This is a genomic window from Enterobacter sp. DNB-S2 (assembly GCF_019443845.1).
GTDB classification, from domain to species: Bacteria; Pseudomonadota; Gammaproteobacteria; order Enterobacterales; family Enterobacteriaceae; genus Enterobacter; species Enterobacter asburiae_B.
This window is the reverse complement of record NZ_CP050520.1, coordinates 4102601-4333286: the sequence shown is the minus strand read 5'-3', so window position 1 is coordinate 4333286 and position 230686 is coordinate 4102601. Positions and strand designations below refer to the sequence as shown.

Here is a 230686-nt window from a genome sequence, read left to right as displayed (position 1 = left end):
TCTGCACGCCGGTCCGCCTGTCGCCTGGGAGAACATGTGCGGGGCGATGAAGGGGGCGGTCACCGGGGCGCTGGTGTTTGAAGGGCTGGCGAAAGATCTGGACGATGCGGCAAGGCTCGCCGCCTCCGGAGAAATTACCTTCTCGCCGTGCCACGAGCACGACTGCGTGGGCTCGATGGCGGGCGTCACCTCCGCGTCGATGTTTATGCACATCGTGGAGAACAAAACCTACGGCAACCGCGCGTTCACCAACCTCAGCGAGCAGATGGCGAAGATCCTGCGCATGGGGGCCAACGACCAGAGCGTGATCGACCGCCTGAACTGGATGCGCGACGTGCTCGGCCCGATGCTGCGCGACGCGATGAAGATCGTCGGCGAAATCGACCTGCGCCTGATGCTGGCCCAGGCGCTGCACATGGGCGACGAGTGCCACAACCGCAACAACGCGGGCACCACGCTGCTGATCCAGGCGCTGACGCCGGGGCTGATTCAGGCGGGCTACCCGGTGGAGCAGCAGCGCGAGGTGTTCGAGTTTGTCGCCAGCAGCGACTACTTCTCCGGCCCGACGTGGATGGCGATGTGTAAGGCCGCGCTGGACGCCGCTCACGGCATTGAGTACAGCACCGTCGTCACCACCATGGCGCGTAACGGATACGAGTTTGGCCTGCGCGTTTCCGGCCTGCCGGGGCAGTGGTTCACCGGCCAGGCGCAGCAGGTAATTGGCCCGATGTTCGCGGGCTATAAGCCGGAAGACTCCGGGCTGGACATCGGCGACAGCGCCATCACCGAAACCTACGGCATTGGCGGCTTTGCGATGGCGACGGCCCCGGCAATCGTTGCGCTGGTGGGCGGCACGGTGGAGGAAGCCATCGACTTTTCCCGCCAGATGCGCGAAATCACCCTCGGCGAAAACCCGAACGTCACCATTCCGCTGCTCTCGTTTATGGGCATTCCGACCGCTATCGACATCACCAAAGTCGCGGGCAGCGGCATTCTGCCGGTGATTAACACCGCCATTGCTCATAAAGAGGCGGGCATCGGCATGATTGGGGCGGGCATCGTTCACCCGCCGTTTAGCTGTTTTGAAAAGGCGCTGTTGACCTTCCGCGATCGCTACTTTTTATAAGGCATGCATCCATGAAAAACATGAAGCTGGAGTGGAAAAGAGGTGACTGGGCGGCGTATTTCGGGTTGATGACCAATAACCTGACCAATTTGCTGACCATGATGGGGCTGCTCATTTTTGTCGTCGGCATCCCGAAGGAGATTGTTTATGGACGCATCGCGCCGGCCTTCGGGCTGGCGGTGCTGGTCGCGAGTATTTGCTACGCCTGGTTCGGCATGCAGATGGCGCGCGCCACCGGGCGTAAGGATGTGACCGCGCTGCCGTCCGGCCCGAGCGCGCCGTCGATTTTTACCGTGACTTTCCTGGTGCTGATGCCGGTTTATCAGCAGACCGGCGATGCGGACTTCGCGATCCAGATTGGCCTGGTGTGGTGCTTCGTGGAGGCGATGATCCTCGCGGGCGGTTCGTTCCTGGGGGAAACCATCCGCAAGATGATCCCGCGTACCGTGCTGCTGTCGTGCCTCTCCGGTTTGGGCCTGCTGCTGCTGGCGATGAACCCGATGCTGCAGGCGTTCGAAGCGCCGACCGTGTCGTTTATCGTGCTGCTGCTGATCTTCATCAACTGGTTCGGTAAAAAGCCGATTTTCGCCCGTATCCCGACCGGTCTGCTGCTGTTGATTGCCGGTACGGCACTGGCGTGGATCTCCGGCCTGCAAAGCCCGGAAGCGATTAAAGCGTCCATGTCATCCTTCGGCTTTAACCCGCCGGAAGTGCACGTGGACAGCTTCATGCAGGGCCTGCCGCACGCGCTGCCGTATCTGGCCTCTGCCGTGCCGCTGGGGCTGGCGAACTACATCTTTGACCTGGAGAACATCGAAAGCGCCCACGCGGCGGGAGATGCGTACCCGACGCGTAAGGTGATGCTGGCGAACGGTCTGGCGTCGATGCTCGGCTGCCTGATGGGGAACCCGTTCCCGGTGACGGTCTACGTTGGCCACCCTGGCTGGAAAGCGATGGGCGCGAGCATCGGCTATACGCTGGCCTCCGGCGTGACCATGTTCATCGTGCCGCTGTTCGGGCTGGGGGCATTTATGCTCGCCATTATTCCGATGACCGCCATCGTGCCGATTCTGGTGTTTATCGGCGTCGTCACCGCCAACCAGGTGGTGAGGGAAACGCCCAAAGTGGAGGTGCCGGTGATCTTCATCTGCCTGTTCCCGTGGATCGCCAACTGGGCGCTGACCATGATGAACAGCGTGATGGGGGCGGCGGGCACCAGCGCGGCGAAGATCGGCACCGACGTGCTGCACAGCAAAGGAATTTACTACGAAGGCCTGGTGCATCTCGGCAACGGCGCGCCGCTCGCCAGCATGCTGTGGGGCTGTATCGCCATTTTCGCCATCATCAACAAGCCGCTGCGCGGAGCCGTTGCGGCCGCCGTCGGGGCGCTGCTGGCGCTGTTTGGCGTGATCCATGCCCCGGTGGTGGGCTTTGCCGAGGGCAGTTCGCTGATGTTCGTCACCGCGTATCTGATGATGGGCGGCATGTTTGTGGTGAAGCATGTGCTGGATATCTCTGTTACTCCCCCTTTCCCTGTGGGAGAGGGCCGGGGTGAGGGCACCAGAACGCACCTTCTAAAGGACACAAAATGAAAGAGCTTATGGTCGTCGCCATCGGCGGCAACAGCATTATCAAAGACAACGCCAGCCAGTCGATTGAACACCAGGCGCAGGCGGTGAAAGCGGTGGCAGAGTCGGTGCTGGAAATGCTGGCATCCGACTATGACATCGTGCTCACCCACGGCAACGGCCCCCAGGTGGGGCTGGATCTGCGCCGCGCCGAAATCGCCCACGAGCGGGAAGGGCTGCCGCTAACCCCGCTGGCAAACTGCGTGGCGGACACCCAGGGCGGGATTGGCTACCTGATCCAGCAGGCGCTCAACAATCGCCTGGCCGCGCGCGGGGAGCAAAAAGCGGTCACGGTCGTCACGCAGGTGGAGGTGGATAAAAACGATCCGGGCTTTACTCACCCTACCAAACCTATCGGTGCGTTCTTCACCGAGGCGCAGCGCGACGAGCTGCAGCAGGCACACCCGGACTGGCATTTTGTCGAGGATTCAGGCCGTGGCTACCGTCGCGTGGTGGCCTCACCGCAGCCGCTGCGCATCGTTGAGGCCGACGCCATCAAAACGCTGACGCAAAAAGGCTTTGTGGTGATCGGCGCGGGCGGCGGCGGAATACCCGTGATTCGCAGCGAGCAGGGCGACTACCAGAGCGTCGATGCGGTGATTGATAAAGATCTCTCTACCGCGCTGCTGGCACGCGAGATCGGTGCCGACGTGCTGGCGATCACCACCGGCGTGGAGAAGGTGTGCATCAACTTCGGCAAGCCGAACCAGCAGGCGCTGGACACCGTCAGCGTGGCGCAGATGACGCGCTACAGGGAAGAGGGCCACTTCCCGGCGGGCAGCATGCTCCCCAAAATCGTCGCCTCGCTGGAATTTTTACACCACGGCGGCAGGCGCGTGATTATCACCTCGCCGGACAGCCTGCCCGCGGCGCTGCGCGGGGAAACCGGCACCCATATTGTTAATGAAGGAAGATAAGATGAGTGAAAACAAAAGCCGCCGCGAATTTATCAGCCACAGCGGCAAAATGGTCACCGCCTGCGCGCTGTTTGGCGCCACCGGATCCGTCGCGTATGCTGCTGACTCCGCGAAGCCAACCTGCGAGACGGGCAAACCGATGAGCATCACCGCGAAACATTACTATCTGGACAACGTGCTGCTCGAAGCCGGGTTTAACGTCGACGGCGGCGTGGCGACGAGCACCCGCACCGAGCTGAAAACGCTGGAGATTAAAGACGGGAAGATCGTCGCCCTGCGCGATAACAAGCGCCACGCCGACGCCACGCTGCCGCACTACGATGCGGGCGGCAAGCTGATGCTCCCGGCGATGCGCGACATGCACATTCACCTGGATAAAACCTTTTACGGCGGTCCGTGGCGCTCCCTGAACCGCCCCGCGGGCACGACGATTCAGGACATGATCCGCCTTGAGCAGAAGCTGCTGCCGGAGCTACAGCCCTACACCCAGGAGCGCGCGGAAAAGCTGATCGATCTGATCCAGTCGAAAGGCTCCACCATCGCCCGCAGCCACTGCAATATCGAGCCGACCTCCGGCCTGAAGAATCTGGAAAACCTGCAGGCGGTTTTATCGCGCCGTAAGCCCGGCTTTGACTGCGAAATCGTCGCTTTTCCGCAGCACGGGCTGCTGCTGTCAAACTCAGAAAAACTGATGCGCGAGGCGATGCAGGCCGGAGCGCACTACGTGGGCGGGCTGGATCCTACCAACGTCGACGGCGCGATGGAGAAATCCCTCGACGCCATGTTCCAGATTGCGCTGGACTACGACAAAGGGGTGGATATCCACCTGCACGAAACCAGCCCGGCGGGCGTGGCGGCGGTGAATTACATGGTCGAGACCGTGGAGAAAACGCCGGAGCTGAAGGGCAAGCTGACCATCAGCCACGCCTTTGCGCTGGCGACGCTCAACGAGCAGCAGGTGGATGAGATCGCCACCCGCATGGCGGCGCAGCGGGTGACCATCGCCTCCACCGTGCCGATTGGCACCCTGCATATGCCGCTGAAGCAGCTGCGCGAGAAGGGCGTGTTCGTGATGACGGGGACCGACAGCGTCATCGACCACTGGTCGCCGTACGGTCTGGGGGACATGCTGGAGAAGGCGAATCTATACGCTCAGCTCTACATCCGCCCGAACGAGCAGACGCTCTCGCGCGCGCTCGGTATTGCCACCGGCGACGTGCTGCCGCTGAACGACAAAGGCGAGCGCGTGTGGCCGAAAGCGCAGGACGACGCCAGCTTTGTGCTGGTGGATGCCTCCTGCTCCGCCGAGGCCGTGGCGCGCATTTCACCTCGCACCGCGACGTTCCATAAGGGCAACCTTGTCTGGGGCTCGGTGGGTTGACGTGCATTTCTCCCTCTCCCTGTAGGAGAGGGTTGGGGTGAGGTGCATTTCTCCCTCTCCCTGTGGGAGAGGGTTGGGGTGAGGGCATCAGGCCGCACTTCCGTAGGTCGGGTAAGGCGAAGCCGCCACCCGACAATGCAGTATACTGCTATGCATATTCTTAAAGAGGGATCTGCCATGGCACAAAATATCTACGACAATCCGGCGTTTTTTGAAGGCTACGCCCGGCTTCCACGCTCGGTGCAGGGTCTGGACGGCGCGCCGGAGTGGCCCGCGCTAAAAGGCATGCTGCCGGATTTAACCGGCAAATCGGTTATCGATCTCGGCTGCGGCTACGGCTGGTTCTGCCGCGCGGCCCGCGAGCTGGGCGCTGCTGACGTCACTGGGGTCGATATCTCAGAAAAGATGCTCGCCCGCGCGGCGGAGCTTACCGCTGACCCACAGATTCACTATCAGCGTAGCGATCTGGAATCTCTTAAGCTCAACGAGAACAGCCTCGATCTGGTCTATAGCTCGCTGGCGCTGCACTACCTGCCGGAACTGGATACGCTATTCGCCAGGGTTCAGCGCGCGCTCAAGCCCGGCGGCAGCCTGGTGTTCTCAATGGAGCACCCGATCTACACCTGCGCCACCCGTCAGGGCTGGCTGACCGACGATAACGGCGAGCGGTTCTGGGGCGTGAACCATTATCAGGATGAAGGCAAACGCGTCAGCAACTGGCTGGCGGACGGGGTGGTTAAATACCACCGCACGCTCGGCACCACGCTTAACGCGCTGATCGGGGCCGGATTAACGATAAGCGACGTCAACGAGTGGGGGCCAGCGCAGGCGCAGATTGACGCCTGGCCCGCGCTGGCCGAAGAGGCGGAGCGCCCGATGCTGGTGCTGATCGCCGCCCGTAAGGCTCAGTAACCCACCTTATACACCCGCCCGCTCTGCACGCCTTCCACGCTGCGGCGATAGGCCTGCGCCACGGTTGCGGCGGGAACGCTCTCAAAGCCCGGGAAGAAGCCGTCGTACGTTTCGACGGATTCGGTGAGTACCGTCGGGCTAATCAGGTTGATGCGGATCCCGCGCGGCAGCTCGCAGGCTGCGGCGCGGACAAACCCTTCCAGCGCCGCATTCACCGTGGTGGCATTCACGCCCTGCGCAATCGGCTCGTGCGCCACGATGCCGCTTATCAGCGTAATCGAGCCGCCTTCGTTCAGATAATGCTGGCCGGTCAGCGCCAGGCGCACCTGCCCGAGCAGCTTGTCCTGCAGGCCCTGGTTGAAGTCGCTGTCCTTCATGGTCGCGAGCGGGCCAAAGTAAAGGCCACCGCTGGCGGAGACAATCGCATCCACCGGGCCGATTTTCTCAAACAGCGCCTGGACGCTCGCCTGCGAGGTGATATCCACCTGCTCGTCGCCCTGAGTGCGGCCGACGCGGATGACCTCGTGGCGACGACTCAGCTCTTCCGTTACCGCACGACCAACCGTACCGCTGGCACCAATAATGACGATTTTCATAGCTGACTCCTTATGTTGTGAGCCCCCATTCTTTAATAAATAAAAATGGAGATAAACTGGGCTAAAGTTAGAAGATTGCTAACCAGGAGTTTGTAATATGGATAAGCTTCGCAGCATGGAGACCTTTATTGCCGTGGTTGAAAGCGGCAGCTTTACCGGTGCGGCGGCACGGCTGGAGATGTCGGCGGTAATGGTGGGGAAATACGTTGCGCTGCTGGAATCACAGCTCGGTACCCGCCTGCTGGAGCGTAACACGCGGCGCCAGAGCCTGACCGACGCCGGGCGGGTCTATTTCGACGAGGCGAAGCGGGTGCTGGAGCAGGTCGCGATCGCCGAAAGCGCCGTGGAACGCCTGCGCGCCGTGCCGTCCGGCACCCTGCGCGTGACCGCACCCACCTCGTTTGGCGGCAGCGCGATCGCGCCGCTTACGGCCTCTTTTTTACAACGCTACCCGGAAGTGCGCATCGAGCTGGATCTCACCAACCGGATGGTGGATCTGGTGGAGGAGGGTATCGATCTGGCCATTCGTATTGGCGACATTCACAACGACGATCTGGTGGCGAAATACCTCTGCCCTTACCGGATGGTGATCTGCGCCGCGCCGGACTATCTTGCGCGCTACGGTACGCCGCAAACCCCTGCCGATCTGGTGGATCATCTCTGCCTGTCCCACAGCGTGTGGACCGCGCGCAACGAGTGGCGGCTGCCGGGCGTCGAGGGCGAAGTGCGCTGGAAGCGGGATGCGGTCTTAAGATGCAACGACGGCTACGGGCTGCGGATGGCCGCGAGAGCCGGGGCGGGACTGCTGCTGCAGCCGGAGGTTCTGGTGGCGGAAGATCTGGAAAGCGGCAGGCTGGTGCGGGTGCTGGAGGCGTATATTCCGGCGCCGAGACCCGTGCATTTGCTGTGGCGTCAGGATTTACGACCTCTCCCTAAGCTAACGGAATTTATCGCCCATATTCTGCTAAGATTGGGCACACTATAAAAAAAGAAGGTATGCAAAGAATGTCTGTGAATAAACTCGCCAGCAGCGCGCAGGGCCTGCAATCATCTGCCATCCGTGAATTGTTAAAACATAGCAAAATGGCCGGCGTCATTTCGCTGGGTGGGGGGATTCCTAACCCGGCCTTGTTCGATCACGAAGGGCTGAAAATTGCCGCTGATGCCGTATTATCACAGCATTTTGGTGAGGCCTTTCAGTACGGTCTGACCGAAGGCGTACCGGGGCTGCGGGAAGAAATTCAGCGCATCTGCGAAGGGCGCGGGATCCGCTGCAAGGCGGATGATGTGCTCGTGACCTCCGGTTCACAGCAGTCCCTCGACGTGCTGGCGCGTGCATTAATTAACCCGGGCGATACCGTTGTGGTTGAGCGTCCAACCTATCTTGCTGCGCTGCAGGTATTTGGCCTGGCGCAGGCGAATTTTGAATCCGTTGGCACCGACGGCGACGGAATGAAGGTCGACGAGCTTGAAGCGCTGGCGGCAAATAAAACCATCAAAGCGGTCTATATTGTTCCGACGTTTGGCAACCCTGGCGGGGTAACCCTTTCTGAGGCGCGTCGCAAACAGCTGGTGGAATTATCGAAGCGCTATGACTTCGTCATTATTGAAGACGATCCGTACAGCGAAATTAATTATACCGATGAAGTTTTCCGCCCGTTAATTGCCCATGCCAAAGATATCGGCAACGAAGAGAACGTGGTGTATACCTCAACCTTCTCCAAAATTCTTGCTCCAGGAACCCGCGTGGGCTGGGTGCTGGTGCCGGAATGGCTGAAGCGCGCAGTAGTAAACCTTAAGCAAACCACCGACCTGCACACCAGCACGCTGTCGCAGCTGATGACGTATGAATACCTGAAAACCGGTCGTCTGCCCGCTCAGATTAAAACGATCCGCGAAGCCTATCGCCAGAAATACCAGACGTTCGCAACCGAGCTGGAGGCCGAGCTGGGCGATGTGATGTCGTTCCACAAGCCGAAGGGCGGCATGTTCCTGTGGGCGAATATGAAAAATGGTAGTAATACCACCCGCTGGCTGGAAAAAACGTTAAGTAACGGCGTAGTATTTGTGCCGGGCGAATTTTTCTACTGCAATGAGCCAGACCATTCTACGCTGCGTATGTCGTTTGTCACGCCAACGGATGAAGAGCTGAAGGAAGCGGTTCAACGCCTGAAAAAATCGCTGTAAAAGACCTGCGCATAATGGTTTTCCTGCCGTTATGCGCAATACGCGTTCAGGCGGCACGGGCCGCGATCGTCCATGGAGATCTCCATGTTTGAATTTCTGTTCGGTGTCGTTACGCACACGCCCGCCTGGGTGTGGGTGCTGTTTATCTTCCTTATCTCTCGCGGCATTAAAGCCCGCAGGCCTGCCACCGTTACGCTGGAGAGGCTTGCCATCATTCCGGCAATATTTCTAATCTGGGATATCTACGATCTGGTGGTCTACCGCACCCTGACGCCCGGAACTGTCGCATTGTGGACGGCGGGGATCCTCGCCGGGGCCGCGCTGGGGTATATCCTGATTAAGCAGGCGGTTATCACCCGCGCAGATGCGCCGCGCACCCTTTACCGCCAGGCAGACTACACCGCGCTGCCGTTTATGATGCTGGCGTTCGGCGTCAAGTATGTGCTGGGCGTGATGAGCGCGGTCTCTCCCCAGACGATGCAGCAGCCCGCCATGAGCGCGCTGGCGATCGTCTCCGGCGGCGTGTTTGCCGGCGTGTTTCTCGGGAAATTTGCGCGTTACGTTGGGGTGTATAACAGCGCCGCACCGCGCCCGGCGGAGTAAGGTTATTCTGTCGCGTGTGCCAGCGTGCGATCTGCAGCATCGCCGCTGAGTGCTCGCGTGACTTCATGGATCCGCCAGATTTTCCCTTTACGCAGCGCGGCAAACAGGTAAACCTCGATCTCTGCCTGACGACCATCAGGAAAGGTGACCGTCACAATATGCCGGTCAGCCAGAAGTTCGTCATGACAGGCTATCTCCACCACGGTAAAGGCGATTGCGCGGATTTGTGAGCTGACGTGGCTCAGATGCTGGACAAAACCCCGGTAGTCAAGCGCGTGACCGTCCGTAAACTGCTGGTAATCGGGCGTAAATACCTCTGCCGGATCGATATCGCCGTTGAATAAGCGGGTTAACAGGCAGGCCATCTTTTCGCGCTGCGCGGCGTTGTCGGCGTGGGATATCAGGGACGTGATAATGCTCATGCGGGCTCCTTATGTGGTTGAATCACCATTATCCTTGACAGCAGAAGTCGCAGTTTCTCTAATACGCCGAAGAATAACGATTTTCGGTCAAAATGATATGGTCAGTGTTGAAACGCTCCTTCATCCCGGCGGGTACCGAACGCCCTGGCACAGTCATCGCACCGGCCAGCTGTGGCGCATTGCAGCGGGGCTGCTGGTCATTGAGACGCAGCAGGCGAGATCGGTCGTACCGGCAAAACACATCGGCTGGATCCCTCCGGATCGGCAGCACGCCGCTTTTTCCGAAAGTGCGGTAGAAGGCTGCGCTATCTTTCTTGACCCCGCCGTGTGCGCAATGCTTCCCGATGCGCCCGCGCTGTTCGAGCCCGACGATCTCACCCATGCACTGTTTTCCCGTTTATGCGATGCAGAGAGCGAGTACGATCCGCGAAAGCTTACTTTGCTGCTGGATGAGCTTGCCCTGACGCCCCAGGCTCGCTTTTCTCTGCCCGTGCCGACGGATCCGCGTCTGAAGAACGTGGTCAGCCATTTGCTGCAGTGTGTCGATGATAACCAGACGGTCGAGAGCCATGCTATTCATGCTGGGATGAGCGTGCGTACGTTCAACCGTCGGTTTAGCGCCCAGACCGGAATGAACTTTGTTAACTGGCGGCAGCTGGCTCGCGTCATGCGGGCAATGGAGTGGCTGGCGGCGGGGAAGCCGGTAGGGTGGATTGCGCTGTCCTGCGGCTACAGCAGCGTCAGCGCATTTATTGAGGTTTTCAGAGCATGGACCGGTAAAACGCCGGGGCAGTGGGCGATTAAAGAAGGCCCTTTTGGGCGAAGGTAATGCGCGTGGCTGCGTTGAGATCCAGCTCTTTTAACGACTCCGGATTAACCCAGGCGATCTCCTGAAACTCTTCATTAAACGTGACTTCCCGGTTGGCGCTGATGCAGTCGAAGATCAGATAGATCATGTAAATCTCCTCAGTGGTGCCATCGGCGTAGGTTTTCACCCTGATGTCATCGCGAAAAGCCCATGGCGTAACCGAGACAATCTCCAGCGCTTCGCCCAGCTCTTCGCGGATCTCACGGCGCAACGCCTGTTCCATGGTTTCGCCCGGCTCCATTCCACCGCCGGAGAGAGCCCACTGGCCGGGGAACACGCCGCGATCGTCGGCCATTTTACACAGGAGGTAGGCACCGTCATTCTGGATGATGGGGCAGACAATGGTTCGTTGGCGCATGATTTCTTCCTGAAAAAGTATTGATAGGTGAAGTGTTTACCGAATCAGGCTACATCCGGCTGGCCAGATTTTCGCTTAGCCATGACGTCCGCAACGGTCTTTATACGGCTTAGCTCCTCCTGCGTCCTGGGGTTGGATTGCGCTTCCCAGATATCGACGTTCAGCTGTAAGTTAAGCCAAAATTCAATCGTGGTATCAAAGGCTTTTGCCAGTTTGATCGCCATATCGGCAGTCAGCTTGCGATTGTTATTGACCAGCGCGCTGATGGTGTTGCGGTGAACATTGAGCATCTCCGCCAGATCGCTGATTTTCAGATTGAGCGGTTCAAGATACTCATACTGCAACACGTCGCCCGGCGTGGTGGGTTTGCGGAGTGCCTGTTGAAGTGTCATAGGTGATGCCTCACTTGTGTTGCGTGTACTTGTGTGGAGAGAGGTAGAGATCTTCTGCTTTACCCTCTGTCCAGCGAAATACGAGCCTGTATTGCCTGTTTACCCGGATTGAGGAATATCCCTTCAGTGGAGGATTCAATGCTTCATACATATTGCCCGGTGGCGATCGCAAATCCCTGTGCGAGGTTGCTGCCCTGATGATATCGAGCTTTCTCGCAAGCGCTGTTTCCAGATTTGCAGGAATAACATTGCTCGATCTGCCGTAAAGAAAAAAATCCTCAAGCCATTGATCCCGAAAATAACTAATCATAATGGTGCTGAGCTCCAGTCCTTGAAGCTGATTGAATAGTAATGCACTCCTGCACAGTGCGCAAGTGCGTTTTTGTCTGCGGTTAATATTACCTTGGCGATGGCTGAAGGGAAGTGGGATGCATGACTAAAGATTAATATTTCGAGGTAGGTTCCAGTTCTGACGTGCGGTTAAATACCCGGCGGCGCTGCGCTTGCAAGGGCCTCCGGGTATGTAGGCCGGGTAAGGCGGAGCCGCCACCCGGCGATTGACTATCGCTCCCTCAGCGCCTCTTTCGCCCGGTTAAACGGCTTGATCAGATAATCCAGCACCGTTTTCTCGCCGGTCTTAATGTCCACCGTCGCAATCATCCCCGGCACAATCGAGAAGTGCCTGCCCGCCTTATTCACCAGGTAATCCTGGCTGGTGCGGATAAACACCCGGTAATAGAACACCTCCGGCTTGGCCTCGTCCTGGATGGTGTCCGGAGAGATCGTTTCGACGACCCCGTGCAGGCCGCCGTAAATGGCGTAATCGTAGGCGGTGATTTTAACCAGCGCCTCCTGGTTCGGGTGGATAAAGGCGATATCGCGCGGCGACAGGCGGGTTTCGATCAGCAGGTGATCGTCCACCGGCACAATCTCCATCAGCTCGCCGTTGGGCGGGATCACGCCGCCGATGGTGGTGACCTTAATGTTTTTCACGATCCCGCGCACCGGGGATTTTACCGTCAGACGGGTGACGGAATCCTGGCGGCCTTTGAGGATCGCCGAAACCATATCCACCTCGGCGTTGGCCTTGGATAACGCCTCGCGCGCCTGAACGTAATACTGCGAGCGTACGTCGGTGAGCTTCAGCTCCAGATCGCTTTTCTGCCGCTGCAGGCGCAGTACCTCCACGTGGCTGGCGGCGCCGGTTTTGACCAGCCGCTGGGTGATGGCCAGCTCCTTGTTGGCGAGATCTAACGCGGCGCGCAGCTCCCGTTGGGTATCCTCCAGCTGCGCGCGGCGGGAGTTGTAGAGGCGCGTTTCGTCAGCAATCAGATCCGGCCACTTTGCCAGCGAAGGGGGGAACTTCAGCGGGAGATCGTTCACCTCGGCGTACAGGCGGGCGCTGGAGGCCAGTGAGGCCCGGTAGCGCGCCGCGCTTTCGCCGACGTTCGATTCGGAACGCGTTGGATCGAGCCGCGCCAGCACCTGCCCGGCCTGCACCTGATCGCCCTCGTGGACGTTCAGCTCGGTGAGGATCCCGCCGTCGAGAGACTGTAAGACCTGCTCGCGCGAGCTGGGGATCACTTTACCCGAGCCGGTTGATACCTCATCCAGCACGCCAAACCACGCCCAGACGCCCAGCACCACAAACATCAGCAGCGAGAAGATCACGATCCGACGCGCGCCGGTATAGCCGCTTTCGGAGTCGAGGGCGTTATCCAGATCGTCCATTGCCGCCACGTCACGCTGACTGATTTTCATTTTTCCACTCCCGTCCGGTTGCTGCCTGCTGCTGTTGCTGCTGCATACGGCTGTTGTTCAGCGCCTGGGCTTTTGGCGCATCCATCACCAGCATCCCCTCTTTTAACACCACGACGCGCTCCACCAGTTCCAGCACCGGTACGCGATGCGTGGCGACAATCAGGGTGCGATGCCCGAGCCAGTCGCCCAGACGCTGGATGAATTCCCGCTCGGTGTGCTCGTCCAGCGAGGCGGTGGGTTCATCCATCAGCACAATATTCGGATCGCGCAGCAGCATTCGCGCCAGCAGAATCGACTGGCGTTGCCCGCCGGATAATCCCACGCCGTTTTCCGTGATCGGGTAGTCCAGCCCCTTGGGCAGCTTCTGCACGAAGCCTGCCGCGCCGGTCAGCTCCAGCGCCTCGAAAATCTCTTCGTCGGTGGCGCGCGGCATGCCGAGGGTGATGTTTTCGCGCAGGGTGCCGTAAAACAGACGGGCGTTCTGGGTCATAAAGCCGACGTTGCGCCGGACGTCGGCGACGTCGAGATGCGGCAGGCTGAAGTTATCAAGCCGCAGCTCGCCGGCCGCCAGATCCATCCCGCCCGCCATGGCCTGCAGCAGGGTCGATTTGCCCGCGCCGTTGCGCCCAAGGATCGCCACTTTTTCTCCCGGCATGATCTCCAGCCGGTTAATGCGCAGCGCCATGCGCGGATCGTCCGGCTGATAGCGGAACTGCGCCTGCTCGAAGAGGTAATGACCGCGCAGCACGTCCTGGCGGATCGGCGTCTCCTCGCGCTGATTTTCGGTGGGAAGCTGCATGATGCTGTCCAGCCCTTCTTTTGCCGCTTTGACCTGCTGCCAGCGCGCCAGCACGCCGCACAGCGTCGCCATCGGGGCGATCATGCGGGAGGCCAGCATCGACGCGGCGACCACCGAACCGGTGGTCAGGGTGCCGTCGATCACCATCGGGGCGCCGACCACAATCACCCCGGCGTAGACCAGGCTCTGAATGGTCATCCCCCAGCTAATCAGGTTCTGCGTCAGCTCGCGGGTGCGCAGGCCGGATTCTGCGGTGATCTGGATATAGCTGTTCCACTGCTGCAAAAAGCGGTTTTCCGCCTGCATCAGCTTGATGTCCTCCAGCCCCTGCACGCTCTCCACCAGCACCGCGTTGCGCAGGGTCGATTCATGAGCCGACTGCTTTGCCAGCTCCGCCAGCTTCTTCTGCAGCAGCAGGCCGGGCAGGACCATGATCACCGCCGCGACCGGGGCGATCCACGCCAGCTGCGGGGCGATGATCGCCAGCACCACCACGAACAGGAGAAAGAACGGCAGGTCGACAATGGTCGAAATGGTGGACGAGGTGACCATCTCACGGATCTGCTCCAGCTCGCGCAGCTGAGAGATAAAGCTGCCGGTGGAGCGGGGGATCGCGCTGTTGCGCAGCCGCAGCGCGTGGCCGAAGACGCGATCCGAAACGCGCATGTCCGAGCGCTTGCCGAGCAGATCCATAATGTGCCCGCGCGCCACGCGCAGCACAAAGCCAAACAGGGTGGCAATCAGCACCCCGATGGTCAGGACGTAAAGCGTCGGGTAGGACTGCGCGGGGATCACCCGGTCATAGACCTGCATGGAAAAGACGATCCCGGAGAGCGACAGCACGTTGATAAAGAGGGCGGCCAGCATGACCCAGCTGTAGGGGCGCAGGTCGCGCATCACCAGCCGGTAGAGCCAGTCCGGACGGTATTTTGAGATATAGGCATCCACGCGGCTGTCCTTCAGCGCGGCGAGTGGACGCAGGGCAATGACGTGGCGGATAGCGGGCAGCATCGCCGTCATCGACAGCCGGTTGGTGTAGGTCTCATCGTCGAAAAAGCTGACCTCCAGCGTATCGTCCCCGTCGAAATGCTCGATCACGCCGATCCTGCCGTCATTCATCGCCACCACCACCGGCAGACGCCAGCTGTTGATCGCCTGCCGATCGTCGGTAAGGAGCTGAAACGACAGCCCCGCTTCGCGGGCCAGCTGGGTGAGGGCGGGCACCATCGGTTTGCCTTTCAGCCACGGTGCGCCTGCGATCAGCGCGCCGGGCGAGCAGGCCACGCGGTAGCGCGTGGCGACAAAGCCAAAGGCCTGCGCCCATTGCGCCAGCGCCTCATCCGTCATCGTTTCGCCCTGCGGGATTTCGCGTTGCTTCATGGCTGGATCTCCACGGTCTGGATGGTGCGGTTATCAAGATCGAACGCGTGACGCAGCTGCCCGGTGTTATACAGGCAGTTGAGCTGCAGCTGGTGCAGCTGACCGAGGGTCTGCTGCTGGGTGAAGCGCGCCTGGTAGACCTCCTGCTCGGCGTTGAGCACGTCGAGGAGCGGGCGCGAGCCGAGATCGAGATACTGCTGCTGGTACAGTTCGCGGGTGCGGGCGCTGAGGGCTTCCTGGCGACCCTGGATTTGCAGCGTGCTTTGCAGGCTCATCACCTGGCTGCGGGCTTCCAGCAGTTTCTGGCGGACATCAAGGCGCGTGCGCTGAACGGTGGACTGCGCCGCCTCCACCGCGTGTCCGGCAGCGTTACGCCGGGCGGTGAGGCCGCCGCCCTGGTAGAGCGGCATCTGCACTTTCACCCATGCGGAATACTGGGTGCGATCCCGGGTTTCGCTCCCCGCGTAGCGATCGTTCATATAGTGACGCACCTCCGGCTCCAGCGAGACGGTTGGCGTCATCTGCGCGTCGGCGTAGTCGAGGTTAGCCTGGGCGACGTTAGCCTGCGCCCAGGCGGCAAGCACCGCGGGCACCAGACGGTCATCCGGCTCGGCGATGTCGCAGCTCCGGCCCAGCTTTTGCGGAAAGTCATTGCTGATGGCGTTCAGGCTGTTCCAGCCGAGAAAGCTCATCAGCGTGGCGCGGGCGCTGTCCAGGCTGGCCTGGTACTGCATCAGCTGGGCGCGCGCGCCTTCGATACGGGCATCGGTCTGCACCACGTCAGAGAGCGACGTGGCCCCTTCGTCGTTACGCTGGCGGGTCAGCGTGCCAATCGAGGAGAGAGCGTCGAGCTGTTCTTTAGCGGTGTCGACCATCTGCTGCAAGGTTTGCACCTGCACCATGGCGATGGCGGTATCGTGGGCAATAGTGTCGATACTCACCAGCACGTTGGCCTGCTGCTGGGCAACGCCCGCGCTCTCGGCCCGCACCTGGCTGTCCACTTTGCCAAAGTCGTAGAGCATTTGTGACAGAGAAAGCACCAGCGACGGCGTAAAGCCGTTCTGGTCGCCGTCATGGGAATAACCGTTGTCCACGCCGGCATTAATCTGCGGATAGTATTTTGATTTAGCGACGTCCACCTCTTCGCTCTGCTGGTAGAGTTTCCCCACGGCTTCGCTGATGGCCGGGTGCCAGGTGACGGCGCGGTTGACGGCATCGCCAAGCTGCAGCGAACCGGGGGCGGCTTTGCCAGCCGCAGGTGCGACGCGGCCATTGAGCGAGGGGAGTTCCTGCGTTTCGCGAAGCTGTCCGGTATTGATGATTGCCGCCGGGTTCGCGCAAAGAGCGGGCACAGATATCAGGCAGCACGAGAGCCACCAGTGAGGCATCTTCATTCCCATGTCATGTCCCTATTAAAAAAATACGGCTTTATTATTTATGCCCGGGCGCTGTGCGCCCGGGTCATCTCTTGCAGGTGCTATCAGGTAATGATGTGTTGCTGGTTAACAAGCTCGTCGTAGGTGGTCTGAACGCCATCAAGCGTAACGAGCGTGGTATTAGTGTAGGTGCCTCCCGCACCGTCACGGTCGATGGAGATCACGGTATTGCCATTACTATTAGTGACATGGAGATAATTCCCCAGCGTCGCGGCGCTACCGTTCCAGCCCACCAGCAGATCGCCGATGTCGATTTTGTCCCCCTGCGCCAGCGAGAAGCCGGTCCAGTGATCGCCCGCGGTGCTGCTGACGTTACCCGCCGTGGCATTCCCCACGGTACTGTTCAGCACCTGGTAAATCAGCGTATCGCCGTAGGCCGTACCGGTGATGGCGTCGTTATGTTCCGAACTGATGAACTGCGGCGCCATATTGATGGTCAGCGTGGCGCTGTCCGTTCTCCCGGTGGAGTCGGTCAGGGTGTAGTTGAAGGTCTCCTTCGACGTCATGGATGAGAGCGATACCCCGCTGTTGAGGGTATAGGTGTAATGGCCGTCAGCGCCGATCGCCAGGACGCCGTAATGGCCGGTGATGTTCACCGTTGCGCTGCCGGTATACGGATCCAGCGTGGTGGTCACGCCGTTGTACCCGGTTACGCTCAGACGGGTATCCACCGAGTGGAGCTGATCCAGCACGCCGCCAGAATCGGTGCCGTCAAAGATATTGCCGTTGACGGTGTGGCTGCCGGTGACGTCGAAATCACTCAGCGAGTAGGTGGTGCCGTTCACGCTTGGCGTAATGGTGATGTTCCCCACGCTCAGCCCCGGTACGCTACCGGTAAAGTTCAGCGTATAGGTCCCGGCGTTCAGATCCAGCCCGGTGAGCGGGATGTCGATACTGCCGCCCAGCAGCGAGCCGCCGCTGAAGGAGCCGCTGCGTATCACGCCCGAGCCGTCGCTGATGGACCAGTTTACCGTCAGCCCGCCCAGCGCCAGCAGCGAGGCCACGTTAAAGTGGAGCGACACGTTGTGCAGCGCGGTGTTCGCGTCGACCACGAAGGTTCCGCTGCCGGAGCCCTGGGTTGACGAGAGCAGGGCCGTCGTCCAGCTGGCGGTGCCCACGGTCGTATCCGAGTATGCCGACGTGTGGTGCACCGAGGTGAGGTCCATCGTGGCGCTGACATCGTTCACCGCATCCATCGCCCGGGGGGTTGGGGTGATGTTGAGCGATGCCGTATCCTTCGAGCCGTCAGGCGCGGTAACGGTGTAGACGAAGGTATCCGGCGTGCTGATATGGTCCGCTCCCACGCCGCTTCTCAGGGTGTAGGTGTACTGTCCGGACGAATTGATGGTCAGCGTGCCGTATCCCCCCTGAATGGTGGTGGTTCCACTGCTGTTGACCGCCACGCCGTTCACTTCGGTGACCAACGTGCCTGGAGGAACTGGGTCATTCGCCAGCACGTCGCCCGTGGTGGTTTCGCTGATGCTCGCCACGCTGTAGACATGATCCTGCAGGACGCTCAGCGTGTAGCCCGTCAGGACGGCGATCCCCGATGCGGTATTGAGTAAGAACAGGTACTCCCCGGCCGGCAGATTCAGCGTAAGCTGGGATGACGAGCCCCCCAACAGCGGAGCGCGCAGCCAGCCCGACTCGACGCGAACCTGCTCGAAGGTCTGGGTGGCGTTGTTGAACTTATAGACGTACAGATCGAATACCGACGCCAGCGCCACGCCGCCCACGGAGGCCTGGATGGTCATGGTGCGGGTCGTGCCTTCCTCCACGTTGTAGATAATCGGGTTGGTCATGTCGTCCAGCAGGTTAAGCCCCAGCGTGCTGCCGAGATTAATGCCCACCAGGGTAAAACCGTTCTGAGACGAGGCGCCGTTATTAATCTCGCTCACGGTGGTGTCAAAGGTCAGCGAGGCCGTATCGTCCACCGCCACAATGCCGTTGATTACCGTACCGGCACCCAGAGACAACACCAGCTGCGCCGACGCGCTGACGCCGTTATGGGTGATGGTGTAGGTGAAGTTCTCCGTCCGGCCAACGACCGCGGCGCTGGTGTCGGTCAGGTTGTAGGTGTAGCTGCCGTCGCGGTTGATGGTCAGCGTACCGTATTTGCCCTGGATCACCGTGCCGTCGGCGTTCACGCTGGTGGTGACGCCCTGGGCGTTAGTGACTGCGGAAACGGTGGTTCCGGCCGGCGCGTTGTCGCTGCCGGCTGTCGGGTCCGTATCGAGGATCACGTTGCCGTTGAGGCTGGTATCGCCCGTGACCGTACCCGGACCGGTCTCTTTCACCGCCACGTCGAGGCTGGTGTAGGAGCCGGTCGCCAGCAGGTTGGTGTTGTAGCTGAGCACGCGATAGTTGCCGTCGGCCAGCCCGGTTAGGTTCAGCGATACGCCGGTTGCGCCGAGGGTAAGGAGATCGGCAAACTGCGGTTGGCCGGTATCCACCACGGTGGTCCAGGCGCCGTTGACGTAATGCTGAACCACCAGCTCAAGGGTGTTGAGCAGAGAGAGAACCGCGCCCGTGGCGTTGGCGTTCACCACGATATCCGCACTGCCGCCGCTGCCCACCGTGAAGTTGACCTGGGCCGTATCATTGCCCAGCAGCGTCAGGACGTTGCCGACGGCGCCGACCAGCAGGAAGCCGTAATCGCTGTACTGGCTGTTGGTCACGGTTGCCGTGGTGCTGAGGTTCAGCTCTTCGACGTTATTGCTGGCGGAGAGCGGCACCACCGGCGCAAGAGCGGAGCCCGGCAGCGAGGTGTTGCCCGCGGCGTCGGTGGCGGTGATCTGCAGCGTCTGGCCTTCGGTCTGTTTGTTAATGAAGGTGTAGGTGTAGGTGCCGTTGCTGCCCGCAATGGCGGTCACCGTCGAGCCGTCCGCAAGGCGGATCGCGACGGTGCTGCCTGCTTCCGCAGTCCCGGTCAGGACGCTACCGTCGGCGTTGAAGGTCCCGGTCGGCGCCGTTGGGGCAGTCGTATCGACGATAATCGTCGTTACGGCTGACGCCACGCTGGTGTTGCCCGCCGCATCGGTGGCCGTGGCGGTGAAGTTATGCGTGCCTTGCGCCAGCGTGGTGGTTTGCGGCAGGGTCCAGTTGCCGCTGCCGTCGGCGGTCACCGTGCCCACCAGCGTGATGCCATCGTAGATCCGCACCGTGGCATTCGCTTCGGCGGTTCCGCTCAGCGTTGGGCGCGTGTCGTTGGTCGGATTCGTACCGGTCACCGGGCCGGTAACGCTGCCGACGTCATCAATCACTGAAATGATGGTCGGCGCGCCCGGCGCGAGGGTATCGACGTTAATCACGTACCCGGCGGTCGGCGCGCTGGCGTTGCCCACCGCATCGGTGGCGGTAAAGGTCAAATTGTGCGGACCGTTGCCCAGCGCCGGGGATGGCGTAAAGCTCCACGCCCCGCCGGTCGCCGTCACGCTGCCGATTTGTACGCCGTTATCGAAGATTTTCACCGTCGACCCGGCTTCCGCCGTACCGCTGAGGGTTGGCTGCGCGTCGTTGGTGAACCCGCCGTTCGCCACCGGCGTCGCCGCATTGCCCACGTCATCCAGAATGCTGGTCAGCACCGGCAGCGCAGGCGGCGTGGTGTCGACGGTGAGGCTAAAGCTGGTGGACGACACGCTGGTGTTGCCTGCCGCATCCGTCGCCTGCGCGGTGAAGCTGTGTGTGCCCGCAGTCAGCGTGGTGTTGAGCAAGATACTCCAGCTTCCGTTGCCATCCGCGGTGCCCGTTCCGACAAGGGTAGTTCCCTCATAGATCTTCACGGTGGCAAACGGTTCGCTGGTTCCGACAAGGCGCGGAACGGTATCGTCTGTTGTTTGCCCGGACGTAAGCGGGCCGGTGATGGTGCCCACGTCGTCTATCGCCTGGCTGATAACCGGCGCGTTCGGTGCGGTGGTATCCACAATCAGGGTAAAGTCCGGCGAGTTCAGGCTGACGTTGCCCGCTGCATCGGTGACCGTGGCGGTCCAGGTATGGCTGCCGTTGGTCAGCGGCGTTGACGGCGTAAAGCTCCATGCGCCGGTACCGTCCGCCTGAACGGTGCCGACCGGCTGCCCGTTCTCATACACGGTGACCGTGGCGTTGGCGGTCGCGGTGCCGTTGAGCGTCGGCGTGGTGTCGTCGGTGCTCTGCCCGGAAGAGAGCGAAGTTTGAATGCTGCCCGCGTTGTCACCCGCGGTCGAAATGACCGGCGCCGACGGCACGCCCGTATCCACCGTCAGGTTAAACGGTGTCGTCGTGCTGCCGGTATTGCCAGCCACGTCGGTGGCATTGAAGGTGATGGCGTGTGGACCTTCGCCCAGATCGGTACCCGGGGTGAAGGTCCAGCTGCCCTGGGCATTCACCACCGCAGTGCCAATTTCGTTGCCATCAACGATCACGTGCACGGTAGAACCCACCTCGCCCGTACCGTTGAAGGTTGGGCGCGCGTCGTTGGTGCTGTTACCCGACGTGAGCGCCCCGGTGACCGGACCGACGTCGTCAATCACGCTGGTCACCACCGGTACGCCGGGGGCTGCGGTATCAATGGTAAAGGTGAAGACTGATGAGTTAGCCGAGGCGTTGCCTGCGGTATCCGTTGCATACGCGCGCAGGGAGTAGCTGCCGTCGCCCAGCGGCGCGGTCGGCGTAAAGGACCAGTTCCCGCTGCCGTCAACGATCGTCGTGCCAATCTGCGTGCCGTTATTCATGATGTGAATCGTGCTGCCCGCCTGCCCGGTGCCGCTGATGGTCGGGGTGCTGTCGTTGGTCACCTGGCCGCTGGTGAGGTTACCCTGGACGCCGCCAGGGACGTTGTCGCTCACATTATCCAGCGTCGGAACCGTCGGTGCCGTCAGGTCAACCACCACGCTCCAGGGAGCTGAGACCGCGCTGACGTTGCCCAGCGGATCGGTCGCCCGGACGGTGAAGCTGTGCGAGCCTTCGCCGAGCGCGGTGTCAGGGGTAAACGTCCATGTACCATTGTTATCAGCCGTCACCACGGCAATCTGGGTGCCGCCGTCGAAAATGGTCACCACGCTGTTTGCGTCCGCTGTCCCCGAAAGGGTTGGCGTGGCATCGTTCGTCTCGGTGCCGCTGACCACCGTGGTGGCGGCGTTACCGACGTTATCCGTGACGTTGGTGATGACCGGCGTGGCGGAAACGGAGTCCACCACGACGGTGAAGCCCGCCGAAGGACCGCTCTGATTCCCCGCCGGATCGGTCTCGCGGATGGTCAGGATATGGTTGCCTTCAGTCAGGACGGGCGTGGTGTAGCTCCAGGTGCCCGTATTGCCGACCTCCGCGGTCCCCAGCAGCACGCCGTTGTTGTAGATGGAGATGGTATCGCCGACCGCGCCGGTGCCGGTGAGGGTCGGCTGGTTGTCGTTGGTGGTCTGGCCGCTGGTCAGCGGTCCGGTGCCCGGACCGACGTCGTCAATCACCGCGCCGATAGCTGGCGTGCCCGGTGCGGTGAGGTCGACGGTGACGCTGGCCGCCGGAGAGCGGCCGCTGGTCTGGCCGTTGAGGGTCGCCGTCACCTCAAAGGTGTGCAGCCCTTCGCCAAGTGCGGCTGGCGTATAGCTCCAGTTGCCGCTGCCGTCGGCGGTCACCGTCGTCAATGGCGTCGCGCTACCGTCCTGATAGATGGTAATCAGGCTGCCCGCTTCGGCCGTACCGGTAAGCGTTGGCGTGGTGTCGTTGGTAGTTTTGCCTTTCACATCGCCGGTGACCGGATCCGCGTCATCGACAATCGCCGTGATGACGGGCACCTGCGGCAGGTCGAGCGGTGAATCGACGACGACAAAAGGCACGCCCGCGCTGGCATTCCCTGCGGCATCCGTAGCGGTCACGGTCAGCGTGGTCGGATCCAGCTGCGCCGGGCTCAGCGCAATGGAGAAGTTGCCGTCGCTGCCGACAACGCCGGTACCAATGACCGTGGAACCGTTTGTCACGGTAATGATGCTTCCCACTTCACCGGTACCGGTCAGCGGTGTTCCTTCATCAGCCAGCAGCATGTTGCCCGGATCTGCCGGGGCGACGGTGTCTACCGTCACGCTCAGCGGCGCTGAACTGCCTGAGAGATTACCCGCGGGGTCGCGGGAAGAGACGGTGAAGGTATGCGGGCCATCCAACAGCGTCGTGTCGGCAGTCCAGCTCCAGGTGCCGCCCGGCTGGACCGTCACCAGCACCGTAGATGGCGTGCCGTCTACGGAAACGATAACGGTGGTACCGGGTTCACCGGTCCCGGTAAGGGTTGGCGTGCCGTCCTTCGTGTAGAGCACATTATTAGACAGCTGGCTGTCAGCTACGGCGCTAATGACGGGGATCTCAGGCGCAACGGTATCGAGGGTAACGGTAAAGACCGAACTCGGCGCGCTGACGTTGCCCGCTGCGTCCACGCCCGCCACGGTAATGTTGAGCGGACCGTCCGTTTGCGTTGGAAGCGTCAGGTTCCATTCCCCGTTAGCCACCACGACACGGCCCACTTCGACGCCGTTGTTGTAGACGATCACCGTCTCACCGTTGACGCCGGTTCCGCCCACGGTCGGTGTGGTATCCGTGATGTAGCCACCGTTAGGCTCACCGCCCACAGCACTAATCACCGGCGTATCCGGCGCCAGGGTATCCACGATGATGGTAATCGCTGGAGAAGGGTCAGAGACGTTGCCCGCTTCATCGGTGGCGGTGGCGGTATAGGCGTGGCTGCCCTCGGCAATGTCGCTGCCAGGGCGCCAGCTCCAGTTGCCGCTGCTGTCTACCGTGACGGTGCCCACGACGGTCGATATGCCGTTGACGGTGTCAGTGATGTTGATGACGTCGTTCGGCGTGCCGGTGCCGCTCAGGACCGGGCGCGGATCGTTGGTGGTTCCGCCATCGGGTACGGGGCCGGTGATCTGGGTGACGCTGTCGGTGACGGTCGGTGCCGCAGGCGTAGCCGGCGCTTCGGTATCAATGGTGATGGTTACCGGCTGCGACGGGGCGCTTTCGTTGCCCGTGCCGTCCACGTTGATGACGGTCAGGGTGATGTCATAGGTACCGCCGGACAGTGGGGGTGATGGCGTCCACGACCAGCTGCCGGTACTGTCCACGACAGCGTCGCCGATTTTGGCGCCGTTGTTGTAGATCGTCACGGTATCGCCCGCCGTGCCGGTACCGCTCAGGGTTGGCGTGGTGTCGCGGGTGGTTTCGCCCGGGTTTAGCGTTGTTGCTGTTCCGTCAGGATTGACGGTGATGGCCGGGACGTCCGGCGTGGCAGGCGCGACGGTATCTACCGTCAACACAAACGGGCTGGAGATGGTGGTATTGCCTGCGGCATCCGTGGCGTGAACCGTCAGCGAATGCGGGCCGTCGGTAAGCGGGGTAACGGGCGTAAAGCTCCAGCCCCCGCTGCCGTCGAGGGTGGCGGTACCGAGCAGGGTGGCGCCGTCATAGACGGTGATCGCCGCGTCAGCCGGGGCGGTGCCCTGCAGCAGCGGTGTGGTGTCATCCGTGGTATCGCCGCTGCTGAGCGTGCCCTGAACGCCGCCGACGTCATCGGTCACGGTGGCGATGGTGGCTGCCGCTGGCGGCGTGGTATCGACGGTCAGGGTAAAGCCGCCTGACGGCTGGCTGGTGTTACCCGCCGCATCGGTGGCAACAACGGTAAAGGTATGAGGCCCGCTGCCAAGAGGCGTCGTGAGGGTATAGGTCCACGTGCCGTTGTCGTCGACCAGGACCGTGAAAAGATCGGTGCCATCCAGGCGGATGGTGACGCTTGAGCCAGGTTCAGCCGTGCCGTTAAGCGTCGGCTTGGTGTCGTTGGTGCTGTCGTTGGGGTTGAGCGCGCCGAGGCGCTCCGGCACATCATCCAGCACCTGGGTAATGACCGGGGCGGCAGGCGCGACGCTGTCAATCGTCAGAGTCCAGGTGTTGGAGACGCCGCTGGTGTTACCTGCCGCATCGGTCGCGACGGCGGTCAGGGCGTGGGGGCCCTCGGCGATAGGCGAGGAAGGCGTAAAGATCCATACGCCAAGACCATTGGCGACGGTCGTACCAATAGCAACACCGTCCACGCGCACGGTGACCGTCGCGTTTGCTTCGGCGGTACCGCTGAGCGTCGGGGTGGCGTCGTTAGTGGTCTCATTAATGTCGAGCGAGCCGGTGCGACCGGGAACATCGTCCACAACTTGTGAAATCACCGGGGCGCCAGGTGCCGTGCCGTCGACGTTAATTGTCCACGGGTCTGATAACCCGCTCGGATTACCGGCGGGATCCGTCGCCTTCGCGGTCAGCACCCAGGTGCCATCGGTCAGCGGTGCGGGCGGCGTAAAGCTCCACAGGCCGGAGGAGGGAACAACCGTCGTACCGAGGACATCGCTGCCGTTATAAATCGTGATGGTCGAGCCCGCTTCGCCCGTCCCGTTCACGGTCGGGGCCCGGTCGTTGGTGAGGCCGTTCTGGCCCACGGGGCCGGTGGTGGCCTGCAGGTCATCAATCACCGACACGATAATTGGCGTCTGCGGTGGGGTAATATCCGGTGACGCCGCGGAGGTTGCGGGCCCCGTGTTGCCCGCCGTGTCGGTGGCGTCGGCGGTCAGGATTTCGCCGTTGAGCTTCGGCGGGGTCAGCGTCAGGCTAAAGTTCCCTTCGCTGTCGGCGACAACAGTGCCAAGGGTGACATTACCTTCACGGATGGTCACCGTGCTGCCAGCTTCCGCGATGCCGCTGATGGTGCCGCCATCATTCGAAACCTCGAGATTACCCGGGGCAGACGGCGGCGTGGTGTCCACGGTGAAGATGACGGGCTCTGAGGTCGCGCTCAGGTTTCCGGCGGCATCGGTTTCAGTGACGGTTATGGAGTGTGTCCCGTCCGGGAGCGGGCCGTTCGGCGTGACGCTCCAGGTGCCGTTGGGCAACACCGTCGTTGTGCCAACCACCACGCCGTTATCGTAGATGGTGATGGTTCCGCCGGGCTCGCCGGTTCCCGCGAGGATGGGCAGTGAAGCATCGGTTGGCGCGACAGACGTGATGGTTCCCTTGATAAGGCCCGTATCGTCGGTCAACACAATCGCGCTCGGCGCGTCCGGCGGAGTAAGATCCACTGTAAGGGTAAACACCGGCGACGCTGGCCCGGTGTTGCCGGCGGCGTCGGTTGCCCGCACGGTAATCTGGTGAGTGCTTTCGCTCAGATCAACCGACGGGGTAAAGGTCCAGGTGCCGTTGCTGGCGACGACCGCCGTACCAATGGCGACCCCGCCGTCATAAATCGTCACGGTCGAGCCCGCTTCGCCGGTGCCGGTAAGCTGCGGGCGCTGATCGTTGGTGCTGCCGCCGTTGCTGACTGCTCCCGTCTGCGGGGCGACATCGTCCGTTACGCTGGTGATTGCTGGCGCATCGGGCGCGGTGGTGTCCGGCGCGTTGAGCGTTGTGCCCGGGCTGGTATTCCCGGCGTTATCCGTCGCGGTGGCGGTCACCTGCTCGCCGTTAGTCAACGGTGTGCCGAGAGAGACGGTAAAGCTGCCGTCGCTGCCCGTTTTTCCTGTGCCAATGACGTTGCCGTTCGCGTCTTTCAGCGTGATGGTACTGCCGGGTTCTGCGGTACCGGTGACGGTTTTGCCATCTGAAGAGAACTTAAGGCCGGAAGGCGCGTTCGGCGCTGTCGTATCCGCATTGGCCGAATTGTTACTGCCGCCACTATCACCGCCGCCGGTGCTTGCCGCCGCCGCGATGCCGCCCGCTGCGGCAATTCCGCCCAGTGCCCATGGCCAGATGGCTGCACCACCGGCGTCGCTCCCGGAGGCCGCAAGCAGCACGTCCGTGGACGCGATAGATTCGTACGTGGCGGCTCCGGTCGGATCTTCAATCCACCATAATGCGCCGTTGCTGTCCTGCAGTACCAGCTGGCTCACGCCCTGCGCGTCCGTGACGTAGAAGTTTTTAAGGGTGATCACCTCGCCGGAGTGCAGCGTAACCAGCAGATCGTTACCGTTTCGCGCGAAGTGGGAGACGCTCGCTCGCTCGACATTAAGCTCAACGATAGAGGAATGGCTCAGGGTAACCTGTGTGCCTTCCGTGGTCGTTTCCACGCCAGTAAGTTTCGATATAACAGAGATTTGGCTCATTTAGGCATTACTCCAGCAGATGTGTCATGAACGGCGAGCAAGACGAGCCATCTCTGCAGAAGGTAAAGGGCGCCCCCGGCGCAGTCGCTGTTATTACGCAGCACTGACCGTTGTTTTTAGCGCGCACGATGCCCGCCAGAATTCAGAGTGGCAACATCAGAGCGAATCTAATGACTTATAAAAGTGAACAATTTTTATGGGTGTTTTGTATCGTGTAAAACCCTGTAATTAATAGAGGAATTATTTTTTAGAATATAAAAATGATATAGACAGAAAACGAAGGTTGTGCAAATTAAGCTTTCGTAAATAAGTGCCAAAACAATGAAGAGGGCATTAATGTATTGGGGTGGTTAATAATTTACTTGGCTCAACCTTTTGTTTTATATCATTTTAGTTTTAACCTGTGACGTTGATTCTGAATATGATTTACGCAGTATGATAATTGGTAGGGGACATTTTTAATATAATATAAAACGTTATTGTTTAAGCGCGCTTAATATGTATTTAAGTTAGGGTAACGTTTTTGATATAAGATATATTATGTCACTCACACAATAAAATATATTCTTATGCAGGCTTAAAACTCTGCTATCACGCGAAAATAATAGCGTTAAGTAAAGGGTAAAATAACCTGATTTATTTCCATTGGTGCTACGACGTCAGCATGATTTTGCGACAGCAAAAAATTCACGGGGAGAATGAATAAAAATCGTCAGTCGGGCGTTTACTGACGTCACTTCCTTCTTACCCTGGAGCTTTATATGAACACGATCTCGTTTCGTTTGATCCCGGTGCTGATTTTTTCCCTGCTGTCCCCCCTGGCGCTGGCAATGGGCAATAATAGTACCGAGAGCAAAACGCCCGATTGTCCTTCCGGACAGGTGTATGACAGCGCCACCCAGAAATGCGTGCCGGACAAGAGCAGCAGCCTCAGCGACCAGGACAAAACCAACTATGCGTACCATCTCGCGAAGAAAGGCGAGTACCAGGCGGCGCTGAACCTGCTTGATTCGCTGAAAAATGGCAATACGGCTGAAGCGTGGAACTATCGCGGGTTCGCCACGCGCAAGCTTGGCCGCACGGACGAAGGGATTGGTTACTACCAGCGCGCGCTGGCTATCGCACCGGATTACGCCAAAGCCCGGGAATACCTCGGTGAAGCGTGGATGGTAAAAGGACGTCCTGACCTCGCGAAAGAACAGCTGAAGGTGATTGCCGGTATTTGTGGCCAGTCCTGCGAGGAGTACCGTGACCTGCAGGCCGCCATCAACGGGCATCCGGAATCCTGATTTTCTCGTGGAGGGAAAACACATCGCTACCAGTGAGGTTCGTCAACAGTTAGCCGCACACCTGCCGCGTCTCTGGCGCTATGGGCTGGTGCTGTCGCGAAACAGGGATATCGCCGAAGAGCTGGTTCAGTCCACCTGCGTGCGTGCGCTTGAAAGGAGCAGCCAGTATACGCCGGGCACGCGCATCGACAGGTGGCTGTTCGCGATACTTCACTCCATCTGGATCTCTGAGCTTCGGGCACGACACGTGCGTCAGGGGCAGGGATTTGTGGCCAGCGACGAGCTTCTGGCGCCGGACACCCGCGAACAGGATGAGACGCGCCTGCATTACATGAAGGTGATGCAGCGCGTCAACGCGCTGCCTGAAGCCCAGCGCAACGCGGTATTTTTGGTTTATGTCGAAGGCTTTACCTACCAGGAGGCGGCGGACACTCTGGCGGTGCCTGTCGGTACCGTGATGAGCCGGCTGGCGACGGCGCGGGCTCGGCTTGCCAGATCCGCTGACGCACTGCCTCCGGCAAAGGAGAAACGCTCTTGAACTCGCACCGTTTTGCACCGCCCTATAACGACGACGCTATCGTGGCATGGATAGATGGCGAGATGTGCCGCACAGACGCGCAGCAATTTGAAGAACAGTTGAAAAGTGACGAACGCCTCTCAGGGCGAACCGCCGAACTGATGAAAAGCAGCCAGGATTTCGCCGGGGCGTTTGCCCCCCTGCTGGATGAGGCACCTCTGGAGGCAATGCAGGCGCGTCTGGCGGCACTTCCCGATCCACAATCCTCCACGCCGGCTGGCGTCAGCAGGCGGGCGCTGATCGCCGCGTCGGCCAGCTTTTTGATGGTCGGATCCGGGCTGGGCTACCTGCTGCGGCCCGCTTCCGCGCCAGCGGATGAGAACGCTCATATTCGCGACCTCGAAGCGCAATATATGTCCCTGTACAGCGTTGAGACGCTGCTGGATATGGACAGCGCAACGCCGGTCCTGCAGCGCGGGCTGGAACGAGCCGCGCAGGACATCGGCATCAAGCTGCACATGTCGCAGCTTGTCCTGCAGGGGGCAGAGCTGAAAATGGTGCGAATGCTGCGCTATGAAACCACCTCGATCGCGCAGATTGCCTGGATCAATGCTGACTACGGTCCGATGGCGCTCTGTATCTCTCCTGTAGATGAGAAGACTATGGCCTCTCTGCGCCAGGAGCAGCGGCACGGCATGAACCTGGCGTGGTGGCAGGAGGCGGGCTACCAGTTTGTCCTGATTGGCCGCAACCCGCCGTCTCACCTGCGGGGAAACGCGGAGCAGCTACAGCGCCTCATCTCAGGATGACGGCACGTCGTTCGTCTGAATGGCAATAGCGATGGCAATACGATCGTCCACGACCAGCGCAAACTTATCCATCCCGTAGGCCGCGCGCGAGATCGCCGTCGTGGCATCCAGCGTGAGGGCCTGCGCGTGCGGGTCTTTCACGACAGCCTCCAGGATCACCGGGCGGGCGATGTTTCGTACGGTCAGCGTGCCGAACACCCTGAACCGCCCGTCGCCCTGGGCGACCACGCGAGAGCTGATGAACTCGATAGTTGGATAACGCTCGGATTCAAAAAACATATCGCTTTTCAGCTGCCAGGTGAGCAGCTTGTTTGAGGCTACGAGAGTCGCTACGGGAATGGTGACGTGAATATGGTCGTCGACGTCGTTTTCCGGGTTGAGCGTCACGGCGCCCGTCACGCCACTGAACGTCGCCCAGGAGAGGATGCCGCCGAAGGCATGCCACGACAGCCGAATGGCGGTGTTATTGGCGTCAATTATGTAGCTCTTCGGGGCAGCCATCGCCCACGGACAAACCAAAACAAGCACTATCACCAGGCGTCGCAGCATCTCAGGATCTCTTTTAGGGGGGCAGGGAGTAAACGCGTCACCCCGGGGATCTATTCGGCTTTGTTGACATTATTTCAACCGGAGCGCGATAACCGGACCTGGTGACAAGTGTAGCCTTGAGAACGCAGAGCTGTGGGGAATAAAAAAGGCCGCTTGCGCGGCCTTTCGAAGGGATTACTCAGTGACTTTCTTTTCCAGTTCGCTGGCACCTTCTTTGGTTTTGTTCCAGCCTTTCTCAGCGCCTTCTTTGGTGGCATCCCACCCTTTCTCGGTGCCTTGTTTGGTTTTATGCCAGGCTTTCTGGGAATCTTCGCTGACCTTGCTGCCCAGGCTCTCGCTTTTACCTTCCGCAGCATGTTTTTGCTTCAGCTTCAGCTCTTCACCTTTGTTCTGCTCTTCGTGCAGTTTTTGCTTCGCCTCGTTGGCGTTTGCGTTCGCCGCAGCGACGGTATCGTCAGTTGCATGTGTGGTCGCAGCAAATACTGGGGAAGCCAGCAGAACGGCAGATAATGCGATAATTGTTTTTTTCATAATATCCTCATTTAACGTTATCGGTTATGAGCGTGATTCAGCATGGCACAGGCGAAACGGGATGGCTTTAGGAAAAAACTGTAATGAGATCAATGTTCCCTGAAGAGGGATATTTCGCCTGAGGATTATCCAAAGGATAAAAAGCCTATTTCAGCAAGGGCGGCGAGGGTCAGGAGAATGAAGATAATAACGGTTATGGGTCTGTACATGGTGGGGTTCCTTCCGGGTTGAGCGGCTATTCCGTAGCGCTGGGTGGTGTGGATAATTTTGCACAGGAGAAGGGGGAAGGGGTTGATGTTTGTCAAAGGGATGGAAGGAACCGTGGGCATGGGGCACAAAAAAGCCCGCAGGGCTTACGCCGTGCGGGCTTTTAGGACTTCATCGGATGACTCTGGTAATCACCGATGGAGAATTTTGGGCTGGCGGAGTCTGAATTGGTTGTGTAACTTGTTGTTTAATAACTGATAACCTTCAGTTCGATTTTCATTTTGGTCCCATTGTTGGTCCTAAAAGAAAATGTCAGGTTTTTTGCAGGGGAGGTTATAGTAGAAGTCTCTTCGTCAGTGAGATTAGCATTTTGCTTTCCTCTAGTCTGCTCTGTATTTAAGCGTTTATTCCACATTAGTTTTTAGTAAGCCGGTAGAGCGCCTTGCTCGCAGAATATCTACTACGGAAATATACGGGGTTTGTTCTTGCCATGAAAATCCCTTCCGATCGATACGAACCAGTTCGTACTTTTCGACCAGGAAATTAACAGCATCGGCAAGCGTTATTCCCGCATCGATATGCTCCTCAATGGCCGTATCGTCATGAAATGGTGTGTCGTTGAGAGTCAGGCCGTAGTGCTGCTCCAGCAGATACGTCAACAGTTGCTGCCAGACCTGCACGGGCGATAGGCGTGACGAAACCGGCACCGTGGCCGGTACAGATGAAATATGCATGAGTTGGGTCCTGATAAAAGAAGAGAAGGTGTTACTGGGTTGCAGATGCCTGCGGATAAATAACGATGTAAACATAGCCGTGAGAGCCCAGAGTATCAGCCTCGCAGGTGAGTCCGTTATGATGCAACGTGACGCAATGCTGATGGCGCGGATTCAGTTCACCGGTTGTCAGCATCAATTCAAGCTGTTTCATCACTAGCGGAAACGCCTGATCCAGACGCAGCGTCTCGTCCTTGTTAAACGTACCGCTAATACCCGCACGGTCCGCCAGAAAATGCAGGCGACAGCCTTCCTGCACAAGTCTTGCACCGAAGCACGGCGAGATGTCGCGCTTCAGTCCCCATGAATTTTGCATTTTTCTACTCCTTATTCGGTGTCAGTTGGTGGTGATGCGCATCAGGTGTGTATACGGACCGTGGTTGTCACTACGACGTTCTGCATAAACCGCCAGCACGCCGGAAATTTCCGCGACATCCTGACCGGTGTAATGACTAGCGTTGCCGTACCATTGGTATTTGCCCGTGCAGTAGCGAAAGATCCGGGAATCCGGATGCTGCCGCTGAATCGCCATCGCGGCCTTTTTATCGATGATTTTCATGGTTAGCCTCATAGCCAGCCGCATTCAGCAAAAGAAAGCACATCGCAGCCACCTACGACAAGATGGTCCAGCACCCGCACCTCTACCATTGCCAGTGCGTTCACCAGACGTTGAGTGATGTTTCGATCCTGTTTACTCGGCTCTGTCTCGCCGGATGGATGGTTATGGGCCAGAATCACAGCGGCAGCGTTATGGAGTAGTGCCAGTTTCACTACTTCGCGTGGATGGACTTCGGTATGGTTAATCGTACCCGTAAAGAGCGTCTCGCATTCCAGAAGACGGTTCTGATTATCGAGATATAAAACAAGAAAAACTTCGCGCTCCTGCAGGGCAAGACGCAGTTGTAGCCAGGTTTTGGTGAAGGTAGTGGAAATAAATTGTTCACCAGGCTGGCGCTGATATTTTTCCAGTAAGCGGAGAGCGCGACGAATGGTGCGTGCTTCAGTTACCGGAAGATCAGGAGGTAGATTTATCTCTGACATGACAGGGCCTTGGAGGTAATAGTTAAAGTCGTTTATGAAGCAAGTTGAAGCATATTTTCAGCCATCACCCAGAGAGCGCGATTGAGCTTTACGTCTCCGTCGATACCTTTGACAGCGCGGGTTTGAGCACGCTGACCTTTCGTCGTTCGTCCCGACAGTCCGCCTTTTATCAAGTTCTCCTGAATGCGCTGGTAAGTGGTCCACAGGTCGTTGCTCTGATCCTGCCAGCGGCGCGGGGAAAGGATCTGCGATTCCGTCACCGGCTGATGCTCTTCACCAAAGCGGTAGGTTAATGCCGCTTTCGCCATCGCCTGCTGTGCTGGTGGCGCTAACAAAAGCGACTGCATGGCATCGCGCTTCTCCTCCACCCGGTCAAAAATCCCGAGCACTTCGTAAGCCCCTTCAATGACTTTCTCCACCACGTTGCCTTTATGCGGCACACGTACCTCACCAAAGCTCTCACCGCAAATCAGCCCGTTCTGGCAGACTGCACGAAATAGCCCCGGCAACATCTGGTATGAGCTGGAGCCGTCATGACTGTTAAGCAGAATGATTTCCGGCACCTGCTTACCGGTGATTTGCCCCTCACGGCGCAGGCGCAGCATGTGTTTAGTGTGCTCGCGCTTGCTCTGATCGCGCACTCGGGTCTGGCAGGCAAAGAACGGCTGGAAACCTTCCTGCTTCAGGCTATCAAGCAGTGTGATTGTTGGAATGTAGGTGTAGCGGTCCGAGCGGGATTCGTGCTTGTCGGTACCAAATACACTGGGTACATGGGCCATCAGTTCGTCGTTTGTCAGTGGACGGTCACGGCGTATCTGGTTTATTCGGCCAAAGCGGCTGGCTAATTTCATGATAAAACTCCTTTGTGGTTAACGGCATAAATGCAGAAAGGCCGCACTTCCGGTAAAGAAGTGCGGCCTTTCTGCATAGATTTGATGTTGCAGGGGAAAACTCTTTGTTGTTGAGGGATGCAACAGCTAGCTAATGTCTACTATAAGCGAATAACGGAAGTGGAATATCAAGTTGATTGTGGGCTCAACTGTTGAAAGAAAAAATATCTGTTAAAAAAGGTAGTTGCTTGTTAATTATAGTCTTTAATATGTGTAACTTTGTCTTTGACAATATTTGAGAAAATATCATTCATATAAGCCGTTTTAATTTCTTCATCATCTTCATTGATCGATACAGTACCCTTTCCAGAAGATAGTGCCGCCCCCATAGCCGAAGAAATTTGCAAGCCGGTCTCCGCTTCAATATATAAAAACTGTCCCGCCGGATTTACCTCGATAAAAAATAGCTCTCCTGTTTTTGACAAGATTAGATCAAAGGCACCATAACGGATCCCTGAAAACTGCATAAACTGATGAAGCTGTTTTTCAACGTGAAGTGAAAGACTTGATGCTTCATGTCGAAGTGCGCAATCTATTCGAGTATCATATTTATATCTGGATTTACTAGTATTTTTCATTGCCGCAAAGATTTGCCCCTCGATTACAGTTACTCTATATTCACAATCAGCATCAATGTACTCTTGGAAGATAACAGGACAACACGATAAAGATTTTAAATGTCTAAAATATGTTTCCAAATATGGTCTTGTCGGTTGCCAGAAATCTTCAGATCCTGAAAAGGATTTGAAGATGACTTTGTTATCATGTTTTTCAAGAAATCTCTTAGCCGAATGTTCATCTGAGGTAACGCAAGTGTCCGGTATCTTAAATCCCACTAGACTAGCAATTTTTAATTGATTTATTTTCCTATCGATCATGCGGTTTTTGTCTAAGTCATTAAACCAAATAGCTTCTGAAAAGGTTGAAAGCACCCCTCCCCAAAAACAGCGATGTTCTTCAGCTACATATGGTCTTATGTGCTTAGCAAGTTTTTCATTCGAAGAAAATGGTTGAGGTCGTCGCCACCAAACTTTGTCTACAGAATCTAAAATAAATCGATTGCCATGCTTATCTCGAATAGTACATATTTGCTGAGAACCATCCGTAACATAAGATGCTATATAGTCTTTGCCAAATCTTGAAAAATCTATGATTAAAGGCACAGTGTTATCGGTGAGCTTAGACAATACTGTCACTATGTGTAAATCTTTTGCTTCACCAAAAATTAATGTTGATGGTGATGTCATCCTCATGGAAGATTTCCCGCTGAAAATGTATCGTCCCGAGATTTGCTTATAGTGCCACCATCATCAACCCATTTCATTATGGATTTCAATCCAATATCTGAATTGCCATCATTGAATGATTGAAGCGATTCAGAACTAATACCCATCCAAATATTTGTATTCTGTTCAATGAGTACTCGATTAAGTCCACTCTCCCCACTTGCTTCTATTGGGAAAGATTTAATTATTCCTTTAGTTTCAATCAGCAGTTTCTCACCTGTAGCTGTGGTTACTCTGGAATAATCTGGAAAAGCTTTATCTTTTTCCACATAGCCGTGAATGACTAGATTAGGTTTGCTGTCAGCCATGGTTTTTCACCTTAAGAGGGTTTTAAAACGCTAAAAAGGGTTGTTTCATTACATGAAGAAGTATAAGCGGAGAGTAAAATTTTGCCATTTTTTATTAATGCCTATCCGTATGCCAGAAGAATACTGAGAATCCTAGCTACGACCTATCTAATCATTGAGGCTGGGTACAGTAAGCAATGTCCGTTCCTGGCACAAAGTAGTGGCAGGACGATAACATAATGAAATAATGAGATATATAGTATGGCGAATCCTTCATAAGGGGAGGGACCTTACGGGGGAGGGGTTTATAATGGCTATTAATACGCAGTATTAATACCTGATTTCTTTGATATTACGATTGATAGCACAACAGGGTCTGACAACTGATTGTCAGACCAGATATCGTGCATTCGAAGTTAGTACTTCGTCAGCCAGTCCCCCCGACTGGTGATGACGTTAATCTCTGCTACACTGCACGGGCCTTTAATGTAGACGGCAATCTCTTTCCCATAGGGCAACGTTGAAGGTACCAGTGCTTCGGGTTTACTACCTGCGTAGACCGTGGGCATCTTCTGAATGGGGCAGTTACCCCTGTTAACGACAACATCGTTAATGGTAACGCTGTCAGTCAATGACTGAACATGAACACGCTGCTGATGCAGATTCGGGTAATACGGATTTTTAACCTGCTCAAGACCAATCCTGACCGGTGCCTCTGCTGCATGTGTCAGAGGAGTAATTATCAGTGCCAGGGTGAGGGCACTAATTGCTGTTTTCATTATTTTTTCCTTATGTTTGCTGGAGTAGTAAGGGTTCACATCCGGGTCAGACAGCCTGATTTATCAAACTCAGGCAGAATTTTTGCGGTATTGCTGAAGGTGAAGGTAGTTGAGGTCAGTCCGGTCGCCGTTATATGAATCCGGTGTGACTGACGGACAGCGTCCCAGAAGGCTTCGAAGTTACTCCCTCCGGCATCAGACAGAGTGTCGTTAATCAGAAAGATGTCGCCGCTGTCGATTTGTGCCCGAACGCTGCGCCCGTCATCATTACCGCTGGTGAGCGTTTTGCCATCTGGTGATGTGTACTGGACGAACACATTGTCGTCCGGTGAACAGGTCAGAAGCAGTTCAGCGCCATTTTTCTCCTGTATGCGGTATTCCGTGACACCCTGAACCCAGGTACGGGTCCACTGGTTTACGGCTGCGCTGGCCTGCGCTGAAGAAAGCAGCGCCAGCAAAAATGCGATTTTTTTCATGATTATCCTTAATTTTCCGTTTCTGCCAGTACCGTGCGGATATACTGGAAGTGCGGCAGTGAGTGAATGAAATGTGGGTCGGCGGTCAGTGCATCGATGTGTTTTCTGCGCAGAAACTGTCTCGGTGTCAGGCAGACATCGGTAATGCTTTCCAGCAGAAAGACCTGCAGTTGCCGGGCATACTCTCCGACCAGATACCAGCCGTTCTCGAAATAAATCAGGCGATAAGGTGCGAACCAGCGGTACTGCTGCTCCTCTGCGGTCAGATCCAGCAGAGTTCGCTCCAGAATGGCCTGTGTGATACGCCAGAAACTGCCGAAGGGACCGGGCTTGCGCTCCGGTGGAGACTGCCAGACGATAAAAGGTGGCTCTACGGAGCTGTCAGTCAGCACCGATATCAGACGGTTATCCATCGCCGGGAACAGCTGCTCCGTGCGGGTTACTCGTGCAAAGTGCTGAATATGCCGGTTGGTGCGCAGGCCTTCGTGCTGGTGGGCCAATGACCAGCAACCCTGCTGGTATGTCAGTTCGAGGCAGCTCAGGCGTTCACGAAAATCCCGGCGTAGAGTGCGCTCCGAGATATGAAACTCCTGAGACAACCCACTAACTGACAACCGTTCCCCCATCAGCAGGCGACTGATGATGATCGCCAGCCGTGATGCCATGCGATCGTGCTGTCTTTCTTCCGCAGACATATTGAAGGGTTTCCGTTGATTACATTGATTTGTATAGATATTGCTGACGAAGACAAGCGACCAGTAGGCAGGCCGGAACCGTAACCCGCCGTGCTGGGCCTGCCATATCGGCAATCAGCCAGCCGGTGCTCAGGGCGATACCAACCGGCCCGGCCAGTACACTGATAGAGCGGGTCAGGGTCAGATAAGTCACGATGGGGAGCGTGCGCCCCAGAACAACCTTCGCAAGCGTACTGAGCATCACGACCGATAGACGATAGGCTGCAAAACCAGAAGACCGGACTGCAGTCTGTATCGCCATCAGTATCAGCGGCACCGTTGGTGCGGTCAGTTCCGTGCCCATGCTGTCAGCAAACTCCTGCAGCTCAGCCGAGGACATTTCGCTGAGGCTTTTTTCGAGCATCTTCATCAGCAGGGAGAGCTCGATGGTTTCGGTTGCCTCCTCTTTTTTGTATTTCACGCCCGTATGGTCACAGACATCGCATAACACTTCCCGGTACAACACGCCTTTCCCGCCCCTGAACATACTGGCAATACTGCTGGCACCAAAGGTCTGGATTTCAGCGGCAATCTCCTGCCAGTAATTACGGTGCGCCGGGTGAAAACGTTTGTAGTTGTCGCTGCTGGACAGCGTTTCCGTCCAGCGCAGGGTTTTATCCCTTGGGTCATGGGTAATTAGACTGACCAGTAAATCCAGGTCCTCATTATCACAACACCCCAGAAACCGCAGGTCAGCATCTTCGCGATAAACGGCCATTACCCCTCCATTCAGGTCTATATCGTCAGGGTAAAACGATAACAAACCCGCCTGTAAGGACATGGCCGATGCGTCAGGAAAATCAGTGTGTTATACGAGTAATGACGGACAGGTGATGTCCGAAAATGAAATACAGAATATTATGCTGTGCAGGGCGGAGTTACCGGTGGAATAAACAAACGAATGGCGAGTTGCCCCGTCAGGCGGGTGACGAGCCAGGCGGCACCACCGTTGATTACCCCGCCCAGTAACGGGAGCAGAAGGCTTTCCCTGAGTAACGCATTACTGCTTTTCAGCAGTAATGCGTCGCAAACCACCGTCAGCAGAGCGGTCTCGGCCTGAGGGTGGCTCAGTGTGCGGGTCAGTAACCGGGTGATGATGCCACTGATGGCATCATAACAGGCATCCCCGGCCAGCGCGCCCCAGCAAAGCAGGCGTACCCGTGGATCTGCTGTGTCATGGCCTCCGATGATGGCAACGGCGGCACACAGCCGCATCTGAATGAACAGCGAAGAGCAGACATCGGCGGTGACGGTCAGTGGCAGCAGAGCACCTCCGGCGAGCCCGCAGGAAAAGCCGGAGCCGCAGGCTTTCAGGGACTCGTACAGCACAAGTGATTCAGCCGCATCCACGCGACTCGTTTCGTTCTGCAGGTAACTGTCTGCCAGTACTATGGCAGAGTCCGTGACGGCGGTACCTTCCACCGCCAGGGCATACATCCCGTCGAACAACTGACGTAATACGGTAATATCCAGAGTATCCTCCTTAGCAATTGCCTCTGTGGTGTATCGCTGAGGTGATATAGGTCTGTCATTTTTTTATTTACGGTTTGTTCACGCTGACAATTGCTTACTGCATCTGAATTCGGCAGCCTTAAACCTGATGGTCGTAAATCTGAATGGAACAAACCTGTGTGAATAACATCATTCCGGTGTGAATATTATTCTTATTGCACCGCTCTGAAATGTTGGCGAAATTTATGCTTTTTGTTTGCTAATTTCGACGGTGGCGGAAGTTAAAAACTCCTGAACTATGAAGAGCGCTATTATTTAAACAGTGAAAAGGACATGCCGTCTTTACGTTCACAGCGAACAGGATAATTTTCCGTCCGGTGCTTCAGGGAGCGTGGTTTCTGTGTAAATTATCAGATGGCATTGTGCAGACTGTAGGTGATTGGTGTTATAAAAATGTTGTGTATATGTTTACTGGACTCTTTGTCTAATAAAGACTTAAATGGTTTTAAGGAGGAGTTTTAATATTTTAATCGTCTTACTATAAGTTAAAAAAAGCACCATCTATCCAGAGGTGCTTTTACGCTTATGATGACTCGTTATGAGAATCAAAAACCATTTGGGCTGATGATAATGTGACCCCCATCTTTTGCAAGTGCAGGCACCGTGAAAAATCTATTATAAAAATTAACACGCTCCTCCAGACAGGTCATATCAAGCCCAAAGTAACATTTCATATAGTTGTGGAGTCTACTGGTATACCAGCCATAAACCCCATTTTCTTGCATGTGAATTGGTATCGTTTCGGTTCTCTCCAGGTACCCAGGCAATTGTTGCATTTCTTTCAAAAAACTGTCGGCATCACCCTTTAACATTGCGTGAAAGCAGGCTACAGCAAGCAACTCATTATCAATGCCACCACTTTCTATACTCAGATGAGATGCCAGCGCCGTAATTGCGGCTCTGAGTTTAAAATGCCCCAGGCGCAGCGTCTCTTCTTTTAAAAGCTTCTCCAGCGGAGGTGAAAAAAACGTATTAATCGAAAACAGTCTGCGCGGCTTCTCTATGTCAACGAAGTTTAAATTCCGAATCCTTTTTAGCGCTATTTGTACAGTATCAACACCGTACCGGGAGGTCAGTGCTTTTAACAGTGTTGTTTTCACTGGTTCTTCATGACTGGCAGCAATAAAACCACGAAACTCATCTTCCGGTGTATAGGGCGGAATGGTATCTTTCAGCATCCTGTTGATCAGTTTAGGAGCAATGAGAAGATTTTTGCTTATGTTAGCGCCTCCTTTGGAGTTCGGATAGAGATGACTGACTTCAAGCTCAAGCCAGGGGCGCAGACGAGAGAGTGGTAGCCCGTCATCACCTCTAATCCATTCATCATACAGAACATTGTAAGCCCTTTGATGACGTGACTTATTCCGGTACAACTGGAATATATCGACAACATCATCCGGGTCATTAATACTTCCTAACCCGCCAGGATTATTTTTCAGCATAGATTCGATGTTAAGCCACCAGGAGTGCTTCACCAGCTTAACGATATTGTCATCATCAATAATACGGTGAGCTTTATGGCGGCATTCATTGCTGCAAAAACGCTTATTACGGGAGTTCGACAGGCTTTTGTTACAACCTTTATAGTGGCATATTGCCTTCATCCTTTCTTCCCGTCTGGAAGCATTTTGTTTTCTCCCGTTATAATGCTCAGGACAAAGACGGAGTCTACGCTCCTCATCTTTGACCCCTATGCTATTCTGGCAGTTATCCCGCTTACAAATAGCCATAATGTTTATACCATAAACAGAATGATAGAATAATAAAATAGGGTGTCATGCCACAAGCATAACACCTGATATAACTGGGGTATAAAAGTAATACCATAATCTATTTTATTGGTTAGGTGTTAATGTAACAGTGTTTATAATTTTTTATATGTGTCATCCTTAAATACTTATAAACATACTAGCAACCGATAAATATATATCCGGTGGCATTTTATTGGTTGCATCATTTCAAATGGCAGAAGCCGATATTGTTCTCTTTTTTCTGTGACACGCTGTCACGACAGGCCTGACCCTGTTGTGGGTTAGGGGGTTACGGGAGGGCAGTGCTCCAGTAACCACTGATCAATTTCAGACTCCAGCCAGCCAACAGATTGCATGCCCAGGCGACGTTGTTTCGGGAAAGTCGCATCATAGCGAGGCGACTTAGGGTTGAGCCAGTCGTAGATGGTTGCGCGGGCTATACCGGTTTTGAGCACGACATCGCGCATACGCAGAATTTTTACAGATTGTACGGTCATGGTGGTATTTATTCCTCTTTAGTAATGGGGTATCGCAATACTAGGCGTGATCAATCAGAAGAGATAGAACGGGAGCTCGCTAGACTTTCTACACCAGCACACGTAGTTTCACTTTTTTGTTAGTGTGGACTGTGTGCGCTAATTCGGGGAAACTTTCAAGAGGAAAACGGAAAGAGGGGGGGACTGATTACCTGAAGGCTAATGATAACGATCTTCTGTTTGAAGAATTGTGTAGTGATTTTGAACGTAGGCTATCAAAGTTGACGGAGCCGACGGTCTACGGGGAAGGTTATGTTCAACATCATTATCCGGGTCTATTTGAAAGGGTCCTTAATGATGCTAAAACCTGGATAACCGACTGGTATCATCAATACGAAACAGATCCCGATGAAGAAAAGATAACCAGAGACATCATGATTCAGAGTATTGCTGCTCTTACTGGAGAAGTGATGTACAACGCCGAAGTTAATGGGATGTTTGATCGTTATCTTTTTTTATCGCAGGTGTTTCGTCATATTGGTGTGATGCAGTACAAGGCTGGCTGGAAGAAGGATGGGCGAGAAACGTTGCTTTCAGCACATTACTATTTGGGTAACTGGAAAGGGGCGATGGCATATGAAGAATGGCAGCTCTATGGAGATAACAGCCAGGCAGTCATTGAAGATAAAACCCGTAGGGGAGGCGAGGCCAGGGCGCGGAAGTTTGACTGGGTGAAATCTGAAGTCATCAGGCTCCTGGGTTCGGGAGCTGTGGCTGGTGAATGGAAATCAAAAGATGCGGCTATTCGGAGTATATCGGGTGAGCTAAAAGCATTCATCAGTCGTGAAGATAAAAAAATAAGGCAAGAGAACGAAAATATACCAAGAGGTAAGCAAGAAAGACAGCCAGTTGGATTAATTTTCAATAACTTACATCGAACCATTTCAGACTGGTCTAGGAATGATGAAAGAGTTAAAGCTGCATTTTTAGGCGTAATTAAACGAAGGAAATAAAGCAATTTATCTGGCGTGAATATTGGTGGTGTTTAATAATTTATTGTGAAATGAGTATAGCAATGTACAAGACACCTAAAATAGGCGTCTTGTACAAATATGGTTATTAATGAATGTGAAATTTAACTTATGCTAAAAATTTATTACTCCAATTTGTAAGTATTTTTTCGGCTAATATTTTTATTTCTCCCACAATAGCTTTGCGGGTATTTCTATCATGTTCGTGGTGAGCTAACATTACTTTTTTTGCCAGAGTAATATGTTGATAGTCATCTTTAATAAACTCAGGTAAATCTAAGTGTTTGAATACGTCAGCAACCTGTATAGAAACATTATGTGCCTCAATCCATTCTTTAACTGTTTGTGAATTCAGAAGTCCGCATAAATAGTAAGCAGTTTCTTTGTCATCAAAAGCTGAAAAATAAACTTTATGATCAGGTATGTAGGGACGAGTACCTATCAAGGGAACATCAGCGCTATCTGCTACAGCTGCATAGAATGATGAAGACATTTCGGGCCAGATTACTTTCCAAGGCTTGAATGTGTACTCACCGACATTATAAACGGCATGAAAAGGTGCACCTTTCATTTGTCTCCGATATGTTGAACGTGCTCGTAGTATTGGTTCAAATGAATCGAACCAAGCTGCAGTTTTTCTCAGTTCATGCCTATTTAAACGTTCTTCTGCTTCGGCATACTCGGCAGTTGATATTCCAGTATTGGGAACAAATGTGAAAAGACGGTCTTTATTATCAAAATCAGGCGCATTGATTTTGAGATAGCACTCTTCAAAATCCCCAGCGCCCTTAATTAGAGGGTAAAGATCTGTAGGCTCTACCCAAGCTTGTTTAACCGGACCTATGTCTTTTTTACCAGCCTCGGGTCGGCTTCGAATTTGAACATGAGTTTCATTCACGTTGAGGATAGGTACGAAGAAAACACCATTAAGATCGGTCGTAATTCCTTTCCTGCCCTTGGTCCATGAGCATTGACGAGATAGAAATTTTATAGCTTCAAATCGGTCTGGAGTTAATATTGCCCATGGTGAGCCAGGTTCATTAACAGGGAAGGCCTCTTTTTCTTCATATTGGATAGTGTCCATGACCTCTTCAAGAGTCTGAGAGGATTTTATAGCCCTTTTGTTACCGATGCCAGGGCCCCAAACCCGGTATGATACGGGATACTCTGGCATATTTTTTGACTTCTCGAATACAGCAATCGTCGTGTGGTTACTGGCATCTTCGAAAGGTTTGAGGTCTTTCATATCATCAACAGATAGAGGTTGAATGTATAAGGAATCTTCGCGTGAAGGCTCGATTTTGAATGTTCTGAAACCTGCTGATGATGGATTTTTAAACAACGTGCCTGTGATGACAAATGCTAAACGCCCACCGGCGTTTAGCCATTTATCTGCGACCGTATAGGTGATCATTGCGGAAATATCGAGCTCATTGCCTCCGTGCATTCGAGTATTCGAGAAAATCCCGTATTGCTCGCAGGTCGGTTTTACACGCTCACGATATAATTCTGGTAACTTTGACCATCTCACCCACGGCGGATTACCGATCACTAAGTCGAAATTACCTGCGGTGGCTGACCAGAAAAAGTTTCTGACAATCCTGAACCATATCCCATTCCAATTCTGGCGATGCAGATTCAAAATCTGATCGTAGGTGTAGCGCAGAGGGGCATCCCATTCTTTGAGCTGATCATCGGAAAAATAATGCCCTTTTCTAAGCTTCTCCATGGATTCATCAAAATCAAGCCCCAGCTCGACATCTTTACCCATGCGATTGAACATGACATCAAGACTGATGCGATCAAGCGCTAGTGCAGCTGGCAAGTGAATATCAAGCCTTGCAAACTGGCTGCCAATACGATACTGAATGATGGCGTCAGATGTTTGGGGTGACGATGCTGGAGAATATATCGCATCAGCCATTAGAACTGGGACTTCTAACTCTTGTCCTGGGCATTGCGACAATAAATCGGCGACTTCAATAAGAAAGTTTACTCTTGCTGTCTGTACAGCCAGTGGATTGAGATCAAAACCCCATACAGTGTCGCAGATAAGTTTCAATGTTTCCCTAGCGCTGAGATTTTTCTCTTTGGCCAATTGACGCTTCTTGCGAATAACAGCCAGCAAAAAAGCCCCTGACCCACACGTTGGATCAAGGACTCTTTTCGTCATAAGACTAGAATCGCTGACTTTATTCAAGGTGAAGTCAACTAACCAATCAGGTGTATAAAACTCACCCAGACTCTGACGCAATTTACCCGGCACTAATCCTTGATACAAATCACGTAATACATCACGTGTTTGAGAGAGCTGGTCAAGACGATAAAGTGATAAGACAGAGAGTAACCGCCTTAAGGTTGGTAGTAATTCAGGGACCGTGTTCAAGCTAGCTACATCGAGGTACCAACTAAAAATAGCCTCCTCAACGAAACCATTTATTCCAGCTTCTTGGAAAAGAGTGGAGCGTTCTATAGCCGAGCCGAGGAATTCAAGCATCTGAGCGTCATTCTTCAACGCAGCCATACTTTGTGCTGGCTGTTCTATTGAGGTAAGCCTATGTGCTGAAATTATCTCTGCTGCCAGCAATTTGATCAGCATCGAGTTGTAGGTATGAAGAACAAAAAGTCGAGCAGAAATTGAATCGGATGGTGATCCAGACCAGGTAAATTTCAGTTCTTTTGTAATGGCTTCAGCTTGCACTATGGATAGGTCAGCAACCTGACCATACAAAGTACGCCATTCTGCAAAAAGCATTTTTACTTTGTTATTTCCGCTGATAGCAAGTTGGTGAGCTAGCCCATCGGAGAGTTGCTGCATGAAAGCTCGCGCATTAGCGGAGCCATGTCCAAAATCTGCGAGCAAGTTTTCTGTGGTAAGCCCTTTACGGGTATCTGATCGAAGAGCATCAACTACCATTTCTACTGAATCAGGAGAAAATGGCATCAAGTGTTGGGTATTGATCTCACCATCAATGACTTGGGCAAAACAAATATGCTCTCCATCAATCGCAATACCGATGAAATCCGACACAGGAATTTTGGTCTCTGCTGCTTTTTTTTCTATATAAGGCAGCAGTCGCTCTTTAGTGGCATTCAAAAACGCAGGACTGTCTTTCCTACCTTTAAAGTATCCAGGTGCTTTGTATTCAATGATGACGTGATTGTAACTAGCATCATTACGATCACGTTCTGCAAAAAGATGTAAACCTGTTGCGTCTTCTAAGGCTTTGTTCCAAGCAAACCGGACTTCTTCTTCTCCCTTCCATGGCTGAAGGCGTTTTTCTTGAATGGTGCTGTAAGCGGATTGCTTCATGTGCTCTGGCCTAGTAACAAAGTAAAAGTATGCAACCGGGCATTATGATCGCTGTACGGCTCTACTTCAAGGATTAGAGCTCACGCTTAGATTGTGTTGATAGGTTTACTTCTTAGGAGGCAAATGTGCTGCTTCAGTGGCATGTAATTGGGTGATGGCCGCTACCGCTGGAAGTTAGTGAAAATTCTGTGTAAGACTTTGATAACCAACAAGCATGTAAATATAAGGGATAGATCAATTTCTGCGTAAATTACAGAAGCATTTTATCTGTCAATAGGTATACACTTAAAAATTGCTATTGGATGGGAAGAATCTCCGTATTGAGAAGAACCCAGTTGATGCGAATCGAAGGTGATAAGGGATCTCATGGCAGTAGCTCCTCAAGTTTTACCACATACAGCTATTTCTACGTGGAGTGGATTTGTCTATCAGGGCAAGTTGGCGTTGTACCATTGTTTGAAGCTGATGTCGTCAGATTATGCCGCTAATCGGGATTTGAAACTGCAGTTAGAAAGCCAAGATGACTTCGCGATTTTTCGTCGCCAGCAATGCCTATCAATGCATCAGGTAAAAGCGTACAAAGACTCCCGCTTTTCTGCCTATAGTGATGGTATCAGCACTCAACGAGATAATGCGAGGCAACGGGGAGTACCACTCGCTTACTTTCATGTGGCACGTGAAGTAACGAATGTTCCGCTAACGTTTGTGGCTGACTATGGGCCAGTGAGATTTTATACTTACCCAATTCCGCCTGACGCAGATGGAAATGTCACACAATCGTTTTGTCCGCTGAATCAGGTAGATATGTTTATACGGGATGAACTTTCCAGTCTGCTTGTGAATGCTGCAATGCAACCTGCTTGGAAGAATTTTATTATTGCGAATATTCAGAATACGCTTGAAGCAATAGTAAATTCGAAGGTCATTATGACCCACAGCAAGATACACGAGTCCACTCGTCATCAGACCGTAATCGCAGCCAGCGAATTCATCGAGTTTTCAGAACTATATGGTGTAATCGAAGCAGATGATTATGCTCCGTTTGAGAATGAGGCATTCTTCCTTAGCCGTCTGCAGATTGATATTGGCACATACTACCAGGAGTTTTGTGAACGCCAAGACGGCCTCTCGCAGGCAGCATGTCAAAAGTTAGATGACTATCTGGCAGCTATTGCTGAGCTGAACGTTGGGGGAATGAAGGCATTCCTGCGAGCAACTATGCCGCATAAAAAGGGACGCTTTAAAACACTTAGTGAATTTAAGGACCAATCACTCGATCGTGATGCAATGCGACTTGGGATGTTTACGATTTTCTGGAAACTAGTTCAGGCTGCACGTAATGATGGTTCTGATGTCGCTTTCTCTTGGCTAAATGACGGGCTTTTCTACTATCCAACAGGTATCCACCATGCTGCAGAGCATCAAGATAGTATCTGTCATGACATCATGCAACAGGCAATTAGTGAAGATGTGGAGTGTTTATTTGAGTGTGGTGCACTTATCACTAGTGCCATAGATAGACCTTCAATTTCTGATGTAATCATAGGCATTGACGCTACTGAGGGAGTGGATACCGCTGAATACGAATTGCTGAGGGAAAACCGCATTGGGAATTATAAGAAGGTGGCTATGATTTCTTTAAACAATGTACCTGAGAGTTTGAAAGATGCAGAACCTGATTGAACAATTGTTAGAATCAGAAGGATTAACGCGTAAGCTCTCCACTGACTTAGCGTTATACGAATACAGTAGTACAGGAAAGACAAATTATTGGTTGGTAATCCATGGCGAACCAATAATCACTCCTGAAACTCAGGCTGGATGGTTAAGCAAATGTAAAAATGCTACTGCCGATCCTGCTCTTGAGAAAAATATTAATTTATTGATTGTCTGGAATACTAATAGCAGCAAAGTGTTAGCCAGCAAACAAGTTCACCATATAGAGGAAGACAGCTATTTTTTTTAAAAGCATGTACTTCCTTACACTACCGAAGAATTAGAAGCGCTTCGTCAACAGATTGAAAGTCATGGTTTTTCAATGGTTTTCCGTGAATCAATTACAACTCCTAGCACCTTTACTGAATATAAATCAAACTATCTAGAAGGCGGCTGGCAAAGCCTATTGTACAGGATTGCAATAAAGCTTCCCTTTATTGCAGTTAATAGTTCGGGTAATTCCGATCTAGCCAGTCTCGAGAGAAATATTCGAGAAAAAATCCAGCGTACAGCTAATCCAGATGTCCTGCTTGCAACAGATTCGGCTATTGATTTTCTAGCAAATCAGATCACATCGCCGGATGTGCTGCCGGAAGATTTATTGACCTACATGAATGCGAAATTGTTGGAGGCAGGCTATGAAAGTGATAGTTAAGCGTCTAGAAGTACGTAATTTTAAAGTTTTTGAAAAGCTTGAGTTAACCCTTGAAAGCGATCATCTCGTCGTTCTTGATGGCCCCAACGGTTTCGGTAAATCATCTTTTTTTGACGCTATGGAGCTCCTGCTGACAGGAAAGATTCGTCGCTATATTGAACTTGAAGAACTGACAGTGGATCGGCGTAGCCTGAAAACAGGCTGCCCTTGGCTATTCAAACAAGCAAAGGTAAATTCCTGGCTTTCCATTCGTGCAGAGATTGTAGTTAATGGTCAGAGCCATTTCCTTGAGCGAGCGGCCAGTAAAGCTGTACTGGACGAGCATAAAGGTGTAACTGATCTAAGGTTACCTCTTTATGAATTAGTAGACTTTAGTGCGGAGCGGGTTGAAGCCATTTCACAAGAAGAAACTTATCTTTCAACCTTACTCGGTGAACATTATCAGCGTGATTTTGAATTATTCCATTATGTTGAGCAGGAAGAAAATACTCGCTTATTAAAACAAAAGGAAAAAGACAGACAGGGTCAGATTGCACACCTTTTCGATATTGGTGATATTCAGGGGAAAATTAATAACATTACACAGGCGTCGATCAAAATAGGAAATTTGTGTAACCCGCAGAAAAAAAATGAACTGAAACAACTTAAAGATAAATGGGATACAGCTAAGCAGCAGCTGTTACCGGCAGGTAGTTCTGTCACATACGAAAGAATTATTGAAGTTACGGATCAGCCATGGGATCGTGAAGTAGTAGAGTTTGGTCTAAAACAATTTGAACAGTGGCTATCCGCAGATGGGGAATTGTTTCGCGTTGGACGTTTTATAGATAATTTTAAGCATTATAAAAATCAACTGTATAATAATGAATTGGTGAATAAACTTCTACCTAAAAAGGAACTGCAACAACGTCTGTTGATGTTTTATCGTCCACTTGAACACATAAATAAATGGGAGGAAGAGGTCGCTTGCTTTGATGCCGCACTTGCGATAAGTGACGCCTTCAAAGACCTAATAAAGGCTATTAGCGAGGATCGCCTGTCAATTACAGCTCCATTGGTACCACTCCTTCCACCCAACATAACAGCAGAGGAGTTTCAGCGACAGGTCGCCGGACTCAAACAACAGTTGACTACCGCAGACAAAGTTCAGGAATGCTACGCGCAACTAATACAGACACGTGAACTCTTGTTGAATGCGTTCAGGGAGCATCAGGCACATTGCGATCCCACAAATATTTGTCCGACATGCGGACATCCTTGGCCGACGGCAACAACGCTTCTCGAAGGAATTGAAAGTCAGAGCAAATCACTTGAAACTTTAGCAGCTCAACAAAATAATCAATTCTCACAAACATTAGTAAGCTTCAGACGCAACTGGCAGGAGCCTATCGAACTGGCTCTGCAGTCCTGTCTAGAGCAAAAGAAAGAGATTGTTGAACGTAAGCGTCAACTCTTAAGCTTAACAGAAGAGCAAACCCAGTGGCTGGAAAATTATTATCAACATCTTCAGACGGCAGGTATCAATATTCAGGAGCTTCTGTCTGAAAATTTCGAGCCTGTAACGCAGCAAGCAACAGACGAACTAGAACGTCAGGTCCGGGAAAGGTTTAAATCCTTTGACGATAGCTGCATTTTTGATGATTACGAGAAGATTTATCGAGAGATTTTTAAAAACGATCCACTGGCCGTTGAACAAGTTACCTCCCAACGTCTTGAATTAAAAAAAGTATATCTGGAGCAACAGTATGCCATTGCGTCTTCTAAATTTATCTTGGAGTGTGAACAGGAGTATAACAAAGCAGATCTGCTGATCAAAAAAGCCATCAGATTTAAAGAGTATCTACGCAAACTCAAAAAAATATATGAAGACGAGAAAAGATTATATCTTGAATCTATCGTCAAAGAAATTGAGATCCTTTTTCATATCTATTCTGGCCGCCTTATGCAAAGTTATCAGCAAGGGCTAGGCATTTTTATAGAAAATGACGGTAATTCAATAGCTTTTAATGAAACACCTGGGCATGGGCATGATGCTGTCTTTTCCATGAGTTCGGGTCAGCTTTCAGCACTGGTGCTGTCATTTACGCTCGCGCTGAACCAGCGATACGCGAAACATACTTTGTTGCTAGTAGACGATCCTGTCCAGACACTGGATGAAATCAATGTGGCAGGATTTGTAGAGTTGCTTCGTACTGAATTTCGGGACCGGCAGATAATCATGTCAACGCATGAAGATCGTATGTCGGCATATTTTCGTTATAAATACAAAAAATTTGGTATGTCGACAGGAAGAATCAACTTCATGGAAGAAGCACGTGCAGGTATGAATGGTTGAGAATTGTAAAAGCCGCCTTCTTAGAAGGCGGTGCTGCTTTAATCTATCCGTTTTTGCTGCAACATTGAAAGTTTACTTTAATATGTGAACTAAAGAGTTTCAATTTTTTAGTGAGTTAACGAATGACATTTAATTAATAGCTTTTTTATGGAACCTTACTTCCAATTGTAGAATATAGTGGGAATTAATATTAAACTTATTCGCCCCATAAATAAGTGCGCATCAGCCGATACTAATCAACCAACAAGCCGCATTCCTTTCATTCCCTCTTCAATTATACGCCCATGGTCTGCAGTCGTAACGAAGTCAGCCCACCACTGCATCATTGGGCGTCGTTGCTCAAGGTAATCGCTGCGGTTGTAAGCACGACGTACCTCATTCTTATCCACATGGGCTAATGCTGCTTCAATGGCATCAGGCAGAAACCCTTCCTCATTGAGGGCCGTACTAGCGATAGAACGTAAACCGTGTGATACGAGAACGCCTCCTAAGCCAGCACGCTTAAGGGCTGCATTCACTGTCTGGCTATTCATTGGCTGTGTAGGCTTAATCCGACTGGGAAAGATAAATTCTCGGCCACCACTGAGTGACTTCATCATTTCCAGAATAGAGAGAGCCTCATTGGATAATGGAACCGTATGGTCCCGGTTCATCTTCATTCGAGCTGCAGGAATTTTCCATTCGCTAGTAACAAAATCGATCTCATCCCATCTAGCCTCAGCAGCTTCGGCAGGACGGGTGATGGTGAGAAGCTGCCACATGAACAGACACCGCGTGGACACACTGATACTTGCTGTACGCATTGTTTGCATTAACTGTGGAAGTTGATCCGGGCGGATACTCGGCATATTTTTCTTCTGCGGTTTCTCGAATGCTTTCCCGATGTTTACGCTGGGAACCGCATCAATCAGGCCCGTGTACTGCGCATAAATCATGACTTCATTAATTCGCTGACAAAGGCGTCGAACTATCTCTAATGCCCCTCTGGCCTGAACCGGCTGCATTGCTTTAACCAGAGTATGAGCCTTAATCTCAGTGACACTGATATCACCGATTGCTGGGAAAACATCTCTCTCAAGCGAACGCCAGATGTCGTCGGCATAGTCCTCTGTTACGCTGGCTTTCTTCACATTCCACCAACGCTCAGCAACTAACAGGAAATTGTTGGTTTTGGCCTCTTGAGAATTTCTCATCTGTTCTTTCTGATGTTCCTGAGGATCAATGTCTTTCGCCAACAAAACTCGAGATTCAGCTCTGAGTTTACGCGCATCAGAAAGTGAGACTGCAGGGTAGGCACCGAAGCTCTGTTTGGTTCGCTGTTTGGTTAGAGGCCGATAGTAACGGAACTGCCAGAGCTTACTACCGCTGGACTTTATTAACAGGGTCAGCCCATCACCATCATACAGCTGGTAATCGGTATCTTTAGGTTTGGCGGCTTTGATTTCCGTATCAGTTAACGGCTTGGTTTTTCTTGCCATGGGGAGTCTCCATGCGTTTAGGCCCAACGAAAACAATAGAGCTTTTCGTTGGGCCTATCAATGGGCCTAAAAGGTTCGGATTTAATTAGTTTTCTTCGGACTTCGCGGGACAAATTGCAGGCACAAAAAAGCCCGCAGGGCTTGCGCCGTGCGGGCTCTTAGGACTTCATCGGATGACTCTGGTAATCACCGGTGGAGAATTTTGGTGGAGCTGGCGGGAGTTGAACTCGCGTCCGAGAAGTGTTTAACTCATTGAAAATAAACAATTCTGTCACTGTGACAGGCCTCAAGTGCATTTTACGTGCATATCGAGGTCTGTCTAACGTCCTGATTCTGTCCAACATTTTGAAATATTTCCCCGCTACAGCGCGGCTGAAATCGCGGTTTTACCGTCATATTCAGCCAGGTATTTACCGTAGTTGCGGAATATCATTTCCGGCCCTTTGTGGCCCATTTGTCCTGCAAGCCAGAAGAGGTTAACGCCCTGGCTAATATGCTTGGTGGCGAATGTGTGCCGCGTCTGGTACGGGTTACGATAGCGCACGCCAGCTTTTTTCAGGGTCGGCACCCATGCTTTTTTACGGATAGCGTCGGCGTTCGCCCAGGGTTCTCCCGTTTTCGGGTCGCTGAATATGAACTCGCTTTTCATAAAGGTGTATTGCTTCTGCGCCTGCAGGGCTGCCAGCGCCTCACTGTTCAGCTCCACCTTACGGGTACCGGCTTTTGTCTTGGTGCCTTTAAGTACCCCTACGACACTGGCCGCCTGAACGTGGGCTGTGTTCGCGATGGTGTCGAGATCAGGCCAGCGCAGCGCGCACAGTTCTGAGCTCCGCAGACCGGTATTGAAAGCAAAGCGGAACAGGTTTTCCCATTCCGGGTACCTGCAGCTCTGGTAAATGGCGAGGGTCTCCGCTGGCGTGAACGGGTCAACCTCGTAATCGTCGGCGCTCGGGCTGCTGTCGATCACGTGGTACCGGCTGGCGCTGACGAGGGTTACCGGGTTAATGGTCAGCAGGCCATCCGTAACAGCTTCATCGATGGCGCTGCGCAGAAACGAAAGGTTATTCCTGGTCGTTTTCAGCTTTGTTTTCCGGCTGGCTATCCAGTTTTTAAGGACCGCTGGCGTCAGTTCTGACACGTGGAGTTTATGCAGAGCTGACAGCGCCGACAGGCATTTTTCATAACCGTTGATAGTCGACGGGGACAGGTTGCGGTTCTGGCAGATTTTCAGGTACTCGTCCAGGTAGGACTTTATGTTTTTGGTTTTCTTCACCACCCCGAACAGCTCCAGCTTTTTGGAGTTGGGGAAATATTTCGCATATTCAAAGGTGCCACTGACGATCTGGTTTTGTATCTCCCCGAGCAGGCGCTCGGCGTACTTCACACCGCGCGCGTTTGCTTCCATTTTGGAGAGGGGCTCCCGGCACAGAACCCCTTTGTATGTGAAAGTGATAACCAGAGTGTCGCCAGTTTTATGCTGGCGGATGGTTACTCCTCTTGGGAGAGATAATGATCCTTGTTCTTTCTTGCCCACTTTGAAACCTCCGTTAAGTCAATCCAGCGTTCTTTAACGCCATCGACTTTTAATACATGTACTCCCTCCTTCCATAACCCCTTTGTATCCGTTTGTTAACGGCTTCTACCGTTTCCCCCGCGTCCCTGCAGTACGTAGAAAGGGGTACACAGTCAAGACTCATGGCTGACCTCCCGTCCGAAAGCCTGGGCATTTTCCAGTTCATTAGCGGCATAAATCAGGGCGTTGTGATGAGCGCGAAAACCACCATCGAGTTCGTGAGCAGCTCTGTCGCGCAAGATGTCGATCGCAGCCTGATAGTCATTCTGGCAATCGGCCGACTTTTCGGCCGAACTAGCCGGCAGCTCCCCCAGCACCATCAACATGTTTTCCGGGTCGATGGGAATTGTGGCGAGCCCCAGTTCTTTGGCCTCCACCGCTAAACGGGTCAAGCGTGCAATAATTTCAGTGGTACCTTTTTTCATGGCATACCTCAGAAACCTATCAAAAATTTATACTCAATCAGCGCGCCGAAAACGACGGCCACCAGCAACAGGCCAAACAGCATAGAGAGGAGGAAATACTTCATCGTGACGCCTCCCGAAAAACAGCTCTGTATGCACGCAGCATGTCCCGAGATTTGCCGGATAAAACAGTCCTCATGAAGAACATCCCGCTACGGGTTGCTACGATGCCGGGTGTGTGTAGCAGCGTGACATCTACCACTCTGTTATGTTTTCGGAACTCAAACAGAGTGCTTGTGATAACGATGCTCGCCACGGCGCCATAGTCCTGATGTTGAATTTTCATTTTCTGTCCTTCAATTTGCTGTATCGTTCATGGCTCATCACTTCCCAGTTCTGGCCGCCGTCTCGGGACAGCAGCCGCCAGCGGCGATTAACCCTCAGGCTCAGGTTTCCGGAGCCGTGTATACGGCAGGGATGAATCCGCCTGGCTCTGAACTGGCGGAGGACATGGACCGCTTGGAGGTGCACCCACTCAGGAATTCGTATCGCTGTCAGGGCCATTGTCCTTCTCTCCTGCTGGTGGGGTGATCGTGTAACCGGCTTGTTCAGCCATCCATAAAAAAGTCTCCAGCGATGCTGTAACCTCGCCGTTATGAACCGGGCGCGCGTGGATAACTTTCCCGTTCTCGATTGTCAGCACGATATTTACTGGTTCGTGCGTGATAATTGGTGTCTGGTCACTCATGGTTTGTCTCCGCTGTGACTGTCTTTTGTTTCTTGGCAAACTCGACCAGCTCAGAAATAAGATCGTCGATTAATGCCTTTCCGCTTTCTGTCAGGAACTCACCGCTGCCATTCACATCTACGGCGTTGCTGTAAATTCCTCTGATGGCTTTTACGCCGTCAATATTCCCGTATTCACTGAGAGCCAGCTTTTCGAATCGTCTCAACAGACCATCAAGCAGTATTTCTGTTAATTCGACTGTGTTTATTCCCCCCTTAGGCATATTAATAATGATGCAGGTGCTTCCGGTTTTACGCTGATGGCGTAATAACGAGGCTTTAAGTATTCGGCGTCGATATGTTTCTATTAATTTATCCATTGCGCTGTTCTTCCTCCAAACTCATAACTATTTCTTCCTCCTTTTCGGTCCATCCGTGAATCTCAGCGGCCAGGTCATAAACCAGAGCGCATAGAGTTTTAAGTTGAAATCGGTCGAGCTTGTCGTGATATTCATATAATGTTTGCGACAAACCAGATAACTGTTCTGCTTTGATATTCACGCCCTGAATATCCTGCCTTTTTAAAACGCTCATAATTACCGTCCATATGCTTTTTTAAGGTAAAGTCGAGCGATTACCTCGTAACCGCAGGCCGCATAAAGGCATGCTGATCTATATGCCGTTTTATCTTTGATGAAAGTCATACGAAGCGCCTCACAGCTAAAGATGCGACTACTCTTCCGTGAATACGTATGTCTTTTTGCTCACCGGCATTAAGCGTGTAAGTTTGGTAATGGAGATTGTCAGAAATAATCTTTAGTGTCCCGTCCGACAAGGGTTCTATTCGCTTGATGAACAGGCAGTTACGGCCAAAAACATCGCCCGTAAAAACATAAATTCCGGGGGTAAGAACGCGGCCTCCACAATCAACGAAAGCTACAATCTCACAGGGTTCGATAGTCGGCTGCATTGAATCACCTTCCATCCTGCAGCTCTTAACTCTGTTTCCAAAATCATTAATATTGTCTGAGCCGAAAAGCATTTGTGGTGTTTTAATTGGCTCGTTGAAAGAAAGTGAATTTTGCATTTTCATTTCCTCAGGGTGAGTTTGGCCACGCCAGTTAAGGCGTTATATTTATTTCTATATTTATTTAATCAATGATCTAGCGGAAAACATATTTTTAATATCAGGATGCTCATCAATGATTTTTTTAGCTTCATCACAGGCATCATCATAGCTTTTGAAAAAATCAACTAATACGAAATAGTTTTCATATCTTTGGTAAATCGCAAATTCTATCCCATCGATAAGATTGGTGATAAATTCGTAATTAGCATCGCCCTGATAGGGTTGCGCTGTTTTTAAATATACCCAATGGCTTCTGCTTTCTTTGATTTTTTTATGAATATCAAAGTGCCTATTACCCGTTACCACTTGTGGATCTCTTTTCATTTCTCTGGCTCCGTCACTTGCCGATGAAATGAATAATACTAGATGTTTTAGTATCTGCAATACTAAAAGTATAGTTTTGTGGCGAGGATGTGCTTACTTATTGAAATGTAAAGAAATAAAAAAAACCTGTCAGGAGGACAGGTTTTGTACTGTTAGTAGCTTAATCAGAGCCACATCATAGCTTGAACAACGACACCTATGATCCTGCAATTGCCGTTGATTGGAATGAGAGGATATTGAGGATTCAATGGCTTGAGATAGGTTTTCCCGGCGTCAATTACCAGTTTTTTAAAGGTCGCTTCGTTTGCGTCGGTAAGCTTGGCAACTACTAAACTCCCATTGATTGGTTCTTTACCTGTATCGACTAAAACGTACATACCTTCAGGAATGCTCATACCGACAGGAGAAGTCATTGAGTCACCCTGGACTTTCAACCAGAATCCTTGACCTTCAATGTGTGCATCGGAATCGTACCATTCATCAATGTCTTTGAGTGTGTACGGTTCTATAGCCTCACACCATGCCCCTGCACTTACCCAGCTAATGAGCGGGTATGTCCCACGTGGTTTGGCCGGGCCATGATAAGTAACGTTTGATACCTGAGATAACAGCTCAGCTTCTTTAGCAAGAGCTGGGCTGAAACTCGAAATCGGCTCATGAAGCAGTTTCGCAAACTTAGCTGCAACTGGAAGATTCAGTGGGTTTCTACCGTTCAGGTAATGACCGACAGCTCCCTGAGAAATGTCCAGTTCGTCGGCCATATCAGCTTGGGTGATGCCCAATTCTTTTTTCTTCGAGTCATACAAGGCCTTAAGGCGCGCTGCGTCTTGAAGCTGTTCTGTCGTCAATCTGCTTTTCTTTTCCATAGCCTGATTTAATACCAAAAGTTTGATTATGTCTCCTACCTATAGTACCCTTCATTTTAATACTTTTAGTAGTATTTAATCGTAGAGGACGTATGAACCAGATTACTCTTAAGGAATACGTGAAAGAGCACGGCCAGGTAAGAGCTGGCGCAGCGCTCGGAGTAACGCAAATTGCCATAAGCAAAGCATTAAGAGCCGGTCGGGAAATCTTTGTTGTGATTTCTGAGGAAGGGACTGTTTCAGCTTTTGAAAACAAAGCATTCCCATCTAAGCGGCGAAGCGATGAAACCAGAGCCTGAGTTACTCAGCATCTTACCTTCCGATTTTAGTCATGCGGATGCCGAGTGGATTAAGCAGCAGTTACTTAGCCTGACACCAACTGCACGACAAAAAGCTATCCAGCGTTATGCAGCTGTGTATCAGGAGACGTTCGAGGCCGAACCCGTTTCATACCGCAAGGAGAACCGGGCAAGGCATGAAGCAAACACAAGGCTTCGCCTGTTTGTGAGAAATCAGGGCAGAGCTTTACAGGGGTATACCGCCGAACCTCCCCTGGCTGGAACGCAATCGCGATCCTGATTGTTTCGGGTTTAAAGGTACCCGAACAGAAGCAGGCTTAAAGGTGCCTGTTCAGGTTGGCAACCAACTGACCCAACTCCTCATATGTACTAGGGAAGTAGTACGTTTTTATGGGGAAGAGGGAAAGGGGGTAAGGGGGATTGGGTGTAGGGGCAGGAATAGGGTCTTTTCCAACAGGAGAGATCTATTGGTTAAGTAGATCACTGTCTTAAGGGCGCAATTTAAAAAAACGCCTGTATCAGCAAGGTAGTACAAAGCGCTCAGGCGCTGAGAAACGAAAAGGGTTCTTCCTGGAAGAGTGATTTTTCAGAGGAGCTGAATCAGAAGGGAGGCTGGCAGCCTTTGGGGAGGCCACCAGCCATGTGAGGGGGAATCCATGAAAACCACATCACAAAATGATTATCTCATCAGCACGGGGGCAGCACAATGGAGCTGACGATCACGCCGAATTTTGCACAGGAACGAGCGCTAAACATGTTGCGCCGTGACTGGAAGGCAAACGACACCTTCATGGTGTACTCGCCAACTGGTAGCGGTAAAACGGGTTTGGCCGCCTTCATCGTTGCCGGGTTTGTCAGCCGTGGTATGCGCGTCCTGTTCTGTGCACCGTACACCATCCTGATCGGTCAGACGGCTAATCGGTTCGTGGAGTATGGATTACCGGGCGATGAAATCGGTTATATCTGGGCGGATCACCCGAACTACAATCCGGACCGGAAAATTCAAATTGCCAGCGCCGACACGCTTATTCGTCGTGTTTTTCCTGAAAATATTGATCTGCTGATTATCGACGAAGCGCACCTGCGCAAAAAACGCATCCTGAAGGATATCGAACGTCTGCGTGGCAAAGGCGTAAAGGTGATTGGTCTGTCGGGTACTCCGTTTTCCCCGTTCCTGGGCAAATACTATGACCGACTGATTAAGCCGACCACCATCGGCGAGTTAATCCAGCGTGGCGATCTGAGTAATTACGAATTTTACGCGCCAACTAAGCCGGATCTGAAAGGCGTTAAAACCAAAGCATCGCTTGAGTACGGCAGCGATTACAACGAAACGCAGCTGGCTGAAATCATGTGCGGCTCTACGCTGGTGGGCGACATCGTACAGAACTGGCTGGAGAATGGCCGGGATCTGCCTACCATCGCTTTCTGTGTCAACGTAGCCCACGCCAATTACCTGACAATCCAGTTTAACCTGGCGGGTGTTAACGCTGAGGTCATGACCGCCGACACTCCAGTGGATGAGCGCCAGACCATCATTCACCGCTTTGAAACTGGTGCAACGAAAATCATCGTTAGTGTGGGCGTTCTGGTGGCCGGCTTCGATAGTGACGTTCGTTGCATCATCTACGCCAGGCCAACAAAAAGCGAAATTCGCTGGCTGCAGGCGCTAGGGCGTGGCCTGCGCACCGCACCGGGTAAAGAGTCCTGCCTCATCTTCGATCACAGCGGCACCGTGCACCGTCTGGGTTATCCGGATTCAATCGAGTACGACGATCTTCCCGGTAAGTCTGACGGGATGGAGGAAAGCGCGCGCCGAGCAGCTGAGGAACGGGCCGAAAAACTGCCACACGAATGCTCTCAATGCCATTACATGAAGCCAGCTGGCGTCTATGTATGCCCGAAATGTGGGCATAAGCCGCTGGGCGGTGAGGACGTCGATACCGACACAGGCCGCAAACTCAAAAAGCTGGGTAAAAACCAGCATCAGCCCACGAAGGCAGAGAAACAGGCCTGGTGGAGTCAGATCAAATTCTATCAGCGCCAGCGCGTATCGCAGGGGAAAAAGCCCGTCAGCGATGGCTGGTGCGCAAACACCTTTCGAGAACGGTTTGACGAGTGGCCTAACGGGTTAAGCGATTTCCCGATGGAGATCACGCCGACCGTCTCTAATTTCATCCGGCACAAATTGATTGCGTATGCGAAAGGGCAGGAGAAGGCCAAGCGTCTGCAGGAGGCATCAGGCACGGCAGCCCCATCCTCAGTACAACATGCACAGAAAGCGATTAGCGATATCAAACTGCAGTTAGGAAAACGAGCATGAAGACGGCAGAAGCAGCAAAAGGCCAATGGGCCATGATTTTCGAACATTACGGACTGCCGCCGATCACCGGTAAACACCATTTCAGAGGCAAATGTCCGCTTTGTGATTCGATTGGTAAATTCCGCATCGATGACCGCGACGGCGCGGGAACCTGGATTTGCACCTGCGGCTACGGTACGGGATTGGACTTGGTTACCAAAACCCAGGGCAAACCATTTAACGAGGTTTGCCGCGAAATTGATGAGCTGATCGGCAATACGTTCAGGCGTGACAAAGTGCCTGAAGCCAGTGACGCTTCTAAACTGCGGAAAAAGGTACTCAACAATTTTGCAAAAATGGCTCCTTTGCGCGGTACATCCGGCGCCGATTACCTTAATTCTCGCGGTATTTTTAAGCTTCCAGCCGAGGCGGTACGGTTAAACCCAAAGCAACGGCATAACGGCCGTGTCTACCAGTCGATCTATTCACTGGCAACGGACGATAAAGGGGAACTGTGTTACCTCCACCAGACGTTACTCGATGGCGCAAAAAAGGCTGATATCGGGGCCAGCGCAAAGCGACAGAAATCACTACAGGAAGATAACTATCTCGATCATGCCCGGTCAGTTGCGATCCGTATGTTCCCGGTCGCCAGCACCCTGGGCATTGCCGAAGGCATCGAAACGGCCCTATCTGCGCACCAGATTTATAACGTGAATACCTGGGCGACTATGACGGCAAATTTCATGAAGAAATTCCGCGTTCCTGCTGGTGTTAAGCACCTGATTATTTTTGCCGACCGCGACGAGAACAGCGCTACCGGGCTGGCGGCTGCGTATGAATGCGCTCATGCCAATCTGCTGGCAAAGAATGACCTGCAGCGCGTGAGCGTGTACTGGCCGGATCACGATGATTTCAACAATATGCTCATGAACGGTGATCAGGTTCGTGAGCTGGTTTTCCACAAGAAAAAGGCGGCTGCGTAATGCGTACTGATAACAACGAACATAAAGCACTATTCACCATCCCGACGGCAGCGCACAGCTCCGCCCTCGCAAACATCAAGCCTCTGCCCGAGCAACGGAGAATCACCGGGCATAAGCAAACTGACGCTTATCTTTGGGTGCTGGAGGTGATCCGTCTGAACGAACCCGCACTTCTGGACGCAGCCGAAGCCGCGCTGGAGAAAATTGAAATCTCCCCAAAAGAGGCCGAGGAACGTTACGCGCGTTATTTGCTGGCGAATGGTGGCGATCCTTTCCAGGTTGCTTTCGGTACCATCGGCATGGATAACCCGGCCCGTAGCATTCAGATCGCCCGCGAGAACATTAAAAAGGCGGCTGATGTACGCGCCATTTTTGGCAGTTACGAAGCTGCTATGGATGATGTGGAGGCTGAGCGCGTGATCAAGTCTTCCCCGAAATTTATCAACGATTACCGTTGGGGCTGGACTCAGGCCGAGAAGAAAGCTGGCAGCATTAACGGCGGACGTATTAACGAAATTGACGATCAGCGCCGGGCATTTGTCGATGGTTATCGTGATGTTTTGCCAGAGCCACACACGCTTTCGGATGTCGTGCGTGAACTGATTTATTGGGATTGGCTTTACTGGGTTCGCAACACTGCCGGGAACGAGCTCGAACACGAATACGGTTACTCCGGACACCACGAATCAGTACATGACCGCGAGCGCTACCTTGAAAAATTGCTCGTAACCATCAAACCAGTTACACGAGCTGAGGCCGTGGAAGTCTGCCGCTGGTTCATGAAAAGCGAAAAATCTGAATACATGGACGACGACGGCGCGGCGGTTATTCTTAACCTGGTAGGGGAGTGTGAAGAATGAAACTGGAGGCATCACTAAAACATTTTAGCCCTCAGGGAATGCACATCAGCGACGACGTGAAAGGAACCTCTCCGGATCGTATCACCGGCACTGATGTTATGGCGGCCATTGGTACCACCAGCAGCCGAGCGCGGTTTGGTCTGGCTGCCTTCTTTGGTAAGACCGGGATCAGCAAAAGCGATGAGCAGCTGGCAGTACAGGCTCTGGCGCGTCATGCAATGGAATCAGCGCCCAGGAATGTACGTAAAGCAGCAGCAGGCGAATTTGGCTGGTGTATGCTGACGCTGGCACAATTCGCCTTTGCTGAATACTCCCGTTCAGCGGAAACCAGCGTGACGTGTCACAGCTGCAGCGGCAGCGGATTAACCTCTCAGTATGAGGATGTGATCAAACATCCTGGAGTCTTCAACTCTGACGGAATGGAAATCGTACCGCCGAAAATCAAGCACGAACTGGTCAAGCGTAAATGCGCGGCGTGTAACGGTAAAGGTGAGCTGCTGGCCCGATGCCGTTGCGGCGGCAAAGGTGAGGTGCTCGACCGCAAAGCCACAAGCGAGCGCGGCGCGCCGGTGTTCAAAACCTGCGAGCGCTGCAGCGGAAATGGATTTTCTGGGGTACCGTCTACTGCAGCCTATAAAGCGATACTGAAGCGAGTTCCAGATCTGCACGTCAGAACGTGGACCCGTAACTGGAAACCGTTTCTGGAGGGGCTTGTCGACGTCTGCTACAGAGAAGAACAAAAAGCAGACTCGGCGTTTCAGGACGCAACTAGCTTTCGTGATGATATGAACAAAATTTAGCATATTAGCCACTTTAAGCTTGATTTTGTCCGAACTTGTCGTGTATGCTTCAAATCGTAGGTTATTGCGCCTGCACGAAATCAAACCCGCCTCCGAGCGGGTTTTTTTATGCCTAAATTTGGTCGCCGCGAATGAATACATTCATCATTTGTGCATCCGGCCCGTCTCTCAATAAATCAGATTGCGAACTGATCTCCGGATCGGGGCTGCCGGTTATTGCTGTTAACTCCACCTGGCGAGCCGTGCCTGATTGTGAATACATTTACGCGGGTGATCTGCGCTGGTGGGATGCAAACATCGATGTTCTGCCGTCCTCCGCCTCTCGCTGGACCTGTAATTACCGGGCTCATAAACGCTATGGGCTAAATCTGTTTGATACAGATACCCGGTGGGCCTTCAACTCCGGGCAGCGCTCAATTCTGTTTGCTGCCAGCCAGGGGGCGAAAAACATCATCCTGTTAGGGTTTGACTGCTCCATTAATGGCGGTAGTCACTGGCATGGTGATCACGTCGGGCTGGATAACCCTACAGCAGAGAGTGTCACGCGATGGCGCGGGGAGTTTGCCAATACCGCCAGAGCGCTGGCCGGTAAGGTGAATATCATCAACAGTAGCCGCCAGACAGCGCTTAAGTGCTTCCGGCGTCTCGGCCTCAATGAGGCTTTACGCGAGGTAGCATGTTAAACGTTCCTCTATTCATTGAAGGCATGCTGGGCATGGGTGACAACATCTACCAACGCGCTTTCGTTAAGCAGTTGCCCGCCGGTACTTATATCCGGACCGCCTGGCCCGAACTGTATGAAGATTTGCCCGTTCTGCCCGTTCGCAGTTTTACAACGCTCCGTACGCAGCGCAAAAACGAGTACCGGACGCAGGCCGCTTTTCACCTGCCGCCAGATATGCGCCAGACAAAACGGATTTTCTACGGTCCGGATCATCTACGGCGCGGTTCAATATTTGACGCGATGCGCCAGCAGTTTGGCACCGAGCCGTCAGAACTCGACTTGCCCTCTTACGGACCCGCTGAATTTACGTCTGAAAAGCCGATCGCGGTAATTCGTCCGGCTACTGTTCGCAGTGAATGGCGCAGTGACTCCCGTAATCCTGATCCGGATTACCTGTTGCAGGCATCCCGGCTACTGAGAAAGCATTTCTGCGTAATCAGCGTGGCTGACCTGCAGGAGGGGGAGGAGTGGGCCGTCGGCGAACTTCCCGAAGCAGATCTGCGCATGCACTCCGGCCAGCTCAACTTCAAATCGCTGATGCGCCTGATTGAGCATGCCGCCGTGGTGGTTACGCCGGTGGGCTGGGCGCTTCCTGCTTCTATTGCCTATAAAACGCCGGTGTACGTTGTCGCTGGTGGGCGAGGTGGTCACAACGCCCCGGAAATCGTAACCGATCCGGCGATGGACCTTTCTCGTGTTGGCTGGGCAATTCCCGACAATTACTGCCGCTGTGAAGCATGGGAGCACCACTGCGACAAGCGGATTTCAAATTTCTCCGATAAATTCGAGGCCTGGCTCCATGAAGTCGTTTTATCAGGAACTGGAAAGCGGGCTGGTATTTTTACCGGAGCTGGGGATCGGACGTTACCCCGTTCCGGCATCACGCCCGTATGACGAGCAGTATTTCGCAAAGTATCAGCAGCTGGCCGACACCGAAACGGGCAGAGCTTTAACGCAATCCCGTATTGAACTGGTGGAGCGCCATTTTCACGGACCTGTTCTCGATGTTGGTATCGGTGCCGGTCAGTTCGTCTCTACCCGACCGGGAACGCTGGGGTATGACGTTAATCCGGCTGGTATCGCCTGGCTGAACGAGCGGGCGCATTCGCTGACCTCTACGCCAACAAGTGGCGAGCACTGACGATGTGGGATGTACTGGAACACATCGACGAGCCGGAGCTGGCGGTACAGCAGGCCAGTGAATATGTGTTCGTGTCGATCCCGATTTTCACTGATGCCGGAGACATTCTCCGCTCCCATCATTTCAGAAAGAACGAGCATATCTGGTATTTCACTGATGAAGGTATCAGGCGCTGGTTTGCAGAGCAGGGCTTCACCTGCGCAGAGCAAAACACAATCGAATGCCAGTTAGGGCGTAAAGGCGTCGCGTCGTACGCTTTCCGCAAAATTTAACTTCATCTTTTAACACACAGCACCCCGAACCCGGAGGTGTGGAATGCATCGTATGAATGACCAGTCAGGTAATGTAATTACCCAGTTTTTCGCGTGGCTGGCAGCTGTATCAGCGGCTCTGGGATTTTCAACCCAGGACATGGTTTTCATGTTTTTCGGTCTGATTGGCGTACTTCTTTCTCTGGCCTCTTTTATATCCGGTCGGCTTGACGCCAGAAAACTCCATAAAGAGGACCGGCGCCGCACTCAGTTGCTGGAAAAATATTTTGATGATGCCCGAAAGTTACCTCCTGCGGATCGTCCGGCAAGCGTCAAGGTTGTTACAGATGCCATTAACAGGATAAACGCAAATGCAAAATAGAAAGGCAGGTGCTGCGGGTATTGTTTGTTCAGTTGCTGCGATCATCGTGATAGTGCTCGGTAACGGGCATGTTCGAACAAATGAGCGCGGACTTGAGCTCATCGGTAACGCGGAGTCATGTCGTCGTGATCCTTATGTTTGCCCCGCTGGCGTGCTCACCGATGGCATGGGAAACACCCACGGCGTTAAACCCGGCACAGTTAAAAACGACCAGCAGATCGCGGCTGAATGGGAAAAAAATATCCTCGATGCTGAATCCTGCGTTAACCGGTACGCCAACGGAAAAAAGCTTCCAGATAATACTTTCAGTGCGGCGGTATCAGTAACGTTCCGCGCCGGGTGCGGCAATATGCGGAGCTCGACAATGTTCTCCCTATTCCGAAAAGGTGACCTTAAGGCGGCGTGCTACCAATTTCCTCGCTGGGTTTACGGTGGCGGTCGAGTTCTGCCTGGTCTGGTTACTCGCGCTGGTAAGGAAGAAGCGCTCTGTCTGGATGGTTTATGAATCTTCCTCTTTTACTGATTGCTATCTACCTGATTTGGCGTGACTCCCCTTATTGGTGGGTTTTTGTCTGCCTCGCCTTCTTCATTCCCTGATTTATCAGATTTTATTTCTGGGAATGCGATATCCGTTTTTTTTAAAAGAATGGATCGCTTTGGGAAATACTGCTGTGCTGTTTCATCGGCATCCACGTATAGACGCTCACCATCGCGGTAGATAACAAAGGAACCGAAGTTGATTTTTTTACCTAGCACAAAGTCAAATGCGTAAGCATCTAAGGTATCTCGGAAGCTCCTTTTCTCACCAGTGAGAAGCACAAAATCGTATGGATACAACTTTTTTAACCTCCCAGAACTGATTGTTCCATCAATAACTGAATCTTTCAGTGTAATGCGAACTTCAACGAAGTCTTTCTGATTCGATAACCATTCGGGAGGATCAATATCATTTTCGGTAGAGTTGTTCCATTTACCCTCTAACGCTTTCGAGGTTCCGTACCATGTTTGGAAGGCATTTACGTTATCAATAACTTTGTCACCATTTACGAGAACCCATGAAATGCAAGCGACTATCACGGTTATGCACGGCCACGCTGTATTTTTTAAAAAACGCATAAAAATCCTCCTAAATAATTAGACAGGGTATCAGATATGAATACTCCGCTGAATGTCGCAGCGCTAAATTTATCATTGGCAACGATATGATTACATTTACTGATATCAAAGCTGCATGGCGTTCGATAGTGATTGTGGCCGTGGTTATCGTTGTAGCCGTACTTTGCGCTCTGCTGGCAATTAGCCGTTCTGACGTCGCTACACTGAAAAGCGATAATGCTGTTCTGCGCAATGACAACATCCTGCAGGGGACGGTTATCGCTGCTCAGGCTTTCAACTTTAACCGGTTTAACCAGGTGGCCGAAAACGCCAGCCGACTAAATTCACTGATTGACGCCAGCTCCGATAAAACTGTTATCGAATATCGGGAGATCCTCCGCCGTGAAAAAACATGTGATCTGCCTGTTCCTGCTGATGTCGCTGGTGGGCTGCTCAGCTACGCGAACAGTTTACGTGCCAGCGCAATGCACACCGATTCCGGGAACGCTGACGCAGCCGGTGATAGCACCACTACCACCAGCGCGCTGACTTATTGCCAAGCTGTTCTCTGGGTCAAGCCACTACTGGCCGCCATCGAAAAAGCGAATAACCAGCTGGCTGGAATACGTGAAATTGAGAAGGGCAGGCAATGACTATTGCCAGCGTGACATTACAAAAGTCATTCCCTGAGTGGCTTTGATAATGTTTTTTGAGTGGGGATTGTTCAGTATGGCTTCGATAAAAGAATCCACTGATGCCAATGGACAATCAAAATATTACGTCCACTGGAAGGATGAAAAATCCGGTCATGGACGCCGCCGCATTTTTAAGAATATTGATGATGCCGCACATCTTTTCTGGCAAAAACAGAATATCGAGCTGGATTGTCGAACCGCCAGCTGGACCGGAATAGACCATTCCTGGACTTTCCGAAAGTTAATTCTGTTTTATCTGGGGTATCAGGCCGGCAAGCTGGAAAAAAATATCATACGGCTGTCGTCATATACGAAATGCCGTCACGATCTTCTTGCTGTAGACGGGCCGATACTGGAAAAAAATATTCTCCATATCAGCCATCGCGATATCGTTGATTCGGTTCGCACCGGCTGCCATCGCTGGATTCGTTCGGCTTTCTTCCTGCTGGTGGAAAAGCGGCTCATCACTTTTAACCCTGTTGACCGTCCCGCGCGCCGGAAGCGTCGACCCATCACCATACCGCCATCATCATCGGTCAGGGAGCTACTGAATAACGCGCCAGTTCGTGAGCGTATCGCGTGCTGGCTCGGGATTTGTGGCCTGCGCATCGGTGAGGCTCTTGCGGTTACTTATAACGACGTGTCAGCCGACTGGATCGACATCCGGGGGCATGTTGTTGACGGCGTTATACATGAGGGGCTGAAAAGAGGAGTTGAGCGCCGGGTAAGGATGCCGCGTGAGCTTTTCGCGTTGCTGGATAAAAATAAGCTTGGTTCCTCTGAGCCCCTTATCTGCAATCAGTTTACCGGCGCATGCCTTGCTACCAGTTACGGCACTCAGGGCGTTCTCGTCAGAACCCTGAACGACTATGGCATTAAGCGATTCCATCATCTTCGACACTTTGCGGTATCTCGCCTGGCAAACAAAGGCGTCGATATTCTGAAGGTTTCCCGACTTATTGGGCATTCGAACATCAAAACCACGATGGACGTTTACGGTCACCTTTTCGGTGAAGCGGTGGAGATGGATTTGGACTGAGTTATCCACATAGTGGAAATATTAGGGCGATCCACTATCTCCCCATTCTGCGCGGCCTCCGGGCATCAAATCGCAGTTTTTACGGAAAATGGATAACTCCGCATTTTTTGACGTTTTTAATTCCGCACTTAAACCCAGCAGGCTTGCGGCCCCGGAGCAGATTTTTTCTCAGAATTATTCCGCACGCAAAATGCGGAAAAATAATTTTGAACAAAATATAAACAGCACCCGATTTCAGGTAAGCGTATGGCCCGTAAAAATAGCTTTAAGAAGGCCTACGTCGGTATCGTTATTGATATGGCTCTGGCCCGTAACAAGATCTCAAACCGCATGGTTGCCCAGCGACTGGAAATTGACGAGGCGACTATCCGCAACTGGCGCAAGGAACACGCCGACTTTAATCGTGCCTTTACCGAGGCTCGCGAAGTTCTGATGGAAAAGATTAACAACGTTGCAGGTAAAAGCCTGGACGTTCGGAAACGAAAGATTGTCACCAAATCCCCTGATGGACTGAAAACCACCGTCGAGGATGTTTTGCCAACGCACAATGATGTTGCGGTGTTTGCCAAAGCTCTTGGACTCGGCCGCAGTGTTTATGGGGAAGAGGACCGTCAGCGTGATGTGCTTCGTGAGGTGATGAAACACAAGGTAGACGGGAAATACTCCGCGCTGGAGGCGGCACAGCTGCTTGAGGCTGAGGGAATAAAAGTACCGGCAACCCTGCTCATGGAGCTGGAAGCACCGAAAATTTTCGAACCGTTCAACAATATGGACGAGGCAGCCAAAGCCGACGCGGCGAACCTGACCCCGCAGGAAGCAGCCGATATCTACAAAAAATACCTGGGCTGAAAATTGCAAAAACAGGCGTTTCGAACCGTAAAAACGCTATGCACTTTTTGACCCGTTTTATGCACGTTTTATTCATCCCGATTTGACCACTTTTCTGTTCAAAACAGAGGTTTCACGCCGTTTGCGTGATGGGTGCTGTTGCGCCAGTGCGGGTAACGACCATTATGTTAAATCGGGGCGTTTTTGAGGAATTTTTCTGTGCCGATCCCGTTCCCCTTTGACTTCCGCAAACCGGACTATACCGCCGTGTTTGAGTGGAGAATGGAGAGGCTGGAGCGGATCAGGAAAGCGCCTGAAATGCTTCCGGCACTCCGTGAGTTTTACCGTACTAACCCGGCCCAGTTCATCATCGACTGGGGCATGACGACGGACCCGCGTAACCTCGATTATGGTCTGCCTGCGACCATCCCGTTTTTGCTGTTCCCCCGCCAGGAGGAATGGATTAACTGGATCATGGACAGGCGCGTAAATCGTGAAAACGGGCTTACTGAGAAAAGTCGTGAAATGGGGTTGAGCTGGACTTCTGTCGGCCTTGCCTGCTCCCTGTGTCTGTTTAACAAAGATATGGTGATTGGTTTTGGTAGCCGTAAAGAGATGTACGTGGATTCCACGAGCGACCCAAAATCACTTTTCTGGAAAGCAAGAAAATTTATTGAACTGCTCCCGGTAGAGTTTCGCGGTGGCTGGAATGAAAAAAAACACTCCAGATTCATGGAGGTGGAATTTCCAGAATCAGGGGCGATCATCAAGGGAGAGGCTGGCGATAACATTGGCCGTGGTGACCGTACCACGCTTTATTTCGTGGATGAGTCGGCATTCCTCAAACGGCCATTACTCATCGATGCTGCGCTATCACAGACCACCCGCTGCCGTATAGACCTCTCATCCGTCAACGGCATGAATAACCCGTTTGCCCGTAAGCGCCACAGCGGAAATATCCCGGTGTTTACGTTCCACTGGCGCAGCGACCCGCGCAAGGATGATGAGTGGTACCGCAACGAATGTCTGAAAATTGATGATCCGATTATCGTTGCTCAGGAACTGGACCTGAACTACAGCGCATCCACAGAGGGGATTCTCATTCCTTCTGAATGGGTGCAGGCTGCCGTCGACGCGCATATCAAACTGGGTATTCAGCCCAGCGGCCAGCGCCTCGGCGCAATGGATATCGCAGACGAAGGGAAAGACAAAAACGGCTTTTCTTGCCGCTATGGCTTCCTTCTGCAGAACGTTCACGAATGGTCTGGCATTGGCAGCGACATCTACGCCTCTGTCGTTAAATCGTTTGGGTACTGTGACGATTACGGTCTGGATGAGTTCCGTTTCGATGAGGACGGTCTGGGTGCTGGTGCGCGTGGCGATGCTCGCGTGATAAACGAGCTCAGGCAGGCTGAAGGCCGGGGAACAATCACAGCTACGCCTTTCCGTGGTAGCGGTAGCGTATTCGATCCGGAAGATGAAGCCGTTCCTGGTGATAACGGTAAAGCGGCGCGCCTTAATAAAGACTTCTTCGCAAACGCGAAAGCACAGAGCTGGTGGCATCTCCGCAAGCTGTTTCGTAACACCTTCCGCGCGCTGAACGGGATGGACTACAACCCCGACGAAATCATTTCGATAAGCAGCGAGATAGAAAATATTGACCGCCTGCTGATGGAGCTTTCACAGCCTACGTGGTCGAAAAACGCCGTCGGTAAAATCCTCGTGGATAAACAGCCGGAAGGCACAAAATCGCCGAACCTGGCTGACGCCGTAATGATTAATTACGCGCCGATGGATTCCTCTCTTGATACCTGGGCCAAACTGGCTGGAGCGTGACATGTCCCGTAAGAAACGCCAGAACGGCGCACAGCAGCCCGTTAGGACATCTGACGGGTACAACAATTTCACAGCCAAACTTGGCAGCGACACCAGAAACATCCAGACGGGCGGAATGTACATGCCGGGGTACATCAGCCGTAACAGGGTGATGCTGGAGTTTGCGTATCGTTCATCGTTCCTCGTGGGGGCCGGTGTGGATGCGATGGCCGATGATATGACCCGCAAGGGGATTAACATCAGCTCAAAGCTGAAACCCGGACAAAAGGGCAAGCTCGAAACCTTCTGGGATGAGCTCGCTATATGGGATGGTCTTAACGATAACCTCAAATGGTCACGATTGTACGGTGGCGCGGTGCTGGTGGTCCTGCTTGAAGGGCAGGATATGTCCTCCCCGCTAAAGCTGGATCGTATCAAAGAGGGGCAGTTTAAGGGCGTGATGAGCCTTGACCGCTGGATGGTTAACCCGAGTTATTACGATCTCGTTACCGATTACGGTCCCGATTTTGGGAAACCGAAATATTACAAGGTAATCACGAACCAGCAGGGGATTCCTCCCTGGAAGATCCACCACAGCCGTGTTATCCGCATGGAGGGCGACACGCTACCCTTCCAGCAGGCCCAGACGGAAAACGGATGGGGGATGTCTGTTGTGGAGCGTATTTTCGAGCGTATCGAGGCGTTCGATACTGCGACGGTCGGCACCACACAGCTGATCCACAAAGCACATCTGCGAACCTACAGCATTGAAAAGCTTCGTGACATTCTTGCCAAAGGCGGTGATCTGGAAAAGTCGCTGATGAAGCACATGGACATGATTCGTGAGTTTCAGACCATCGAAGGCATGACCATGATGGACTCAAGGGATAAATTCGAGACCCACAGCTATACGTTCGCCGGTATCGCGGATGTCCTCCTGCGTTTCGCTGAGCAGGTTTCCGGCGCGACGGGAATTCCTCTCGTTCGTCTGTTCGGGCAGTCACCTGCAGGTTTCAACACTGGCGACGGCGATCTGGAAAACTACTACAGCCGGGTTAACTCGCTGCAGGAGAGACGCTTACGCCGACATATCCGCTGGCTGCTCGATATCTCCTGGCGTTCTCTGTTCGGTGAACCACTGCCTGACGATTTTACTTTCGAGTTTAACAAGCTCTGGGAGATGTCAGATGTGGACCGCGCAACGATGGCGAACAATGTGGTTACCGCACTCGGTACCGCCGTTCGTGACCTCGGGATGCCACCTGCAGCAGCGCTTAACGACCTCAGGAACATTTCTGATGTGATTGGCATCGGTGGTTCTATCACTGACGAGGACATAGAAGATGCGAAGGCCCAGTGGGAGGAGGATGAACCTGAAACCATCCCTCCGCCGCCGTTCGGAGATCCAGTATCGAAAAAGCCTGTTGGCGATAGCAAACCAGATAGGGCAGATCGTCGATGGTACCTACGATGGTTCACAGGCCAGCGCTGACAGCATTTCGAAAACGCTGGTGGACTATTCCGAGGTAATCAGCGACTGGGCAGAGCAGGTCGGGCGAAGGATGTTTGCCCAGGTCGAGCAGGAGGAATGGAATCAGTGGAAATCGGTATCAGAGGAAATCGGCGCTGGCCTGCGCGATGTGGTGGGTAATACCCCCGTCGGGCAGGTGGCGCAGGATATCGTGTACCGCCAGATTCAGCTGATGAAGTCCCTGCCGCTGGAAGCAGCCGATCGCGTGATGGACATACAACAGCGCGCAATGCAGGCGGTTATCACTGGTGAACGTCCGGACGAGCTCTACGAGATGATCATGGCCTCCGGTGACGTGGCCGCCAGCAGGGCGCAGCTGATTGCCCGTACAGAGATTGGACGAGCTACCGGCGCGCTGACGCAAGCCAGAGCCCTTTCGGTTGGATCAGAGGGCTACTGGTGGCGTATCGAGGGAGCCGGAACGCGCGATTCTCACCGCAAGATGAAAGATAAGTTTGTGCGCTGGGATAACCCGCCGACGCTGGACGGTATGACCGGACACGCCGGATGTTTGCCGAACTGCAAATGCTGGCCTGAAGTACAGATTCCTGCACCGAGAAAATGAAAAATACGGCTTTGAGCATTCATTTCATGCGAACTGCAATACCCGCAAAATGTTATGAAAATGTTGTATTTGAAAAGACCGATTTTCAGCCCAGTTAATCGCTACTTTTACGGCTTTAAGGGGACATTTTAATCGAGTCCATTTTCGTCGGTGCGGGTAAGAACCCTTATGTTAAATAGCCCGTTATTTCGAACATTTTTCCCATCTCACAAGGTCGCCTCCGGGCGGCCTTTTTGTTGCCCGTAATCGAGCAGGTAACCCATGAAATATTTCTTCACTACACGCCTGGGCGAAACGCGCTATCTGACGGCGGACGGTTCGCTGCTGTGTAAAGACGTGCCGATCGCACGCACAGGAACGCAGGTCTATTTACCTGAGGAAATCGACCTCGAACCGGACGGCACCGGCACGGTGACAGTCTGGCGAACAGAAGACGAGGTGTTTTCCCCGGAGACAATGGCGAGCTTTGAGGGCGTAGCCGTCACGCTGGGGCATCCAGAGGACGGTCTGGGCAACATCGTTTTCGTGAACCCTTCTAACTTCGCAGAGCTGGCGCACGGACACATTCAGAACGTCCGGCGCGGCACCGGCGATAAATCGGATCTGCTCATTGCTGACGTGCTGATTAAACGCCAGGAAGCAATCGACGCGGTGAATTCTGGCCTGACCGATGTCAGCTGTGGCTATGACGCGCAGTACAAGCAGCTGGCACCCGGCAAAGGCAAGCAATACCAAATCACAGGTAACCACCTCGCTGTCGGCATCGACCGGGGGCGTGCTGGTGGCCGCTGTGCAATCGGGGATTCCATCCCATCAACAACAAAGGAGAAGCCTGTAATGTCATGGCTTAAAAAACTGGCTCAGGCCATTAAGACGAAAGATGAGGATGCACTGGCAAAACTCATCGACGAAGCGCCGGATATGCCGTCTGATGGCATGCCTTCAATCCCCGGTTCCTCTATCACCATCAACATTCCTTCACAGGCCACAGCCTTACCTGAAGGCAATCGCACCACTACGGACGAAGGCGATCCGAACAAAGACAAAACCGGCACCGGCGATGAAGAAATTCCGGCCTGGGCGAAAGCGTTGCTGGCTCGTCTGGAAAAGCTGGAGGGTAAAACCACCGACGGCGATCCGGACCCGGGCAACATGACCACTGATGAAGACGAGGAAGAAAACCGCAAAGTGACGGGTGATGCAGCCTTTAAGCGCAACCTGATCGCCGATGCGGAAATTATCTGCCCTGGCTTCCAGCCTGCTGGTGATAAGAGTCTGAAGCGTCAGGTGCTGAGTCATGCAATGCGCACCGGCGACAGCCTGAAATCGTTCGGAGTGGATGATTTCTACAAAGCGCCAAAGGCTACGGTCGACGCGGTATTTACTGCCGCTGTGGCGCTGCATAAGGCGAAAAATCAGCTGACACCGCTGAATAACATCACCCGCACCACGGACAGCGGAATCAGCACTAAGCACCTTTCCCCGGCAGAGCTGAACAAGGTCAACGCCGAATTCTGGGCAAAAAACAAATAAGGTAAATCATCATGGCAGGTACTGCATATTTAACGCGCATGCCCCTGGGCATTGCCGGGGGCGTTACCCGTCCTCGTGATCTCACCATCGAGCCGGTTAGCCTGGACCACACGAAGCAGTTCGCGTCCTACGGGCTGCCAGGTAAATACGTGAACGATAAATTCGTTCCGCTGGAGTCTGGCGACACCATCAGCAAAGTGAAAGGGATTCTGGTTCGTCCGTTCCCGATCACCTCTGCTCTGGACCTTGCTTACATCGGTGTGACGGCTAATCAGGTGGGTGACAACCTGAAACGCGGTTACATCTGCGTAACTGCTACCGCAGGCAACGCGGCGACCGCGAAAAAAGGCGATCCGGTTTACGTTCGCGTGGCTGGTGGCACCACTCAAAGCCCGGTTGGCTCCTTTGTGCTGTCTCCGGACTCTACCGCATCAAATACACCTCAGCTGCCAAATGCAGAGGTCATGGGGCCGGGTGAAGCCGACGGCCGTATTGAAATCGCTTATAACATCTGAGGGAATAATTAATGTTTACAATTGACAGAGCGACCATCGACTCCACCGGCGCGTTTCTCGTCGGCGAACTGGAGCGCATGGATCAGACGCTGAACATGCCTTTAGTGTCCTACAAATGGTCACGCGACATGCCGCTGCGCAGCGATATTTCTATCGCTGATGAAGTGTCATCCTTCACTAATACCGATTTTGTTGGCGTTGGTGGTCCAAACCCTAACGGTAAAAACTGGATCGGTAAAAAAGCTACAGCCATTCCTGGTATCGAACTCGATATTCAGCCTACCCGTAACAACCTCACCTTATGGGGGCAGGAAATCAGTTGGACGGTGCCGGAACTGGCTTCTGCCCAGAAATTGGGCCGTCCGGTTGATGTCCAGAAATACGAAGGCATGAAACTGAAGTGGAACATGGACACCGACGAACAGGTTTATATCGGTGATAACGAGCTCGGCGTTGCTGGCCTGCTGAACCTGCCGGATGTTACTCCTGTTGCTGCAGCTGCAGCGTGGACCGCAACCACCGATCCGGATGTGATTGTTCAGGATATCAACCTGGTACTGTCTGATGGCTGGGTTCGTTCTGGTTATGCGGTCTGCCCGGCGAAAATCGGTCTGGCTCCGGAGCTGTTCGGCCTGCTGGCGAGCAAAAAGGTTTCCTCTGCAGGGAATATCTCCGTGCTGGAATACGTGAAGATTAACACCATCGCGTTTCAGGAAAACGGCACACCATTGGAGATCGTCTCCATGAAGTGGGCCTCCAAGCGTGGCGCTGGTGGCGCGCATCGTATCGTTGCTTACACCCAGGACGAAAAATACGTTCGCTTCCCTATGGTTCCTCTGCTGAACACGCCGCTGGAGTATCGCGGCCTGCAGCAGCTGACCACTTACTACGGCAAGCTGGGCCAGGTGGAAACCCCGTATTCCAATACGATCTCTTACCTGGACGTTCCGGCGTCTTAACCTGAAACAGGCGGGGAAACCCGCCTTTTTTTATGGAGCAAAAAACATGAAATACGTTGTTTCCGGTGGCGCTACTCTCAGCTTTTCCGACGGTTCTAAATTTGAGCTGTCTCAGGGCATCCACGACAGTTCCTCTTTCCCGAAAGAAGTGAAGGACCACTGGGCCTTTAAAGCCTATGCGCGCCCGATTGACGAAGCCGACCTGGCGAACGAGCAGAGCAATGAAGACCTTTCCGCGAGCCTTGTTCTCCTAGCAGAAGAAAATAACACCCTGAAAGCGCAGCTGGCTGAGCATGAAAAAACCATCACCGCGCTGGGGAATGAAAACACAGAACTGAAAGCGCAGCTGGCAGCTGCTCAGGCACCAGCAGGCGGTAAACCTGCCGACAGCACGGACAAAACCGATAACACCGGCGGGGACGCGAAAAATGCCAAAAAACAGCAGGCTTCCGACTAACGAGCAGTTCCGCACCGACTTTCCCGAGTTCGCCGATAAAACCCGCTACCCTGACCCCTCAGTGAATTTCTATCTGGGGCAGGCCGATTCACTCCTGAATCAGGACGTACAGGGCGATCAGTTCGTCTACCTGGCCGAGCTATTCACGGCTCACTATACGGAGCTGCGCGGCCGCACGCTGGCCGCCGCTGCCGCTGGTGGTGTGAACAGCAACGGCGCGGCAGGTGTCGTGTCCTCTAAATCCGTGGATAAGGTTTCAGTGAGCTATGACGTGTCCGGGGTAATCAATCCGGATGCCGGTTTCTGGAACAGCACCGCCTACGGGCGCGAGTTCTACTGGTGGTGGTCGATGTTCGGCGCTGGTGGCAGGCAGCTGCTATGAAAAGCGGGTTAACGGTTCGTGCTGATAACGCCGTGGCTGTTCTGGAATCCCTCCGGCAGCTATCCGGAATGGATGTGCTGGTGGGAATACCTGAGGACAAGGCAGGGCGTGAGGATGGCTCTCCGATTAATAACGCGGAACTGGGCTATCTCCACTCGACGGGCGCAACGGTGGAAATCGACGGTACAACGGTCACGCTCCCCCCGCGTCCTTTTCTGGATATGGGGATCGAGGATTCAAAACCCCGAACCACTGCACACCTCAAAGCAGCGGCAACCGCCGCGCTGGAGGGGCAGACTGAAGCAGCAATGCGTGAGCTGGAGAGCGCCGGACAGATTGCCCGTGACGCTGCAAAAGCCGTTATCGGTGCTGGTGACAGGCTGCACCCACTTTCTGAGAAAACCCTCGAACGCAGAAGGGCCGAGGGCATTCCCGGCGAAAAGCCGCTGTATGCCCACGGTTACCTGCTGCGCTCAATTAACTACGTCGTGAGGAAAAAATAATGCCTCTTCTCGATGTGAGCGATGTTCTTCTCGATCCCGACTTCATGGACACCAGTCTGGTGTGTCACCGGCAGGTTCAGACGATGGACGAGGACAATTTCACTAAAAACACAGCTCAGGATATCCCATTCTCTGGCGTGGTGACGGTTGACCGCTCTCTGGAAGCCCGGCGAATGGCAGCAGGCCAGAACATCAGCGGCGCGATCCTCATCGTGACGCAGTTCAGATTAACCCAGGGCCAGCCCGGTACAGACAGCGCCCCGCGACTTGATGCCGATATCGTGAGCTATAACGGGCGTGCTTACCGGGTGACATTTGTCGATCCGTACACCAGTTACGGCGCCGGATTCGTCCAGGCGCATTGTGAGCTGGTGGACTTTAACGGAGGGACGCCAGTTGAGTAACGACAGCACCGCGCGCGGTTATCTGACGCCTGTCGGGGATAGCCCCCAGTATGACGAGGCGCTGGAGCGTGAAATCAGCCGGTGGATTCGTGGTGTTTCTGGCTTGCCGGCCGCTCTTGTTTTCCCCCGATGGACTGACCCGCAGCCGCAGATCCCCAACAACGGGGTGACGTGGTGCGGATTTGGAGTTACCTCGATACCTCTCCCGGTTAATCCTGCGAGTGTTCAGATTGACGAAAACACTTCAGAGCAATGGGAATGGGAGCGAGTTACCGTCATTTGTTGTTTCTACGGTCCTCAGGGGGGCAGCAGGGCTTCAACATTCCGGGCAGGGCTCTTTATTGAACAAAACAATGCGGAGCTTAATCGTGCAGGGCTATCCCTTAGCGAAATCGGGAATATTTATAACCTCCCCGAATTGATTAACAACCAGTGGGTGAGGCGCTACGACATCACCATCACGCTGAATCGCAAAACAATTCGTACCTACAACATTAAATCCATCGTCGACGGTAATGTCGCGATCTCAACCGGAGATTGATCATGGCGAAAGGCTTGCCTTTAAATCGCGTCACCAACGTAACCGTGACGCTTTCAGCCAGAGCCGCACAGGGCCGAAATTTCGGTTCGATGCTGATTCTGGGTAATTCTACTGTTATTCCTATCACAGAGCGTCTGCGCCTGTATTCCGATCCGGCAGATATCGGGGATGATTTCGGCGTCGACAGCGAGGAATACAAAGCAGCTGTAGTCTGGTTCTCCCAGTCACCGCGTCCGACGCAACTGTATGTTGGTCGCTGGGTTGATAGCCTAACCTCGGCTGAGTCTGGCCCTACAGAAACACTGCTGCAGGCGGTTAACGCATTGCTGGATTACAACTCTTGGTATGGTCTGCATCTGGCTGTTCCTGTGGCTGACTATCCGGATGATGCTGACCTGATTTCTGTTTCGGCGGCGATCGAGTCTGCGACCGTTTCGCGAATCCTGGCTATTACTTCGAGCGAAGCGGATATTCTGAGCTCGGCGGTTGAAACCGATCTGGCGACCAAACTGAAGGCTGCGAAATACAGCCGGACCTATATCCAGTATTCATCTACCAGTCCCTATGCTGCATTGTCTGCGTTTGGGCGCGCGTTTACGGTCAACTTCACCGGCAGCAATACCACTATCACCCTGAAGTTCAAGCAACTGCCTGGAATCACCTACGAAACTATCGGCACATCACAGGCGAATGCTCTGGAAGCGAAGAACTGTAACGTTTACGTGTACTACGAGAACGATACAGCCATCCTCGAACAAGGTGTGATGTGTAACGGCGATTTCTTCGATGAGCGTCACGGGCTCGACTGGCTGCAGAACGCGGTACAGACAGCCGACTACAACACGCTTTACACCAGTACCACGAAGATCCCACAGACCGATGCTGGTACAACGACACGAATCGCCAACATCGAAAAAGTACTGGATGTGGCCGACAAAAACGGTCTGTTTGCACCAGGTATCTGGACCGGCGGACCGATGGGGCAACTCGGCACCGGCGACACCCTGACCAAAGGGTATTACACCTGGGCGGATACTGTGGATAACCAGCTGCAGACCGATCGTGAAGCGCGGAAAGGCGTACCGATTCAGGTGGCCGCGAAACTGGCCGGGGCCGTTCATTACGGCGATGTAGCAATTAACGTGGTTCGTTAAGGAGAATCGAATGGGTGCTTACTCTTTTCTTGATATTTCGGCTTCTCTTTCCGGGCCGACAGGTTCATTAGATCTTGGGGCTGGTTCTGCCAACTCCGAAGAGGGGATCACGGTCACGATGACCGAGGCAAAGAACACGATGACTATCGGTTCTGACGGTGAAGTGATGCACAGCCTCCACGGCGGCAATAGTGGCGTTATTACCGTCACCCTGCTTAAAACATCCCCTCTGAACAAAAAACTTTCCATCATGTACAACGCGCAGCGCATGTCGTCAGCGCTGTGGGGAAATAACGTGATCGTCGTGCGTAACAGGGTGTCCGGTGATATCGGTACGGCGCGCTCCTGCGCTTTCCAGAAACAGCCTGACTGGAATAACCCGAAGGTAGCCGGAACGGTCGCCTGGGTATTTGATTGCGGCAAGATTGACGAAGTTCTCGGGGAGTTCTAACAGATGGAATGCAATATTAATGGCGTGGAATACCGCGCCGCAAAACTCAACGTGTTTGATCAGCTCAAGGTTACACGCAAACTACTGCCGCTCCTCGCAGGGATGATGGCTGACTTCGGGAGCATTCGCTCCCTGCTGCCAGCAGACGGTAAGGTTGACTCCAAAAATTTTGATGAGCTTAAGCCGGTATTTGAAACGCTGCTGCCGCGTATTGCTGACGAACTGGCCTCGATGAAAGAGGAAGACACCAACGCGATAATTCATCCTTGCCTGTCGGTTGTGGCCCGAAAAAACGGAACGGTCTGGACGCCTGTCTTCAACAGCGGTGAGTTGATGTTTGATGACATCAATCTCCTGATCATGCTGCAGCTGGTGGCGCGGGTGGTCGCCGATTCGCTGGGAAATTTTTTGCCCGTGAGCCTTACCAGCGCGACGCCGGACCAGACTCAGGGTTAACCCTCAACAGCCTGCCTGACGGGCTGTCTTATCTCCTTGACCCGGTTGACGCCGGGTTAATCCCTTATTACGCGCTGAAGGATGGATCAGTCGATCTGTGCGATATCGCGCTGATGAATGACCACCTGGCCGTTAAGGCAGATAACCAGCGCCGTATAGAGAAATGGAGAGAGGATAATGAACGCTGAGACTATTAAAGATTTCCTTGTTTCGCTCGGTTTCGATATCGACGAAGCGGGCGCGTCAAAGTTCGACTCTGTTCTCGCCGGTACGACCGCAAACGCCATCAAAATGGGGCTGGCTGTCGAAGGTGCCGCGCTTGCCGTGGTGGCCTTCACTGCTAAGATTGCCTCCGGTCTGGATAATCTCTACTGGGCGTCACAGCGCACCGGCGCGACGGTTCAGGGGATTCAGTCTATTGGCTATGCGGTTTCGCAGGTGGGCGGCAGCGTCGACGCGGCGCGCTCCTCTCTGGAAAGCCTCGCCCGGTTTATGCGGCATAACCCCGGAGCGGAAGGTTTCCTAAACCGTCTGGGCGTACAGACCCGTGACGCCAGCGGTAACATGCGCGACATGGCCGCTATCTTTACGGGCGTCGGCCAGAAGCTCAGCAGCATGCCGTATTACCGGGCTAACCAGTATGCGCAGATGCTGGGTATTGACGAAAATACCCTCATGGCGATGCGCCGGGGTGTGGGCGGTTTCACCGGGCAGTACAGTGCAATGGCGAAAGCTATCGGCTTTAATGCTGATGAGGCGGCCAGAAGCTCCAACAAATTCATGACCTCCCTGCGCGAGTTCGGCGCGATGGCAGGTATGGCCCGTGACAAAATCGGCTCTAACCTTGCTGGTGGCCTTGCGGGTTCGCTGGACACGCTGCGCCGCCACATCCTGGATAACTTCCCGCGCATTGAGCAGACCCTGACGAAAGCCATAAAAGGCATTCTGGCGCTCGGAGACATCATCGGGCGGCTGTTCTTCAGGCTAATTGAGGGAACATCCAGACTTATCACCTGGTGGCAATCACTGGACAAGCAAACGCGGGAGCTGATCTCGTTGTTCGGCGCGCTTACGATAGCGTTGCGCATTCTGAACAGTACGTTCTGGATGTCGCCGATTGGCCTCATTACCGCGCTGGCGGCCGGGATTGCCCTTCTGTGGGAAGACTATCAGACCTGGAAGGAAGGCGGGGATAGCCTTGTTGACTGGGGAAATGGAAACCTGAAGTCGACGCTGCGCTGAAGATGGTTCGTGACCTGAAAGGGTCTGTTAATGAACTGGCGAAAGCGCTGGCTAAACTGCTCAACATTGACCCTAAATCGTGGTCCCTGAAGTGGGACTTCAGCAACTTTATCGACCAGATGAGCGAGTTCAGCAAGATGCTGAATATGATCGCCGACCTTCTCAATGCCATTAAAGATGGCCGCTGGGCTGATGCTGCCAGCATCGGAAAACGGATGCTTAATCAGGGAAGCGAAAATCCGTCAGCAATGCCAATGGTAACAGACAGCGCCAACGGTACCGCCGACTGGATTAAAGAGCACTGGGGATTCGATCCTCGCAACGTGGGCCGAACGGTACGCGGCTGGTTTGGTGACGATGAGCCAGATCAACTCGGCCAGTCAGTTAAGCGGCCACAGCCAACCAAAGCGGGGTCTGAGCTGCTGGGATGGATGCAGCCGATGCTTACCAACCTGGAACAGCTCTACCGACTTCCGGAGGGGTTATTGCGCAGCGTGGCCATAACGGAATCGGGCGGTAATCAGTTCGCCGTTTCAGGCGCTGGCGCTAAAGGTCTGTTTCAGTTTATGGACGGTACGGCGCGTGACATGGGGCTAAGCGGGAACGATGTTTTCGACCCGGAGAAGGCCGCCCAGGCAGCCGCAAAGTATCTTTCACAGCTGCTGCAGGCGAACGGCGGTGACCTGAGCAAGGCGCTGGCCTCTTATAACTGGGGGATCGGGAACGTGCAGAAGCACGGGATGGCCCTTATGCCTCAGGAAACCCGCAACTACATTCCGAAGGTGTTAAGCAACATGCCCGCGCCCGGTGCTCAGGTACAACAACAGAACACCTACCACATTTACGGTGGTGGTGATCCGCACTCCGTGGGGAATCAGGTAGAACGTCGGCAGCAGTCTGCAAATGCCCAGCTCATGCGCAGCAATCAAACGAAGGTGGGTTAATGGATATTCTCTCTACTCTCTTTCATCAGCAGTCCAGGAGAATTGGGGTGCTTATACCCAGTGTGGTTGTTTCTGAAAAGCATACCGACACGCTGGAAATAACAGAGCACCCGGTCGAAGTTGGGGCCGCCGTCGCGGATCATGCTTACAAAAAACCGTCTGAAGTAGTGATGGAGGTCGGTTTCGCTGGTGGCGGATCGTTGCTGGATTTTGCCAGCAACCTGACGGCCACCGACTTTCTCGGCATGAGCCCTAAGGAAACGTACCAGGAAATACTTAACCTGCAGGCGAGCCGTATTCCTTTCGATGTGGTGACCGGCAAGCGGATTTACAACAATATGCTGATCCGCTCGCTGGAAGTGACGACGGACAGAACGACTGAAAACGTCCTGTCTGCCGTTCTCACCCTGAGGGAGGTTCTTATCTCTCAGACGCAGCAGATCACCGTCGCGGATAAAACCAACATGAAGGACGGGGCTAGCACGTCGGCGGTACTGAATACCGGCAACAAAACTACAAAGCCGCCAAATACCTCGCTGCTGAAAAGCATCACGGGTAATGCGGCGTCATTACTGGGGCTCGGCTAATGGCAATTCAGGAAATCCCGCTGACAGCGGATAACCAGCAATTCAGCATCATCCTGGCGGGGACCACCTGGCGGATTAGCATCATATGGCGCGATCTGTACTGGATTATGGACCTGCAGAACGACAGAGGGGAGCCGGTAATCTCCGGTATTCCTCTCGTCACCGGCGCTGACCTGTTGGCGCAGTACGGCTATATGGGCCTCGGCTTTAAGCTGGTGGTGGTCTGTGACGACAGTACACAGGATTATCCGACGAAAACCGACCTGGGCGGCCGCAGTCATTTACTGGTATCAACGGAGTAAGCATGTCACAGAACTGGATGAGACATTTCGAGCTGCAGCTCGTGGACGAGAACGGGCAGGGTATTGAGCTCAGCGATTTTAAAGTGACCTTTACGATCGACTGGTTCAACATCAGCAGCGCGTCGCGGGTGGGTACGTTCAAAATCTACAACCTGTCAGCTGATACGGTGAACCGCATCACCGGACAGGAGTTTTCGAAAGTGCGGCTGATTGCTGGTTACGACGGTATCGCGCCGGAGGTGTCGGCAAGCGATGTCGGGACCGTGCGCGAAGTCGACGCGGCGGACGTGGGCCAGAGCGATGGCCGCAACTACGGGCTGATTTTCAGCGGTGAAATTCGCTACTCGGTCACCGGTAAAGACAGCCCCATCGATTCCTACGTCCTGATTCAGGCTGCCGATACGGATCTGGCGTTTGCCACCAGTATAACCTCGCAGACGCTGGCGGCCGGTTACACGGTCGCAGACGTGAACCGCGCGCTGATGAAAGACTTCGAGGCCAAAGGCGCGACCGAAGGCCTGACGCCTGAAATGCCTGCTACCGTTTTCCCCCGGGGCCGGGTGCTGTTCGGCATGACACGGCATCTTATGGATAACGTGGCCGGACAATGTGGGGCAACATGGCAATTCGTTGACGGCCAGCGGCAGATGGTGGCGAATAACGAGTATGTTCACGACGCGATTGTGCTCAACAGCGCCACCGGGCTTATCGGCATGCCGCAGCAGACCATCGGCAACGGCGTAAACGTCCGCGCGCTGATTAACCCGAATATCCGGGTTAACGGGCTTATTCAGCTGGATCAGGCTTCCGTGTATCGCACCGCGCTGTCGAACAACGATATCGCTATGGCCGGTGGGAAGATCACCGACCAGAACACGGACGGAAATATCACGCTCAGCGGCACCACGGCGCAGCCTGCCAGCATCGCAACGGATGGCGTTTATATTGTGCGCGGGATTATGTACACTGGCGACACAAGGGGCCAGGCGTGGTACATGGATATGATGTGCGAAGCGCGTGGCGCGGCGGATCTCCGCACTCAGGACTCGCTTAATCGGGGGTAAATTTGAAAGCCTTAGCCATTTTAATTGTTGCCTTTATGTCATTTGGGGCATCAGCAAGCGGGTACACCGCTTATTGTGGGCCTTACACCATCACTGCAAGGTTGGGTGAAATGGACATGATTAACGGTGAACGCGTCACATCGCAGAAAATTACAAATCTTGGTGCTGATGGCATTAAGATTGATATGGGGCTTATGCCTGCTAAAGATGGCAACAATTATGGCTTTGAATACATTCGCCGTCCGGGTACCGAAACGCGATTCCTGAATGTCCAACTGCTGCAGAACAGCATGGACGCGCCGAAAGTTATCGGCTCTTTCCCATGCAAAAAAGTTTCTGATTAAAATAATTAATGGACTTTGTTTATGGCGGTCAGCAGGTCAAAGAAAATAGTTTTATTAGTTGTCATTGTTGTAGGTTATTTAATTGGAAACCATAAAAACAATGAAACTGATAAAGTTTCTGGTAACACCGAAGCCCCTGAAAAGGCTGCAGCGCAACAATCAAGTAATGCTCCTACTTTGTCAGAGGACGTTCTTTTAAAGAATGAAGTGATATTTACCTGTAAGGATATCGCCCGATCTTCTTTATCGTTGCCGGACACATTCGAAACCGAACAAACAGAAAGCGGAATCGACGAGAAAAATGGAGAGCAAGTTTATTACTTTACTTTGCATTTTTCTGGAATGAACGCCTTCAATAGTCGAATCACTCATACAATAGAGTGCTACGGGACGGTAGGAGACAAAAACCGAACTGTGACCTATAAAACATTCAACTAACCCGCCACCCGGCGGGTTTTTTGCTTTCTGGAGCCTACCAAATGGCAGTATCTGACCAGACCCGCAGCGGCGACCTTGCCGAAACCTTCAAATCGGAGCGGGAAACCACAAAGAACCAGATCCGCGTCGCTTTGCCTGGCATCGTTCAGTCATTCGACCCTGACGCGGTGACGGCGGTTGTGCAGCCTGCTATCCGTTCGGTTGAAACGGATAACGACGGGAACCGGATTACCAAAAATTACCCGCTGTTGGTGGATGTGCCGGTGGTATTTCCGCGCGGCGGGGATGCACGCTAACGTTCCCGGTTAAAGCCGGTGATGAATGCCTGGTGATTTTCGCCGATCGCTGCATCGATTTCTGGTGGCAGAACGGCGGGGTACAGGAGCCTGTCGACGACCGGGTGCATGATTTATCGGATGCGTTCTGTATCGTTGGGCCGCAGTCTCAGGCGCAGAAAATAAGCGGAATAAGCACGGGGGCCGCTCAGTTGCGCAGCGACGACGGAAGCACGTTCTTTGAGCTCAACCCCACTACGCAGAAAATTAAAATCGTAGCGCCTGGCGGTCTGGATGTAGTTACCCGCAGGCCGACTTCTCGGCGAAAGTTACCATTCACGGGCTCCTTTCCTGGCTGGATGGAATGGTGGGTTCTGTTGCTTCTGGCGTTGCATCCAAAATCACCGGCGCTGTCGAGTTTATCGGTACCGTTAAAGCTAACGGCAAGACAATCGATGATACGCACACTCACGGCGGCGTGCAGCACGGCACCAGCAACACAGACGGGGTGAACTGATGCGATACAGACGTGAAGATGCCGACGGTGATTACACCTTTGGCAGCGGTGATGATACCTGGCTGATTAACTCTCCGGAGGCCGTGGCGCAGGCCGTGAAAACGCGATTCGAATTATGGTACGGGCAATGGTTCCTCGACACCACCGAGGGGACACCGTGGATTCAGTCCGTACTCGGTAAGCAGAAGCCGGAAACCTACAACCTGGCGATCCGTAAGCGCATCCTCGAAACGCGGGGCGTTAAATCCATTCTCTCTTTCAATACGACAGTGAACACGACGACGCGCCGCGTCCAGTTCTTCGCTGAAATCGACACCATCTACGGAACAACGACAGTAACCAGCGAGGCATAAATGGCCCTCAATTTGGACACACTCGGCTTATCGGCAACGGTAACCGCTGAGGGGATCAGTGCGCCTGATTACCAGACGATACTCGATACCCTGACGAGCTATTTTCAGCAGATTTATGGCAGTGACGCTTATCTGGAGCCAGACAGCAAAGACGGCCAGATGGTGGCGCTGGTGGCGCTGGCTATTCACGATGCCAACAACACAGCCATCTCCGTTTATAACTGCTTCTCACCTGCTACGGGTTACGGTGCAGCGCTGACGAGTAACGTAAAAATTAACGGTATCGCGCGCCGGGGGGCGACGAACTCTACCGTGGATCTGGTTCTGACCGGTACTGCCGGGACATCCATCACAAACGGTACCGTGAAAGACACGAATAACGTGATCTGGCGTCTTCCTGCCTCGGTGACAATCGGTGTCAGCGGTACCGTGACGGTAACTGCAACCTGTTCAAACAGCGGAGCGGTTGCGGCGCTGGCCGGGACGATTACCACTATCAACACGCCGACCCGCGGTTGGGCTTCAGTAACCAACCCGGCTGCGGCCACCGTAGGCGCACCGGCGGAAACCGACGCGGAGCTGCGCATCAGGCAGGGACAAAGCGTAGCGCTACCATCACTTACACCGTTTGAAGGTGTCGACGGTGCGATCGCCAACGTTGCAGGCGTGACGCGTCACAAGCTCTACGAGAATGATACTGGTGCAACCGACAGCAACGGGTTGCCGCCTCATTCCATTTCCGCCATCGTCGATGGAGGGGATGTTACCGAGATAGCCCAGACAATCCGGGGAAACAAAGGGCAGGGAACGGCAACTTACGGGACGACATCTGTCACGGTACCGGACACCTACGGCAACCCACACGTTATCAGCTTCTCACGGTCTACTGATGTCCCGATTTACGGGCATATCACCCTGAAGGCATTCACCGGCTACACGTCGCAAATTGGCGTACAGATTCAGCAGGCCGTCGCGGATTACATCAACGGGCTGACGATCGGTGACGATGTGCTGCTGAGCAGGATTTATTCTCCGGCGAACCTCGGCGTAGTGAGTGGCGGAAATGCGCGTTACTACGACATACAGGAGCTGCTGATTGGCAAATCAGCCGGTAGTGTCGCGGCGTCAAACATCATCATCGCCTACAACGAATCCGCGTCGTGTAAACCCGAAAACATTGTTCTAACGGTGACGTCATGAGCAAGTACACGGACTTAATCACCAACTATCACGCCACAAAGCCGAAGTTTTTTGATCACGTCGACCTGAGCACGCGGCCACTGATTGATATCACCGGCGCCACCCGTGGGCTGGTAAGCGCTTTCGATATTGATACCGCTGTCGGAGTCCAGCTCGATACGCTCGGCCTCTGGATTGGTCGCAGTCGCATCGTCAGCCAGCCGATAAGCGGCGTTTATTTCAGCTGGGACACTGATGGGCTGGGATATGACCAGGGCGTATGGCAAGGCCCGTATGACCCCGACTCAGGCTACACAACGCTGAGCGATGCAACATACCGCATCGTACTTAAGGCGAAAATCGCCATCAACAACTGGGACGGTCGCAATGATTCGCTGCCACCCATCCTTGACGCTGCGACCGCAGGCTCAGGCCTGAGGATGCAAATCGTCGACAACCAGGACATGACGATCTCGGTCTGGGTTTTTCCCGAGACTGATATTTCTAATGTGTCTCTCGAACTGATCGCCGCTATCAAGCAGGGCTATCTCACCGTTAAAGCCGCTGGCGTATGGGCCGGTGACGTTGAAACGCCTTCGGTTGAAACACCGTCAGAAGGTAATCGATTCTTCGGTTTTGACATGGACAACGAATACATCGCCGGATTTGATGATGGCGCATGGGGGAAATTACTGTAATGGCTAAAAATGACTTTAAACCGTTTGCTACAGGCGCTGGCGCAAATGTAATGTCCCAGGCTGACTGGGAAGCTCTGCCTGCTCTACTTTCTGGATTTACAGCAGGCAAAGCATCCAGCGCGCAGGTCAACAAAGCTATTCGGCAGGCAGCTTTTATCGGGGCAGCGCTTGCGCAGTACACCGCCAACAAAAGCGGGCTGGATGTGCTGGATGATGGTGATGTGAGCGGGTTCATTACCAAAATGACCACCGCGCTCGGTAAGGACTTTCAGGGGCTTGATGCCACACTGACGGCACTTGCCGGCCTCGCTACAGGAGCAAATAAGCTTCCGTACTTCACCGGGGCAGATACTGCAGCGCAGACGGATCTTACTTCAGTCGGGCGTGACATAATCGGTCAAAGCAGTATCACCAACCTTCTCACATACCTCGGTTTGCAATATTCAATTAGTGAACCGGATACAGAAACTGTTGTTTACACGCTGCCTGGTGGATATAAGCTCATGGCTTTTAACCGATTAGTGAACAACTCAACTACAGTCGGTACGGGCGTCACAACCCCATTACGTTCCCTCAGGCCTTCCCTTCGAGATTGATTGCAGTGTTTGCCACCAAGAAAAACTATGTTCAGGCGGCTGTAAGCTGCGAGAACCAGTCCTTGACTGGCTTTGATGCGGTGGTAACGCTCATTACAACTATTGCGGGTGGTATTACAAGCACTCGCGCAATGTTTCTGGCTATCGGGAAATAAAAAATGAATTATGCTTACAGTCCGTCAAAGAATGCTTTTTATTATTTCGGATGGAAAAATGAATACGATGCTGCTGGTACATGGCCAACTGATGCCATTGAAGTAGCCGACGATATTCATGAAAAATATTCGGCAGATCCGCCTAAAGGAAAACTTTTAATTGCTGGCACTGATGGGATGCCTGCATGGGGAGAAACGCCGCCACTAACACACGATGAAATTGTCGCTCAGGCTGAAGCGGAAAGAATAAATCGCATTGGAGTAGCTAACGATTTTATGAACGGCAAACAATGGCCTGGTAAGGCTGCTATAGGGAGACTCAAGGGAGATGAGCTGACGCAATATAATCTGTGGTTGGATTATCTCGATGAACTGGAGGCTGTTGACACCTCCAGCGCACCTAATATCGTGTGGCCTATATCTCCGGCTGCTTAGGCCATGTAATATCCGGAGCCGTCGATGTATCAACGGCTTCAATATCATCCAAATAATCCAGCCAGGCGTTATATTTCGCCTTATCTGCATCGTTCAGGCGGCCCATGGCCGCTTTTCCTGGCCACTGATTGCTGTTTATGTAGACGTTTGCAGCATCAGTTCGGCTCTGTTTTTCAATCTCCGCTTGCGCCACAATTTCTTCACGGGTCGGAGGGGGAATATCTTCCCATTCTGGTAATCCATTTTTTCCAGCTACTCTTTTTGTCCCTCAGGAGGCTCACCCGTAAATTCACTGTATACCTGTTCTGTTACCTCAACCGCATCCTCTGGCCAACCGATGCCATTGATATAATCATCTTTAAGCTCAAGCGGGAAAAAGCTGTTGTGTTTAGCGCTATAAAAGTATGTGTTCACGTTAACTCCCAATAGCAAAAAAGTATGCGTTGAAACCGCCAGCACCAGACATATACGCCCCAAATCCTGCACCGTTAACGGTGTTATTCACCACAGCTAATGTTGGCGAGGGTGTTCCACCAGAAAAGTTAATATCGGCAAATGTAAGCTGAATATTGCTAACCACACTGGGAAAATTGATAGGGAATGGGACTGAAATCTGAGTTTGCCCCACTGGAAAACCTGCTTTTCCCCACTGAAATATTTTACCACCTGGCAATTTTTGCCACCCACTTGCATTGGTAAAGCTGGACATATCAGGTATCTGTCCGGAGCCGGTGCCGACGTTCTTCGTTGCGGCTGTTCCTAAACCGAGGTTTAAGAGAATGAATATTTGCTCCTTGTCTGGCATTGTTTCGGCTTTTGGCAAGAGGGAAAGGCGTGCTTATTGGTTACGTGAGGGTGTCAACAAATGACCAGAACACCGCATTGCAGAGAAATGCGCTCGATAGCGCAGGATGTGAGCTGATTTTTGAAGATAAGATGAGCGGTAAGACATCCGAAAGGCCAGGGCTCAAAAAGGTGCTCAGGACGCTATCAGAGGGCGACACGCTGGTGGTCTGGAAGCTCGATCGGCTCGGCAGAAGCATGCGGCATCTTGTCGTTCTGGTGGAGGAGTTGCGAGAGCGAGGGATTAATTTTCGCAGCCTGACAGACAGCATAGACACGTCTACCCCGATGGGGCGATTCTTCTTTCATGTTATGGGCGCGCTGGCAGAAATGGAAAGAGAGCTTATTGTTGAGCGTACCCGTGCAGGATTAGCAGCTGCGCGAGCAGAGGGGCGGATAGGCGGCCGTAGGCCAAAACTGACGGATGAGCAGTGGGCGCAAGCAGGAAGATTGATCGCTGCTGGGGAGACGCGCCAGCGCGTGGCAATCATCTACGACGTAGGCGTCTCGACGCTATACCGAAAATTCCCGGTGGGTAGTGGTTAGACGTGATGCAGGCCGCCGGTGATAATGTAGCTGGCAGCCTGCACAATTTTTACAGCCCAACCTGGCGAACTGTCGGGAATTCGGACACCAGCCACATATCGGATTCTTCAAACATATCCTCCAGCATGCGGTTCAGCTTTTCCCGATCGCTTTTGCAGGCATCACTATTCAAACCGTTCGCCTGCATCGGCTTCACCCTCACTTCGGCATCAGGGAAGATTTGGTGCACTCGCTTCGTCAGCTCTGCCAGGATAATCTCTCTGGCCCCTTCAAGTCCCTCTACATTTCGCTTGTCATAAACCAGTTCAACGAACATAAAAGCCTCCGGAAAACCACTGTGGTTGTATACAGTATTTTTACTGTAAAAATAAACAGTGTCAAGGTGAGGGCAGCGCGAGGAAGGGAAGTGTTTTTGTTACCCTTAGTTACAAATAGAAAAACCCCAGACCGTGAGATCTGGGGTTCTTTTAAAGTGCACGTGCATTTTACGTGCATTTTTTTGTCTTTTCTCGGTCTGCGCTCTGTCTGGTCAGTGTCCGTAAGTGGCTGTTTTTATTGCCGCTGTCCGGTTGCAGTCCTATCAAAAGTGGTGGAGCTGGCGGGAGTTGAACCCGCGTCCGAAATTTCTACATCCTCGGTACTACATGCTTAGTTTGTCTTTACATTCGCACGCCAGCTGCGGACAGACACGCCACTAACGAACTAGCCTGATTAGTTTTAACGCTTCAACCCCAGGCAGGGCTTCCACGCGATCTCTTTTGGGTTTGACCTCTCTTTGATCCCCGTCTTAAGAGCGGAAGCTAGGGAGAGAGGGCTCAGAGCAGGTTATTAAGCTGCTAAAGCGTAGTTTTCGTCGTTTGCGACTATTTTTTTGCGGCTTTTAACGAGGCAAACCGCCCCTCGGCATGCACCTTGGGTTTCGCAAATCCCGTCGAATCCAGAATCAGCCCCAATAGTGTTGAATTAAGTATACCAGATTTCACTTCCTGGATACCAGCCCGGAACGCTAACTTATTGAATAGTACAATAAGTGTGCAGAATCAACGTCCTGCGTTTTTCATGATGCGCGCTTTATCAAGCTGCCACTCGCGCTCTTTCAGGTCAGTACGTTTGTCGTGCTGTTTTTTACCCTTCGCGACGCCAACTTTCACTTTGCACCATGCGTTTTTCCAGTACAGCGAAAGGGCTACCACCGTGAAACCTTCACGGTTGATGCGTCCGTAGAGGGATTCCAGCTCACGCTTGTTCAGCAGCAGCTTGCGGGTGCGCGTTGGGTCACACACGTAGTGTGAGGAGGCGACGGTCAGCGGCGTAAAGTTCGCGCCGAACAGGAAGGCTTCGCCATCTTTCAGGATCACGTAGCTATCGCCGATGTTGGCTTTCCCGGCGCGCAGCGATTTTACTTCCCAGCCCTGCAACGCAAGGCCAGCTTCGAATTCTTCTTCAATGAAATACTCGTGGCGAGCACGCTTGTTGAGCGCAATGGTCGCCGAGCCTGGTTTATGTGCTTTTTTCTTCGTCATAAGTGTCGTAAAGCCGTCGGTAATCTGATTTCAAAAAGTCACCTCATTGCGTCCTGTGAGGTCTAACGCGCTATCTTAGCACGAGATGAGGCTTAGCGTTTTTTTAACAGGTGATAAATGTTATTATTTGTCCGTTGTGTGACCATGGGAAATGCTATGCCTCAGATTAGCCGTACTGCGCTCGTGCCTTACAGCGCGGAACAAATGTATCAGTTAGTGAACGACGTTCAGTCTTATCCAGAATTTATTCCGGGGTGCACCGGGAGCCGCGTTCTGGAGTCCGGCCCGACGCAGATGACTGCGGCGGTGGATGTCTCCAAAGCGGGGATCAGCAAGACGTTCACCACCCGCAATACGCTGACCAGCAATCAGAGTATTTTGATGCATCTGGTGGATGGTCCGTTTAAAACCCTGATGGGGGGCTGGAAGTTTACGCCGTTGAGCGCTGACGCCTGTCGCATCGAGTTCCAGCTGGACTTTGAATTTACCAATAAGCTGATTGAGCTGGCGTTTGGCCGCATCTTTAAAGAGCTGGCCTCGAATATGGTTCAGGCGTTCACCACCCGCGCCAAAGAGGTTTACAGTGTCGCATAAGATTGCTGTAGAAGTAGTGTATGCGCTACCGGAGAAGCAGTATCTGCAGCGCGTGACGCTGGAAGAGGGTGCAACCGTTGAGGCGGCTATCCGCGCGTCCGGCATCCTCGAACTTCGCAGCGATATCGACCTGGCGAAAAATAAGGTCGGGATTTATAGCCGTCCGGTGAAGCTGGGTGATGTGCTGAAAGAGGGCGACCGGGTTGAGATTTATCGCCCGCTGATTGCTGACCCGAAAGAGCTGCGACGTCAGCGTGCGGAGAAATCGGGTAAGTAGCGTGTTTTCCCCTCACCCTGACCCTCTCCCAAAAGGGGCGAGGGGATAAAAGAAGAACAAAAAAGGTGCTCAATGAGCACCTTTTTGCATTTCTGAGTTCTGATTACTTGGTCAGGGCAGGCTTGTTGTCGATGTTGGTCAACACACCGGCGCTGCTGAAGGTCAGCGTCAGGGTCTGCTGGGTCGCATCTTCGTGGCCCGGCTTCTGACGGAATACATAGAACCAGGTGTTAGTGCCGAACGGATCGGACATCATCGGGGTTCCCAGTGCATAAGCGACCTGCTGTTGTGTCATCCCCACACGGATTTTAGACACATCGTTAGGGGTAAGGTAGTTCCCCTGGTTGATGTCAGGACGGTAAACCACTTTCTCCAGAGTGGAACAGCCTGCGGTCAACATCAGAAGAACCGCTGCGGCAGCGGTCAGCATTTTACAACGCATAGTGATTTGATTCCTTTTCGGGCCCGAGCAGAACGCGGCTCATATGTAATATGCCGATGATAATAGACCTTGCCCCACTTTGAAACCGGTCTGGCGGCGTTTTTGTTGTTCTGTATGACCCTGAGATCCCGAAAAAGTTTATGCCGCCAGCAGTTCTTTCGCGTTCGCGAGCGTATTGCGGGTGACTTCGCTGCCGCCGAGCAGGCGAGCAAGCTCCTGCAGACGCGCACGTTTATCCAGCGGCTTCATGTGCGTTTCGGTCATTTCACCGTCGGTTTCTTTGCTGACGATAAAGTGATGATGGCCACAGCCCGCGACCTGCGGCAGGTGGGTGACACACATCACCTGCGTTGATTCGCCTAGCTGGCGCAGCAGTTTGCCCACCACCGCCGCCGTTGGGCCGCTGATGCCGACATCCACTTCATCGAAAATCAGCGCCGGGGTTTCCATTTTACGCGCGGTAATCACCTGAATCGCCAGCGCAATACGCGAAAGTTCACCACCGGAGGCCACTTTGGAGATAGCCTGCAGCGGCTGCCCCGGGTTGGTGGTGACGCGGAACTCGATGCGGTCCGCACCTTCTGCCGTCAGGTGGTTCTCTTCAAAGCGGACATCAATGGTGAAGATACCGTGCGGCATCGCCAGCGTGTGCATGCTGTCGGTGATGTGCTGGCTTAGCTCCTGGGCGTAATGCTGACGGATTTCATGCAGCTTTTGCGCTGTCGCCAGCGCCTGTTCATGATGCAGGTTCACCGCGAGAGAGAGGGTTTCCTGCGAGTCAGCCTGATCGTCAAGCTGCTGCTGTTCTTCCAGCAGAGACTGATAGAATCCTGGCAGCTCTTCCGGCGTGACGTGGTGCTTGCGCGCCAGTGAAATTTGACGGGAAATGCGCTGCTCCAGCTCAAACAGACGGTTCGGGTCGAGATCCAGACGTTCACAGTAGTGGCGCAGTTCGTCACTGGCTTCGGAGATCTGAATGGCCGCTTCTTCCAGCATATCCAGGACGCCAGAAAGCTTGCTGTCCATGCCAACCAGTTCGGTAATGAGCTGGCGGACGTTATACAGCTGGCTTTGCAGGTTCACGTCTTCGCTGTCCGCCAGCAGGTTGAGCGCATTCTGGCTGGTTGAGAGCAGGTGGCCGCTGTTCGCCAGACGTTTGTACTCTTCGTCGATTTGCTCAAACTCACCCGGCTGCGGGTTGAATTCGTTGAGCTCTTTAAGCTGGTACGCCAGCAGCTCCGCACGCGCGGCGCGCTCCTGGCTTTGCTGCTGGTGCTGGGCAAGTTCACGGCAGCTCTGATGCCACTGGCGATAGTGCTCCGCCATAAGCTGAGTAAGCGCGTACTCACCCGCATAGCCATCCAGTAGCGCTTTCTGCTGTTCAGGTTTGACGAGTTGCTGGTGCGCGTGCTGACCGTGGATCTGGATAAGCAGCTGGCCGAGTTCGCGAAGCTGGGAGAGCGGAACCGCCGTACCGTTGATAAAGCCACGTGAACGACCGTCGCTGCTGATCACGCGGCGAAGTAAACACTCACGTCCATCTTCAAGCTGGTTCTGTTCCAGCCAGCGCTGGGCGGCAGGGGTGTCTTTCAGGGAGAAACGGGCGCACAGGTCGGCACGGTTTGCGCCCATGCGCACCATGTCGCCCTCTGCGCGGCCACCAAGGCACAAGCCGAGGGCATCAATGGCAATGGATTTACCTGCACCGGTTTCCCCGGTGATCGCCGTCATGCCGCTGTGGAAATCGATCTCAAGCTCACGAACAATGGCAAAGTTGCTGATGGTCAGTTGTGCCAGCATAATTGTTTTCCTGTATGAAAAACCATAACTGTGTTTTCATACAGTATAAACTGGTTTTTTATACAGTAAAGTACTGGATGCAAAATCAGAACAATTTTTTTGACCAGCCAAGCTTCGAGCTTAATGTGTTGAAATAGCTGTAATCTTTCGGGTGAATCAGATTCAGATGGTAATCACACCGACGAATAAGGACATCTTCACCTTCCTGGATCGGCAGCGCTATCTGGCTGTCGCAGCTGATCTCCAGGTCGTTACGGCGGTGCGAGAAGCGCAGACGTATCGTGCTGTCGCCGTTGATGACCAGCGGGCGGGCGGAGAGCGTGTGCGGGAACATCGGCACCAGGGTAATGGCATCCAGCGAGGGCGTCAGGATCGGGCCGCCGGCAGAAAGCGAGTAGGCGGTTGAGCCTGTCGGGGTGGAGATAATCAGCCCGTCGGAACGCTGGGAGAAAGCAAAGATTTCGTCGATGTAAACTTCGAATTCAATCATGTGCGCCACTTTTCCGGGGTGAAGAACCACCTCGTTAATTGCGGTGCTGATGCGCTTCTGACAGTCCTGCTGGCACACCTGTGCTTCCAGTAAAAAGCGTTTTTCGCTGATATAGTGCCCTTCCAGCACGTCAGCCAGCTGCTGCTGCGCATTGTCCGGGTCGAGGTCGGTTAAAAAGCCGAGATTGCCACGGTTGATGCCGATGACCTTAATGTCATAACGCGCCAGCGTGCGGGCCGCGCCGAGCATATTGCCGTCGCCGCCCACCACCACGGCGAGATCGGCCTGTTGGCCAATTTCCGCCAGCGTGCCGGTTTTGACGCTCTTCAGCTGAAGCTCCTGCGCAATCTGCTGCTCGACCATCACTTCATAGCCTTTGCTACACAACCAGCGATACAACATTTCATGTGTCGTTAGTGCGGTAGGGTGACGCGGATGCCCGACGATCCCAATACACCTGAAATGATTATTCATTTTCTGGAGGTCCTTGTGCCTGATGAATGATGACAATCTGTCTTGTTCCCTTGAATCCCGGAAACTGATCCCCATAATAAGCGAAGTTAGCGAGATGAATGCAGAAAAACGCGGAGAAATTCATGAGTAGTAAAGAACAGAAAACGCCTGAGGGGCAAGCCCCTGAAGAAATTATCACGGAACAGCACGATGAAGTTGAGGCTGTAGAGCCAGACGCATCTGCTGAGCAGGTGGACCCGCGCGATGAAAAAATTGCGAATCTGGAAGCCCAGCTGGTAGAAGCACAGAATCGCGAACGCGATGGTGTTCTGCGCATCAAGGCGGAAATGGAAAACCTGCGTCGTCGTACCGAGCAGGACGTTGAGAAGGCGCATAAATTTGCGCTGGAGAAATTCGTCAACGAACTGCTGCCGGTTATTGATAGCCTCGATCGCGCGCTGGAAGTGGCTGACAAAGCGAATCCGGACAACGCGGCGATGATCGAAGGTATCGAACTGACGCTGAAATCCATGCTCGACGTGGTGCGTAAGTTTGGCGTGGAAGTGATTGCCGATACCAACGTACCGCTGGATCCAAACGTCCACCAGGCGATTGCAATGGTGGAGTCCGAAGAGGTCGAAGCCGGTAAAGTGCTGGGCGTGATGCAGAAAGGTTACACCCTGAACGGCCGTACCATTCGCGCTGCGATGGTGACCGTGGCGAAAGCGAAAGCGTAATTTGCCATTCGTAGTGCCGGGTGGCGGTTTCGCCTTACCCGGCCTACAGCCTTACTCAGCGATACTTTCGCGCAGGGGTTTTACGGGCAGGACTTTCACCTGCTTAATCATATTGTCCTGCACGTCCAGGATATCAATATCGTACTGCTCAATGCGCACCCGCGTGCCCGCCGCCGGGATCTCTTCCAGCGCTTCCAGAATCATCCCGTTAATCGTGCGAGCCTCATCTTCCGGCAAATGCCAGTTAAAGGCTTTGTTGAGTTCGCGAATGTTCGCGCTACCGTCAATCAGCACCGAGCCGTCGTTTTGCGGGGTAACCTCTTCCGCGAGGGAAGGCGACATTGACGTAGTAAAGTCCCCGACAATCTCTTCCAGAATATCTTCGACCGTCACCAGCCCCTGAATATCGCCGTACTCATTGACTACCAGGCCGACCTTCTTCTTGTTGCGCTGGAATTTCACCAGTTGGGTGCTGAGCGGCGTACCTTCCGGCACGTAGTAAATCTCGTCGGCGGCGCGCAGCATCACCTCTTTGGTGAACTCTTTTTTCTCGGTCATCAGACGGTAGGCTTCGCGCACGCGCAGCATGCTGATTGCGTCATCCAGCGAGTCGCGATAGAGGACAATGCGCCCGTGCGGGGAGTGCGTCAGCTGGCGAACGATGGCTTTCCAGTCGTCATTGATGTCGATACCGACGATTTCGTTACGCGGCACCATGATGTCGTTGACGCTCACCTTTTCCAGATCCAGCACCGACAGGAGCATGTCCTGATTGCGCCGGGAGATCTGCGAGCGGGATTCATTCACGATGGTGCGCAGCTCCTCTTTGCTGAGCGCGCTGCTGATGGTGACATCGGCTTTGATTCCCACCATCCGCATCAGTACGCGCGTTACCATGTTCAGCAGCCAGACCAGGGGCATCATCAGGATCTGCAGCGGTGCCAGTAGGAAGCTGCTCGGGTAGGCGACTTTCTCCGGGTAAAGCGCGGCGATGGTTTTCGGCAGCACTTCGGCAAACACCAGCACCACGAACGTCAGCACGCCGGTGGCAATCGCCACCCCGGCGTTGCCGTACAGGCGCATCCCAACGATGGTGCCGAGGGCGGAGGCCAGAATGTTGACGAGGTTGTTGCCGATGAGCACCAGGCTTATCAGGCGATCCGGCTTGCGAAGCAGTTTTTCAACGCGACGAGCGGCACGGTTACCCTGTTTAGCACGATGACGTAACCGGTAGCGGTTTAAGGTCATCATGCCGGTTTCCGAGCCGGAGAAATAGGCGGAGATGACCACCATGACGATCAGGATAACGATCAGCGTGGTGGTAGAGATGTGTTCCAGGGGGAACTCCTTTTGTTACTTAGCCAGCAAATTGCTGTATGAAGCGGCTGCCAAAATAGGCAAGGGTGAGAATGCCCGCACCCGCGACGTTGAACCAGACCACGCGACGACCGCGCCAGCCTTCATGATAATGGCCCCATAACAGGACAATATAGACAAACCACGCGATGATGGAGAGCACTGCTTTATCGATATTCTCCACGCTAAACAGGTTCTTCATGTAGAACAGGCCCGTGCAGAGCGTCAGCGTCAGCAGCACCACGCCCACCTGGGTGATGTGGAACATCTTACGCTCAATGACCATCAGCGGCGGCATCTCATGGTTAAACGCCAGCTTTTTGTTTTTCAGCTGATAGTCAATCCAGGCGAGCTGCATGGCGTAAAGCGCGGCGATGATCAGCGTCGCGTAAGCAAAGAGCGACAGGCCGATATGCACCAGCATCCCCGGGGTGGCCTCCAGATGCGTAATAAATTCATTAGGCATAAAGGTGGCGAGGGCCAGATTGATCAGCGCGAAGGTATAGACAATCGGCAGCAGCAGCCAGCCGCGATTTTTAGACGCGACGATGGTCATTACCGTACAGATCATCAGGCTGACCAGCGAGCCGACGTTGAGGACGCTCAGGTTTTGCACGCTGCCGTCGCCGGGAATGATGCGTGATTCCAGCGCAAACGCGTGGCTGATCAGTGCGATCACCGCGGAAAGAATAGCCATGCGCCGCCAGCCGCTGTTTTTTTGCAGCAGTCCGGGAACGATCAGCGCGAGGCTGACAGAGTAGGCAACAAGGGCGATCAGTGCGAAAACAGGCATATAGGCATCGACAGTTGTCTTAATAAGAAAGAGAAGCAGTATAACGTTACGTGACGCCTGCTCCAACCGTTGCATAACAACAAAGGCGCCTTCATGTTATACTCCGGCAAAATTCTGTGTATGTGTCGCCCATGGCGGCCCAACGTTTCTACTCAGGCGAGAGACAATGTTTGATAATTTAACCGATCGTTTGTCGCGCACGCTGCGCAACATCAGCGGCCGCGGACGCCTTACTGAAGAGAACATCAAGGAAACGCTGCGCGAAGTGCGCATGGCGCTGCTGGAAGCAGACGTCGCGTTGCCGGTTGTTCGTGATTTTATCAACCGCGTTAAAGAGAAGGCGGTTGGTCATGAAGTTAACAAGAGCCTGACCCCGGGTCAGGAGTTCGTCAAAATCGTTCGTAATGAACTGGTTTCGGCGATGGGCGAAGAGAACCAGGTGCTTAACCTGGCGGCTCAGCCGCCGGCCGTGGTGCTGATGGCGGGCCTGCAGGGTGCGGGTAAAACGACCAGCGTCGGTAAGCTGGGTAAATTCCTGCGTGAAAAGCACAAGAAGAAAGTGCTGGTGGTTTCTGCGGACGTCTATCGCCCGGCGGCGATCAAACAGCTGGAAACCCTGGCCGAGCAGGTCGGCGTAGATTTCTTCCCGTCCGACGTGGCGCAGAAGCCTGTCGACATCGTTAACGCGGCGCTGAAAGAAGCGAAGCTGAAATTCTATGATGTGCTGCTGGTGGATACCGCCGGTCGTCTGCACGTTGACGAAGCGATGATGGACGAGATTAAGCAGGTGCATGCCTCTATCAACCCGGTAGAGACCCTGTTCGTTGTCGATGCCATGACCGGTCAGGATGCGGCGAATACCGCGAAAGCGTTTAACGAAGCGCTGCCGCTAACCGGCGTGGTGCTGACTAAAGTGGACGGTGACGCCCGCGGCGGTGCGGCGCTCTCGATTCGTCACATCACCGGTAAGCCGATTAAATTCCTCGGCGTGGGCGAGAAAACTGAAGCGCTCGAGCCGTTCCACCCGGATCGTATTGCCTCCCGTATCCTCGGCATGGGCGACGTGCTGTCGCTGATCGAAGATATCGAGAGCAAAGTTGACCGCGCGCAGGCCGAGAAGCTTGCCAGCAAGCTGAAAAAAGGTGACGGTTTCGATCTTACCGACTTCCTTGAGCAGCTGCGTCAGATGAAAAACATGGGCGGCATGGCCAGCCTGATGGGCAAACTGCCGGGCATGGGCCAGATCCCTGACAACGTGAAAGCGCAGATGGATGACAAGGTGCTGGTGCGTATGGAGGCGATCATCAACTCGATGACGCTGAAAGAGCGCGCTAACCCGGATATCATCAAAGGTTCCCGTAAACGCCGTATCGCAGCCGGTTGCGGCATGCAGGTGCAGGACGTTAACCGTCTTCTTAAACAGTTCGACGACATGCAGCGCATGATGAAGAAAATGAAGAAAGGCGGCATGGCGAAGATGATGCGCGGCATGAAAGGCATGATGCCACCCGGTTTTCCAGGGCGTTAATCGCTTTTGAGATTGCTTTTTGCCCGAAAATGAGTAAAATTTTCGGGCTTTTAATATGACACCCGGGCTCCGTTCCTCGATGGGGCCCGGTTGTTTTATTCACACAAGAGGATGTTATGGTAACTATTCGTTTAGCTCGTCACGGCGCTAAAAAGCGTCCGTTCTACCAGGTTGTTGTGACTGACAGCCGTAATGCACGCAACGGTCGCTTCATCGAGCGCGTTGGTTTCTTCAACCCACTGGCCGCTGGCGCAGAAGAAGAAACTCGTCTGGATCTGGATCGTATCGCTCACTGGGTTGGCCAGGGCGCTACTGTTTCCGATCGCGTTGCTACGCTGATCAAAGCAGCAAACAAAGCAGCTTAATCTGTCACGGTGGTCATGATGAGCAATAAAGCACCTGTTGAACCGATCGTATTGGGAAAAATGGGTTCTTGCTACGGTATCCGTGGTTGGCTCAGAGTGTTTTCCTCCACTGAAGACGCTGATAGCATTTTTGATTACCAGCCCTGGTTTATCCAGAAAGGCGGTAAGTGGGAAGAGGTCGAGCTGGAAAGCTGGCGTCACCACAATCAGGACATCATCATCAAGCTGAAAGGCGTTGACGATCGTGATGCCGCGAATGCGCTGACTAATTGTGAAATTGTCGTGGATTCGTCGCAGTTGCCACAGCTGGAAGAGGGCGACTACTACTGGAAAGACCTTATGGGTTGCCAGGTAGTCACTACCGAAGGCTACAGCCTGGGGAAAGTCATCGATATGATGGAAACCGGGTCAAATGACGTTCTCGTCATTAAGGCAAACCTGAAAGATGCATTTGGCATCAAGGAGCGGTTGGTTCCGTTCCTCGATGGACAGGTTATCAAGAAAGTCGATCTCACTACTCAAACCATTGAAGTAGATTGGGATCCTGGTTTTTAAATTCTCCGGATAAACGGTAAAAGACGGCGCTATGTGGATTGGCATAATTAGCCTGTTTCCTGAAATGTTCCGCGCGATTACCGATTACGGGGTAACTGGCCGGGCAGTAAAGAATGGCCTGCTGAGCATCCAGAGCTGGAGTCCTCGTGACTTTACTCATGACCGGCACCGTACCGTGGACGATCGTCCTTACGGCGGCGGACCGGGGATGCTAATGATGGTGCAACCCTTACGGGACGCCATTCACACAGCAAAAGCCGCGGCAGGTGAAGGCGCAAAGGTGATTTATCTGTCACCTCAGGGACGCAAGCTTGATCAAGCGGGCGTGAGCGAACTGGCGACGAATCAAAAGCTGATTCTGGTCTGTGGGCGCTACGAAGGAATAGATGAGCGCGTAATTCAAACCGAGATTGACGAAGAATGGTCTATCGGCGATTACGTTCTCAGCGGTGGTGAGTTACCCGCAATGACGCTGATTGACTCCGTCGCCCGGTTCATTCCGGGGGTTCTGGGCCATGAAGCTTCGGCAACGGAAGATTCCTTTGCCGATGGGTTGCTGGACTGTCCACACTATACTCGTCCTGAAGTGTTAGAAGGGATGGAAGTACCGGCGGTGTTACTGTCTGGAAACCATGCCGAGATACGTCGCTGGCGTTTGAAGCAGTCGCTGGGCCGAACCTGGCTTAGAAGACCTGAACTTCTGGAAAACCTGGCTCTGACTGAAGAGCAAGCAAAGTTGCTGGCCGAGTTCAAAACTGAACACGCGCACCAGCAGCATGAACATGATGGGAATGCGTAATACGCTCCCGAATATCAGTTTACCCAGGATAAGAGATTAAATTATGAGCAACATTATTAAGCAACTTGAACAAGAGCAGATGAAGCAGGACGTACCTTCCTTCCGTCCAGGTGACACCGTGGAAGTGAAAGTATGGGTTGTTGAAGGTTCCAAAAAACGTCTGCAGGCATTCGAGGGCGTGGTTATCGCTATTCGTAACCGCGGTCTGCACTCTGCATTCACTGTTCGTAAAATTTCCAACGGCGAAGGCGTTGAGCGTGTCTTCCAGACTCACTCTCCGGTAGTTGACAGCATTGCTGTTAAACGTCGTGGTGCTGTACGTAAAGCTAAACTGTACTACCTGCGTGAGCGTACTGGTAAGTCTGCTCGTATTAAAGAGCGTCTGAACTAAGATTCGCTTAAGCGACATCCTGTTAGAAAGGGCTGGCCGAAAGGCTGGCCCTTTTTTTATCCCTGCGCACCTCTCGCGTTAACCCTTTTGTCATAAATCATTTACAATGCTTGCCTCTTGAATGGAGGGGACGTGGATAACGTACTGCATCAGCCTAACCGGAAACGCGCAGCGGCATTGACCGCGCTGTTTGCGATCCTGCTGATCGTGGTGGCGCCGCTTATCTCCGTCTCCTTGCAGAAAGATCCCATGAGCGCGATGCCGGGCATGCATCATGATATGAGCATGATGTCGATGGACGAGCATCAGGGCGATATGCCGCATACGATGCCTGTCGACCATGCGGAAGCGTGCGGCTACTGCGTGCTGTTAGCGCATGTCCCTGGCGTGATGCTGGCGCTGATCGTCCTGCTCAGCGCGGTATTACAGAGGCTTCGCATTAAGCCGCCGCGCCAGGCGGTCAGCCACTGGCACTTTTTCCCCTGGCTTTACCCTGATACCCGCGCGCCGCCGCGGCAGTCTGCTTTTTCCCTTTAAAACTAAATCGATAACTTTTTGCCTTAAAAAGGAAAAGTATGACTACCTGCACTCCGCGCGCGGCATGGGGAAACCTGCTGCGTCGCCTCCATTTCTACGTCGGGCTTTTTGTTGGTCCGTTTATCTTCTTTGCCGCGCTGACCGGTACGCTGTATGTGGCGACCCCGCAGCTGGAGAATGCGCTCTACCGGCACGCGCTCCACACGAATTCCGTAGGCGAGTTGCAGCCGCTGGCGGAACAAATCGCCGTGGCGGAAAAAACCGTTGGCTCAGATTTGCATTTGCACGCCGTGCGTCCGGGGCAGGCTGAAGGCGAAACCACCCGCGTGATGTTTGCCGATCCGACGCTTGGCCCATCGGAGAACCGGGCTATCTTTATTGATCCAGTAAGCCTGGCGGTGCTGGGAGATATGACGGTATACGGCACCAGCGGGATTTTACCGCTGCGTCAGACCATTGATTATCTGCATACCTCTTTGATGCTGGGCGACGTGGGGCGGCTCTACAGCGAGCTTGCAGCCTCCTGGATGTGGGTTGCCGCGCTGGGCGGTGCTGCCCTGTGGTTTTATACCCGGCCCAAACGGCGAATCAATAATCGCTTCCAGAATCGTCGTCGGATGCACGTGACGCTGGGCTGGAGTCTGCTGGGCGGAATGCTGTTGTTCTCAGCAACCGGCCTGACCTGGTCCCAGTGGGCTGGCGGGAACGTTGATAAGCTGCGGGCAGAGATGAACTGGCTTACCCCGCAGGTGAACACGATGCTTTCCGGTCAACAGAAGATCGTGGATGAGCACGCCGAACACCGGGGCCATCACGGCGGAATGATGATGCCGGAAATGGCGATGGATCTGACGCAGTTTGACGGAGTATTAAGCGCGGCGCGTAAAGCAGGGATTGATGCCAACAGGCTGGAGATCCGCCCGGCAAAAACGGCGGATAGCGCCTGGACCGTGACGGAAATCGATCGCAGCTGGCCGACCCAGGTGGACGCCGTTGCGGTTGATCCTTCAACGATGCAGATCCTTGACAGAACCCGATTCGAGGATTTCCCGTTAATGGCAAAACTGACCCGCTGGGGCGTGGATTTCCATATGGGGATCTTATTCGGGCTGGTGAATCAGCTGCTGTTGGTGGCGTTCGGCCTCGCCCTGTGCGTGCTCATCGTCTGGGGTTACCGGATGTGGTGGATGCGTCGTCCGGCACAGTCGGCCGTGGATCCGGTGCAGACGCTTTGTCAGAGCTGGCTGGCGCTGTCAGGATGGGGAAGAGGCGTTACGGTGGTAATCAGCATACTGCTGGGGCTCGCCTTGCCGGTCATGGGCGTGAGTCTGGCGCTGTTTGTTGTGGTGGACTGGCTGCGCTGGCGAGCGGCAACCAGGGTGACGCTCGCCGAATCATCCGCTAAATAACCCTATGGCGTGCTGATCACCACTGCGACGCGGCGGTTTTCAGCGCGCCCTTGCGGAGTGCTGTTGCTCGCAACCGGGTATTTTTGACCTAACCCCCGCGTGGTGAGATTGCTGCGCGGGATATTTGCCCCCTTCGCCCAGGCATCGGCCACGGCATTGGCGCGTTTTAACGACAGCGCTTCGTTGTAGCTTTCTTCACCGTAGTTATCCGTGTGACCGTCCATTCGCGCGTGGTTCAGGCCGGTTTCCGCCAGGCGAGAGGCCATGGACTGGATCTGCGTTTCACTTTCCGGGCGCAGTCTGGCGTCATTTTTATCAAACAGGATGGTGTCCGACATGCCAAGTGACCAGTCACCGTTCAGTTCGTTAAAACCGTAAGACTTCATCGCCGAAATTTGCTCAGGAGTGAATTTGCCTTCCGGGGGCGACTGACAGCCTGCCAGAACCAGTGAGGCCAGAACTATCGGCGCGAAGTAACGTTTTAACATAGTGTATCCTTTCTAACTTGTTGTTTTCGTACGCTGGTTTTTCACCTGATACATGTTGCGGTCAGCCCTCTCCAGTAATGCTTCCACGGAAGCATTTTCCCACGCCAGAGCAAAGCCAATGCTGAGTGACATCGATGCTTTTTGTCCGTTATGAAGATCAAACGGACGGATAAACTGCTGCGATAGCGCAGCACAAATGTGTTGAACCTCGAGCTCAGAGTGTACGCCGTACAGCACCATAGCGAATTCGTCACCGCCAAGGCGGTATGCCTGGTGACGTTTGTCGCCAAACTCCATCATCCTGCTGGCGACTTCTATCAGCACGCAGTCACCTGCCGCGTGTCCCCAGGTGTCGTTAATAAACTTAAAATTATCACCGTCGAGGAAGAGCAGGGCCGAGTTTGTTTTGGCTGAAGGGTCGTTCATTAAGGCTGCAATGCTGTTACGAAACGCAGCGCGGTTGGCAAGACCGGTGAGCGGGTCGTGCATGGCGGTACGCAGCAGCTGGGCATTTTTCGCCTGAAGCTTCAGTTGCCACTCCTCCATCTCATCCAGAAGGCTGTTGAAGTCCTCACCAAACTGGTGAAACTCTTCGATACGGCCGTCTTTCACCCGGCGGGAGAAGTTGCGGTTAGTGCGAACGTCATGCACCACGTCGGTGATGTTTTGCAGGGCCGTGACCATCCCATGGTGCAAAGACTGGGTAATGGTGAGCGCGACGACGGTTGCAAAGAGAATGCAGCCGGTCAGAACGGCAAACGACATCCAGATGAAATGGCCGATCAGGCTGTCACGCGCGGTCAGGCGAATTTCGCCGATCGTTGCGCCGTTATGCATGATGGGCTGCGCAACCGGTACGGGGAAAAGCCAGCGGCTGACCAGTGCGCCCAGCGTGTCGTTGTTGTCCTCCGGGTTCCAGGACCAGTAGGCAAACCGCTTTTTATGCGCGTTAATAACCTCGGCCACGGCAAACTGCCCCTGTTTGCCCAGCGCAGCCAGCGTTTCGTTGGCCGCCAGCGAGTCGTTGAACACCAGCGAGGCTTCCAGGCTGTGGCTCATTGTTGCGCCGGTTAATTCGAGATTCTTTTGCGCGTATTGTTTTAACGTCACGACGGAAGCAAAACAGAGCAGCAGCCATATTAACGTCATCGTGATGATGACGCTTATCATGCTGTTTCGCCTCAACGTTCTTTTAAACGTCGGACGTGGCGTTGAAGTGAAATCTTTATCCATGCTGCTTATTCCGTGCAAGCATTAATACATCCGGATTGACTCTTACGCCACTGCGCGTCAATGCATCCAGATTGACGGCGAACCGTACCTGGCCGCGATCGATTATCAGGCAAAAGGCACTGCCAATTACACATTCCGGATTTTGCTCTGAGATTAATAGCAACGCTCTGCCCTGATATTGACTTATTAATTCAAGTTGTTTTGCCGGTGATTCAGACCCGAAATAGATCGCATCGCACGTCGCGGCCAGGGCTTCCTGATCGTTTCGTACAATAACGGGAGTATAAGGTAACTCGCTATGCCCCTCATCGCCGCTGAGGGCGTGCGTATAGTGCGAAGTGGCGTAGATGCAGAGTTTAGGCTGACCGGAAAGTGACGGCCATCGCGTATAGCTCACGATGCCTGAGACAATCGAGCGTACCGATTTATCCGTTTCCGTAAGCGTGCCTGCCGCCGCAGGGCCCACCATAAGGAACAGCATTATCACCAGAGTGAGTCGGAAAAAAGAGATCAAGAATAAATTTCTCACCAGAATCCGCCACATCGCTCTGGAAATAGATGTCCTTAAGAGTTGCGGGCAGAATACCATTGTTTATCAGGGCCGTCATTATGTCAGAAATAGCATGAGGCCGACCTAAGCTAAATCCTACAGTTGTTTATTTTCCGGTGGATAAAAATAGATTAATTCAGTCTGCTGGAGCGCATACTTTCATCCATCCCTTGCTGCCATGACGCACGCAGTTTTGCCGCGTTTTCGGCTGTATCGCAACTGGCAGGGAAAGATTTGCCTGCTAATCCCCAGGCGTGAATAAACCCTTCTTCGCAGACTTTCTTCTGACCATCAGCATAGCCGCGAAGATATTCACTACGATCAACGTGTGTGTCGTTAAAACTATCGGCCAGGGCCTGGTTATCTTTAACCGGCAGGCCATTCATGGCGTCTTCTTTACCTGCATCAAACCAGGATGGGCTGGTCCAGTCGGGCTGGAAGGTGTAAGGATTGATCTGACAGCCCGTTAAAAACAGCGACAACAGCGCGAGAGCAATTGAACGCATAGCCATTCTCCTTTTTTCTTCAGCATAGCCTGGCTAAAGAAAACCTGTCTGTAATTTAAAGTTTACGGTTTTATCGGCTGATTTTTGCAATAAATTGGCTTCTGTAAACTAATGTGTACGTATTTTGGATTGAAATGTTTACTTTTTATGGTATCGTGGTTTCACCTCATTGAGGAATACAACTATCGCAAACGAGCTTTACAGGATCGCCATCATGCAAAAAGACGCGCTGAACAACGTACATATCACTGACGAACAGGTGTTAATCACTCCGGATCAACTGAAAGCGGAATTTCCGCTGAGCGTCGCGCAGGAGGCTCAGATCGAGCACTCTCGCCAGACCATTTCTGACATTATCGCCGGCCGCGATCCGCGCCTGCTGGTGGTATGCGGTCCTTGCTCCATTCACGATCCTGAAACCGCCATTGAATATGCTCGTCGATTTAAAGCGTTAGCGGAGGAGGTCAGCGATAGCCTCTATCTGGTGATGCGCGTCTATTTTGAGAAGCCACGTACGACCGTCGGCTGGAAAGGGTTGATTAACGATCCGCACATGGATGGCTCGTTTGATGTGGAAGCAGGCCTGAAGATTGCGCGTCGCCTGCTGGTGGAGCTGGTCAGCATGGGGCTGCCGCTGGCAACCGAAGCGCTGGACCCGAACAGCCCGCAGTACCTGGGCGATCTGTTCAGCTGGTCGGCGATTGGCGCGCGTACCACGGAATCGCAAACCCACCGCGAGATGGCGTCTGGCCTGTCAATGCCGGTTGGCTTTAAAAACGGTACCGATGGCAGCCTGGCGACGGCGATCAACGCCATGCGCGCTGCTGCGATGCCGCACCGTTTCGTTGGTATCAACCAGGCGGGCCAGGTCTGCCTCCTGCAAACGCAGGGTAACCCGGACGGCCATGTGATCCTGCGCGGCGGGAAAGCACCTAACTACAGCCCGGCGGACGTGGCACAGTGTGAAAAAGAGATGGAGCAGGCGGGACTGCGCCCGGCACTGATGGTAGATTGCAGTCATGGTAATTCAAATAAAGATTACCGTCGCCAGCCTGCGGTTGCGGAATCCGTGGTCGCACAGATCAAAGATGGCAACCGTTCGATTATCGGTCTGATGATTGAGAGCAATATTCATGAAGGCAATCAATCATCTGAACAACCGCGCAGTGCAATGAAGCACGGCGTCTCCGTGACGGATGCCTGCATCAGCTGGGAAACCACCGATGCGCTGCTGCGTGAGATCCACAAAGATTTGAAAGGCCAGCTGGCGACGCGTCTGGCTTAAGAGGTTAGTTATGGTTGCTGAATTGACCGCACTGCGCGATCAAATTGATGAAGTGGATAAGGCGCTGCTGGACCTGCTGGCGCGCCGCATGGCGCTGGTTGCCGAAGTCGGTGAGGTGAAAAGCAAATACGGCCTGCCGATTTACGTCCCGGAGCGCGAAGCCTCAATGCTGGCCTCTCGTCGCAAAGAGGCCCAGGCGCTGGGCGTTTCGCCGGATTTAATTGAAGATGTTCTGCGTCGCGTGATGCGGGAATCCTATTCCAGCGAAAACGACAAGGGTTTTAAAACCCTTTGTCCGTCCCTGCGGCCGGTGGTGATTGTCGGCGGGGCAGGACAGATGGGGCGTCTGTTTGAAAAAATGCTGACGCTTTCTGGCTATCAGGTGCGCATTCTGGAAAAAGAGGACTGGGCGCATGCTCCGGAACTCATGAAAGATGCCGGGATGGTTATCGTCAGCGTGCCGATCCACGTGACGGAGCAGATCATCGGGAAGCTTCCTGCTTTACCGAAAGATTGTATCCTGGTGGATTTGGCCTCCGTCAAAAATGGTCCGCTGCAGGCGATGCTGGCTGCGCATACGGGCCCGGTGCTGGGTCTGCACCCGATGTTTGGCCCGGACAGCGGCAGCCTGGCTAAGCAGGTGGTGGTTTACTGCGACGGTCGTCAGCCGGAAGCCTATCAGTGGTTCCTGGAACAGATTCAGGTATGGGGCGCGCGACTGCACCGCATCAGCGCGGTCGAGCACGATCAGAACATGGCGTTCATTCAGGCGCTGCGCCACTTTGCGACGTTTGCCTACGGTCTGCATCTGGCGGAAGAGAACGTGCAGCTTGAACAGCTGCTGGCGCTCTCTTCACCTATCTATCGTCTGGAGCTGGCGATGGTCGGGCGTCTGTTTGCTCAGGATCCGCAGCTTTACGCGGACATTATTATGTCCTCCGAGAACAATCTGGCGCTCATCAAGCGCTACTATCAGCGCTTTGGCGAAGCCATTACGCTGCTGGAGCACGGAGACAAGCAGGCGTTTATCGACAGTTTCCGCAAGGTCGAGCACTGGTTTGGCGATTACGCGCAGCGTTTCCAGAGTGAGAGCCGGACGCTGTTGCGCCAGGCAAATGACAGTCGCCAGTAATGCGATGATGTATATACTGAAAGCCAGCAATGCTGGCTTTTTTTATTTTGGGGAACTGTCATGGCCGAACCGCAGCTGCTGTTGAATTACACCGGGCATCTGCCTGAGTGTCCGACGTGGAGCGCAGAAGAGCACGCGCTCTACTGGGCCGATATTCTGGAAGGGGAGATCCACCGCTACCATCTGCCGACGGCAGAACACACCGTGCTCTCTTTCCATGAGGAGGTGGGCTGTTTCGCGCTGCGCGAGCAGGGTGGTTTTATCGTTGCGATGCGAACGGGTATCTGGCTGACCGATAAACACGGCCTGCTGCGCCGCAAGGTGTGCGATAACCCCTCTAACCCGCAGCTCGCACGCTTTAACGACGGCGGCACCGATTCTCTGGGACGATTCTACGCGGGCACGTTTTGGGGGCCGGGAGATTATAACGGTGCCCTGCTGATGCGCATCGACAACGACCTGACGCCGAAAGTGATCCAGTGTGATATTCACGGCCACAACGGCTTAGCGTTTAGCCCTGATAATCAATGGATGTTTACTTCAGATACGCCAAACGGCGTTATTTACCGAACGCAGCTTGATGAGAAGGGCGAACCCGGCAGGCGCGAGGTGTTTCGTCAGTTTAAAGAGGGCGAAGGGATACCGGACGGCGCGGCCATGGATGTGGAAGGCTGCTACTGGAGCGCGCTGTTTGGCGGCTGGCGTATTGCGCGTTTTTCTCCGCAAGGGGAGCAGCTGGAAGAATACCGCATGCCGGTGCGTTGCCCGACGATGGTCTGCTTTGGGGGCGATGACATGAAAACGCTGTTTATTACCACCACGCGGGAAAATATGGATGCGGACGAGGTGGCGAAGTATCCGCTCTCCGGCGCCATCTTTACCCTGCCGGTGAACGTGGCAGGGATGAAGAAAAGCCGGTTCATCGAACGTTAAGCCGGGTCAACCGGGACCACGTTTTCGCTCGGATAGCAGCCCAGCACCTTCATGGAACGCGTGATCTCGCCCAGTTCGCGCAGGGCCTTCTGCATGGAAGCAGATTCCAGGTTGGCCTGGATATCGAGGTAGAACATCTCTTCCCACGGGTTACCGTGGATTGGGCGTGATTCCAGCCTGGTCATGATCAGGTTGTGGTTACGCAGCACCAGCAGGGCTTCAACCAGCGCCCCGGCCTGTTGGCCGGTCGCCATCAGCAGCGTGGTTTTGGCCGGCACCTGGTCTGACACATTGATTGCCTTGCGTGCCAGCACCACGAAGCGGGTGATATTTTGCGTCTGGTTCGCCAGGTTGCGTTCCAGCACCTGTAAACCATACAGCGCCCCGCCTGCTTCGCTGCCGAGCGCGGCGACGGTTGGGGTGTTAGCCTGCGCCACTTTTTCCATCGCCGCCGAGGTGCTTTCGGTGTACTCAATTTTCCAGCTCGGATAGCGGTTCAGGAACTGGCTGCACTGCTGGAACGGCTGTGGATGACTGTAAACCGTTTCGATCTTGCTCAGGTCCGTTGAGCCGGCGACCAGCACGCAGTGATCGATTGGGATCGTCAGCTCGCCAACCAGCGACAGGCTGGTGTGCTGCAGCAAATCGTAGACGTCGTTGATGGCGCCGGAGCTGGTGTTTTCAATCGGTACGACGGCGTAATCCGCCTGGCCGGTCTCAACCTGGTTAAAAATGTCGGCAAACTTCGCGCAGCCGCTCTCAATAAATTCTTCGAAATGGCGTGCGGCATACTGACGTGCGGCCAGGTGAGAATAAGATCCCTTCGGACCGAGGAAGGCAATACGCGCAGAGTGTGGATTGGTTTTATTCAGATGCTGCTGGAGCAGCGCTTGCTGAGTGAGAACGGAGTCTTCGATGATGAGCTGGAACAACCGGGTAATGTAGTGGGCATCGAGGTGATGCGCTTTGCCGAGCTGAATGAGACGTTCCAGCAGATCGCGCTCGCGGTCGATATCGCGTACCGGGCGATGGGAGTCCAGCTTGGCTTTGCCCACTTCAACGGCAAGCGCGCGGCGTTCGGCCAGCAGCGCCAGCAGTTTCTCATCCAGCGCGCTGATTTTTACTCGCAGATCCAGTAACGGGTTTTCCGGTGTCATAGTGTTGCCTGTCTCATTTTATCGTTATCAATAAAAAAGGCCCCCCGGTGTGGGAGGCCTTGTTGTTCGTCTTCGCATTCTTTATCACACGACGAAACGCCTCCCGTTCAGGGGAAGGTAAAAAAGAATGCGAAGAAGAACGGCGTAAGTTTCATAAAGTCATCCTGTGATTGATACCGTTAAAGTACCCGTACTGTTTTCACCCTGTCAATAAAAAACAAAAAACGCGCCCGAAGGCGCGTTGGCGGTACACTCAATTTAAAGGATTACTCTTCTTCAACTTCTTCCGCGAAGCTGGCGTCTTTCACCGATGTTGCGGCGCGACGGGCTTCACCTTTGTGTTGCACTTTATTGAGCTGCCGTTCCAGCTTGTTGATCAAATCGTTAATTGCTGTGTACATATCCTCATGTTTTGCGCTGGCGACCAGATGGCCGTTTGGAGTATTGATAGTTGCGTCAGCGATGAAACCCTGCGGCTCCTTGGACAGGATGATATGTGGATTAATCAAATGAGTTTGCCATTTATCCAGTTTGGCGAGACGGTCTGCGACGTGCTGGCGGATTGCCGGAGTAATTTCCATTTGTTTACTGGTAATGTTCATTGTCATAAATTTTACCTCTTGTCTTTCCGTCTTGGTGATTCCAGCATACCCGACCGAATGTCAAAATGTGTGATTTAGATCACGTTATTTTGTCGGTTTTTGTCAGGGAATCTTTTTTGTGAGGCAGGGCAGGAAGAGGTGAGATTTACCTTGTCGAAGGCAAAAATTGGGGCCATAGTTGACTGGATGTGTTGAGGCTTAAGCGCTTCAGCGACGCGGTAAAATGAATAAAAAAACGGCAGCCTTCGGGCTGCCGTTTTGCATTGAGGCAATATCAGGTGTTGCTGCTGTTCGCGGCGATGATTTTCGCCACTTTTTCAGCCTGAGCGGTCATCTGCATCTGACGGTAAGCATTTTCCATCAGCTTCAGGCCGTCGCGCGTTGCCTGAGTATCCGGATAATCACGCAGCATACCTTCTACGCGGTTAACCACGGCAACCCATGCGCCACGACGGGTATAGTATTCCGCTACGGAGTATTCATATTTAGCCAGACGATCTTTCAGGAACACCAGACGTTTGGTCGCGTCGGTCACGTACTGACTGTTCGGATAGCCGCGCACCAGCTTGGAGAAGTCATTGAAGGCATCACGCGCATGCTGCGGGTCACGGTCTGAACGATCCACGCCGAAGAAGCCCTGCAGCGCACTGTCGTCCAGCGCCATGTTGGTGAGGCCGCGCATGTACATCACGTAGTCGATGTTAGGATGAGTCGGGTTCAGACGCATGAAACGATCGATGGTTGCCTGAGCCAGCGGCAGGTCGGCATTTTTATAGTATGCGTAGATGAGATCTAACTGTACCTGCTGCGAATATGGACCAAATGGATAGCGATTATCCAACGCTTCCAGTTGCGTTATCGCCTGTTTCCAGTTACCGTCCTGCAACTTTTGTTGTGCAGTCGCATAGATTTCATTCGGCGGATTGTCAGGGACCTGTTCATTTGAACCGGAGCAGCCCACCAAAGCCAGGCTCAACGTGGCCGCTGCCACCAGATATTTCATGCGCGTCATGACGTTTTGACTTTCCTCAAATGTTTGTCCGGGAGAAACTCTGTTCCTGCTCCCGATTAAGACCAGCTACAATAGCACACTATATTAAACGGCAAAGCCGTAAAACCCAACGTTAAACGAAGAAGCAGTTTATGGCACAACGAGTAGAACTCACCGCAACAGTCTCCGAAAATCAGCTCGGTCAACGCTTAGATCAGGCTTTGGCCGAATTGTTCCCTGATTATTCGCGTTCACGCATAAAAGAATGGATCCTTGACCAGCGCGTGCTGGTAAACGGCAAGATCTGGGACAAACCAAAAGAGAAAGTGTTAGGTGGGGAAGCTGTCGCCATCAATGCTGAAATCGAAGAGGAAATCCGCTTCGAGCCGCAGGATATCCCACTGGACATCGTCTATGAAGATGATGACATTCTGGTGATCAACAAGCCGCGCGACCTGGTTGTTCATCCGGGCGCGGGGAACCCTGACGGTACGGTACTTAACGCACTTCTCCATTATTATCCGCCGATCGCGGATGTTCCGCGCGCGGGCATCGTGCACCGTCTGGATAAAGACACCACCGGTTTGATGGTGGTGGCGAAGACCGTTCCTGCTCAGACCCGTCTGGTGGAATCGCTGCAGCTGCGCGAAATCACCCGCGAGTATGAAGCGGTAGCCATTGGGCATATGACCTCTGGCGGAACGGTGGAAGAGCCAATCAGCCGTCACCCAACCAAACGTACCCATATGTCGGTGCATCCGATGGGTAAACCGGCGGTGACGCACTATCGCATTATGGAGCACTTCCGTATTCATACGCGCCTGCGTCTGCGTCTGGAAACCGGACGTACTCACCAGATCCGCGTGCATATGGCCCACATTACCCATCCGCTGGTCGGGGATCAGGTATACGGTGGTCGTCCGCGTCCACCTAAAGGCGCATCGGATGAGTTCATCAGCGTATTGCGTAAATTCGATCGCCAGGCGCTGCACGCGACTATGCTGCGTCTTTACCACCCTATCACCGGTATTCAGATGGAGTGGCATGCGCCTATCCCGCAGGATATGGTGGATCTTATCGACGCCATGCGTGCTGATTTCGAAGAACATAAGGATCAAGTGGACTGGTTATGACCAAACTGATTGTCCCGGAGTGGCCATTGCCTGCAGGCGTGGCCGCCTGCAGTTCAACCCGTATTGGCGGTGTTAGCCAGGGCGCGTGGGAGTCTTTGAACCTCGGTGCGCACTGTGGCGACAACCTGGAACATGTTGAAGAGAACCGCCGACGTCTGTTTGCTGCGGGGAACTTGCCGTGGAAACCGGTCTGGCTGGAACAGGTTCATGGTAACGCGGTGCTGAAGTTGACGGGAGAACCCTATGCTTCTAAACGCGCTGATGCCTCTTACAGTAATACTCCGGGAACCGTTTGTGCCGTGATGACCGCCGATTGTCTGCCGGTTCTGTTCTGTAACCGTGCAGGTACCGAGGTGGCTGCAGCACACGCGGGCTGGCGTGGTCTGTGTGAAGGCGTGCTCGAAGAAACTGTCGCCTGCTTTAGCGATGAGCCAGCCAATATTATGGCCTGGCTTGGCCCGGCCATTGGTCCTCGCGCTTTCGAAGTGGGGCCAGAGGTTCGCGAAGCCTTTATGGAAAAAGATCCGCAAGCGGTTGAAGCCTTCCTGCCTTCGGGGGATAAATATCTGGCTGATATTTACCAGCTCGCCCGCCAGCGTCTAAATAACGTTGGTGTGACGCAGATCTTCGGCGGCGATCGCTGCACATTCACCGAAAAGGGTGATTTTTTCTCCTATCGTCGCGACAAGACCACGGGGCGTATGGCAAGTTTCATTTGGCTGATATAACCTAAAGAATCAAGACGATCCGGTACGTGCCGTTTTCTTTTCACATAATTCAGGTCATTAACCTTGAATAATTGAGGGATGACCTCATTTAATCTCCAGTAGCAAATTTGACCTGTTATGGGAGGAGTTATGCGTCTGGATCGTCTTACTAATAAATTCCAGCTTGCTCTCGCCGATGCCCAGTCCCTCGCACTGGGGCACGACAACCAGTTTATCGAACCTCTTCATTTAATGAGCGCCTTGCTGAATCAGGAAGGGGGATCGGTACGTCCTTTATTAACGTCCGCTGGCATTAATGCTGGCCAGTTACGCACCGCTATCGATCAGGCGCTGAGCCGTTTACCGCAGGTAGAAGGTACCGGCGGCGACGTTCAGCCGTCTCAGGATTTGGTGCGCGTGCTTAACCTTTGCGACAAGCTGGCGCAAAAACGTGGGGACAACTTTATTTCGTCAGAGCTGTTTGTTCTGGCGGCGCTTGAATCACGCGGTACCTTGACCGACCTGCTGAAATCTGCCGGTGCGACCACCGTCAATGTGACTCAGGCGATTGAGAAAATGCGCGGAGGTGAAAGCGTGAACGATCAGGGAGCCGAAGACCAACGTCAGGCTTTGAAGAAATTTACGGTCGATCTGACCGAGCGTGCTGAGCAGGGCAAACTTGATCCGGTTATCGGCCGTGACGAAGAAATCCGCCGTACGATTCAGGTACTGCAGCGTCGTACCAAGAACAACCCGGTGCTGATTGGTGAACCGGGTGTCGGTAAAACCGCCATTGTTGAAGGGCTGGCGCAGCGTATCGTCAATGGCGAAGTGCCGGAAGGCCTGAAAGGCCGCCGCGTACTGGCGCTGGATATGGGCGCGCTGGTGGCCGGTGCGAAATACCGCGGTGAGTTTGAGGAGCGTCTGAAAGGCGTGCTTAACGACCTGGCGAAGCAGGAAGGGAACGTTATCCTGTTTATCGACGAACTGCACACTATGGTCGGTGCGGGTAAAGCGGACGGCGCGATGGATGCCGGGAACATGCTGAAACCTGCGCTGGCGCGCGGTGAACTTCACTGCGTCGGTGCCACCACGCTCGACGAGTACCGTCAGTACATTGAGAAAGATGCTGCGCTGGAACGTCGTTTCCAGAAAGTGTTTGTTGCTGAGCCAAGCGTTGAAGATACCATCGCGATACTGCGTGGTTTGAAGGAGCGCTATGAACTGCACCACCACGTGCAGATCACTGACCCGGCTATCGTTGCGGCAGCGACGCTTTCACACCGTTACATTGCTGACCGCCAGCTGCCGGATAAAGCGATCGACCTTATTGATGAAGCGGCTTCGAGCATTCGTATGCAGATTGACTCGAAACCGGAAGAGCTGGACAGGCTCGACCGACGCATCATTCAGCTCAAGCTGGAACAGCAGGCGCTGAAGAAAGAGTCTGATGAAGCCAGTAAGAAACGCCTGGATATGCTCAATGAAGAACTGGACGATAAAGAGCGCCAGTACTCTGAGCTGGAAGAAGAGTGGAAAGCCGAGAAAGCATCCCTTTCCGGCACTCAGACCATTAAAGCTGAACTCGAACAGGCTAAAATTGCCATTGAGCAGGCTCGCCGTGTCGGCGATCTGGCGCGGATGTCTGAACTGCAGTACGGCAAAATTCCTGAGCTGGAAAAACAGCTTGAGATAGCGACGCAGTCAGAAGGGAAAACGATGCGTCTGTTACGTAATAAAGTGACGGATGCGGAAATCGCGGAAGTGCTTGCTCGCTGGACCGGTATTCCGGTGGCGCGCATGCTGGAAGGCGAGCGTGAAAAACTGCTGCGTATGGAGCAAGATCTCCATAATCGGGTGATTGGCCAGAACGAAGCGGTTGAAGCGGTTTCGAACGCTATTCGTCGTAGCCGTGCAGGGCTGTCCGATCCAAACCGTCCGATTGGTTCGTTCCTGTTCCTGGGGCCGACGGGGGTCGGTAAAACCGAGCTGTGTAAAGCGCTGGCTAACTTTATGTTCGACAGCGACGATGCGATGGTGCGTATCGACATGTCCGAGTTTATGGAGAAACACTCCGTCTCACGTCTGGTCGGCGCGCCTCCGGGATACGTTGGTTATGAAGAAGGGGGGTATCTGACGGAAGCCGTTCGCCGTCGCCCTTATTCCGTCATCCTGCTGGATGAGGTGGAAAAAGCGCACCCGGATGTGTTCAACATCCTGCTTCAGGTGCTGGATGATGGCCGTCTGACCGACGGACAGGGGAGAACGGTCGACTTCCGTAATACGGTTGTCATCATGACCTCGAACCTGGGTTCCGATTTGATTCAGGAACGTTTCGGTGAACTGGACTATAGCCATATGAAGGATCTGGTGCTCGGTGTCGTGAGCCATAACTTCCGTCCGGAGTTCATCAACCGTATTGATGAAGTGGTGGTCTTCCATCCTCTGGGTGAGAAACATATTGCGTCGATTGCGCAGATCCAGCTGCAGCGTCTGTACAAACGTCTGGAAGAGCGTGGATATGAAATTCACATCTCCGACGAGGCCCTGAAGCTGCTGAGCGAGAATGGTTACGATCCGGTGTACGGTGCGCGTCCATTGAAACGTGCTATCCAGCAGCAGATCGAAAACCCGCTGGCGCAGCAGATCCTCTCCGGAGAGTTGATTCCGGGCAAAGTTATCCGTCTGGAAGCCAACGACGATCGTATTGTGGCAGTGCAGTAAGTCACAAAACGCAAAAACGAGCCGCTTGCGGCTCGTTTTTGTTTAAAAACCAGGCGAAAATTGAGGTCTGGAGTAAGATTTGCCTGGAAAGTGAGCAGTCAGTAAATAATTTTCACTTTACCCTTGCAGGTTCGGAATAACTCCCTATAATGCGCCTCCACTGACACGGAACAACGGCACACACGCCGCCGGGTCAGCAGAGAAAAGCGAAATTAATCACTTGACTCTGAAGCGGGAAAGCGTAATATGCACACCCCGCGCCGCTGCGAAAAGCGAAGCGGCACTGCTCTTTAACAATTTATCAGACAATCTGTGTGGGCACTCAAAGTGACATGGATTCTTAACGTCGCAAGACGAAAAATGAATACCAAGTCTCTGAGTGAACATACGTAATTCATTACGAAGTTTAATTCACGAGCATCAAACTTAAATTGAAGAGTTTGATCATGGCTCAGATTGAACGCTGGCGGCAGGCCTAACACATGCAAGTCGAGCGGTAGCACAGAGAGCTTGCTCTCGGGTGACGAGCGGCGGACGGGTGAGTAATGTCTGGGAAACTGCCTGATGGAGGGGGATAACTACTGGAAACGGTAGCTAATACCGCATAATGTCGCAAGACCAAAGAGGGGGACCTTCGGGCCTCTTGCCATCAGATGTGCCCAGATGGGATTAGCTAGTAGGTGGGGTAACGGCTCACCTAGGCGACGATCCCTAGCTGGTCTGAGAGGATGACCAGCCACACTGGAACTGAGACACGGTCCAGACTCCTACGGGAGGCAGCAGTGGGGAATATTGCACAATGGGCGCAAGCCTGATGCAGCCATGCCGCGTGTATGAAGAAGGCCTTCGGGTTGTAAAGTACTTTCAGCGGGGAGGAAGGCGATAAGGTTAATAACCTTGTCGATTGACGTTACCCGCAGAAGAAGCACCGGCTAACTCCGTGCCAGCAGCCGCGGTAATACGGAGGGTGCAAGCGTTAATCGGAATTACTGGGCGTAAAGCGCACGCAGGCGGTCTGTCAAGTCGGATGTGAAATCCCCGGGCTCAACCTGGGAACTGCATTCGAAACTGGCAGGCTAGAGTCTTGTAGAGGGGGGTAGAATTCCAGGTGTAGCGGTGAAATGCGTAGAGATCTGGAGGAATACCGGTGGCGAAGGCGGCCCCCTGGACAAAGACTGACGCTCAGGTGCGAAAGCGTGGGGAGCAAACAGGATTAGATACCCTGGTAGTCCACGCCGTAAACGATGTCGACTTGGAGGTTGTGCCCTTGAGGCGTGGCTTCCGGAGCTAACGCGTTAAGTCGACCGCCTGGGGAGTACGGCCGCAAGGTTAAAACTCAAATGAATTGACGGGGGCCCGCACAAGCGGTGGAGCATGTGGTTTAATTCGATGCAACGCGAAGAACCTTACCTACTCTTGACATCCAGAGAACTTTCCAGAGATGGATTGGTGCCTTCGGGAACTCTGAGACAGGTGCTGCATGGCTGTCGTCAGCTCGTGTTGTGAAATGTTGGGTTAAGTCCCGCAACGAGCGCAACCCTTATCCTTTGTTGCCAGCGGTTAGGCCGGGAACTCAAAGGAGACTGCCAGTGATAAACTGGAGGAAGGTGGGGATGACGTCAAGTCATCATGGCCCTTACGAGTAGGGCTACACACGTGCTACAATGGCGCATACAAAGAGAAGCGACCTCGCGAGAGCAAGCGGACCTCATAAAGTGCGTCGTAGTCCGGATTGGAGTCTGCAACTCGACTCCATGAAGTCGGAATCGCTAGTAATCGTAGATCAGAATGCTACGGTGAATACGTTCCCGGGCCTTGTACACACCGCCCGTCACACCATGGGAGTGGGTTGCAAAAGAAGTAGGTAGCTTAACCTTCGGGAGGGCGCTTACCACTTTGTGATTCATGACTGGGGTGAAGTCGTAACAAGGTAACCGTAGGGGAACCTGCGGTTGGATCACCTCCTTACCTTAAAGAACCTGCCTTTGTAGTGCTCACACAGATTGTCTGATGAAAAGTAAATAGCAAGGCGTCTTGCGATTGAGACTTCACGTCCCCTTCGTCTAGAGGCCCAGGACACCGCCCTTTCACGGCGGTAACAGGGGTTCGAATCCCCTAGGGGACGCCACTTGCTGGTTCGTGAGTGAAAGTCACCTGCCGTCATATCTCAAAACTCATCTTCGGGTGACGTTTGAGATATTTGCTCTTTAAAAATCTGGATCAAGCTGAAAATTGAAACGACACACATGTTATGTGTGTTCGAGTCTCTCAAATTTTCGCAATCAGAAGTGAAACATCTTCGGGTTGTGAGGTTAAGCGACTAAGCGTACACGGTGGATGCCCTGGCAGTCAGAGGCGATGAAGGACGTGCTAATCTGCGAAAAGCGCCGGCGAGGTGATATGAACCTTTGACCCGGCGATGTCCGAATGGGGAAACCCAGTGCAATTCGTTGCACTATCGTTAACTGAATACATAGGTTAACGAGGCGAACCGGGGAACTGAAACATCTAAGTACCCGAGGAAAAGAAATCAACCGAGATTCCCCAGTAGCGGCGAGCGAACGGGGAGCAGCCCAGAGTCTGAATCAGCTTGTGTGTTAGTGGAACGGTCTGGAAAGTCCGGCGATACAGGGTGACAGTCCCGTACACGAAAGCACACAGGTTGTGAACTCGAAGAGTAGGGCGGGACACGTGGTATCCTGTCTGAATATGGGGGGACCATCCTCCAAGGCTAAATACTCCTGACTGACCGATAGTGAACCAGTACCGTGAGGGAAAGGCGAAAAGAACCCCGGCGAGGGGAGTGAAAAAGAACCTGAAACCGTGTACGTACAAGCAGTGGGAGCACCTTCGTGGTGTGACTGCGTACCTTTTGTATAATGGGTCAGCGACTTATATTCTGTAGCAAGGTTAACCGTATAGGGGAGCCGAAGGGAAACCGAGTCTTAACTGGGCGTTAAGTTGCAGGGTATAGACCCGAAACCCGGTGATCTAGCCATGGGCAGGTTGAAGGTTGGGTAACACTAACTGGAGGACCGAACCGACTAATGTTGAAAAATTAGCGGATGACTTGTGGCTGGGGGTGAAAGGCCAATCAAACCGGGAGATAGCTGGTTCTCCCCGAAAGCTATTTAGGTAGCGCCTCGTGAACTCATCTTCGGGGTAGAGCACTGTTTCGGCTAGGGGGCCATCCCGGCTTACCAACCCGATGCAAACTACGAATACCGAAGAATGTTATCACGGGAGACACACGGCGGGTGCTAACGTCCGTCGTGAAGAGGGAAACAACCCAGACCGCCAGCTAAGGTCCCAAAGTCATGGTTAAGTGGGAAACGATGTGGGAAGGCACAGACAGCCAGGATGTTGGCTTAGAAGCAGCCATCATTTAAAGAAAGCGTAATAGCTCACTGGTCGAGTCGGCCTGCGCGGAAGATGTAACGGGGCTAAACCATGCACCGAAGCTGCGGCAGCGACGCTTATGCGTTGTTGGGTAGGGGAGCGTTCTGTAAGCCGTTGAAGGTGTGCTGTGAGGCATGCTGGAGGTATCAGAAGTGCGAATGCTGACATAAGTAACGATAAAGCGGGTGAAAAGCCCGCTCGCCGGAAGACCAAGGGTTCCTGTCCAACGTTAATCGGGGCAGGGTGAGTCGACCCCTAAGGCGAGGCCGAAAGGCGTAGTCGATGGGAAACAGGTTAATATTCCTGTACTTGGTGTTACTGCGAAGGGGGACGGAGAAGGCTATGTTAGCCGGGCGACGGTTGTCCCGGTTTAAGCATGTAGGCGGAGGTTCCAGGTAAATCCGGTACCTTTTAACGCTGAGGTGTGATGACGAGGCACTACGGTGCTGAAGTAACAAATGCCCTGCTTCCAGGAAAAGCCTCTAAGCATCAGGTAACACGAAATCGTACCCCAAACCGACACAGGTGGTCAGGTAGAGAATACCAAGGCGCTTGAGAGAACTCGGGTGAAGGAACTAGGCAAAATGGTGCCGTAACTTCGGGAGAAGGCACGCTGATATGTAGGTGAAGCCCCTGCGGGTGGAGCTGAAATCAGTCGAAGATACCAGCTGGCTGCAACTGTTTATTAAAAACACAGCACTGTGCAAACACGAAAGTGGACGTATACGGTGTGACGCCTGCCCGGTGCCGGAAGGTTAATTGATGGGGTTAGCGGCAACGCGAAGCTCTTGATCGAAGCCCCGGTAAACGGCGGCCGTAACTATAACGGTCCTAAGGTAGCGAAATTCCTTGTCGGGTAAGTTCCGACCTGCACGAATGGCGTAATGATGGCCAGGCTGTCTCCACCCGAGACTCAGTGAAATTGAACTCGCTGTGAAGATGCAGTGTACCCGCGGCAAGACGGAAAGACCCCGTGAACCTTTACTATAGCTTGACACTGAACACTGGTCCTTGATGTGTAGGATAGGTGGGAGGCTTTGAAGCGTGGACGCCAGTCTGCGTGGAGCCAACCTTGAAATACCACCCTTTAATGGCTGGTGTTCTAACGTAGACCCGTGATCCGGGTTGCGGACAGTGTCTGGTGGGTAGTTTGACTGGGGCGGTCTCCTCCCAAAGAGTAACGGAGGAGCACGAAGGTTAGCTAATCCTGGTCGGACATCAGGAGGTTAGTGCAATGGCATAAGCTAGCTTGACTGCGAGAGTGACGGCTCGAGCAGGTGCGAAAGCAGGTCATAGTGATCCGGTGGTTCTGAATGGAAGGGCCATCGCTCAACGGATAAAAGGTACTCCGGGGATAACAGGCTGATACCGCCCAAGAGTTCATATCGACGGCGGTGTTTGGCACCTCGATGTCGGCTCATCACATCCTGGGGCTGAAGTAGGTCCCAAGGGTATGGCTGTTCGCCATTTAAAGTGGTACGCGAGCTGGGTTTAGAACGTCGTGAGACAGTTCGGTCCCTATCTGCCGTGGGCGCTGGAGAATTGAGGGGGGCTGCTCCTAGTACGAGAGGACCGGAGTGGACGCATCACTGGTGTTCGGGTTGTCATGCCAATGGCACTGCCCGGTAGCTAAATGCGGAAAAGATAAGTGCTGAAAGCATCTAAGCACGAAACTTGCCCCGAGATGAGTTCTCCCTGACCCTTTAAGGGTCCTGAAGGAACGTTGAAGACTACGACGTTGATAGGTCGGGTGTGTAAGCGCAGCGATGCGTTGAGCTAACCGATACTAATGAACCGTGAGGCTTAACCTTACAACGCCGAAGCTGTTTCGGCGAAGAGAGAGACAGGATTTTCAGCCTGATACAGATTAACAGAATTTGCCTGGCGGCTTTAGCGCGGTGGTCCCACCTGACCCCATGCCGAACTCAGAAGTGAAACGCCGTAGCGCCGATGGTAGTGTGGGGTCTCCCCATGTGAGAGTAGGGAACTGCCAGGCATCAATTAGAAGAACCCCGTACCGTAAGGTGCGGGGTTTTTTGCTTTGTGCTTACCCTTTCTGGCCTTTCTCTTAATCCCTTATCCTGCTAATGGAATGTGTGATCCTTGTCGCAATGTTATTTATAACAAAATTATAACATTTCATTTACGAGGTAATTGAGTCTCCTGGCTCAATACGCCGCTGTTTATGGCAGGAGCATAATCACAATGACAGAAAGCATTACATCAAACGGGACGCTGGCTAACAGTGATACCCGAAGAAGGGTATGGGCAATCGTCAGCGCCTCTTCAGGGAATCTGGTTGAATGGTTCGACTTTTACGTCTACTCATTCTGTTCACTCTACTTCGCACATATTTTCTTCCCATCCGGCAACACCACAACGCAGCTGCTACAAACGGCGGGGGTATTTGCCGCAGGGTTTTTAATGCGGCCCATCGGGGGCTGGCTGTTTGGCCGCATTGCGGATCGTCGCGGCCGTAAGGCTTCTATGCTGATCTCGGTGTGCATGATGTGCTTTGGTTCTCTGGTGATCGCCTGCTTACCGGGATATGAATCGATTGGTACCTGGGCACCGGCGCTACTATTACTGGCCCGCTTATTCCAGGGATTATCGGTGGGCGGTGAATACGGTACCAGCGCGACCTACATGAGTGAGATTGCACTGGAAGGCCGTAAAGGTTTTTACGCCTCATTCCAGTACGTCACGTTGATTGGTGGTCAACTGCTGGCCATTCTTGTGGTAGTGATCCTGCAGCAGATTCTGACGGACGAACAACTTCACGCCTGGGGATGGCGAATTCCTTTCGCGATGGGCGCAGTACTGGCGGTGGTCGCACTTTGGCTACGCCGTCAGTTAGATGAAACCTCTCAGAAGGAAGTCAGAACGCTGAAGGAGGCGGGAACATTCAAAGGGTTATGGCGTAACCGCAAAGCTTTTCTCATGGTGCTGGGCTTTACTGCGGGCGGCTCTCTCAGTTTTTACACGTTCACCACCTATATGCAGAAGTACCTGGTGAACACCACCGGCATGCACGCAAACGTCGCCAGCGTAGTCATGACCGTGGCGCTGTTTGTCTTTATGCTCATACAACCCATTATCGGTGCGCTCTCGGATAAAATCGGTCGACGTACGTCGATGCTGATTTTCGGCGGCCTGTCGGCATTATGTACCGTACCTATTCTGTCGGCCCTTCAGCATGTGACTTCGCCGTATGCGGCGTTTGCGCTGGTGATGCTGGCGATGGTGATTGTCAGTTTCTATACCTCTATCAGCGGAATACTGAAAGCTGAAATGTTCCCGGCGCAGGTACGTGCTTTAGGGGTAGGGCTCTCTTATGCGGTAGCTAATGCGTTGTTTGGCGGATCGGCGGAGTACGTTGCGTTGTCGCTTAAATCATGGGGAAGTGAAACGACATTCTTCTGGTACGTAACGATAATGGGCGCACTGGCCTTTATTGTTTCCCTGATGTTGCATCGCAAAGGGAAAGGCATTCGACTTTAATAGCGCGCCATCTGCCACACGGCATAGCCGGTCGTTGCGCCGGCGACATCCCAGGCGAAATCTTTCCAGCTCCAGCCGCTCCCTGCGGGGCGGCTATCCCACAGTTCTTTTGATGCTCCAAGACTGACTGAGAACATCAACCCTATCGCCGCGCTACGATCCCGGCTGTATCCCTGATGCTGCGCATATTCATTGCCGGCTGCGGACAACATCGCGGAAGCGAGGAAATGCTGGGCTTTATCCTGTCCGGACCAGTTATCGTTGGCCATATGGCTACAGCCACTCAGAAAGAGGACGCTAAGTAATAGAGGAATACGCATCAACGGCTCCATAAAAAAGCCCTGCGGGTGGCAGGGCCTGGACATTACAGAATACGGCTGATAAGTCGGTCGATACGGATACGACGTAAGCGGCGGATAAGCTTGCGGACTTTTACCGGATAATCGGCAATGCTCTGCAGTTCGCGGTAATGATTAACCACAGTGGTATGCGTGCGAATCAGTTCCAGCTCACGTTCACGTTTTGCGGCTAACTCGTGCTGCGGGTCATGGATCAGGATAGCGTTTTCCAGATCCAGTCGCCACGCGCGTGGGTTCAGGTTATTACCGGTCAGCAGCATCCACTCATCGTCGACCCACATTCCTTTCAGATGGTAAGTGTTGTCTTCATCTTTCCAGAGACGCACAACCAGCTGGTCAGTGTTTACGTAATACTGTAAACGGCTCAGGAAACGGCGCAGGTTGATCTCATAGAGATAAGGCAGCGCACCGATGATTTTGAACGGCTGATCTTCAGGAATGAAAAAGTCGTTTGCGGTTTTATCACCAACGATGATTTCCACTTTTTTACCGTCGCGCAGCAGCTGAATGATATTACGCACCAGCACGGCAGGAAGGTTGAAGTACGGCGTACAGATGGTGAGTTTCTGCTCCGCGCACGGCATCAGATGGAATATCGTTTTGTTCAGCAGGCTTGATTTACCGAGCCCTACCAGCGGGGTAACGGATAACTCTTCGTTGTTCGCATCACCCTGGAAATGATAGACCGCATCACGCAGCTCCTGGCGGAAGGCGCGAACATCGTTTTTGATTTCCGGGCTTTTAGGACGCTCAGGATCGTCAAGGCGATTAACACCGCGGCCATGGACCAGATTTTTATCAACCCAGTTAAACATGATATCGGCCATCTGCGGATTACGGATCAGATGGTAGCGGTCGTAGCGATATTTATCGAGCTGATGAAGGTAAACATCATTCAGACTTGCGCCGCTGTAAAGCACGCTGTCATCAATGATGAAGCCCTTGAAATGAAGTACGCCGAGCGCTTCACGGGTATTAACCGGGACGCCATAAACAGGCACATCAACGCCAGGATTTTCCTGCGCCGTGCGGCAATACCAGTCGGCATTGGTGTTTGACGCGGCAGCGCCAATACGGCCACGCTGAGCGCGATGCCAGTCGACCAGCACGCGAACATCGAGTTCCGGGCGCTGACGTTTGGCTTCATAGAGCGCGTTCAGGATCGCGCGCCCGCCTTCATCCTGTTCAAGATAGAGCGCTACAATGCAAATGCGTCGCGTGGCGCTGGCAATCTTTTCCAGAAGCGTCTCCCGAAAATGAGCGGGAGCGTAAAAGAACTCTACATCATCAACTGACTGAGAAATCTTCGGTAGTTGAGCAAGGTGTTGTTGATGTTTATTACGCTTAAATTTTGACAACATCACAGTGCGTTTCTTCTCTGTTCATTGAAGGGTTGTCTGTACCATGCAAACAACATAAGCGGACAATGATACCACCAGTCCTGTCCAAAGTGGGTAACATTTCCAGTAGCTTACTCGCGTTTGTCTGTTGATGTCAGACTGAGGGACAAGGCCACAATACCTTCGTCCAGCTGAATATCAACGTCAAACCCAAGTTTTCGCGCCAGGATCACCATACCGCGATTATTAGGCATAGTAATGCCATTGAGGCGTAACAATCCGTGATCTCGCGTATAACTGATGAGTTTTTCCAGCAGCCGTCTCCCCAGACCCAGGCCTTTAAGATCGGAGCGCACCAGCACCGCAAACTCCGCATCGACGTTATCCGGGTCAGAAATCGCACGCGTGACGCCGAGGATCTCATCCCCCTTATCGAAGCGACGAACGGCAACAAACGCCATTTCTCGATCGTAGTCGATCTGGGTCATATTGGCTAAATCATCGTGGGTAAATTCGTTGATTTCGCTAAAATAGCGATAATAAAGATCCTCTTTCGTGACCTGAGAGATAAAGGCCCGCAGCTGGGGCTCATCTTCCGGCAGAATAGGGCGGAACAAGGCGCGTTCTCCATTCTTCATCTCAACCCACTCCTCCAGCTGCAGGGGATACGGGCGGATCGCCAGACGGCTCTCTCTGTCTCCTTCGAATGGCGCGATATCCAGGGTCACGTCCAGCGCCGTAAACTCATTGCCCGAGGCGAGTAGCGGATGAATGTCCAGCCGCTGGATTTCGGCACAATCCACAATCAGGTTAGACACCTGCACCAGGAACTGACTTAACCCGGCAATATCAAGCGGGCGCAGCGCACTCCGGCCACGGATCTTTTTACTTTTGATCGCCTGGATGATCAGATAACGCGCCAGGTTCATGTTCAGCGGCGGTAACGCCACCACGGCCTGCTCCTCCGGACGCCACTCAACGCCACCCTCTCCCAGCATGATGAGCGGGCCGAAGACGGAATCGTGTTCGACCACCACCCGTAATTCCTGAGCCCCTGCGCGGTTTGCCATGCTTTGCACCAGCAATCCGTGGATCCTTGCCTGCGGCCAGGCCATTTTGACCCGATCAAAAATGGCATCAGCTGCCTGCTGCACCTCAGTCGCCGTACGCAGGTATAACATAACCCCCTGAACATCAGACTTATGCGGAATATCCGGGGAGCGGAGCTTCAGGGCCACCGGATAGCCAATCTGTTCGGCTATATGCACGGCCTCTGCGCTGTCGCTGGCGATCCAGGTCGGCAGGGTATGCATCCCGTAGCTGCCCAGAATGGGCTGGACCTCATGCGTATCAAGCGAGGTCGCGCCTTCTTCAATGGCCTGCTGCAACAGCCGGTGAACGTCGATGGTGTTCGCGGTCAGATTACCCGGCAAAGCCGGCGTCTCACGCAGCTGTTTCTGGTTGCGGCGATATTCCACCATATGCATAAACGCGGTGATGGTGCCTTCCGGCGTGCGGTAGGTTGGCAGCCCGGCCTCGCTGAACAAGCGCCGCGCCTCCTGAGAGGAAAACTCACCGCACCAGTTGGTGAGCAGGGTAACGTATTTACCTCGCGGATGGTTGCGCACGGCGTCAATGAGCGCGCGCGCGCTTTCACTGCCCGGCGCGACCGCGCTGGGGGAGTGGATAATCATCAGCGCGTCGAAATCCTGGCTATCCAGCAAAATGGAGATCGCTCTGATGTAGCGGTCGCTGCTGGCGTCATCGCGCAAATCAAGCGGATTGCCGGGCGTCACGCTGGTCGGAAGCGCTTCTTTCAGGCGCTGCAGCGTCTCTTCACTCAGCGTTGCCAGCTTGCCGAAGCGCCGCCACAGCTCGTCCAGCGCGAGCGCGGCAGGGGCCGCACCGTTACTGACAATCATTAGCTTCTCACCGCGCAACGGGCGCATATGGCTTAACGTCTCAACGGCGGAAAAAAGCTCGTGCGTATCCTGTACCCGCAGCAACCCCGCGCGCTGAATGGCGGCGTCCCAGGCGGGATCCATGCCGGAATGCGAATGCAGAAGACGCTGTGCCGCAGGGCTGCGTCCGCTTTTGATCACCAGGATCGGCTTATTGCGCGAAGCGCTTCGCGCAGCCGAGACAAAACGACGCGCGTCGCTGAGGTGCTCAAGATAAAGCAGGATCGCGCTGGTTTTGCCGTCACGCGCCAGAAAATCCAGTAGCTCATCAACGTCGATATCCAGGCTGTCGCCCAGGGCAATGAAGTAGGAGAATCCCATTTCACGCTGCTGCGCCCAGTCGAGGATGGTGTTCGATACCGCAGCCGACTGCGAGATAAACGCCAGTTTGCCTTTGCGGATCGGGACCGGGGAGAAACTGGCATTCAGCCCCTGCCGGGGGGCGAGCAGGCCCAGACTGTTTGGCCCAAGAATGCGCATTTGATAGCGGCTGGCGCAGGCCAGAAGCTCGGCTTTCTGTTCAGGCGGAGACGAGAGAATTATGCAGGTTTTACACCCTTTCTTGCCGAGTGATTCCAGCAGTTCCGGGTTGCGCTTCGCGTTTGTACAGAGTACGGCAAGATCCGGCACGAAAGGCAGGCTTTGTACATCAGGCCATGCAAGCACTCCCTGAACTGCCTTATAGGACGGCGTGACGGGCATGACGGGGCCGTTAAATCCCCCGGCCAGCAGATTGCGCATCATCAGATAGCCAGCACGATCCGGCTTCATTGATGCGCCGATAACGGCAATGGATTTAGGACGAAGTAGCGCTTCTAACCCTCGCTGGCTCATGCAGGCCTCCTGTGAATGCAAGCGACCTGATGATTTTAAACGCTTTCTGGCTCGGGCGCTGTGACGCTGCCCTTATGAACGGTTTTTCCCGCCAGATAGCGCTCCCGGAAGCATGAGAAATGGTTGCCCAGGGCACCAGCCGCAGCGGTATCTCCCGCTAAATCCAGAAGCGCAATCGCCACTTCGGCGGTGCAGTATTGCCCGTCAGCATGCGCTTCACGCAGGCGGTAGGCGGAGACGCGGGAAAGATCGACAGAAATCACCGGCAGCGCGTCGAGATACGGGCTTTTGCGAAACATTTTTCGCGCTTCGGTCCAGGTACCGTCCAGCATGATAAACAGCGGTGGTTTACCGGATGGCGGCGCTGAAAGCACCTGGCGATCCACACCTGCATATGACGCGGGGAAGACGACCATCGGCTGGTAGTCGGGGCTGGTCACTAAATCGAGCAGGGCCTGAGGTGGCTCCGTACGGGACCACTGAAACGCGGCGGTATCCGGCAGAATATCGGCGATAAGACGCCCCGTATTGCTGGGTTTCATCGGCTCGGTATCGAACATGACCAGACAAAAACGGCTTTCCGCCGTACTCGGAGCGAGCGTCTCGCACAGACAAACCTTCAGCGGCAGCAGGCAGCGCTGACAGCGGCGAATACGGTTGCCTCGTGCGAGGAACGGTCGGGTGGCGCGCGCAAGGCGTTCGGCGCGTAATTTAAGAACGGCGTTATCAGTCATGGGCGAAATGCAGGAAAAACGCTATTTTCGCAGAGGCGGGAGCGGGGCACAAGACGTGCCCCGTGAATGTTACAGCGACTCGTTTAACCAGCTTTCAAAAGGCGCTTTTGGAACCGCACCGTTGAGCATATCGATCACTTCGCCATTTTTGAAAATCATAATGGTCGGGATGCTGCGAATACGAAAACGTGCGCTCAGTTCGGGTTCGGCTTCGGTATTGACCTTAACGAACCGCATTTTTCCGCTGCGCTCTTCGGCCACATCTTCGAAAATCGGCGCGAAGCTACGGCAAGGGCCGCACCATGGCGCCCAGAAATCGATCACGACAGGAAGATCGTCCTTGAGGAGTTTGTCCAGCGTAGCACCCGTCGCGTTAATGACATCGCCATCAAATAATTCATGGCCACAACGTCCGCATTTCGCACCATCTTCCATCCGATCGTCCGGAATGCGATTAAGAGCCTGACAGTTGGCACATACGGTATTCATAACTAACCTCTGATAGAGCCGTGGGACAGCGGCACAACGCCGATAATGTTTCTAATATGTTACATATTATCAATGAGCCTGTTTGAAACAACAATGCGTTTTATTCAATGAGAACAATAGTCACAGGCTTTTGTACGAAATTATGGCTATGCGCTGGCACATCGGGTAATCTGCGCGCTTCGCGCAGCGCTGGTGGAGAAAAGCATGAACGACGAAATGAAAAACAAAAGCGGCAAGGTCAAAGTGATGTATGTCCGCAGTGATGATGACTCTGATAAACGCACCCAAAATCCGCGTACCGGAAAAGGTGGCGGGCGTCCGGCGTCTTCTCGTGCAGACGGTGGCCGTCGCCCCGCCCGCGATGACAGAAATAACCGCGGTGATGACCGCAAACGTGACGATCGCAAACGCGATGACCGTCCGCGTTCCGACCGCCCACGCAGTGACTGTCCACGCGACGATCGTCCGCGTGATGACTTCTCACGTGATAACGCCTCCCCGTGGCGTACCGTTTCTCGCGCCCCTGGCGATGAGACGCCGGAAAAAGCCGATCACGGCGGTATCAGCGGTAAAAGCTTTATCGACCCGGAAGTGCTGCGCCGTCAGCGTGCGGAAGAGACCCGCGTGTATGGCGAGAACGCCTGCCAGGCGCTGTTCCTGAGCCGTCCTGAGTGTATCGTCCGCGCCTGGTTTATCCAGAGCGTGACCCCGCGCTTCAAAGAAGCGCTGCGCTGGATGGCCGCGAACCGTAAAGCCTACCACGTGGTTGATGATGCCGAGCTGACCAAAGCGTCCGGTACTGAACACCACGGCGGCGTCTGCTTCCTGATCAAAAAGCGTAACGGCACCACCGTACAGCAGTGGGTCAGCCAGGCGGATGCCGATGACTGCGTGCTGGCGCTGGAAGATGTGGGCAACCCGCACAACCTGGGCGCAATGATGCGCAGCTGCGCGCACTTTGGCGTGAAAGGCGTGCTGTTGCAGGATGCCGCTCTGCTGGAATCCGGCGCCGCGATCCGTACTGCGGAAGGCGGAGCCGAGCACGTGCAGCCGATCACCGGCGACAGCGTTCTGGACGCCCTTGAGCAGTTCCGTAAAGCGGGTTATTCCATCGTGACTACCTCGAGCCATGCCGGTACGCCGCTGTTTAAAGCGACGCTGCCGCGCAAAATGGTGCTGGTGCTGGGTCAGGAACGTGATGGTCTGTCTGACGCGGCGCTCTCCAGTGCGGATCTGAGCGTCTCTATCGACGGAACAGGCAATGTGGAAAGTCTGAACGTATCCGTTGCGACCGGCGTACTGCTGGCCGAATGGTGGCGTCAGAACAAGGCATAAGCCATTATGCTTTTTGTATGCCCGGTGAGCCGGGCATACAAACTCAAACTACTCGCTCTCTGCCGGTAATACAGGCATCCAGTCAATCGGCTTTTCGCCACGTTTTTCCAGCCATTCATTCGCCAGAACAAAATGATTACTGCCAAAGAAACCGCGATGCGCAGACAGCGGTGACGGGTGCGGTGCCTTGAGCACGTGATGACGCTGACGATCGATAATCGCCCCTTTCTTCTGCGCGTGAGAACCCCAGAGTAAAAACACCACCCCTTCACGATGCTCGTTGATAAGGCTGATGACTTTATCGGTAAACGTCTCCCAGCCCAGACTGGCGTGCGAGTGCGCCTGACCCGCCCGTACGGTAAGCACCGTATTCAGCAACAGCACGCCCTGGCGCGCCCAGCTTTCCAGGTAACCGTGGTTTGGCCGGGTAAAATCGGGCACGGTTGCTTCAAGCTCTTTATACATGTTGAGCAGAGAAGGGGGGATAGCCACGCCCGGACGAACGGAAAACGCCAGCCCATGCGCCTGCCCGGGGCCGTGATAGGGATCCTGGCCCAGAATGACCACTTTCACATCGCTCAGTTCGGTGTAGCGAAAGGCGTTGAACACGTCTTTTTGCGGCGGGTAAATCGTCTGTCCGGACTGACGCTCAGCGGCAACGGTGCTGAGCGTATTGATAAAATAAGGCTGCTGCTTTTCTTCTGCCAGCACGTCATGCCAGGTTAAAGGTGTCGTCATCTCGCTCTCCTGCGAATCTCAATCTCTGACTAGCTTACCTGTTTCACCCCGGTGAGCAAAATTACGCGCTGAAATACGTGCTAAGTGGCTAAATTTATTTTGAAAAGATACAGGGTAAGTTGAATTGGTAAGACTGTGAAATTGATCTAAAACAATAAATTCAAACCACACTCTTTATGTGGTTGGTGTTTTTGTTGATTTAAATCAATAAATCGCTGAGGTGTGAATGTTATATATACACACAAGAAACAATGGTTTTACCAATTGGCCGCGAGAGGCCGACACGAATTAATGTAGCCTAAGGGAGGCAATACATGATCAAAGGTATCCAGATTACTAAAGCTGCAAATGACGATCTGCTCAATTCTTTCTGGCTGCTGGACAGCGAGAAGAACGAAGCGCGCTGCGTCGTTGCGAAAGCGGGTTTTGCTGAAGATGAAATCGTACCGGTAAACAAACTGGGCGAAATCGAATACCGTGAAGTTCCTATGGAAGTGCAGCCGGAAGTGCGCGTGGAAGGGGGTCAGCACCTGAACGTAAACGTGCTGCGCCGCGAAACGCTGATGGATGCCGTTGAGCATCCAGAAAAATACCCACAGCTGACTATCCGCGTGTCCGGCTATGCGGTTCGCTTTAACTCACTGACTCCAGAACAGCAGCGCGACGTTATCGCCCGTACCTTTACTGAAAGCCTGTAACGGCTTCAGCAGGGGGGGAATAAAAAAGCCGGGGATTTCCCCGGCTTTTTTTACTCTTCAGTTTTCGTCTCTGGTGCGGCAGAGCTTGGCTTACGGCGCTTACCAATATTTTTGGTATCGCGGTGGCGCTGCTTCACGCGCGGTTTCTCTTTTTCTTTCTCTTTTCTCTCAGCACGTTTTGCGAGCGCTTTCTTGGACGGTTTACCCGTCATCTTTTCACTCGGCGCACGCGTGGTCGGGCGGAGTTCGTCAATAACGCGCGCTTTCAGCGGCTCATCAACATAGCGGCCAATCTTCTGCAGCAGCAGGTAGTCATGCGCTTCGACCAGTGAAATCGCAATCCCTTTGCGGCCCGCGCGACCAGTACGACCAATGCGGTGCAGGTAGGTATCTCCGCTGCGCGGCATATCGAAGTTAATGACGTGGCTGACGTCCGGGATGTCGATCCCGCGTGCGGCAACGTCAGTCGCAACCAGCACGTTAACGCGGCCATCGGTCAGGCGCTTAATGCCTTCGGTACGCTTGATCTGCGCCATCTCGCCTTCAAGATAGCAGTTGTTGATCCCGGCGTTACGCAGCATCTCAGCCAGCTCGTGCACGCGCTCACGCTTACGCACAAATACGATTGTGCGCAGAGCATCTTCCTGTTTGAGCAGGTGTTTCAGCAATTCGACTTTGTGCTCAAGGTTGTCCGCGCGGTAGTACCACTGGTGGATCTTCTTACGCTCACGGGTGGACGGCGTCGCCGAGACTTCCACCGGATCTTCCAGCAGACGCTCTGCGAAGTCTTTGATCGCTTCCCCTTCGAGGGTGGCAGAGAACAGCATCGTCTGGTTACGCCAGCGCGTTTCCCCTGCAATGTGCTCGATATCCTGTGCGAAGCCCATGTCCAGCATGCGGTCGGCTTCGTCGAGGATCAGCGTTTCAACCGCGCGGCAGTCGAAGTTCTCTTCTTTAATGTACTGCAGCAGGCGTCCCGTCGTCGCAACGACGATGTCCTGGTTTTCGCTGAACACTTCGGCGTGGTTCATGTACGCTACGCCGCCGGTGATGGTGGCAATATCCAGATGAGTATTTGCCGCGAGTTCACGCGCGTGATCGGCAACCTGCATTGCCAGTTCGCGCGTAGGCGTCAGGATCAAAATACGCGGCGGGCCAGATTTTTTACGCGGGAAGTCGAGCAGATGCTGCAACACAGGCAGCAAATAGGCTGCTGTCTTCCCCGTGCCGGTTGGCGCAGAACCGAGCACATCGCGGCCCTCAAGCGCAGGCGGAATGGCCGCTGCCTGAATGGCGGTCGGGCGTGTAAAGCCTTTGCTCTCAAGTGCATTGAGCAGGCTTTCATCGAGTTCAAGTTCGGAAAAAGTCGTTACAGTCATGTTCTACCTCTGTGTGGGGCGCTGATTATAGACGTTACGGCTGTAATCTTCATCTGTTTGTATGGATATCGCTTTTCGGCCACTTCGCTTTCCCCTATGCTACTCCAGTTTCACTTAGAAGGTTGCCCTGACATGTCTCAACTCAAAGCGCAGCTGCGCCGCGATGGTTTTACGTTTAAACAATTTTTTGTCGCTCACGATCGCTGTGCCATGAAGGTTGGTACAGACGGTATTTTACTGGGAGCGTGGGCGCCTGTCGCAGGTGTTAAGCGTATTCTTGATATCGGTACCGGCAGCGGGCTGGTGGCGCTGATGCTGGCGCAGCGTACGGAAGAACATGTCATCATTGATGCCGTCGAACTGGACGCGCAGGCCGCAGAGCAGGCGAGTGACAATATGGCCGAATCCCCCTGGGCAGTCCGAATGAAAGTGGAATGCGCAGACGTGCTCGCCTGGGCGCCTGAACAAACCGCGCGTTACGATCTGATTGTCAGCAACCCTCCCTACTACGAGCCCGGCGTTGAGTGCGGGACACCCGAGCGTGAACAGGCGCGTTATACCGGCTCCCTCGATCATAAAGCGCTGCTCACCAGCGCGGCAGAACTGATCTCCGAAGAGGGTTTTTTCTGTGTGGTCCTGCCAGAGAGTACCGGCAACACGTTCATCGGTATCGCGCAGGAGATCGGCTGGACGTTACGTCTGCGTACCGATATTTCGGATACGGAAGCTCGACTGCCGCACCGCGTGCTGCTGGCTCTGTCGCCAAAAGAGGGTGAATGCTTTAATGACCGAATGGTGATCCGTGGGCCAGACCAGCGCTATTCCGAAGATTACACTGCCCTGACCCAGGCGTTTTATCTGTTTATGTAAACCTGCGGGGCGAGTATCGACGGGCCGGATTCAGCAAGCTGATCCGGGTAGTCCAGGGTATAGTGCAGCCCGCGGCTCTCTTTACGCATCATCGCGCAGCGAACAATCAGCTCGGCAACCTGCACCAGATTGCGCAGCTCCAGCAGATTATTGGATACGCGGAAATTAGCATAATACTCATCAATTTCCTGCTGCAGCATGGTGATGCGGCGCAAGGCGCGTTCCAGGCGTTTCGTGGTGCGCACAATCCCTACGTAGTCCCACATAAACAGCCGTAGCTCATGCCAGTTGTGCTGGATCACGACCAGCTCGTCCGGATTATCCACGCGGCTTTCATCCCAGGCTGGCAGGTGCTCTGTCTCGCGGGCGTAAGGCATGCGCTTCGTGATATCTTCCGCCGCCGACCAGCCGTACACCAGACACTCAAGCAGCGAGTTAGAGGCCATACGGTTCGCGCCGTGAAGTCCGGTATAGCTGACCTCACCGATAGCATACAGACCGTCTACGTCAGTACGTCCATGATCGTCAACCATTACGCCACCGCAGGTATAGTGGGCCGCTGGCACAATGGGCACCGGGTCGCGCGTTAAATCAATGCCAAGGTTGAGCAGCTTCTCATAAATCATCGGGAAATGCTGGCGAATGAACTCTGCTGGCTTATGGCTAATATCGAGATACATGCAGTCTACGCCAAGGCGCTTCATTTCATGATCGATGGCGCGGGCAACGATGTCACGCGGGGCCAGTTCACCCCGGGCGTCAAAGTCGGGCATAAAGCGGGAGCCATCAGGGCGTTTCAGATACGCGCCTTCACCGCGCAGGGCTTCCGTCAGCAGGAAGTTGCGCGCCTGGGGATGGAACAGGGCTGTTGGGTGAAACTGATTAAACTCGAGGTTTGCCACCCGACAGCCTGCGCGCCAGGCCATTGCGATACCGTCTCCGGAGGCAATGTCAGGGTTCGTGGTGTACTGATACACCTTGGAGGCGCCGCCCGTCGCCAGTACCACAGCCTTCGCCCGGCAGGTTTCCACCTTCTCTTTATTACGATTCCAGACCCAGGCGCCCACCACGCGACGCGTGCCGGGCAGGCCAATCTTGTCAGAGATAATCAGGTCAACGGCATTGCTTCGCTCGAGAACCCGAATATTAGGATGGTTCAGCGCTTTGCTGACCAGCGTGGTTTCCACTTCTTTTCCGGTGGCATCCGCTGCGTGCAGGATGCGCCGGTGACTATGGCCGCCTTCGCGAGTCAGGTGGTAGCTCTCTTCACCGTTGGGTTGAACCTGAGTATCGAATAAGACGCCCTGGTCGATGAGCCACTGAACGCAGTGACGGGCATTGCTGGCGACAAACTCTGCGGCGTGTGCATCCACGATCCCGGCCCCGGCAATGAGCGTATCTTCGACGTGAGACGCAATGCTGTCTGTCTCATCAAACACGGCGGCAATGCCGCCCTGGGCATAAAACGTGGAACCTTCACTTATCGGTCCTTTACTCAGAACGATAACGTTTTGATGCTCGGCCAGGCGCAGCGCCAGAGAGAGACCGGCAGCGCCGCTGCCGATGATCAGTACATCACAATGGAGTTCAGGTGTTGTGTTCATGATTGTTGTTTAATTTACTAAACAGTGTTGGGTCAGAATAGCACCTGAATGCGATATATCGCACGTATTTTTTTAGAGGCTGTCGCAATGGCTAAACGCGTAAGCGGAGGTAAACGGAGGGTAAATGAGTGAAATTATTTTGCGAAGCAGATCGTTAGCGTCAGATTTTGTGGTGAAATAAAGCCTGTGTTGCGTTACTCTTCTGGCGGGAAAAAGATGTTTCTTGTCATAAAGTGGTGCGTATCGTGAACAGACTTATAATGAGAGAAAATAAACGGTCTGCGGCGCGATGAACAAAAACAAAGGCGTTACGGAACTTATTGAAGATCAGACACTCTAAATGGTGCTTGCTCAAAGTGCGGTATTTTTAGAGTGGCGTTTCGATAACGCGTGGAATTTAGGTTTGGGGAGACATTACCTCGGATGAGCGAGCAGTTAACGGACCAGGTCCTGGTTGAACGGGTCCAGAAGGGAGATCAGAAAGCCTTTAACCTACTGGTGGTCCGCTACCAGCATAAGGTGGCGAGCCTGGTTTCCCGCTATGTACCGTCAGGCGATGTGCCTGATGTGGTGCAAGAGTCTTTTATTAAGGCCTATCGCGCGCTGGATTCTTTCCGGGGAGATAGTGCTTTTTATACCTGGCTGTACCGTATTGCGGTCAATACGGCAAAGAATTATCTGGTCGCTCAGGGCCGTCGTCCGCCTTCAAGTGATGTGGACGCAATCGACGCCGAAAACTTCGAAAGTGGCGGCGCATTGAAAGAAATTTCGAACCCTGAGAACTTAATGTTGTCAGAAGAACTGAGACAAATCGTTTTTCGCACGATCGAGTCGCTCCCGGAAGATTTACGTATGGCAATTACGTTACGGGAGCTGGATGGTCTGAGCTATGAAGAGATAGCCGCTATCATGGATTGTCCGGTCGGCACGGTACGTTCACGAATTTTCCGTGCGCGAGAAGCTATTGATAATAAAGTTCAACCGCTTATCAGGCGTTGACGATAGCGGGATACTGGAAAAGGTATTAGGCATGCAGAAAGAAAAACTTTCCGCTTTAATGGATGGTGAAACGGTGGATAGTGAGCTGCTCAACGAGCTGTCTCATTCACCCGAAATGCAAGAGACCTGGGAGAGTTACCATCTCATCCGTGACACCCTTCGCGGTGACACCGGCGAGGTTCTCCATTTCGATATCTCAGCCCGCGTCATGGCGGCGATCGAGAATGAGCCTGTTCATCAGACCACTCCGCTGATTCCTGAAGCTCAACCCGCGCCTCACCAATGGCAGAAAATGCCGTTCTGGCAAAAGGTGCGTCCGTGGGCCAGCCAGCTTACCCAAATGGGTGTGGCTGCATGCGTATCGCTTGCAGTTATTGTTGGCGTCCAGCACTATAATACTCAGTCTGAAACTAATCAGCAGCCAGAAGCGCCAGTGTTTAACACACTGCCGATGATGGGCAAAGCCAGCCCGGTAAGCCTGGGCGTACCGGCTGATGCATCCGCCAGCGGCGGTCAGCAACAGCAGGTTCAGGAGCAGCGCCGTCGCATTAATGCGATGTTGCAGGATTACGAGTTGCAGCGTCGTCTGCACTCTGAACAGCTTCAGTTTGAGCAGGCGCAGACACAGCAAGCTGCTGTGCAGGTGCCCGGAAACCAAACTTTAGGAACGCAATCGCAGTAATGAAGCAACTTTGGTTCGCCATGTCTCTGATGGCGGGTAGCCTGTTCTTCTCTGCCAACGCCTCGGCTGATGTTTCATCCGGGGCGTTGTTGCAGCAAATGAATCTGGCCAGCCAGTCACTCAATTATGAGTTGGCATTTATCAGCATCAATAAGCAGGGCGTCGAGTCGTTACGCTATCGTCATGCCCGTCTTGATAAGCAGCCGCTCGCCCAGCTTTTACAGATGGATGGCCCGCGTCGGGAAGTGGTCCAACGTGGTAATGAAATCAGCTATTTCGAGCCAGGCTTGGAGCCTTTCACGCTGAATGGCGACTATATCGTTGATTCCCTGCCGTCACTCATTTACACCGACTTCAAACGGCTTGCCCCTTACTACGATTTTATTTCAGTAGGGCGTACCCGCATCGCGGACAGACTGTGCGAGGTAATTCGCGTTGTTGCCCGGGACGGAACGCGCTACAGCTATATCGTCTGGATTGATGCCGAAACCAAACTCCCCATGCGTGTTGACCTGCTCGACCGTGACGGTGAAACGCTGGAACAGTTCCGGGTTATCTCCTTCAGCGTGAACAATCAGGTTGGCAACAGCATGCAGAATCTGGCTAAGGCCAGCCTGCCACCGCTGCTTTCTGTTCCTGCCGGGGATTCCGTTAATTTCAACTGGGTACCTGCCTGGATCCCGCAAGGGTTTAGCGAAGTGTCCAGCAGCCGTCGTCAGCTGCCAACGATTGAAACGCCGGTAGAATCGCGCCTCTATTCGGATGGTTTGTTCAGCTTCTCGGTGAATATTAATCGCGCAACGGCAAACAGCGCTGAACAAATGCTGCGTACCGGGCGCCGTACGGTGAGTACAACGGTACGCGATAACGCAGAGATCACCATTGTGGGAGAACTCCCTCCGCAGACGGCGAAGCGCATCTCTGACAGCATTAAATTCAGGGCTGCACAATGATCAAAGAGTGGGCGACGGTTGTCTCCTGGCAAAACGGCATTGCGCTGGTGAGCTGCGATGTTAAAGCCTCATGTAATAGCTGCGCATCCCGCGCCGGCTGCGGCAGCCGCGTGTTGAATAAGCTTGGGCCACAAACATCGCACACGATTTCTGTGCCAAGCGAACAGCCGCTGATGGCGGGGCAGAAGGTGGAACTGGGCATCGCGGAAGGCAGCCTGCTCAGCTCCGCTATGCTGGTGTATCTCTCTCCGCTGGTCGGCCTGTTTATCATGGGCGGCCTGTTTCAGATGCTGTTTGGTACCGATGTGGCCGCTATGTGCGGTGCCGCATTGGGTGGCGTGGGGGGATTCTGGCTTGCCAAAGGCCTCTCTCCGACGCTTGCCGCACGCGAGGAGTGGCAGCCTGTCATTCTCAGCGTTGGGCTGGCACCAGACCAGCTTCGTGTTGAAACGCTCTCTTCTGAGGCCCGGTGATCCATCGGGCTTTATCATTTTTTACACCCTAAAACAGAAAACGGCCTTTCTTCACGCTATACCTGCTTCTAAGTGCATTTCCAGGTAGCGAGGATGTAGTGTAGAATGCTGCGTTTTCGCACTGAAAAACGTCAGGCTAAGAACAGCGGCCTCCAGGAATTCGTAAGGCATAATTATTTAACTATATGAAGAACATACGTAACTTTTCGATCATTGCTCACATTGACCACGGTAAGTCGACGCTGTCTGACCGTATTATCCAGATTTGCGGTGGCCTGTCTGATCGTGAAATGGAAGCCCAGGTTCTGGACTCCATGGACCTGGAACGCGAACGCGGTATCACCATCAAAGCGCAGAGCGTTACGCTTGATTACAAAGCGGCTGATGGTGAAACCTATCAACTGAACTTTATCGACACCCCAGGCCACGTTGACTTCTCCTATGAGGTTTCACGCTCGCTCGCGGCCTGTGAAGGCGCGCTGCTGGTGGTGGATGCCGGGCAGGGCGTTGAAGCCCAGACCCTGGCAAACTGCTACACCGCGATGGAAATGGATCTCGAAGTTGTGCCGGTTCTGAACAAGATCGACCTGCCAGCCGCCGATCCTGAACGCGTAGCGGAAGAGATTGAAGATATCGTCGGCATTGACGCGACCGATGCCGTGCGCTGCTCCGCGAAAACCGGTGTGGGCGTGACCGACGTGCTGGAACGCCTGGTACGTGACATTCCGGCCCCGGAAGGCGATCCGGATGGCCCGCTGCAGGCGCTGATTATCGACTCCTGGTTCGATAACTACCTGGGCGTTGTCTCGTTGGTGCGCATTAAAAACGGCACCATGCGTAAAGGCGACAAAATTAAGGTAATGAGTACCGGACAGGTCTACAACGCAGACCGTCTGGGCATCTTTACGCCAAAACAGGTTGACCGTACCGAGCTGAGATGCGGCGAGGTAGGCTGGCTGGTCTGCGCCATTAAAGACATCCTCGGCGCGCCGGTGGGCGATACCCTGACCGGTGCACGTAACCCGGCAGATAAAGCGCTGCCAGGCTTTAAAAAGGTGAAACCGCAGGTTTACGCGGGTCTGTTCCCGGTCAGCTCTGACGACTACGAAAACTTCCGTGACGCGCTCGGTAAACTGAGCCTGAACGATGCTTCCCTGTTCTACGAGCCAGAAAGCTCAACGGCGCTGGGCTTCGGCTTCCGCTGTGGCTTCCTCGGTCTGCTGCACATGGAGATCATTCAGGAACGTCTGGAGCGTGAATACGATCTGGATCTGATCACCACGGCGCCGACGGTAGTCTATGAAGTTGAAACCACCTCGAAAGAAGTGATCTACGTCGATAGCCCGTCCAAGCTGCCGCCGCTGAACAACATTCAGGAGCTGCGTGAGCCTATTGCAGAGTGTCACATGCTGCTGCCGCAGGAATTCCTGGGGAACGTCATTACGCTGTGTATTGAGAAGCGTGGCGTGCAGACCAACATGGTTTACCACGGTAACCAGGTGGCGCTGACCTATGAGATCCCGATGGCGGAAGTGGTACTCGACTTCTTCGACCGTCTGAAGTCGACCTCCCGTGGCTATGCGTCACTGGATTACAACTTCAAACGCTTCCAGGCCTCCAACATGGTGCGTGTGGACGTGCTGATCAACGGCGAGCGCGTGGATGCGCTGGCGCTGATCACCCACAACGACAATGCGCCGTACCGCGGCCGCGAGCTGGTTGAGAAGATGAAAGATCTGATCCCGCGTCAGCAGTTCGATATCGCGATTCAGGCGGCGATTGGCAACCACATTATCGCGCGTTCAACCGTGAAACAGCTGCGTAAAAACGTTCTGGCGAAGTGCTATGGCGGTGACGTCAGCCGTAAGAAAAAGCTGCTGCAGAAGCAGAAAGAAGGTAAGAAGCGTATGAAGCAGGTCGGTAACGTCGAGCTGCCGCAGGAAGCATTCCTTGCCATCCTTCATGTTGGTAAAGACGGCAAATAACCCTAAGGAGTTGGCATGGCGAACATGTTTGCCCTGATCCTGGTCATTGCTACCCTGGTAACAGGTCTGCTGTGGTGTCTGGATAAGTTTATCTTCGCCCCAAAACGTCGTGAACGTCAGGCTGCCGCTCAGGCAGCCACTGGTGATGAGATTGACGCGAAAACCCTGAAGAAAGTCGGCCCGAAACCGGGCTGGCTGGAAACGGGCGCTTCGGTATTTCCGGTGCTGGCGATTGTGCTGGTGGTACGTTCGTTTATTTACGAGCCGTTCCAAATCCCATCAGGTTCAATGATGCCAACGCTGCTGATTGGTGATTTTATTCTGGTAGAGAAGTTTGCCTACGGCATTAAAGATCCTATCTACCAGAAAACGCTGATCGAAACCGGTCATCCGAAACGTGGCGACATCGTGGTGTTTAAATATCCGGAAGATCCGCGCCTGGACTACATCAAGCGCGCGGTAGGTCTGCCGGGTGATAAAGTCACTTACGATCCGGTTGCGAAAGAAGTCACCGTTCAGCCTGGCTGCAGCTCCGGTACCGCCTGTGAAAACGCGCTGCCAATCACTTACTCAAATGTTGAGCCAAGTGACTTTGTGCAGACCTTTGCCCGTCGTAACGGCGGCGAAGCGACCAGCGGGTTCTTCCAGGTACCGAAAGGTGAAACCAAAGAGGACGGCATCCGTCTGGTTGAGCGCAAAGAGACGCTGGGCGATGTGACGCACCGAATCCTCACCGTGCCAATCGCGCAGGATCAGCTGGGTATGTACTATCGCCAGCCTGGCCAGCAGCTGGCGAGCTGGATTGTACCGCCAGGACATTACTTCATGATGGGTGACAACCGCGATAACTCTGCGGACAGCCGTTACTGGGGCTTTGTGCCGGAAGCGAATCTGGTCGGTAAAGCCACCGCCATCTGGATGAGTTTTGAGAAGCAGGAAGGCGAATGGCCGACCGGTGTACGCCTGAATCGTATCGGCGGAATCCATTAATTCTCAATAAATGAACGCGTAGCCGCTTTAATTAGCGGCTACGTGAATTATTTCCACGATAAATCTCTTCGAACTAACGACATCCCCTGTCGTTGTGTATAGAATATTCCCCCGAAGTTTAAGGTTGGCCCTGCAAGGGTGCCACGGCACACGAAACCGCGTTGGTTTTCTCAGGTCGGTTTCGTGTGCTGCATTTTTGACGCATTCATTTATTGGTATCGCATGAACCCCATCGTAATTAATCGGCTTCAACGGAAGCTGGGCTACACTTTTCATCATCAGGAGTTGTTGCAACAGGCATTAACCCACCGCAGTGCCAGCAGCAAACATAATGAGCGTCTCGAGTTTTTAGGCGACTCTATTTTAAGTTTCGTGATTGCGAATGCGCTTTATCATCGTTTCCCGCGTGTGGACGAGGGTGATATGAGCCGCATGCGTGCCACGCTGGTTCGGGGTAATACCCTTGCGGAAATCGCGCGCGAATTTGAGCTGGGCGAATGTCTGCGTCTTGGACCGGGTGAACTGAAAAGCGGCGGCTTCCGTCGTGAATCTATTCTTGCCGATACGGTCGAAGCATTAATTGGTGGTGTGTTCCTGGACAGCGATATCCAGACCGTAGAAAAGCTGATCCTGAACTGGTATCAGACCCGTCTGGACGAAATCAGCCCGGGCGATAAACAAAAAGATCCAAAAACGCGTCTGCAGGAATATTTGCAGGGTCGTCATCTGCCGCTGCCGTCTTATCTGGTGGTGCAGGTGCGTGGCGAAGCGCACGATCAGGAATTTACCATCCATTGCCAGGTCAGTGGCCTGAGTGAACCGGTGGTGGGCACAGGTTCAAGCCGTCGTAAGGCTGAACAGGCTGCCGCCGAACAGGCGTTAAAAATGCTGGAGCTGGAATGAGCGAAGAGAAAACCTATTGCGGATTTATTGCCATCGTCGGACGTCCGAACGTTGGCAAATCCACCCTGCTGAATAATCTGCTTGGGCAGAAGATTTCAATCACCTCGCGTAAGGCGCAGACCACGCGTCACCGCATCGTCGGCATCCATACTGAAGGCGCGTATCAGGCGATCTACGTCGATACCCCGGGCCTGCACATGGAAGAGAAGCGTGCCATCAACCGCCTGATGAACAAGGCGGCGAGCAGCTCGATCGGCGACGTAGAGCTGGTGATTTTCGTTGTGGAAGGCACCCGCTGGACGCCGGACGACGAGATGGTGCTGAACAAGCTCCGTGACGGCAAAACGCCGGTCATCCTCGCGGTCAACAAAGTTGATAACGTGCATGAAAAGGCCGACCTGCTGCCGCATCTGCAGTGGCTCGGTAGCCAGATGAACTTCCTTGATATCGTTCCGCTGTCTGCTGAGACCGGCCTGAACGTGGATACCATCGCGGGCATCGTGCGGAAGCATCTGCCGGAAGCGATTCATCACTTCCCGGAAGACTACATCACCGATCGCTCTCAGCGCTTTATGGCGTCTGAAATCATCCGTGAAAAGCTGATGCGTTTCCTGGGTGCTGAACTGCCTTACTCCGTAACGGTAGAGATCGAGCGTTTCCAGACCAACGAGCGCGGTGGCTACGATATCAACGGCCTGATCCTCGTTGAGCGCGAAGGGCAGAAGAAGATGGTTATCGGCAACAAAGGGGCCAAGATCAAAACCATCGGTATCGAAGCCCGTAAGGACATGATGGAGATGTTCGAAGCGCCGGTTCACCTCGAACTGTGGGTGAAAGTGAAATCTGGCTGGGCCGATGATGAGCGTGCTCTGCGCAGCCTCGGTTACGGCGAAGACCAGTAACTTAAGACGACGAGCATATGGATGGATGGCAGCGCGCCTTTGTCCTGCATAGTCGTCCCTGGAGCGAAACCAGCCTCATGCTGGACGTCTTCACGGAAGAGTCGGGCCGCGTGCGCCTTGTTGCGAAAGGCGCACGTTCCAAACGTTCTAATCTGAAAGGCGCCCTACAGCCTTTCACACCGTTGCTGGTACGCTTCGGTGGGCGAGGGGAAGTGAAAACCCTGCGCAGTGCCGAAGCCGTCTCCCTGGCGCTTCCTCTTTCCGGCATCACGCTCTACAGCGGTCTGTATGTCAACGAACTCATCTCACGCGTTCTTGAACATGAGACCCGCTTCTCTGAACTTTTCTTCGATTATCTGCACTGTATCCAGTCGCTGGCTGGCGCAACCGGCACGCCCGAACCCGCATTGCGTCGTTTTGAACTGGCGCTGCTGGGCCACCTCGGATACGGCGTAGATTTTCTGCACTGCGCGGGCAGCGGTGATGAGATAGAAGACACCATGACCTACCGCTACCGCGAAGAAAAAGGCTTCATTGCCAGTATCGTGATAGACAACAGCACCTTTACCGGGCGCCAGCTCCGGGCGCTGTATGAGCGCGAGTTTCCCGATCTGGACACCCTGCGCGCAGCAAAACGCTTTACCCGGATTGCCCTCAAGCCGTATCTTGGCGGCAAGCCCTTAAAGAGCCGCGAATTATTCAGGCAATTTGTGCCGAAACGTTAACGTTTTACCCCTCACCCCAGCCCTCTCCCGGAGGGAGAGGGGGAAGAGAAATGAACCAAAATACCGAGGATTGTCATGGCTGAATTACTGTTAGGCGTCAACATCGACCACATCGCCACGCTGCGTAATGCGCGCGGCACGGCGTATCCCGATCCGGTTCAGGCGGCGTTTATCGCTGAACAGGCTGGCGCTGACGGCATTACCGTTCACCTGCGTGAAGACCGTCGCCATATCACCGATCGCGACGTGCGCATTCTGCGCCAGACGCTGGACACCCGTATGAATCTGGAGATGGCGGTCACCGAAGAGATGCTGGCGATTGCCTGCGAGACCCAGCCGCATTTCTGCTGCCTGGTGCCGGAAAAACGCCAGGAAGTGACCACCGAAGGCGGTCTGGACGTGGCCGGTCAGCTCGACAAAATGCGCGATGCCTGCAAGCGCCTGGCGGATGCCGGTATCCTGGTTTCTCTGTTTATCGACGCCGATTTCGCCCAGATTAAAGCGGCGGCCGACGTGGGCGCACCGTATATCGAAATCCACACCGGCTGCTATGCCGATGCCAAAAACGATGCCGAACAGGCCAAAGAGCTGGAGCGTATCGCTAAAGCGGCCACGTACGCCTCAAGCCTGGGACTGAAGGTTAACGCCGGTCACGGCCTGACCTACCACAACGTGAAGGCCATTGCCGCCCTGCCGGAAATGCACGAGCTGAACATCGGCCACGCCATCATTGGCCGTGCGGTGATGAGCGGCCTGAAAGAGGCGGTCTCAGAGATGAAACGCCTGATGCAGGAAGCGCGTCAGTAATGGCTATTCTGGGCTTAGGCACCGATATCGTTGAAATAGCCCGCATTGAAGCGGTGATCGCCCGTAGCGGCGATCGCCTCGCAAGACGCGTGCTGAGCGATAACGAGTGGGCCATCTGGGAAGCGCATCAGCAGCCGGTGCGTTTTCTGGCAAAGCGCTTTGCGGTAAAAGAGGCGGCGGCCAAAGCCTTCGGGACCGGCATTCGTAACGGCCTGGCGTTTAATCAGTTCGAAGTGTTTAACGATGAGCTGGGCAAACCGAGCCTGCGTCTGTGGGGAGAAGCGCAAAAGCTGGCGGAAAAGCTGGGGGTGAATCATATGCACGTGACGATCGCGGATGAACGTCACTATGCCAGCGCGACGGTGATCATCGAAAGTTAAAGTTTGTCCGCGTGGTGCATCAGGACAAACTTATCCCATAGCTGCTCTTCGCTCTCGACGTGGGCCGGATCCTTCAGGATGGTATTCGGGATCGGGCACACCTTCTGGCAGGTCGGCGTTTCATAGTGGCCGATGCATTCCGTGCAGCGGTCGCTGTTAATCTCATAGATGCTGTCGCCCATCGAAATCGCCTGGTTCGGGCATTCGGGCTCGCACATATCGCAATTAATGCATTTTTTGGTAATTAACAGCGCCATCAGGAAATTCTCAGAAACAACACAAACCGGGCGGGCATTATACGCGTCAAACCAGTTTCTTTACCAGTTCTTCGCTGTGACGAATGCGCTCGGGCGCGCGCTCCAGATCCTGCTGCACCAGTGCCATAAACAGCAGGTCCGTCAGCATCATTTGCGCGCTGGTGGACGAGATAGCCGCGCTGCGCGTGGCCTGTTCCTCGGCAATGGTATATAAACAGCGCGTTGCCCGCTGCTGGAGGGCATTCGGCGTAAAACCGGTGATCGCCAGAATTTTACCGCCGACGCGCAGCGCTTCATCAGTTGCCATGTTGATTTCACGGCGCTCGCCGGAGTAGGAGATGGCCAGCAGCAGATCGTCAGGATCCATTGCCTGTACGGTTGCCAGCAGGGCGTGCATATCCTGCTCGACGATGGCGTTAAGCCCAATTTTCGTCAGCTTCCAGCCAAAGTTACGCGCCACAAGTCCGGACGCGCCGATACCGGTCAGGATGATTCGCCGCGCGCCGCGCAGCATCGCCACGCTCTCCAGCAGCTTCTCTTCGGTGTTCACATCGAGCGTCGCGTGCATGGCCGCCACGTTCTCTTTGATCAGCTTTTCGCCAACCAGCCGCATCGGGTCATCGCCGCGGATCTGATTATGCACCGGCATGGACTGCGGGTTGGGGTTGCTCACCAGCGCTTCGCTGATCGCCAGCTTGAGGGCGGGGAACCCCTTAAAGCCAATCTTCTGGGCAAACTTCACCACGCTGGACTGGCTCACGCCGGCTTCACTCGCCAGCTGCTGCGAGCTGAGATGGCGCGCGCGATCGGGTTGAGAAAGCAGAAAATCCGCCAGCTTCTTGTCGCTTTGGGCAAAGCCTGCATAGCGCTGGCGAATGCGAATTAAACAGTTCATAGGGTCTCCTGGCGAAAATGTGATTATCTGCGCAAATACGAATTTTGCTCGCCTGAATGAATTTTATATTCCATTATAGTGTGATTATTATGAATTAAAAATTCTTGAGGTACAAAAATGAATCTTGGCTCACTTGTTTCTGAAACGCGTAACCCGCAAACCATGGATCTGGATGCGCTCTCCACCCTGGAGCTGGTTAACCGCTTTAATCAACAGGATACGCTGGTCGCGCAGGCAGTGAAAGAGACATTACCCGAGGTGGCGAAAGCTGTCGATGCGGCGGCGGAAGCCCTTAAGGCCGGCGGTCGCATTATCTACATGGGAGCGGGCACCAGCGGGCGTCTTGGGGTTCTGGATGCGTCAGAATGTCCGCCAACCTTTGGGGTGCCGCACGGTCTGGTCGTTGGGCTGATTGCCGGTGGACCCGGCGCGCTGCTGAAAGCCGTTGAAGGAGCGGAAGACAATGCACAGCTGGGCGAGGATGACCTGAAGGATCTGAATCTGACCGCGAAGGATCTGGTGGTCGGGCTGGCGGCATCCGGGCGTACCCCGTACGTCATTGGCGGGCTGGAATACGCCAACCTGACGGGCTGCACGACGGTCGCCATCTCCTGTAACCCTGGCTCCCCGATTGCGCAGGTGGCCGCTATTGCTATCTCTCCGGTTGTCGGGCCGGAAGCGCTCACCGGCTCCACGCGCCTGAAATCCGGGACCGCGCAAAAGCTGGTGCTCAATATGATCTCCACCGGCGCGATGGTGAAGTTCGGCAAGGTTTATCAGAACCTGATGGTGGATATGCAGGCCACCAACGTCAAGCTGGTGGACAGAGCCTGCCGCATGGTGATGGAGGCGACTGGCGCAGGCCGTGAAGAGGCAGAAGCGGTACTCAAGCAGACCGATCACGATGTTAAACCGGCCATTCTGATGATCCTGAGCGGGCTGGATGCGGCGGCCGCGAGAGCCAAACTCGATGCGCATAGCGGCTTCTTACGGGCGGCATTAGAAAACTAACAGAGGCGTCTATGGACAAAACAGCAGCGCTCGCCAGCGATATCCTGCAGGGGATCGGTGGGGAAAAAAATATTCAGCGTCTCGAAAACTGCATGACGCGCGTGCGCGTCGAGGTGCATAACGACGACCAGCTCGACGTGCCGCGCCTGAAGCAACTCTCCGGCGTCAGCGGCTACGTGAAACAGGGGCAGCAGCATCAGCTGATCGTCGGGCCGGGGAAAGCGGCGCAGGTTGTTGATGCCATGCGCGCACTGATGGGCGTTAGCACGAGCGCGTCGATTGACGATGCGGAGCGCACCAAAGCGCAGGCAAAGGCCAAATACAAAGCCCCCATGAGCGATGCGCTGCGTCAGCTGGCAAACGTCTTTATTCCGCTGATCCCGGCGTTTATTGCCTCCGGCCTGATCACCGGGATCATCAATATCCTCAAGCGACCGGATATCGTGGGGGATTTCGCCACGCAGTATCCGAATCTGCTGGGGATCCTTGGGATCTTCGGCAGCGCTGTTTTCGCCATCATGAACATTCTGGTCGGGGTAAATACCGCGAAGGTGTTTGGCGGATCGCTGGCGATGGGCGGGGTAATGGCGGGCATCTTGTCCAGCCCGCAGCTGGCGCAGATCACGCTGTTTGGCGAGGCGCTCCAGCCCGGGCGCGGCGGGGTGATCGCCGTGCTGCTGGTGGTCATCCTGATGAGCTGGATCGAGAAAAGGCTGCGTGCGATCCTGCCTGGCTCGATCGAGCTGATCCTCAACCCGCTGCTGACCACGTTAATTACCGGTAGCGTAGCGATTGTGGCCCTCCAGCCGCTAGGCGGATGGATCTCTGAAGCCATCGCTCACGGCGCGTCTCTGGCTATTGACCGCGGCGGCCTGCTGGTGGGAGCGGTGCTGTCAGGTACCTTCCTGCCGCTGGTGCTGACGGGGCTACATCAGGGGCTGGTGCCGATCCACGTCGAGCTGGTGCAGGCGCACGGCTATAACGCGCTGCTGCCTATCCTGTCGATGGCGGGCGTGGGGCAGGTGGGCGCGGCGATTGCCGTACTGATGAAAACCCGCAACGCGCGGCTGAAAAAAATGATTAAAGGCGCGCTCCCGGTCGGACTGCTCGGCATCGGTGAGCCGCTGATTTTCGGCGTTACGCTGCCGCTGGGTAAACCGTTTCTCGCCGCCTGTCTGGGCGGCGCGGTGGGCGGGGCGCTCATTAGCTACTGGAAAGTCGCTACCGTTATCACCTTTGGGCTTTCCGGTTTACCGCTGGCATTAACCATCGTGACCGGAAAAGTGATGCTCTATCTGTTAGGCTATTTAGTAGCGGTGATCGCCGGGTTCCTGTTTACCTGGCTGTTAGGTTTCAACGACCCAGAGGAGTAAGGTTTGGCAAATCACGCGCGTCGCGTTGTCTTTTTCGACCTGGATGGAACGCTGCATCAGCAGGATATGTTTGGTACGTTTATGCGTTACCTGCTGCGGCGTCAGCCTTTGAATGCGCTGCTCGTGCTGCCGCTCTTACCGGTTATCGGGATCGCGCTGCTGGTCAAAGGCCGGGCAGCGCGATGGCCGATGAGTCTGCTGCTGTGGGGATGTACCTTTGGGCACAGCGAAGCGCGGCTTAAGCAGCTCGAAAAGGATTTTGCGCACTGGTTTCGCGGCCACGTCGCCGCCTTTCCGGTGGTGCAGGCGCGCCTGACCAGCTACCTCGACGCGAATGATGCCGACATCTGGCTGATTACCGGCTCCCCGCAGACGCTGGTGGAGCAGGTCTACTTTGATACCCCCTGGCTTCCGCGCGTGAATCTTATCGCCACGCAAATTGCCCGCGGTTACGGCGGCTGGGTGCTGACCCTGCGCTGCCTGGGGCATGAAAAAGTGGTCCAGCTGGAGAAACGCATCGGTACGCCGCTGCGCCTGTACAGCGGCTACAGCGACAGCAAGCAGGACAACCCGCTGCTCTATTTTTGCCAGCACCGCTGGCGCGTCACGCCATCAGGCGAACTTCAGCAACTCGAATAGGCTTATCCATAATGGGCGTGTATAATGCCGCCCGCTTTTCGACTGGAGTATCAGCCTTTGTCCAACCCTGAACACAATCATGAATACTGGATGCGCCACGCGCTGACGCTGGCTCAACGCGCCTGGGACGAGGGCGAAGTGCCCGTGGGCGCGGTGCTGGTTCATAACAACCAGGTGATTGGCGAAGGGTGGAACCGTCCTATTGGCCGCCACGATCCTACTGCGCATGCCGAAATTATGGCGCTTCGCCAGGGCGGTCTGGTTCTGCAAAACTATCGCCTGCTTGATACCACGCTGTATGTGACGCTGGAGCCGTGCGTGATGTGCTCCGGCGCGATGGTGCACAGCCGGATCGGGACTCTGGTTTTCGGCGCGCGGGATGAAAAAACCGGTGCGGCCGGTTCGCTGATGGACGTGCTGGGTCACCCGGGTATGAACCACCAGGTGAAGACTATCGGTGGGGTGCTTGCACCAGAGTGTTCGGGGCTATTAAGCGATTTCTTTCGAATGCGCCGTCAGCAGAAAAAGCAGCAAAAGGCAGAACTGAAGCTGTTGGGCGATTAAGCTCGTCCGGCGCTACGACAGGGTAACTTTGAGCCAGCTGTTTGGCCTCCGTCGCCTCTTTCTCTTTCTCCAGCAGATACCCGACCAGGCTAATCTGATATTTACGGATATTTTCCACGTAGGCGTAGGCTTCATGTCCGCGCGCGTAGCCGTATGTCAGCTTGTTATACCATGGCTTTTGGCTCAGCAGCGGCAGGCGCTGCTTAACGTCTGACCAGCTGTCCGGGTTACCTTTCGTTTTTGCCGTCAATGCTCGCGCATCAAGCATATGCGCGTAGCCCATATTGTAGGCCGCCAGCGCAAACCAGATCCGCTCTTCTTCCGGCACCGTTTCCGGTACTTTGGCCATCATATCCTGCAGGTAGCGCGCGCCGCCGCTGATGCTCTGTTCGGCGTCGGTACGATCGTTCACGCCCAGGCTCAGCGCCGTATTTTTGGTTAACATCATCAAACCGCGTACGCCCGTGGGCGACGTGGCCTGGGTATCCCAGTGGGATTCCTGATACGAAATAGCCGCCAGCAGTTTCCAGTCAATCTCCTGGGCGTATTTTTCGAACAACGGCTGCAGGTCCGGCAGGACGCTGTCTACCGCGCGCAGGAAGCTGCGGGTGTCAACGTAGTCAAAGTCATCGCCGTGCCCGAGGTACTTCTCCTCCAGACGCGCCAGGGTACCGTCTTCATTGATGGTGTTGAAGAAATCAAGCATCGCGGCAGAGAAGGTCTGATCGTCATCAAGCTGGCTAAACCAGGTCACGGGCTGCTCGTCGGTGACGTCCAGCGCCACGGCGATTTCAGGATGAACGCGCTGGAACAGGCTGATCGCGACCGAATCGGCGATGGTGTAAGGCACCTTCTGATCTTTTACCTGCTCCAGCAGCTCCGTCGTGCCGAGTTTCGGATCCACCGTCCAGCTCAGGTCGGGATATTTCTTCTCCTTGAGCTCCCGCAGATCGTCAATCACCACGTGGCCGGGCGCAATCGTCAGCTGCCGATCGTTAATCGTGGACAGCGAGCGCGGGCGCAGGCTCCCGACGCGGTAAACCAGCTGCTGAGAAACGGAGTAGTAGGTCGGGCCTGGCTGGTAGTTCTTACTGCGCTCGCTGTTATACACCAGCCCGGCGGCGAGCATATCGGCATCGTCGTTATCGAGGTCGTCAAACAGCTGGTTGATATTCTGGCGGACGGTGATTTTAAGCTTCACGCCAAGATAATCGGCGAACTGTTGTGCCAGTTCATAATCCAGGCCAATGATTTTGCCGTTGACGTCGCTGTAAATCAGCGGCGAGTTGAGGGTACTGACGCGCAATCCCCCCCGCTCCTGAATGGCGGCGATACGGTTTTCGGCTTTGCCGAACCAGGGGATGGAAGGCCAGAGGGCCACTGCCAGCAGCAACGTTACAATGCCGATGAGCAGATAATTAATCTTTAATTTTTTCAATTAGTTAATTCTCTGCGACGCCGGTTGCCTCAGTCTGCTGTAGCCATGTTAATCATAAGGTTTGCCATTGAATGAGCGGCATTTTGCGTAAACTTGCGCCACTTGGCAACCAATTAGAGAGACAGGTCACATCTATTGTTAAATCTCTGTGCAAATTTTATTTCGACGCAAACGGTTTCGTCGGCGCTCAGGATTCTCTATAATGACGCCCGTTTTCCCCCCTTGCGCACACTGTAAGCGCCCCGGCGCTTCGAAGACGAGAGACTTATGATGGAAATTCTGCGTGGTTCGCCTGCACTGTCTGCCTTCCGTATCACTAAACTGCTGGCACGTTTTCAGGCGGCCGACCTTCCGGTAAGCAATATTTACGCTGAGTATGTCCATTTTGCTGACCTGAATGCCCCCCTGAATGCAGAGGAGCGCGTACAGCTGGAACGCCTGCTCAAGTATGGTCCAAGCCTGAACAGCCATACGCCAACCGGCAAACTGATCCTTGCGACGCCTCGTCCGGGCACCATCTCCCCCTGGTCTTCCAAAGCCACCGATATCGCCCACAACTGTGGCCTGAGCCAGATTAACCGTCTGGAACGCGGCGTGGCGTACTACGTGGAAGCCTCTACCCTGAGCGACGCGCAGTGGCAGGCGGTTGCGGCTGAACTGCACGATCGCATGATGGAGAGCGTTTTTGCCTCTCTCGATGACGCGCAGAAGCTTTTCTCTCACCATCAGCCTGCGCCGGTACAGAGCGTAGACCTGCTGGGGCAGGGCCGTCAGGCGCTGATTGACGCCAACCTGCGTCTCGGCCTGGCGCTGGCAGAAGACGAAATCGACTACCTCCAGGATGCGTTTGTTAAGCTCAACCGTAACCCGAACGACATCGAACTTTACATGTTCGCGCAGGCTAACTCTGAGCACTGCCGCCACAAGATTTTCAACGCCGACTGGATTATTGACGGCGAACAGCAGCCGAAGTCGCTGTTCAAAATGATCAAAAACACCATGGAGCAAACCCCTGACCACGTGCTGTCTGCCTATAAAGACAACGCCGCGGTAATGGAAGGTTCCGAGGTGGGCCGCTTCTTCGCCGATCGCGAAGCAGGGCGCTATGACTTCCATCAGGAGCCCGCGCATATCCTGATGAAAGTGGAAACCCACAACCACCCGACGGCGATCTCCCCGTGGCCGGGTGCGGCGACAGGCTCCGGCGGCGAAATCCGCGATGAAGGTGCGACCGGTCGTGGCGCTAAACCTAAAGCGGGTCTGGTCGGTTTCTCTGTCTCTAACCTGCGTATCCCGGGCTTTGAACAGCCGTGGGAAGAGGATTTCGGCAAGCCAGAGCGCATCGTGACCGCCCTGGATATCATGACCGAAGGCCCGCTGGGCGGCGCGGCGTTTAACAACGAATTTGGTCGTCCGGCGCTGAACGGTTACTTCCGTACCTATGAAGAGAAAGTGGACAGCCACAACGGCGAAGAGCTGCGCGGCTACCACAAGCCGATCATGCTGGCGGGCGGGATCGGCAACATCCGTGCCGATCACGTGCAGAAAGGCGAGATCGTCGTCGGCGCGAAGCTGATCGTACTGGGCGGCCCGGCGATGAACATCGGTCTGGGCGGCGGCGCGGCCTCTTCTATGGCCTCCGGCCAGTCTGATGCGGATCTCGATTTCGCCTCCGTGCAGCGCGACAACCCTGAGATGGAGCGCCGCTGCCAGGAAGTGATCGACCGCTGCTGGCAGCTGGGCGACGCCAACCCGATCCTCTTCATCCACGACGTGGGCGCCGGCGGTCTGTCCAACGCCATGCCGGAGCTGGTGAGCGACGGCGGTCGCGGCGGGCGCTTCAACCTGCGCGATATCCTGAGCGATGAGCCGGGCATGAGCCCGCTGGAAATCTGGTGTAACGAATCCCAGGAGCGCTACGTGCTGGCGGTTGCTGCGGATCAGCTGCCGCTTTTTGACGAGCTGTGCCGCCGCGAGCGCGCGCCGTATGCCGTCATCGGTGAAGCGACCGAAGAGCAGCACCTTTCCTTAAGCGACACCCACTTTGACAACCAGCCGATCGATCTGCCGCTCGACGTTCTGCTCGGTAAAACGCCGAAGATGACCCGCGACGTAACCACCCGTAAAGCGGCGGGCAAAGCGCTGGATCGCCAGGGCATCACCGTGGCAGAAGCGGTAAACCGCGTGCTGCACCTGCCTGCTGTGGCAGAGAAAACCTTCCTGGTGACCATCGGTGACCGCACCGTGACCGGTATGGTATCGCGCGATCAGATGGTCGGCCCGTGGCAGATCCCGGTCGCGAACTGCGCCGTGACCACCGCGAGCCTCGACAGCTACTACGGCGAAGCGATGGCTCTCGGCGAGCGTACCCCGGTGGCGCTGCTGGACTTCGCGGCCTCTGCCCGTCTGGCGGTCGGTGAAGCGCTGACCAACATCGCCGCGACGCAGATTGGCGATATCAAACGTATCAAGCTTTCCGCAAACTGGATGGCCGCTGCCGGCCACCCTGGCGAAGATGCTGGCCTGTATGAAGCCGTGAAAGCGGTGGGCGAGGAGCTGTGTCCTGCCCTCGGCCTGACCATTCCGGTGGGCAAAGACTCCATGTCGATGAAAACCCGCTGGCAGGAAGGCAACGAGCAGCGCGAGATGACCTCTCCGCTGTCGCTGGTGATCACCGCGTTTGCCCGCGTGGAAGACGTGCGTCACACCGTTACGCCGCAGCTTGCGACCGAAGACAACGCCCTGCTGCTGATTGACCTGGGCAAAGGCCACAACGCGCTGGGTGCTACCGCGCTGGCGCAGGTTTACCGCCAGCTCGGCGATAAGCCAGCCGACGTGCGCGACGTGGCGCAGCTGAAAGGCTTCTACGACGCGATTCAGGCGCTGGTGGCGCAGCGTAAGCTGCTGGCCTACCACGACCGTTCCGACGGTGGCCTGCTGGTGACCCTGGCAGAGATGGCCTTCACCGGCCACTGCGGCGTGGAAGCGAACATTGCGACGCTGGGCGAAGACCGTCTGGCGGCGCTGTTCAACGAAGAGCTGGGCGCCGTGATTCAGGTGCGTGCGGCAGATCGCGACGCGGTTGAAGCGATTCTGGCGAAGCATGGTCTGGCAGACTGCGTGCACTATCTGGGCAAAGCCGTTCAGGGCGACCGCTTCGTTATTGAAGCAGACGGTCACGCGGTGTTCAGCGAAAGCCGCACCACGCTGCGCATGTGGTGGGCGGAAACCACCTGGCAGATGCAGCGCCTGCGTGATAACCCGGAATGTGCCGATCAGGAGCATAACGCGAAAGCGAATGACCAGGATCCAGGCCTGAACGTGAAGCTCTCCTTCGACATCAACGAAGACATCGCCGCGCCGTACATAGCGACGGGCGCGCGTCCAAAAGTGGCCGTGCTGCGCGAGCAGGGCGTCAACTCCCACGTTGAGATGGCAGCTGCCTTCCACCGCGCGGGCTTTGACGCTATCGACGTCCACATGAGCGACCTGCTGGCCGGGCGTACCGGTCTGGAAGATTTCCAGGCGCTGGTGGCGTGCGGCGGCTTCTCCTACGGTGACGTGCTGGGCGCGGGCGAAGGCTGGGCGAAGTCCATCCTGTTCAACAGCCGCGTGCGCGACGAGTTCGAAACCTTCTTCCACCGTCCGCAGACGCTGGCGCTGGGCGTGTGTAACGGCTGCCAGATGATGTCTAACCTGCGCGAGCTGATCCCGGGCAGCGAAGCCTGGCCGCGCTTTGTGCGCAACCAGTCTGACCGCTTCGAGGCGCGCTTCAGCCTGGTGGAAGTGACCCAAAGCCCGTCTCTGCTGCTGCAGGGGATGGTCGGTTCACAGATGCCAATCGCCGTTTCCCACGGCGAAGGTCAGGTAGAAGTGCGCGACGCTGCGCATCTGGCTCAGCTGGAGAGCAAAGGCCTGGTAGCGCTGCGCTTTGTCGATAACTTCGGCAAGGTGACGGAAACCTACCCGGCTAACCCGAACGGCTCCGCCAACGGTATTACGGCAGTGACCAGCGAAAGCGGTCGCGCGACCATCATGATGCCGCACCCGGAACGCGTATTCCGTACCGTGAGCAACTCCTGGCACCCGGAAAACTGGGGCGAGGACAGCCCGTGGATGCGTATCTTCCGCAACGCGCGTAAGCAGCTGGGTTAAGTTTTAGGCAGTACCTGTAGGCCCGGTAAGCGCGAGCTCGACCGGGCTTTTTTATTTGTGTCGCAATTACGCGACAGACCCGTAATTCAACTGTCTCCAAAAGGCGACATTTAACTCGTTGATTTATATATGGCAGTAAAGGTTCCCGTTAAGGTGTTGCTTAATAGCGACACTTAGCCTGGAAATCATTCAACCGATAATTAACAGGCTAAACGAGTAAAACTCATATATTTCAAACTGTTAATATTTTGTTTTGCATTCTGGCACGGGTGTTGCATAATATTAACCAGTGGCTCATTCACCTTCTTATGTCAGCCCCTTCGGGACGCGCTACATAAACTTCGAATGACGCACAAAAAGGTGCCTGCCGTCCAACTACTGATCATAGCGATGCTTTATCAGGCCAGGGCGAAACGTCGAGTTAGGCACCGCCTCATTCCATGACAAAGCCGGGTTTTTACCCGGCTTTGTTGTATCTGAAGGGCAGACTCAGTTACGCTCTGCGTAAATCCCCATTAAGAGAGTAATGCGTTGAAACGCTGGCCCGTTTTCCCCCGCTCCCTGCGGCAGCTCGTCATGATGGCCTTCCTGCTGATCCTGCTGCCGCTGCTGATCCTTGCCTGGCAGGCGTGGCAAAGCCTGAACGCGCTGAGCGCGCAGGCGGCTTTGACTAACCGCACGACGCTCATCGACGCCAGACGCAGTGAAGCGATGACCAACGCCGCGCTGGAGATGGAGCGTAGCTATCGTCAGTATTGCGTGCTTGACGATCGGACGCTGGAAAAGGTTTATCAGAGTCAGCGTAAACGCTACAGCGAAATGCTGGACGCTCACGCGGGGGTCTTACCTGATGACAAGCTCTATCAGGCGTTGCGTCAGGATTTAAACGATCTCGCGCAGCTGCAGTGCAGCAACAGCGGCCCGGATGCCGTTGCTGCCGCGCGCCTTGAAGCTTTTGCCAGCGCCAACACCGAGATGGTGCAGTCAACGCGCGCGGTGATTTTCTCTCGCGGCCAGCAGCTCCAGCAGGAGATCGCCGAGCGCGGCCAGTTCTTCGGCTGGCAGGCGCTGGTGCTGTTCCTGGTGAGCCTCGGGCTGGTACTGCTCTTTACCCGCATGATCATCGGCCCGGTGAAGGGTATCCAGCGTATGATCAACCGCCTGGGGGAGGGGAAATCGCTCGGGGATACGGTCGCTTTTAAAGGCCCGCGCGAGTTGCGATCCGTAGGCCAGCGCATTATCTGGCTGTCCGAGCGCCTGGCGTGGCTCGAATCACAGCGCCATCAGTTCCTGCGCCATATCTCTCATGAACTTAAAACGCCGCTGGCCAGCATGCGCGAAGGGACGGAGCTGCTGGCGGACGAAGTGGCCGGGCCCCTTACGCCAGAACAGAAAGAAATTGTCGAGATCCTGGATAACAGCAGCCGCAATCTGCAAAAGCTGATTGAGCAACTGCTGGATTACAACCGCAAGCTGGCTGACGGGGCGGTCGTACTGGAAAACGTTGAAATTGAGCCGCTGGTGGATATGGTGATCTCCGCCCACAGCTTGCCAGCAAGAGCTAAAATGATGCATACCGGCGTTGAGCTGAATGCGCCTGCGTGCCTGGCTGAACCCATGCTGCTGATGAGCGTTCTGGATAATCTTTACTCCAATGCGGTGCACTATGGTACTGAATCCGGTAACATTTATATCCGAAGTAATACGAATGGTTCACGGGTCTTTATTGACGTCGCAAACACCGGCACCCCGATCCCCGATGACGAAAAAACCATGATCTTCGAACCCTTTTTCCAGGGAAGTCATCAGCGGAAAGGCGCGGTTAAAGGAAGTGGTCTGGGCTTGAGCATCGCCCGGGACTGCATTCGACGCATGCAGGGTGAGCTAAACATTGCCGCGGACGAACGTTCAGATGTTTGCTTCCGTATCGAACTGCCCCTGAGCCGGAAAAATCAATAAAATGAATCTATGTCTGGTGAGTATGTCACACGTCTTTTTCCGCGCCGTACGTGCGGTGTTTTCCAGCAAAACGCTTCGCCTGAGCCTGCCCTGTTTATTTCTGGCTGGGTGTGTTTCCCATGCGCCACAAAGTGCCATTAGCGGTAAACAGGAAGATAAATGGCCCGATAACCAGCTGGCAGACTTCCTCTCAACCCGCTGTGACGACATCTGGAACCTGTCAGGACATGACGTTGAAAGCAACCCGCTGTTCTGGCTGCGTGGGATAGATTGCGCCCAGCGTCTGGCGCCGGTAGACGCCCGCTCGAAGGCGGCGATGCTGGATGACGACACCTGGCAGGACGCTTTCAAGCGTGGGATTTTACTCGCAGATGCGAAAATTACCCCCGTTGAACGTCGCGTCAATGTGACCCGACTGGACACGTTTGTAGTCAATCTTCCCGTGCAGGTACGCCCGGTATACCAGCTCTGGCGCGATGGGCAGACATTACAGCTTCAGCTGTCTGAAGAGCGCTCCCGCTACAGCAAGCTACAGCAGTCAACCGACAGCGAGCTTGATACGCTGCGTCAACAGCAGCAACATTTACGTACGCAGCTGGATACCACGACGCGTAAGCTGGAGAACCTGACGGATATCGAAAGGCAGCTCTCGTCGCGCAAATATCAGCCGGGGAGCTCATCCGCTGCACCGGACAGCGATACGCCGAAACAAGAGGATGTGAAGCATGACGAGCCGTAAACCTGCCCATCTTTTACTGGTGGATGACGATCCCGGGCTGTTAAAGCTGCTGGGGATGCGTCTGGTGAGCGAAGGCTACAGCGTCGTGACCGCTGAAAGCGGGCTGGAAGGGCTCAAGATCCTCAGTCGCGAGAAAATCGATCTGGTGATAAGCGACCTGCGGATGGACGAAATGGATGGCCTGCAGCTGTTCGCGGAGATCCAGAAGCAGCAGCCGGGTATGCCCGTGATTATCCTGACGGCGCACGGGTCGATCCCGGATGCGGTTGCCGCGACGCAGCAGGGGGTCTTCAGCTTCCTGACCAAGCCGGTGGACAAAGACGCGCTGTATAAGGCTATCGACAGCGCGCTGGAACATGCCGCCCCGGCGGGGGATGAAGCGTGGCGGGAGTCCATCGTCACCCGCAGCCCCATTATGCTGCGTCTGCTTGAACAGGCCCGGATGGTGGCGCAGTCCGACGTCAGCGTGCTCATCAACGGCCAGAGCGGAACCGGGAAAGAGATCCTGGCGCAGGCGATCCATAACGCCAGCCCGCGCAGTAAAAACGCCTTTATCGCCATTAACTGCGGCGCGCTTCCGGAACAGCTGCTCGAATCTGAACTGTTTGGACACGCCCGCGGCGCATTCACCGGCGCGGTGAGCAGCCGGGAAGGGCTGTTCCAGGCCGCGGAAGGCGGCACGCTGTTCCTGGACGAGATTGGCGACATGCCCGCACCGCTGCAGGTCAAACTGCTGCGCGTGTTGCAGGAGCGAAAAGTTCGCCCGCTGGGCAGCAACCGCGATATCGATATTAATGTGCGCATTATTTCCGCCACCCACCGCGACTTGCCAAAAGTGATGGCGCGCAACGAGTTTCGCGAAGATCTCTACTACCGTCTGAACGTGGTGAATATGAAGATCCCGGCGCTGGCGGAGCGCGCGGAAGACATTCCGCTGCTGGCGAACCATCTTTTGCGCCAGGCGGCCGATCGCCATAAACCGTTCGTGCGCGCGTTTTCCACCGACGCGATGAAGCGGCTGATGGCCGCAGGCTGGCCGGGTAACGTGCGCCAGCTGGTGAACGTGATTGAGCAGTGCGTGGCGCTGACCTCCTCACCGGTGATCAGCGATGCGCTGGTGGAGCAGGCGCTGGAAGGGGAAAACACGGCCCTGCCGACGTTTGCGGAAGCGCGGAATCAGTTCGAGCTGAACTATCTGCGCAAGCTATTGCAGATAACCAAAGGCAACGTGACCCACGCGGCGCGCATGGCCGGACGCAACCGCACCGAGTTCTACAAGCTGCTGTCGCGCCACGAGCTGGAAGCAAACGATTTTAAAGAGTAATGCCGTATGATACTGTGAGCAATCGATTACGAGGCAGCTTACAGGCAAGAGTTTAAGGACCCACCATGAAAAAGATTGATGCGATTATTAAACCTTTCAAACTGGATGACGTGCGTGAAGCGCTGGCGGAAGTCGGCATCACCGGGATGACCGTGACGGAAGTGAAAGGTTTTGGTCGTCAGAAGGGCCACACCGAGCTTTACCGTGGCGCAGAGTACATGGTCGACTTTCTGCCGAAAGTAAAAATTGAAATCGTGGTCAGCGACGATATCGTCGATACCTGCGTGGATACCATTATCCGCACCGCGCAGACGGGCAAAATCGGCGACGGTAAAATCTTCGTCTTTGACGTGGCGCGCGTGATCCGTATCCGTACCGGCGAAGAAGACGACGCCGCGATTTAACATTGCCAACGGTTTTGTAGGCCGGGTAAGGCGCAGCCGCCACCCGGCGAAAAAAAGCCCCTCGAACGAGGGGCTTTTTCATTACAGCACCTTATGCGGCCCGAAACATTCGTAATGAATGTTGTCTTTGTTCACACCCAGCTCCACCAGCTGCTTCGCGGCATACTGCATAAACGCCACCGGCCCGCAGACGTAGAACTGCATGTCCGGCGCGCTAAACGCCCCTTCCATCTGGCTTAAATTCATCAGGCCTTCAGTGTCAAACCGTGCGGCCGCGCGGTCTGCATCCGTCGGCAGGCGATACCAGGCGTGCGCGGTGAAGCGCGGCAGGAACGCTCCAAGCGTTTTCACTTCATCCGCAAAGGCGTGCACGTCGCCGTTTTCCGCAGCGTGGAACCAGTTGACCTGCGCGCCGTGGTTGGCTTTCGCCAGCGTATCTAGCATCGCCAGCATTGGCGTTTGGCCGACGCCCGCAGAGATCAGCGTAACCGGGGTATTCGCTTCTACGGCCATGAAGAAATCGCCCGCCGGCGCGGCCAGATGGACCACGTCGCCCACGTTAGCTTCGTTGTGTAGCCAGTTCGATACCTGACCGCCGTCCTCAAGCTTCACCGCAATGCGGTAGCCTTTGCCGTTTGGCTTGCGGGTAAGAGAATACTGGCGGATCTCCTGATACGGGAAACCTTCAGGCTTCAGCCACACGCCCAGATACTGGCCCGGCTGGTAATCGGCAACCGGCTGTCCGTCCACCGGCTCAAATTCAAAGCTGGTAATCAGCGCGCTGCGCGGCGTTTTCTCAACGATGCGGAAGGCGCGTGTGCCTTCCCAGCCGCCGTTCTTGCTGGCGTTTTTGCTGTAGATCTGCGCTTCGCGGTTGATAAACACGTTTGCCAGCACGCCGTAGGCTTTCCCCCACGCGTCCAGCACCTCCTGGCCCGGGCTGAACATCTCGTCCAGCGTTGCCAGCAGGTGGCTACCCACAATGTTGTACTGCTCGGGCTGGATCTGGAAGCTGGTGTGTTTCTGCGCGATTTTTTCCACCGCGGGCAGCAGTGCCGCCAGGTTTTCAATATTGCTGGCGTAGGCCGCGATGGCGTTGAAAAGCGCTTCGCGCTGATCGCCGTTACGCTGGTTGCTCATGTTGAAAATTTCTTTGAGCTCCGGGTTATGCGTGAACATGCGATCGTAGAAATGGGCGGTGAGTTTAGGGCCGGTTTCCACCAGCAGGGGGATGGTGGCTTTAACGGTAGCGATGGTTTGAGCGTCGAGCATGGCAGCTTCCTTCCGATGTGACTTTAATGATGTATTTTAAATGCATCTTATAAAAAATACCCCTGCGTTGTAAATGGTTCTTTGCAAGATGAAAAATATGCATCACAAACCTGAAAAGAAATCCGCTGGAAAGGGCGAGAGCTTTATTCCTCAAACCCTTGCGTGGCGCGAAGGAAAACGTTTGCGTAAAATCGTTTGTCAAGACCTGTTATCACAGAACTAATCAGTTATACTGTTGCCCGTCGTCCAACAGGACTGCCTTTTCAGGCCAAAATTTACTTGTTAGCTGAGTCAGGAGATGCGGATGTTAAAGCGTGAAATGAACATTGCCGATTATGATGCCGAACTGTGGCAGGCTATGGAGCAGGAAAAAGTACGTCAGGAAGAGCACATCGAACTGATCGCCTCCGAAAACTATACCAGCCCGCGCGTCATGCAGGCGCAGGGTTCTCAGCTGACTAACAAATATGCTGAAGGTTACCCGGGCAAACGCTACTACGGCGGTTGCGAGTACGTGGATATCGTTGAGCAGCTGGCTATCGACCGTGCGAAAGAACTCTTTGGCGCTGACTACGCGAACGTGCAGCCGCACTCTGGCTCTCAGGCTAACTTCGCGGTCTACACCGCGCTGCTGCAGCCGGGCGATACCGTTCTGGGTATGAACCTGGCGCAGGGCGGCCACCTGACTCACGGCTCCCCGGTTAACTTCTCCGGCAAACTGTACAACATCATCCCTTACGGTATTGATGAGTCCGGCAAAATTGACTATGAAGACATGGCGAAGCAGGCTAAAGAGCACAAACCGAAGATGATCATCGGTGGCTTCTCTGCTTACTCCGGTATCGTTGACTGGGCAAAAATGCGTGAAATCGCAGACAGCATCGGTGCTTACCTGTTCGTCGACATGGCGCACGTTGCGGGTCTGATTGCCGCTGGCGTTTACCCGAACCCGGTTCCACACGCTCACGTTGTGACCACCACCACCCACAAAACCCTGGCGGGTCCACGCGGTGGCCTGATCCTGGCGAAAGGCGGTGACGAAGAGCTGTACAAAAAACTGAACTCCGCTGTATTCCCAAGCGCGCAGGGCGGCCCGCTGATGCACGTTATCGCGGCTAAAGCCGTTGCGCTGAAAGAAGCGATGGAGCCTGAGTTCAAGGTTTATCAGCAGCAGGTTGCTAAGAACGCTAAAGCGATGGTGGAAGTGTTCCTGAACCGTGGCTACAAAGTGGTCTCCGGCGGTACTGAAAACCACCTGTTCCTGCTGGATCTGGTTGATAAGAACCTGACCGGTAAAGAAGCTGACGCAGCCCTTGGCCGCGCCAACATCACCGTGAACAAAAACAGCGTGCCAAACGACCCGAAGAGCCCGTTCGTGACCTCCGGTATCCGCATCGGTTCTCCGGCCGTGACTCGCCGCGGCTTCAAAGAAGCGGAAGTGAAAGAGCTGGCTGGCTGGATGTGTGACGTTCTGGACAACATCAATGACGAAGCGGTTATCGAGCGCGTCAAAGGTAAAGTTCTGGATATCTGCGCACGCTTCCCGGTATACGCATAATTCCTCTGCCTGGCAGAAATAAAAAAGGCCGCGCTTGCGGCCTTTTTTTATGGCTTAACGCCGGTCGAGGGAAATGGCTCCAGGTCCGACAATCGCCAGCAAAATAAAGGCGCCAGCAATACTGACGTTCTTATAGAAGTTAATCATATTCGGCACGACCGCATCACCGGTCATATCCCAGTAATGGTGACCGATAATCGCCGTGCCCAGCGTATAGAATACAAACAGTACCGCGAGCGGGCGGGTGAAAAAGCCCAGCACGATCAGGATGGCAGCAGGGACTTCCATCACCACCGCAATAATGGCCGCCAGCATGGGCATCGGCGTACCCAGCGAGGTCATATATTGTACGGTGCCGCTAAACCCCGTCAGTTTTGGATAACCAAAGATGATAAACAGCACGACAAGCGCGATGCGGCCAATCAGCAGCAGCAGGTGACGTGACTGACCGAAATCGAAATAACGTAGTGAGTTCATGGCAGAAAAACCTCTGCAAGTGGAGTAATTTAAACGTAATACATATTTTCATTCCCTGCCATAAGCCAGACGACTGCACAAGATGTTAATTTTTCGTTAATTTATAGCAGGCTATCTACTTGCTTAATTTTTATATTCTCGCCAGACTATGGCCTCGATTTCGGGAGGGATTCATGGTCTTGCATTCCACGCGCTGGCTGGCGCTCAGTTATTTCACCTATTTCTTTAGCTACGGTATTTTTCTGCCCTTCTGGAGCGTCTGGCTCAAGGGTATCGGCCTGACTCCTGAGACTATCGGTGTCCTGCTGGGGGCCGGGCTGGTGGCGCGTTTCCTCGGCAGCCTGCTGATTGCCCCGCGCGTCAGCGATCCCTCCTTACTGATCAAGGCCGTGCGCATTCTTGCTTTGCTGACGCTGGTCTTTGTTGCCTGCTTCTGGGTCAGCCACCAGTTTGCCTGGCTGATGGTGGTGATGGTCGGCTTTAACCTGTTCTTCTCACCGCTGGTACCGCTGACGGATGCCCTGGCGAACACCTGGCAAAAGCAGATCACCATGGACTACGGCCGCGTGCGCCTGTGGGGCTCAATTGCCTTTGTGATTGGCTCCGCGCTGGTGGGCAAACTGGTCAGCCTTTACGATTACCGCGCCATTCTCGCCCTGCTGAGTATCGGTATTGCCTCTATGCTGCTGGGTATGCTGCTGCGTCCGTCGGTGATGCCGCAAGGGGAAAGCCGCCATCAGGAGAGCGCAGGCTGGCCCGCCTGGCGGAGCCTGGTGGCACAAAGCTGGCGTTTTCTGGCGTGTGTCTGTCTGCTTCAGGGGGCGCATGCGGCGTACTATGGCTTCAGCGCCATCTACTGGCAGGGGGCGGGATATTCTGCTTCCGCAGTGGGCTATCTGTGGTCGCTGGGGGTAGTGGCCGAAGTCATTATTTTTGCCCTGAGCAAGAAGCTGTTCCGTCGCTTTGGCGCGCGAGACCTTCTGCTGCTTTCCGCCGTGTGCGGCGTGGCGCGCTGGGGGATTATGGGCTGGACGACCGATCTGCCGTGGCTGATAGTGGCGCAAATTCTTCACTGCGGCACCTTTACCGTGTGCCATCTGGCGGCTATGCGCTATATCGCAGCGCGCGAGGGCGGAGACGTTATTCGCCTGCAGGCCGTCTACTCGGCGGTCGCGATGGGGGGCAGTATCGCAATCATGACGGTCTTTGCGGGGTTCCTCTACCAGCATTTGGGGCATGGCGTCTTCTGGGTGATGGCGCTGGTCGCCTTACCCGCCATCGTTGTTCGCCCGAAAGTGGCCGCTCGCGCGCCGCTATGATTCCAGCATGGCGCGAATATGTTCTTGCTGCTGCGCGTTCAATGTTTCAACGGCATGAATCAGCGGCGGCGAGAACAGCGGCAGGACGGTAGGGTAGGGGGTGATAACCAGCGCGGCTTCGCGCGGTGCCCCCTCTTTCTGGAAAGCCTGCAGCGTCAGATAGCGAATGTTAAGCGGCAGCAGCGTCAGCTCGCGAAGCTGCTGTTCAATCAGATCCTCGCTGGCTTTATCGTCTCCCGTCAGCAGGATCACCTGTTTTTCGTGCAGATCGGTCTCCTGCATCAGCCAGGCGCCGAAAATCACCGCGACAAGACTCATCTCTTCATCAGAAAAACGCAGCCCAAACTCCGCCTCCAGCTCAAACAGCGCTTCCTTTGTGGTGCGTAACAGCCGGGGATAGAGGCGATGGATCTCCTCCGGCAGGCTATTGTCGATGCCAATTTCAAACAGCGAGCGGTCCAGCGCCTGAGCAAGATGGATATACAGCTGATCGGTCAGCCCTTGCTCATCGCTGAAGTTCATCCCGGTCTGCGAGCGAAAACGGGCGACCATGCGCACGATGGCCCGGCGCAAGCGCTGATCCTGCTGGTGTTTATCGAGCACCGGATCGGGCGTGCGCAGCATCATAAACAGCAGCGCCAGAAACAGCTGTTCATCCCCGTGCGCACCCTGCGGCACGCGACGTCTCCAGTGACGCACGATCTCCTGGGCCGTAAAATACTCCCCTCTCGACTGGGTCCAGCTGCGCTGAACGTGAGAAAACTGTGGCGTATTCCCGAGCTGGTGCTGAATAAGACAGTATTGCAGATAGAGCTGTAAAAACTGGACGTCGCGGCATTCAAACTGGCGCTGCAGCTTGCGTGAGCAGAAGCCGATCAGCGCCCGCAGGTTCGCATCGTCGTACAGCGGCCGCGCAATGCCGTGTTGTTTAAGCGCGGTTTTTAATGCGGGGGTAAACTGGTGTGAGACAAACTGCGGGCAAAGCCGCAGCGCCCGGCGCAGCCAGTGCAGCAGGCATAAACGCTGATTCAGGGCTGTGCCTTCAATCCGGTAGCTGCCGTCGTGGTGCGTGACGATGTCCAGCCGGTGATAGCGCTGGATTTCATCGCGCGTCTCGGCTATATCTTGCCGTGCCATCGCGTCGTCCACCCCGTTGGCAGCGATTATGCTCTCTGCGGTGACGGCAGCATCGGGCAGGTATAGCATCAAAAGCACCTGGCAGCGGCGCTGCGAACTGGAAAGCACAGATGGAATTTCAAGCGTCGTCATCATCTGTCGGGTATCCAGTGTGAATGTTTGATAAGAATAGCTAAAGGATGAGCGCTGAAAAGCGCACCGGCAGGCCTTTCACTCAGGATTGCTGGGGGACATCACAGAATTTTTGACGTGAGGAATTGATGCAAACAGTTAAACAAAGTGCGATGGCGTTATTTTTGGCGGTTATCAGCTTCACCGCCAGCGCACACCCTCACAGTTTTATTGACCTCCAGACCGAGCTGGTTACCGACGGCACGCAGCTGAGCGGCCTGAAGATGCGCTGGACGATGGATGAAATCACCTCGGCCGATCTGCTCTATGATGCGGGAAACGCGAAGCCCGGCGATGAAATCTGGAAAAAGCTGGCGGCGGAAGTGATGGCCAACGTGCTCGGCCAGCACTACTTCACGGAATTCTGGCACAACGGGCAAAAGGTCAAATTTCTGAACCGGCCAACGGAATACGGGATGACGCGTGACGGGCATCAGGCGGTGCTGACGTTTGTGCTCCCGCTGGCGCATCCGCAGCCGCTGGCGGGGCAAACTTACACGTTTTCCACTTTTGATCCGACCTACTATGTCGATATGCGCTATGACAAAGACGGCGACGTACGATTGCCGGACGCTCTGCAAAAAAACTGCAAAATTGGCGTTCACACCCCGAAACCCAGCGAGGAGACGCTGAACTTTGCGGTCTCGCTTGATAAGGAAGATGCACCGCCTGAGGACATGGAGTTGGGTAAACAGTTCGCGCAGGAGGTAACGTTACAATGTCAGTGATCTCCTCTCCGGTTCGGAAACCGCGCCGCTGGCTGCACCTCTGGCCGCTGGCGCTTTTTCTCCTGCTGGCCGTTTGCGGTTCGCTCTGGCTGTGGCAGGCCTGGCCGCAGGTCATGATGAAAAGCATCGTCTGGCAGCGTGAGGTCAACCAGCAGATGAGCGCTCTGCTGAAGGCGGTGGCGGAGAACCCGGCCAAAGCGGGTGGTTCCCTGCTGGCGTTCAGCTTTATCTATGGCGTTCTGCACGCGCTGGGGCCGGGGCACGGCAAAATCGTGATAACGACCTGGCTCGCCACCCATCCGTCGAAGCTGAAATCGAGTATCGGGCTGACGCTGGCCTCCTCGCTGCTTCAGGGCAGCGTGGCGATTGCGCTCGTCGTAGTCGTGCTTTCGCTGTTGCAGCTTCCCGCGCGCCAGCTGCACATGAGCAGTTTCTGGCTGGAGAAGGGGAGCTACGCGCTGGTTGGCGTGCTGGGGCTGATCCTCTGCTGGCGGGCGCTGAAGAAGCTGCGCGTGCTGCTGCAAAAACCGAAATTCAAAACCTTCACGCCGCACCACGTTCATGATGCAAACTGCGGCTGCGGGCATCAGCATTTGCCCACGCAGGAACAATTGCAGAACGGCGACGACTGGCGCGCGCGGCTGATGATTGTTCTTTCGATGGGCATGCGCCCGTGTTCGGGGGCCATCATGGTGCTGCTGTTCAGCAAGGTGATAGGCGTGTTTGGCTGGGGAATGCTCTCCGCGCTGGCGATGGCGGCGGGAACGTCTCTCACCATTTCGTCTTTAGCGCTGCTGGTTCACAGCTTCCGTCAGCTTGCGGTCAGACTCAGCGGCAATAAAACGCCGGTGCTGTGGCGGCAGGTAGGGTGGACAACGCTTGCGCTGGCGGGCGGGGTGATTCTGCTGGTTGCGGCGGTGACGATGTGGATGAGCGCGATGCCGGTGGGAAGAGGATTGCGGCCGTTTTAATTGGGATTCCCTCTCCCACGGGGAGAGGGAATGACCGGGATTAACGCTTCAGCGCATCGCTCAGTTCATCACGCATGTTGGCCAGCATGGCTTTAACAACGCGTGGGTTACCCGCAACGACGTTGCCGGTAGACATATAGTTATGGCCGCCGGTGAAATCACACACGATGGCGCCTGCTTCGCGTGCGATCAGCTCGCCCGCAGCAAAGTCCCACGGCTTCAGCGACAGCTCGAAGTAACCGTCAACGCGGCCTGTTGCCACGTAGGCCAGATCCAGCGCGGCAGAACCGGTGCGGCGGAAGTCCGCGCATTCGGTGAACAGTTTGCCCAGGATATTCATATAGGTGGTCGCGTGCTGTTTCGCCTTGAACGGGAAACCGGTCGCCAGAATGGTGCCGTCCAGATCGCGTGCGTTGCTGCAGCGCAGACGGTAGCCGTTCAGCTGTGCGCCCTGACCGCGGGTAGCGGTGAACAGTTCGTTACGCATTGGATCGTAAACAACGGCGACTTCAGTACGGCCTTTAATGCGTACTGCGATAGACACAGAGAAGTGTGGCAGGCGTTTGACGAAGTTGGTGGTGCCATCCAGTGGATCGATAACCCATTGAACATCCTGATCGGTACCTTCATGTTCACCGCTTTCTTCGGTGATGATGGTGTGCTGCGGGTAAGATTTGCGGATCGTTTCGATAATAATCGCTTCTGCGGCTTTATCGACGTTAGTCACGAAATCATTGCTGCCTTTCTGGCTGGTTTCTACGGAGTCTGGCGTTTCGTAGTGTTTGGCAATTACATTACCCGCCTTGCGCGCTGCGCGCACGGCGATGGTCAGCATCGGATGCATCGGTCTCTCTCACTGGATGTTAAAGAACAGGAAAATCGGCGCAGAGTATAGCAGTGGGATCGGATTATGTCTCCCGTTTATGATAATATGCCGGAATATTCTTCAGACGCTGAATTCAGACATTAAAAATTATGCTGCAAAACATTCGAATCGTGCTGGTCGAAACATCGCACACCGGCAACATGGGCTCCGTTGCCCGCGCTATGAAAACCATGGGCTTAACGAACCTGTGGCTGGTTAACCCGCTGGTCAAACCTGACTCGCAGGCTATCGCCCTGGCGGCCGGTGCCAGCGACGTGATCGGCAACGCTCAGATCGTCGATACCCTTGACGAAGCGCTGGCCGGCTGCAGCCTCGTTGTTGGCACCAGCGCGCGTTCACGCACGCTGCCGTGGCCGATGCTGGACCCGCGCGAATGCGGCCTGAAAAGCGTCTCAGAAGCGGAACAGGCTCCGGTTGCGCTGGTGTTTGGCCGCGAGCGCGTTGGCCTGACCAACGACGAGCTGCAGAAGTGCCATTATCACGTCGCCATCGCGGCTAACCCGGAATATAGCTCGCTGAACCTGGCGATGGCGGTGCAGGTTATCGCCTATGAAGTGCGTATGGCGTGGCTGGCGAAGCAGGAGAAACAGGTAGAGCCTAAAGAAGAAACGGCCTACCCGCTGGTGGACGACCTTGAGCGCTTCTACGGTCACCTGGAGCAGACGCTGCTCTCAACCGGCTTTATTCGTGAAGGCCACCCGGGCCAGGTGATGAACAAGCTGCGCCGCATGTTTACCCGCGCGCGCCCGGAAAGCCAGGAGCTTAACATCCTGCGCGGGATTCTGGCGTCGATTGAGCAGAAGAATAAAGAGTAGTGTCGATTTCCCCTCTCCCCGTGGGAGAGGGCTGGGGTGAGGGCATCAGGCCGCACCGGGATTTTGAAGGCACGGAACGTTAAATACCTGACTAAAACAGTCAAGTAAATAGTTGACCATTTTAGTCAGGAATGTCAGACTTGGCCCTGCTATGCAATACCCCCATTTTACAATAAAAAACCCCGGGCAGGGGCGAGTTTGAGGTTAAGTAAGACATGAGACTGACATCTAAAGGGCGTTATGCCGTGACCGCGATGCTGGACGTTGCGCTCAACTCCGAAGCGGGCCCGGTTCCGTTGGCTGATATTTCTGAACGACAAGGGATCTCCCTCTCTTACCTGGAACAGCTGTTCTCCAGACTGCGTAAAAATGGACTGGTTTCCAGCGTTCGTGGCCCAGGCGGCGGTTATCTGTTGGGTAAAGACGCGGGCAGTATTGCAGTTGGTGAAGTGATTAGCGCAGTTGACGAATCCGTTGACGCGACCCGTTGCCAGGGTAAAGGCGGCTGCCAGGGCGGCGATAAGTGCCTGACCCACGCGCTGTGGCGCGATCTGAGCGACCGTCTCACCGGCTTCCTGAACAACATCACCCTGGGTGAACTGGTCAATAACCAGGAAGTTCTGGATGTCTCTGGTCGTCAGCACGGTCAGGATTCCCAACGCAGCACCCGCGCGCAGGACGCTATCGACGTCAAACTGCGCGCGTAATAAAACGATAAAGATTTCAGAATCAGGCCGGGGCGGTCACGCCCCGCGTACTCGGTCGTACATCCAGCCGGTTGCCTGATTCCTTGCATTGAAGCGATGTACGGAGTTTAAAGAGCAATGAAATTACCGATTTATCTCGATTACTCCGCAACCACGCCGGTGGACCCGCGTGTTGCCGAGAAAATGATGCAGTGTCTGACCCTGGACGGAAACTTTGGTAACCCAGCTTCCCGTTCACACCGTTTTGGCTGGCATGCTGAAGAGGCGGTAGATATCGCCCGTAATCAGATTGCCGACCTGGTGGGTGCCGACCCGCGTGAGATTGTTTTCACCTCCGGTGCGACCGAATCCGACAACCTGGCGATCAAAGGTGCAGCCAACTTTTATCAGAAAAAAGGCAAGCACATCATCACCAGCAAAACCGAACACAAAGCCGTGCTGGATACCTGCCGCCAGCTGGAGCGTGAAGGGTACGAAGTGACTTACCTGGCGCCACAGAGCAACGGGATCATCGACCTGAAAGAGCTCGAAGCGGCCATGCGTGATGACACCATTCTGGTTTCCATCATGCACGTTAACAACGAAATCGGCGTCGTTCAGGACATCGCGACCATCGGCGAAATGTGCCGCGCGCGCGGTATCATCTATCACGTTGACGCGACCCAGAGCGTGGGCAAACTGCCTATCGATCTGAGCCAGCTGAAAGTGGACCTGATGTCCTTCTCCGGCCACAAAATCTATGGCCCGAAAGGGATCGGCGCGCTGTACGTTCGTCGTAAACCGCGTATCCGCATCGAAGCACAGATGCACGGCGGCGGTCACGAGCGCGGCATGCGTTCCGGCACGCTGCCTGTTCACCAGATCGTGGGCATGGGCGAAGCGTACCGCATTGCGAAAGAAGAGATGGAAACCGAGATGGCACGCTTGCGCACGCTGCGTAACCGTCTGTGGGATGGCGTGAAAGATATGGAAGAAGTGTATCTGAACGGCGATCTCGAGCAGGGCGCTCCGAACATCCTCAACGTCAGCTTCAACTATGTTGAAGGCGAATCGCTGATCATGGCGCTGAAAGACCTGGCCGTTTCTTCCGGTTCTGCCTGTACGTCTGCAAGCCTGGAGCCATCCTACGTGCTGCGCGCGCTGGGCATGACCGACGAGCTGGCGCACAGCTCTATCCGTTTCTCTTTAGGTCGTTTCACTACCGAAGAAGAGATTGACTACACCATCAAGCTGGTTCGCAACTCCATCGGCCGTCTGCGCGACCTTTCTCCACTGTGGGAAATGTTCAAGCAGGGCGTGGATCTGAACAGCATTGAATGGTCACATCACTAATCGGTACATAAGGAGAATTCAATCATGGCATACAGCGAAAAAGTCATCGATCATTACGAAAACCCGCGCAACGTTGGCTCTTTTGACAACAGCGACGAATCTGTCGGCAGCGGTATGGTTGGCGCACCGGCGTGTGGCGACGTGATGAAGTTGCAGATTAAAGTCAACAATGAAGGTATCATTGAAGACGCGCGCTTCAAGACCTACGGCTGCGGTTCTGCTATCGCGTCCAGCTCCCTGGTTACCGAATGGGTGAAGGGCAAGTCTCTGGACGAAGCACAGGCAATCAAGAACACGGATATTGCTGAAGAACTCGAACTGCCACCGGTGAAAATTCACTGTTCAATTCTGGCAGAAGACGCGATCAAAGCCGCCATTGCGGATTACAAAAGCAAACGTGAAGCAAAATAATTGAGGTTTGAGTATGTCGATTACCCTTAGCGACAGCGCTGCCGCGCGAGTAAGCTCTTTTCTGGCGAACCGTGGTAAAGGCTTTGGCCTGCGACTGGGCGTACGTACCTCCGGCTGTTCTGGTATGGCTTACGTACTGGAGTTTGTTGACGAGCCGGCGTCTGACGACACCGTGTTTGAAGACAAGGGCGTGAAGGTGGTGGTCGATGGCAAAAGCCTGCAATTCCTCAATGGCACTCAGCTGGACTTCGTTAAAGAAGGCCTGAACGAAGGGTTCAAATTCACGAACCCGAACGTCAAAGACGAGTGTGGTTGCGGCGAAAGCTTCCACGTTTAACCGCGCGTCATCCGAAACCCCACCGTGGCTTACCCGCTGCGCGTGGGGTTTGTTCTAACAGGCTACCCCTGAGAATGTTATGGATTACTTCACTCTCTTCGGACTACCCGCTCAATACCCGATTGATCTCCAGGCGCTGACGATCCGTTTTCAGGATCTTCAGCGTCAGTATCACCCGGATAAATTCGCCAGTGGTACTCAGTCTGAGCAATTGGCTGCGGTTTCCCAATCTGCGACCATCAACCAGGCCTGGCAGACGCTGCGCCATCCGCTGGCGCGTGCAGAATATCTGCTCTCGCTCCACGGTTTCGATCTGGCGAGCGAACAGCATACCGTGCGCGACACCGCGTTTCTGATGGAACAGCTGGAGCTTCGCGAAGAGCTGGATGAGATTGAACAGGCCAAAGACGAAGCGCGTCTGGAAAGCTTCATCACGCGCGTGAAGGGCATGTTCGATACCCGCCATCAGCAGATGGTGGAGCAACTGAACAACGAGACCTGGGACGTGGCGGCAGACACTGTGCGCAAACTCCGTTTTCTCGATAAACTGCGAAGCAGTGCTGAACAACTCGAAGAAAAGCTGCTCGATTTTTAATTTCGGAAGCAATTATGGCCTTATTACAAATTAGTGAGCCTGGCTTAAGTGCCGCACCGCACCAGCGTCGTCTGGCGGTGGGTATCGATCTGGGCACCACCAATTCCCTCGTGGCGACCGTGCGCAGCGGCCAGGCGGAAACGCTGGCTGACGAGCAGGGCCGCCATCTGCTGCCTTCCGTGGTCCACTACCAGCAGCAGGGTCACGCGGTCGGCTATGACGCCCGCGCCAACGCCGCGCGCGATCCGGCCAACACCATCAGCTCCGTAAAGCGCATGATGGGCCGCTCGCTGGCCGATATTCAGACCCGCTATCCGCATCTGCCGTATCAGCTGCAGGCCAGTGAAAACGGCCTGCCGATGATTGCGACCGCGGCCGGTCTGCTGAACCCGATTCGCGTTTCCTCCGACATCCTCAAAGCGCTGGCGGCGCGCGCGACGGCAACGCTTGGCGGCGATCTGGACGGTGTAGTCATCACCGTTCCGGCCTATTTTGACGATGCACAGCGTCAGGGCACCAAAGACGCCGCGCGTCTGGCAGGCCTGCACGTGCTGCGCCTGCTGAACGAACCGACGGCGGCGGCGATTGCCTACGGCCTCGACTCCGGTCAGGAAGGGGTGATCGCGGTTTACGATCTCGGCGGCGGTACCTTTGATATCTCGATCCTGCGCTTAAGCCGCGGGGTATTTGAAGTGCTGGCGACCGGCGGGGATTCCGCGCTGGGCGGCGATGACTTCGACCATCTGCTGGCGGATTATATTCGCGAGCAGGCGGGCATCAGCGATCGCAGCGATGCGCGCGTGCAGCGTGAACTGCTGGATGCGGCCATCGACGCCAAAATCGCCCTGAGCGATGCGCAGACGGTTACCGTAAACGTTGCGGGCTGGCAGGGTGAGATCGCCCGCGACCAGTTCAGCGATCTGATTGCCCCGCTGGTGAAACGCACCCTGCTGGCCTGCCGTCGCGCATTGAAAGATGCGGGCGTTGAGGCGAACGAGGTGCTGGAAGTGGTCATGGTGGGCGGTTCGACTCGCGTGCCGCTGGTGCGCGAGCGCGTGGGTGAATTCTTTGGCCGCACGCCGCTGACCTCCATCGACCCGGACAAAGTGGTTGCCGTGGGCGCCGCAATCCAGGCCGATATCCTGGTCGGCAACAAGCCGGACAGCGAAATGCTGCTGCTGGACGTCATCCCGCTGTCGCTCGGGTTAGAAACCATGGGCGGCCTGGTAGAGAAAGTGATCCCGCGTAATACCACCATTCCGGTGGCGCGCGCGCAGGAGTTCACCACCTTCAAAGACGGCCAGACCGCGATGTCCATCCACGTGATGCAGGGCGAGCGCGAGCTGGTGCAGGACTGCCGCTCTCTGGCGCGCTTTGCGCTGCGCGGTATCCCGGCGCTGCCTGCGGGCGGGGCGCATATTCGCGTCACCTTCCAGGTGGATGCGGACGGTCTGCTGAGCGTCACGGCGATGGAAAAATCCACCGGCGTGGAATCGTCCATTCAGGTGAAGCCGTCCTACGGCCTGACCGATGGCGAAATCGCCTCCATGATTCAGGACTCAATGAGCTACGCCGAGCAGGATGTGAAGGCGCGTATGCTGGCTGAACAAAAAGTTGAAGCCGCCCGCGTGCTGGAGAGCCTGAACGGCGCGCTCGCTGCCGATGCCGCGCTGTTAAGCGCCGCTGAGCGTCAGGTGATTGACGACGCTGCCGCGCATTTAAGCGCAGTAGCAGAAGGCAATGACGCTGACGCAATAGAAGAAGCCATTAAAAACGTTGATAAACAAACCCAGGACTTTGCTGCTCGCCGCATGGACAAATCTGTCCGCGTCGCGCTGAAAGGCCAGTCCGTGGACGAGGTTTAATATGCCAAAGATTGTTATTTTGCCTCATGCGGACCTCTGTCCGGATGGCGCTGTTCTGGAAGCGAAGACCGGTGAAACCATTCTCGATGTTGCCCTGCGTGCAGGTATCGAAGTGGAACACGCCTGTGAAAAATCCTGTGCATGCACCACCTGCCACTGCATCGTGCGTGAAGGTTTCGACTCTCTCGCCGAGAGCACCGAAGACGAAGACGACATGCTGGATAAAGCATGGGGTCTGGAGCCTGACAGCCGCCTGAGCTGCCAGGCCGCGGTGACCGATGAAGATCTGGTCGTGGAGTTCCCACGCTACACCATCAACCACGCACGCGAGCATTGATATGGGACTGAAGTGGACAGACAGCCGTGAAATCGGCGAAGCGCTCTACGACGCGAACCCGGATCTCGATCCGAAGACCGTACGATTCACCGACATGCACCAGTGGATCTGCGATTTAGAAGATTTCGACGACGATCCAAACGCATCCAATGAAAAAATTCTGGAGGCGATTCTGTTAGTCTGGTTAGATGAAGCAGAATAAATAACATAACGGGCTGCCTTCAGGCGGCCCGTTTGCTAGTTGCTAATAAGGATAAATAAAATGACCGAAGCGATGAAGATTACGCTCTCTACGCAGCCAGCCGATGCGCGCTGGGGCGAGAAAGCCACCTACAGCATCAACAACGACGGCATTACCCTGCACCTGCCGGGCAACGATGATTTGGGCCTGATCCAGCGCGCCGCGCGTAAAATTGACGGCCTGGGCATTAAGCATGTGTCCCTGGAAGGCGAAGGCTGGGATACCGACCGCAGCTGGGCATTCTGGGCTGGCTACAAAGGGCCGAAAGGCACCCGCAAAATCGAGTGGGCTAACCTCGACGAAGCCGGTCAGAAAGAGCTGGAAAGCCGCCTGCAAATCATCGACTGGGTGCGCGACACCATCAACGCCCCGGCGGAAGAGCTCGGTCCTGAGCAACTGGCGCAGCGCGCGGTTGACCTGCTGTGCGGCGTGGCGGGCGAGAAAATGTCCTACCGCATCACCAAAGGTGAAGACCTGCGCGAGCAGAACTACATGGGCATCCACACCGTGGGCCGTGGTTCTGAGCGTCCTCCGGTCCTGCTGGCGCTGGATTACAACCCAACCGGCGATAAAGCGGCGCCGGTCTTTGCCTGCCTGGTGGGTAAAGGCATCACCTTCGATACCGGCGGCTACAGCCTGAAGCAGAGCGCGTTCATGGACTCCATGAAGTCCGACATGGGCGGCGCGGCAACCATCACCGGCGCGCTGGCGTTCGCCATTACCCGCGGTCTGAACAAGCGCGTGAAGCTGTATCTGTGCTGCGCGGACAACATGGTGAGCGGTAACGCCTTCAAGCTGGGCGACATCATTCGCTATCGCAACGGCAAAAACGTCGAAGTGATGAACACCGACGCCGAAGGCCGTCTGGTGCTGGCCGATGGCCTGATCGACGCGTCTGCCCAGAAGCCAGAGCTGATTATCGACATGGCGACCCTGACCGGCGCGGCAAAAACCGCCCTGGGCAACGACTACCACGCGCTGTTCAGCTTTGACGACAAGCTGGCCGCTCGCCTGCTGGCAAGCGCCGCTGCGGAAAACGAGCCGTTCTGGCGTCTGCCGCTGGCCGAGTTCCACCGCAGCCAGCTGCCGTCCAACTTTGCCGAGCTGAACAACACCGCGAGCGCGGCGTACCCGGCGGGTGCAAGCACGGCGGCAGGCTTCCTGTCCCACTTCGTTGAGAACTACCACGAAGGCTGGCTGCACATCGACTGCTCCGCAACCTACCGTAAAGCGGCGGTTGAGCAGTGGTCCGCTGGCGCGACCGGTCTGGGCGTGCGTACCGTGGCGAACCTGCTGACGGCTGAGTAATCTTTATTGCCCTCACCCTAACCCTCTCCCAGGGGGAGAGGGGATGGTTTGCTCCCTCTCCCTTGAGGGAGAGGGCTGGGGTGAGGGGAAATGCATCATCTGGAATTGTTATGTCCGAAACCAAAAACGAATTAGAAACTCTGCTGGAGCAGGCGGCGACCGAGCCCGCCCACCGTCCGGCATTTTTCCGCACGCTGCTGGAATCCACCGTCTGGGTGCCGGGCACCGCGGCGGAAGGTGAGCAGGTTGTCGAAGACAGCGCGCTGGATCTGCTGCACTGGGAGAAAGACGACGGCACGTCGGTGATCCCGTTCTTTACCTCGCTGGAAGCCCTGCAGGAAGCGGTAGAAGACGAACAGGCGTTCGTAGTGATGCCGGTGCGTACCCTGTTCGAAATGACACTTGGCCAGACGCTGTTCCTTAACGCGAAGCTGCCGACCGGGAAAGAGTTTACCCCGCGTGAAATCAGCCATCTGATAGGTGAAGAGGGCAACCCGCTCAGCACCCAGGAAGTGCTGGAAGGGGGCGAAACGCTGCTGCTGTCTGAAGTGGCCGAGCCGCCCGCGCAGATGATTGATTCCCTGACGACGCTGTTCAAAACCCTGAAACCGGTTAGACGCGCGTTTCTCTGCTCCATTAAAGAGCGTGCGGACGAGCATCCGGTTCTGCTGATTGGTATTGAGGCGGACGGCGATATCGACGATATCATTCAGGCCGCGGGAAGCGTGGCGACCGACACGCTGCCGGGCGATGAGCCGATTGATATCTGCCAGGTGAAGAACGGTGAGAAGGGCATCAGCCACTTTATTACCGAGCACATCACCCCGTTCTACGAGCGTCGCTGGGGCGGCTTCCTGCGCGATCTCAAAACCAACCGCATCATCTGATTACGGCGGGGTGAATATCACCCCGTTGCTTCCAGCAGCAGTAAATCCATCAGCAGCACCAGATTCGACTCAAACGACGTCACCCCCGCGGCTTCGGCGGCGAAGTGCACCGCTTCGTCATAGAGGGCAAAATGCACGTCCGCCATCCCCGCCAGCGTATTGGCCGAGGCGCGGGTAAACGCGACGATCGTCATACCGACGTTTTTGGCAATCCGCGCTTTATCCAGCACCTGCTCCGTTTCACCGCTGCGCGAGACGGCAATAAACACCTGATAGCGGGCGGCGTTGCTGAGGAAAATATTCCGGCTGTCCCCCGGCCCGGAGATAAACGCCGTTTTGCCCAGCACCTGCAGCTTCTTGGTCAGGTACTCCGCAAACAGATAGGAAAACCCGGCCCCGTAGAGAAAGAAGCTCTCTTTCTGGCGCAGCAGGTCGGCAAACTGCTGGCGCTTTTCCTGCGTGACCCACTGGAAGGTGTGCTGATAGTTGGCGATAAACTGATTAAACAGCGCCGGGAGTTCAGGAAGCGACTGCCCCTGGGCGGCAATATGCGGCGTGCCGGAGAGCAGCTGCTTGCAGTGCCAGATAAACTCGCTAAAGCCGCTGAACCCCAGCTTCTGACACAGCCGCATGATGGTGGCGGTAGAAACAAACGTCGCCTGCGCCAGCTCGCGTACCGTGATGTTGCCCACCAGCAGCGGGTGCTCCGTGAGGTGGGCGAGGACGCGATACTCCGCGCGGGTCAGCGACGCCCCGCGCGTTAACAGCGTGGCCAGGCGGTTATCCATTATTTCGCGGGTTCGACAGGCAGATCGTCCCGCGCACCCCATTCGCTCCAGGCGCCGTCGTAAAGCGTGACGTCGCTCGCGCCGAGCGTGGCGAGCGCCAGGATCGCCACGCAGGCCGTTACGCCGGAGCCGCAGCTGGCAATAATCGGACGATGTAAATCCACGCCAGCACGGTCAAAAATGGCGCGCAGTTCGTCGGTGGTTTTCAGCTCGCCCTCAAACACCAGATCGCCCCACGGCACGTTCAGCGCCCCCGGAATATGTCCGCGCTTCAGCCCCGGACGCGGTTCATCCGCTTCGGCATTGAAGCGCGGAGCAGGACGGGCATCGACGATTTGCGCCGTTTTTTCATGGCTCACGACCAGCACGTCGGTCAGGCGTTTCACCACGTGCGCGTCGAACGTGGCGTCGAATTCGCCTTCCGGAAGCGTCACGTCACCCTGCTGGAGCGGCAGCTCGTCGCGCTTCCAGCTCGCCAGCCCGCCCGCCAGAATAGAGACTTTTTCCACGCCGAAGTTCTTCAGCATCCACCATGCGCGCGGGGCGGAGAAGAGGTTACCTTCATCATAAACAACGAGGTGTTTGTCTTTGCTGACGCCCAGCTCGCGCATCGCCACAGAAAACGCTTCCGGGCGCGGCAGCATGTGCGGCAGGGGAGAGTTGCGATCGGAGAGGGCTTCGATATCAAAAAATACTGCGCCAGGAAGATGTCCGGCACGGTATTCCGCGACCATATCGCGAAGGTGTTCCTGCCCGGCCGGGGCCATACGCGCGTCAATAATCTGAACTTCCGGATCGTCACCGTGCTCAATCAGCCAGTCGGCGGCGACAAAATATGAGGTGGACATGGGTTGCCTCCATTCTTTTCCGTAAAAAAGGATTGTCGGTGTTTTTTCTGACACCGACAAGCAAACCACGTTCAACTCGCGAGCAAGCCCCTATTTTTTCACCGTTTCGCCGTCCTGCCAGGCTTTTTGCAGCGCAGGCCAGTAGTCGCGGTTGGCCTCGATCATCTCATCCAGAATCGCTTTTGCATGCTCCATGGTTGGCACGGTGCGGTTGAGGGTGAACGCCTGCAGGGCTTTCTCATAGCTGCCCTCGATGGTGGCCTCCACCAGCAGTTGTTCAGAAGCGAGCTGCTGTTGCAAAAGGGTCTGATGGAACAGCGGCACCTGACCGACGCGAATCGGTTCCGGGCCTTCGGAGGTGATATAAGCGGGCACCTCCACCACGGCATCGTAAGGCAGGTTGGTAATCGCCCCGCGGTTTTCCACCATCACCAGATGGCGGCTCCGCAGGTTAAAGGCCAGCGAGCAGGCAACATCGACGATAAACTCGCCGTGAACGCCCACGTGGAAGGCATCCGGCAGGATCCCGGTGCGCTTGTATTCTTCAGCTGCGGCGAACAGCTTTTTCTCGCGCCCGTCCATCACTTCATTGGCGCGGGTATAGTCCGGGTTCTGATGCTCGACGATCTGGTTCGGCATCAGGTAGTACTGCAGATACGGGTTCGGCAGATACTCCGGGAAGTTGTCCATGATCGGCTTAATGTTGCGCCAGGTTTTGACCCACGAAGGATCGGAATGCTGCGGATCGGTTTTAGCCGCATCTTCCGTCAGCAGGCCAAACTTCGCGATATGTTTACGCAGCTCGGGAAGCTTGTCTTCGCCGTCCACCAGCACGCGGGTAAACCAGCCGAAGTGGTTCAGGCCGAAGTAGTCCACCTCCAGCCTGCGGCGATCGACACCCAGAATCGCCCCCATATTGCGCATCGCGGCGACAGGCATATCGCAGATGTTCAGCACCCGCGCATCTGGCCGCAGCCGGCGCACGCCCTCCGCGACGATCGCCGCCGGGTTGGAGTAGTTCACGATCCAGGCTTTTTCGTGCGCGTAGCGATCCACCAGATCGATAAGCTCCACCATCGGCAGGATCGTGCGCAGTCCGTAGGCCAGGCCACCGGGTCCGCACGTTTCCTGGCCGACCACGCCGTGGCGCAGCGGGATCTTCTCATCCTGCTCGCGCATCTTGTACTGGCCGACGCGCATCTGGGCGAAGACGAAATGCGCGCCGCTGAACGCCACTTCCGGATCACCGGTGACGGTAAATTTGATGCTCTGACTGTGGTCGCGAATGACCTTCTCGACGACGGGCGCAATGGTGTTCTGGCGCGCCTCGTCGATGTCATAAAGGCGGATTTCGGCTAGCGGGAAATCCTGCAGGCGCACCATCAGGCTTTTCACAATGCCCGGCGTGTAGGTGCTACCGCCGCCGGCAATCGACAGAATGAATGGGGGTGTAAACATCTTTAGCTCCTTTCAGAGAAACGTCTCAACGGCTTCTCGCATTTTTTTGACGTGCAGCCCGTAGACCACCTGAACGTTGTTACCTTGTTTGATAATCCCTTTCGCGCCGGTCGCCTTGAGCCGCGGCTCGTCGATAATGGCGACGTCCTTCACCGTGACGCGTAAGCGGGTGTAGCAGTTGTCCACCACCTCAATATTTTCCCGGCCGCCCAGACCCGTCACGATGGATTCGCCCAGCCCGTCGTTATTGCCCTTCGCCTGGTACTCCTGCTTGCTGTAGAGGCGCGTCTCCCGATCGTCATCCTCACGGCCCGGCGTTTTCATGTTGAAGCGCAGGATCAGGAAGCGGAACACCACGAAGTAGAGGGCGAACATGATCAGCCCGACCACGATATACATCGGCCAGTTGGACTTCTCCGTGCCGAGCGGCAGGTTGTAGAGGATGAAGTCGATAATCCCGTTGGCGCCGATGGCGTGAACGCCCAGCAGCGAGAACAGCATCATGCCGATGCCGGTCAGCACCGCGTGCACCACGAAGAGCAGCGGAGCGACGAACAGGAAGGAGAACTCAATCGGCTCGGTCACGCCGACCAGCAGCGAGGTCAGCGCCGCCGGGATCAGAATGGCTTTCGCAATGGCTTTACGCTCCGGCTTTGCGGTCATATACATCGCCAGGGCTGCGGCAGGCAGGCCGAACATCTTGCTGATGCCGCGCGCGTCCCACACCACGGTGCTGCTGAGCTGCTTCACGTCCGGGCAGGCCATCTCGGCGAAATAGATATTGCGTGCGCCCTGATAGGTTGCGCCGCACACCTCCTGCGTGCCGCCCAGCTCGGTATAGAGGAACGGGGTATAAACCAGATGGTGCAGGCCGGTGGGGACCAGAATACGTTCCAGGAAACCGTAGATTGCCACGCCCAACGGCCCGGAGCCTTTGATGGCCAGCGCCAGGGCGCTAATGCCGTGCTGGGCATACGGCCACAGTTCACTCATCACCACGCCGAGCAGCATGGAGACGGGGAGCATGACGATGGCGACAAAACAGTGGCCGGAGTAAATCGCCATCGCGCCGTTAAACTGTACGCTGGAGTATTTGTTGTACAGATATCCGGAGAGCGCCCCGGTCAGGATCCCGGCAAAAACGCCCATCTCCAGCACCTGCACGCCCAGTACCATGGTCTGCCCGGCCGCTTTCATCTGGGCCGCTGGCGCCAGCGCGCCCTGCAGCTGTAGCGTGACGTTCATGGCGTTGATGAACACGACAAAGGTCACCAGACCAATCAGCGCGGCATAGCCTTTATCACGCGTCGCCAGACCAATCGGGATCCCGATGGCAAACACCAGCGCCAGGTTGACCAGCACCGACACGGCAGATTTCGCGATAAGCTGACCAAGGTGCTGAATCAGCGGATGGCCCAGAAACGGCAGGTATTCAGCGAGATTACCGTTACCCAGCACGTTACCAAAGGCGATAAACAGACCGACGATCGGTAAGATAAGTACCGGTCCGTACAATGATTTTCCGAAATTTTGTAGGGCGTTCACGGCTCGTTTCATGGCTTTCTCTCTTTTTGAACCGCGCACTCGGGGTGCGTCATGGTCATAAAACTAGCAGCCTTCGGGCGAGCTTAGCCAGCTATCTTCTTGTTTTAAAAACAAATGACTTGAAAGGTAACATGTGACGTTATGTGCTGTGATCGCGGTTCCATCACGGCGTAGCGGCGTGATGCCGTTCTGCGAGGCGCTTTCCAGATTTTAAAATTGGCCTTTTTGAATTAATGAAACTTGCGGATAATACTTATCCGGACGACGACCAACAGGCTCCTTGGGCCAGGGACAAAGGATGAAACCGTTTCGCTTAGCCGCGCTCTCTCTTGCGCTGCTCACCACGTTTACGCTTGTCGGCTGTGATAACAGCGACGATAAAACTCAGGCTGCGGCTCCCGCGGCATCCACCGCATCCACACCGAAAGCTGCAGAAAAGCCCAATGCTGAAACGCTGGCTAAACTGGCTGCCCAGACTCAGGGAAAAGCGCTGACGTTGCTGGATACCTCAGAAGTTCAGCTCGACGGTGCCGCCACGCTGGTGCTGACCTTTTCTGTTCCGCTGAATCCCGATCAGGATTTCGCCAAAACGGTGCATGTCGTGGACAAGAAAAGCGGCAAGGTTGACGGGGCGTGGGAACTTGCGCCTAACCTGAAAGAGCTTCGCCTGCGCCATCTGGAGCCTAACCGCAACCTGGTCGTCACCGTTGAACGTGACCTGCAGGCGCTGAACAAGGCGACGTTCGGCATTGATTATGAAAAAGCCCTGACTACCCGGGACATTGAACCCACCGTTGGTTTTGCCAGCCGCGGCTCGCTCCTGCCGGGCAAGGTGGTGGAAGGTCTGCCGGTGATGGCGCTCAACGTCAACAATGTTGATGTCAACTTTTACCGCGTGAAGCCGGAATCGCTGGCCTCCCTTGTCAGTCAGTGGGAGTACCGTAACTCGCTGACCAACTGGGAGTCCGATAACCTGCTGAAGATGGCGGAGCTGGTTTACACCGGTCGATTCGATCTTAATCCGGCGCGCAACACGCGCGAAAAATTGCTGTTGCCCCTGAAGGATATTAAACCGCTCCAGCAGTCTGGCGTTTATATCGCGGTCATGAACCAGGCTGGACACTACAACTACAGCAACGCCGCAACGCTCTTTACCCTAAGCGATATTGGCCTGTCCGCTCACCGTTACCATAACCGCCTGGATATCTTCACTCAGAGTCTGGAAAACGGTGCGGCGCAGTCCGGCGTGGCCGTCACGCTGCTAAACGATAAAGGCCAGACTCTCGCCGAGGCGAAGAGCGATGCCGACGGTCATGCGAAGCTTGAAACGGACAAAGAAGCCGCGCTGATTCTGGCGAGCAAAGACGGCCAGACCACGCTGCTTGACCTCAAGCTTCCGGCGCTGGATCTGGCGGAGTTCGATATTGCCGGTAGCCCCGGCTACAGCAAGCAATTCTTCATGTTTGGCCCGCGCGATCTCTATCGTCCGGGTGAAACGGTGATCCTCAACGGCTTACTGCGCGACAGTGACGGTAAGCCGCTTCCCGATCAGCCCGTGAAGCTTGACGTGCTGCGCCCGGATGGACAGGTCGCGCGTACGATTGTCGTCAAGCCAGAGAACGGGCTCTATCGCTTTAACTATCCGCTGGACAGCGGGGCGCAGACCGGTATGTGGCATATCCGCGCCAACACGGGCGATAACCTGCAGCGCCTGTGGGACTTCCACGTCGAAGACTTCATGCCCGAGCGTATGGCGCTCAACCTGAGCGGACAAAAAACGCCGGTTTCACCGCAGGATAACGTGGACTTTAACGTGGTGGGCTATTATCTGTATGGCGCACCGGCCAACGGTAATTCTCTGCAGGGCCAGCTTTTCCTGCGTCCGCTGCGTGACGCGGTGGCTGCGCTGCCGGGCTTCCAGTTTGGCGATATCGCTGAGGAGAACCTGAGCCGCAGTCTGGATGAAGTTCAGCTTACGCTGGATGAGCAGGGGCGTGGGCAGGTTTCTACCGAAAGCCAGTGGAAAGAGGTCCACTCTCCGCTGCAGCTGATCCTGCAGGCCAGCCTGCTGGAGTCGGGCGGCCGTCCGGTGACGCGTCGCGCTGAGCAGGCCATCTGGCCAGCGGCTGAGCTGCCGGGTATCCGCCCTCAGTTCGCCAGTAAAGCCGTTTACGACTACCGCACCGATACCACCGTCAACCAACCGATTGTTGACGAGAACGGCAACGCCAGCTTCGACATCGTTTATGCCGATGCCAGCGGAGCGAAAAAGGCGGTTTCCGGTTTACAGGTACGCCTGATCCGTGAGCGCCGCGACTACTTCTGGAACTGGTCTGAGAGCGAAGGCTGGCAGTCTCAGTTCGATCAGAAAGATCTGGTTGAAGGCGAGCAGGAGCTGACTCTCAAGGCCGACGAGACGGGTAAAGTCACCTTCCCGGTGGAGTGGGGCTCATACCGTCTGGAAGTTAAAGCGCCTGATGAGATGGTCAGCAGCGTGCGCTTCTGGGCAGGCTACAGCTGGCAGGATAACAGCGACGGCACCGGGGCTGCACGTCCTGACCGCGTGACGCTGAAACTGGATAAGCCAGCCTATCAGCCAGGCGATACCATTAACCTGCACATTGCAGCGCCGTCAGCAGGTAAGGGCTATGCGATGATTGAGTCCAGCGAAGGGCCGCTGTGGTGGAAAGAGATCGACGTACCGGCAAACGGGCTCGATCTCGCTATCCCGGTCGACAAAGCCTGGAAACGTCACGATCTCTACCTGAGTACGCTGGTGGTGCGTCCTGGTGATAAATCCAAATCCGCCACGCCGAAACGCGCGGTCGGCCTGCTGCATCTGCCGATGGGCGATGAAAATCGCCGTCTGAACATTGCGCTCGATAACCCGCAGAAAATGCGTCCAAACCAGACGCTCTCTGTGAAGGTGAAAGCCAGCGTGAAAGAGGGTGCGGTTCCGCAGAAAATGAACGTACTGGTCTCGGCGGTTGACAGCGGCGTGCTGAACATCACCGATTACGTTACGCCCGATCCGTGGCAGGCTTTCTTCGGTCAGAAACGCTACGGCGCGGATATCTACGATATCTACGGCCAGGTCATCGAAGGGCAGGGCCGCCTGGCCGCGCTGCGCTTTGGTGGTGACGGTGATGAGCTGAAGCGCGGCGGTAAGCCGCCGGTGAACCACGTCACCATTATTGCCCAGCAGGCACAGCCGGTTACGCTGGATGCCAACGGAGAAGGCACGATTACGCTGCCGATTGGTGATTTCAACGGCGAGCTGCGTCTGATGGCGCAGGCCTGGACGGAAGACGATTTCGGCAGCAGCGAAAGCAAGGTTGTGGTGGCTGCGCCGGTCATTACCGAGCTTAACACGCCGCGCTTCCTGGCAAGCGGGGACACCTCGCGGCTGACGCTGGATCTCACCAACCTGACGGACAAGCCGCAAACGCTGAACGTCGCCCTGACCGCGACAGGAAAACTGTCGCTGGAAGGCTCGCAGCCGCAGCCGGTTCAGTTGTCTCCTGGCGCGCGCAGTACCCTGTTTATTCCGGTGCGAGCGCTGGACGGTTATGGTGATGGTGAGGTGACAGCACAGGTTACGGGCCTGCAACTTCCGGGCGAGACTTTCGCACCGCAGCAGAAGAGCTGGAAAATCGGCGTGCGGCCGGCATTCCCGGCGCAGACGGTGAATACCGGTACCATGCTGAACCCCGGCGAGTCCTGGACCGCACCGGCGCAACATAGTAACGGTTTCTCTCCTGCTATCCTGCAGGGGCAACTGCTGCTGAGCGGCAAACCACCGCTTAACCTGGCGCGCTATATTCGCGAGCTGCAGGCGTATCCGTATAGCTGCCTGGAGCAGACCACCAGTGGCCTGTTCCCGTCGCTCTACACCAACGCGGCGCAGCTGACTGCACTTGGCATCAAGGGCGACACCGATGACAAGCGCCGTGCAGCGATTGATATTGGCATCTCCCGTCTGCTGCAGATGCAGCGTGAAGACGGTGGTTTTGCGCTATGGGATAAAAACGGTCCGGAAGAGTACTGGCTGACGGCCTACGTGACCGACTTCCTGGTGCGCGCGGGCGAGCAGGGTTACAGCGTACCTGCCGATGCAGTGAATAACGCCAATAACCGCCTGCTGCGCTACCTGCAGGATCCGGGCATGATGTCCATTCGCTACAGCGACGATACTCAGGCCAGCAAGTTTGCCGTGCAGGCCTATGCCGCGCTGGTGCTGGCACGTCAGCAAAAAGCGCCGCTGGGCGCGCTGCGTGAAATCTGGGATCGCCACGGGCAGGCGGCTTCCGGGCTTCCGCTGATGCAGCTGGGCATGGCGCTCAAACTGATGGGCGATGCGCCGCGAAGCCAGCAGGCGCTGGATCTGGCGCTCAAAACATCGCGTAACGACAGCAAAACCTGGATGGCCGATTACGGCAGCCAGCTTCGCGATAACGCGCTGATGCTCTCTCTTCTGGAGGAGTACAAGCTGCTGCCTGATGCGCAAAATACGCTGCTGAATGCCCTGTCTGAACAGGCCTTCAGCCAGCGCTGGCTGTCAACGCAGGAGAGCAATGCGCTGTTCCTGGCTGGACGCTCGCTACAAACCCTGTCTGGTGCGTGGCAGGCGAAAACTTCGCTGTCTGAGACCGCATCAGGCGGCGATAAGTCACTGGTGCAAAACGTGAGCGGCGACCAGCTTGGCGCGCTGCAGGTGACTAACACCGGCACAGCGCCGCTGTGGGTACGCCTGGACAGCACCGGTTATCCGGAATATGCCCCTCAGCCGAGCTCGAACGTGCTGCAGGTTGAACGTCATATCCTGGCAACCGACGGCAGCAGTAAATCGCTCTCCTCGCTGAAGAGCGGTGAGCTGGTGCTGGTGTGGCTGGACGTTAAAGCCAGCCAGAACGTGCCGGATGCGCTGGTGGTGGATCTGCTCCCTGCGGGTCTGGAGCTCGAAAACCAGAACCTGGCGAGCAGCAGCGCCAGCCTGCAGGACAGCGGCAGTGAGGTTCAGAACCTGCTCAGCCAGATGCAGCAGGCGGATATTCAGCATATGGAGTTCCGCGACGACCGCTTTGTGGCTGCCGTGCCGGTAAACGAAGGTCAGCCGGTCACGCTGGTTTATCTGGCCCGCGCCGTGACGCCGGGAACCTATCAGGTGCCGGTCCCGATGGTGGAGTCTATGTACGTTCCGCAGTGGCGGGCAACGGGGGCGGCCAGCGGCCCGCTGATTGTTGTTCCGTAATATGCGAATGGCACGTCTGACACGCTCCCGCTGGCTATGGCTGGCGGGAGCGCTTCTCATTTTATGGGGGCTGATTGTCGCCGCCGACCGCCTGTGGCCGTTGCCTCTGAAAGAGGTTAATCCCGCCCGGGTGGTGGTAGATGAGAAGGGCACGCCGCTCTGGCGTTTTGCCGATAGCGACGGGATCTGGCGCTACCCGGTTACCATTGAAGAGGTCTCTCCCCGCTACCTTGAGGCGCTGATCCAATATGAAGATCGCTGGTTCTGGGATCACCCAGGCGTAAACCCGCTCTCTGTCCTGCGCGCTGCCTGGCAGGATCTCAGTTCTGGCAAAGTCGTCTCTGGTGGAAGCACGCTCACCATGCAGGTGGCACGCCTGCTGGACCCGCATCCGCGCACCTTTGGCGGCAAAGTTCGTCAGCTCTGGCGGGCGATGCAGCTGGAGTGGCATCTTTCCAAACGCGACATTCTCACCCTTTACCTCAACCGCGCTCCGTTTGGCGGCACGCTGCAGGGCGTCGGGGCGGCAAGCTGGACCTATCTCGGCAAACAGCCGTCGCAGCTCAGCTATTCCGAAGCGGCGCTGCTGGCGGTACTGCCGCAGGCACCCAGCCGCTTGCGTCCGGACCGCTGGCCTGAACGGGCCGAGGCGGCGCGCAACAAAGTGCTCGACCGCATGGTAACGCAGGGCGTCTGGTCCGCGAAGCAGGTTAAAGAATCACGGGAAGAATCGGTATGGCTGGCGCCCCGACAGATGCCGCAGCTGGCGCCGCTCTTTGCGCGCATGATGCTCGGCAAAAGCCGCGACGCAAAAATTGTCACCACGCTGGATGCCGGACTGCAGCGGCAGCTGGAAGAGCTGGCGATGAACTGGAAATCTCGCCTGCCGGCACGCAGCTCGCTGGCGATGATCGTCGTGGATCACACCGATATGAAAGTGCGCGGCTGGGTCGGCTCGGTGGATATTAACGATGACACGCGTTTTAGCCACGTGGATATGGTCAATGCGATCCGATCCCGGGGATCGGTGTTAAAGCCCTTTATTTACGGTATGGCGCTGGACGATGGCCTGATCCATCCCGCCTCGCTGCTCCAGGACGTTCCCAGAAAAACCGGTGATTATCGCCCCGGGAATTTTGACAGTGGGTTCCACGGACCGGTCAGCATGAGTGAAGCGCTGGTGCGCTCCCTCAACCTGCCCGCGGTACAGGTACTGGAAGCCTACGGGCCAAAACGTTTTGCCGGGATGCTGAGCAACGCAGGCTTGCCGCTGATCCTGCCTGCGGGGGCGCAGCCAAATCTGTCCCTGATCCTCGGAGGGGCAGGCGCCCGGCTGGCCGATATCGCCGCGGCCTACAGCGCGTTTGCCCGACACGGTAAGGCGGGAAGGCTGCGGTTACAGCCGGGCGATCCGCTCATTGAACGTCCGCTGCTGTCGCAAGGCTCGGCGTGGATTATTCGCCGTATTCTGGCGAACGAGGCGCAGCCGCTGCCGGATAATGCATTACCGCAGATCGCGCCGCTGGCATGGAAAACCGGCACCAGCTACGGCTACCGTGATGCATGGGCTATTGGTCTTAATGCCCGCTACGTAATAGGCATCTGGACAGGCCGACCGGACGGCACGCCCGTAGCGGGGCAGTTTGGTTTCGCCAGCGCAGTTCCACTCTTAAATCAGGTCAATAACCTGCTTCAGTCACGCTCAACGGTAGACGAAGCCCGCCTGCCGCGCGACCCGCGTCCGGAGAGCGTCGGGCGGGGCGTGATCTGCTGGCCGGGCGGCCAGTCGCTGCCGGAAGGAAGCGAAAACTGTCGGCGTCGCCTGTCGACCTGGCTGCTGGAAGGGAGTGAACCGCCCACGCTGTTATTGCCCGAACAGGAAGGCTTACGCGGCATTCGTTTCCCGGTCTGGCTGGATAAAACGGGTAAACGCGTGGCGGCAGATTGCCCTGATGCAACTGAAAAAGTCCTGGATGTCTGGCCGCTGCCGCTGGAGCCGTGGCTGCCGGCGACCGAGCGTCGCGCGGTACGGGTCCCTCCTTCCTCAACCACCTGTCCTCCGCTGTCGCAGGACGCACCTGCGCCACTCATCCTGACAGGCGTGCGTGAAGGGGCCGTCATCAAACGTCTGCCGGGGGAATCCCGCGTTTCGCTGCCGCTTCAGGCGACCGGCAGTAGCGGTGAGCGCTGGTGGTTTTTGAACGGTGAACCGCTGAATGTGAAGGGAAGAGTTTACACATTACAGCTTGATAAATCGGGCGATTATCAGTTGCTCGTTATGGATGAGACCGGTCAGGTCGCGACGGTGAATTTTACGCTGCAGTGACCTGAAAATAGCTTTCTGATGTGAGCTGTTGCTAAAACTCGTCTTATTTTAAAAAAATGTTACCTGAATCCATAGGCAATGGCGCTATTGCTCATTATAATCCGCGCCACACCATACTCAGGTATGCAAAACAACAGAACATTGACAGAGGTTATCATGGCTATTGAACGTACTTTTTCCATCATCAAACCAAACGCGGTGGCAAAAAACGTTATTGGCAGCATCTTCGCTCGCTTTGAATCTGCAGGGTTCAAAATTGTTGGCACCAAAATGCTGCACCTGACCGTTGAGCAGGCTCGCGGTTTCTACGCTGAGCACGAAGGTCGCCCATTCTTTGACGGCCTGGTTGAGTTCATGACCTCCGGTCCAATCGTGGTATCCGTGCTGGAAGGCGAAAACGCAGTACAGCGTCACCGTGACCTGCTGGGCGCAACCAACCCGGACAACGCGCTGGCAGGTACTCTGCGCGCTGACTACGCAGACAGCTTCACCGAGAACGGTACCCACGGTTCTGACTCTGTTGAATCTGCTGCACGCGAAATCGCTTTCTTCTTCGCAGAAGGCGAAGTGTGTCCACGCACCCGTTAATTTAACGGTTTCGTTTACACATTATTTTCGTAAATGCCGCGTCCAGACGTGGCATCCCTGCGCCAGACTTTGTACAATGCAACGCCCCGGACGAGCAGACTGCTTTCCGGGGCGTTTCTATTCAACCCTCCATGGGCCATAACGTGTAACAACGAGGCCGGAAAATATTATGTCTGAATTAGTGAATACCTCCGAAGTCGCCATTCCTGCGGTTCCCAATAAAAATGGAAAAATCAACCTGCTGGATCTGAACCGTCAGCAGATGCGCGAGTTCTTTAAAGAGATGGGCGAAAAGCCGTTTCGTGCCGATCAGGTCATGAAGTGGATGTACCATTACTGCAGCGACAATTTTGATGACATGACTGACATCAACAAGGTCCTGCGCAACAAGCTCAAGGAAGTGGCTGAAATCCGCGCACCGGAAGTGGTGGAAGAGCAGCGCTCAGCGGATGGCACCATCAAATGGGCGATTGCGGTAGGCGATCAGCGCGTTGAGACCGTCTACATCCCGGAAGAAGACCGCGCCACGCTGTGTGTCTCCTCTCAGGTAGGCTGTGCGCTGGAGTGTAAATTCTGCTCAACCGCGCAGCAAGGCTTTAACCGTAACCTGCGGGTATCAGAAATTATCGGCCAGGTCTGGCGTGCCGCGAAAATCGTCGGTGCGGCAAAAGTAACCGGTACGCGTCCTATCACCAACGTGGTGATGATGGGGATGGGTGAGCCGCTGCTGAACCTGACCAACGTCGTTCCGGCGATGGAAATCATGCTGGATGACTTCGGTTTTGGTCTGTCCAAGCGTCGCGTCACGCTGTCTACCTCAGGCGTTGTGCCTGCGCTGGACAAGCTGGGCGATATGATTGACGTTGCGCTGGCGATCTCCCTGCATGCACCAAACGACGAAATTCGTGACGAAATTGTGCCGATCAACAAAAAGTACAATATCGAAACCTTCCTCGCTGCGGTGCGTCGCTATCTGGAGAAATCCAACGCCAACCAGGGCCGCGTCACCATCGAGTACGTGATGCTTGACCACGTCAACGACGGTACCGAACATGCGCATCAGCTGGCTGAACTGCTGAAAGATACGCCATGCAAAATCAACCTGATCCCATGGAACCCGTTCCCGGGCGCGCCGTATGGCCGTAGCTCGAACAGCCGTATCGACCGTTTCTCCAAGGTGCTGATGGAGTATGGTTTCACCACCATCGTGCGTAAAACCCGTGGTGATGACATTGATGCAGCATGCGGACAGCTGGCAGGTGATGTTATTGACCGTACCAAACGTACCCTGCGTAAACGCATGCAGGGCGAGACGATCGCGGTTAAAGCTGTTTGATTATTATGCACTCACGGCGCATTATCTGCGCCGTGAAGCCTGGTCTTACTGAATAATCAGTCAGATTCGTGATGACTGAACAATAATTACGGTGCGTTTCATCCGACTTTCGGGCAGTATGTAACGACGTAACAACAGTTTAGCCGTACGGGCAGGGCTGTACTGTCATCTCCGGGCTGACAGTCTTATACTCTCTGTTCAAGGTTAACTGACCAGAAGTTTCGCGGTGCGGGTGGCATTGTGACTCACCGGCACCTGAACCCTTATTTTTCACGTACCAGTAGTTGTAGCGAATGAATACTGAAGCCACTCACGACCAACATGAAGCACTCTCCACTGGCGTTCGTCTTCGCAACGCCCGTGAACAACTCGGACTCAGCCAGCAAGCCGTTGCGGAACGCTTGTGCCTGAAGGTTTCCACGGTTCGCGATATTGAAGAAGATAAGGCGCCTGCCGATCTGGCTTCAACGTTCTTGCGCGGTTATATCCGCTCTTACGCAAAACTGGTCCATATCCCCGAAAATGAATTACTGCCAATGATGGAGAAGCAGGCACCGGTCCGTGCAGCAAAAGTTGCGCCGATGCAGACCTTCTCCCTGGGGAAACGTCGTAAAAAACGCGATGGCTGGCTGATGAGCTTTACCTGGCTGGTGCTGTTTGTGGTGATTGGCCTGACGGGCGCATGGTGGTGGCAAAACCACAAAGCCCAGCAGGAAGAGATCACCACCATGGCCGATCAATCCTCTGCTGAACTCAACCAGGCCGGAAGTGAGAATTCCCAGAACGTGCCGCTGAATACCGACGGTGCAGCGTCCTCCAGCGAGCCACAGACCGCAGCGCCAGAAGCGTCGGCGACCGATGCAGCACAGGCTCCGGCAGCAACGGCTAACACCGCTGCGCCGCAGGCTCCGGCAGCAACGGCTAACACCGCTGCGCCGCAGGCTCAGGATCAAAACGCGGTTGTCGCCCCTTCTCAGGCGAATGTTGATACTGCGGCGAACGCGCCTGCGGCTACTCAGCCTGCAGACAATAGCGCAGCGTCTCTGCCAACCAGCCCGGCGGGTACGGCAACAGCAGCCGATCCCAACGCGCTGGTGATGAACTTCAGCGCCGACTGCTGGCTGGAAGTGACTGACGCGACAGGTAAAAAACTGTTCAGCGGCCTGCAGCGTAAAGATGGCACGTTAAACCTAACCGGCCAGGCTCCCTATAAACTTAAAATCGGCGCTCCGGCAGCGGTACAGATCCAGTATCAAGGAAAACCTGTCGACCTGAGCCGCTTTATCAGAACTAACCAGGTTGCACGTCTTACCGTTAATGCCGAACAATCAGCAGCACAGTAACAGACGGGCAACGCGGGAGATTTTTCATGCATAACCAGGCTCCGATTCAACGTAGAAAATCGAAACGGATTTACGTTGGGAATGTGCCAATCGGCGATGGGGCACCTATCGCCGTTCAGTCGATGACCAATACGCGCACTACTGATGTGGAAGCGACGGTCAATCAAATCAAAGCATTAGAACGTGTAGGCGCGGACATTGTTCGCGTTTCCGTCCCAACCATGGATGCCGCTGAGGCGTTCAAACTGATCAAACAGCAGGTCAGCGTTCCGCTGGTGGCTGATATCCACTTCGACTACCGCATCGCACTGAAAGTGGCCGAATACGGCGTCGATTGCCTGCGCATTAACCCGGGCAACATCGGTAACGAAGAGCGTATCCGCATGGTCGTGGACTGCGCCCGCGATAAAAATATTCCTATCCGTATCGGCGTTAACGCCGGTTCCCTGGAAAAAGACCTGCAGGAAAAATACGGCGAGCCGACGCCACAGGCGCTGCTCGAATCCGCGATGCGTCATGTCGATCATCTCGATCGTCTTAACTTCGATCAGTTCAAAGTCAGCGTAAAAGCGTCCGACGTGTTCCTGGCGGTGGAGTCTTATCGTCTGCTGGCAAAACAGATCGACCAGCCTCTGCACCTCGGGATAACCGAAGCGGGCGGCCTGCGCAGCGGCTCTGTAAAATCTGCGATCGGTCTGGGGCTGCTGCTCTCTGAAGGGATCGGTGACACCCTGCGCGTCTCGCTGGCGGCCGATCCGGTCGAAGAGATCAAAGTCGGTTTCGATATCCTGAAATCGCTGCGCATTCGCGCGCGTGGGATCAACTTCATTGCCTGCCCAACCTGCTCGCGTCAGGAGTTTGATGTGATCGGCACGGTGAATGCCCTGGAGCAGCGTCTGGAAGACATTATCACCCCGATGGACGTCTCCATCATCGGCTGCGTGGTAAACGGTCCGGGTGAAGCACTGGTGTCAACCCTGGGCGTAACCGGCGGTAACAAGAAAAGTGGTCTCTATGAAGATGGCGTTCGTAAAGATCGTCTGGATAATAGCGACATGATCGACCAGCTTGAAGCCCGCATCCGCGCCAAAGCCGCCATGATGGACGAAACACAGCGTATCAGCGTTCAGCAGGTTGAAAAATAACGTGATGGGAAGCGTGCCGCTTCCCATGTATGATTGAACCCATTCTTTGGGTTTTTTTTGTATATAGAAAGAGAATAAACGTGGCAAAAAACATTCAAGCCATCCGCGGCATGAACGATTATCTGCCTGGCGAAACCGCCATCTGGCAGCGCATTGAAGGCACACTGAAGCAGGTGCTCGGCAGCTACGGTTACAGCGAAATCCGTTTGCCGATTGTAGAGCAGACCCCGTTATTCAAACGCGCGATCGGTGAAGTCACCGACGTGGTTGAAAAAGAGATGTACACCTTTGAGGATCGCAACGGCGACAGCCTGACCCTGCGTCCGGAAGGTACGGCGGGCTGCGTACGCGCCGGCATCGAACATGGTCTTCTGTACAATCAGGAGCAGCGCCTGTGGTATATCGGCCCGATGTTCCGCCACGAACGTCCTCAGAAAGGTCGTTATCGCCAGTTCAATCAGCTGGGCGTGGAAGTCTTTGGCCTGCAGGGCCCGGACATTGACGCCGAACTGATTATGCTGACCGCCCGCTGGTGGCGCGCCCTCGGTATCGCCGATCACGTTTCTCTTGAGTTGAACTCTATCGGTTCTCTGGAAGCACGCGCTAACTACCGCGATGCGCTGGTGGCGTTCCTGGAACAGCATAAAGAGAAGCTGGACGAAGACTGCAAACGTCGCATGTACAGTAACCCGCTGCGCGTTCTGGATTCCAAAAACGCGGATGTTCAGGCACTGCTGAACGATGCGCCTGCGCTGGGTGACTACCTTGATGAAGAATCTCGCGAACACTTCGCGGGCCTGTGCAAGCTGCTTGAAGCGGCAGGCATCGCCTATACCGTGAATCAGCGCCTGGTGCGCGGTCTGGACTACTACAACCGTACCGTGTTTGAGTGGGTGACCACCAGCCTCGGTTCTCAGGGCACCGTATGTGCGGGCGGCCGTTATGACGGTCTGGTTGAGCAGCTTGGAGGTCGCGCAGCCCCTGCTGTTGGCTTCGCGATGGGCCTTGAGCGACTTGTTTTGCTGGTTCAGGCAGTTAATCCGGAATTTAAAGCAGATTCCGTTGTCGATATATACCTGGTGGCTTCAGGCGCGGAAACGCAGTCTGCGGCGATGCAGCTTGCCGAACGCGTGCGCGATGCGCTGCCGGGCGTTAAGCTGATGACCAACCATGGCGGCGGCAACTTTAAAAAACAGTTTGCTCGTGCCGATAAGTGGGGCGCAAGTATTGCACTGGTGCTGGGCGAGTCCGAAGTGGCTAACGGCGAAGTGGTGGTGAAGGACCTGCGCTCTGGTGAGCAGACAACGGTAACGCAGGACGGCGTTGCGGCGCACTTGCGCACTCTATTGGGCTAAGGAGAAGGACTGCGTGGAAATTTACGAGAACGAACACGATCAGGTCGACGCGATTAAGCGCTTCTTTGTTGAAAACGGCAAAGCGCTGGTTGTTGGGGTTATTTTAGGTGTCGGTGCGCTGGTGGGCTGGCGTTACTGGAACAATCATCAGGCAGATTCCGCGCGCGGCGCGTCCCTGTCCTATGAAAATACCGTGAGCGCAATTCGTGCCGATCAGCCGCAAACGCTGACGGCGGCAGAAAAATTTGCGGCTGACAACAAAAACACCTACGGTGCACTGGCTGCGCTGGAAGTGGCTCAGCAGTACGTTGATAAGAACGAACTGGATAAAGCCGCTGCACAGCTCTCGCAGAGCCTTGCTGCGGCAAGCGATGAGAACCTGAAAGCGGTGATCAATCTGCGCCTGGCACGTATTCAGGTTCAGCAGAAAAAAGCTGACGATGCGCTGAAAACGCTCGATACCATCAAAGGCGAAGGTTTTGCTGCCATCGTTGCCGATCTGCGCGGTGAAGCACTGCTGAGCAAAGGTGACAAAGCGGGCGCGCGTAAAGCGTGGCAAGCTGGCGTAGAGAGCAATGCTTCACCTGCGCTGAGCGAAATGATGCAGATGAAAATAAATAATTTGTCCGTCTGAGAGGGACCCGATGCAATTGCGTAAATTACTTCTGCCAGGACTGCTTTCTGTTACGTTATTGAGTGGTTGTTCACTGTTCAGTGGCGAAGAAGACGTTGTGAAAATGTCCCCACTGCCGACGGTTGAAAACCAGTTTACCCCATCCACCGCGTGGGATGTCTCCGTGGGCAATGGGATTGGTGATTTCTATTCCAACCTTCATCCTGCGTATGCAGACAGCGTTGTCTATGCCGCTGACCGCAAAGGTACCGTGAAAGCGGTGAACGCCGATGACGGGAAAGAAGTATGGTCCGTTAACCTGGCGGAAAAAGACGGCTGGTTCTCCCGTAAACCTGCACTGCTGTCTGGCGGTCTGACCGTTGCCGGTGGCCATGTCTACGTGGGCAGCGAAAAAGCGCAGGTTTATGCGCTGAACAGCAGCGACGGTTCTATTGCCTGGCAAACAACCGTAGCGGGTGAATCCCTGTCTCGCCCGGTGGTGAGCGACGGCCTGGTGCTGATTCATACCAGCAACGGCCAGCTGCAGGCGCTGAACGAAGCTGACGGTCTGGTGAAATGGACCGTTAACCTGGATATGCCTGCGCTCTCTCTGCGCGGCGAATCCGCACCGGCTACCGCATTTGGTGCTGCCATTGTGGGCGGTGACAACGGTCGCGTGAGCGCCGTGCTGATGCAGCAGGGTCAGATGATCTGGCAGCAGCGTATCTCTCAGGCCACTGGCTCAACGGAAATTGACCGTCTGAGCGACGTAGACACAACGCCGGTCATTGTTAACGGTGTGGTTTACGCGCTGGCCTATAACGGCAACCTGACCGCGCTGGATCTGCGCAGCGGCCAGATCATGTGGAAACGTGAGCTGGGCTCTGTGAACGATTTCATCGTTGAGGGCAACCGCATCTATATGGTCGATCAGAACGACCGTCTGCTGGCGCTGAGCACCGAAGGCGGCGTGACGCTGTGGACGCAAAGCGATCTGCTGCACCGCCTGCTGACCGCACCGGCGCTGTACAACGGTAGCCTGGTGGTTGGCGACAGCGAAGGGTATATGCACTGGATCGATCCGGATAACGGCCGCTTTGTTGCACAGCAAAAAGTCGACAGCTCTGGCTTCCTGACCGATCCGGTTGTGGCCGACGGCAAACTGCTGATTCAGGCAAAAGACGGCACGCTGTACGCGATCACGCGTTAATTACCCGGCGGTTGTAGTATACTAAACGGCTCCTGTTCACTCAGGAGCCGTTTTGACATTTTTAAAAACGCCGCGAAAGCGACGTTATTTTGAATTTTATGAGGCTTCAAACATGGTACCTGTGGTCGCGCTTGTCGGGCGCCCTAACGTTGGAAAATCCACTCTTTTTAACCGTTTAACACGCACCCGTGATGCGCTGGTTGCGGATTTCCCGGGGCTGACGCGTGACCGTAAGTACGGTCGTGCAGAGGTGGAAGGACGTGAGTTCATCTGTATTGATACCGGTGGTATTGACGGCACAGAAGACGGCGTTGAAACCCGCATGGCGGAACAGTCGCTGCTCGCGATTGAAGAAGCGGATGTGGTGCTGTTTATGGTGGATGCGCGCGCTGGCCTGATGCCGGCGGACTCCGCTATTGCCAAACACCTGCGTTCACGCGAAAAGCCGACCTTCCTGGTGGCGAACAAAACTGACGGTATCGATGCCGATCAGGCCGTCGCGGATTTCTGGTCTCTGGGCCTGGGTGAAATCTACCCGATTGCGGCATCGCATGGCCGTGGCGTCACCAGCCTGCTGGAAACCGTTCTGCTGCCGTGGGTTGACGAAGTAAACCCGCCGGAAGAAGTAGACGAAGATGCTGAATACTGGGCGCAGTTCGAAGACGGAGAAGAGGGCGAAGAAGAGCCTGAAGACGACTTCAACCCGCAGGATCTGCCGATCAAGCTGGCCATCGTGGGTCGTCCAAACGTAGGTAAGTCTACGCTTACTAACCGTATTCTGGGTGAAGAGCGCGTGGTCGTTTACGACATGCCGGGCACCACCCGTGACAGTATCTACATTCCTATGCAGCGCGACGAGCGCGAGTATGTCCTCATCGACACCGCCGGGGTGCGTAAGCGCGGGAAAATCACCGATGTGGTGGAAAAATTCTCCGTTATCAAAACCCTGCAGGCGATCGAAGATGCCAACGTAGTGCTGCTGGTCATCGACGCACGCGAAGGTATCTCCGATCAGGATCTCTCTCTGCTCGGCTTTATCCTCAATAGTGGGCGCTCACTGGTTATCGTGGTCAACAAGTGGGATGGCCTGAGCAATGAAGTGCGCGAGCAGGTGAAAGAGACCCTCGACTTCCGTCTGGGCTTTATCGACTTCGCCCGCGTGCACTTTATCTCGGCGCTGCACGGCAGCGGTGTGGGTAACCTGTTCGAATCCGTGCGTGAAGCGTACGACAGCTCCACCCGTCGTCAGAGCACCGCGATGCTGACCCGCATCATGAACATGGCTGCAGAAGACCATCAGCCGCCTCTGGTGCGCGGCCGTCGCGTGAAGCTGAAATATGCCCACGCCGGTGGTTATAACCCGCCAATCGTAGTAATTCACGGCAACCAGGTGAAAGACCTGCCGGATTCCTACAAGCGCTATCTGATGAACTACTTCCGTAAATCGCTGGACGTAATGGGCACGCCTATCCGTATCCAGTTCAAGGAAGGGGAAAACCCGTTTGCCAACAAGCGCAACACCCTGACGCCAAACCAGATGCGTAAGCGTAAGCGATTGATTAAGCACATTAAGAAAAGCAAATAAGCTTTACCTGCCTCACGAAAGCCCGCGATTATCGCGGGCTTTTTTTTGCCAAATCATACCGCCGGTTTTCTCTGTGTGAAGTCAATCACTATTCACTATTAACCAAGTTTAAATCTAAGAAAGTAGACAATCGTCGAATTTTCATCTTAAAGTCCAGGGTCTGGTACTAGACAAAACTAGCGCCTGGTTATCAAATGGTTAACTAACTTTTCGCCGCATGTAAAAAATCGGCCAGATACGTAACTGGCCGGCGTACCTGCTGGTGTTTACAAGCACGACGACATACCTTTCGGGAGAATTATGCAATCCACTGTTAATCAAAAAGAGAGCCGAACGTTCTTCGGCCATCCGTATCCGCTCGGTTCCCTGTTCTTCACCGAGATGTGGGAGCGTTTCTCATTTTACGGCATTCGTCCGTTACTGATCCTGTTTATGGCCGCCACCGTCTATGACGGTGGGATGGGCCTGGCGCGTGAAAACGCCTCGGCGATTGTCGGTATCTTTGCCGGTACCATGTACCTGGCCGCGCTGCCGGGCGGGTGGCTGGCCGATAACTGGCTCGGTCAGCAGAGAGCCGTCTGGTACGGTTCGATCCTGATTGCGCTCGGCCACCTGTCGATCGCGCTCTCTGCGGTGATGGGGAACAACCTGTTCTTTATCGGCCTGATGTTCATCGTGCTTGGCTCAGGGCTGTTCAAAACCTGTATCTCGGTGATGGTCGGCACCCTGTATAAAAAAGGCGACGCGCGTCGTGACGGCGGTTTCTCGCTGTTCTATATGGGCATCAACATGGGCTCGTTCATCGCGCCGCTGATTTCCGGCTGGCTGATCAAAACCCACGGCTGGCACTGGGGCTTTGGTATAGGCGGTATCGGGATGCTGGTGGCGCTGATTATCTTCCGCGTGTTTGCCGTTCCGGCAATGAAACGCTATGACGGCGAAGTCGGCCTCGACTCTACCTGGAACAGCCCGGTGGTGAAGCGTAACGGCGTGGGCGTTTGGCTGCTGGCGCTGGCGGCTGGCGTGGCAACGATCGTGACGCTGATTGCGCAGGGCGTGATTGTGATTAACCCGGTCGCGGTAGCCAGCGTGCTGGTCTACGTGATTGCGGCGTCCGTTGCCCTCTACTTTATTTATCTGTTTGTCTTTGCGGGGCTGAACCGTAAAGAGCGCGCCAGGCTGTTGGTCTGCTTTATTCTGCTGATTTCAGCGGCGTTCTTCTGGTCCGCGTTTGAGCAGAAGCCAACCTCGTTTAACCTGTTTGCCAACGACTACACTAACCGCATGATTGGCGATTTTGAAATCCCGGCGGTGTGGTTCCAGTCAATCAACGCCCTGTTCATCATCCTGCTGGCACCGGTGTTTAGCTGGGCATGGCCGAAGCTCGCGAGCAAAAACATTCGTCCGAGCAGCATCACCAAGTTCGTTATTGGTATTTTGTGCGCGGCGGCAGGCTTTGGCCTGATGATGCTGGCGGCACAGAACGTGCTGAGCAGCGGTGGAGCGGGCGTGTCGCCGTTCTGGCTGGTGGGCAGCATCCTGATGCTGACGCTCGGCGAACTGTGCCTGAGTCCGATTGGCCTGGCGACCATGACGCTGCTTGCGCCGGAAAGAATGCGCGGCCAGATGATGGGGCTGTGGTTCTGCGCCAGCGCGCTGGGTAACCTGGCTGCGGGGCTGATTGGCGGCCACGTGAAGGCCGACCAGCTGGATATGCTGCCGGATCTCTTCGCTCGCTGCTCCATCGCGCTGCTGATTTGTGCCGCGGTACTGATCGTCCTTATTGTTCCGGTGCGCCGCATGCTGGAAAATGCGCAGACTAAACCGGCTGCTAACGCCTCATAAAGCTCGGTCTTGCCGGGGCGGCGTTATGCCCCGGTAAAACCCAACAGGAGAGAATATGTCGATTACCTGCCCGGAATGCCAGGCACCGCTGGAGCCCCAGAACGGGGTAGCGCACTGCGACAGCTGTAATAAAGATATTGCGCTTGAAGCCCGCTGCCCGGAGTGCCATCAGCCGCTCCAGGTATTAAAAGCCTGCGGTGCGGTGGACTATTTCTGCCAGAACGGCCACGGTCTTATCTCTAAAAAACGCGTGGAGTTTGTTCGGGCCGAAGGTTAATCGCAGACGCAGCCTTCGCCTTTCTGCCACAGCTCGACCAGCGACTCGGGGGCTTCCTGCTCGGGCACCAGCACGATGATATCGGCGTAGTGCGCCTGATTTTGCCCGGTCCAGATAATCTGGATGCGGAAATAGCGCTGGTCGCCGCTGCCGGGTGAAGAGGCTTGCCCCGGCGGCTGACCGCGTGGAAAAGCCTGCTCCAGGATGCTCACCAGGCGCTGGCGCTGGGCCTCATTGAGCGAGGAGAGCGCGATGGTGCGCTGTCCGCTCAGCTTGGGAATAAAAGCGACGCCGCCTTCCCGGGCCAGCTCAACCACGGCGTCATCCGTCAGTTCCGGAACCTGCATTTACAACACTCCCACCTGTTCCCAGGCTTGTTTAATGGCCGCACCAGCGTCGCTGCCGGAGCGTTTCTCTCCGTGCGCGATCGTCAGCTTTGCGAAGGCCTCAAAATCCGCATCCTGCGCCAGTTTGCGATCGCAAACCGTGTCGTACCAGGCATAACCCGCTTTTTCCCAGGCGTAGCCGCCGATCGCCGTAGCGGCCAGATAAAATGCCCGGTTGGGGATGCCGGAGTTCAGGTGCACGCCGCCGTTATCCTCGCGCGTTTTAATGAAATCTTTCATGTGCGCAGGCTGCGGGTCTTTGCCGAGCAGGGGATCGTCATAGGCGGTGCCGGGTTTAGACATTGAGCGCAGCCCTTTGCCGTTAATCCCTTTCGCCAGCAACCCTTCACCAATGAGCCAGTCAGCCTTATCTGCGGTTTGCTTCAGATGGTACTGTTTAACCAGCGAGCCAAACATGTCCGACAGAGACTCGTTCAGCGCGCCCGACTGTTCAAAATAGATAAGCCCGGCTTCGGTCTCGGTCACGCCGTGGCTCAACTCGTGCGCTACCACGTCGATGGCGATGGTAAAGCGGTTAAATATTTCCCCGTCGCCGTCGCCAAATACCATCTGCTGACCGTTCCAGAAGGCGTTCTGATATTCCCGGCCATAGTGAACGGTGCCGGTCAAAATAAGCCCTTTATTATCGAGCGAATCGCGCTGATATTCTTTCCAGAAGAAATCATGGGTAATACCTAAATAATCGTAGGCTTCATCCACCGCCACATCGCCGTTCGATGGCTGGCCTTCGTAACGCACCTGGGTACCCGGCAGCTCCTGGGTATGCTTCGCGTCGTAAATATCGCGCTCCAGCTGTCCGGCTTTATTCACGTGTGGCGCGGCGGGTTTGCCGGGCATGTGGGCCATCAGCGTCTGGACGTGGGTTAAGGTCTGACGGGCACAGCGCTGCTGCGGCTCGGAACCGCTTTCGATAATACGACGAAGAATATAAGGTGGAATAACGCTATGAAGATGGGGCATGCTGCTCTCCTTATTAAAAAAGGGAATAGCAGCAGTATAGTAAGTAACCGGCGAGGAATTATCCGGTTTTACGCTGACGCGTCTTTTTCACCGGTTTAATTGATTTCACTTCGCTTTCTACCCAGCCGTCGGAAAGACGCGTCGTCAGCACATCGCCGGTATTCACCTGTTTGGTCTGCTTCAGCACTTTGCCGTCCGTCGCCGTCGTCACGCTATAGCCGCGCGCCAGCGTGGAGAGGGGGCTGACCGCTTCAAGATGGGTCACCGCATTGCCAAAACGTTCGCGGGTGGTGCTCAGGCGCGCCCGGACAGTTTCCGCCAGACGATACTCCAGCTGCTGGATCCGCGTTTGCGCGCGATAAATTTTCGGCTGCGGGTTCTGCTGATTCAGGCGCTGGGTTACGCGCTGCTGGCGCGATACCGCGCGCTTGAGCTGCGCGTCCACCGCAAAGCTCATGCGCTGACGCAGGCGCTCCAGCACGGTCTGCTGACGCGCCAGACGCAGCTGCGGGTGCTGCTGCTGAAGACGATGATGAAGCTGGGTAAAGCGGCGGGTACGGTTGGCAAGGAAGTAGTCCATCGCCATCTCAAGACGCTGCTGGCCGTTCTGAATCTGACGCAGCAGCTCCAGCTGGTTCCGGCTGACCACTTCCGCCGCCGCGGACGGCGTAGGCGCGCGCAGATCCGCGACAAAATCGGCTATCGTTACGTCCGTTTCGTGGCCGACGGCGCTTACCACGGGGATCAGGCTTGCAAAGATTGCCCGCGCCACGCGCTCGTCGTTAAAGCTCCACAAGTCTTCCAGCGAGCCGCCGCCGCGCCCGACGATTAATACGTCGCACTCCTGACGGGCGTTCGCCAGCTCAATGGCGCGAACTATCTGGCCCGGAGCATCGTCACCCTGAACGGCGGTCGGGTAGATGATGACGGGCAGGGAAGGATCGCGACGCTTCAGCACGTGCAAAATATCGTGCAGTGCCGCACCGGTTTTCGAGGTGATGACCCCAACGCAGTGGGCGGGGGAGGGCAGCGGTTTTTTGTACTGCTGGTCGAACAGCCCTTCGGCAGAGAGCCTGGCTTTTAGCTGTTCATACTTCTGCTGCAGCAGGCCTTCGCCCGCAGGCTGCATGCTCTCGACGATGATCTGATAATCGCCGCGCGGTTCATACAGAGTGATATTGGCGCGAACCAGAACCTGCTGGCCGTGCTGAGGACGAAACGTCACGCGACGGTTGCTGTTGCGGAACATCGCGCAGCGCACCTGGGCGGTGTCGTCTTTTAAGGTAAAGTACCAGTGACCGGAGGACGGCTGCGTGAAGTTAGAGATCTCACCGCTGATCCAGACCTGCCCCATTTCCTGCTCAAGCAGCAAACGCACCGTCTGATTCAGGCGGCTGACGGTATAAATTGAGGGGGATTGAGAGGATAACATGTGAGCGGGATCAAATTCTAAATCAGCAAGTTATTCAGTCGATAGTAACCTGCTGAGAGGCAATCGCAAGCTTTTTTATAAAAAAGTGTAGATGCAATCGGTTACGCTCTGTATAATGCCACGGCAATATTTAACCACCCAGGTCAGAGATATTGCCCATGCTACGTATCGCTAAAGAAGCACTGACGTTTGACGACGTCCTCCTCGTTCCCGCTCACTCCACTGTTCTGCCGAATACTGCCGATCTCAGCACGCAGTTGACGAAAACCATTCGCCTGAACATTCCTATGCTCTCTGCGGCAATGGACACCGTGACTGAAGCGCGCCTGGCTATCGCCCTGGCACAGGAAGGTGGCATTGGCTTTATTCACAAAAACATGTCTATCGAACGTCAGGCGGAAGAAGTTCGCCGCGTGAAGAAACATGAATCCGGCATCGTGTCTGACCCACAGACCGTTCTGCCAACCACCACGCTGCACGAAGTGAAAGCCCTGACCGAACGTAACGGCTTTGCCGGTTACCCGGTGGTGACCGAAGAGAACGAACTGGTCGGTATCATCACCGGTCGTGACGTGCGTTTCGTGACTGACCTGAACCAGCCTGTCAGCGTCTACATGACGCCAAAAGAGCGTCTGGTTACCGTTCGCGAAGGTGAAACCCGCGACGTGGTGCTGGCAAAAATGCACGAAAAACGCGTTGAAAAAGCGCTGGTTGTTGACAGCAGCTTCCACCTGCGCGGCATGATCACCGTTAAAGATTTCCAGAAAGCAGAACGTAAGCCTAACGCCTGTAAAGACGAGCATGGCCGTCTGCGCGTTGGCGCTGCGGTTGGCGCTGGCGCCGGTAACGAAGAGCGCGTTGACGCTCTGGTTGCTGCGGGCGTTGACGTCCTGCTGATTGACTCCTCTCACGGCCACTCCGAAGGCGTTCTGCAACGTATTCGCGACACCCGTGCCAAATACCCTGATCTGCAGATCATCGGCGGTAACGTGGCCACTGGCGCAGGCGCTCGCGCGCTGGCTGACGCTGGCTGCAGCGCGGTGAAAGTAGGTATCGGCCCTGGCTCCATCTGTACTACCCGTATCGTCACCGGCGTGGGCGTTCCGCAGATCACCGCCGTGTCTGACGCGGTTGAAGCGCTGGAAGGCACCGGTATTCCGGTTATCGCTGACGGCGGTATCCGTTTCTCAGGCGATATCGCCAAAGCGATCGCCGCGGGCGCAGCTGCCGTAATGGTAGGCTCCATGCTGGCCGGTACCGAAGAATCCCCGGGTGAAATCGAACTCTACCAGGGCCGTTCTTACAAATCTTACCGCGGTATGGGCTCCCTGGGCGCGATGTCCAAAGGCTCCTCTGACCGTTACTTCCAGACCGATAACGCCGCTGACAAACTGGTACCGGAAGGTATCGAAGGTCGCGTTGCCTATAAAGGCCGTCTGAAGGAGATCATTCACCAGCAGATGGGCGGCCTGCGCTCCTGTATGGGTCTGACCGGCTGTGGTACCATTGACCTGCTGCGTACTAAAGCGGAATTCGTACGCATCAGCGGTGCGGGTATCCAGGAGAGCCACGTTCACGACGTGACGATCACCAAAGAGTCCCCGAACTACCGTCTGGGCTCCTGATAAGTTTCCGCGCCCGGCTTCTGCCGGGCGCTCTGTTTTTGTTTCACTTGCCTCGGAATTAGCGTCAATGACGGAAAACATTCATAAACATCGCATTCTCATCCTGGACTTCGGTTCTCAGTACACTCAGCTGGTGGCGCGTCGCGTACGTGAACTGGGCGTTTACTGTGAGCTGTGGGCGTGGGATGTCACGGAAGCACAGATTCGCGAATTCAATCCAAGCGGCATCATCCTGTCCGGCGGCCCGGAAAGTACCACCGAAGAGAACAGCCCGCGCGCGCCGCAGTACGTGTTCGAAGCTGGCGTGCCGGTATTCGGCGTTTGCTACGGCATGCAGACCATGGCAATGCAGCTGGGCGGCCACGTAGAAGGCTCTAACGAGCGCGAGTTTGGCTACGCACAGGTAGAAGTCGTCACCGACAGCGCGCTGGTGCGCGGTATCGAAGACTCCCTGACCGCAGACGGCAAACCGCTGCTGGACGTGTGGATGAGCCACGGCGACAAAGTCACCGCCATCCCGTCTGACTTCGTGACCGTTGCCAGTACCGAAAGCTGCCCGTTTGCCATCATGGCGAACGAAGAAAAACGTTTCTACGGCGTGCAGTTCCACCCTGAAGTGACCCACACCCGTCAGGGTATGCGCATGCTGGAGCGCTTCGTTCGCGACATCTGCCAGTGTGAAGCCCTGTGGACCCCGGCAAAAATCATCGACGACGCCGTTGAGCGTATCCGCCAGCAGGTTGGCGATGACAAAGTGATCCTCGGCCTTTCCGGCGGCGTGGACTCCTCCGTAACCGCGATGCTGCTGCACCGCGCCATCGGCAAAAATCTGACCTGCGTCTTCGTGGACAACGGTCTGCTGCGTCTGAACGAAGCCCAGCAGGTTATGGACATGTTTGGCGACCACTTCGGTCTGAACATTGTTCACGTGGAAGGCGAGCAGCGCTTCCTGGACGCGCTGAAAGGCGAGAACGATCCGGAAGCGAAACGTAAGATCATCGGCCGCGTGTTCGTAGAAGTGTTCGACGAAGAAGCGCTGAAGCTGGAAGACGTGAAGTGGCTGGCGCAGGGCACCATCTATCCGGACGTGATCGAGTCTGCGGCCTCCGCAACCGGTAAAGCACACGTCATCAAATCTCACCACAACGTGGGCGGCCTGCCGAAAGAGATGAAGATGGGCCTGGTTGAACCGCTGCGCGAGCTGTTCAAAGACGAAGTGCGTAAGATCGGTCTGGAACTGGGTCTGCCGTACGACATGCTCTACCGTCACCCGTTCCCGGGTCCGGGTCTGGGCGTGCGCGTGCTGGGCGAAGTGAAGAAAGAGTACTGCGACCTGCTGCGTCGCGCGGACGCGATCTTCATCGAAGAGCTGCACAAAGCTGACCTGTACAACAAGGTAAGCCAGGCGTTCACCGTGTTCCTGCCGGTTCGCTCCGTCGGTGTGATGGGCGATGGCCGCAAGTACGACTGGGTTGTTTCCCTGCGTGCGGTGGAAACCATCGACTTCATGACCGCGCACTGGGCGCACCTGCCGTATGACTTCTTAGGGCGCGTGTCTAACCGCATCATCAACGAAGTGAACGGTATTTCCCGCGTGGTGTATGACATCAGCGGTAAGCCACCGGCTACGATTGAGTGGGAATAATTTCCCGCTGAATTAACAACCAAACCCTCTGCCTGTGCAGGGGGGTTTTTTATTGCCTTACTTCCCCTCTCCCAACCGATACGCCAGCGCCACCACCAGCGACTGCACCAGGCACAGCGTTGCCGACTGTGACCGAAACGCATCCACCTGCGCCTCTTTCACCACAAAGCAGAGTTCGCTGAACGTCGCCAGCGGGCTTATCTGGCTGTCCGTAATCACAATCTGCCGCGCGCCGACGCTGGCGGCGGTTTCGCTGACCATCACCGTCTCTTCCGCGTACGGCGAGAAGCTGATCGACACCACGATGTCGCGCGCCTTAATGCGGCTGATTTGCTCGCGCAGCATCCCGCCCATGCCGTCGAGCAGGATAGGGCGGCATTCCAGATGGCTCAGGGCATAGGTAAGGTACGCGGCGACGCTAAAGGATCGACGCAGTCCGGCGATGTAGATGGTGTCGGCGTCGGCCAGCAGCTGTACCGCGCGCTCCAGCATCTCCGGCTCGGCGCGGGCGGCCAGCTGCTGCAGCGCCTGCGCGTTCGAGCGGGCAAACTCCTGCAGGATATCGAGCGGCGTTTCCGGCACGGCCTCGCTCTCCATCTCGCGAAATAGCCGCGCGCGGTCGCTGTAGCTGGCGGTCTCCTCCACCAGGTTCATGCGAAACAGCTGTTTCATTTCGTTGAAGCCAGTGAAGTCAAAGGCGTTGGCAAAGCGGATCAGCGTCGAGGGCGGCACGTCGGCGCGCTCGGCAATGACGGCAACCGTATCAAAGGCCACGCTGTTGGTGTTATCCAGCACGTAGCGGGAGACCTGCTGCAGCCTCTTGCTCAGGCTATCGTAGCGATCGCGGATTTGCTGCTGCAGTTCGTTCAGGCTGGTTGCTGTCGTCATGTTATCCCCCAAATACAGTCTTATGATTCTAAACGCAAAACCGCGTCTTTTAAATGTCGGCCATCCATCTGGCAGCAAAAATGAAACAGAAACTTCAGTCATTTCCTCGCCCGAAATCCCTTAATAGCGCACGCTGCGTCAGTGTTGTTGGCTGTTAACATAAAAATCCATCCTTGATCACAATAATCATCATTTATTTTATTTCAACTTAAAATGGAATATTTGTTTCATATATAGTGTTCAGTACACAGTGTTCAGTTAACAGTCACGTATCAACAGCGAGAGGTTAAGGATGGAGACGGTAGCGAATTTTATTCACGGCGAATGTGTCACCGGTTCAGGCCAGCGCGTTCAGGCGATCTTCAACCCGGCCACCGGCGAGCAGATCCGCCAGGTGGTGATGAGTACGGCGCAGGAAACGGAGCAGGCGATTGCCGCCGCGCAGCAGGCGTTTCCGGCGTGGGCGCGCCATGCTCCGCTTAAGCGCGCGCGCGTGATGTTCCGCTTCAAGGCGCTGCTGGAAGAGAACATGGAGCGCCTGGCCCGCATCATCAGCGAAGAGCACGGCAAGGTCTTCTCCGACGCGGTGGGCGAACTGACACGCGGCCTGGAAGTGGTGGAGTTTGCCTGTGGCATCCCACATCTGCAAAAGGGTGAACATTCTGCGAACGTCGGTACCGGCGTCGACAGCCACTCGCTGATGCAGCCGCTCGGCGTCTGCGCCGGGATCACGCCGTTTAACTTCCCGGCGATGGTGCCGATGTGGATGTTCCCGATTGCGCTGGCGACCGGCAACACCTTCGTGCTGAAGCCGTCGGAAAAAGATCCTTCTCTGGCGCTCGCGCTGGCGCAGCTGCTGAAAGAGGCCGGGCTGCCCGACGGCGTGTTCAACGTGGTGCAGGGCGATAAGGAGTCCGTTGACGTGCTCCTGACCGACCCGCGCGTGCAGGCGGTGAGCTTTGTCGGCTCCACGCCGATTGCGGAATACATTTACCAGACCGCGTCCGCCCACGGAAAGCGCTGCCAGGCGCTGGGCGGCGCGAAAAACCACTGCATCCTGATGCCGGACGCCGACATGGAGATGGCGACCAACGCCATCATGGGCGCGGCCTACGGCGCGGCGGGCGAACGCTGCATGGCGCTCTCGGTGGTGCTGGCGGTGGGGGATAAAACTGCCGATGACCTCTGCGCCCGGCTGGAGAAACAGATTGCCGCGCTGCGCGTGGGGCCGGGTCTGGACCAGTCGCCGGAAAACGAAATGGGGCCGCTCATCTCCTCCGCACACCGCAGCAAGGTGCTGGGCTACATCGACAGCGGGGAAGCGCAGGGAGCGAAACTTCGCGTGGACGGTCGCGGCTTCAGCGTGAAGGGCCACGAGCAGGGCTACTTCGTCGGGCCGACGCTGTTCGATAACGTCACTCCGGAGATGACCATCTATAAAGAAGAGATCTTCGGCCCGGTGCTTTCTGTGGTGCGCGTAGCAGATTACGCCAGCGCGGTGGATCTGATTAACCGCCATGAATATGGTAATGGTTCGGCGATCTTCACCCGCGACGGCGGCTGCGCGCGCCGCTTCTGCGAAGAGGTGCAGGCGGGCATGGTGGGCGTCAACGTGCCGATCCCGGTGCCGATGGCGTTCCACAGCTTCGGCGGCTGGAAGCGTTCCATCTTTGGCGCGCTCAACGTTCACGGCAGCGACGGCGTGCGCTTCTACACCCGAATGAAAACCATCACCGCGCGCTGGCCGGAAATGCAGCAGGAGACAGGCGCTGCGTTCTCCATGCCGACGCTGGGCTGACAGGAGGTTTTATGCAAACCGAACGTATGACCATGGCCCAGGCGCTGGTCCGGTTCCTCAATCAACAGTACGTCAGCGTGGACGGCAACGAAACGCCCTTCGTGGAGGGCGTGGCCACCATCTTTGGGCACGGCAACGTGCTGGGTATCGGCCAGGCGCTGGAGCAGGACCCGGGCCATCTGCAGGTGATGCAGGGCTGCAACGAGCAGGGAATTGCCCATATGGCGACGGGATTCGCCAAACAGCACCGCCGTCAGCGCATTTTTGCCGTCACCTCCTCCGTCGGGCCGGGCGCCGCCAATATGGTGACCGCGGCGGCCACCGCCACGGCAAACCGCATCCCGCTCCTGCTGCTGCCGGGCGATATCTACGCCAGCCGCCAGCCGGACCCGGTGCTGCAGCAGATCGAGCAGTATCACGATCTCAGCATCAGCACCAACGACTGCTTCCGTCCGGTCTCCCGCTACTGGGACCGCATCAACCGTCCCGAGCAGCTGATGAGCGCAATGCTAAGCGCGATGCGAACGCTTACTGACCCCGTCAATACCGGCGCGGTGACCATCTGCCTGCCGCAGGACGTGCAGGGAGAGGCCTGGGACTACCCGCTGAGCTTCTTCGCGCGTCGCGTGCATCACATCGAACGCCGTCCGCCCGATCCGCAGCGTCTGGCGCGGGCGCGGGCGCTGATCGCCCGCAAGCGTCGTCCGCTGGTGGTGTGCGGCGGCGGCGTGCGCTATTCCGGCGCGCATGAGGCGTTTCGCGAATTTGTCGAAACGCTGCGGCTGCCGTTTGCCGAAACCCAGGCCGGAAAGGGAGCGCTGGTAAGTGACCACCCACTTAACCTGGGCGGCATAGGGGTGACGGGCGGAATGGCCGCCAACCAGCTCGCGCCGCAGGCCGATTTAGTGATTGGCGTCGGCACGCGCCTTACCGATTTTACCACCGGCTCCAAGGCGCTCTTTTCCCACCCGGACGTTGAGTTTCTGCTGCTGAACGTGGCCGAGTTTGACGCCCTGAAGCTGGACGCCACCGCGCTGATTGCCGATGCCCAAACCGGGCTCCAGGCCTTGACCCACGCGCTCGGGGATTACCGCAGCGGCTGGGGAGAGGCGATCGCTCAGGCGAAGTCCGCCTGGCGCGACGAGTGCCGCCGCCTGTGGGACCGCCAGTGGCGTCCTGACGACGCGCCCGAAGTGGCGGGGCACCTGGATGCGCAGCTGGCGGAATACGGCGAGACGCTCAACACCCGCCTGACCCAGACGCGGGTGCTGGGGCTGATCAACCAGCATATTGAAGATAGCGCCATCGTGGTGGGCGCGGCCGGTTCGCTGCCGGGGGATTTACAGCGCCTCTGGCAGGTCAAAACGCCGGACAGCTATCACCTGGAGTACGGCTACTCCTGCATGGGCTACGAGATTGCGGCGGCCATCGGCGCGAAGCTCGCCAGACCCGAGCAGCCGGTGTACGCCATGGTGGGGGATGGCTCCTACATGATGCTGCACTCCGAGCTGCAAACCGCCGTTCAGGAGGGCATTAAGGTCACCGTTCTGCTGTTTGATAACGCCAGCTTCGGCTGCATTAACAACCTGCAGATGGGGCACGGCATGGGCAGCTTTGGCACGGAAAACCGTCGGCGCAACCCGGAAACCGGGCGGCTTGACGGGCCGCTGGTGAAGGTCGACTTTGCGCAAAACGCGGAAAGCTACGGCTGCCGCGCGTGGCGGGTGAACGATGAGCAAAGCCTGCTGGCGGCGCTGGAGGCGTCGCGGGCGCATCCCGGCCCGACGCTGCTGGACATCAAGGTGCTGCCGAAGACCATGACACACGACTACGCCTCCTGGTGGCGAACCGGTGATGCGCAGGTGGCGGCGTCGTCTGCCGTGCGTGAGGCCGCTGAGCAAACGCAGGCGCAGGTGAAAAAAGCCCGCCAGTATTGAGTTTTCTCTTCGTAACGAAATTTTCATTTCATTTTCCCCTCACCCTAACCCTCTCCCCAAAGGGGAGAGGGGATAGTTTGGTGCGCGCTTTTCTCCCTCGCCCCATTGGGGAGAGGGCCGGGGTGAGGGGAGTTGCCGCACGCTCACTCATGTTGTGAGATTGATAACAAAATTTATCTCATTCATCTCAAAAGTGTTAACCCGCACTCAAAAACATAATTTTCACTATTTATAAAAATGAAATAAATGTTTTATTTATAGAGTCGTTAGTTCACAGCATTCACCAACACCGGGAGCCGTTATGTTTAACATTGCTTTACTGGGCGCTGGCCGAATCGGCCAGGTACATGCAGCTAACATTGCCAGCCACGGCGCGACCACGCTCTGGTCCGTGGTTGACCCGAATCAGGAATTTGCCACCCGTCTCGCCGCGCAGTATCAGGCCCGTCAGCAGAGCCTGAGTGAGGCGATGACCGACCCTAACGTTCACGCCGTGCTGATCGCCTCCGCCACCGACACCCACGCGGATCTGATTGAAATGGCCGCCCGCCACGGCAAGGCCATCTTCTGCGAAAAGCCGGTACACCTTGACCTCGCCCGCGTGCGCGACTGCCTGAAGGTGGTCAAAGAGTACGACGTGCCGCTGTTCATCGGCTTTAACCGCCGCTTTGACCCGCAGTTTCGCCGCGTGAAAACCGACGCGCAGGCCGGGCGCATCGGCAAACCGGAATCGCTGCTCATCATCTCCCGCGACCCGTCTCCGCCGCCTGCGGAGTACGTGCGCGTCTCCGGCGGCATGTTCCGCGATATGACCATTCATGACTTTGACATGGCCCGCTTCATCATGGGCGAAGAGCCGGTGTCGGTGTATGCCCAGGGCAGTAACCTGGTGGATCCGGCGATTGGCGAGGCGGGGGATATCGATACCGCGTTTATCGTTCTGAAATATGCCTCCGGCGCGATGGCGACCATCGTCAACAGCCGCCGTTCATCTTACGGCTACGACCAGCGCCTGGAGCTGCACGGCTCCGAAGGGCTGCTGTGCGCGGGCAACATTCTGGAAAACCAGGTGCAGCACTACGGCAAACAGGGCTGCACCAGCGCGCTGCCGGAACACTTCTTCCTGCAGCGCTACAAATCCGCTTACGCCGCGGAATGGGAACACTTTGTTGCGGTCCTGCGCGGCGAAGCGGTGCCTGACTGCAGCGGCGATGATGGTGAACGTGCGCTGTACCTTGCGGATAAAGCGCTGGAGTCACTGCGCAGCCAGCGCGAGATCGTCCTCTAAACACAACAACCCTACACAGAGAGACATAATAATGAAAAAACTGATCGTAGCCGCCCTCATCGCCATGACGTCCGGGGCCGCCCTCGCCGAAAACGAGCAAATTGTTTTCAGTACGCCAAACCTGGCCATGCCGTTTGAAGTTCACATGCAGCGCACGGCGGTGAAAGCCGCAAAAGAGATGGGCGTGAAGCTTCAGGTGCTGGACGGGCAGGGCAGCTCGCCGAAGCAGGTAGCTGACCTGGAAAACGCCATCACCCGCGGGGCGCAGGGATTTATCGTCTCCCCGAACGACGTGAACGCGGTCTCCAGCGCGGTGGATGAGATTCAGGATGCGAAGCTGCCGATCGTCACCCTTGACCGCTCCGTCGACAGCCAGAAGAAAGTGCCGCACTTCGGCGCCAACAACTACAAGGGCGGCCAGGCGGTTGGCGACTTCGTTAAAACCAAATTCCCCGACGGCGCGGATATTATTCTCCTCACCGGTCAGCCGGGCTCCTCTTCCAACATTGAACGCACCAAAGGGATCCGCGACAGCCTGAAGGCGGGCGGGGATAAGTACAAGATCGTCGCCGATCAGACCGGCAACTGGATGCGTTCTGAAGGAATGCGCATCGTTGAAAGCGTTCTGCCTTCGCTGCCGAAACGTCCGCAGGTGATCCTCTCCGCCAACGACGATATGGCGCTGGGCGCGATTGAAGCGCTGCAGAGCCAGGGCGTGAAGCCGGGCGAAATCCTCGTGACCGGGTTTGATGCGGTGCCGGAAGCGCTGGCCCGCGTGCGCGACGGCTGGCTGGCGGTAACGGCGGATCAGCGCCCGGGCTTTGCGGTGCAGACGGCGATGAGCCAGCTGGTGGCCAACGTGCGCGAGAAGAAAGCCATCACCGGGGCCGACTACCCGCCGACGCTGATCACCAAAGAGAACCTGCAGCAGGCTGAGCGTATCGGTGAGGCCGGTAACTAATATGTCCCGAGCCGCCTCTGGCGGCTCATCATGAGGAGGAGCAGACTGATGTCGCAACCCTTACTGAAAGTGACCGACCTGGCAAAAAGCTTTTCCGGCGTCTGGGCGCTGAGCAGCGCTCAGCTGACCGTCGGCAGCGGCGAAATTCACGCCCTGCTGGGGGAAAACGGGGCGGGAAAATCCACGCTGCTGAAGGCGCTCGCGGGCGCACAGGCGCAAACGCGCGGGGATATCTGGTTCAACGGCGAAACGCTGCCGGTGGACGACTCCCCGGTGGCGCGCCAGAACAAGGGCATTATCACCATCTATCAGGAATTCAACCTGCTGCCCAACATGACCGTCGCGGAAAACATGTTTCTCGGTCGCGAGCCGCGCAGGCGTAACCTGATCGTCGACGAAAGGGCGGTCAACCAGGAGGCGCAGGTCATTCTCGATTACCTCCAGCTGAACGTTGCGCCGACCACGCCTGTCGCCCGCCTGAGCGTCGCCCAGCAGCAGATGGTGGAGATCGCCCGGGCGCTGACTCTCAACGCCCGATTAATCATTATGGACGAACCTTCCGCCGCGCTGAGCGACAGCGAGGTGGAAAGCCTGCACCGCGTGGTGCGGGAGCTTAAAAACCGCGGCGTGAGCATTATTTACGTTACCCACCGTCTGCACGAAGTTTTCCAGCTCTGCGATCGCTTCACCGTTTTCCAGGACGGCCGCTTTACCGGCACCGGCGCGGTGGCGGAGACCAACGTCGAACAGCTGATCCGTCTGATGGTCGGGCGCGACGTAGCCTTTAACCGTCGCCCCGCCAGCGAAACCCATCATGAAGACAAACCCGTCCGCCTGGCGGTGAAGGGGCTGAGCCGCGAAAAGCCGCCGCTGGATCCGCACGGCATCGCCCTGCACGACATCAGCTTCCACGTCCACGCCGGGGAAGTCTTAGGCATTGCCGGGCTGGTGGGCGCGGGACGTACCGAAGTGGCCCGCTGCCTGTTTGGCGCAGATGCCTTTACCTCAGGGAGCTTTGAGCTGGACGGCGTGCCGTACCAGCCGCGCGACCCGCTGTATGCCCTCGATCAGGGCGTGGCGCTGGTGCCGGAAGACCGCAAAAAAGAGGGGGCGGTGCTGGGGCTGTCGATTCGCGACAACCTGTCGCTCTCCTGTCTCTCCTCGCTGCTGCAGTGGCGCTGGTTCGTGAACACCCGCAAAGAGGACGATCTGATTGAGTCCTACCGCAAGGCGCTGCAGATCAAAATGGTCAACAGCGCGCAGGAGGTGCGCAAGCTCTCCGGCGGCAACCAGCAAAAGGTGATCCTCGCGCGCTGCATGGCGCTCAACCCGCGGGTGCTGATCGTCGATGAGCCGACGCGCGGCATCGACGTGGGGACCAAATCGGAAGTGCACCAGGTGCTGTTTGACATGGCGAAAAAGGGCGTGGCGGTGATCGTGATCTCCTCCGATCTGCCTGAAGTGATGGCGGTGTCTGACCGGATCATCACCCTCAGCGAAGGCCGGGTGACCGGCGAAATCCACGGCGACGACGCTAACGAAGAACGGCTGATGACGATGATGGCCATCAACCACAACGCCCTGAACGCGGCATAACGGAGTTTCTCATGACGCAGATGATTTCTAAAACGCAGGCCCCGGTCAAACGCGCCGGACGCATCGATCCCATCGCCTTCTTCGAGCGCTTCGGGGTGCTGATTTTCATGATCCTGCTGCTGATCTTCTTCCAGTCGCAGAACAGCAACTTTTTCTCTGAACGCAATATTTTCAACATCCTGACCGAAGTGTCCATCTACGGGATCATGGCCGTGGGGATGACCTTCGTCATTCTGACCGCCGGGATCGACCTCTCCGTGGGCTCCATTCTCGCGGTGTGCGCCATGACCGCGGCGTACGTCATTAAGGGCGACAACTTCACCACCGTCGACCCGAACGCCTGGGGCGGCATGAGCTGGCTGATTGGGCTGGGGATTTGTCTGGCGATGGGCACGGCGATTGGCTTCCTGCACGGCCTGGGCGTCACCCGCCTGCGCCTGCCGCCGTTCATCGTCACCCTCGGCGGGATGACAATCTGGCGCGGTCTGACGCTGGTGATTAACGACGGCGCGCCGATCGCCGGTTTCGATCAGGGCTACCGCTGGTGGGGACGCGGGGAGCTGCTCGGCATCTCTATTCCTATCTGGATCTTCGCCATCGTCGCCGTCGGCGGCTATCTGGCGTTGCATAAAACCCGCTGGGGCCGCTTTGTCTACGCCATCGGCGGCAACCCGGAGGCGGCGCGACTGGCGGGGGTGAACGTCAAACGCGTGCTGGTCAGCGTCTACGTGCTGATTGGCTGTCTGGCGGGGCTGGCGGGCTTCATCCTGAGCGCGCGTCTGGGGAGCGCCGAGGCGGTCGCCGGGATCTCCTTTGAGCTGCGCGTCATCGCCTCGGTGGTGATCGGCGGCACCTCGCTGATGGGCGGCTACGGGCGCATCGGCGGCACCATTATCGGCTCCATCATTATGGGCATTCTGATTAACGGCCTGGTGCTGATGAACGTCTCGGCCTACTACCAGCAGATTATCACCGGATTAATTATCGTTCTGGCGGTGGCATTCGATACCTATGCCAAAAGCCGTCGCGGCGCACTGTGAGGATCACGATGAAAGAGGTTCGTATTGGATTAATTGGCACCGGGTATATCGGCAAGGCGCACGCTATCGCCTATGCCCAGGCTCCGACGGTGTTCAACCTGCGCGGCAGGCTGGTGCGCGAGATGGTGGCGGAAGTCACGCCGGAGCTGGCGGCAGCGCGCGCGCAGGCGTTTGGCTTCAACCGCTCCACCGGGGACTGGCGGGCGCTGGTGGCCGACCCGGCCATTGACGTGGTGGATATTTGTTCACCCAACCATCTGCATAAAGAGATGGCGCTGGAGGCGATCCGCCACGGCAAGCACGTCTACTCGGAGAAGCCGCTGGCGCTTAACGCCCACGACGCGCGTGAAATGGTCGATGCCGCGAAGCGGGCAGGAGTGAAAACGCTGGTGGGGTTCAACTACATGAAAAACCCGACGGCGCAGCTGGCGAAGGAGATTATCGCGCGCGGCGAGATTGGCGAGGTGATCCACTTCTACGGCATCCACAACGAAGACTATATGGCCGACCCGCTGTCGCCCATTCACTGGCACTGCTTCAAAGAGACCGCCGGACTGGGGGCGCTGGGCGACCTCGCGGCGCATATCGTCAACATGGCCCAGTATCTGGTCGGGGAGATCGAGCAGGTCTGCGGCGATCTGAAGATCGTGGTCCCGGCGCGCCCGGCGAAGGCCGGATCGTCGGAGATGATCGCCGTCGAAAACGAGGATCAGGCTCACGCGATGGTGCGCTTTGCGGGCGGCGCGCAAGGGGTTATTGAAACCTCCCGCGTTGCCTGCGGCCGCAAGATGGGGCTGTCGTACGTCATCACCGGAACGAAAGGCGCCATCAGCTTCACCCAGGAGCGCATGGCCGAGCTGAAGCTCTATCTGCATGACGATCCTGTGAACCGCCAGGGGTTCCGCACGCTGCTCGTCGGCCCGGCGCACCCGGACTACGCCGCGTTCTGCATGGGCGCGGGACACGGGATTGGCTTTAACGATCAAAAAACGGTGGAGGTGCGCGACCTGGTGGACGGGATTGCCGCCGACGCGCCGATGTGGCCGGACTTCGAAGAGGGCTGGAAGGTGTCGCGCGTGCTGGACGCGATTGCGCTCTCGCACCGGGAAGGCCGCTGGCTGAACGTGAACGACATTGTCTGATGAGGTATCAACGTGGAAAAGCAGTTTGATGTGATATGCATGGGCCGCGTGGCGGTAGACCTCTACAGTCAGCAGATTGGTGCGCGTCTGGAGGATGTATCGAGCTTCGCCAAATACCTCGGCGGGTCGTCGGGCAACGTGGCGTACGGCACCGCGCGTCAGGGTTTACGCTCGTCGATGCTGGCGCGCGTCGGCGATGAACATATGGGCCGCTTCCTGCGGGAAGAGCTCAACCAGGTGGGCTGCGATACCAGCCATCTGATTACCGATAAACAACGCCTTACGGCGCTGGTGCTCCTCGGCATTAAAGACCGGGACACCTTTCCACTGATTTTTTATCGCGATAACTGCGCGGATATGGCGATTACCGCCAGCGATGTGGACGAAAGCTACATTGCCTCCGCACGTTGTCTTGCCATCACCGGGACTCACCTTTCTCATCCGCAGACCCGCGAGGCGGTGCTGACGGCGCTGGGCTATGCCCGCCGTCACGGCGTGCGCACGGTGCTGGACATCGACTATCGTCCGGTGCTGTGGGGGCTAACCTCCTTAGGCGACGGCGAAACGCGTTTTATCGCCGCCGAGAAGGTCACCCGCGAGCTGCAGGAGGTGCTGCACCTCTTCGACGTCATTGTCGGCACCGAAGAGGAGTTTCACATTGCGGGCGGCAGCACGGATACCCTGCAGGCGCTAGGACAGGTGCGTGCCGTCAGTGACGCAGCGCTGGTCTGCAAACGCGGGGCGCTCGGCTGCTCGGTCTATACCGACGCTATTCCGTCCCGGCTGGACGACGGCCTGACGGTGACCGGCGTGCGCGTGGAGGTGCTGAACGTCCTCGGGGCGGGGGACGCGTTTATGTCCGGCCTGCTGCGCGGCTACCTGAACGACGAAGGCTGGGAGCAGGCGTGCCGCTACGCCAACGCCTGCGGCGCGCTGGTGGTTTCGCGCCACGGCTGCGCCCCGGCGATGCCGAGCAAAATCGAGCTGGATGACTATCTCTCGCGCGCTGCTAATGTGCCGCGCCCGGATCTCGACCCGCGTCTTAACCATCTCCACCGGGTGACCACCCGCCGCCGCGAATGGCCGGAGCTGTGCGTGATGGCCTTCGACCACCGCAGCCAGCTTGAGGATATGGCGATGCAGTGCGGCGCGTCGCTTAAGCGCATTCCGGCGCTGAAGCAGCTGATCCTGCAGGCCAGCCGCGAGGCGGCGAGCCGCGCCGGGCTGGAGGGCAAAGCCGGTCTGCTGTGCGACGGCACCTTTGGTCAGGACGCGCTGAACGCCATCACCGGGGGAGGGTGGTGGATTGGTCGCCCCATTGAGCTGCCGGGATCCAGGCCGCTGGAGATGGAGCACGGCAACATCGGCACCCAGCTTATCAGCTGGCCGCAGGAGCACGTGGTGAAGTGCCTGGTCTTCTTCCACCCGGAAGATGCCCACGGCCTGCGCCTGGAGCAGGAGCAGAAAATCGCCGAGGTGTACCACGCCTGCTGCCGGTCCGGGCACGAGCTGCTGCTGGAGGTGATCCTGCCTGCGACCATGCCGCGCAGCGACGAGCTCTACCTGCGCGCCATCTCCCGCTTCTACAACCTCGGCATTTACCCCGACTGGTGGAAGCTGCCACCGCTCTCCGCCGACGGCTGGACGGCGCTGAGCGAGATTATCGAACGCCGGGACCCGCACTGCCGCGGGGTGGTGATCCTCGGCCTGGACGCTCCGGCGGAACAGCTGCGCGCCGACTTCAAAGCCGCAGCGGGGCAGACGGTAGTGAAAGGCTTCGCCGTGGGGCGCACGCTGTTTGGCGATGCCTCCCGCGCGTGGCTGAAGCACGATATTGACGATGCGCAGCTGGTGGCGCGCATCCGGGACAACTACCTGCAGCTTATCGCCTGGTGGCGCGAGCGCGGACACGCATAATGGAGACGACAATGAGTGTGCAATTAGGCATTAACCCGCTGACGTGGACGAACGACGATCTGCCTTCTCTCGGCGCGGAAACCTCGCTGGAAACCTGTCTGAGCGAAGGGAAAGAGGCCGGTTTTGCCGGCTTCGAACTGGGCAATAAATTCCCGCGCGAAGCGCGCCTGCTTGGCCCCATCCTGCAGCGTCACGACCTGCAGCTGGTCTCAGGCTGGTACTCCGGCCGCCTGCTGGAGCACAGCGTGGAGGAGGAGATCGCCGCCGTGCAGCCGCACCTGACGCTGCTGCGCGAGCTGGGAGCGAAGGTGCTGGTGTTTGCGGAAGTGAGCGGCTGCATTCACGGCGAGCAGCAGACCCCGGTGCATCTGCGCCCGCGCTTCCCGCAGGAACGCTGGAAGGAGTACGGCGAGAAGCTCACCGAATTTGCCCGCTATACGCAGCAGCAGGGCGTGCAGATTGCCTACCATCACCATATGGGCACGGTGATTGAGTCTGCCGAGGACGTGGACAACCTGATGACTCACACCGGGGAGGCGGTCGGACTGCTGCTGGATACCGGCCATCTGACCTTTGCCGGGGGCGATCCGCTGGCGGTGGCGCAGCGCTGGGCGTCGCGCATCAATCACGTTCACTGCAAAGACGTGCGCGCCGACGTGCTGGCGGACGTGAAAAACCGCAAAACCAGCTTCCTCGATGCGGTGCTGAGCGGCGTGTTTACCGTGCCGGGCGACGGCTGCGTCGATTACCCACCGATTATGCGGCTGCTGAAGGCGCAGGATTATCACGGCTGGCTGGTGGTCGAGGCCGAGCAGGATCCGGCGATTGCCCATCCGCTGACCTACGCCCGTCTGGGGTATAACAACCTGAGCCGCCTGGCGCGCGACGCCGGACTGATTTGAGGAGGGAACATGTCACGTCTGTTATCACGCTGGCAACAGCCGAACGCGGAGGGGCGCTCCCAGTGTGTTACACCGGAAGGCGCAGGGTGGGGCTACGTCGGCTTTGAGGCGTATGAGCTGCAGGAGGGGCAGACGCTGACGCTGCCCGCCGTCAGCGAAGAGCGCTGCCTGGTGCTGGTCGCCGGGCGGGCCTCCATCAGCACGCCTTCCGCGCAGTTTAACGATATCGGCGAGCGGATGAGCCCCTTCGAGCGCATTAAGCCGTGGGCGGTGTACGTCGCCCCGCAGGAATCGGTGCAGGTGAAGGCGCTGACGACGCTGGAGCTGGCGGTCTGCGCCGCGCCGGGCAAAGGCACGTATCCGACGCGGCTGATTGCCCCGCAGGATATCGACGGTGAAGCGCGCGGCAAAGGTCACAACCAGCGCTACGTGCATAACATTTTGCCGGAAGACAGGCCCGCCGACAGCCTGCTGGTGGTGGAGGTGTGGACCAGTGAGGGCTGCACCAGCTCGTACCCGAGCCACAAGCACGACACGGATAACCCGCCGCAGGAGACCTATCTGGAGGAGACCTACTACCATCGCCTCAACCCGGAGCAGGGGTTCTGCATGCAGCGCGTCTACACCGATGACAGAACGCTGGATGAGTGTATGGCGGTCTATAACCGTGACGTGGTGATGGTGCCGAAGGGCTACCACCCGGTCGCGACGATGGCCGGGTATGACAGCTACTACCTCAACGTGATGGCCGGCCCGGTGCGCAAATGGATGTTCACCTGGGAAGAGGACCACGCGTGGATTAATCGGGATTATCCCGCGGTCAGCGGTGGCTAGCGCGGGTTAGCCACCAGAACACCAGCGCCAGCAGGCTGACCGAGGCGCCAAGCAGGCAGACGCCCGGCCAGCCGGCACAGGCATACGTCATCGTTGTGCCGAGCGCACCGAGCCCGCTGCCGACGGCATAAAACAGCATGTACAGCCCGACCAGCCGGCTGTGCGCCTCGGGACGGGTGCGGAAAATCATGCTCTGATTAGTGACGTGCAGCGCCTGACCGCCCAAGTCGAGCAGTATGATGCCGATAAGCAAGATCCCGAGTGAACGGTCCATCAGCGACAAGGGCCACCAGGCTAACAGTAAGATACTCAGCGCCGCCGCGCTGGTGCGCTGGGCATATCCCCGATCGGCCCAGCGTCCTGCCCGGCCGGCCGCCAGCGCGCCCACCGCGCCAGCCAGTCCAAACGCGCCAATCGCTGTATGCGAAAAGTTAAACGGCGGTGCGCTCAGCGGCAGCACCAGCGCGCTCCAGAAAATGTTGAACGATGCAAACATCAGCAGCGCCAGCACGCCGCGTATCTGCAGCACTTTTTCCTGCCGCAGCAGCGTGAGCATTGAGCCAATCAACCGCGGATAGCTCATCGTGGCAGTGACGGCTGGCAGGGCGGGGAGTCGCCACCACAGAGGTAACGCAATCATGAGCATCAGCGCGGCAGCACAAAGATAGACCCCGCGCCAGCCCGCGATATCGCTGATGCCACCGGCAAAGACGCGAGCGAGCAGCAAACCTGTGAACACGCCGCCCTGTGCCGCGCCGACAACGCGTCCCTGTTCATGGGGCGACGCGGCGCTGGCGGCGTAGGCGATCAGCCCCTGCGTCATGGCCGTGCCCAACATACCTGTCGCAAGCATACCGATAAGCAGCGCTGAAGAGGACTGTGCCATGCTGACGGAAACCAGCGCCACCACCAGAGCAATCAGCTGTACTGCCATGAGTCGTCGACGATCCACTTTGTCACCCAGAGGAACGACGAGCAAAAGAGCCAGCGCGCAGCCAATTTGTGTCGCGGTCACCACGCCCCCCACGGCCGCATGGCTGATGCCGAAATCGTTCGCCAGCGCGTCAAGCAGAGGCTGGGCGTAATAGACGTTTGCCACGCTTAGGCCGCTGGCGGTGGCGAACAGCCAGACCATGCTGCGCGGCATGTCGGCTGAAGGAAGGGCTGACGTCAGTGACATGTTCAAAATCCTCGCCTGTGATAACCTGGTTTTAAAAAGAAACTGGTTGAATGCTAGGTTATGCAGTTTTAAAATGCAACCAGTTATGGGGTGGCCTTTGCGAGGAAAACAGGTGATGTCCCGAAATACGGTAAAAGAGGAATATTGTCCCGTTGCCCGCAGCGTTGACCTGCTTGGGGATCGCTGGTCGCTTCTCATTGTGCGTAATGCGTTTGACGGCATGACGCGCTTCGGGGATTTTCAGCGCAGCCTTGGGGTGGCGCGCAACATCCTTTCTGACCGGCTTCGCAAGCTGGTTGAGGCGGACATCCTGACGTTACAGGGGGCATCGGACGGCACGGCTTATCAGGAATATGTTCTGACCGACAAAGGCGAACGTCTTTTCCCCGTGATCGTGGCGCTGCGTCAGTGGGGAGAGCAAAATCTGTTTTCACAGGGCGAGCGTCACTCGCTGCTGGTCGACAGGCGGACGGGCAGGCCGGTTCCCTTTATGGCGCCAGCAGCGCATGACGGCACTGCGCTGCTGCCGGTGGATACGGAAGTGCAGAAGATCGAATGAGTCACTCCGGTTAATTACCGCTTATCGCCTGCTCAATCGTCCGGGCGACGATCTGCGGCTGGCTCACCATCGACACGTGGCTTGCCGCCACCTCGGCGATTTTCGCATGGATCGTCTTCGCCATCGCCCGTTCCAGATCGGGGTTGATCATTCGGTCATTCTTGCTGACCACATACCAGCTCGGTTTATCATGCCACGCCGCGTGGGCGACCTTTTCACCAAACGCCTCGGCCTTAATCGGCCCCTGCGTGGCTGCAATGGTGTTTTGAATGTCTGGCTTCACGTCAGGCGCGAAGTCCTTTCTGACGGCTCCTGTCGGCAGGTATAAATAGCCGTCCGCCGTTTTAGCAATGCCCGCGCTGCCCGGCGGGGCAGGGAAACTTCCTGCCAGATCCGCCGTCGACTGGCCGGAATCCGGCGCGAACGCCGCCACGTACACCAGCGATTTTACCCGCGCATCGTTGCCCGCCTCGCTAATTACGGTACCTCCCCAGGAGTGGCCCACCAGCACCACGTCACCCTGTGCGCGGGCGATGGCCCGCCGCGTGGCCGCAACGTCATCCTTAAGCGACGTGAGCGGGAGCTGGACGGCAATGACCTCGACGTGCTGCTTCTGCAACAGGGTAATCACCTTATTCCAGCTGCTGCCGTCGGCAAACGCGCCGTGCACCAGCACGACGCTGTTTTTACTCTGCGCAAAGGCGCTGGCGGAAAGCGCCAGCAGGCCTGCCGTCACTACAGACAGTGCTTTCATCTTCAGACTCCTTAAAAGTGGTGGACCGTCGCGTGGGGCGGGACGGTGAATTCAACGGTTTTGTGGTCGAGCGGCTTATGCGTCGGGTCGGCCAGAATAATCGTCACCTTGTGTTTACCGGCGGGTAGCCCTACAAGGATCACCGGCTCTCCGCTGGCGTCAGCCCAGTGCCACGGCGCGTCATCCACCACCACGTGAATGTGCCCGATGCGCGGCGTGACCTTGAGCGCCTCGGGGCCGAATACCGGTTCGATGCGCAGGTTTTCGGCACGGTACTGGATAAACACCGCGCCTTTGCTCAGCGGCCCGGCAAGCGGCGGATCGACTATCAGCTTTGCGGGCGGCTGCGGCTGCGCCAGCGGCGCAACGGCGGCGGGGCCGTTAACGTCCTCGGCGCTCAGGTTTTCCAGCGGCATGGTCCGGGCATGGGCTACAGAGGCCAGGAATAGCAGGGGGAAAAGTGCATAGCGACGAATCATGGGTTCTCTCCTTATCGGTTGTGAATGACGACAGGGAAAGAAAACCATTTTTATGTATCGGAGATATTTGCCGGAGGCGGCGTTTTGTACCCGTTTGTCAGCGTGGCGCTCTGGATACAGTGCGATACAGTTTGCCTGCCTGGACGACGCACAATCGCTATCGCCAGCCCGGCAATCACCAGCGTCAGGCCCGTTGATACCCACATTGCACCTGCGATCCCCAGCGTTTTATTCAGCCACGCATAGGCAAACGGTGAGGCTGCCGCCATCAGCTGGCCGGGGATCAGCAGCATGCCGGTGCGGCGGGCATAGCTTTCGGGGCTAAACAGCTCCAGCGGCAGGGTGGCTTTTACGATGGTGACCAGCCCGTTGATGGCGCCGTAGCCCAGCACAAACCCGGCCGCACACCACGCAAACAGGGCGCTGCTCATCCCCAGAAGAAAGCAGAGCGGCATGGCGAGCGCGGTAAAAAGCGTCAGTTTGAAGGGGGTTAAGCGGGCACCCGCCAGCACTTCCAGCGAGCGGGCGCCCGTCTGGCCGACTCCCCACAGCATGCCGATGGCGACCGGCAGGCCGAAGTGGGCAATAAACTCCGGCAGATGGGTGGAGGTGCCGTTAGAGACAAAGGTGATGAGGGCAATGAAGGCAGCATAAAGCCAGGCGTTACGCCGCTCGTTGTTAAGAGGCGGCGCGGTGACCTTTGTCGTCACCGTCAGCCGCTGTCGGGGAAGCGTTCGAATCAGCATCGCGCTCAGCAGGCCGAAGAGCGCGTAGACGCGCAGCGCCTCCTGCCAGCTCATGACCTGAAGCAGAGCATCGCCCAGCGGCCAGAAAACGGCGGAGGCCAGCCCGCCCGCCAGCGTGACGCGTGAGATTGTTCTTCGCGCCTGCTGCCCGTAGAGGTTTACCAGCGCGGCGAACAGCGCGTCGTACAGCGACAGGCGCATCCCTACGCCGCCGATAAGCCAGGCGCAGTACCAGCCAAAAAGCGTCTGGGTATACGCCATCCCTGCGCAGCTTGCGGCGATCAGCAACGTGCCGCTCATCACCACTTTCTGACCGCTAAAGCGTGCCAGCAGGCGGGCGACAAACGGAGAAACCGCCGCCATCACCAGCATCGCCAGCGTCAGGCCGAGGTAAATCTGCGGTGATGACCATCCCCGGTCGGCTGAAATCGCCAGCGCAAAGGTGCCGGGCATATAAAACGAGATCCCCCAGTTGATAAGCTGATTACATCCCGCCGTGAGGGCAAGGCGGCGTGGCAGGGCGGGTGTTTCCATTGTTTTTCATTCCGTTATGCAGTTGTCCTGAGCATAACTCGCGCGCTATTGTGCTGGCAGGGCAGCAACCTTATGCGCGGTATAAGAGAAACTTTGAATGACAACGCTTAATCTGGGCTATCTCGCCACCTTCCGTCTGGTGATCCAGCGCGGCAGCTTTTCAGCGGCAGCGGATGTGCTGGGTATTTCCCAGCCCGCCGTCAGCCTGCAAATACGTCAGCTGGAGCAGTTTCTGCAAACGCGGCTGGTGGAGCGTACCGGGCGGGGGATTAAGGCTACGGTTGCCGGGCAGGCGTTGCTGGCGCATGGGGAGCGTATTCAGCAGGCGGTGGATGACGCCATCCGGTCCGTGAGCGCATTCAGCCACGATGTGAGCGGCACCATTACGCTTGGCACGGGGGCAACGGCCTGCATCCATCTTCTGCCGCCGCTGCTGGAGAAGCTGCGTCGAGACTATCCCCTCCTGAGCGTGGGGGTGACGACGGGCAACACCCTCGACATCGTCAGGGCCATCGAAGAGAACCGGCTCGATATGGGGCTGGTGACGCTGCCGGTGAGCGGCAGAGCGCTGGACGTCATGCCGGTAATGGACGAAGAGTTTGTTTTTATCGCGTCGCGGGAGCAACAGGATGCGTTCAGGGATTTTACCCCGGAGGCGCTGCACGCTCAGCCGCTGATTGCCTTTGAATCAGGCAGCGGTACCCGGGCGCTGATCGATGGCTGGTTTGCGGCGAATGGATTAGCGATCGCACCGGTGATGCAGCTTGGCAGCATCGAGGCGATCAAACGCATGGTTCGTGCGGGTCTGGGCTACAGTATTGTGCCGCGAATGGCGGTCGAACAGGATGCCGATCGCGAAGGGCTATGCGTGATGTCGCTTACGCCCATGCTGCAGCGGCAGCTGGCGGTGGTAATGCGGCAGGATAAAATCCTCAGCAAAGGGATCGCGGCCATTATTCGGCTCGTGCAAGATCCTTCGGCTGTTTAGCGGTCAGCGGTGTCGACGGTCAGGCTGGATTGCTGCGACTGGGTTTTGTCCTGATGGTGGTACCAGGCGCCAATTGAAGAGTAAACGAAGCGGCCAAAGAAAAACAGGAAGCTGATGAGCAGTATGATGCGGGTCATTCGGGTATTAAATTGATGTCGTTTGCGCATACGCGTGACCTGACTCACTCTGTTTTTCCTGGATAAGCCCTTTTGGGCGACGAGGATATTAAGGCACAGCGGGAAGGCGGGGTCAATTCTGCTGTGTGTAAATAACCGTCAATGTTTACATTGATTTATGTTATTGAAATTAATTAATGCATTTACCATATTGATAATATGAAGAAAATAATTTCAAAAAAACGCCGCAAAAAGTTATTTGCGTAAAGTAGTTTGATTTAAGTCAACGGCTTCCCGGCCCTGATATTTAAAATCTTTCCTCCATACAGTTCGCCCCTCACCTTGCCGGGCGGCGCGTACGTCAGGTTGGATGCCTGTCTTTATTTTCCCTCTGGAGCGAAAGGGGTTTAACCGGGCATCTATGAACATTCTGGCTTTCCTGAAAAAATATGAAAATCGCTGGTGGGCATTGCCGCTTATTTTACCGGTGGTTTTACTTCCCGTGCTGAGCATTGCGAATACGTTCACGCAGCTGGGCGACGGCATTGCGGCACTCTATTATTTACCCCTCTCATTTTTGCTTTCGCTGATGATGTTCTTTGGCCTGGAAGCGCTGCCCGGGATCGTATTGTCGCTATTTATCCGCTATTACCCGTCGGTCGGGATGTTTGAAACCGTCGCGGGGATCCTCCATTTTGTCGTCCCTTTAGTGCTCAGCTGGGGTGGCTACCGGGTGTTTGCGCCCAGACGGAATATGACCGCGTACGGCGACGTACGGCTGATGGCGCAGCGCATCTTCTGGCAGGCGTTCTGCCCCGCGACGCTGTTTCTGGTGCTGTTTCAGTTTGCGGTGTATTTAGGCGTGTATGAGAGCCGTCAGAGCCTTGCGGGATTAAATCCCCTCAATATTCGCACGCTCATCAACTATCAGACGCTGCTGGTCAGCGGCCTGACGGGCGTGCCGCTGAGCTATCTGCTGATCCGCCTGCTTCGACATCCGCGCTATATCAAAAGCCTTCTCTCGCAGATCCGTTCCGAGATAGACAAAAAGGTGACGGTCGTTGAGTTGCTGGTGTGGGCTATCGCGCTTGGCGGGCTGCTTTCGCTGCTGCTGCTTCCGATGAATGAGAACAGCTCCATTTTCACCACCAACTACACTCTTTCCCTGCTGATGCCGGTGATGCTCTGGGGCGCGATGCGTTTTGGCTATAAGCTGATTTCGCTTATCTGGACGCCGATACTGCTGGTGTCTATTCACTATTTTTACCGCTATATCCCGGTGAATCCGGGGTATGACATTCAGCTGGCGATCACCTCTTCCAGTTACCTGGTCTTCTCCTTCGTGGTGATTTATATGTCGATGCTGGCGACCCGGCAGCGCGCAGCGAACAAACGCTCCCGCAGGCTGGCGCTGCTCGACCCGGTCGTCCATATGCCTAACCTGCGGGCGCTGTCGCGCGATCTGGCGAAAAACCCGTGGTCGGCGCTCTGCCTGCTGCGCATTCCGGAGCTGGAAATTCTGGGCCGAAATTACGGCGTGTTGCTGCGCATTCAGTACAAACAGCAGCTGGCGCAGTGGGTGAATGGCATTCTCCAGCCCAATGAGCTGGTGTATCACCTGACCGGGTATGACCTGGCGGTACGGCTTAACGCGGAATCGCACCAGCAGCGGATTGAGGCCCTGGACGAGCACATCAAGCAGTTCCGCTTTGTCTGGGACGGCATGCAGCTGCAGCCGCAGGTGGGCGTGAGCTATTGCTATGTCCGGTCCCCGGTTAACCATCTTTATCTGGTGCTGGGCGAACTGGGCGTGGTTGCCGACCTGTCGCTCTCCTCCAACCATCCGGAAAACCTTCAGCAGCGTGGGGCCGTCCATTTGCAGCGCAACCTGAAGGATAAAGTCGCGATGATGAGCCGCCTGCAAAAGGCGCTCGATAACGACGAATTCGCCCTGCTGGTTCAACCCGTTTGCGGCATGCGTGGCGATTGCTATCACGAAGTCCTGCTCCGAATGCCGGATATAAACGGGCTATTGATTTCCCCCGACCAGTTCCTGCCCGTCGCGCAGGAGTTTGGTCTCTCTTCGCGGGTAGATTTGTGGGTGCTCGAGCACACCCTGCGCTTCCTGGCCGCGCATCGCGAAAGACTGCCCGGCCAGCGCTTTGCCATTAATCTTGCCCCGTCGACCGTGTGTCGGGTGCAGTTTCCGCTTGAGGTGAGTCGCCTGCTGGCGAAATACGCCATTGAGCCGTGGCAACTGATCTTTGAAGTGACGGAGTGCAGCACCTTTTGCAATGCGGAGCAGGCGCTACACATCCTCCGGCAGCTGCAGAAAATGGGGGTACGTATTGCAATTGATGATTTTGGCACCGGCTATGCGAGCTATGCGCGGCTGAAAAGCGTGGACGCGGATATTCTCAAGATTGACGGCAGCTTTATTCGCAATATCGTCAACAACAGCCTGGATTATCAGATTGTGGCGTCTATCTGCCATCTGGCGCGCATGAAAAAGATGCTGGTGGTAGCGGAGTATGTCGAAAGCGAAGAGATACGTAGCGCGGTTCAGGCGCTAGGCATCGATTATGTGCAGGGTTATCTGATTGGCAGACCGGCACCGCTTGAGTCACTGCTGGAAGCAGAGGCGTCCACCGCGGACGCCTGAGCCGTTACGCGGCGACGTCGGCGCTCTCTTCTTCAATTTTGAGCAGCCAGCCGGTGACCGCTTCCCAGTACTGCTGCTCTTTTTCCAGATCCAGCAGGACCAGCGCGTTCTGACTAAACCAGTCGTGCGGGAAGCTCAGCGTCCAGTGATGGTCGTCGGTTTTCAGCTTCAGCGTAGGCGGCGTGGTGGTGGCCTGACGCTGGTTATTGAGCAGCACGCCCAGACGCAGCAGCTGAATAAGCGGCAGGAACTGTTTTTTCTTGAACAGCGTAAAGCGCGGCAGGTCGTCGAGCTTGATGGCCTTGCGGTGATAACGCACCAGGGTCGCCATCATGGTTTGCTGCTCCTGGTTGAAGCCAGGCAGATCGCTGTTTTGCAGAATGTAGGCCGAATGGCGGTGCATCCCGCTGTGGTTGATGTTCAGCCCCACCTCGTGCAGCATCGCGGCCCATTTCAACAGCGCGGCAAGCTGCGGGTGCGCGAGCTTCGGATTCTGCTCCTGCCACTGTTCGTACATCTGCACCGTGGTGTCCAGCACGCGCTTCGCCTGTTCACGGTCGATGTTGTACTGGTTGGCGAGACTTTGCGCGGTGCGGCTGCGAATATCCTGATGGCGGAAGCGGCCTTCCATC

At 55.5% G+C, this 230686-nt stretch carries 226 protein-coding genes, 1 tRNA gene, 3 rRNA genes, 1 other RNA gene, 4 pseudogenes and 1 other annotated feature (2 of these 236 cut by a window edge); of the genes and pseudogenes, 148 read left to right on the top strand and 87 right to left on the bottom strand.

What is annotated here, in order from left to right; translation table 11 throughout:
* The 5 genes from HB664_RS20870 to HB664_RS20850 all read left to right on the top strand — a co-directional run.
* On the top strand, positions 1-1126 hold the 3' portion of the coding sequence (locus HB664_RS20870; RefSeq protein WP_219940159.1) for a DUF1116 domain-containing protein. The gene continues 290 nt to the left of window position 1, outside the view; only the last 1126 of its 1416 coding nucleotides appear in the window; the start codon falls outside the window, past its left edge; the stop codon is at positions 1124-1126.
* Between the two features lie 11 nt (positions 1127-1137).
* Positions 1138-2718 (top strand): xanthine permease, encoded by a 1581-nt coding sequence (locus tag HB664_RS20865; RefSeq protein WP_196355025.1) that lies wholly within the window; start codon positions 1138-1140, stop codon positions 2716-2718.
* Entirely contained in the window at positions 2715-3671 is a 957-nt protein-coding gene (locus HB664_RS20860) for a carbamate kinase family protein (RefSeq protein WP_047059377.1), read from the top strand. The genes HB664_RS20865 and HB664_RS20860 overlap by 4 nt, the downstream gene beginning before the upstream one ends.
* A 1-nt stretch (position 3672) precedes the next feature.
* Positions 3673-5052: an amidohydrolase family protein gene (locus HB664_RS20855; RefSeq protein WP_219940158.1), complete on the top strand. Its 1380-nt coding sequence runs from the start codon at positions 3673-3675 to the stop codon at positions 5050-5052.
* 177 nt (positions 5053-5229) lie between these two features.
* Positions 5230-5964, top strand: a complete 735-nt coding sequence (locus HB664_RS20850; protein ID WP_219940157.1) for a bifunctional 2-polyprenyl-6-hydroxyphenol methylase/3-demethylubiquinol 3-O-methyltransferase UbiG — start codon at positions 5230-5232, stop codon at positions 5962-5964.
* On the opposite strand, the gene HB664_RS20845 is transcribed toward HB664_RS20850, so the two are convergent.
* Positions 5958-6560: a short chain dehydrogenase gene (locus HB664_RS20845; protein ID WP_023308908.1), complete on the bottom strand. Its 603-nt coding sequence runs from the start codon at positions 6558-6560 to the stop codon at positions 5958-5960. The two genes, HB664_RS20850 and HB664_RS20845, sit on opposite strands and share 7 nt — an antisense overlap.
* A gap of 97 nt (positions 6561-6657) precedes the next feature.
* On the opposite strand from HB664_RS20845, the gene HB664_RS20840 reads away from it, so the two are divergent.
* The 3 genes from HB664_RS20840 to HB664_RS20830 all read left to right on the top strand — a co-directional run bounded on the left by HB664_RS20840 (position 6658) and on the right by HB664_RS20830 (position 9350).
* Positions 6658-7545 (top strand): LysR family transcriptional regulator, encoded by an 888-nt coding sequence (locus HB664_RS20840; protein ID WP_039263431.1) that lies wholly within the window; start codon positions 6658-6660, stop codon positions 7543-7545.
* A 20-nt stretch (positions 7546-7565) separates the two neighbouring features.
* Complete coding sequence (locus HB664_RS20835) at positions 7566-8747, top strand: PLP-dependent aminotransferase family protein (RefSeq protein WP_219940156.1); 1182 nt, start codon at positions 7566-7568, stop codon at positions 8745-8747.
* Positions 8748-8831: 84 nt separating this feature from the next.
* Positions 8832-9350, top strand: a complete 519-nt coding sequence (locus HB664_RS20830) for a DUF6622 family protein (RefSeq protein ID WP_069303206.1) — start codon at positions 8832-8834, stop codon at positions 9348-9350.
* 2 nt (positions 9351-9352) lie between these two features.
* On the opposite strand, the gene HB664_RS20825 is transcribed toward HB664_RS20830, so the two are convergent.
* Positions 9353-9772 (bottom strand): nuclear transport factor 2 family protein, encoded by a 420-nt coding sequence (locus HB664_RS20825; RefSeq protein ID WP_219940155.1) that lies wholly within the window; start codon positions 9770-9772, stop codon positions 9353-9355.
* Positions 9773-9869: 97 nt separating this feature from the next.
* Between HB664_RS20825 and HB664_RS20820 the strand changes: the two genes are divergently transcribed.
* On the top strand, positions 9870-10601 hold the full coding sequence (locus tag HB664_RS20820) for an AraC family transcriptional regulator (RefSeq protein ID WP_219940154.1): 732 nt from the start codon (positions 9870-9872) through the stop codon (positions 10599-10601).
* Here the strand turns inward: HB664_RS20820 and nudI are convergent.
* From nudI to HB664_RS20785, 7 genes are all read right to left on the bottom strand, one after another.
* Entirely contained in the window at positions 10573-10998 is a 426-nt protein-coding gene (gene nudI, locus HB664_RS20815) for a nucleoside triphosphatase NudI (protein ID WP_033146340.1), read from the bottom strand. The genes HB664_RS20820 and nudI overlap by 29 nt on opposite strands.
* A gap of 44 nt (positions 10999-11042) precedes the next feature.
* The gene (locus HB664_RS20810; RefSeq protein WP_033146339.1) at positions 11043-11390 is read right to left on the bottom strand and encodes a HigA family addiction module antitoxin; all 348 of its coding nucleotides are present in this window, start codon (positions 11388-11390) and stop codon (positions 11043-11045) included.
* A gap of 10 nt (positions 11391-11400) precedes the next feature.
* Positions 11401-11700 carry a type II toxin-antitoxin system RelE/ParE family toxin gene (locus HB664_RS20805; RefSeq protein WP_033146338.1) on the bottom strand — a complete coding sequence of 100 codons (300 nt, stop codon included), beginning with the start codon at positions 11698-11700 and terminating at the stop codon, positions 11401-11403.
* A gap of 251 nt (positions 11701-11951) precedes the next feature.
* A complete protein-coding gene (locus tag HB664_RS20800) occupies positions 11952-13121 on the bottom strand; it encodes an HlyD family efflux transporter periplasmic adaptor subunit (RefSeq protein WP_086374946.1) in 1170 nt (389 codons plus the stop codon).
* 10 nt (positions 13122-13131) lie between these two features.
* Positions 13132-15330 carry a type I secretion system permease/ATPase gene (locus tag HB664_RS20795; protein ID WP_219940153.1) on the bottom strand — a complete coding sequence of 733 codons (2199 nt, stop codon included), beginning with the start codon at positions 15328-15330 and terminating at the stop codon, positions 13132-13134.
* Complete coding sequence (locus HB664_RS20790) at positions 15327-16730, bottom strand: TolC family outer membrane protein (protein ID WP_219940152.1); 1404 nt, start codon at positions 16728-16730, stop codon at positions 15327-15329. Before HB664_RS20790 ends, HB664_RS20795 begins: the two co-directional genes overlap by 4 nt.
* 80 nt (positions 16731-16810) lie before the next feature.
* Positions 16811-26866, bottom strand: coding sequence for a BapA/Bap/LapF family large adhesin (locus HB664_RS20785; protein WP_219940151.1), 10056 nt, complete (start codon positions 26864-26866; stop codon positions 16811-16813).
* 761 nt (positions 26867-27627) lie between these two features.
* Between HB664_RS20785 and HB664_RS20780 the strand changes: the two genes are divergently transcribed.
* Genes HB664_RS20780 through HB664_RS20770 form a run of 3 tightly spaced genes read left to right on the top strand, consistent with a single transcriptional unit; the run spans position 27628 to position 29481 of the window.
* Positions 27628-28155: a tetratricopeptide repeat protein gene (locus HB664_RS20780; RefSeq protein ID WP_033146334.1), complete on the top strand. Its 528-nt coding sequence runs from the start codon at positions 27628-27630 to the stop codon at positions 28153-28155.
* 7 nt (positions 28156-28162) lie between these two features.
* Positions 28163-28693: an RNA polymerase sigma factor gene (locus HB664_RS20775; protein ID WP_081318797.1), complete on the top strand. Its 531-nt coding sequence runs from the start codon at positions 28163-28165 to the stop codon at positions 28691-28693.
* Positions 28690-29481: an anti-sigma factor gene (locus HB664_RS20770; protein WP_219940150.1), complete on the top strand. Its 792-nt coding sequence runs from the start codon at positions 28690-28692 to the stop codon at positions 29479-29481. Before HB664_RS20775 ends, HB664_RS20770 begins: the two co-directional genes overlap by 4 nt.
* Here HB664_RS20770 and HB664_RS20765 read toward each other — a convergent pair.
* From HB664_RS20765 to HB664_RS20690, 16 genes are all read right to left on the bottom strand, one after another.
* Positions 29473-30030, bottom strand: coding sequence for a YceI family protein (locus tag HB664_RS20765; RefSeq protein ID WP_033146331.1), 558 nt, complete (start codon positions 30028-30030; stop codon positions 29473-29475). The genes HB664_RS20770 and HB664_RS20765 overlap by 9 nt on opposite strands.
* 174 nt (positions 30031-30204) lie before the next feature.
* Positions 30205-30561: a hypothetical protein gene (locus HB664_RS20760; protein WP_029740047.1), complete on the bottom strand. Its 357-nt coding sequence runs from the start codon at positions 30559-30561 to the stop codon at positions 30205-30207.
* A 611-nt stretch (positions 30562-31172) separates the two neighbouring features.
* Positions 31173-31496 carry a TA system toxin CbtA family protein gene (locus HB664_RS20755; RefSeq protein ID WP_219940854.1) on the bottom strand — a complete coding sequence of 108 codons (324 nt, stop codon included), beginning with the start codon at positions 31494-31496 and terminating at the stop codon, positions 31173-31175.
* 37 nt (positions 31497-31533) lie between these two features.
* Complete coding sequence (locus HB664_RS20750; RefSeq protein ID WP_101862777.1) at positions 31534-31857, bottom strand: type IV toxin-antitoxin system YeeU family antitoxin; 324 nt, start codon at positions 31855-31857, stop codon at positions 31534-31536.
* Positions 31858-31878: 21 nt separating this feature from the next.
* Positions 31879-32100: a DUF987 family protein gene (locus HB664_RS20745; RefSeq protein ID WP_219940149.1), complete on the bottom strand. Its 222-nt coding sequence runs from the start codon at positions 32098-32100 to the stop codon at positions 31879-31881.
* Between the two features lie 8 nt (positions 32101-32108).
* Complete coding sequence (gene radC / locus HB664_RS20740; RefSeq protein ID WP_130942920.1) at positions 32109-32582, bottom strand: DNA repair protein RadC; 474 nt, start codon at positions 32580-32582, stop codon at positions 32109-32111.
* A 32-nt stretch (positions 32583-32614) separates the two neighbouring features.
* Positions 32615-33433 carry a DUF932 domain-containing protein gene (locus HB664_RS20735; protein WP_219940148.1) on the bottom strand — a complete coding sequence of 273 codons (819 nt, stop codon included), beginning with the start codon at positions 33431-33433 and terminating at the stop codon, positions 32615-32617.
* 230 nt (positions 33434-33663) lie between these two features.
* The gene (locus tag HB664_RS20730) at positions 33664-34725 is read right to left on the bottom strand and encodes a hypothetical protein (RefSeq protein ID WP_219940147.1); all 1062 of its coding nucleotides are present in this window, start codon (positions 34723-34725) and stop codon (positions 33664-33666) included.
* Positions 34722-35066, bottom strand: coding sequence for a hypothetical protein (locus HB664_RS20725; protein ID WP_219940146.1), 345 nt, complete (start codon positions 35064-35066; stop codon positions 34722-34724). The genes HB664_RS20730 and HB664_RS20725 overlap by 4 nt, the downstream gene beginning before the upstream one ends.
* 395 nt (positions 35067-35461) lie before the next feature.
* Positions 35462-35824: a hypothetical protein gene (locus tag HB664_RS20720; protein ID WP_219940145.1), complete on the bottom strand. Its 363-nt coding sequence runs from the start codon at positions 35822-35824 to the stop codon at positions 35462-35464.
* A 35-nt stretch (positions 35825-35859) separates the two neighbouring features.
* Positions 35860-36300: a hypothetical protein gene (locus HB664_RS20715; RefSeq protein WP_063410040.1), complete on the bottom strand. Its 441-nt coding sequence runs from the start codon at positions 36298-36300 to the stop codon at positions 35860-35862.
* 8 nt (positions 36301-36308) lie between these two features.
* Positions 36309-36995, bottom strand: a complete 687-nt coding sequence (locus HB664_RS20710) for a WYL domain-containing protein (protein WP_219940144.1) — start codon at positions 36993-36995, stop codon at positions 36309-36311.
* Positions 36996-37014: 19 nt separating this feature from the next.
* Positions 37015-37752 (bottom strand): DUF3944 domain-containing protein, encoded by a 738-nt coding sequence (locus HB664_RS20705; RefSeq protein ID WP_219940143.1) that lies wholly within the window; start codon positions 37750-37752, stop codon positions 37015-37017.
* A gap of 140 nt (positions 37753-37892) precedes the next feature.
* Positions 37893-38363 (bottom strand): hypothetical protein, encoded by a 471-nt coding sequence (locus HB664_RS20700; RefSeq protein WP_219940142.1) that lies wholly within the window; start codon positions 38361-38363, stop codon positions 37893-37895.
* A 728-nt stretch (positions 38364-39091) separates the two neighbouring features.
* A complete protein-coding gene (locus tag HB664_RS20695; RefSeq protein WP_219940141.1) occupies positions 39092-40276 on the bottom strand; it encodes a hypothetical protein in 1185 nt (394 codons plus the stop codon).
* Positions 40277-40578: 302 nt separating this feature from the next.
* On the bottom strand, positions 40579-40794 hold the full coding sequence (locus tag HB664_RS20690) for an AlpA family transcriptional regulator (protein ID WP_039024835.1): 216 nt from the start codon (positions 40792-40794) through the stop codon (positions 40579-40581).
* A gap of 260 nt (positions 40795-41054) precedes the next feature.
* Here HB664_RS20690 and HB664_RS20685 point away from each other — a divergent pair, with 260 nt between their 5' ends.
* Entirely contained in the window at positions 41055-41786 is a 732-nt protein-coding gene (locus HB664_RS20685; RefSeq protein WP_219940140.1) for a hypothetical protein, read from the top strand.
* Between the two features lie 127 nt (positions 41787-41913).
* On the opposite strand, the gene HB664_RS20680 is transcribed toward HB664_RS20685, so the two are convergent.
* On the bottom strand, positions 41914-45117 hold the full coding sequence (locus HB664_RS20680; RefSeq protein WP_219940139.1) for an Eco57I restriction-modification methylase domain-containing protein: 3204 nt from the start codon (positions 45115-45117) through the stop codon (positions 41914-41916).
* A 366-nt stretch (positions 45118-45483) separates the two neighbouring features.
* Between HB664_RS20680 and HB664_RS20675 the strand changes: the two genes are divergently transcribed.
* The 4 genes from HB664_RS20675 (at position 45484) to HB664_RS20660 (ending at position 49823) form a co-directional block, all read left to right on the top strand.
* The gene (locus HB664_RS20675; protein ID WP_219940138.1) at positions 45484-46800 is read left to right on the top strand and encodes an ABC-three component system protein; all 1317 of its coding nucleotides are present in this window, start codon (positions 45484-45486) and stop codon (positions 46798-46800) included.
* Positions 46784-47083: a hypothetical protein gene (locus HB664_RS20670; protein WP_219940137.1), complete on the top strand. Its 300-nt coding sequence runs from the start codon at positions 46784-46786 to the stop codon at positions 47081-47083. Before HB664_RS20675 ends, HB664_RS20670 begins: the two co-directional genes overlap by 17 nt.
* Positions 47084-47155: 72 nt before the next feature.
* The gene (locus tag HB664_RS20665; RefSeq protein ID WP_219940136.1) at positions 47156-47488 is read left to right on the top strand and encodes a hypothetical protein; all 333 of its coding nucleotides are present in this window, start codon (positions 47156-47158) and stop codon (positions 47486-47488) included.
* A complete protein-coding gene (locus HB664_RS20660; protein WP_219940135.1) occupies positions 47472-49823 on the top strand; it encodes an AAA family ATPase in 2352 nt (783 codons plus the stop codon). The genes HB664_RS20665 and HB664_RS20660 overlap by 17 nt, the downstream gene beginning before the upstream one ends.
* 236 nt (positions 49824-50059) lie before the next feature.
* On the opposite strand, the gene HB664_RS20655 is transcribed toward HB664_RS20660, so the two are convergent.
* The 12 genes and pseudogenes from HB664_RS20655 to HB664_RS20615 form a co-directional block, all read right to left on the bottom strand.
* On the bottom strand, positions 50060-51301 hold the full coding sequence (locus HB664_RS20655) for an integrase (RefSeq protein ID WP_219940134.1): 1242 nt from the start codon (positions 51299-51301) through the stop codon (positions 50060-50062).
* 361 nt (positions 51302-51662) lie between these two features.
* Positions 51663-52835: an Arm DNA-binding domain-containing protein gene (locus tag HB664_RS20650; RefSeq protein ID WP_032625797.1), complete on the bottom strand. Its 1173-nt coding sequence runs from the start codon at positions 52833-52835 to the stop codon at positions 51663-51665.
* Positions 52790-52998: pseudogene (locus HB664_RS22935) on the bottom strand (excisionase). The gene HB664_RS20650 and the pseudogene HB664_RS22935 overlap by 46 nt, the downstream one beginning before the upstream one ends.
* Positions 52988-53299, bottom strand: a complete 312-nt coding sequence (locus HB664_RS20645) for a hypothetical protein (protein ID WP_219940133.1) — start codon at positions 53297-53299, stop codon at positions 52988-52990. Before HB664_RS20645 ends, HB664_RS22935 begins: the two are co-directional and overlap by 11 nt.
* A 100-nt stretch (positions 53300-53399) precedes the next feature.
* Positions 53400-53624, bottom strand: coding sequence for a hypothetical protein (locus HB664_RS22930; protein WP_059387148.1), 225 nt, complete (start codon positions 53622-53624; stop codon positions 53400-53402).
* The gene (locus HB664_RS22925; protein WP_087449364.1) at positions 53621-53842 is read right to left on the bottom strand and encodes a hypothetical protein; all 222 of its coding nucleotides are present in this window, start codon (positions 53840-53842) and stop codon (positions 53621-53623) included. Before HB664_RS22925 ends, HB664_RS22930 begins: the two co-directional genes overlap by 4 nt.
* Positions 53814-54026 carry a hypothetical protein gene (locus HB664_RS20640; protein WP_219940132.1) on the bottom strand — a complete coding sequence of 71 codons (213 nt, stop codon included), beginning with the start codon at positions 54024-54026 and terminating at the stop codon, positions 53814-53816. The genes HB664_RS22925 and HB664_RS20640 overlap by 29 nt, the downstream gene beginning before the upstream one ends.
* A complete protein-coding gene (locus HB664_RS20635) occupies positions 54019-54384 on the bottom strand; it encodes a hypothetical protein (protein ID WP_182014129.1) in 366 nt (121 codons plus the stop codon). The genes HB664_RS20640 and HB664_RS20635 overlap by 8 nt, the downstream gene beginning before the upstream one ends.
* Positions 54377-54598 carry a hypothetical protein gene (locus tag HB664_RS20630; RefSeq protein WP_219940131.1) on the bottom strand — a complete coding sequence of 74 codons (222 nt, stop codon included), beginning with the start codon at positions 54596-54598 and terminating at the stop codon, positions 54377-54379. The genes HB664_RS20635 and HB664_RS20630 overlap by 8 nt, the downstream gene beginning before the upstream one ends.
* Before the next feature lie 106 nt (positions 54599-54704).
* The gene (locus HB664_RS20625; protein WP_219940130.1) at positions 54705-55091 is read right to left on the bottom strand and encodes a S24 family peptidase; all 387 of its coding nucleotides are present in this window, start codon (positions 55089-55091) and stop codon (positions 54705-54707) included.
* Positions 55092-55151: 60 nt separating this feature from the next.
* A complete protein-coding gene (locus tag HB664_RS20620; protein WP_063201841.1) occupies positions 55152-55457 on the bottom strand; it encodes a hypothetical protein in 306 nt (101 codons plus the stop codon).
* Between the two features lie 164 nt (positions 55458-55621).
* Positions 55622-56323 (bottom strand): LexA family transcriptional regulator, encoded by a 702-nt coding sequence (locus tag HB664_RS20615; RefSeq protein WP_103142036.1) that lies wholly within the window; start codon positions 56321-56323, stop codon positions 55622-55624.
* Positions 56324-56415: 92 nt separating this feature from the next.
* On the opposite strand from HB664_RS20615, the gene HB664_RS20610 reads away from it, so the two are divergent.
* From HB664_RS20610 to HB664_RS20565, 12 genes are all read left to right on the top strand, one after another.
* Positions 56416-56622 (top strand): Cro/CI family transcriptional regulator, encoded by a 207-nt coding sequence (locus tag HB664_RS20610; RefSeq protein ID WP_060569205.1) that lies wholly within the window; start codon positions 56416-56418, stop codon positions 56620-56622.
* Entirely contained in the window at positions 56606-56902 is a 297-nt protein-coding gene (locus HB664_RS22920) for a hypothetical protein (RefSeq protein ID WP_063201834.1), read from the top strand. The genes HB664_RS20610 and HB664_RS22920 overlap by 17 nt, the downstream gene beginning before the upstream one ends.
* Positions 56903-57328: 426 nt before the next feature.
* Positions 57329-58945 carry a DEAD/DEAH box helicase gene (locus tag HB664_RS20605; protein ID WP_219940129.1) on the top strand — a complete coding sequence of 539 codons (1617 nt, stop codon included), beginning with the start codon at positions 57329-57331 and terminating at the stop codon, positions 58943-58945.
* Positions 58942-59910, top strand: a complete 969-nt coding sequence (locus HB664_RS20600) for a toprim domain-containing protein (RefSeq protein ID WP_023325720.1) — start codon at positions 58942-58944, stop codon at positions 59908-59910. Before HB664_RS20605 ends, HB664_RS20600 begins: the two co-directional genes overlap by 4 nt.
* Complete coding sequence (locus tag HB664_RS20595; protein WP_219940128.1) at positions 59910-60770, top strand: helix-turn-helix domain-containing protein; 861 nt, start codon at positions 59910-59912, stop codon at positions 60768-60770. Before HB664_RS20600 ends, HB664_RS20595 begins: the two co-directional genes overlap by 1 nt.
* On the top strand, positions 60767-61570 hold the full coding sequence (locus tag HB664_RS20590; RefSeq protein ID WP_165556461.1) for an antitermination protein: 804 nt from the start codon (positions 60767-60769) through the stop codon (positions 61568-61570). Before HB664_RS20595 ends, HB664_RS20590 begins: the two co-directional genes overlap by 4 nt.
* Positions 61571-61701: 131 nt before the next feature.
* Positions 61702-62253 carry a hypothetical protein gene (locus tag HB664_RS20585; protein WP_103142039.1) on the top strand — a complete coding sequence of 184 codons (552 nt, stop codon included), beginning with the start codon at positions 61702-61704 and terminating at the stop codon, positions 62251-62253.
* Positions 62247-63188 (top strand): hypothetical protein, encoded by a 942-nt coding sequence (locus HB664_RS20580; protein WP_219940127.1) that lies wholly within the window; start codon positions 62247-62249, stop codon positions 63186-63188. The genes HB664_RS20585 and HB664_RS20580 overlap by 7 nt, the downstream gene beginning before the upstream one ends.
* Positions 63094-63435: a hypothetical protein gene (locus HB664_RS22915; protein WP_258235846.1), complete on the top strand. Its 342-nt coding sequence runs from the start codon at positions 63094-63096 to the stop codon at positions 63433-63435. Before HB664_RS20580 ends, HB664_RS22915 begins: the two co-directional genes overlap by 95 nt.
* A 2-nt stretch (positions 63436-63437) precedes the next feature.
* Positions 63438-63707 carry a class I SAM-dependent methyltransferase gene (locus HB664_RS22910; RefSeq protein WP_258235845.1) on the top strand — a complete coding sequence of 90 codons (270 nt, stop codon included), beginning with the start codon at positions 63438-63440 and terminating at the stop codon, positions 63705-63707.
* Between the two features lie 43 nt (positions 63708-63750).
* Positions 63751-64068 (top strand): hypothetical protein, encoded by a 318-nt coding sequence (locus HB664_RS20570; RefSeq protein ID WP_023325716.1) that lies wholly within the window; start codon positions 63751-63753, stop codon positions 64066-64068.
* On the top strand, positions 64058-64573 hold the full coding sequence (locus HB664_RS20565) for a lysozyme (RefSeq protein WP_219940126.1): 516 nt from the start codon (positions 64058-64060) through the stop codon (positions 64571-64573). The genes HB664_RS20570 and HB664_RS20565 overlap by 11 nt, the downstream gene beginning before the upstream one ends.
* A gap of 11 nt (positions 64574-64584) precedes the next feature.
* Here HB664_RS20565 and HB664_RS20560 read toward each other — a convergent pair whose 3' ends face one another.
* Positions 64585-65184, bottom strand: coding sequence for a hypothetical protein (locus tag HB664_RS20560; protein ID WP_165556465.1), 600 nt, complete (start codon positions 65182-65184; stop codon positions 64585-64587).
* Between the two features lie 86 nt (positions 65185-65270).
* On the opposite strand from HB664_RS20560, the gene HB664_RS20555 reads away from it, so the two are divergent.
* The 31 genes and pseudogenes from HB664_RS20555 (at position 65271) to HB664_RS20415 (ending at position 88120) form a co-directional block, all read left to right on the top strand.
* Positions 65271-65816, top strand: coding sequence for a hypothetical protein (locus HB664_RS20555; RefSeq protein ID WP_219940125.1), 546 nt, complete (start codon positions 65271-65273; stop codon positions 65814-65816).
* A gap of 76 nt (positions 65817-65892) precedes the next feature.
* Complete coding sequence (locus HB664_RS20550; protein ID WP_219940124.1) at positions 65893-66897, top strand: tyrosine-type recombinase/integrase; 1005 nt, start codon at positions 65893-65895, stop codon at positions 66895-66897.
* A 246-nt stretch (positions 66898-67143) separates the two neighbouring features.
* Positions 67144-67746: a hypothetical protein gene (locus HB664_RS20545; protein WP_023325711.1), complete on the top strand. Its 603-nt coding sequence runs from the start codon at positions 67144-67146 to the stop codon at positions 67744-67746.
* Positions 67747-67944: 198 nt separating this feature from the next.
* Complete coding sequence (locus HB664_RS20540; protein ID WP_219940123.1) at positions 67945-69561, top strand: TerL protein; 1617 nt, start codon at positions 67945-67947, stop codon at positions 69559-69561.
* Between the two features lies 1 nt (position 69562).
* Positions 69563-71032, top strand: coding sequence for a DUF1073 domain-containing protein (locus tag HB664_RS20535; RefSeq protein ID WP_047364206.1), 1470 nt, complete (start codon positions 69563-69565; stop codon positions 71030-71032).
* A gap of 70 nt (positions 71033-71102) precedes the next feature.
* Positions 71103-71636, top strand: a complete 534-nt coding sequence (locus tag HB664_RS20530) for a phage minor head protein (protein ID WP_032629703.1) — start codon at positions 71103-71105, stop codon at positions 71634-71636.
* A 261-nt stretch (positions 71637-71897) separates the two neighbouring features.
* Complete coding sequence (locus HB664_RS20525; RefSeq protein ID WP_219940122.1) at positions 71898-73169, top strand: DUF2213 domain-containing protein; 1272 nt, start codon at positions 71898-71900, stop codon at positions 73167-73169.
* A gap of 11 nt (positions 73170-73180) precedes the next feature.
* Positions 73181-73684, top strand: a complete 504-nt coding sequence (locus HB664_RS20520) for a hypothetical protein (protein ID WP_023325706.1) — start codon at positions 73181-73183, stop codon at positions 73682-73684.
* A gap of 11 nt (positions 73685-73695) precedes the next feature.
* On the top strand, positions 73696-74643 hold the full coding sequence (locus tag HB664_RS20515; protein ID WP_016247459.1) for a DUF2184 domain-containing protein: 948 nt from the start codon (positions 73696-73698) through the stop codon (positions 74641-74643).
* Between the two features lie 46 nt (positions 74644-74689).
* A complete protein-coding gene (locus HB664_RS20510) occupies positions 74690-75100 on the top strand; it encodes a hypothetical protein (RefSeq protein WP_219940121.1) in 411 nt (136 codons plus the stop codon).
* Complete coding sequence (locus HB664_RS20505; protein WP_023150225.1) at positions 75072-75482, top strand: DUF4054 domain-containing protein; 411 nt, start codon at positions 75072-75074, stop codon at positions 75480-75482. The genes HB664_RS20510 and HB664_RS20505 overlap by 29 nt, the downstream gene beginning before the upstream one ends.
* The gene (locus tag HB664_RS20500; protein ID WP_109844761.1) at positions 75479-75985 is read left to right on the top strand and encodes a hypothetical protein; all 507 of its coding nucleotides are present in this window, start codon (positions 75479-75481) and stop codon (positions 75983-75985) included. Before HB664_RS20505 ends, HB664_RS20500 begins: the two co-directional genes overlap by 4 nt.
* Entirely contained in the window at positions 75985-76389 is a 405-nt protein-coding gene (locus tag HB664_RS20495) for a head-tail adaptor (protein WP_127732031.1), read from the top strand. The genes HB664_RS20500 and HB664_RS20495 overlap by 1 nt, the downstream gene beginning before the upstream one ends.
* Complete coding sequence (locus HB664_RS20490) at positions 76382-76930, top strand: hypothetical protein (protein WP_219940120.1); 549 nt, start codon at positions 76382-76384, stop codon at positions 76928-76930. Before HB664_RS20495 ends, HB664_RS20490 begins: the two co-directional genes overlap by 8 nt.
* A 2-nt stretch (positions 76931-76932) precedes the next feature.
* Positions 76933-78084 carry a DUF3383 family protein gene (locus tag HB664_RS20485; protein ID WP_219940119.1) on the top strand — a complete coding sequence of 384 codons (1152 nt, stop codon included), beginning with the start codon at positions 76933-76935 and terminating at the stop codon, positions 78082-78084.
* A gap of 10 nt (positions 78085-78094) precedes the next feature.
* Positions 78095-78535, top strand: a complete 441-nt coding sequence (locus HB664_RS20480) for a phage protein (RefSeq protein ID WP_000501635.1) — start codon at positions 78095-78097, stop codon at positions 78533-78535.
* 3 nt (positions 78536-78538) lie between these two features.
* The gene (locus HB664_RS20475; RefSeq protein WP_219940118.1) at positions 78539-78991 is read left to right on the top strand and encodes a phage tail assembly chaperone; all 453 of its coding nucleotides are present in this window, start codon (positions 78539-78541) and stop codon (positions 78989-78991) included.
* A gap of 23 nt (positions 78992-79014) precedes the next feature.
* On the top strand, positions 79015-79179 hold the full coding sequence (locus HB664_RS22905) for a DUF6889 family protein (RefSeq protein WP_023229521.1): 165 nt from the start codon (positions 79015-79017) through the stop codon (positions 79177-79179).
* Positions 79169-80608 (top strand): annotated as a pseudogene (locus tag HB664_RS20470) (lytic transglycosylase); the annotation flags it as partial. The gene HB664_RS22905 and the pseudogene HB664_RS20470, both read left to right, overlap by 11 nt.
* A gap of 56 nt (positions 80609-80664) precedes the next feature.
* Positions 80665-81177, top strand: coding sequence for a lytic transglycosylase domain-containing protein (locus HB664_RS23040; protein WP_375156390.1), 513 nt, complete (start codon positions 80665-80667; stop codon positions 81175-81177).
* Positions 81177-81764, top strand: a complete 588-nt coding sequence (locus tag HB664_RS20465; protein WP_219940117.1) for a phage baseplate protein — start codon at positions 81177-81179, stop codon at positions 81762-81764. The genes HB664_RS23040 and HB664_RS20465 overlap by 1 nt, the downstream gene beginning before the upstream one ends.
* Complete coding sequence (locus HB664_RS20460) at positions 81764-82066, top strand: phage baseplate plug protein (protein ID WP_023325699.1); 303 nt, start codon at positions 81764-81766, stop codon at positions 82064-82066. The genes HB664_RS20465 and HB664_RS20460 overlap by 1 nt, the downstream gene beginning before the upstream one ends.
* Positions 82067-82068: 2 nt before the next feature.
* Entirely contained in the window at positions 82069-83130 is a 1062-nt protein-coding gene (locus HB664_RS20455; protein WP_219940116.1) for a hypothetical protein, read from the top strand.
* 2 nt (positions 83131-83132) lie between these two features.
* Positions 83133-83474 carry a hypothetical protein gene (locus HB664_RS20450; RefSeq protein ID WP_047602411.1) on the top strand — a complete coding sequence of 114 codons (342 nt, stop codon included), beginning with the start codon at positions 83133-83135 and terminating at the stop codon, positions 83472-83474.
* 21 nt (positions 83475-83495) lie between these two features.
* Positions 83496-83912 carry a hypothetical protein gene (locus tag HB664_RS20445; protein ID WP_094935773.1) on the top strand — a complete coding sequence of 139 codons (417 nt, stop codon included), beginning with the start codon at positions 83496-83498 and terminating at the stop codon, positions 83910-83912.
* Between the two features lie 41 nt (positions 83913-83953).
* Positions 83954-84704, top strand: a pseudogene (locus HB664_RS20440) (Gp138 family membrane-puncturing spike protein).
* Entirely contained in the window at positions 84704-85057 is a 354-nt protein-coding gene (locus HB664_RS20435) for a hypothetical protein (protein ID WP_023325694.1), read from the top strand. Before HB664_RS20440 ends, HB664_RS20435 begins: the two are co-directional and overlap by 1 nt.
* Positions 85058-86257 carry a baseplate J/gp47 family protein gene (locus tag HB664_RS20430; RefSeq protein WP_219940115.1) on the top strand — a complete coding sequence of 400 codons (1200 nt, stop codon included), beginning with the start codon at positions 85058-85060 and terminating at the stop codon, positions 86255-86257.
* Entirely contained in the window at positions 86254-86934 is a 681-nt protein-coding gene (locus tag HB664_RS20425) for a DUF2612 domain-containing protein (protein ID WP_127732013.1), read from the top strand. Before HB664_RS20430 ends, HB664_RS20425 begins: the two co-directional genes overlap by 4 nt.
* Positions 86934-87371, top strand: a pseudogene (locus HB664_RS20420) (hypothetical protein); the annotation flags it as partial. The gene HB664_RS20425 and the pseudogene HB664_RS20420, both read left to right, overlap by 1 nt.
* A gap of 317 nt (positions 87372-87688) precedes the next feature.
* On the top strand, positions 87689-88120 hold the full coding sequence (locus HB664_RS20415) for a tail fiber assembly protein (protein WP_219940114.1): 432 nt from the start codon (positions 87689-87691) through the stop codon (positions 88118-88120).
* Here HB664_RS20415 and HB664_RS23035 read toward each other — a convergent pair.
* Genes HB664_RS23035 through HB664_RS20405 form a run of 3 tightly spaced genes read right to left on the bottom strand, consistent with a single transcriptional unit; the run spans position 88101 to position 88925 of the window.
* Positions 88101-88340, bottom strand: a complete 240-nt coding sequence (locus HB664_RS23035; protein ID WP_375156389.1) for a tail fiber assembly protein — start codon at positions 88338-88340, stop codon at positions 88101-88103. The two genes, HB664_RS20415 and HB664_RS23035, sit on opposite strands and share 20 nt — an antisense overlap.
* Positions 88341-88372: 32 nt before the next feature.
* Positions 88373-88534 carry a hypothetical protein gene (locus HB664_RS23030; protein WP_375156350.1) on the bottom strand — a complete coding sequence of 54 codons (162 nt, stop codon included), beginning with the start codon at positions 88532-88534 and terminating at the stop codon, positions 88373-88375.
* Position 88535: 1 nt separating this feature from the next.
* Entirely contained in the window at positions 88536-88925 is a 390-nt protein-coding gene (locus HB664_RS20405) for a hypothetical protein (protein ID WP_219940113.1), read from the bottom strand.
* 29 nt (positions 88926-88954) lie between these two features.
* On the opposite strand from HB664_RS20405, the gene HB664_RS20400 reads away from it, so the two are divergent.
* Positions 88955-89509: a recombinase family protein gene (locus HB664_RS20400; protein WP_023325687.1), complete on the top strand. Its 555-nt coding sequence runs from the start codon at positions 88955-88957 to the stop codon at positions 89507-89509.
* Between the two features lie 49 nt (positions 89510-89558).
* On the opposite strand, the gene HB664_RS20395 is transcribed toward HB664_RS20400, so the two are convergent.
* The 3 genes from HB664_RS20395 to smpB all read right to left on the bottom strand — a co-directional run bounded on the left by HB664_RS20395 (position 89559) and on the right by smpB (position 91032).
* Positions 89559-89825 (bottom strand): DinI family protein, encoded by a 267-nt coding sequence (locus tag HB664_RS20395; RefSeq protein ID WP_219940112.1) that lies wholly within the window; start codon positions 89823-89825, stop codon positions 89559-89561.
* Between the two features lie 271 nt (positions 89826-90096).
* Positions 90097-90460, bottom strand: a transfer-messenger RNA (tmRNA) gene (gene ssrA, locus HB664_RS20390).
* 89 nt (positions 90461-90549) lie between these two features.
* Entirely contained in the window at positions 90550-91032 is a 483-nt protein-coding gene (smpB, locus tag HB664_RS20385) for an SsrA-binding protein SmpB (protein WP_008502505.1), read from the bottom strand.
* 156 nt (positions 91033-91188) lie between these two features.
* Here smpB and HB664_RS20380 point away from each other — a divergent pair, with 156 nt between their 5' ends.
* A complete protein-coding gene (locus tag HB664_RS20380) occupies positions 91189-91626 on the top strand; it encodes a type II toxin-antitoxin system RatA family toxin (RefSeq protein ID WP_024908332.1) in 438 nt (145 codons plus the stop codon).
* Positions 91616-91903 carry an RnfH family protein gene (locus HB664_RS20375; RefSeq protein WP_025759268.1) on the top strand — a complete coding sequence of 96 codons (288 nt, stop codon included), beginning with the start codon at positions 91616-91618 and terminating at the stop codon, positions 91901-91903. The genes HB664_RS20380 and HB664_RS20375 overlap by 11 nt, the downstream gene beginning before the upstream one ends.
* 103 nt (positions 91904-92006) lie before the next feature.
* On the opposite strand, the gene bamE is transcribed toward HB664_RS20375, so the two are convergent.
* From bamE to nadK, 3 genes are all read right to left on the bottom strand, one after another.
* Positions 92007-92345 carry an outer membrane protein assembly factor BamE gene (gene bamE / locus HB664_RS20370; RefSeq protein WP_008502502.1) on the bottom strand — a complete coding sequence of 113 codons (339 nt, stop codon included), beginning with the start codon at positions 92343-92345 and terminating at the stop codon, positions 92007-92009.
* A gap of 138 nt (positions 92346-92483) precedes the next feature.
* A complete protein-coding gene (gene recN / locus HB664_RS20365; protein WP_219940111.1) occupies positions 92484-94145 on the bottom strand; it encodes a DNA repair protein RecN in 1662 nt (553 codons plus the stop codon).
* Positions 94146-94230: 85 nt separating this feature from the next.
* Positions 94231-95109 (bottom strand): NAD(+) kinase, encoded by an 879-nt coding sequence (nadK, locus tag HB664_RS20360; RefSeq protein ID WP_008502500.1) that lies wholly within the window; start codon positions 95107-95109, stop codon positions 94231-94233.
* A gap of 122 nt (positions 95110-95231) precedes the next feature.
* Here nadK and grpE point away from each other — a divergent pair, with 122 nt between their 5' ends.
* Positions 95232-95825: a nucleotide exchange factor GrpE gene (grpE, locus tag HB664_RS20355; protein ID WP_023333122.1), complete on the top strand. Its 594-nt coding sequence runs from the start codon at positions 95232-95234 to the stop codon at positions 95823-95825.
* A gap of 51 nt (positions 95826-95876) precedes the next feature.
* Here the strand turns inward: grpE and HB664_RS20350 are convergent, their stop codons facing one another.
* Both HB664_RS20350 and HB664_RS20345 read right to left on the bottom strand, forming a co-directional pair.
* Positions 95877-97163, bottom strand: coding sequence for an HlyC/CorC family transporter (locus HB664_RS20350; RefSeq protein ID WP_025759264.1), 1287 nt, complete (start codon positions 97161-97163; stop codon positions 95877-95879).
* A gap of 19 nt (positions 97164-97182) precedes the next feature.
* On the bottom strand, positions 97183-97974 hold the full coding sequence (locus HB664_RS20345) for an inner membrane protein YpjD (protein ID WP_014884879.1): 792 nt from the start codon (positions 97972-97974) through the stop codon (positions 97183-97185).
* A 166-nt stretch (positions 97975-98140) separates the two neighbouring features.
* On the opposite strand from HB664_RS20345, the gene ffh reads away from it, so the two are divergent.
* The 7 genes from ffh to HB664_RS20310 all read left to right on the top strand — a co-directional run bounded on the left by ffh (position 98141) and on the right by HB664_RS20310 (position 103558).
* Positions 98141-99502 (top strand): signal recognition particle protein, encoded by a 1362-nt coding sequence (gene ffh, locus HB664_RS20340; RefSeq protein ID WP_014884878.1) that lies wholly within the window; start codon positions 98141-98143, stop codon positions 99500-99502.
* A gap of 116 nt (positions 99503-99618) precedes the next feature.
* Positions 99619-99867 (top strand): 30S ribosomal protein S16, encoded by a 249-nt coding sequence (rpsP, locus tag HB664_RS20335; RefSeq protein ID WP_003863133.1) that lies wholly within the window; start codon positions 99619-99621, stop codon positions 99865-99867.
* 15 nt (positions 99868-99882) lie between these two features.
* On the top strand, positions 99883-100422 hold the full coding sequence (gene rimM / locus HB664_RS20330) for a ribosome maturation factor RimM (protein ID WP_029741020.1): 540 nt from the start codon (positions 99883-99885) through the stop codon (positions 100420-100422).
* A 31-nt stretch (positions 100423-100453) separates the two neighbouring features.
* Positions 100454-101221, top strand: coding sequence for a tRNA (guanosine(37)-N1)-methyltransferase TrmD (trmD, locus tag HB664_RS20325; protein WP_014832949.1), 768 nt, complete (start codon positions 100454-100456; stop codon positions 101219-101221).
* Positions 101222-101264: 43 nt separating this feature from the next.
* Positions 101265-101612 (top strand): 50S ribosomal protein L19, encoded by a 348-nt coding sequence (rplS, locus tag HB664_RS20320; protein WP_002914145.1) that lies wholly within the window; start codon positions 101265-101267, stop codon positions 101610-101612.
* A gap of 132 nt (positions 101613-101744) precedes the next feature.
* Complete coding sequence (locus tag HB664_RS20315; protein ID WP_094935668.1) at positions 101745-102149, top strand: DUF2946 domain-containing protein; 405 nt, start codon at positions 101745-101747, stop codon at positions 102147-102149.
* Positions 102150-102187: 38 nt separating this feature from the next.
* Positions 102188-103558: a PepSY domain-containing protein gene (locus tag HB664_RS20310; RefSeq protein ID WP_219940110.1), complete on the top strand. Its 1371-nt coding sequence runs from the start codon at positions 102188-102190 to the stop codon at positions 103556-103558.
* A 2-nt stretch (positions 103559-103560) separates the two neighbouring features.
* Here HB664_RS20310 and HB664_RS20305 read toward each other — a convergent pair whose 3' ends face one another.
* From HB664_RS20305 to HB664_RS20290, 4 genes are all read right to left on the bottom strand, one after another.
* A complete protein-coding gene (locus tag HB664_RS20305) occupies positions 103561-104046 on the bottom strand; it encodes an OmpA family protein (protein ID WP_029741023.1) in 486 nt (161 codons plus the stop codon).
* Between the two features lie 12 nt (positions 104047-104058).
* Positions 104059-105279, bottom strand: coding sequence for a diguanylate cyclase DgcN (gene dgcN / locus HB664_RS20300; protein WP_029741024.1), 1221 nt, complete (start codon positions 105277-105279; stop codon positions 104059-104061).
* Positions 105272-105808, bottom strand: a complete 537-nt coding sequence (locus tag HB664_RS20295) for a YfiR family protein (protein WP_219940109.1) — start codon at positions 105806-105808, stop codon at positions 105272-105274. The genes dgcN and HB664_RS20295 overlap by 8 nt, the downstream gene beginning before the upstream one ends.
* A 152-nt stretch (positions 105809-105960) precedes the next feature.
* The gene (locus HB664_RS20290) at positions 105961-106335 is read right to left on the bottom strand and encodes a DUF2799 domain-containing protein (RefSeq protein WP_023308872.1); all 375 of its coding nucleotides are present in this window, start codon (positions 106333-106335) and stop codon (positions 105961-105963) included.
* A 214-nt stretch (positions 106336-106549) separates the two neighbouring features.
* Here HB664_RS20290 and aroF point away from each other — a divergent pair, with 214 nt between their 5' ends.
* The 3 genes from aroF to HB664_RS20275 are packed head-to-tail and all read left to right on the top strand — an operon-like array spanning position 106550 to position 109685.
* The gene (aroF, locus tag HB664_RS20285) at positions 106550-107620 is read left to right on the top strand and encodes a 3-deoxy-7-phosphoheptulonate synthase AroF (protein WP_033146251.1); all 1071 of its coding nucleotides are present in this window, start codon (positions 106550-106552) and stop codon (positions 107618-107620) included.
* A 10-nt stretch (positions 107621-107630) separates the two neighbouring features.
* Entirely contained in the window at positions 107631-108752 is a 1122-nt protein-coding gene (gene tyrA, locus HB664_RS20280; RefSeq protein ID WP_033146250.1) for a bifunctional chorismate mutase/prephenate dehydrogenase, read from the top strand.
* Between the two features lie 60 nt (positions 108753-108812).
* Complete coding sequence (locus HB664_RS20275; protein ID WP_219940108.1) at positions 108813-109685, top strand: SMP-30/gluconolactonase/LRE family protein; 873 nt, start codon at positions 108813-108815, stop codon at positions 109683-109685.
* Here the strand turns inward: HB664_RS20275 and pheA are convergent.
* The 4 genes from pheA to bamD form a co-directional block, all read right to left on the bottom strand.
* On the bottom strand, positions 109682-110842 hold the full coding sequence (gene pheA / locus HB664_RS20270; protein WP_069303190.1) for a bifunctional chorismate mutase/prephenate dehydratase: 1161 nt from the start codon (positions 110840-110842) through the stop codon (positions 109682-109684). The two genes, HB664_RS20275 and pheA, sit on opposite strands and share 4 nt — an antisense overlap.
* Positions 110843-110872: 30 nt before the next feature.
* Positions 110873-110998, bottom strand: a sequence feature (Phe leader region).
* A complete protein-coding gene (gene pheL / locus HB664_RS20265; protein ID WP_100249759.1) occupies positions 110950-110997 on the bottom strand; it encodes a pheA operon leader peptide PheL in 48 nt (15 codons plus the stop codon). Its footprint overlaps the feature before it by 48 nt.
* A 110-nt stretch (positions 110999-111108) precedes the next feature.
* Positions 111109-111450, bottom strand: a complete 342-nt coding sequence (raiA, locus tag HB664_RS20260) for a ribosome-associated translation inhibitor RaiA (protein ID WP_003863162.1) — start codon at positions 111448-111450, stop codon at positions 111109-111111.
* A 268-nt stretch (positions 111451-111718) separates the two neighbouring features.
* Positions 111719-112456 carry an outer membrane protein assembly factor BamD gene (gene bamD, locus HB664_RS20255; protein ID WP_023308867.1) on the bottom strand — a complete coding sequence of 246 codons (738 nt, stop codon included), beginning with the start codon at positions 112454-112456 and terminating at the stop codon, positions 111719-111721.
* A 131-nt stretch (positions 112457-112587) separates the two neighbouring features.
* Between bamD and rluD the strand changes: the two genes are divergently transcribed.
* The 8 genes from rluD to HB664_RS20215 all read left to right on the top strand — a co-directional run bounded on the left by rluD (position 112588) and on the right by HB664_RS20215 (position 123899).
* Positions 112588-113568, top strand: coding sequence for a 23S rRNA pseudouridine(1911/1915/1917) synthase RluD (gene rluD, locus HB664_RS20250; protein WP_023308866.1), 981 nt, complete (start codon positions 112588-112590; stop codon positions 113566-113568).
* On the top strand, positions 113565-114296 hold the full coding sequence (gene yfiH / locus HB664_RS20245; protein WP_219940107.1) for a purine nucleoside phosphorylase YfiH: 732 nt from the start codon (positions 113565-113567) through the stop codon (positions 114294-114296). Before rluD ends, yfiH begins: the two co-directional genes overlap by 4 nt.
* A gap of 129 nt (positions 114297-114425) precedes the next feature.
* The gene (gene clpB / locus HB664_RS20240) at positions 114426-116999 is read left to right on the top strand and encodes an ATP-dependent chaperone ClpB (RefSeq protein ID WP_048977006.1); all 2574 of its coding nucleotides are present in this window, start codon (positions 114426-114428) and stop codon (positions 116997-116999) included.
* 428 nt (positions 117000-117427) lie between these two features.
* Positions 117428-118967, top strand: a 16S ribosomal RNA gene (locus HB664_RS20235).
* A gap of 84 nt (positions 118968-119051) precedes the next feature.
* Positions 119052-119127: transfer RNA gene (locus HB664_RS20230), tRNA-Glu, on the top strand.
* Between the two features lie 182 nt (positions 119128-119309).
* A 23S ribosomal RNA gene (locus HB664_RS20225) occupies positions 119310-122209 on the top strand.
* A 69-nt stretch (positions 122210-122278) separates the two neighbouring features.
* Positions 122279-122394, top strand: a 5S ribosomal RNA gene (gene rrf / locus HB664_RS20220).
* The 16S, 23S and 5S rRNA genes sit together here with 1 tRNA gene alongside, the layout of an rRNA operon.
* Before the next feature lie 209 nt (positions 122395-122603).
* Positions 122604-123899 (top strand): MFS transporter, encoded by a 1296-nt coding sequence (locus tag HB664_RS20215; RefSeq protein WP_029741120.1) that lies wholly within the window; start codon positions 122604-122606, stop codon positions 123897-123899.
* Here the strand turns inward: HB664_RS20215 and HB664_RS20210 are convergent.
* From HB664_RS20210 to trxC, 5 genes are all read right to left on the bottom strand, one after another.
* The gene (locus HB664_RS20210) at positions 123896-124219 is read right to left on the bottom strand and encodes a YfiM family lipoprotein (protein WP_059347155.1); all 324 of its coding nucleotides are present in this window, start codon (positions 124217-124219) and stop codon (positions 123896-123898) included. The genes HB664_RS20215 and HB664_RS20210 overlap by 4 nt on opposite strands.
* Positions 124220-124263: 44 nt before the next feature.
* Complete coding sequence (gene pssA / locus HB664_RS20205; protein ID WP_023333068.1) at positions 124264-125619, bottom strand: CDP-diacylglycerol--serine O-phosphatidyltransferase; 1356 nt, start codon at positions 125617-125619, stop codon at positions 124264-124266.
* A gap of 110 nt (positions 125620-125729) precedes the next feature.
* Positions 125730-128393: a protein lysine acetyltransferase gene (gene pat / locus HB664_RS20195; RefSeq protein ID WP_219940106.1), complete on the bottom strand. Its 2664-nt coding sequence runs from the start codon at positions 128391-128393 to the stop codon at positions 125730-125732.
* A gap of 35 nt (positions 128394-128428) precedes the next feature.
* Positions 128429-129127, bottom strand: a complete 699-nt coding sequence (locus tag HB664_RS20190) for a tRNA-uridine aminocarboxypropyltransferase (protein WP_033146243.1) — start codon at positions 129125-129127, stop codon at positions 128429-128431.
* Positions 129128-129196: 69 nt separating this feature from the next.
* Positions 129197-129616: a thioredoxin TrxC gene (gene trxC, locus HB664_RS20185; protein WP_023308858.1), complete on the bottom strand. Its 420-nt coding sequence runs from the start codon at positions 129614-129616 to the stop codon at positions 129197-129199.
* A 204-nt stretch (positions 129617-129820) separates the two neighbouring features.
* Between trxC and HB664_RS20180 the strand changes: the two genes are divergently transcribed.
* Positions 129821-130951, top strand: a complete 1131-nt coding sequence (locus tag HB664_RS20180; RefSeq protein WP_219940105.1) for a tRNA/rRNA methyltransferase — start codon at positions 129821-129823, stop codon at positions 130949-130951.
* Positions 130952-130999: 48 nt separating this feature from the next.
* On the opposite strand, the gene ung is transcribed toward HB664_RS20180, so the two are convergent.
* Positions 131000-131689, bottom strand: a complete 690-nt coding sequence (ung, locus tag HB664_RS20175; protein ID WP_219940104.1) for a uracil-DNA glycosylase — start codon at positions 131687-131689, stop codon at positions 131000-131002.
* 314 nt (positions 131690-132003) lie between these two features.
* Between ung and grcA the strand changes: the two genes are divergently transcribed.
* Positions 132004-132387 (top strand): autonomous glycyl radical cofactor GrcA, encoded by a 384-nt coding sequence (gene grcA / locus HB664_RS20170; protein WP_058841740.1) that lies wholly within the window; start codon positions 132004-132006, stop codon positions 132385-132387.
* A 50-nt stretch (positions 132388-132437) separates the two neighbouring features.
* Here grcA and srmB read toward each other — a convergent pair whose 3' ends face one another.
* Positions 132438-133766 (bottom strand): ATP-dependent RNA helicase SrmB, encoded by a 1329-nt coding sequence (gene srmB / locus HB664_RS20165; protein WP_023308854.1) that lies wholly within the window; start codon positions 133764-133766, stop codon positions 132438-132440.
* 132 nt (positions 133767-133898) lie between these two features.
* Here srmB and HB664_RS20160 point away from each other — a divergent pair, with 132 nt between their 5' ends.
* Entirely contained in the window at positions 133899-134636 is a 738-nt protein-coding gene (locus HB664_RS20160) for a tRNA1(Val) (adenine(37)-N6)-methyltransferase (RefSeq protein ID WP_219940103.1), read from the top strand.
* On the opposite strand, the gene nadB is transcribed toward HB664_RS20160, so the two are convergent.
* A complete protein-coding gene (gene nadB / locus HB664_RS20155; protein ID WP_048976589.1) occupies positions 134621-136240 on the bottom strand; it encodes an L-aspartate oxidase in 1620 nt (539 codons plus the stop codon). The two genes, HB664_RS20160 and nadB, sit on opposite strands and share 16 nt — an antisense overlap.
* Before the next feature lie 340 nt (positions 136241-136580).
* Between nadB and rseD the strand changes: the two genes are divergently transcribed.
* The 12 genes from rseD to acpS all read left to right on the top strand — a co-directional run bounded on the left by rseD (position 136581) and on the right by acpS (position 146039).
* Positions 136581-136667, top strand: coding sequence for a rpoE leader peptide RseD (gene rseD, locus HB664_RS23025; protein ID WP_223862639.1), 87 nt, complete (start codon positions 136581-136583; stop codon positions 136665-136667).
* Positions 136664-137239, top strand: a complete 576-nt coding sequence (gene rpoE / locus HB664_RS20145) for an RNA polymerase sigma factor RpoE (RefSeq protein ID WP_006176728.1) — start codon at positions 136664-136666, stop codon at positions 137237-137239. Before rseD ends, rpoE begins: the two co-directional genes overlap by 4 nt.
* Positions 137240-137270: 31 nt before the next feature.
* A complete protein-coding gene (rseA, locus tag HB664_RS20140) occupies positions 137271-137921 on the top strand; it encodes an anti-sigma-E factor RseA (RefSeq protein ID WP_008502186.1) in 651 nt (216 codons plus the stop codon).
* Positions 137921-138874 (top strand): sigma-E factor regulatory protein RseB, encoded by a 954-nt coding sequence (gene rseB, locus HB664_RS20135; RefSeq protein WP_033146239.1) that lies wholly within the window; start codon positions 137921-137923, stop codon positions 138872-138874. The genes rseA and rseB overlap by 1 nt, the downstream gene beginning before the upstream one ends.
* Entirely contained in the window at positions 138871-139347 is a 477-nt protein-coding gene (gene rseC / locus HB664_RS20130) for a SoxR-reducing system protein RseC (protein ID WP_023308850.1), read from the top strand. The genes rseB and rseC overlap by 4 nt, the downstream gene beginning before the upstream one ends.
* A gap of 185 nt (positions 139348-139532) precedes the next feature.
* Positions 139533-141332 (top strand): translation elongation factor 4, encoded by a 1800-nt coding sequence (lepA, locus tag HB664_RS20125; RefSeq protein WP_032659499.1) that lies wholly within the window; start codon positions 139533-139535, stop codon positions 141330-141332.
* A 15-nt stretch (positions 141333-141347) separates the two neighbouring features.
* Positions 141348-142322, top strand: coding sequence for a signal peptidase I (lepB, locus tag HB664_RS20120; RefSeq protein WP_048978831.1), 975 nt, complete (start codon positions 141348-141350; stop codon positions 142320-142322).
* A gap of 222 nt (positions 142323-142544) precedes the next feature.
* Positions 142545-143225 (top strand): ribonuclease III, encoded by a 681-nt coding sequence (gene rnc / locus HB664_RS20115; RefSeq protein WP_003860711.1) that lies wholly within the window; start codon positions 142545-142547, stop codon positions 143223-143225.
* A complete protein-coding gene (gene era, locus HB664_RS20110) occupies positions 143222-144127 on the top strand; it encodes a GTPase Era (RefSeq protein ID WP_219940102.1) in 906 nt (301 codons plus the stop codon). Before rnc ends, era begins: the two co-directional genes overlap by 4 nt.
* A 17-nt stretch (positions 144128-144144) precedes the next feature.
* Positions 144145-144852: a DNA repair protein RecO gene (gene recO / locus HB664_RS20105; protein ID WP_039263761.1), complete on the top strand. Its 708-nt coding sequence runs from the start codon at positions 144145-144147 to the stop codon at positions 144850-144852.
* Positions 144853-144927: 75 nt separating this feature from the next.
* Positions 144928-145659 carry a pyridoxine 5'-phosphate synthase gene (pdxJ, locus tag HB664_RS20100; RefSeq protein WP_032659491.1) on the top strand — a complete coding sequence of 244 codons (732 nt, stop codon included), beginning with the start codon at positions 144928-144930 and terminating at the stop codon, positions 145657-145659.
* Positions 145659-146039, top strand: coding sequence for a holo-ACP synthase (gene acpS / locus HB664_RS20095; protein ID WP_023294331.1), 381 nt, complete (start codon positions 145659-145661; stop codon positions 146037-146039). The genes pdxJ and acpS overlap by 1 nt, the downstream gene beginning before the upstream one ends.
* On the opposite strand, the gene HB664_RS20090 is transcribed toward acpS, so the two are convergent.
* Positions 146036-146296, bottom strand: coding sequence for a YfhL family 4Fe-4S dicluster ferredoxin (locus HB664_RS20090; protein WP_008502177.1), 261 nt, complete (start codon positions 146294-146296; stop codon positions 146036-146038). The genes acpS and HB664_RS20090 overlap by 4 nt on opposite strands.
* Before the next feature lie 46 nt (positions 146297-146342).
* Positions 146343-147191 (bottom strand): MurR/RpiR family transcriptional regulator, encoded by an 849-nt coding sequence (locus tag HB664_RS20085; protein WP_023333056.1) that lies wholly within the window; start codon positions 147189-147191, stop codon positions 146343-146345.
* 117 nt (positions 147192-147308) lie between these two features.
* Between HB664_RS20085 and murQ the strand changes: the two genes are divergently transcribed.
* The 4 genes from murQ to tadA are packed head-to-tail and all read left to right on the top strand — an operon-like array spanning position 147309 to position 150778.
* Positions 147309-148202 carry an N-acetylmuramic acid 6-phosphate etherase gene (gene murQ, locus HB664_RS20080; protein WP_143346594.1) on the top strand — a complete coding sequence of 298 codons (894 nt, stop codon included), beginning with the start codon at positions 147309-147311 and terminating at the stop codon, positions 148200-148202.
* 11 nt (positions 148203-148213) lie between these two features.
* Positions 148214-149575: a PTS transporter subunit EIIC gene (locus tag HB664_RS20075; protein WP_219940101.1), complete on the top strand. Its 1362-nt coding sequence runs from the start codon at positions 148214-148216 to the stop codon at positions 149573-149575.
* A gap of 3 nt (positions 149576-149578) precedes the next feature.
* On the top strand, positions 149579-150214 hold the full coding sequence (yfhb, locus tag HB664_RS20070) for a phosphatidylglycerophosphatase C (RefSeq protein ID WP_039263757.1): 636 nt from the start codon (positions 149579-149581) through the stop codon (positions 150212-150214).
* 24 nt (positions 150215-150238) lie between these two features.
* The gene (gene tadA / locus HB664_RS20065; RefSeq protein ID WP_039263756.1) at positions 150239-150778 is read left to right on the top strand and encodes a tRNA adenosine(34) deaminase TadA; all 540 of its coding nucleotides are present in this window, start codon (positions 150239-150241) and stop codon (positions 150776-150778) included.
* Here the strand turns inward: tadA and mltF are convergent.
* Positions 150666-152216, bottom strand: a complete 1551-nt coding sequence (mltF, locus tag HB664_RS20060; RefSeq protein WP_219940100.1) for a membrane-bound lytic murein transglycosylase MltF — start codon at positions 152214-152216, stop codon at positions 150666-150668. The genes tadA and mltF overlap by 113 nt on opposite strands.
* 267 nt (positions 152217-152483) lie before the next feature.
* Between mltF and purL the strand changes: the two genes are divergently transcribed.
* From purL to glnB, 5 genes are all read left to right on the top strand, one after another.
* On the top strand, positions 152484-156371 hold the full coding sequence (purL, locus tag HB664_RS20055) for a phosphoribosylformylglycinamidine synthase (RefSeq protein ID WP_219940099.1): 3888 nt from the start codon (positions 152484-152486) through the stop codon (positions 156369-156371).
* A 531-nt stretch (positions 156372-156902) separates the two neighbouring features.
* Entirely contained in the window at positions 156903-158330 is a 1428-nt protein-coding gene (qseE, locus tag HB664_RS20050; RefSeq protein WP_069303181.1) for a two component system sensor histidine kinase QseE/GlrK, read from the top strand.
* Position 158331: 1 nt separating this feature from the next.
* Complete coding sequence (qseG, locus tag HB664_RS20045; protein WP_219940098.1) at positions 158332-159069, top strand: two-component system QseEF-associated lipoprotein QseG; 738 nt, start codon at positions 158332-158334, stop codon at positions 159067-159069.
* Positions 159056-160393: a two-component system response regulator GlrR gene (gene glrR / locus HB664_RS20040; RefSeq protein ID WP_219940097.1), complete on the top strand. Its 1338-nt coding sequence runs from the start codon at positions 159056-159058 to the stop codon at positions 160391-160393. The genes qseG and glrR overlap by 14 nt, the downstream gene beginning before the upstream one ends.
* A gap of 65 nt (positions 160394-160458) precedes the next feature.
* The gene (gene glnB, locus HB664_RS20035) at positions 160459-160797 is read left to right on the top strand and encodes a nitrogen regulatory protein P-II (protein ID WP_003860685.1); all 339 of its coding nucleotides are present in this window, start codon (positions 160459-160461) and stop codon (positions 160795-160797) included.
* A gap of 81 nt (positions 160798-160878) precedes the next feature.
* On the opposite strand, the gene hmpA is transcribed toward glnB, so the two are convergent.
* Positions 160879-162069 (bottom strand): NO-inducible flavohemoprotein, encoded by a 1191-nt coding sequence (gene hmpA, locus HB664_RS20030; RefSeq protein ID WP_219940096.1) that lies wholly within the window; start codon positions 162067-162069, stop codon positions 160879-160881.
* Between the two features lie 304 nt (positions 162070-162373).
* Here hmpA and glyA point away from each other — a divergent pair, with 304 nt between their 5' ends.
* Positions 162374-163627 carry a serine hydroxymethyltransferase gene (gene glyA / locus HB664_RS20025; RefSeq protein WP_008502165.1) on the top strand — a complete coding sequence of 418 codons (1254 nt, stop codon included), beginning with the start codon at positions 162374-162376 and terminating at the stop codon, positions 163625-163627.
* 54 nt (positions 163628-163681) lie between these two features.
* Here glyA and HB664_RS20020 read toward each other — a convergent pair whose 3' ends face one another.
* Entirely contained in the window at positions 163682-164104 is a 423-nt protein-coding gene (locus HB664_RS20020; RefSeq protein WP_029741147.1) for a DoxX family protein, read from the bottom strand.
* Positions 164105-164277: 173 nt separating this feature from the next.
* Here HB664_RS20020 and HB664_RS20015 point away from each other — a divergent pair, with 173 nt between their 5' ends.
* A complete protein-coding gene (locus HB664_RS20015) occupies positions 164278-165423 on the top strand; it encodes a 3-phenylpropionate MFS transporter (RefSeq protein ID WP_039263750.1) in 1146 nt (381 codons plus the stop codon).
* Here the strand turns inward: HB664_RS20015 and csiE are convergent.
* Positions 165418-166695: a stationary phase inducible protein CsiE gene (gene csiE / locus HB664_RS20010; RefSeq protein ID WP_033146227.1), complete on the bottom strand. Its 1278-nt coding sequence runs from the start codon at positions 166693-166695 to the stop codon at positions 165418-165420. The genes HB664_RS20015 and csiE overlap by 6 nt on opposite strands.
* 125 nt (positions 166696-166820) lie before the next feature.
* Between csiE and HB664_RS20005 the strand changes: the two genes are divergently transcribed.
* Together HB664_RS20005 and HB664_RS20000 are read left to right on the top strand one after the other, a co-directional pair.
* The gene (locus HB664_RS20005; protein ID WP_033146226.1) at positions 166821-167459 is read left to right on the top strand and encodes a DUF1007 family protein; all 639 of its coding nucleotides are present in this window, start codon (positions 166821-166823) and stop codon (positions 167457-167459) included.
* Positions 167450-168430 carry a nickel/cobalt transporter gene (locus HB664_RS20000; protein ID WP_219940095.1) on the top strand — a complete coding sequence of 327 codons (981 nt, stop codon included), beginning with the start codon at positions 167450-167452 and terminating at the stop codon, positions 168428-168430. Before HB664_RS20005 ends, HB664_RS20000 begins: the two co-directional genes overlap by 10 nt.
* 40 nt (positions 168431-168470) lie before the next feature.
* Here HB664_RS20000 and suhB read toward each other — a convergent pair whose 3' ends face one another.
* Entirely contained in the window at positions 168471-169274 is an 804-nt protein-coding gene (gene suhB, locus HB664_RS19995) for an inositol-1-monophosphatase (protein WP_023308828.1), read from the bottom strand.
* 131 nt (positions 169275-169405) lie between these two features.
* Between suhB and trmJ the strand changes: the two genes are divergently transcribed.
* The 11 genes from trmJ to sseB all read left to right on the top strand — a co-directional run bounded on the left by trmJ (position 169406) and on the right by sseB (position 178151).
* Positions 169406-170131 carry a tRNA (cytosine(32)/uridine(32)-2'-O)-methyltransferase TrmJ gene (trmJ, locus tag HB664_RS19990; RefSeq protein WP_219940094.1) on the top strand — a complete coding sequence of 242 codons (726 nt, stop codon included), beginning with the start codon at positions 169406-169408 and terminating at the stop codon, positions 170129-170131.
* Positions 170132-170346: 215 nt separating this feature from the next.
* The gene (iscR, locus tag HB664_RS19985) at positions 170347-170838 is read left to right on the top strand and encodes a Fe-S cluster assembly transcriptional regulator IscR (protein WP_023308826.1); all 492 of its coding nucleotides are present in this window, start codon (positions 170347-170349) and stop codon (positions 170836-170838) included.
* A gap of 117 nt (positions 170839-170955) precedes the next feature.
* Positions 170956-172170, top strand: coding sequence for a cysteine desulfurase (iscS, locus tag HB664_RS19980; RefSeq protein ID WP_008502157.1), 1215 nt, complete (start codon positions 170956-170958; stop codon positions 172168-172170).
* 24 nt (positions 172171-172194) lie between these two features.
* On the top strand, positions 172195-172581 hold the full coding sequence (gene iscU, locus HB664_RS19975; RefSeq protein ID WP_003860661.1) for a Fe-S cluster assembly scaffold IscU: 387 nt from the start codon (positions 172195-172197) through the stop codon (positions 172579-172581).
* A gap of 13 nt (positions 172582-172594) precedes the next feature.
* On the top strand, positions 172595-172918 hold the full coding sequence (gene iscA / locus HB664_RS19970; RefSeq protein WP_003860659.1) for an iron-sulfur cluster assembly protein IscA: 324 nt from the start codon (positions 172595-172597) through the stop codon (positions 172916-172918).
* A 79-nt stretch (positions 172919-172997) separates the two neighbouring features.
* On the top strand, positions 172998-173513 hold the full coding sequence (gene hscB / locus HB664_RS19965) for a co-chaperone HscB (RefSeq protein WP_039263745.1): 516 nt from the start codon (positions 172998-173000) through the stop codon (positions 173511-173513).
* A 14-nt stretch (positions 173514-173527) separates the two neighbouring features.
* Entirely contained in the window at positions 173528-175378 is a 1851-nt protein-coding gene (gene hscA / locus HB664_RS19960; protein ID WP_033146222.1) for a Fe-S protein assembly chaperone HscA, read from the top strand.
* 1 nt (position 175379) lies between these two features.
* The gene (gene fdx, locus HB664_RS19955) at positions 175380-175715 is read left to right on the top strand and encodes an ISC system 2Fe-2S type ferredoxin (protein ID WP_003860652.1); all 336 of its coding nucleotides are present in this window, start codon (positions 175380-175382) and stop codon (positions 175713-175715) included.
* 1 nt (position 175716) lies between these two features.
* Positions 175717-175917 (top strand): Fe-S cluster assembly protein IscX, encoded by a 201-nt coding sequence (iscX, locus tag HB664_RS19950; protein ID WP_003860650.1) that lies wholly within the window; start codon positions 175717-175719, stop codon positions 175915-175917.
* 60 nt (positions 175918-175977) lie between these two features.
* The gene (pepB, locus tag HB664_RS19945) at positions 175978-177264 is read left to right on the top strand and encodes an aminopeptidase PepB (RefSeq protein ID WP_087823108.1); all 1287 of its coding nucleotides are present in this window, start codon (positions 175978-175980) and stop codon (positions 177262-177264) included.
* A gap of 110 nt (positions 177265-177374) precedes the next feature.
* Positions 177375-178151, top strand: a complete 777-nt coding sequence (sseB, locus tag HB664_RS19940; RefSeq protein WP_023333036.1) for an enhanced serine sensitivity protein SseB — start codon at positions 177375-177377, stop codon at positions 178149-178151.
* A 17-nt stretch (positions 178152-178168) separates the two neighbouring features.
* On the opposite strand, the gene HB664_RS19935 is transcribed toward sseB, so the two are convergent.
* The 4 genes from HB664_RS19935 to HB664_RS19920 all read right to left on the bottom strand — a co-directional run bounded on the left by HB664_RS19935 (position 178169) and on the right by HB664_RS19920 (position 182802).
* Complete coding sequence (locus HB664_RS19935) at positions 178169-178939, bottom strand: MurR/RpiR family transcriptional regulator (protein ID WP_219940093.1); 771 nt, start codon at positions 178937-178939, stop codon at positions 178169-178171.
* Positions 178939-179787, bottom strand: a complete 849-nt coding sequence (gene sseA / locus HB664_RS19930) for a 3-mercaptopyruvate sulfurtransferase (protein WP_219940092.1) — start codon at positions 179785-179787, stop codon at positions 178939-178941. The genes HB664_RS19935 and sseA overlap by 1 nt, the downstream gene beginning before the upstream one ends.
* A 90-nt stretch (positions 179788-179877) precedes the next feature.
* The gene (locus HB664_RS19925) at positions 179878-181245 is read right to left on the bottom strand and encodes a 6-phospho-alpha-glucosidase (RefSeq protein ID WP_219940091.1); all 1368 of its coding nucleotides are present in this window, start codon (positions 181243-181245) and stop codon (positions 179878-179880) included.
* Positions 181246-181257: 12 nt separating this feature from the next.
* Positions 181258-182802 (bottom strand): PTS transporter subunit EIIC, encoded by a 1545-nt coding sequence (locus HB664_RS19920; protein WP_219940090.1) that lies wholly within the window; start codon positions 182800-182802, stop codon positions 181258-181260.
* Positions 182803-183088: 286 nt separating this feature from the next.
* Here HB664_RS19920 and HB664_RS19915 point away from each other — a divergent pair, with 286 nt between their 5' ends.
* From HB664_RS19915 to HB664_RS19860, 12 genes are all read left to right on the top strand, one after another.
* Positions 183089-188041: an alpha-2-macroglobulin gene (locus HB664_RS19915; protein ID WP_219940089.1), complete on the top strand. Its 4953-nt coding sequence runs from the start codon at positions 183089-183091 to the stop codon at positions 188039-188041.
* A 1-nt stretch (position 188042) separates the two neighbouring features.
* Positions 188043-190367 carry a peptidoglycan glycosyltransferase PbpC gene (gene pbpC / locus HB664_RS19910; RefSeq protein WP_219940088.1) on the top strand — a complete coding sequence of 775 codons (2325 nt, stop codon included), beginning with the start codon at positions 188043-188045 and terminating at the stop codon, positions 190365-190367.
* A 156-nt stretch (positions 190368-190523) separates the two neighbouring features.
* Positions 190524-190955 (top strand): nucleoside-diphosphate kinase, encoded by a 432-nt coding sequence (gene ndk / locus HB664_RS19905; RefSeq protein ID WP_003860625.1) that lies wholly within the window; start codon positions 190524-190526, stop codon positions 190953-190955.
* Between the two features lie 169 nt (positions 190956-191124).
* Positions 191125-192291, top strand: coding sequence for a bifunctional tRNA (adenosine(37)-C2)-methyltransferase TrmG/ribosomal RNA large subunit methyltransferase RlmN (locus tag HB664_RS19900; protein ID WP_014171168.1), 1167 nt, complete (start codon positions 191125-191127; stop codon positions 192289-192291).
* A 293-nt stretch (positions 192292-192584) separates the two neighbouring features.
* Positions 192585-193634 (top strand): cytoskeleton protein RodZ, encoded by a 1050-nt coding sequence (gene rodZ, locus HB664_RS19895; protein WP_219940087.1) that lies wholly within the window; start codon positions 192585-192587, stop codon positions 193632-193634.
* 26 nt (positions 193635-193660) lie between these two features.
* Positions 193661-194779: a flavodoxin-dependent (E)-4-hydroxy-3-methylbut-2-enyl-diphosphate synthase gene (gene ispG / locus HB664_RS19890; RefSeq protein WP_023308814.1), complete on the top strand. Its 1119-nt coding sequence runs from the start codon at positions 193661-193663 to the stop codon at positions 194777-194779.
* Positions 194780-194859: 80 nt separating this feature from the next.
* The gene (gene hisS, locus HB664_RS19885) at positions 194860-196134 is read left to right on the top strand and encodes a histidine--tRNA ligase (protein WP_032622984.1); all 1275 of its coding nucleotides are present in this window, start codon (positions 194860-194862) and stop codon (positions 196132-196134) included.
* 13 nt (positions 196135-196147) lie between these two features.
* On the top strand, positions 196148-196768 hold the full coding sequence (locus HB664_RS19880; RefSeq protein WP_033146211.1) for a YfgM family protein: 621 nt from the start codon (positions 196148-196150) through the stop codon (positions 196766-196768).
* Positions 196769-196778: 10 nt separating this feature from the next.
* Entirely contained in the window at positions 196779-197957 is a 1179-nt protein-coding gene (gene bamB, locus HB664_RS19875; RefSeq protein WP_008502135.1) for an outer membrane protein assembly factor BamB, read from the top strand.
* Between the two features lie 112 nt (positions 197958-198069).
* On the top strand, positions 198070-199542 hold the full coding sequence (gene der, locus HB664_RS19870) for a ribosome biogenesis GTPase Der (protein ID WP_023308811.1): 1473 nt from the start codon (positions 198070-198072) through the stop codon (positions 199540-199542).
* A gap of 300 nt (positions 199543-199842) precedes the next feature.
* Positions 199843-201387 (top strand): peptide MFS transporter, encoded by a 1545-nt coding sequence (locus HB664_RS19865; protein ID WP_029741661.1) that lies wholly within the window; start codon positions 199843-199845, stop codon positions 201385-201387.
* A gap of 55 nt (positions 201388-201442) precedes the next feature.
* The gene (locus HB664_RS19860; RefSeq protein WP_023308796.1) at positions 201443-201664 is read left to right on the top strand and encodes a zinc ribbon domain-containing protein; all 222 of its coding nucleotides are present in this window, start codon (positions 201443-201445) and stop codon (positions 201662-201664) included.
* On the opposite strand, the gene HB664_RS19855 is transcribed toward HB664_RS19860, so the two are convergent.
* The 3 genes from HB664_RS19855 to xseA are packed head-to-tail and all read right to left on the bottom strand — an operon-like array spanning position 201661 to position 204463.
* Entirely contained in the window at positions 201661-202011 is a 351-nt protein-coding gene (locus tag HB664_RS19855) for a protealysin inhibitor emfourin (RefSeq protein WP_006811517.1), read from the bottom strand. The genes HB664_RS19860 and HB664_RS19855 overlap by 4 nt on opposite strands.
* Entirely contained in the window at positions 202012-203031 is a 1020-nt protein-coding gene (locus HB664_RS19850; RefSeq protein WP_219940086.1) for a M4 family metallopeptidase, read from the bottom strand.
* A 58-nt stretch (positions 203032-203089) separates the two neighbouring features.
* Positions 203090-204463: an exodeoxyribonuclease VII large subunit gene (gene xseA / locus HB664_RS19845; protein ID WP_039263732.1), complete on the bottom strand. Its 1374-nt coding sequence runs from the start codon at positions 204461-204463 to the stop codon at positions 203090-203092.
* Between the two features lie 158 nt (positions 204464-204621).
* Here xseA and guaB point away from each other — a divergent pair, with 158 nt between their 5' ends.
* A complete protein-coding gene (gene guaB / locus HB664_RS19840) occupies positions 204622-206088 on the top strand; it encodes an IMP dehydrogenase (protein ID WP_023333022.1) in 1467 nt (488 codons plus the stop codon).
* A gap of 67 nt (positions 206089-206155) precedes the next feature.
* Positions 206156-207733, top strand: coding sequence for a glutamine-hydrolyzing GMP synthase (gene guaA, locus HB664_RS19835; RefSeq protein ID WP_006811514.1), 1578 nt, complete (start codon positions 206156-206158; stop codon positions 207731-207733).
* Between the two features lie 57 nt (positions 207734-207790).
* Here the strand turns inward: guaA and HB664_RS19830 are convergent, their stop codons facing one another.
* The gene (locus HB664_RS19830; protein ID WP_219940085.1) at positions 207791-208621 is read right to left on the bottom strand and encodes a MurR/RpiR family transcriptional regulator; all 831 of its coding nucleotides are present in this window, start codon (positions 208619-208621) and stop codon (positions 207791-207793) included.
* Between the two features lie 292 nt (positions 208622-208913).
* On the opposite strand from HB664_RS19830, the gene HB664_RS19825 reads away from it, so the two are divergent.
* From HB664_RS19825 to iolB, 10 genes are all read left to right on the top strand, one after another.
* A complete protein-coding gene (locus HB664_RS19825) occupies positions 208914-210419 on the top strand; it encodes a CoA-acylating methylmalonate-semialdehyde dehydrogenase (RefSeq protein WP_023308791.1) in 1506 nt (501 codons plus the stop codon).
* An 11-nt stretch (positions 210420-210430) separates the two neighbouring features.
* On the top strand, positions 210431-212356 hold the full coding sequence (iolD, locus tag HB664_RS19820) for a 3D-(3,5/4)-trihydroxycyclohexane-1,2-dione acylhydrolase (decyclizing) (RefSeq protein ID WP_219940084.1): 1926 nt from the start codon (positions 210431-210433) through the stop codon (positions 212354-212356).
* A gap of 301 nt (positions 212357-212657) precedes the next feature.
* On the top strand, positions 212658-213644 hold the full coding sequence (gene iolG, locus HB664_RS19815) for an inositol 2-dehydrogenase (protein WP_182931053.1): 987 nt from the start codon (positions 212658-212660) through the stop codon (positions 213642-213644).
* A gap of 31 nt (positions 213645-213675) precedes the next feature.
* Entirely contained in the window at positions 213676-214605 is a 930-nt protein-coding gene (locus HB664_RS19810; RefSeq protein ID WP_033146190.1) for a substrate-binding domain-containing protein, read from the top strand.
* 48 nt (positions 214606-214653) lie between these two features.
* Positions 214654-216201 carry a sugar ABC transporter ATP-binding protein gene (locus HB664_RS19805; RefSeq protein ID WP_219940083.1) on the top strand — a complete coding sequence of 516 codons (1548 nt, stop codon included), beginning with the start codon at positions 214654-214656 and terminating at the stop codon, positions 216199-216201.
* A gap of 11 nt (positions 216202-216212) precedes the next feature.
* Entirely contained in the window at positions 216213-217241 is a 1029-nt protein-coding gene (locus tag HB664_RS19800) for an ABC transporter permease (protein WP_013098254.1), read from the top strand.
* An 8-nt stretch (positions 217242-217249) separates the two neighbouring features.
* Positions 217250-218383, top strand: a complete 1134-nt coding sequence (locus HB664_RS19795; RefSeq protein WP_219940082.1) for a Gfo/Idh/MocA family protein — start codon at positions 217250-217252, stop codon at positions 218381-218383.
* 12 nt (positions 218384-218395) lie between these two features.
* Entirely contained in the window at positions 218396-220300 is a 1905-nt protein-coding gene (iolC, locus tag HB664_RS19790; protein ID WP_219940081.1) for a 5-dehydro-2-deoxygluconokinase, read from the top strand.
* Between the two features lie 11 nt (positions 220301-220311).
* Entirely contained in the window at positions 220312-221202 is an 891-nt protein-coding gene (iolE, locus tag HB664_RS19785) for a myo-inosose-2 dehydratase (protein WP_219940080.1), read from the top strand.
* A 9-nt stretch (positions 221203-221211) separates the two neighbouring features.
* On the top strand, positions 221212-222036 hold the full coding sequence (gene iolB / locus HB664_RS19780; RefSeq protein WP_143346611.1) for a 5-deoxy-glucuronate isomerase: 825 nt from the start codon (positions 221212-221214) through the stop codon (positions 222034-222036).
* On the opposite strand, the gene HB664_RS19775 is transcribed toward iolB, so the two are convergent.
* The gene (locus HB664_RS19775; protein WP_258235844.1) at positions 222023-223216 is read right to left on the bottom strand and encodes an MFS transporter; all 1194 of its coding nucleotides are present in this window, start codon (positions 223214-223216) and stop codon (positions 222023-222025) included. The genes iolB and HB664_RS19775 overlap by 14 nt on opposite strands.
* 115 nt (positions 223217-223331) lie before the next feature.
* Here HB664_RS19775 and HB664_RS19770 point away from each other — a divergent pair, with 115 nt between their 5' ends.
* Positions 223332-223775, top strand: a complete 444-nt coding sequence (locus HB664_RS19770) for a helix-turn-helix domain-containing protein (protein WP_247604354.1) — start codon at positions 223332-223334, stop codon at positions 223773-223775.
* 10 nt (positions 223776-223785) lie between these two features.
* Here the strand turns inward: HB664_RS19770 and HB664_RS19765 are convergent, their stop codons facing one another.
* The 3 genes from HB664_RS19765 to HB664_RS19755 are packed head-to-tail and all read right to left on the bottom strand — an operon-like array spanning position 223786 to position 226288.
* Positions 223786-224529, bottom strand: coding sequence for an alpha/beta hydrolase (locus tag HB664_RS19765; protein WP_219940079.1), 744 nt, complete (start codon positions 224527-224529; stop codon positions 223786-223788).
* A gap of 11 nt (positions 224530-224540) precedes the next feature.
* Positions 224541-225008, bottom strand: a complete 468-nt coding sequence (locus tag HB664_RS19760) for a DUF6130 family protein (RefSeq protein ID WP_219940078.1) — start codon at positions 225006-225008, stop codon at positions 224541-224543.
* A 50-nt stretch (positions 225009-225058) separates the two neighbouring features.
* Positions 225059-226288 carry an MFS transporter gene (locus HB664_RS19755; RefSeq protein WP_219940077.1) on the bottom strand — a complete coding sequence of 410 codons (1230 nt, stop codon included), beginning with the start codon at positions 226286-226288 and terminating at the stop codon, positions 225059-225061.
* A gap of 97 nt (positions 226289-226385) precedes the next feature.
* Between HB664_RS19755 and HB664_RS19750 the strand changes: the two genes are divergently transcribed.
* Positions 226386-227276, top strand: coding sequence for a LysR family transcriptional regulator (locus HB664_RS19750; RefSeq protein WP_219940076.1), 891 nt, complete (start codon positions 226386-226388; stop codon positions 227274-227276).
* Here the strand turns inward: HB664_RS19750 and HB664_RS19745 are convergent.
* On the bottom strand, positions 227273-227461 hold the full coding sequence (locus HB664_RS19745; RefSeq protein ID WP_029739958.1) for a YfgG family protein: 189 nt from the start codon (positions 227459-227461) through the stop codon (positions 227273-227275). The two genes, HB664_RS19750 and HB664_RS19745, sit on opposite strands and share 4 nt — an antisense overlap.
* 352 nt (positions 227462-227813) lie before the next feature.
* Between HB664_RS19745 and HB664_RS19740 the strand changes: the two genes are divergently transcribed.
* Positions 227814-230054 carry an EAL domain-containing protein gene (locus tag HB664_RS19740; RefSeq protein WP_219940075.1) on the top strand — a complete coding sequence of 747 codons (2241 nt, stop codon included), beginning with the start codon at positions 227814-227816 and terminating at the stop codon, positions 230052-230054.
* 4 nt (positions 230055-230058) lie between these two features.
* Here the strand turns inward: HB664_RS19740 and ppx are convergent, their stop codons facing one another.
* Positions 230059-230686, bottom strand: the final stretch of a protein-coding gene (gene ppx / locus HB664_RS19735; RefSeq protein WP_023308773.1) for an exopolyphosphatase. 911 nt of this gene lie beyond the right edge of the window; the window shows 628 of its 1539 coding nt (coding positions 912-1539); the start codon falls outside the window, past its right edge; the stop codon is at positions 230059-230061.

Excerpts from the sequence above, each read along its gene's own strand:
- glrR (WP_219940097.1), top strand. The coding sequence starts at position 159,056 with ATGACGAGCCGTAAACCTGCCCATCTTTTACTGGTGGATGACGATCCC.
- HB664_RS20380 (WP_024908332.1), top strand. The coding sequence starts at position 91,189 with ATGCCTCAGATTAGCCGTACTGCGCTCGTGCCTTACAGCGCGGAACAA.
- HB664_RS20310 (WP_219940110.1), top strand. The coding sequence starts at position 102,188 with ATGACTACCTGCACTCCGCGCGCGGCATGGGGAAACCTGCTGCGTCGC.
- HB664_RS20460 (WP_023325699.1), top strand. The coding sequence starts at position 81,764 with ATGGCAATTCAGGAAATCCCGCTGACAGCGGATAACCAGCAATTCAGC.
- HB664_RS20785 (WP_219940151.1), bottom strand. The coding sequence starts at position 26,866 with ATGAGCCAAATCTCTGTTATATCGAAACTTACTGGCGTGGAAACGACC.
- HB664_RS20610 (WP_060569205.1), top strand. The coding sequence starts at position 56,416 with ATGAACCAGATTACTCTTAAGGAATACGTGAAAGAGCACGGCCAGGTA.
- HB664_RS20510 (WP_219940121.1), top strand. The coding sequence starts at position 74,690 with ATGAAATACGTTGTTTCCGGTGGCGCTACTCTCAGCTTTTCCGACGGT.
- pepB (WP_087823108.1), top strand. The coding sequence starts at position 175,978 with ATGACCGAAGCGATGAAGATTACGCTCTCTACGCAGCCAGCCGATGCG.
- iolE (WP_219940080.1), top strand. The coding sequence starts at position 220,312 with ATGAGTGTGCAATTAGGCATTAACCCGCTGACGTGGACGAACGACGAT.
- fdx (WP_003860652.1), top strand. The coding sequence starts at position 175,380 with ATGCCAAAGATTGTTATTTTGCCTCATGCGGACCTCTGTCCGGATGGC.
- HB664_RS20000 (WP_219940095.1), top strand. The coding sequence starts at position 167,450 with ATGTCAGTGATCTCCTCTCCGGTTCGGAAACCGCGCCGCTGGCTGCAC.
- HB664_RS20465 (WP_219940117.1), top strand. The coding sequence starts at position 81,177 with ATGGATATTCTCTCTACTCTCTTTCATCAGCAGTCCAGGAGAATTGGG.
- HB664_RS20275 (WP_219940108.1), top strand. The coding sequence starts at position 108,813 with ATGGCCGAACCGCAGCTGCTGTTGAATTACACCGGGCATCTGCCTGAG.
- ispG (WP_023308814.1), top strand. The coding sequence starts at position 193,661 with ATGCATAACCAGGCTCCGATTCAACGTAGAAAATCGAAACGGATTTAC.
- bamD (WP_023308867.1), bottom strand. The coding sequence starts at position 112,456 with ATGACGCGCATGAAATATCTGGTGGCAGCGGCCACGTTGAGCCTGGCT.
- rodZ (WP_219940087.1), top strand. The coding sequence starts at position 192,585 with ATGAATACTGAAGCCACTCACGACCAACATGAAGCACTCTCCACTGGC.
- HB664_RS20190 (WP_033146243.1), bottom strand. The coding sequence starts at position 129,127 with ATGACTGATAACGCCGTTCTTAAATTACGCGCCGAACGCCTTGCGCGC.
- yfiH (WP_219940107.1), top strand. The coding sequence starts at position 113,565 with ATGACCAAACTGATTGTCCCGGAGTGGCCATTGCCTGCAGGCGTGGCC.
- HB664_RS20835 (WP_219940156.1), top strand. The coding sequence starts at position 7,566 with ATGTCTGTGAATAAACTCGCCAGCAGCGCGCAGGGCCTGCAATCATCT.
- glyA (WP_008502165.1), top strand. The coding sequence starts at position 162,374 with ATGTTAAAGCGTGAAATGAACATTGCCGATTATGATGCCGAACTGTGG.
- pheA (WP_069303190.1), bottom strand. The coding sequence starts at position 110,842 with ATGACACCGGAAAACCCGTTACTGGATCTGCGAGTAAAAATCAGCGCG.
- HB664_RS20090 (WP_008502177.1), bottom strand. The coding sequence starts at position 146,296 with ATGGCGCTGTTAATTACCAAAAAATGCATTAATTGCGATATGTGCGAG.
- rplS (WP_002914145.1), top strand. The coding sequence starts at position 101,265 with ATGAGCAACATTATTAAGCAACTTGAACAAGAGCAGATGAAGCAGGAC.
- hscB (WP_039263745.1), top strand. The coding sequence starts at position 172,998 with ATGGATTACTTCACTCTCTTCGGACTACCCGCTCAATACCCGATTGAT.
- HB664_RS20475 (WP_219940118.1), top strand. The coding sequence starts at position 78,539 with ATGGAATGCAATATTAATGGCGTGGAATACCGCGCCGCAAAACTCAAC.
- trmJ (WP_219940094.1), top strand. The coding sequence starts at position 169,406 with ATGCTGCAAAACATTCGAATCGTGCTGGTCGAAACATCGCACACCGGC.
- HB664_RS20845 (WP_023308908.1), bottom strand. The coding sequence starts at position 6,560 with ATGAAAATCGTCATTATTGGTGCCAGCGGTACGGTTGGTCGTGCGGTA.
- rimM (WP_029741020.1), top strand. The coding sequence starts at position 99,883 with ATGATGAGCAATAAAGCACCTGTTGAACCGATCGTATTGGGAAAAATG.
- purL (WP_219940099.1), top strand. The coding sequence starts at position 152,484 with ATGATGGAAATTCTGCGTGGTTCGCCTGCACTGTCTGCCTTCCGTATC.
- HB664_RS20760 (WP_029740047.1), bottom strand. The coding sequence starts at position 30,561 with ATGAAAAAAACAATTATCGCATTATCTGCCGTTCTGCTGGCTTCCCCA.
- ung (WP_219940104.1), bottom strand. The coding sequence starts at position 131,689 with ATGACGACACCTTTAACCTGGCATGACGTGCTGGCAGAAGAAAAGCAG.
- HB664_RS20435 (WP_023325694.1), top strand. The coding sequence starts at position 84,704 with ATGCGATACAGACGTGAAGATGCCGACGGTGATTACACCTTTGGCAGC.
- HB664_RS22930 (WP_059387148.1), bottom strand. The coding sequence starts at position 53,624 with ATGAAAATTCAACATCAGGACTATGGCGCCGTGGCGAGCATCGTTATC.
- HB664_RS20565 (WP_219940126.1), top strand. The coding sequence starts at position 64,058 with ATGCAAAATAGAAAGGCAGGTGCTGCGGGTATTGTTTGTTCAGTTGCT.
- HB664_RS20160 (WP_219940103.1), top strand. The coding sequence starts at position 133,899 with ATGTCTCAACTCAAAGCGCAGCTGCGCCGCGATGGTTTTACGTTTAAA.
- recO (WP_039263761.1), top strand. The coding sequence starts at position 144,145 with ATGGATGGATGGCAGCGCGCCTTTGTCCTGCATAGTCGTCCCTGGAGC.
- HB664_RS20810 (WP_033146339.1), bottom strand. The coding sequence starts at position 11,390 with ATGACACTTCAACAGGCACTCCGCAAACCCACCACGCCGGGCGACGTG.
- HB664_RS20725 (WP_219940146.1), bottom strand. The coding sequence starts at position 35,066 with ATGGCTGACAGCAAACCTAATCTAGTCATTCACGGCTATGTGGAAAAA.
- ffh (WP_014884878.1), top strand. The coding sequence starts at position 98,141 with ATGTTTGATAATTTAACCGATCGTTTGTCGCGCACGCTGCGCAACATC.
- iscS (WP_008502157.1), top strand. The coding sequence starts at position 170,956 with ATGAAATTACCGATTTATCTCGATTACTCCGCAACCACGCCGGTGGAC.
- grcA (WP_058841740.1), top strand. The coding sequence starts at position 132,004 with ATGATCAAAGGTATCCAGATTACTAAAGCTGCAAATGACGATCTGCTC.
- rseD (WP_223862639.1), top strand. The coding sequence starts at position 136,581 with ATGGTGCTTGCTCAAAGTGCGGTATTTTTAGAGTGGCGTTTCGATAAC.
- HB664_RS19755 (WP_219940077.1), bottom strand. The coding sequence starts at position 226,288 with ATGGAAACACCCGCCCTGCCACGCCGCCTTGCCCTCACGGCGGGATGT.
- hmpA (WP_219940096.1), bottom strand. The coding sequence starts at position 162,069 with ATGCTCGACGCTCAAACCATCGCTACCGTTAAAGCCACCATCCCCCTG.
- sseA (WP_219940092.1), bottom strand. The coding sequence starts at position 179,787 with ATGTCCACCTCATATTTTGTCGCCGCCGACTGGCTGATTGAGCACGGT.
- HB664_RS20520 (WP_023325706.1), top strand. The coding sequence starts at position 73,181 with ATGGCAGGTACTGCATATTTAACGCGCATGCCCCTGGGCATTGCCGGG.
- HB664_RS20795 (WP_219940153.1), bottom strand. The coding sequence starts at position 15,330 with ATGAAGCAACGCGAAATCCCGCAGGGCGAAACGATGACGGATGAGGCG.
- HB664_RS20085 (WP_023333056.1), bottom strand. The coding sequence starts at position 147,191 with ATGAACTGTTTAATTCGCATTCGCCAGCGCTATGCAGGCTTTGCCCAA.
- HB664_RS20535 (WP_047364206.1), top strand. The coding sequence starts at position 69,563 with ATGTCCCGTAAGAAACGCCAGAACGGCGCACAGCAGCCCGTTAGGACA.
- HB664_RS20555 (WP_219940125.1), top strand. The coding sequence starts at position 65,271 with ATGATTACATTTACTGATATCAAAGCTGCATGGCGTTCGATAGTGATT.
- HB664_RS20640 (WP_219940132.1), bottom strand. The coding sequence starts at position 54,026 with ATGAGTGACCAGACACCAATTATCACGCACGAACCAGTAAATATCGTG.
- der (WP_023308811.1), top strand. The coding sequence starts at position 198,070 with ATGGTACCTGTGGTCGCGCTTGTCGGGCGCCCTAACGTTGGAAAATCC.
- iolD (WP_219940084.1), top strand. The coding sequence starts at position 210,431 with ATGCAAACCGAACGTATGACCATGGCCCAGGCGCTGGTCCGGTTCCTC.
- hscA (WP_033146222.1), top strand. The coding sequence starts at position 173,528 with ATGGCCTTATTACAAATTAGTGAGCCTGGCTTAAGTGCCGCACCGCAC.
- HB664_RS20830 (WP_069303206.1), top strand. The coding sequence starts at position 8,832 with ATGTTTGAATTTCTGTTCGGTGTCGTTACGCACACGCCCGCCTGGGTG.
- HB664_RS20580 (WP_219940127.1), top strand. The coding sequence starts at position 62,247 with ATGTTAAACGTTCCTCTATTCATTGAAGGCATGCTGGGCATGGGTGAC.
- HB664_RS19920 (WP_219940090.1), bottom strand. The coding sequence starts at position 182,802 with ATGAAACGAGCCGTGAACGCCCTACAAAATTTCGGAAAATCATTGTAC.
- HB664_RS22910 (WP_258235845.1), top strand. The coding sequence starts at position 63,438 with ATGTGGGATGTACTGGAACACATCGACGAGCCGGAGCTGGCGGTACAG.
- HB664_RS20670 (WP_219940137.1), top strand. The coding sequence starts at position 46,784 with ATGCAGAACCTGATTGAACAATTGTTAGAATCAGAAGGATTAACGCGT.
- HB664_RS20545 (WP_023325711.1), top strand. The coding sequence starts at position 67,144 with ATGGCCCGTAAAAATAGCTTTAAGAAGGCCTACGTCGGTATCGTTATT.
- bamB (WP_008502135.1), top strand. The coding sequence starts at position 196,779 with ATGCAATTGCGTAAATTACTTCTGCCAGGACTGCTTTCTGTTACGTTA.
- smpB (WP_008502505.1), bottom strand. The coding sequence starts at position 91,032 with ATGACGAAGAAAAAAGCACATAAACCAGGCTCGGCGACCATTGCGCTC.
- rseB (WP_033146239.1), top strand. The coding sequence starts at position 137,921 with ATGAAGCAACTTTGGTTCGCCATGTCTCTGATGGCGGGTAGCCTGTTC.
- HB664_RS20215 (WP_029741120.1), top strand. The coding sequence starts at position 122,604 with ATGACAGAAAGCATTACATCAAACGGGACGCTGGCTAACAGTGATACC.
- HB664_RS20005 (WP_033146226.1), top strand. The coding sequence starts at position 166,821 with ATGCAAACAGTTAAACAAAGTGCGATGGCGTTATTTTTGGCGGTTATC.
- HB664_RS20735 (WP_219940148.1), bottom strand. The coding sequence starts at position 33,433 with ATGAAATTAGCCAGCCGCTTTGGCCGAATAAACCAGATACGCCGTGAC.
- HB664_RS20765 (WP_033146331.1), bottom strand. The coding sequence starts at position 30,030 with ATGCTGCGACGCCTGGTGATAGTGCTTGTTTTGGTTTGTCCGTGGGCG.
- HB664_RS22915 (WP_258235846.1), top strand. The coding sequence starts at position 63,094 with ATGAAGTCGTTTTATCAGGAACTGGAAAGCGGGCTGGTATTTTTACCG.
- HB664_RS20675 (WP_219940138.1), top strand. The coding sequence starts at position 45,484 with ATGGCAGTAGCTCCTCAAGTTTTACCACATACAGCTATTTCTACGTGG.
- guaA (WP_006811514.1), top strand. The coding sequence starts at position 206,156 with ATGACGGAAAACATTCATAAACATCGCATTCTCATCCTGGACTTCGGT.
- bamE (WP_008502502.1), bottom strand. The coding sequence starts at position 92,345 with ATGCGTTGTAAAATGCTGACCGCTGCCGCAGCGGTTCTTCTGATGTTG.
- trmD (WP_014832949.1), top strand. The coding sequence starts at position 100,454 with ATGTGGATTGGCATAATTAGCCTGTTTCCTGAAATGTTCCGCGCGATT.
- pbpC (WP_219940088.1), top strand. The coding sequence starts at position 188,043 with ATGCGAATGGCACGTCTGACACGCTCCCGCTGGCTATGGCTGGCGGGA.
- HB664_RS20505 (WP_023150225.1), top strand. The coding sequence starts at position 75,072 with ATGCCAAAAAACAGCAGGCTTCCGACTAACGAGCAGTTCCGCACCGAC.
- iscA (WP_003860659.1), top strand. The coding sequence starts at position 172,595 with ATGTCGATTACCCTTAGCGACAGCGCTGCCGCGCGAGTAAGCTCTTTT.
- ndk (WP_003860625.1), top strand. The coding sequence starts at position 190,524 with ATGGCTATTGAACGTACTTTTTCCATCATCAAACCAAACGCGGTGGCA.
- HB664_RS19770 (WP_247604354.1), top strand. The coding sequence starts at position 223,332 with ATGTCCCGAAATACGGTAAAAGAGGAATATTGTCCCGTTGCCCGCAGC.
- nadK (WP_008502500.1), bottom strand. The coding sequence starts at position 95,109 with ATGAATAATCATTTCAGGTGTATTGGGATCGTCGGGCATCCGCGTCAC.
- recN (WP_219940111.1), bottom strand. The coding sequence starts at position 94,145 with ATGCTGGCACAACTGACCATCAGCAACTTTGCCATTGTTCGTGAGCTT.
- HB664_RS20430 (WP_219940115.1), top strand. The coding sequence starts at position 85,058 with ATGGCCCTCAATTTGGACACACTCGGCTTATCGGCAACGGTAACCGCT.
- HB664_RS20720 (WP_219940145.1), bottom strand. The coding sequence starts at position 35,824 with ATGAAAACAGCAATTAGTGCCCTCACCCTGGCACTGATAATTACTCCT.
- HB664_RS20560 (WP_165556465.1), bottom strand. The coding sequence starts at position 65,184 with ATGCGTTTTTTAAAAAATACAGCGTGGCCGTGCATAACCGTGATAGTC.
- pssA (WP_023333068.1), bottom strand. The coding sequence starts at position 125,619 with ATGTTGTCAAAATTTAAGCGTAATAAACATCAACAACACCTTGCTCAA.
- tadA (WP_039263756.1), top strand. The coding sequence starts at position 150,239 with ATGCCGCCCGCTTTTCGACTGGAGTATCAGCCTTTGTCCAACCCTGAA.
- HB664_RS19830 (WP_219940085.1), bottom strand. The coding sequence starts at position 208,621 with ATGACGACAGCAACCAGCCTGAACGAACTGCAGCAGCAAATCCGCGAT.
- HB664_RS20840 (WP_039263431.1), top strand. The coding sequence starts at position 6,658 with ATGGATAAGCTTCGCAGCATGGAGACCTTTATTGCCGTGGTTGAAAGC.
- HB664_RS20210 (WP_059347155.1), bottom strand. The coding sequence starts at position 124,219 with ATGCGTATTCCTCTATTACTTAGCGTCCTCTTTCTGAGTGGCTGTAGC.
- HB664_RS19825 (WP_023308791.1), top strand. The coding sequence starts at position 208,914 with ATGGAGACGGTAGCGAATTTTATTCACGGCGAATGTGTCACCGGTTCA.
- HB664_RS20825 (WP_219940155.1), bottom strand. The coding sequence starts at position 9,772 with ATGAGCATTATCACGTCCCTGATATCCCACGCCGACAACGCCGCGCAG.
- aroF (WP_033146251.1), top strand. The coding sequence starts at position 106,550 with ATGCAAAAAGACGCGCTGAACAACGTACATATCACTGACGAACAGGTG.
- HB664_RS20680 (WP_219940139.1), bottom strand. The coding sequence starts at position 45,117 with ATGAAGCAATCCGCTTACAGCACCATTCAAGAAAAACGCCTTCAGCCA.
- HB664_RS19800 (WP_013098254.1), top strand. The coding sequence starts at position 216,213 with ATGACGCAGATGATTTCTAAAACGCAGGCCCCGGTCAAACGCGCCGGA.
- HB664_RS20800 (WP_086374946.1), bottom strand. The coding sequence starts at position 13,121 with ATGGACGATCTGGATAACGCCCTCGACTCCGAAAGCGGCTATACCGGC.
- HB664_RS20530 (WP_032629703.1), top strand. The coding sequence starts at position 71,103 with ATGTTTGCCCAGGTCGAGCAGGAGGAATGGAATCAGTGGAAATCGGTA.
- HB664_RS20655 (WP_219940134.1), bottom strand. The coding sequence starts at position 51,301 with ATGGCAAGAAAAACCAAGCCGTTAACTGATACGGAAATCAAAGCCGCC.
- acpS (WP_023294331.1), top strand. The coding sequence starts at position 145,659 with ATGGCTATTCTGGGCTTAGGCACCGATATCGTTGAAATAGCCCGCATT.
- HB664_RS20690 (WP_039024835.1), bottom strand. The coding sequence starts at position 40,794 with ATGACCGTACAATCTGTAAAAATTCTGCGTATGCGCGATGTCGTGCTC.
- HB664_RS20630 (WP_219940131.1), bottom strand. The coding sequence starts at position 54,598 with ATGAGCGTTTTAAAAAGGCAGGATATTCAGGGCGTGAATATCAAAGCA.
- dgcN (WP_029741024.1), bottom strand. The coding sequence starts at position 105,279 with ATGGATAAAGATTTCACTTCAACGCCACGTCCGACGTTTAAAAGAACG.
- pat (WP_219940106.1), bottom strand. The coding sequence starts at position 128,393 with ATGAGCCAGCGAGGGTTAGAAGCGCTACTTCGTCCTAAATCCATTGCC.
- HB664_RS19915 (WP_219940089.1), top strand. The coding sequence starts at position 183,089 with ATGAAACCGTTTCGCTTAGCCGCGCTCTCTCTTGCGCTGCTCACCACG.
- HB664_RS20635 (WP_182014129.1), bottom strand. The coding sequence starts at position 54,384 with ATGGATAAATTAATAGAAACATATCGACGCCGAATACTTAAAGCCTCG.
- guaB (WP_023333022.1), top strand. The coding sequence starts at position 204,622 with ATGCTACGTATCGCTAAAGAAGCACTGACGTTTGACGACGTCCTCCTC.
- HB664_RS19805 (WP_219940083.1), top strand. The coding sequence starts at position 214,654 with ATGTCGCAACCCTTACTGAAAGTGACCGACCTGGCAAAAAGCTTTTCC.
- rseC (WP_023308850.1), top strand. The coding sequence starts at position 138,871 with ATGATCAAAGAGTGGGCGACGGTTGTCTCCTGGCAAAACGGCATTGCG.
- HB664_RS20590 (WP_165556461.1), top strand. The coding sequence starts at position 60,767 with ATGAAACTGGAGGCATCACTAAAACATTTTAGCCCTCAGGGAATGCAC.
- HB664_RS20015 (WP_039263750.1), top strand. The coding sequence starts at position 164,278 with ATGGTCTTGCATTCCACGCGCTGGCTGGCGCTCAGTTATTTCACCTAT.
- HB664_RS20550 (WP_219940124.1), top strand. The coding sequence starts at position 65,893 with ATGGCTTCGATAAAAGAATCCACTGATGCCAATGGACAATCAAAATAT.
- HB664_RS20020 (WP_029741147.1), bottom strand. The coding sequence starts at position 164,104 with ATGAACTCACTACGTTATTTCGATTTCGGTCAGTCACGTCACCTGCTG.
- HB664_RS19855 (WP_006811517.1), bottom strand. The coding sequence starts at position 202,011 with ATGCAGGTTCCGGAACTGACGGATGACGCCGTGGTTGAGCTGGCCCGG.
- grpE (WP_023333122.1), top strand. The coding sequence starts at position 95,232 with ATGAGTAGTAAAGAACAGAAAACGCCTGAGGGGCAAGCCCCTGAAGAA.
- rnc (WP_003860711.1), top strand. The coding sequence starts at position 142,545 with ATGAACCCCATCGTAATTAATCGGCTTCAACGGAAGCTGGGCTACACT.
- HB664_RS20620 (WP_063201841.1), bottom strand. The coding sequence starts at position 55,457 with ATGAAAAGAGATCCACAAGTGGTAACGGGTAATAGGCACTTTGATATT.
- HB664_RS22925 (WP_087449364.1), bottom strand. The coding sequence starts at position 53,842 with ATGGCCCTGACAGCGATACGAATTCCTGAGTGGGTGCACCTCCAAGCG.
- HB664_RS20820 (WP_219940154.1), top strand. The coding sequence starts at position 9,870 with ATGGTCAGTGTTGAAACGCTCCTTCATCCCGGCGGGTACCGAACGCCC.
- HB664_RS20425 (WP_127732013.1), top strand. The coding sequence starts at position 86,254 with ATGAGCAAGTACACGGACTTAATCACCAACTATCACGCCACAAAGCCG.
- suhB (WP_023308828.1), bottom strand. The coding sequence starts at position 169,274 with ATGCATCCGATGCTGACCATCGCCGTGCGCGCAGCGCGCAAGGCGGGT.
- HB664_RS20515 (WP_016247459.1), top strand. The coding sequence starts at position 73,696 with ATGTTTACAATTGACAGAGCGACCATCGACTCCACCGGCGCGTTTCTC.
- HB664_RS19900 (WP_014171168.1), top strand. The coding sequence starts at position 191,125 with ATGTCTGAATTAGTGAATACCTCCGAAGTCGCCATTCCTGCGGTTCCC.
- HB664_RS20415 (WP_219940114.1), top strand. The coding sequence starts at position 87,689 with ATGAATTATGCTTACAGTCCGTCAAAGAATGCTTTTTATTATTTCGGA.
- rpoE (WP_006176728.1), top strand. The coding sequence starts at position 136,664 with ATGAGCGAGCAGTTAACGGACCAGGTCCTGGTTGAACGGGTCCAGAAG.
- HB664_RS20850 (WP_219940157.1), top strand. The coding sequence starts at position 5,230 with ATGGCACAAAATATCTACGACAATCCGGCGTTTTTTGAAGGCTACGCC.
- xseA (WP_039263732.1), bottom strand. The coding sequence starts at position 204,463 with ATGTTATCCTCTCAATCCCCCTCAATTTATACCGTCAGCCGCCTGAAT.
- HB664_RS19760 (WP_219940078.1), bottom strand. The coding sequence starts at position 225,008 with ATGATTCGTCGCTATGCACTTTTCCCCCTGCTATTCCTGGCCTCTGTA.
- HB664_RS20865 (WP_196355025.1), top strand. The coding sequence starts at position 1,138 with ATGAAAAACATGAAGCTGGAGTGGAAAAGAGGTGACTGGGCGGCGTAT.
- HB664_RS20075 (WP_219940101.1), top strand. The coding sequence starts at position 148,214 with ATGGACAAAACAGCAGCGCTCGCCAGCGATATCCTGCAGGGGATCGGT.
- HB664_RS20405 (WP_219940113.1), bottom strand. The coding sequence starts at position 88,925 with ATGCCAGACAAGGAGCAAATATTCATTCTCTTAAACCTCGGTTTAGGA.
- HB664_RS20745 (WP_219940149.1), bottom strand. The coding sequence starts at position 32,100 with ATGAAAATCATCGATAAAAAGGCCGCGATGGCGATTCAGCGGCAGCAT.
- HB664_RS22920 (WP_063201834.1), top strand. The coding sequence starts at position 56,606 with ATGAAACCAGAGCCTGAGTTACTCAGCATCTTACCTTCCGATTTTAGT.
- HB664_RS19865 (WP_029741661.1), top strand. The coding sequence starts at position 199,843 with ATGCAATCCACTGTTAATCAAAAAGAGAGCCGAACGTTCTTCGGCCAT.
- HB664_RS20780 (WP_033146334.1), top strand. The coding sequence starts at position 27,628 with ATGAACACGATCTCGTTTCGTTTGATCCCGGTGCTGATTTTTTCCCTG.
- iscU (WP_003860661.1), top strand. The coding sequence starts at position 172,195 with ATGGCATACAGCGAAAAAGTCATCGATCATTACGAAAACCCGCGCAAC.
- srmB (WP_023308854.1), bottom strand. The coding sequence starts at position 133,766 with ATGACTGTAACGACTTTTTCCGAACTTGAACTCGATGAAAGCCTGCTC.
- clpB (WP_048977006.1), top strand. The coding sequence starts at position 114,426 with ATGCGTCTGGATCGTCTTACTAATAAATTCCAGCTTGCTCTCGCCGAT.
- HB664_RS20570 (WP_023325716.1), top strand. The coding sequence starts at position 63,751 with ATGCATCGTATGAATGACCAGTCAGGTAATGTAATTACCCAGTTTTTC.
- HB664_RS19765 (WP_219940079.1), bottom strand. The coding sequence starts at position 224,529 with ATGAAAGCACTGTCTGTAGTGACGGCAGGCCTGCTGGCGCTTTCCGCC.
- radC (WP_130942920.1), bottom strand. The coding sequence starts at position 32,582 with ATGTCAGAGATAAATCTACCTCCTGATCTTCCGGTAACTGAAGCACGC.
- HB664_RS20445 (WP_094935773.1), top strand. The coding sequence starts at position 83,496 with ATGGCGGTCAGCAGGTCAAAGAAAATAGTTTTATTAGTTGTCATTGTT.
- HB664_RS20805 (WP_033146338.1), bottom strand. The coding sequence starts at position 11,700 with ATGATTAGTTATTTTCGGGATCAATGGCTTGAGGATTTTTTTCTTTAC.
- HB664_RS20715 (WP_063410040.1), bottom strand. The coding sequence starts at position 36,300 with ATGAAAAAAATCGCATTTTTGCTGGCGCTGCTTTCTTCAGCGCAGGCC.
- iolB (WP_143346611.1), top strand. The coding sequence starts at position 221,212 with ATGTCACGTCTGTTATCACGCTGGCAACAGCCGAACGCGGAGGGGCGC.
- HB664_RS20665 (WP_219940136.1), top strand. The coding sequence starts at position 47,156 with ATGGTTTTCCGTGAATCAATTACAACTCCTAGCACCTTTACTGAATAT.
- trxC (WP_023308858.1), bottom strand. The coding sequence starts at position 129,616 with ATGAATACCGTATGTGCCAACTGTCAGGCTCTTAATCGCATTCCGGAC.
- HB664_RS19925 (WP_219940091.1), bottom strand. The coding sequence starts at position 181,245 with ATGTTTACACCCCCATTCATTCTGTCGATTGCCGGCGGCGGTAGCACC.
- HB664_RS20525 (WP_219940122.1), top strand. The coding sequence starts at position 71,898 with ATGAAATATTTCTTCACTACACGCCTGGGCGAAACGCGCTATCTGACG.
- HB664_RS19810 (WP_033146190.1), top strand. The coding sequence starts at position 213,676 with ATGAAAAAACTGATCGTAGCCGCCCTCATCGCCATGACGTCCGGGGCC.
- HB664_RS20600 (WP_023325720.1), top strand. The coding sequence starts at position 58,942 with ATGAAGACGGCAGAAGCAGCAAAAGGCCAATGGGCCATGATTTTCGAA.
- HB664_RS20290 (WP_023308872.1), bottom strand. The coding sequence starts at position 106,335 with ATGCGTTCAATTGCTCTCGCGCTGTTGTCGCTGTTTTTAACGGGCTGT.
- HB664_RS20660 (WP_219940135.1), top strand. The coding sequence starts at position 47,472 with ATGAAAGTGATAGTTAAGCGTCTAGAAGTACGTAATTTTAAAGTTTTT.
- murQ (WP_143346594.1), top strand. The coding sequence starts at position 147,309 with ATGAATCTTGGCTCACTTGTTTCTGAAACGCGTAACCCGCAAACCATG.
- iscX (WP_003860650.1), top strand. The coding sequence starts at position 175,717 with ATGGGACTGAAGTGGACAGACAGCCGTGAAATCGGCGAAGCGCTCTAC.
- tyrA (WP_033146250.1), top strand. The coding sequence starts at position 107,631 with ATGGTTGCTGAATTGACCGCACTGCGCGATCAAATTGATGAAGTGGAT.
- HB664_RS20480 (WP_000501635.1), top strand. The coding sequence starts at position 78,095 with ATGGGTGCTTACTCTTTTCTTGATATTTCGGCTTCTCTTTCCGGGCCG.
- HB664_RS20855 (WP_219940158.1), top strand. The coding sequence starts at position 3,673 with ATGAGTGAAAACAAAAGCCGCCGCGAATTTATCAGCCACAGCGGCAAA.
- HB664_RS19795 (WP_219940082.1), top strand. The coding sequence starts at position 217,250 with ATGAAAGAGGTTCGTATTGGATTAATTGGCACCGGGTATATCGGCAAG.
- HB664_RS20345 (WP_014884879.1), bottom strand. The coding sequence starts at position 97,974 with ATGCCTGTTTTCGCACTGATCGCCCTTGTTGCCTACTCTGTCAGCCTC.
- HB664_RS20595 (WP_219940128.1), top strand. The coding sequence starts at position 59,910 with ATGCGTACTGATAACAACGAACATAAAGCACTATTCACCATCCCGACG.
- qseG (WP_219940098.1), top strand. The coding sequence starts at position 158,332 with ATGAATCTATGTCTGGTGAGTATGTCACACGTCTTTTTCCGCGCCGTA.
- HB664_RS20305 (WP_029741023.1), bottom strand. The coding sequence starts at position 104,046 with ATGTTAAAACGTTACTTCGCGCCGATAGTTCTGGCCTCACTGGTTCTG.
- HB664_RS20585 (WP_103142039.1), top strand. The coding sequence starts at position 61,702 with ATGAATACATTCATCATTTGTGCATCCGGCCCGTCTCTCAATAAATCA.
- HB664_RS20750 (WP_101862777.1), bottom strand. The coding sequence starts at position 31,857 with ATGCAAAATTCATGGGGACTGAAGCGCGACATCTCGCCGTGCTTCGGT.
- HB664_RS19860 (WP_023308796.1), top strand. The coding sequence starts at position 201,443 with ATGTCGATTACCTGCCCGGAATGCCAGGCACCGCTGGAGCCCCAGAAC.
- sseB (WP_023333036.1), top strand. The coding sequence starts at position 177,375 with ATGTCCGAAACCAAAAACGAATTAGAAACTCTGCTGGAGCAGGCGGCG.
- pdxJ (WP_032659491.1), top strand. The coding sequence starts at position 144,928 with ATGGCTGAATTACTGTTAGGCGTCAACATCGACCACATCGCCACGCTG.
- HB664_RS20860 (WP_047059377.1), top strand. The coding sequence starts at position 2,715 with ATGAAAGAGCTTATGGTCGTCGCCATCGGCGGCAACAGCATTATCAAA.
- rluD (WP_023308866.1), top strand. The coding sequence starts at position 112,588 with ATGGCACAACGAGTAGAACTCACCGCAACAGTCTCCGAAAATCAGCTC.
- HB664_RS19750 (WP_219940076.1), top strand. The coding sequence starts at position 226,386 with ATGACAACGCTTAATCTGGGCTATCTCGCCACCTTCCGTCTGGTGATC.
- HB664_RS19850 (WP_219940086.1), bottom strand. The coding sequence starts at position 203,031 with ATGCCCCATCTTCATAGCGTTATTCCACCTTATATTCTTCGTCGTATT.
- HB664_RS20705 (WP_219940143.1), bottom strand. The coding sequence starts at position 37,752 with ATGGCCGTTTATCGCGAAGATGCTGACCTGCGGTTTCTGGGGTGTTGT.
- HB664_RS20495 (WP_127732031.1), top strand. The coding sequence starts at position 75,985 with ATGCCTCTTCTCGATGTGAGCGATGTTCTTCTCGATCCCGACTTCATG.
- iolG (WP_182931053.1), top strand. The coding sequence starts at position 212,658 with ATGTTTAACATTGCTTTACTGGGCGCTGGCCGAATCGGCCAGGTACAT.
- iscR (WP_023308826.1), top strand. The coding sequence starts at position 170,347 with ATGAGACTGACATCTAAAGGGCGTTATGCCGTGACCGCGATGCTGGAC.
- HB664_RS20695 (WP_219940141.1), bottom strand. The coding sequence starts at position 40,276 with ATGGCTATTTGTAAGCGGGATAACTGCCAGAATAGCATAGGGGTCAAA.
- HB664_RS20710 (WP_219940144.1), bottom strand. The coding sequence starts at position 36,995 with ATGTCTGCGGAAGAAAGACAGCACGATCGCATGGCATCACGGCTGGCG.
- era (WP_219940102.1), top strand. The coding sequence starts at position 143,222 with ATGAGCGAAGAGAAAACCTATTGCGGATTTATTGCCATCGTCGGACGT.
- HB664_RS20485 (WP_219940119.1), top strand. The coding sequence starts at position 76,933 with ATGGCGAAAGGCTTGCCTTTAAATCGCGTCACCAACGTAACCGTGACG.
- HB664_RS20605 (WP_219940129.1), top strand. The coding sequence starts at position 57,329 with ATGGAGCTGACGATCACGCCGAATTTTGCACAGGAACGAGCGCTAAAC.
- HB664_RS20455 (WP_219940116.1), top strand. The coding sequence starts at position 82,069 with ATGTCACAGAACTGGATGAGACATTTCGAGCTGCAGCTCGTGGACGAG.
- lepB (WP_048978831.1), top strand. The coding sequence starts at position 141,348 with ATGGCGAACATGTTTGCCCTGATCCTGGTCATTGCTACCCTGGTAACA.
- HB664_RS20180 (WP_219940105.1), top strand. The coding sequence starts at position 129,821 with ATGAACGACGAAATGAAAAACAAAAGCGGCAAGGTCAAAGTGATGTAT.
- HB664_RS19935 (WP_219940093.1), bottom strand. The coding sequence starts at position 178,939 with ATGGATAACCGCCTGGCCACGCTGTTAACGCGCGGGGCGTCGCTGACC.
- nadB (WP_048976589.1), bottom strand. The coding sequence starts at position 136,240 with ATGAACACAACACCTGAACTCCATTGTGATGTACTGATCATCGGCAGC.
- HB664_RS19740 (WP_219940075.1), top strand. The coding sequence starts at position 227,814 with ATGAACATTCTGGCTTTCCTGAAAAAATATGAAAATCGCTGGTGGGCA.
- HB664_RS23040 (WP_375156390.1), top strand. The coding sequence starts at position 80,665 with ATGCAGCCGATGCTTACCAACCTGGAACAGCTCTACCGACTTCCGGAG.
- rpsP (WP_003863133.1), top strand. The coding sequence starts at position 99,619 with ATGGTAACTATTCGTTTAGCTCGTCACGGCGCTAAAAAGCGTCCGTTC.
- HB664_RS20790 (WP_219940152.1), bottom strand. The coding sequence starts at position 16,730 with ATGGGAATGAAGATGCCTCACTGGTGGCTCTCGTGCTGCCTGATATCT.
- HB664_RS20625 (WP_219940130.1), bottom strand. The coding sequence starts at position 55,091 with ATGCAAAATTCACTTTCTTTCAACGAGCCAATTAAAACACCACAAATG.
- glnB (WP_003860685.1), top strand. The coding sequence starts at position 160,459 with ATGAAAAAGATTGATGCGATTATTAAACCTTTCAAACTGGATGACGTG.
- HB664_RS20645 (WP_219940133.1), bottom strand. The coding sequence starts at position 53,299 with ATGAAAAAAGGTACCACTGAAATTATTGCACGCTTGACCCGTTTAGCG.
- HB664_RS20615 (WP_103142036.1), bottom strand. The coding sequence starts at position 56,323 with ATGGAAAAGAAAAGCAGATTGACGACAGAACAGCTTCAAGACGCAGCG.
- raiA (WP_003863162.1), bottom strand. The coding sequence starts at position 111,450 with ATGACAATGAACATTACCAGTAAACAAATGGAAATTACTCCGGCAATC.
- rseA (WP_008502186.1), top strand. The coding sequence starts at position 137,271 with ATGCAGAAAGAAAAACTTTCCGCTTTAATGGATGGTGAAACGGTGGAT.
- HB664_RS19775 (WP_258235844.1), bottom strand. The coding sequence starts at position 223,216 with ATGTCACTGACGTCAGCCCTTCCTTCAGCCGACATGCCGCGCAGCATG.
- HB664_RS20730 (WP_219940147.1), bottom strand. The coding sequence starts at position 34,725 with ATGAGGATGACATCACCATCAACATTAATTTTTGGTGAAGCAAAAGAT.
- lepA (WP_032659499.1), top strand. The coding sequence starts at position 139,533 with ATGAAGAACATACGTAACTTTTCGATCATTGCTCACATTGACCACGGT.
- nudI (WP_033146340.1), bottom strand. The coding sequence starts at position 10,998 with ATGCGCCAACGAACCATTGTCTGCCCCATCATCCAGAATGACGGTGCC.
- csiE (WP_033146227.1), bottom strand. The coding sequence starts at position 166,695 with ATGATGACGACGCTTGAAATTCCATCTGTGCTTTCCAGTTCGCAGCGC.
- HB664_RS20500 (WP_109844761.1), top strand. The coding sequence starts at position 75,479 with ATGAAAAGCGGGTTAACGGTTCGTGCTGATAACGCCGTGGCTGTTCTG.
- HB664_RS20395 (WP_219940112.1), bottom strand. The coding sequence starts at position 89,825 with ATGTTCGTTGAACTGGTTTATGACAAGCGAAATGTAGAGGGACTTGAA.